Below are 230,686 nucleotides of genomic sequence, written 5' to 3'. Positions count from 1 at the left end.
ATTCGCAAGCGAAGACACAGATTATCGCAGATTTCCTATCGTTTGGCATTTATGCAAAAGCAGAAATGACACAAAATTTATAAATCTTTTATAATCCTTTAATCTGTGGCAAAAAACTTCTTTATCAGAAAACTAAAGTCAATTTTTTATTTTAAATTCGTAGTTCTACGTCAAAATTAGTGGCAAACGAGAATTTAACCTTTATAAAATGACAAAATCAGCATTCAATTTACAACCTGAAATTTTAGAAGACGACATTACAAAATTAGTTCCGCTACAGGAAAGTGATTTTGATGCGCTTTATCAAGTAGCCTCAGATCCATTAATTTGGGAACAACATCCAATCAAAGACCGATATAAAATAGAAGTTTTCAGACCCTTTTTTGATGCGGCAATCAATTCAAAAAGCTCTTTTTTGATTTTGGATAAACAAACAAATGAAATTGTAGGCAATACGCGTTACTACGATTACAATCAGGAGAAATCCAGTATTGCAATTGGTTTTACTTTTATTGGTCGAAAATTCTGGGGCGGACTATATAATAAATCAAATAAAAAACTATTGATTGATTATGCTTTTCAACATGTAGATTCGGTACTATTTCATATTGGTACAGATAATATACGTTCGCAAAAAGCAGTCTCGAAATTAGGCGCTATAAATATTGGCGAAGTAAATAGTATAGGAAATATTCCAGTCAATTTACCTCATTTTGAATATGAATTAAAGGTTGAAAATTATAAATTGTGAGTTGTGAGTTGTGAGTTGTGAGTTGTGAGTTATGAGTCATGAGTTATGAGTTGGAAAATTTCTACTCTTCATTTTGACAAATTAACTTTCAACTGTGCCTTTGGGCACTAAATATTGGTAGTTTTTTTAGGTTATAAAGTTGGTTGCGTGCCGTAGGTTCGCAATAGGATTTTTTGTTGCGTACCTACGGCACGCAAAATCTATTCTAATTCATATTTTTTTCTACCGATCTTTAATGCCTAACGGCACAAAATGCTGTTTTTAATCTTTGCTTTTCATTATCACTTTCAACATTTAACGAATAACAAATAATCCTTTTACTTCTAACATTTTACCTTATAACGAATAACTTCTAACACTTAACGAATAACATATAACTTCTAACAATGAAAAGAATTACAGTTTTCTGCGGATCTAGTTTTGGAACCGAAGAAATTTACAAAGAACAGGCAACATTGCTGGGGCAAACTCTAGCAAAACAAAATATAGAACTGGTTTACGGTGGCGCAAATGTAGGTTTAATGGGAGCTGTAGCCGATGGAATTTTAAACGAAGGCGGAAAAGCAATTGGCGTTTTACCTAACTTTTTAAGATCGAAAGAAATTGCACATTTAGGCCTGACCGAATTGATTTTGGTCGAAAGTATGCACGAAAGAAAAACCAAAATGAACGATTTATGCGATGGCGTAATTGCGCTTCCGGGTGGTTTTGGAACTCTCGAAGAACTTTTCGAAATGCTGACCTGGGCTCAATTAGGGCTTCACAAAAAACCAATCGCCATTTTAAACATCGACGGCTTTTATGATTCTCTAATCGAATTAACAAAAGTAATGGTAGAAAAAGGTTTACTGAAAGAGGCTAATCAGCAAATGCTTTTGGTGAGCGATAATATTGACGATTTATTAGAGCAGATGAAAAATTACGTGGCACCAACCACCGGAAAATGGATTGATAAAGATCAAGTTTAAACAAACTCTAAATCATAGATTATAGAATCCATACAGGTTAAGACTTGTGTGGATTTTTTTTTGAAGTTATTTGGGATTTCTTTCTTAAATTAGGGGTTGTAAAAATTTGTTTCAAGTTTCAAGTTTACACGCCAGTTTTTTGTTTCAAGTTTTACAAATAACATTTTACAGACAACATCTCACCAATAAAAAATGAAAGCAGAAAACAACCACTTCGCAAAAGCCGAAATGCTGATTAGAAAGCCTGTTTCAGAAGTTTTTCAGGCTTTTACAGATCCGGAAATTACAAGTAAATTTTGGTTTACAAAAGGTTCCGGAAAACTAGAACAAGACACTACAACCGAATGGACCTGGGAAATGTATGGTTTTTCATTGACCGTGACAACTCATGTTTTGCAGGAAAATCATAAGATTGTGATCGAATGGGGAAATCCCGACGAATCGACTTTGGTAGAATGGATTTTTAGTCCATTAAACGAAAATGAAACTTTTGTAAGCATTACCAATTCAGGTTTAAAAGGAGATTCGGATAAAATAATCGACCAGGTTCGCAATTCTACCGAAGGTTTTACGCTGGTTTTGGCTGGAGCCAAAGCATATCTGGAGCATAATATTCGGTTGAATTTGGTTTTGGATCGATTTCCTAAAGGACTGGCGTAAAACTTATTTAACCGCAAAGTTCGCAAGGATTTTTTTATTGGACTGAAAATAATCTCGGAAAGTCGCAAGGTCGCGAAGTTTTTTTATTTCACGCAGATTTAAAAAGATTTAGGCTGATATAAACAGATAATATTTTAAAAAAATCTGCGGAAATCTGCGGAATCTGCGTGAAAAAATACTTTCAATCCTTTTAATCCTTTATGCTGATAGCTATCGGGATTGCGAGATTAAAAAAAGAACAAACTTTTAAATAAATTGCATTAAAAAATGGACACAAAGAAACCAGCAAATATCGACGAATATATTGGGGCGTTCCCAAATGACGTTCAGGAAATTCTGGAGAAAGTCAGGGCAACGATTCAGAAGGCGGCGCCGGATGCCAAAGAGAAAATCAGTTATTCGATGCCGGCTTTTGATCAAAACGGAATCGTGGTGTACTTTGCTGCTTTTAAAAATCATATTGGTTTATATGCTTTACCTAGCGGTCATGAGGCTTTTAAGGAAGAACTTTCAAAATATAAATCAGGAAAAGGTTCTGTACAATTTCCTCTCGATCAACCAATGCCTTATGATCTGATTACCAAAATTGTAAAATTCAGGGTAAAAGAAAACCTGGAAAAAGCAAAAAAGAAATAATTTTAAATGGATTTAACCCAACATTACAATCAACTTTACAAAAAATCTTCCGAAGCTATTTTGGCAGGTAATTACAAATTAGATTCACAACTTAATAACGAATCTGATTCGCGGTTCGGAATCACGTTTCTCGTTCGCCCAAGCGAAATCATTAAAGCTAATATTCAGTTGTTTTTAGATGAATTAAAGGCCGTTGAACCTCATCAATATTATTATCCTGATGCTGATATTCATATTACTGTGATGTCTATTATTTCCTGTTACGACGGTTTTACTTTAGATAAAATAAATGTTCACGAATATATCGACCTCATTCAGCAAAGTCTTGTGCATTTAGATACCATAAAAATCGGGTTTCGTGGCGTTACAGCTTCTCCGTCTGCTATAATGATTCAGGGGTTTCCAACGGATGAATCTTTGAATAATTTCAGGGATAAACTTCGGGAGAACTTTAAAAAATCTACTTTAGAACAAAGTATCGATAGTCGTTATACCATTTCAACAGCACATTCGACTGTAATGCGATTTCAGGAAAAACTCGAAAACCCGGAACAATTAATACAAACTGTAGAAAAATTTCGTGATTATAATTTTGGAGAATTCGATGTCGAAAACATAGAATTAGTTTATAACGATTGGTATCAGCGAGAAAAAAACACCATTCGCTTAGCCAATTTTATTATTTGATTTACTCGCCACTATTTTTTTTAGGAATTCAAAAAAAACTTTGTGCCTTCGTGTCTTCGTGGCAAAAAACTTATTTATTAAACTTTCCAAAATGCCATAAAACACCGGAAGGATCGTGCAAAAAACATTCACTTCCCCAATCTAAATGTCGGGTTGGCGTTAGTTTTACACCATATTTTTTGGTTAAGTTTAAGGCCAATAACTGATTGTAATAATCATCGACATCTTCGACTTCAAGGAAAATCATGGTATTTTCGATCCAGTTTTTATCATAATAATCCTGAAGATAAAAGGCTAAATCTCCAGTTTTAAAAACAGAAAACTTTGGATCTAAAATCCCTTCTTCAAAACCTAAATCACGATAAAAACTTCTGGAAACTTCAAAATCTTTGGCTCCAATAAATGGTCGGATAGACAGGGCTTTGTGGTTCATGGTATTTAGTTTTTAAAATTGATCTTTATATGCTATCAAATTTAAGCAAACCATTCAATTTTATTATTTTTTATACCCATCAAAATACTAAAATTCTGCTTTCATTCTTTTGTATTTCGATTGATTGAGTAATTGTCGGTCATTATTCAGAACATTTACAGTAATAAATTCTTTGTCCAATTGAGATTCAAAAAGCAATTCTTTCTCTTTTATGGCTTTTTCGCTCAATAAATTGATATGAATAAAACTCTCTTTTATTTCAATTTTAAACTGAACCGGAAATGGCAAATTATTTTTGATTCTTAAATCTTTATAACCATATACAATCGTTGCATCACAACCTAAGGGTGCAAATCTTGTTTCATTGGTATAAATATCAACAGAATGATTGTGTCTTTCTAAAATTTCTAAACCGGCAATTAAACTAATCTGGTATATAATTCCCGATACCTGACACATGCCGCCTCCATTCTCTTCTACTAATTGACCGTTTACCAAAGTTCTGCTTTTCTTAAAATCCTGATTTGGATTTCCTACCACTTTAAAAAAAGAAAAAATTTGGTTTGGTTCAAGAACATATTTGTTAATCCTTTTTGAAGCCAGCAGAATATTATGCAACTTATTATCAAAAGTCTGACTGGGTTTTATTTCCTGTGTTAATGTTATTGCATAACGAAAGGCAAAATCGTTTTGGCATTTTTTAGAAAACCGGAACAAATCTTTGGTCCATAAATCCTTTTTAAATCTAAGCAATAACTTAAGGCTAATCTTGAGTGGTTTCAACATATTCATTTCTTCTGTAACTCTATAATTAAATAAGAACTGTATTCTTTCAGGAATGAATTGGCCAAAAACGAATCTAACGGCAATAGAAATTTACGGCAAAAATCAGGAAATCTATGAATTGGAAAAAACAATAATCCGGAAGTTCTTTTAATGATAAAATCTGGATTTGCTTTTACATCAGCAATGCTTAAACTACTTGCTCCGTGCCAGCTTGTTTTTTTATACCCCAATAAATTTCGTCTTTTTCGCGACGGAATATCAAAGATAATTCGACCGTTCTTTTTTAAAACCCGATTGGATTCTTTCAAAACCCGATCAATTTTATTTAGATCCAGATGCATCAAAAAATGAAAACTGATAATGGTATCAATAGAATTATCAGCTAAAAGAATCGCATCACCTTCATTTTGCAGAAACGTTTTTTCAGGAAACTTTCGTTTAGCAACTGCAATCATTTCAGCACTTGCATCGACACCAATCGAAGCATAATTTAATAATCTTCCCGTCCCGCAAGCCAGGTCCAGAATTTGTCCCTTTTTATCAGTCAATAACTTATCGAGAATTTTTCGTTCTTGTGAGTCGATAAAATTTCCATACGAATTATCAAATCTATCCTGATCGTAAGTACTGGCCAGATCATTATAATAATGTACTATTTCGTTCATTTTTAATTTTTAAGACAAAATCAAAAATAATAAAAATCTTACTCGAAAAACATTTTTTATCCTTTATTAAAAATACTTCCCAAACCACGGCCAATTTGTTCAATCGCTTCAAGTCCTTTTGTTAATGGCGTAGCAGTAAAATCTTCGTAGGCATCCATAGAAGTTCCTTTGCGATCGTCTTGCGAATACACTAAAATAAGATTGTTGTCATCGAATGATTTTTCGAATTTCTGAGGTAGTTTATCAAAAATTGACTGGTACGAAACAGAACCTTTTCGAGAAAGATTAAAAACGATCAAATCGTTTGGTTTTATTTCATCAGAAATCGATTCAAAATCATCCCAATCCATAATACTCTTAAAGCCCAGCTTAGCATTCAGTTTTAAATTAGCTGCAATTTGCTGAATCGTTTGATGTGTTTTATATTCGGCATAAATTATAATCGGAATACTTAATTCCTGCGATAATCGGCAGATTTTCTGTAATAATAAATGAAACCCAACTCCTCTTTCTGAGAAAGGCGGACAAATAAACACCAGTCTTTTTTCTTCTATAAAAGTCTTTTGAAATCTGCAGATGAATAAACTTTTATCTACATTATTAATAATCGAATCTACGTTTTCTCCAAAAATTTTATCCAGAAAACCTGTTTTTCTGGGCCATCCCACGATCACAATATCCGACATGATTTCTTTTGAAGTTCTGGCAATTCCGCTTGCAGGATTATGGTCAATTCTGGCAATGGTATTTATTTTTACTTCTGAAGCCGATGCCTGAATGACGAATTTATCAACTGCTTTTCGATACTTTAATATATTTTTTTCGGCCTGATCATTATTAGGAACAATCGTTAATAAGGTTACCGGATTAGCCGATTTTTTATCTTTTATTAAAAGCGCAAAATCTAATAAAGTGGCTGTCGCCGAAGTTTTGGCCAGCGGAATCATAATATGTTCGTCCAGAATCTGATCGCTATGCGCATCTTCATGAGAAACTTCTTCCTCGCAAATCGCGATTTTCTTGGCGGCTTTTTCAGTCGCAAACGAAGCTACAATACAGGTAATTAATATTAAAATAATAGTTCCGTTTAAGATATTTTCATCCAGAATCTTCGCTTTAAAACCCACTAAAATAACCGCCAACGTTGCAGCGGCATGTGCACTGCTTAACCCGAAAATAAGTTGTCTTTCGGTTCTGGTATATTTAAAAACTATCTGGGTAAAAAATGCTGCCGTCCATTTCCCGAAAATTGCCACAACACTCAACGTTCCGGCAACAATTAATGCCGTTGGTCCGCTAAGGATTACGCTGATATCGACTAACATTCCCACCGAAATCAGGAAAAACGGAATAAACAATGAATTCCCAATAAATTCAATTCGGTTCATCAGTGCAGACGAATGCGGAATTAAGGGATTCAAAGCCAAACCGGCAACGAACGCACCAATAATAGGCTCTACTCCTGCTACTTCGGCCAAAAATGCTGCAAAGAAAACTACAGAAAGTACAAAAATATAATGCGCGTGTTTTTCGCTTTCTAATTTTTTAAAGAACCACTTGGCAATTTTTGGTATAACCAAAAACATAATCGCGGAGAAAATCGCCAGTGAAACCGTCAGTTTTATCCAGAAAGCCTGATTCAGATTGCCCTGGCTGCTCCCCATAATAACGGCCAGAATAATCAAAACGGCAGTATCTGTTAATATCGTTCCACCTACCGTTATGGCAACCGCCTGATTTTTTGCAATACCAAGTTTACTCACAATTGGGTAAGCTACCAGCGTGTGCGTGGCAAACATACTTGCGGTAAGGAAACTGGCATTAAAATCGTATTGCAGTAAATAATAACAAACCGGAAAACCTATGGTTAAAGGGAAGATAAACGTAAAAAAACCGAACAATAAACTCTTATTTCTGTTGGCTTTAAACTCATTCATATCGAGTTCAAGACCGGCAATAAACATGATGTACAAAAGTCCTATTGTCGAAAATAAATCTACGGCTGAGTTTTTAGCTAAAATATTAAGTCCGTGTGGTCCTATGATTACTCCTGAAATAATAAGTCCTATGATTCCGGGGATATTTATTTTTTTTAATAAAATGGGTGACAAGAGAATAATGAAGAGTATTAACGAGAAAATCAATACTGGGTTGCTAAGTGGTAATTCGAATTCTTGTAAAAAATGCTTGAAAAATTCTATCATAATGTAATTTTATCTTCTTTGTGGTATTTTAATTTTTCGCGAAAGGTGTATCCAAATTAAAATGAAATCGCCAGAAGTTATGGTTTACCGATTTATTTTTAGAATTATAAAACCGGATTCTTTAGTGATTGTTTCATTACAAAAATACCTAAAAAAAATACGAACTTTTCACGAAAACCGCATATTAAGTAATAATTTTTGTTTCGTTGCCAAATTATTAATATTTAATATTTTTTTTAACAAAACTGCAACATTAACAAACGAAAATAAATGTTCATTGCATTATTCAATTATCTTTGTCTTAATAAATATTGCACAATGGAAGAATGTATCTCTGTTTTTGATATGCTTAAAATTGGCGTTGGCCCCTCAAGTTCACATACTTTAGGGCCTTGGAGAGCCGCTGAACGTTTTTTAGAAGAGTTAAAAGACGAATCAATTTTAGACCAGATTAAACGTGTAAAAGTCGATTTATACGGATCGCTTTCTTTAACAGGAAAAGGTCACGCTACAGATTTATCTGTAATGTTGGGTTTAAGCGGGCAAGATCCCGAATATATCCCCGTTGATAATATTGCCGGAATCATTAAAACGATCGAAGACAACAACGAGATTATTCTGGCTAATGAATATAAAATTCCGTTTCATTTTCTTCAGGATATTGTGTTCAATAAAGAATTTCTTCCTTTTCATGCTAACGGACTAAAATTTACGGCTTATAAAGCGGATGATTCTGAATACGAATCTACTTTTTATTCTATAGGTGGAGGTTTTGTCGTAAAAGAAGAACGCACAAATGCCAAAATCAAAGAGGTCATAAAATGTGCTTTCCCTTTCCCGATTCAAAATGCGGTTGAACTTTTAAATTATACGGTTTCAGAGAACAAATCCATTTCGGAAATTGTTTATGAAAACGAAAAATCGATGCGTCCGGAAGCAGAAATTCACTCAGAATTGATGCGTATCTGGAACACGATGTTAGAATGTATGTACATTGGCTGTCATACCGGAGGAATTCTCCCGGGCGGATTAAACGTTCGCAGAAGAGCTTTTGATATGCACCAAAACTTAATAGGTTTATCAAATTATTCCAATCCGCAAACGTGGCTGGAAGAAATCAGAAAAACCGAAGTAAAATTTCGTCAAATCCTAAAATGGGTAAGTTGTTTTGCACTTGCCGTGAATGAAGTAAACGCTTCTTTAGGCCGCGTGGTTACAGCTCCCACAAACGGAAGCGCTGGTGTAATTCCGGCGGTTTTAATGTATTATCTGGTTATTGAAAATCATGATGCAGGCGAAAAAGAAATCAAACAATTTTTGATGGTTGCCGGAGAAATTGGAAGTATCTTCAAGAAAGGTTCTACAATCTCGGCTGCAATGGGCGGTTGCCAGGCCGAAATTGGTGTTTCGTCATCGATGGCTGCAGCAGCTCTTTGCGAATTAATGGGCGGAACTCCTGCTCAGGTTTTAATGGCTGCCGAAATCGCTATGGAACATCACCTTGGTTTAACCTGCGACCCAATTGGCGGTTTGGTTCAGATTCCGTGTATCGAAAGAAATACAATGGGTGCCATAAAAGCAATAAATGCTGCCGAATTAGCCCTTGAAACCGACTCTAAAAATGCAAAAGTACCACTTGATAAAGTAATCAATACCATGTGGCAAACGGCAAAAGACATGAATTCTAAATACAAAGAAACCTCTGAAGGCGGATTGGCAATTGCTGTAAATATGGCGGATTGCTAAAATAATTATTTGCCACAGATTAAAGGATTTACACAGATTAAATAAGTATGAATTAAGTATATTAAAAAAATCTTTTTAAATCCTTTAATCTGTGGCAAAAAAACTCTTCCAAATTTATTCCATGAAAAAATATTACTTTCTTATAGCAATCTTATCCTCTGTTTTATTGCATGCTCAGGAACGTTATTTCCTTAATTCGGATACGCGTTTGTATACTGCTGCAAATACTGCTGCTGAGTTTTTGGGTTATTTTAAATATGGTGCCGAAGTACAATTATTATCCGAAAGCAAAAACGGCTGGTATAAAGTAAAAGCCGATAATTTATCTGAAGGTTATATTCCGGAGCAATATGTCGCAACACGATTAAATGCCAAAGATGTCAAAGTAAGAGACAACGAAAATCCTATTTTAGAAGGCGGAGACAATTATTATGGCGGCAATCACCTTTTTGTTTTGGTTGCAGGTTTAAAGGCGCGTGCACAACCCGATAAAAACTCAAAAATTAGAGAAATTTTATTTGTTGGTGATCCTGTAGCCATTAATTATCTTCCAAAAAATGAAGACGAATGGGTAAATATTAGTGGTCAGTTTAGCGACGAATATGCCAGGTTTACGCTAAGAAAGTTTGTTGGCAAAAGACCTGATTTTAATACCTTATTAAAAGATTTCGACAAACTCGATGTAAATAATGTTACAGAACGTAAAACTGTAGGCGAACGACTAGTGCAACTCGCCTGGAATAGCGACAATGCTAAACTAATTCCCGCTTATCAAAGATATTATGAGGTCGTAAAGCAATTAAATGATCCTAAACTTATTGATGATACCGAGTTGAATATGGCTATAGCCAAAGGATTAGTAAAGCATAAAAAACAGGAAGAAATTACGGCCTTTACCAAAAAATCAGAATTTGTGGTAAAAGGCTTAAAAACCAAATCATTATTTTTTACTCAAAAAGAGTTAATAAATGCATTGGGCAATCCGGTAAGAAAAGCCACAATAAGCGATGAATGTGGTCTCTATATTAGCGAACTTTTTTATTATTATCCGGATTTAGAAGCTTCTGTAGATGAAAAAGAAAACAAAGCAGAGGTTATAAAGATTTTCATCAATCAAACCAACAAACTTGTTTTCAATGTCAATACCGCATTAGACAGCTCATTAACCGAAAAAAACTTTATCGAAAAATACGGTACTTATATTGGGGCATCAATAAAAAACCCACATTCATACTCTATACCATTAGAAGACAGCCATTTTGAAATAGAATTTAAAGATGGAAAATTATTTGCCATCGAAATAATCTACTATTGCTGATTTCAATCTATAATTATTCAATACTTTTACATCTTCAAAAAAAAATAAAATGTCAGTAGCAAAAAAAGATTATAAAAGAATCACAACAAAGTCATTGATCGAAATGAAAAGCAACGGAGAAAAAATCTCTATGCTTACGGCTTACGATTTTACAATGGCTAAAATTGTTGACACCGCAGGAGTCGATGTGATTTTAGTGGGCGATTCAGCATCAAATGTTATGGCGGGTCACGAAACGACATTGCCAATTACTTTAGATCAAATGATATATCACGCTTCATCTGTAGTTCGCGCTGTAGAGAGAGCTTTGGTTGTGGTAGATTTACCTTTTGGAAGTTACCAGTCTGATCCAAAAGAAGCTTTGCGTTCTGCTATTCGAATCATGAAAGAAAGTGGCGGTCACGCTGTGAAACTTGAAGGAGGAAAAGAAATTAAAGAATCTATCAAAAAAATATTAAACGCAGGAATTCCTGTTATGGGACATTTGGGTTTAACACCTCAATCGATCTACAAATTCGGAACTTACAGCGTTCGCGCCAAAGAAGATCAGGAAGCCGAAAAACTAATCGAAGATGCCAAATTGCTTGAAAAAGTAGGTTGTTTTGCTGTTGTTTTAGAAAAAATCCCAGCGGATTTAGCTAAAAAAGTAGCCGAAAGTATTTCGATTCCGGTTATTGGTATCGGTGCCGGAGGTGGCGTTGACGGACAAGTTTTGGTGATTCACGATATGTTAGGAATGAACAATGAATTCAGCCCTCGTTTCTTACGTCGCTATTTAAATTTATACGAAGAAATGACAAAAGCAATTGGTCAATATGCCGCTGATGTTAAGTCGAGTGATTTTCCTAATTCTGGGGAACAATATTAATTTTTTTTTTAAGGTTCTGAGATGCTAAGGAAATAAGGTTCTAAGTTTTTCTTTAAATTAAGAATTTTAAACACAATCTTGTCAGGCTGAGCGGAGTCGAAGCCCACGAAAGTAACTCGGCAAAGAAAATTTTACCGCAAAGTCCGCAAAGGATTACGCAAAGTTCGCAAAGTTTTATGAACTACGCTTTGCTTTAAGATCGCAAAGGGATTGTGTTTAAAAAAGCTTAACTTAATAACATTGTAGTTCGGGACTAAGTTTTTTTTAAATTAAATAGCCTCCAGCTTTAGCTGGAGGAAAATTTTAAATTTACCAAAAGGCTTTAGCCAAATTCTTTTAATCTAAAATCTAATATCCGAAATCTAATATCTAAAATTACCCAAAGTCTAAAATGAAAATTCTTTCTAACAAAAACAATCTCCAAATTCTACACGAAGACAACCATATTATTGTGGTTAATAAACGCGTGGGCGATATTGTGCAAGGCGATAAAACAGGTGATAAACCTTTATCTGATGTTGTAAAAGAATACATTAAAGACAAATACAATAAACCTGGTGATGTATTTTTGGGCGTAATTCATCGTTTAGATCGTCCTACGACCGGAATTGTGGTTTTTGCCAGAACAAGTAAAGCATTAACACGAATGAACGAAATGTTCAGCAATCGTGAAACTCAAAAAACGTATTGGGCAGTTGTGAAGAATAAACCTCAGGAAACAAGTGCCAAATTGGTTCATTATCTTAAAAGAAACGAAAAAAACAATACTTCAAAAGCACATTTAAAAGAAGTTCCGGATAGCAAACTGGCCAGTTTAGATTATACTGTTTTTAAAGAACTTCAGAATTACGTGGCACTTGAAATCAATTTACATACAGGTCGCCATCACCAAATTAGGGCACAATTAGCTGCTATTGGATCACCCATTAAAGGCGATTTAAAATATGGTTTTGACCGAAGTAATCCTGATGGCGGAATTCATCTTCATGCCAGAAAATTGGTTTTCGTTCATCCTGTTTCTAAAGAAAATATAACAATCACAGCGCCAACTCCGGATGAAACTATTTGGAACGCCCTTTGATTTTATGATACAATTGTTAATTTTTTAATTTTTATCGATTAACTTGCATAGTCAAAAATCAAGTGAAATCATAAAAATGGACTATAAAAACGACATCGGATACAGAAAAGAAACGCTAAAAAAACTGTTGTATAACATTCAGAAAAGCGAAGACTTAATTGCAAAAGCTTTATACGATGATTTTAAAAAGCCAGAATTTGAAGCTGTTTTAACCGAAACCAACTATGTTATTTCGGACTTAAAAGACACTATCAAAAACATTCATAAATGGGCAAAACGAAAACGTGTTTTTCCTTCTCTTCTTAACTTTCCTTCTACAGATTATATTTATAAAGAACCTTACGGAGATGTTTTAGTCATTGCACCGTGGAATTATCCATTTCAATTGGCTTTATGCCCTTTGATTGCCGCAGTTGCAGCCGGAAACAGAGTAGTTTTAAAACCATCTGAACTTACACCCAACACCTCAGCAATAATCGCTAAAATCATCGAAAAAACATTCCACGTCAATCATGTTGAAGTTTTTGAAGGCGGTGTAGAAGTTTCCAATCAACTACTGGCAAAACGCTGGGATTATATTTTCTTTACAGGAAGCGTTGCTGTTGGGAAAGTTGTAGCAAAAGCCGCAGCCGAAAATCTAACGCCAATTACGCTTGAACTTGGCGGGAAAAACCCTTGTATTATTGATGAAACGGCGAATTTGAAACTGGCCGCGAAACGTATTGTCTGGGGTAAATTTATTAATGCAGGCCAGACTTGCATTGCTCCGGATTATATTTTGATTCAAAAAAACATGAAGGTTAATTTCATTTCTTTTTTGATTGAGGAAATCATAAAAGCATATGGAAAAAAAATGGACAAATCTCCGGATTTCGCCCGTATTATCAATACCAAAAACTGGCTGCGATTAGCCAGTATGATCGAACCTGAGAAAGTGATTTTTGGAGGAGAAACAAATGCTAACGAACTTTACATTTCACCAACTTTAATCGAAGAACCGGCATTGGATAGTCCTGTTATGAAAGAAGAAATTTTTGGTCCTATTTTACCTATTCTTATTTATGAAACAGAAGCTGACATCGAAAACGTGATTAGCCGCTATGAGAAACCTCTTTCATTTTATGTTTTTAGTGAAAATAAATCATTTGCCAAAAAATTAATTAAAACCTATTCGTTTGGAGGTGGCTGTATCAATGATACTGTGGCTCATTTTTCTAACAAAAGACTGCCTTTTGGCGGAGTTGGCCATAGTGGTATGGGCGCTTATCATGGTCAATTGAGCTTCGATATTTTTTCTCACCATAAAGCTGTCGTAAAAAAAGCAAACTGGCTCGATTTACCCATGAGATATGCACCTTACAAAGATAAATTAGCTTCAATAAAAAGAATATTAGACTGGATTTAATAGCAAAAACAATTTCGTAATGTTTTTGAGATTTTCATATGAATTTGATTAAAAATATTATATTTACGTCACATTATTTATCTTAAATACCGGAATATAAAACAATTCTACTTTTACACAAAATGAAATCCACACTTGATCAAATCAAAGACATTAAGAATCATGGTTATACCTTAGATTTTTCAACTGTCTTTAACAATGCTTTTGAAAACTATAAAAAAATAGCACTTTACGCAGGGTTAATATTATTAGTTTTTTCTATACTTTTTGGTATTATTGGTTCTATTCTTTTAGCCGTAATATTTGGTGTAGAAAAATTAAATAATCCCGCTTTCTTTTCGATTAAACCTACACAATTATCAAGCCTTCAACTGTTTTATTATATTGCGGGAACAGTCTTGTTTTCGGCGATTTTAAGTCCTTTTGGTGCAGGATTCCTAAAAATGGCGTATTGTGCAGACCGAGATCAGGAATTTAATGTCTCGACGATTTTTACTTATTATAAATCAAAAAAGTTTTTACAAATATTTTTAGCCACTGCCATTATTTCATTGTTCAGTGTGTCTGTATCTACATTTTTCGAAATGCAAAATCTAAATCTGGCTGGACTTGTGGTTTCGTTGATGACTTCGTATTTTACATTTTTAATGATTCCGCTTATTGTATTTGGAGACTTAAAAGCTATTGATGCCATCACATCGAGTTTTATTCTGATTGCAAAACAGCCCATCGTACTTTTAGGATTAATGATCACCATTGTTGTTGCTCTGATTATTGGCTTTATGGCTCTTTTTATCGGAATTCTATTTACTGTACCGCTTAGTTATTCAATGACATACGCTATATATTATGCAATTTTCAAAAATGATAAAGAAGATCCAATTGATTCAATTGGGCAATCGGATTTAGAATAAAATAGAAAATTCTACGTAAAAAAAGAGCCTAACCTACTCTCTTTAGAATTTTCAAAAAACTATTTACTAAACCAAACATACCTCAAATTCTATGGTAGAGAACTATAGTTTTTTCAATTCGTTGATTTCAGGAATTGCCTCACTTGGTAATGCCCTAAAATCAATCATTGCAAACTGGTATGTTTTTACTTCCGACATTATTTTTTACAACAATCCTAAAATTATTCTTTTAGGACTGGCACTGTTTGGCCTTCTCGGAGTTCTTATTTATCAATTCTTTAAGATAAAGACAAGCATTGGCTATTTCATAGAAAAAAAATTAGAAGCTGAAACAACCAACAGAGAATATCAACTCTATATTTTATTTTTTGGAATTGCGATTATCGTTATCGAAATCATCAACGAACTTTTTAAAATAAGACCTAAAAGTTTATTGATCGTCAATGTTTCCATCGGATTTTCGGTGCTGATTATTTACTTCGTAACCAACAAAATTAAATTTCTAAGAGATAGGGTTCAGTCTCTGTTCATCTTCTTTTTCTTTATTTACATCGCTTACATTGGGCACAACATTATTTTCCTCTCAAAAGATGTTATTCCAATTATTGTCTTTTTAATCTCATTTTTCTTTTCTTATACGATCTTAAAACCCATAAAAGTATACTGGTTTTTTGTTGGTTTAGTTTTTACTTTTCTAATCGTAACTGTTATTTTTCATTTGATTTCTTTAAAATCATCAATTATATTAATCAATTTTTCGATCTTAATTTTTATTATCAATCAGGTTAAATATGCCGTTTTATTGAATAATACAGATAATTTCAGGTTTACAAACGAAATTGTACATAAGGGAAACTCATTGACAATTGCCACCAATAAAAAAAACGAGGTATTATTTTGCAGCGAAACCATAATGTCAATTTTAGGATATCAGCCAGATGAAGTTATGGGTTTGAAATTTTGGAAACTCACCAAAGAAACGGACTTTATCGAAGAGATAAAAAATTTAAACAACGAGGAAAACAAACTTTATATTCGAAAATTAAAAAGTAAAAATGGGGAATACAAGTATATCCAGTGGAAAGACAAAAAATTCTCTGAGGACTTAATTATCAGTATCGGACAGGATGTTACCGAGCAAATAAATGTTCAGGATCAATATAAAAACCTGATTCAGACCGCGACAGATATTATATTTGAAATCGATAGTGAAGGTTATTTTACTTTTGTTAATGATTTTGGGTTTTCGATTTTGGGTTATTCTGAAAATGAGATTATAGCACAGCATTATTCGAATTTTATTCATGAAAACTACCAACGAAATGCGGTTGATTTTTATGAAAACCTGGATATCAATGAAAACAATTTTCCTTCTATAGAAATTCCGATTTTAAAGAAAAACGGAAAAACTTTATGGATCTCCCAAAAGATTATAGTTCGAAAAAATGATTTAGGCCAAACCATTGGTTATGCCGGAATAGCGAGAGATATTACCGATATTAAAAACATAGAAAACGAAAAAAAGAAGCGTCTTAAAAAAATTGAAGCTTACAATTATTCTACAAAAAAATTATCGACCTCGGATTTTAGTAAATATGAGACTCTTGATAGCGTTGTTGATTATATCATTAAAGAAGCGGCCACGGTTACCAAAACAAACAGGGTAAGTTTTTGGAAATATGACAAAGATTTAATTAGTTGTAAAAATCTATTTAGCGTTGACAATCAAAACTTAAGCGACAAAAATATATTAGATAAGGAATCGTATCCTATTTATTTTGAAACTTTAAAAAACAAAGCCATTATCAATGCCCCAGATGTTTTTAATAAATTAGAAACATCTGAATTTCAGAAACTTTATTTTACTAAAAATCATATCAAATCAATGCTTGATGTTCCTATTTTTCTGAGCGGACAATTGGGCGGCGTGGTTTGTTTTGAAAGTACTCAGGAAAAAAGAGACTGGGATAATGAAGATATCAATTATGCCAGAACAATTTCGGATGTTATTTCGCTGGCGATTTCGTCGCAAAAGCGTCTGGAAGCTGAGCGAAGATTAGAGTTTAAAAGTCAGCTGTTATCGGCACTTTCTTTATGCACAGAGAAATTTTTGCTGAGTAAAACCACGCACGAAATGTTTCAGGAAACATATGAAATAATTGGTAAAGCGGCCAAAGTTGATCATATGTATTACTACGAAAGAGATTTTAATACAAATTGCGTCTCGCAAAAATACAAATGGTCAAGAAAAGGAATTGAACATCAAATTACCGAATTACAACAACTTACAGAAGATAATTTACAGGAAGTTTACGAAGCGGCAAATAACAGAAAGATCTTAAACAAGCTTACTCGTAAACTTGGTGATACTTTTTTTAAACAATTATTAATTGATAACGAAATCAAATCTATCTTGATTTTGCCTTTGTTTATTAATGATCTTTTTACCGGTTTTATTGGCTTTGATGATTGTACCAATGAAAAAAAATGGTCTGAAGAAGAAATCTATATCTTTCAGGTTCTTGCCAACAATATTTCATCGGCATTAGAAAGAAATCGAAATGAAACCAAAATCCTCGAAAGTGAAGAAAAATTTAAACTAATCGCCAACAATATTCCCGGTACCGTTTATTTATCAAAATTTGATGCCTTTTCGACCAAAATTTTCCTGAATGATGAAATTGCGAATTTAACCGGTTATTCGAAATCAGAATTTATTGAAAATAATTTATCTTTTCTTTCACTGATACACCCTGATGACAAGGACGAAGTAATCAATAATCAGGTTGATAACTTACAAAACGGCATGCCTTTGCACAATACATACAGAATTCGTCGAAAGACTGGCGAATATATCTGGGTAGAAGAATTTGGTGATGTTATTAAAAAAGGAGATGAAATTGAATTTGTTGGTGGAATTTATTTTGACATCACCAACAAAAAAGAAACTGAAGATGCGATAAAAGCCAAGCAACTGGCCGAAGCGGCAAACAAATCCAAATCAGACTTTTTGGCCAATATGTCACATGAAATCAGAACGCCTTTGAACGGTATTATTGGTTTTACGCATTTACTAATGAAAACTGAATTAGAAGAAATTCAGGAAAAATACATGACCACCATCAATCAGTCGGCGCATTCATTGTTGGAGATTATAAATGATATTCTTGATTTCTCAAAAATTGAAGCCGGAAAGCTCGAACTTTTTATTGATTTGTATGATATTAAAAAAGTACTGGGGCAGGTTTTTGATTTAATTGTTTACGAATCGAACCAAAAAAATCTTAATCTGGAATTGAATGTAGATCCTGATGTTCCCAAATACATTTGGACCGATATTGTGAGAATCAAACAAATTTTGATCAATTTACTGTCGAATGCCGTGAAATTTACCAATGAAGGATCGATTAAACTCAATGTGTCTGTTCTGGAAAAAAACAAAAGCGGCAATTGCGTTATTCGATTCTCTGTTATCGATACCGGAATTGGGATTCTGGAGAAAAATCAGAAGAAAATTTTTAAAGCTTTTTCACAAGAAGACAGTTCTACAACGCGCAAATTTGGAGGAACCGGTTTGGGCTTAACAATATCCAATCAGCTTCTGGCTTTAATGGATAGCCGATTGCAATTGGAAAGCAAGATTGATATTGGAAGTAATTTTTATTTTGATTTAAATTTAAAAACCAGCAACCAAAGCATCAATGAAAAATACAACGCCGAACTTAAAAAAATTAATCTTGAATTAAGCGCTAATGCTGGCCAAAACCATAAAAACATTACTTTTTTGATTGTAGAAGACAACAAAGTAAATATGTTGCTACTAAAAACTATTATTAAAAATCTGTATGGTACCGCTTATATTTATGAATGCGAAAATGGCCACGAAGCTGTAAATCAATTTGAGAGCATTAATCCTGATCTTATTTTTATGGACATTCAGATGCCGGTTATGAACGGCTATGAAACCACAAAAGCAATCAGAAATACAATTACCGGAAAAGATATTCCTATAATTGCCGTAACGGCGGGCGCGGAAAAAGACGAAAGAAATAAATGCTTATCGGCAGGAATGGACGATTATATTTCGAAACCCATTATTAAAGGTACTGTAGAAGAAGCCTTATCAAAATGGTTAAAATAGTTCAAACTAATTTGTTTCATTTTAACAATAATTCCTAAAAAATATATAAATTCGTACAACATAAAACTCAATAAACTAAAATACAATATAATATGAAGTGGTTAGGCGGAAGACAAAGTGATAATGTAGAAGACAGAAGAGGCCTTTCTGGCGGAAAAGTAGCCGTTGGAGGTGGTGTTATTGGTATTATTATTTTGTTACTGAATGTTTTTGGCGGCGAAAATGGCCAGACTATAGGAAATGTATTAGAGCAAATGCAAGGCGGTCAGCAAACGCAAACTGAAGCAGCAGCGCCATTAAGCAAAGAAGATGAGGAAATGGGGAATTTTGTCAGAGTTATGCTGGGCTATAATGAAGACACCTGGACGAAAATTTTTGCACAACATGGCATGACCTACGAAAAACCTAAATTAGTCCTTTTTAGAGGCTCTGTAAATACAGCTTGCGGTGGTGCATCATCTGCATCAGGACCTTTTTATTGCCCTGGCGATCGCAAAGTCTATATGGATTTGGCTTTTTTCGAAGAATTAAAAACCAAATTTGGAGCCAAAGGTGGTGATTTTGCCATTGCTTATGTTATTGCTCATGAAATAGGACATCATATTCAGACTTTATTAGGAACGTCTGCAAAAATGCGTCAGGAACAAGAAGGAAAAAGTGAAGCCGAAGCTAATAAACTTTCTGTAGCTCTGGAATTACAAGCTGATTTTTATGCCGGAGTTTGGGCTCACGACAACGAACAATATCTTGAAGCGGGAGACATCGAAGAGGCATTAAGTGCTGCTAATGCAGTTGGTGACGATGCTATTCAGAGTAAAATGCAGGGACATGTTGTTCCGGATTCATTTACCCATGGTTCATCAGAACAAAGAATGTACTGGTTCAAAAAAGGTTTTAAAACCGGCGATATCAAACAAGGCAATACGTTCGACGAAATACGATAATTCAATAAACCAAACTATAATAACCAAATGAGCATGACTTAAACGTCATGCTTTTTTGGTTATTAGAAACAATACTTTTTTTATAAACTAATTGATTTATTTAAAACGATTACAGAAAATGAGATTTAATAACTTGTCACGTTTTTTAAAGCCTCGGTCTTATTCTGTTCGACAATAATTTTAGCAACTGTGAGCATATTAGTAAATTCTATCAATTGAGTTGTTATTTTTTGTTTTTTGAATAACAATCCTACCGTTGCCATTTTCATCGATTCTATTCGATTTAATATTGGCGCAAAATCAGAATCTTTGTTGGCAAAGAAAAAAGTCATCATGGTTTGAAGTTCTTTTTTTAATTCTACAAAATAATTGGAATCTCTATCCATCAAAGGCTCATCGAACTTCAACAGGCTTTTTTTTGATGAGAAAGATAAATCGTCAATAGTCCTGCCGATATGATCTGAAGCCTGGTGAGCAAAAACTAAAGCTTCTAATAATGAGTTAGACGCCAGTCTGTTTTTTCCATGCAAACCCGTTCTGGAACATTCTCCTATAGCATATAAATTCTTTATATTGGTTTGCGATTTTTTATTGACACTAATACCGCCACATTGGTAGTGAGCAACGGGAACAATAGGAATTAAATCTCTTTCAGGATGCAATCCTATAGTTTTGCAATAATCTGTAATAGAAGGAAAATGACGATAGAATTCAGCAAAATCAAGATGTCTGCAATCTAAATATACATACTGCTTTCCGGACGTTTCTATTTCTTTACTGATGGCTTGTGAGACAATATCTCTTGTTGCCAATTCCCCACGGATATCATCTTTAAAAATAAAACGCTTTTGATCTTCATTAACAATATGAGCCCCGAAACCTCTTACGGCTTCTGAGATTAAAAAAAATGGATTTTTATCCTCTTCATACAATGCCGTTGGATGAAACTGTATGTATTGCATATCTTTTATTACTGCTCCGGCACGCGAAGCAATTGCAATTCCGTCACCGGTTGCAATCTCCGGATTGGTCGTATTCTTAAAAATCTGACCACATCCTCCTGTACTCAAAACAACCGTTTTAGTGCGTATGTATTTAACTTTCTTATTGATTTTGTCACAATAAAAAGCACCTTTACAACGCATTTTTCCATCACTTTTTTTAGTATCAACATCAATAACCAAATGATCTTCGAGTACTGTAATGTTAGACAATTGTTTTATAGTTTCAATGAGATTTTTCTCTATTTCAGCTCCGGATATGTCTTTATGATGCAAAATGCGATGCTGCGAATGTCCTCCTTCGAGGCCCAAATTCCATATTCCGGATTTATTTTTATCAAAAGTAACCCCAATATCAATCAGTTCTTTTAGTCGTTCAGGGGCCTGATGTATTACCATTTTTACAATTTCTTCATCACATAAACCTCCACCCGATTGTAATGTATCGGCAATATGCTGCTCAAAACTATCCTCTATACAATCCGTAACCACAGCAATACCACCTTGAGCCAGTTGGGTATTAGAGTTTTTGACCTTGTCTTTGGTCATAATTGCAATAGATAAATCCGGTCTCTTTTTTGCGATTTTTATCGCAAAAAACAAACCTGCTATTCCGGAACCAATTATAAGTATATCTGTTTTTTTCATGTTGGATTGATTTAGATATTTATGACAAATTGAGCATTCTGTTGATAGGTTTTATGGCCTCTAATCGTAATTCTTCATTAATAGTAATTTCAGGGCTCTCATTTTTTAAGCATAAATAGAGCTTTTCTAAAGTGTTTATTTTCATATAAGCACATTCGCTGCAGGCACAGGTATTATCTTCGTGTGAGGGCGCCGGAATAATCGTTTTTAGCGGAGCGTCTTTTGATAGCTGATGCAGGATTCCCGCTTCGGTTGCTACGATAAAAACAGAAGCCGTATCGTTCTTGATAAAGTTGAGCATTCCGGATGTTGATCCAATATAATGTGCCGTCTCGAGAATATGCCTCTCTGATTCAGGATGTGCTACAATTTTAGCCGTTGGATTGGCATTGTAAATTTCGATTAGCTTTTCTAATGAAAAAGCTTCGTGAACAATACACGATCCATCCCAAAGTAATAATTCACGGTTGATTTCCTTTTTTAGGTACATTCCCAGATTTCTATCAGGAGCAAAAATGATTTCATGCTCTTTAGGAATGGCTTCTATAATTTTTTTTGCATTTGATGAAGTACAAACCCAGTCACTTAAAGCTTTTATCTCGGCCGAAGAATTAATATAAGTGACTACGACATGATTAGGGTGAAGTTCTTTTAATTTTCTGAAATTATGAGGATCACATCCATCAGCAAGCGAACATCCTGCATTGCTATCAGGCAAAAGCACTTTTTTATCGGGATTTATAATTTTTGCTGTTTCAGCCATAAAATATACTCCTGCAAAAACAATAATATCTGCATTGGCAGAAGCTGCTTTTTTTGATAACTCAAGACTATCACCTACAAAATCGGCGATATCTTGTATGTCTTTATCCTGATAATAATGAGCGAGGATAATCGCATTTTTTTCTTGTTTGAGTCGGTTTATTTCAGCAATTAGGAATAACTTATCCATACGGTTCTTTTTATCAGTATCCTTAAATCTTATACTTTAGAATACGTGAATTATTTTGTTTTTTGAAGCCTGATTTATGTCGTAAAGATATTATGGCACTTAATTTTATTTTATGATTAAAATCATGAAACAGTAGTTTTTAATTTTACATATTAGAGTATTAAATTACTCAGGTCCTGATCATTTGATCAATTTCTTATTTAATGAATGGATAACGGTTATTCATACTAAATACGTAATCTTAAATATGCTGAAGAAGCATACACACTGATTATTTTTTACCGCAGAGAAGACAATCCCGATAGCTATCGGGATTCGCAGAGTTCACTAAGATTTAACTTGTGTTTCAACAATCTAAGTTCGCAAAGCTTTGCGTCCTCTGCGTTAGTTTTTTTTACTCTCCACATGTTTTGGGATTGACATCAAGGATAGTTTCAAGAAAAATAATTTTAAAAATTAGATTTTTAAATTATGCGCACAAAAAAAGCCTTGAATTTCTTCAAGGCTTTAAATTTCCGGGTGGCTGACCGGGTTCGAACCGGCGACCCGCGGCACCACAAACCGCTACTCTAACCAACTGAGCTACAACCACCATTTTTGTTTGCGGGTGCAAATATACAACAAAGGTTTACTTCTACAAAGAAAAAAAGGTTCAAAACCGAAGATATCAAGCAAGAAAATGGTTTTGATGAAATAAAATGATTTACAAACTAAACCATAATAACCAATGAATCAAGATCTAAACATTGCACTTTTTGTTTATAAGATAAATTCAAATAGATAAAAAAAATCCAAGATGTAAATTCTAAATTCCAAAATAGTAGTTACCGTACTATTTACCATCTTGGTATTTGGTCCTGAAACTTGTATTAACACTGAATGTTGTGGAGAAACATTCACTGTTGATACGTCAATCCTAAAACCTCTGAAGCAAAAAAATTACCGCAAAGATCGCTAAGTTTTTATACTCTTAGCTTTTTATAAAAGGCAAAGTTCGCAAAGCTGTATATTGATTTAGCTTTGCGAACTCTGTATTTTATATGACATTCTTAGATAAAATCTTTGTTTCTCTGCGGTAAAAAAACAGTGCGCATTTGTAAGCTGCTCCACAACATTTAGCGCTGATCCCTTCAAATTGGAATTTGGACCCGAACAATAGCGAAAAGGCGAAGCAATTTTAAAAATTGGAATTTAATTTATAGGCACAAAAAAAGCCTTGAATTTCTTCAAGGCTTTAAATTTCTGGGTGGCTGACCGGGTTCGAACCGGCGACCCTCGGCACCACAAACCAATACTCTAACCAGCTGAGCTACAACCACCATTTTTCTTTGCGGTTGCAAATATACAACAAAGGTTTACTTCACCAAAGAAAAAAATGAAAAATTTACATCAAAATTATATCAAATCTTCTAAGCTATTGACTGCCAAACACCTTTCAACAGTAAAACCTTCGGCAAAATCTTTACCAACTAGCCTTCCCAGGTCCTGCGCACGGTAATTTAAGCTTTCCATAAAGTTTTTGCTTGTAATTGGCGTAGCAGGTTCTTTTGAATTTGGATCATAAAATTGGGTTTTATATGCCATCACAGCTTCAATTTTCTTTTCTTCAAATCCTGTAATATCTACTACAAAGTCTGGTTCAATATTTTTCCACTGAATATAATGGTACACTACTTTTGGTCTCCAGGCTTCCTGATTTTCTCCATCTATAGCTGTTTCAATTTTCATCAATCCTGATAAAAAGCAAGCATCAGAAACTAACTTACTTCCTTTTCCGTGATCAATATGGCGATCATCGATAGCATTACACAATACAATCTCCGGTTTATATTTTCGAATCATCTTAATCACTTCGAGCTGATGTTTTTCGTCGTTCACAAAAAAACCATCGCGCAAACCTAAATTCTCACGAACCAAAACCCCTAAAATCTTTGCTGCATCTTTTGCTTCCTGATCTCTGGTTTCAGCCGTACCTCGTGTTCCCAGTTCGCCACGCGTTAAATCAACGATTCCAACGGTCTTTCCAAGAGATACTTCTTTTAAAATGGTTCCCGCACAACCTAATTCTACATCATCCGGATGTGCCCCAAAGGCTAATATATCTAATTTCATTGTTTTTATTTTTAGTCGCAGTATTCAGTCGCAGTATTCAGTCACAGCAAACCTGGAAACTGTGACTGCGACTGTAAACTTATTTTTTTTAAGCTATTCTCAATACTCTCTTCATCGTCATTGATTTATTGACGCTTTCCTCCCATTCTTTTTCAGGAATACTTTCTTTTGTAATGCCGCAGCCCATGTATAAAATGGCTTTATTTTCCTGAATTTGCATGCTACGTAAATTTACAAATAAATCAGAACTAATCTTATTATTCGCAAAACTGCTGTTTAATTCGCCCAGGAAACCGGTATAAAAAGTTCTGTCGTAGTTTTCGTTTTCTATGATAAAAGCCTTTGCTTTTTTCTTTGGCAAACCACAAACCGCAGGAGTTGGATGCAAAGTATCTATCACTTCTTCAAGCGTAGAATTATCATTCAAAACTCCCGAAATATCCGTTTTAATATGCCAGATCGATCCTGCTCTCAGACTGTAAGGTTCTGTAACATGAACCGAAGCGGCAACCTCACGCAATCTTTTTACAATAAAATCGGTTACATACTGTTGCTCGTCTTTTTCTTTTTGCTGCCAAAGAATTTCCGTTTCAGCAGTTGCTTTTTGAGTTCCTGCCAAAGCTGTGGTTTCAAAAACATTTCCGTTTGCTTTTAATAATTGCTCTGGCGTTGCTCCCATCCAAAATCCAATTTTAGGATGAAAAAAGCAATACGAAAAAGTAGTGGGATACAATTCGATCAAATGCTGAAAAGTGGCTACAAAATCAAAGTCAGCCAAATCAACCTTTTCGCTTCTGGACAAAACCACTTTCTTGAATTCTTCGTTTTTAATCGCTTCAATACCTTTAGCAACTAAATCTTCATACTGAATTTTAGCAGCTGCATCAAAACCTGAATCCTCAACTTCAATAACTTCAAAAGAAAGTTCTTCTTGTTCCGTCGTTACAATTTCAGATTCATTTTCCGGAATCAAAATCAGTTGTTTTTCATCAAAAGAAGCAAAAACAAAACCTTTTTCTTTATAATTAGAAATCTTATGCAGAGTCTCATTTTGTTGTAAAAGTCCAAAAATACTTCTTGAATTGGGCTTAGAATACATCACAAAAGGCAAATGTTTTTCGTAATGTTTTTTTATTTTAGAAAAAAAGTCATTCATGTTCTATTCTGTTTTCTTTTTTTCTAAAACCATATTCGTCAGTTTGCAAAGCGAAATCAGATTTCCCGCTTCATCGGTAATTTTAATTTCCCAAAGATGAATACTCCTTCCTTTATGGATGATTCTCGCCGTCCCGAAAACCCAGCCTTCACGAATACTTTTTAAGTGATTCGCCGAAATTTCAATTCCGCGTACTTCCTGCTCTTTTGGATCAATGAAAAAAAACGATGCTGCACTTCCTACACTTTCTGCCAAAGCTACAGAAGCTCCTCCGTGCAAAAGTCCCATTGGTTGGTGAACGGAAGGATTTACTGGCATTTTCGCCGTCAAAAAATCCTCGCCAGCATCTATATATTCTATTTTTAGCGTTTCCATTAGCGTGTTTTTAGAAAATTCGTTGCAACGCGCTAAAATCTGCTCTTTTGTATAATTCATTAAAATGGAATTTAAAATCGTAAAATTAAAGAAAAGAAGAGATACAAATTCGAAAATGCAATTCTAAATTAAAAATCAACTCCAAACATGTAAGTTTTTTGTTATTTTTACAAAAAACAATCGACATCGATCTAAGGCCGAAAATTCATTTTTTCCTGCCACAGATTCACAGATTTTCAGAGATTAAAATAGTCATAAAATCCTTTTTAATCTTTTATATCAGTGGCAAAAAAAAGAAACAAATGCGTCAATACTTTATACTTTTTATTTTCGGATTCCTTATAACTTTCAGCTCTTGTCGAACTGATTTTGACACTGTTGCCAGTTCCGGAAATTTAAAGTTTTCAAGAGACACTGTTTATTTAGATACTGTTTTTAAGAATATTGGTTCGGGCACTTACCAACTTAAGGTTTACAATACGAGTAAAGACGATATTTCGATTCCAACCATTCAACTTAAAAATGGTTTAAATTCAAAATACCGAATGACAGTTGACGGAATGAGCGGAGACAATGGCAAAATATTTAAAGATGTCACGCTTTTAGCCAAAGACAGTTTGTATATTTTTATAGAAACCACCGCAGATATTACAGATGCTGATCCTGCCAATTTTTTATACACAGATCAAATTCAGTTTGACAGTGGCGCCAATCTTCAGGAAGTGGCTTTGGTTACTTTAATTCAGGACGCTATTTTTCTCTATCCAAAACAAAATGCTGACGGAACCAAAGAAAAAATCATAATCGATGGAAAGCCGGTTGATGGTTTTTATTTGGATGAAAATGACGCTGTAAGCGGAAACGAATTGCTTTTTACCAATCAGAAACCATATGTTATTTATGGTTTTGCAGGCGTTCCGCAGAATAAAACCGTAACTTTTCAAGCCGGTGCAAGAGTCTTTTTCCATGCCAATTCAGGACTTTACGTTGATAATAACGCCTCCCTGCAAATTAACGGCGCGGTATCTAGCACCAATACATTAGAAAATGAAGTTATTTTTGAAGGCGACAGACTTGAATCTCTTTACGATGATATTCCCGGACAATGGAATTCGGTTATTCTGGCGAGCGGAAGTAAAAATCATTCGATCAATCATCTTACTTTAAAAAATGCGATCACAGGATTAAATATAAAAAATCCAAATAATAGCACTAAAATCGACATCAAAAACACACAAATATACAATTGCGCTGAGTACGGAATCTTGGCTCAAAACGCGCACATTAACGGAGAAAACATTGTAATAAATTATGCTGGTTTAGCGAGTTTATCATGCGTTTATGGCGGAGATTACATTTTTACGCATTGCACTTTCAATAACAATTGGCAAAATTCACCCCATTTTGCAGTTAACCTCAGCAACAGTTTAGCCGGTGCCACTCCGGCAACAAATCCGTTAACACAAGCTACGTTCAATAATTGTATTATTTACGGATCAAGCACAAACGAATTTAATTTGAACAAAAACACAAATGCTGCTTTTGTTTACCAGTTGAACAATTGTCTGTTGAAATTCAGCAGTTCAAGTACCAATCCGGATTATCAGTTTAAAACCGATACGGAACATTACAATCAGATTATCTTAAATGAAAATCCGAAGTTTTATAATGTTTCGCAGAACAAGTTTAATATCAACAATAGTTCTCCCGCTTTCGCGAAAGGGAATCAGGCGTATATTATTCCGTTAGATATCGTAGGCAAAACCAGAACTTCTCCTCCTGATTTAGGCGCTTATCAAAGTGCTGCATTTCCTAAATAAGATTTTGACACGAAGGCGCTAAGTTTTTTTTGCCACGAAGACGCTAAGGCGCAAAGTTTTTTTTTAAAGCAACTATTTAAACTTACTGTTTGTCATTTCGACGGAGGAGAAATCTTCGCAAGTAACTCCGGAACTATAATAAAATCTTTGTCGAGCTTCTCACGAAGATTTCTCGTTCGAAATGACAAAACAAGACGAAAAACATTCTTATGAAAACGAGTGCCTAGCCCCGATAGAAGTGGAAATCCTTTTGCTTTTTTCTTTAAAAAGCAAAAGATTGTAACGGATAGCGGGATTAGCTCCTGAAATAAGATTTGGTTTTATCATAGAAATCGAAATGAAATATCGTAAAAAACTTTGTGTGATCAAAAACTTTGCGCCTTAGCGTCTTCGTGGCAAGAAAAAAACCAACCGTAAGAAAATATATCTAAAATTAAAGATCACTTAACGTAGCGTATTCCTAAAAGTAGTAAATTTGATACAATTAATAAATTAAAAACCTAACTTACAATTTATTAACAACCCAAATCTTAACCTATTTTTTATGAAAAAAAACTACTTTTTACTCTTATTGATGTTTACTGCCGTTGGTTTTTCCCAAATTCCTTCAGGTTATTACAACACGGCAACCGGAACAGGTTACACCTTAAAAACACAATTGTACAACATCATTAAAGGGCATACCGATAATGGATATGCAGGTTTATACACCACCTATCAAACATCTGATGTTGATAATTTCTACGAAAACGACGGAACTGTTTTAGACATGTATTCTGAAAATCCGTCAGGAACAGATCCTTATAATTACAGTACCGGAAGCACGCAACGATGTGGGAATTATTCTTCAGAAGGCGATTGCTACAACAGAGAACACATTATTCCGCAATCTGTTTTTAACGAACAATCTCCAATGGTAGCTGATGCGCATTTTATTACGCCAACTGACGGAAAAGTAAACGGAATGCGTTCTAATTATCCGCATGGCACCGTAAATACAGCAACATATACCTCTCAAAACGGAAGTAAATTAGGATCAAGTGCTGTATCCGGATATTCAGGAACTGTTTTTGAACCAGTAAATGCTTTTAAAGGTGATATTGCCAGAATGTATTTTTATTTTGCCACGCGTTACGAAAATACCGTTGCCGGATATTCTTACCCTATGTTTGATGGTTCCAGCAACAAAGTTTTTACTGCTGCATTTTTAGCTACTCTTTTAGCATGGAACGCGCAAGATCCGGTAAGCGTAAGAGAAATTGCCAGAAACAATGCTATTTATGCACGTCAGAATAACCGAAATCCATATATCGATCATCCTGAATATGTGAATCAAATTTGGGGCGGAACTTCTTCTGGAGATACACAAGCTCCAACTACTCCAACAAGTTTGGCTTCTACTTCTAAAACTTCAACATCAATTTCACTTTCGTGGAATGCTTCTACAGATAATGTGGCCGTTACAGGATACGATGTTTATGCCAACAGCGTTTTAAAAACAACTGTTTCAGGATTGACAGCAACTATTACAGGATTAACTGCTTCTACAAGTTATTCTATTTATGTAAAAGCCAAAGATGCGGCCGGAAACAGCTCTGCGTCAAGCAGTACAATTGCCGTAACGACTAACGCAAGCGGAACTGGCGGAACAGCTTCGGACATTTTATTCTCTGAATATATTGAAGGTTCAGGAAACAATAAAGCATTGGAAATCGCTAATAATACTGGTGCCTCTGTGAGTTTATCAACTTATACCATAAAAAAACAAACCAATGGTGCCGGAGCCTGGAGCACAGGTTTAGCTTTAAGCGGAACATTGGCAACCGGAAGTAAATTTACGATCGTAAACAGTTCAATGTCTTCTAGTTGTTTTGCGACAAACTCTGCCAATATTTCAACTACTGCAACAGAACTGACTTTTAACGGAAATGATGCTGTAGGTTTATTCAAAAATGGCGTTTTGATTGACATCATAGGAACTTTTAATGGCGGAACGGCAAACTTTGCAGCGGATGTTACTTTAAGAAGAAAATCTACCGTAACGGCTCCAAGTACAACATTCAATCTAAGTTCGCAATGGGATTCTTACACAACAGATACTTGCTCTAACTTAGGTGCTAAACGTGCACAAATTGCAGCTATTGAAACTGAAGAAGAAATTGTTCCTCAATTACAAGAAGTTATTTTATATCCAAATCCAAACAACGGAAACTTTAACATTTACTTTAATACTATTAATTCACCTTATTCTATCGAGATAATCTCCATATTTGGTCAGAGGGTATTTGAGAAATCGAATATTACTGATTCATTATCGACGATAAATAACTTGCCAAAAGGCATCTACATTGTTCGTATTAATCAGGATTCTGAAACTTTCAGCAAAAAGATCATTATCAACTAATTAAAAACGAGTGCTTACTAAATCAAAGAGCGGCAGTATTGCCGCTCTTTTTTGTTATAAATGTTATTTTTTCCACCATATAAATGATATAAGTTCATTTTTAGATTTTTTTTAATCTCGCAAAGTCGCAAAGACGCAAAGCCTGAGTTTTTTAAGCTTTGTAAATAAACCTTTGCGTCTTTGCGACTTTGCGAGCAAAATTCACACAGTAATTAAATGAACTTAAATCACTTATATGTTTTAAAGAATCATCTATATATTTTTTCAAAAGAGTTTGTTTTCAAATTTGCGCTTGCTATTTATTTACACTAAATTTGCACCTCAATACAACAAACTACACAAAACAATGATCCATTTCTTTGAAAACCAAAGCAAAACTGTTTTTGCCGTACAAACGCAAAACGAAATTTCGGCTCAAGACATTTCAAAACTAAACTGGCTTTTTGCCAACTCTAATAAGATCGAAAAATCCGCGCTGTCGGATTTTTTTGTTGGTCCCCGCGCCACTATGATCACACCCTGGAGTACAAATGCTGTAGAAATTACTCAAAATATGGGTATTCCGGGCATCATCAGAATTGAAGAATTTCATCCGGCAACGGAAGATTTCACTGATTTTGATCCAATGCTTTCTCAAAAATTCAATCAATTAGATCAGGAGATTTTCACTATCAACGTTCAACCGGAACCGATATTGGAAATCGATGATATTGCAACATACAATAAAGTAGAAGGTTTGGCTTTAAGCCAGGAAGAAGTTGATTATTTAGATAATCTTGCCGTAAAACTAGGAAGAAAACTTACTGATTCTGAGATTTTTGCTTTCTCACAAGCGAATTCAGAACACTGTCGTCACAAGATTTTCAACGGAACATTTGTTATTGACGGTGAAGAAAAAGAAACTTCTCTTTTTAAATTAATCAAAAAAACATCACAGGAAAATCCTAACGATATCGTGTCTGCTTACAAAGACAACGTTGCTTTTGTAAAAGGACCAAAAGTGCAGCAGTTTGCACCAAAAACAGCTGACAAACCTGATTATTACGAGATAAAAGAATTTGATTCGGTTTTATCTTTAAAAGCAGAAACACACAATTTTCCAACTACAGTTGAGCCTTTCAACGGAGCTGCAACAGGTTCAGGAGGAGAAATTCGTGACCGTTTAGCAGGTGGTCAAGGTTCTTTGCCATTAGCAGGAACTGCAGTTTACATGACATCCTATTCTCGCTTAAACGACGATAGAAAATGGGAAAATGCTGTTGAAGAAAGAAAATGGCTGTACCAAACTCCAATGGATATTTTGATCAAAGCTTCAAACGGAGCTTCTGATTTCGGAAATAAATTCGGGCAACCGTTAATTACAGGTTCGGTTTTAACTTTCGAACATTCAGAAAATGACCGCAAAATTGGTTACGATAAAGTAATCATGCAAGCGGGCGGAATTGGTTACGGAAAATTAGATCAGGCTATTAAAAAGAAACCACAAGAAGGCGATAAAATTGTAATTCTTGGTGGAGAAAATTATAGAATAGGAATGGGTGGAGCTGCGGTATCCTCTGCAGATACAGGTGCTTTTGGTTCAGGAATTGAATTAAATGCGATCCAACGTTCGAATCCCGAAATGCAAAAACGTGCTGCAAACGCGATTCGTGGTTTGGTAGAAAGCGATCACAACCCAATTGTTTCTATTCACGATCACGGAGCTGGAGGACACTTAAACTGTCTTTCTGAACTAGTAGAAGAAACGGGAGGTTTAATCGATTTGGATAAATTGCCTGTTGGAGACCCTACACTTTCTGCAAAAGAAATTATTGGTAACGAATCTCAGGAAAGAATGGGATTGGTTATTGGTCAAAAAGATATTGATATTTTGCAAAGAATCGCCGACAGAGAGCGTTCGCCAATGTATCAGGTTGGAGATGTAACGGGAGATCACCGTTTCACTTTCGAATCAAAATCAAATGGTTCAAAACCGATGGATTATGCTTTAGAAGATTTCTTTGGAAGTTCTCCTAAAACGGTTATGAATGACAAAACTATTGATAGAAAATATGCTGATGTTTCTTATGACAAGGGAAATTTCGAAAAATATTTACAAGATGTTTTACGTCTTGAAGCTGTAGCCTCAAAAGACTGGTTGACGAATAAAGTGGACCGTTGTGTGGGTGGAAAAGTAGCAAAACAACAAAATGCAGGACCTTTGCAATTGCCTTTGAATAATGTTGGCGTTATGGCTCTGGATTATTTAGGTAAAGAAGGAATTGCGACTTCTATTGGGCACGCTCCTATCGCGGCTTTGATTGATCCGGTTGCGGGAAGCAGAAATGCTATCGCAGAATCGTTATCAAACATTGTTTGGGCGCCAATTAAAGATGGTTTAAAAGGAATTTCATTATCTGCAAACTGGATGTGGGCTTGTAAAAACGAAGGTGAAGACGCTCGTTTATACGCTGCTGTTGAAGGTTGTTCAGACTTTGCCATTGAATTGGGAATCAATATTCCAACTGGAAAAGATTCACTTTCGATGAAACAAAAATATCCAAATGACGAAGTAATCGCGCCGGGAACGGTTATTATTTCGGCTGGTGGAAACTGTACCGATATTAGAAAAGTAGTTGAACCTGTTTTACAGAAAAACGGAGATTCTATTTATTATATCAATCTGTCTCAGGATGATTTCAAATTAGGAGGTTCTTCTTTTGCACAAATCAGAAATACGATTGGAAACGAGACTTCTACTATAAAAAACGCTTCTTTCTTCAAAAATGCTTTTAATACCATTCAGGAATTAATTGGCGAAAGCCAAATTTTAGCAGGTCACGATATCGGAAGCGGTGGTTTAATCACTACTTTATTAGAATTGTGTTTTGCTGATGTAAATCTTGGAGCAAAAATTGATTTTAGCGCTTTCGCGGAAAAAGACTTATTGAAAATCCTTTTCGCAGAAAACATCGGAATCGTTTTCCAGGCAAAATCTGATGCCGCTGTGGAAGCTAAATTGAAATCAAATAATATCGAATTCTTCAAATTAGGTACAGTTCAAAGCAAACCAAGTTTGGAATTTGGAATTTATAATTTGGATATTGCGAAGTACAGAGACATTTGGTTTGAAACTTCTTATTTATTAGATCAAAAACAATCTAAAAACGGAAGAGCTGAGGCACGTTTTAAAAACTATAAAAATCAGGTTTTACAATATACTTTCCCGGCACATTTCACTGGTAAAAAGCCTGTCATCTCGAGCGGAGTCGAGAGACCAAAAGCGGCTATCATTCGTGAAAAAGGAAGTAATTCTGAACGCGAAATGGCAAATGCTATGTACTTAGCCGGTTTTGATGTAAAAGACGTTCACATGACCGATTTAATTTCTGGTCGTGAAACACTTGAAGATATTCAGTTTATTGGTGCTGTTGGAGGATTCTCTAATTCTGACGTTTTAGGTTCTGCTAAAGGTTGGGCGGGAGCTTTCTTATACAACGAAAAAGCAAAAACGGCTTTGGATAAATTCTTTAAAAGAGAAGATACTTTATCAGTTGGAATCTGTAACGGATGTCAGTTGTTTATGGAATTGGAAGTGATTAATCCGGAGCATGAAGTTCACGGAAAAATGCTTCATAACGAAAGCCAGAAACACGAAAGTATCTTTACTTCTGTAAAAGTTCAGGAGAATAATTCGGTTATGTTATCGAGTTTAGCCGGAAGCACTTTGGGAGTTTGGGTTTCTCACGGAGAAGGAAAATTCAATTTACCTCTTGCCGAAGAAAACTACAACATTGTTTCTAAATATGCTTACGAAGGTTATCCTGCAAACCCTAACGGATCTGATTATAACACGGCAATGATGTGTGACAAAACCGGTAGACATTTGGTAATGATGCCTCATATTGAGCGTTCAACTTTCCAATGGAACTGGGCGAATTATCCAAAAGACAGAAACGATGAAGTTTCGCCTTGGCATGAAGCTTTTGTTAATGCAAGAAAATGGATTGAGAAAATCTAAAAAAATATATTTTATTACTAAAAGCGCTCGAATTTATCGGGCGTTTTTTTTTGTTTTCTTTTACCACAAATTACACAAATTTCCACAAATTATTTTTTTTTTTTTTCGAATTACAAAAAGATAGACTTATAAAATCATTTTAATACTTTATTCAGATAGCTATCTGGAGTGCATCTTTTTTAAGATTGCAAACTAATAATTTGTGAAAATTTGTGTAATTTGTGGTAAAAAATCTTTAAAGAAAAAAATCAACAAATTCTCGGCAACTGTTCTCCTACTAAAGGATTTACTACTCTTTTACCTCCAAAAGTGCTTTCGATAATTATTTTTGATGGATGTTCATCTGTAACAAAACCAATCGCTGAAGCATTTGAGTTTACTTTTTGTAAAATTGCTAAAACCTCATCTTTAATTTCAGGAGCTGCAATGCAAACAAAAATTCCTTCGTTGGCCACATACAACGGATCTAAACCCAATAATTCGCAAGCACTTTTTACCTGATTTTCTACTTTTATATCTTCTTCAAAAAGTGAAATTCCCAAATTGATTTCGGTTCCTATTTCATGCAAAACCGAAGCTAGTCCGCCACGGGTTGCGTCTCTCAAAAAATGAATTTTATCTCCAAATTTTTCTATTAAATCTAAAACTATGTAATTGAGATTGGTGGTATCACTCAAAATATCGCTTTCAAACTCTAATCCTTCACGTTCTGACATGATAGCCATTCCGTGGGAAGCTATTGGTCCGTTGATGATAATAACATCGTTTTCCTGAATATTCTGAGTCTTGATATTGGCCTTTTGATGAACAATTCCAATTCCGGAAGTATTGATATAAATTTGGTCGCCTTTTCCTCTTTCGACGACTTTGGTATCACCGGTAACAATTTGAACATTGGCTTTATCAGCCGCTTCTTTAATCGATTTGATAATCTGAATAAATTCATCCAGACTAAAACCTTCTTCTATAATCAAAGCCAGTGAAAGATATTTTGGAATCGCTCCACACATCGAAAGATCGTTTACAGTACCATTTACAGCAAGTTCACCAATATTTCCTCCTTTAAAAAATACAGGAGAAACCACATAACTGTCTGTGGAGAAAGCCAAATTTCCTTGCATATTTAAAAATGCACCATCATGTCGAACTTCTAAAATATCATTTTTTAAGATCTTAAAAATTACTTCATTAAGCAATTTAGTCATATGTTCACCACCACTACCGTGATGTAAATGAATCACTTCAGATTTTTTGTTCATCTCTTAAAATTAAATTTCCTCTCCCATTTGTTTTAAAACCTCCATAGTCTTTTTAGCTTCATCTTCGTCAATGATCCCAATGGCTGCACCTACGTGAACCAAAAGATAATCGCCAACTTTAGCCTCAGGAACCAGCGCCAAATTAACTTCCTTTATAATACCTTCAAAAGAAACATTTCCAATTCTGAAAGTTTCATCCAATTCTATTGTTACTTTTTCAAGTCTTCCGGGAATTGCTAAACACATAATTATTGTTTTATAGATTGTGCCAAATAATCGTACCAGGCCTGTAAACCTTCTCCCGAAGTTGCAGAAACTTCAAAAAAGGTCAAATGCGGATTTACTTTTTTCGCGTATTCTTTTAATTTTTGCAAATCAAATTTCAAATACGGCAGCAAGTCAATTTTGTTGATAATACAAATTTGAGATCCCGAGAACATATCCGGATATTTAAGCGGTTTATCTTCACCTTCGGTAACTGAGATGATCACAATTCGTTTTAATTCGCCTAAATCAAACATGGCTGGGCAAACCAAATTTCCCACGTTTTCGATCATTAAAACAGAATCAGGAACAGGTTTTAGTTCTTTTACTGCTCTTGCAATCATTTCGCTGTCCAGGTGACATCCTTTTCCGGTATTAATCTGGATTACAGGAACATTTAATTTATGAATTCTGTCAGCGTCATTGGTTGTTTGCTGATCGCCTTCGATTACCGAAAAAGCGATTTTATCTTTCAAATCTGCAATAGTTCGTTCTAATAAAGAGGTTTTTCCGGAACCCGGAGAACTTACTAAATTGACAGAGAAAATATTCAAAGCTTCAAAAAAACCTCTGTTTCTCTCCGCCGTTAACTGATTTTTATACAATATATCTTTCTCGAGCTGTACAATATTTATTTCGTGAGAATGACTGTGAGAGTGATTATGGTTATGTTGATGATCGTGATTATCATGGTCGTGATCATGATCATGGTGGTGGTCATGATGATGATCTTCATGAGTATGGTGATGATGATCGTGATGATGGCAATGCCCTGAATGAGAGTGGGAATGTTTATCGCCTATTTTGGTAAATCTTATTTCGTTTTCATCAGAACTGCAGCCGCAAGTGGTACACATAACTATCTTATTTAATGATTATTTTTTTGATTTTTAATTCTTTCCCTGCAATAATTTCTTTAAACGGACTATCGCAATTGGGGCAGCTGTCAAAACTTTTATCAATATGAAATTCCGTTTCACATTCTGCACATCTGGCTTTTCCTGCAGGTTCTTCAATAAATAATTTGGCATCACTTAAAACACTTCCATCAATACATTGGGGCCAGATAAAATAAAAGGAATCCATTTCTACGCCGGATAATTTCCCTATTTCTAAATAAAGTTCGAGGGCTTTTTTGCCGTTTATTTTATGTACTTCTTGTTGAACGATCTTCACAATTGAAGTAACTACAGAAAGCTCGTGCATATCTATTTATCTCAAAACAATTAATCATGCAAATTACTTTCAATAAACAAAGTAAAAACTGACAATTATCACATTTATATACCTAATATTTAAATAGTTTTGAAACCTGTTTATAAAAAAATGCAATGCTCTTTTCTACATTATTTTTCTAAAAAAAATTAAAGCACTCTTTAAAATACAACGAGTATGGAGGATAAAAACAAAGTCTATGAAACCTATTATAACAGTATCGAAAGACAGGGTTATAGCAGGAGAGATTTTTTAAAATTTGTTGCTTACATAGGAGCCTACATGGGCGTTCAAAGTTCGGCAATTGGTCAAATTACCAAAGCTTTAGAGAATACTCCCCGACTGCCCGTTATTTGGGAACACTTTCAGGAATGTACTTGCTGTAGTGAATCCTTTATACGTTCAGACCATCCTATTGTTGCCGATATTATTTTAGATAAAATATCATTAGATTATACTTTGACTCTTATGGCAGCTTCCGGTCATCAGGCAGAAGCCGCTAAAAAAGCTACAATGGACAAATACAAAGGAGAATATATTCTTTGTGTTGAAGGCTCGATACCAATGGGTGCTGATGGAAATTATTGCTGTATTGGTGGAAGAAGTGCTATAGAAATTCTTAAAGAATCGGCAGCAGGAGCCAAAGCTATTATCGCCTGGGGAAGCTGCGCAACATCTGGTTGTATACAGGCTGCAAAACCAAACCCTACAGGTGCAGTGCCAATTCATAAAATTATTACTGATAAACCTATTATAAATGTTCCGGGCTGTCCGCCAATTGGTGAAGTTATGGCTGGAATTATTGTGCATATCGTCGCTTTCGGAAAATTCCCTGAATTAGACAGTGCTGGTCGTCCTAAAGCTTTTTATTCTAAAAGAGTTCATGACAGCTGTTACCGCAGACCTTATTTTGATGCGGGATTATTCGCAGAAAACTTCGATGATGAAAATGCTAAAAAAGGATATTGTTTGTATAAAGTAGGCTGTAAAGGGCCAAGTACTTATAACGCCTGCGGTAACATGAAATGGAATGGTGGTGTAAGTTATCCTATTCAGTCCGGACATGGCTGTATTGGCTGCAGCGCCAATGATTTTTGGGATGCAGGAAGTTTCTATTCCAGAGATTCTTCGATAAGTCCGGGTAATATCGAAGCCAATGCAGATACTTTGGGCAAAATTGCTCTTGGCGGAGTTGCTGCGGGTATTGGAGTGCATGCTGTTCTTTCGAATATATCTAAAAAAGACGAACTCAATCACAGAATAAGTCAGGGAACTGAAAACGAAAAACATTTAGAAGATTTATAATCTATAAAAAAACAAGATGGCAGAGAGAATAGTTGTTGACCCAATTACCAGAATAGAAGGACATTTAAGAGCCGAAGTAGAAATCTCAGATGGTACGATACAAGAAGCTTTTTTATCCTCGACGATGGTGAGAGGTTTAGAAAATATTGTAAAAGACAGAAATCCTAAAGATGTTTGGGCTTTTGTGCAAAGAACTTGTGGCGTTTGTACTTCGACTCACGCTACAGCATCTATCAGAGCTGTAGAAGATGCATTGGGAATTGTTGTTCCGCCAAATGCTGAAATTGTTAGAAATATTATGTTGGGTGCTTTGTACCTGCACGACCACGTAGTTCATTTTTATCACCTGCATGCTTTTGACTGGGTTGATGTTATAAGCGGTTTAAATGCTGATCCTGTAAAAACTTCACAATTGGCACAATCGATCTCGAATTGGCCTAAAAGTTCACCTGGTTACTTTTCAGACTTACAGAAAAGATTGAAAAAATTTGTAGCCAGTGGTCAATTAGGAATTTTTGCCAATGGTTATTGGGGACATCCACAAATGAAATTGCCACCCGAAGCGAACTTAATGGCTACGGCTCATTATCTTGAAGCGCTGGAATGGCAGAAAGAAATCGTAAAAGTTCATGCAATTTTTGGAGGTAAAAATCCGCATCCTAACTTTTTGGTGGGTGGAATGGCGTGCTCTATCAACCTTGATGATGCAAGCGGATTAAATGCTGAACGTTTGGCCCATGTAAGACAACTTCTGGAAGAAGGAAAACGTTTTGTAGAACAGGTTTATATTCCGGATGTTCTTACTATTGCAAGTTATTATAAAGATTGGGGCGCCATTGGAGGTTTTCATAATTTTATGACTTTTGGTGATTTCCCAACACAGGGTTATAATAATACCAACATGAATACTTTCAAATTTCCGTCGGGGGTAATTTTGAATAAAGATTTAACAAAAGTTCACGATTTAGATCTAAGGGATTTAAAAACCGTAGAAGAATATGTGAACAATTCATGGTATGATTATGAAGGAGATGGAAATGCCGGAAAACATCCGTGGAGTGGAGAAACTAAAATAAATTATACAGGACCAAAACCGCCTTATACGCATCTAAATGTGGATGAAAAATACAGTTTCATCAAAACACCAAGATGGAAAGGTCATGCTATGGAAGTTGGCCCGCTGGCAAGAATGCTGGTAGGATATGCATCAGGAAGAGAAGAATTCAAAGAAATTGTTGATTCAGCTTTATCTAAGTTACAAGTTCCTGCAGGAGCTTTATTTTCCACCTTAGGAAGAACAGCTGCAAGAGCTCTGGAATCGCAATTGGTTGCGAATTGGAACCTTGAATTTTTCGATAATCTAATTGAAAACATTAAAAAAGGAGATACCAAAATGGCCAATACAGAAAAATGGGAAACCTCAACATGGCCAAAAGAATCTCAGGGAGTTGGACTTGTAGAAGCACCAAGAGGCGCTCTAAGCCATTGGATTGTGATAAAAGATGCCAAAGTAGCCAACTATCAACAAGTAGTTCCTTCGACATGGAATGCTTCTCCAAGAGATCCTAAAGGACAAAGATCTCCTTATGAAAGCAGTTTACTGAATACACCAGTCGCAAATCCTGAATTACCATTAGAAATTATCAGAACCATACATTCATTTGATCCATGTATTGCCTGTGCTGTGCATTTATACGATGAAAAAGGCGATATCATTAAAGAAGTAAACGACATTTCTATTTGCACTATTTAAATTCTCTAGCATGTCTACAAAAACTAATGACTATAAAAGAGCTTATATCTGGCAATTACCCATTCGAATTTTTCATTGGGTAAATGCCTGGGCGATCACAGGATTGGTAATAACCGGATTTATTATTGGTAATCCGCCAGGAATTATTTCTACCAAAGAAGCAACAGGTCAGTTTTGGTTTGGGTATATCCGTGAAATTCATTTTATGTGCGCTTATCTTTTGGTAGCCGTGATGATTTTGAGAGTTTATTTTGCTTTTAAAGGAAATAAATATGCCAATTGGCGCGTCTTTTTCCCCTTCAAAAAAGAAGGTTTCAAAAGGATGTGGCACGTTATTAAATTTGATATTTTTTTACAAAACGAACATACCAACGGTTCTCCTTCAGGAGCTGTAGGTCATAATAGTGTAGCAGCAGCTTCTTATTTGGTCATGTTCGTTATGGGACTTATCATGATCGGGACGGGATTTGCCATGTACGCTCCTACTTCGACCTGGTTTTTTCCTAAAATGTTTGGTTGGGTGACCAATTTGGTTGGAGGCGATTTTAATGTGAGAACCATTCATCATTTCACCACATGGACTTTTATTTTGTTTGCCATTGTTCATATCTATTTGGTCTTCTTCCATGACTGGCTCGAAGGTCTGGGCGAAACATCTGCTATGGTAAGCGGTTATAAATTTGTTCGAACCGAAAGAATTAAAAAAGATAAAGATGATGAAACAAAAGAATCTGTTACAACAGCAATAGCAAATAAGGATTCAGTTTAAAATAAAAATAAAAAAAAGATGCAAGAAGAAATTATTACAAGAAAACTAGATGCTTTTCATTCTGATGGAAATGAAATTTTAGTACTGGGAATTGGTAATTATTTGATGGGTGATGAAGGTGTTGGCGTACATTTTATAAACAGAATTGATAAAACCTTATTTCCTGAAGACACCTCTTTTATTGATGGCGGAACAGGTGGTTTTACCCTAATACCCTATATAGAAAATCATAAAAAAGTAATTATTGTTGATGCCACGATGGATGGTAAGGAAGAAGGAACAATTACACTCTTGAAACCTCGTTTTTCTGATGATTTTCCTATTTCGCTAAGCGGACATAATTTTGGCCTAAAAGATATGGTCGAAATCTTATCGATGCTGGATACTATGCCTGAAATTTATTTATACACGATCACCATTCTAAAAATGGAACCGATGTCTATGAAGCTTTCTCCAAAGGTAGATGCCGCAATAGAAAAAGTGACAGCACAGATTATCCAACAAATAGAAAATTTTAAAATTAATACTTAGTTCCTTGAAACCTTCATTTCAAATAATAATTTCCGGTAGTGTACAAGGCGTTGGTTTTCGGCCTTTTGTATACAATTTGGCAATTAAACAAAATTTAAAAGGTTATGTTTCTAATAATGAATTTGGAGTACTTATAATACTGCAGGAAAATGAAAAAACTGTAACTGATTTTTTAAACGAAATAAAAAGAAAACATCCTAAAAATGCAAAAATAAACGGTACTCAAATTTCTGAAGTTGTAAGTCAGGAAAAATTTGATTCCTTTTTTATAAAACCAACAGAGAAAAATATTTCTATTAATTCGCCTTTGACTCCTGATTTTGCCATCTGTAAAAACTGCAAAGATGAAATTTTAGATCCGGAAAATAATCGGTTTTACTATCCTTTTATAAGTTGTACATGCTGCGGACCACGATACGCCATTGCTGAAAAATTTCCTTTCGAAAGAGAAAATACCAGTATGAATGAGTTTAAAATGTGTGATTCCTGTCTTGAAGAATACAACAATCCTGCAGACAGACGTTTTCACTCGCAAACCAACTCCTGCCCTGATTGTGGCATTCAGGTTTCATTTACAGATAATACAGGAGCTATTATCTCAGGTTCGAATAAAGAAATTTTCGAAAACATCTCCGAAAAATTAAGCGAAGGAAAAATAATTGCTGTAAAGAATACTTCGGGTTATTTACTTCTTTGTGATGCAACTAATCCCGAAGCTGTTCAGGAATTAAGAAACAGAAAAAAACGTTTGACAAAACCTTTTGCTGTTTTATTTCCAGACGCAAAACAGATTGAAAATTATTTGTTTTGTCATAAAACAGAGAAGAATTTACTTAAATCTACTCAGGCACCCATTGTTATTTTAACCTTAAAAAAACAGATTGATTTAGCGATAGATCAAATAGCTCCTGGCATGAAAACTATCGGAGCCATGTTGCCCAATTCAGGAATATTACATCTAATTTCTAATTTGTTTCAGAAACCTTTAATAGCCACTAGCGGAAATTTTAACGGATCTTCCATTTTTTCAGATGAAAACGAGGCTGTCAAAACATTAAATCCTATCGCCGATTATTATTTGCATCATGATCTTGAAATTCAAAATTCTCAGGATGATTCTGTAATTAAGTTTTCACGAAAAAATAAACAAAAAATTATTCTTCGTCATGCAAGGGGCTTTGCTCCCAATATTGATTTTTCTTTTTTAGAAAAAAACAATTCAGAAAAATTACTTTGTTTGGGCGCAACTTTAAAAAACACAATCACAATTAGTGCCAATAATCAGGTTTATATGAGTGAGTATATTGGTGATTTACTGAATTTTGATACTTACAATAGATTTGAAAAGAAAATAAAAAATTACGAGCATTTCTTTGATTTTTCACCCAAAAAAGTGGTTTGTGATCAGCATCCTAATTATGAAAACAACAAAGTAATATCCGCATTCGTAAACAAAGATAGAAGTGTCGCAACCGTAAAAGTTCAACATCATGAAGCGCATTTTGCTGCCATTTTAAGCGAAAAGAAACTTTGGAAAAAATCCAAAATATTAGGTGTCGTTTGGGATGGTTCAGGATTTGGAAGTGATACAGAAATATTTGGAGGCGAATTCTTTGAATACGACCATAATACTATAACCAGAATTGGTCATCTAGAATATTTTCCCTGGATTTTAGGAGATCAAATGGCTAAAAACCCTAAAATGGCTGCACTTTCTATTAGTAAAAACAATAGTTACTTTCAATCCTTTTTTAATAATAATGAATTGAAAATTTATTCTAAACACATCAAAAACAGTTCTATAAAAACATCTTCAATGGGGCGATTAATTGATGCTGTTGCTTTTACATTAGGATTTAAAAATTCTATTTTATTTGAAGCAGAAGCTGGAATGTATTTAGAAAATTTAGCCCAGCAGGCTTTTAATAAATCAGAATTAAAATTAAAAGATTATTTAAAAGATGAAAAAATAACTGATTTAATACCTGGAAAAAAACTCCTGCTACAAGTTGCTAAAGAGGTTCAGAATAATAAAGATTTAGAAATAATCGCTTTAAACTTTCATTTTACTTTAGTGAAATGTATCGAAAAAATAGCCTGTTTTTCAAAATCAAAAGAAATAGCTTTTAGTGGCGGTGTTTTTCAAAACTCAGTACTTATAGATTTAATAATTGACCATCTTAAACCAAAATACAAATTGCATTTTCACGAAACGCTTTCACCAAACGACGAAAATATCTCTTTTGGACAACTCAATCATTATTTAAATTTAAAAAAATAAGCTATGGATATTCTTGAATTATTAGGGCACATTGGTAAAACGGAAGAAAAAGATAAAATTTCGTATTCGGCGGGAGTTGTCATGGCTTTAAGTCTTAAAGATATTGGTTTTGATGAAATTAGGTATGAAGATTATATCGACGGAATGAAATCTGTTTTTGAGAAATCTGCTGAGAAAATTTCGCCTAAACGTTCTATTGAAATTTTTAATAATTACGTAGCACTTTTACAGGAAGAATTAAAAGTAAAAAATGCGCAGATTGGAAAAGCCTTTTTAGAAAAAAATGCAAAAAAAGAAGGTATTGTCACACTTCCGAGCGGTTTACAATATGAAGTTTTAGCAGAAGGAAGAGGAGAAATTCCTAAACTTACAGATACTATTGATGTCATTTATGAAGGCTATTTACTGAATAAAGATGTTTTTGATTCTACTAAAGAAACCGGTCCGCAAAAAATGCGCGTTTTGCAAACTTTAAAAGGATGGCAGGAAGCTTTGCAACTGATGCCTGAAGGTTCCCGCTGGAAAATTTATATTCCACATGATTTAGCTTACGGTCCTATTGGAGCACCACCAATGATTCAGCCCAATTCGACTTTAGTTTTCATCATTGAACTTTTAAATATAGTTTAAAATGAAGTACCTGTCTGAATATCGCAATCCCGAATTGGTCAAACATTATATAAATGAAATTCACAAAATAACGACAAAACCATGGAATATCATGGAAATTTGCGGTGGGCAAACCCATTCCTTAGTCAAAAACGGATTACTGGATTTACTGCCTGAAAATATCAGAATGATTCATGGCCCTGGCTGTCCGGTTTGTGTCACTCCTATTTCATTAATCAATAAAGCAATTGAATTGATGCATCAGGGTGTTATCATGTGTTCGTTTGGAGATATGATCAGAGTTCCGGGATCATCAAAAAGTTTATTGCAAGCCAAAGCCGAAGGCGGAGAATTACGTATTTTATACTCTCCTCTCGAAGCTGTAAATATTGCTGCGAAAAATCCGGATCGTGAAGTTGTTTTTTTTGCCGTTGGTTTTGAAACTACTGCCCCAAGTAATGCTTTGGCAGTAATGCATGCGCAAAAATTGGGTTTGACGAATTTTAGTTTATTAGTTTCTCATGTATTGGTTCCGCCAGCGATGGAAGCTATTTTATCTGACGAGTTTTGTACCATTAATGCTTTTTTAGGAGCAGGACATGTTTGTACCATTGTAGGGCTTGAGGAATATTACCCAATTGCCGAAAAATACAAGATCCCAATTGTAGTTTCCGGATTTGAACCTGCTGATATGGTTCAGGCCATTTATCATGCCGTTCTACAATTAGAACAAGGAAAATATGAGGTCGAAAATCAATATACGCGTTTGGTAAAAGAAGAAGGAAACATCAAAGCCAAAGAGGTTGTCGATACTATTTTTACCATAGGAAATCAGGAATGGCGAGGTATTGGAGCCATAGAAAACAGCGGACTCGTTTTAAGAGAAGCCTATAAAATGTATGACGCCAACGTAAAATTTACCATAAAAACAAGCAATAAAAAAACAGATGAACATTGCATTGCCGGTCAGATTTTAACGGGAAACAAAAAACCAAATCAATGTCCTGAATTCGGTAAAAAATGTAAACCTTCTAATCCTCTTGGCGCACCAATGGTTTCTTCTGAAGGAGCTTGTGCTGCTTACTTTAACTATCAATAAAACTCAAAATGATCGGATTTCTAATTACGGTTTATGCCGGACTCGAACATGCCTTTGAAGCAGATCATTTATTGGCTGTAAACAATCTGGTTACTAACAGAAGTAAGATTAAAGATGCACTAAAAGATGGCATATTTTGGGGAATTGGGCATACCTCAACTATTTTTATGGTCGGCATTATTATGATTGGTTTTAAGATTTCGATCAGCGAAAACATTTTTAGTTATCTTGAAGCGGTAGTAGGTTTGATGTTAATTGTTTTAGGAACTATTCGTTTGTTTAAATTATTATACAAAAAACGACATTCGCATACTTATTACCATAGTCACGAGCACACTCATAGCAATGGAGTTACACATACACATATGCATGCTCATACTTATTTTCATTCACATCCTATCGCCTCTTTTCAGCATCAGCATTACGATTTGTCCAAAAATTACAAAGCTGCTTTTGGTGTCGGTTTGGTTCATGGTCTGGCCGGAAGCGGATCTTTAGTTATCCTGGTTATTTCGCAAATGAAAACACCTCTGGAAGGTTTGATGTATATTTTAGTTTTTGGTGTGGGATCTATTCTGGGTATGTTTATTGCATCCGGATTATTTAGTATTCCGTTTACCAAGAGCATTCTTAAATCTCAGAAACTACAAAAAGTACTAATTATCATTTCTTCTGCGATTTGTATTATTTTTGGATTTAAAATCATCTACACCAATTTATTTTAAAGCTTAAACCTTATTCTTCTCTGAAATTTAAAAGGGTTCTAAGCCTAATTTAATGATATCTTAAGGTACTTTAAGAAGCTGTATTTAATGCGATAAATATCTTTGTCTCATGAAAAAATGCAGACAAAAACTATCCCTTTTAATTTTCTTATTTACATTAAGTCAATTTTGTTTTGGTCAAAACTCTTCTATAAAAGGAACTGTTTCTGACGGTAAACTAGTTGTAGAATTTGTCGATGTTATTTTAAAAAACACAATAGATTCTTCCAAAGTGGCAAATTATGCCGTTACAGATATCTCGGGAAATTTTGTTTTAGAAAATATTCCTTCTGGTGATTATCAATTACAATTCAAATTAGTAGGTTTTAAAACTTTCAAACAAAAAATAAAATTTTCCGGATCCCCAATTTCTATTGGAACCATAACTTTACAAAACGACACCAATTTATTGAATGCTGTTTTGGTGAATTCTCAGAAAAAACAAATTCAGAAAACTGACGAAGGTTTTGTTTTTAATGCTGTTTCGAACATCTCACAATCCGGAGGAACCGCTACAGATATGCTAAAAAGTATTCCGACAGTTGCTGTTGATGCTGACGGAGGAATAACACTGAGAGGGAAATCTCCGATGATTTTAATTAACGGAAAAAATTCGGCTATTACCAACATGGACCAGATTGCTGCCAGCAGTATAGAAAGTATTGAAGTAATTAGTAATCCCACGGCTAAATATGATGCAAATGCCGAAAGTGGGATTATCAATATTAAACTCAAAAAAAACAATCAGAGCGGTATTAACGGTGCTGTAGTTTTAGGCGGCGGATTTGGTGCAAAAGGAAGACTGAACAGTTCTGTGCTTTTGAATCAGAAATCAGAAAAATGGAATTTTGGTTTGGGATATGACAATCGTTTTGCAGGAAGAACCAAGAAAATAAAAGGCGAAAGAACCAATAATTTTATTGATGATGAACATTTTATTTATCAAAACAGAAACGACGAAAGAACGGAAGGATTACAGAATTTAAAATTGAATATTGATTTTTCGCCCAACAAACGAAACAGCTTTTCATTTGAAGCTTTAGGAAATATAGAAAATCAGGATAATGACGAGACTTTGCATAGTCAGGTAAATACAAGTGCAAATCAGTTTTTTTCTAATAATATTAGGCATTCATTAGAACTAGAACGTTCAAAAGTAGGTGAACTGGCATTTAGTTACGACAGAAAATTTGCTGATGATCGAAAAAGCCTGAATGCAAGTATTACTTCTTCTTTTAATAAACATAGAGAAAATACAGATATTGACACTAATAATTATAATCAGTATAATGCTATGATTGGTGATGCATCTTTACAAAGAACACACAATTATGAGCATGAAAACATATCGAACGCCATTGTAAATTATGCGATTCCTGTTGCTGAAAAATCAATTATTGAAACGGGTTACAAAGGAACATTCCGATTTTTTAATTCGGATTTTCAAAGTGCAGATATGACGAATGGTGAATATATTACAGATCCGCTGGCAAGTAATTCTTTTAAATATAACGAACAAATCAACGCTGTATACGGAATGCTAAATTCGTATATAGGCGATAAAGAAAATCCAAAATGGAAGTATAATTTAGGTTTACGCGCCGAAAATGTTTCAAACACCGGAGCAACACAAAATAATAGCGATCACTTTAGCAATGATTATTTAAAACTTTTTCCGTCGGCGTCATTGCAAATGAATTTAGCGTCAGACGAATTTGTGAAAATGGGTTACAGCAAACGTATCAATCGTCCGGATTTAGATGATTTAAACCCTTTCACAGATATTACAGATGCTTTGAATCCTCATGGCGGAAATCCTTATTTGAAACCTGAAATTATTCATATTGCCGAAATGAGCTACAATAAAGAGTGGTCGAAATACTCGTTTTCTACCAACGCTTTTTACAGAAACGCCACAGATGCCATAAGACAATATGCAGAACTAAAGGATAATGGTGTGATTTTACTGCAACCGAGAAATATTGGAAGTACTATAACTTATGGTTTGGAAACTATTTTTAGTTTAAAACCAGTGAGATTTTATGATGCCAATATCAGTATTACAGCTTTTCAGCAAAAGATTAATGCTTCAAATTTAACTCAGGATGTGGTAAATAGTGCTTTTAGCTGGTACGGAAAAATCATTAATAATTTTATTCCCTGGAAAGGCGGAAAACTTCAGATTATAGGCAATTATAATTCGGCATTGGCAACTCCGCAAGGAAAAAGAATTCCCATATATAATATCGACATGGGCTTTCAGCAAAAATTAGGCAAAGGAAACGCCCGCTTAGGATTGGTGGTCACAGATATGTTCAACACTTTAGAAAGCGGTTATAAAAACAACACTTATCTTTTTAGTAATAATCGAACCTCAAAATCTGACACACGCGCTTTAATGTTGACTTTTGCTTATAGTTTTAAATCTGATTTTAAAGAAAAACTCTTGGAAAATCAGTTTTCGACAGAGTAATATTTGGGCAGCAATAAAATGTTAAAAAATAAATTCATTCTTGTAATTGGGATTCATTTTTCTATAGAAATTTGAAGTATATTCGCCAAAAAAATTATGCCACTGATTTTTTTTGCCATCCAAAAACAATTAAACTTACATAGAATGAAATCTTTACATTTATTACTTATTACGTTATTTTTTGTTGCTGCACAATCTCATGCTCAGGTTCATGTAGATCAAATTACGTACAATGGTCGTGATCATTATATTACCACTACAATTGGTTATCCTGTTCCGGGAACTTATATCCCTACAGGACAAAAAGCACCCAGTACAGTTTTAAATCCTGACGGTACCGGGTTTATTCAGGCAGATGATTTAAGCAAAAGCAAAATCAACTGGGGAATAGAATGTACAGATGAAGGAATTCCGGTTTTTAAAGAAGGTTTCAATAGTGCATCGTATACCTTTTGGTACAGAACAAATGATAGTGATGCCTGGATATATTCTCAATTTTCGATTCATTTTGCCAAGAAAAAAATGTTTTTGATGGGAGAAAGAGTAAAAGAATATGTGGATTATAATGTTCAATAATAAGATCGAAAATCATAACGAAAATAAACATTTCTCGTTATTTCAAAAAATTACTACAAAAAAGAAAACGTTTTCGTAGATTTTCTATTATACCTATAATTTTTCCCATAAATTCTTATAAAATTAAAAATCATACCTAATTTTTATTTAATTTGCGGTAAAATTCAATATATTAAACATGGTTTCAATCACACGCCTTTTTGATTTTCCCTATTATCAACAAGAAACTTATAACCTTCCGGTTGCCTTAGCAACCAAAAAAAATGGAGTCTGGGAAAAAACATCTAGCCAGGAATATATTGCAAAAGCTAATGCTATTTCGAGAGCATTATTACGTTTGGGCATTCAGAAAGATGATAAAATTGCCCTGATAACTTCGAACAATCGTACCGAATGGAATATCATGGATATTGGTATTTTGCAAACCGGTGCGCAAAACGTTCCGATCTATCCCACAATTGCCGAAGAAGATTACGAATATATATTAAATCACAGCGGAAGTATTTACTGTTTTGTATCTGATGAAGAAGTACTTAACAAAGTAAATGCGATAAAAGCAAATGTACCCACATTAAAAGAGGTTTACTCGTTTAATGAAATTGCAGGTTGCAAACACTGGACTGAGTTATTGACTCTTGGTGAAGACGAAAGCAATCAGAGCGAAGTTGAAGCCCGAAAAGACAGTATTAAGACTGATGATCTGGCTACCATTATTTATACCTCTGGAACAACAGGAAGACCTAAAGGTGTAATGCTTTCGCACCAAAATATTGTATCGAATGTTTTAGACAGTGCGCCAAGAATTCCGTTTGATCCGGGAAAAAGTACTGCTTTGAGCTTCCTGCCTATTTGCCATATTTTTGAAAGAATGATTTTATATATCTATCAGTTTTATGGTGTATCGGTTTATTTTGGAGAATCGATTGATAAAATTAGTGATAACTTAAAAGAAGTTCGTCCTACGGTGATTACAGCTGTACCAAGACTTTTAGAAAAAGTATACGATAAAATTTATGCCAAAGGCGGTGAACTAACCGGTATCAAGAAAAAATTATTTTTCTGGGCTATCGATTTAGGTTTAAAATATGAGCCTTACGGAGCTAATGGTTTCTGGTATGAATTTCAGTTAAAAATCGCCCGCAAACTTATCTTTAGTAAATGGAAAGAAGGTTTGGGAGGAAATCTGGAATTAATGGTTTCTGGAAGTGCTGCATTGCAACCCCGTTTAACGAGAGTTTTTGCTGCTGCCGAAATTCCGGTTATGGAAGGTTACGGTTTATCTGAAACTTCTCCTGTAATTGCTGTAAACGATCAAAGAAACAAAGGTTTCAAGATTGGAACGGTAGGTAAAGTAATTCGCAACGTTGAAGTAAAAATTGCTCAGGACGGAGAAATTCTTTGTAAAGGACCCAATGTAATGTTAGGTTATTTTAAAGATCCTGAAAAAACTGCCGAAGCATTACAAGACGGATATTTTCATACAGGAGATATTGGTGAGATTGACAGCGAAGGTTTCCTTAAAATTACAGATCGTAAAAAAGAGATGTTCAAAACTTCAGGAGGAAAATATATTGCCCCTCAATTGATTGAAAATGCAATGAAACAATCTCGTTTTATTGAGCAAATCATGGTCATTGGTGACGGAGAGAAAATGCCTGCTGCTTTTATTCAGCCTAATTTTGAATTTGTAAAAGAATGGGCAAGACTGCATAAAGTAACTTTAGGAAGTACTGATGCAGAAATCAGCGCAAATGCTGATGTGATTAAACGTATTGATGAAGAAGTAGAGAAAATCAATGAGAAATTTGGTCACTGGGAAAAAATCAAACGTTTTGAGCTTACTCCTGATGTTTGGTCTATCGATGGCGGACAATTGACTCCAACATTAAAATTAAAGCGTAAAATTATTAAAGAGATTTACAAAGATCTTTACGCTAAAATATATGGTCAGAATTCATAATCAAAATAATATAACCAAACGAAAACGGCTGTCTTGTGAGACAGCCGTTTTTTATTTCATGAAGATTTCCTTCAATTGACAAATGAGTATCTAACCACTCGAGAAACGGATTGTTTTTTCCGGATAGCTCTTCTGATCTCCTCTTTTAGAGAACAGAGTGGCGAAATTTGAAAAAAGACGTTTTTTCCCAGAATATTCTCCTGACTTTTCATTTTCTGCAAAAGCGGCTCTTTTTCTGATCTTTTTCTCTGCTTCAGCAACTGCCTTAGCACTGTAGCTGTTTTCAACTTGTATTGCATCTTCCATTCTACACACTTTATTAAAGTTCTTAAAAGGACGTGGTTGAAAATCAACCATAATCGCAGCCAAATTTATTGCATCGATATTCGAAGGATCTGTTTCTCCTTTCAAGAAGGTTTCAATAGGTCTGAACTTGTCTTTTTGATCCTTAAATTTCTTCTTTTTCGTGTAATCAAAATCTATAGAAAATAAATTTCTAAAAACATTCAAGTCATCCTGAGTTACTCCATTCTCGAAAATAAGCCAACAGAAATCACGTAGTTTTCCACGAGACGGACTGTACAAATAATCAAAGTACTCGCCTTCTTTTTCTATCTCGTATTTTTTTCTAATCGCTTTTTTGTATCTATCTAATGTATTGTTGTTCATAATATTTTGTTTTATTTAATTCATTTTTAATTTGCCACTAAGGCGCTAAGCTTTATTTTTTTTACTTGCCGCAAAGGCTCTAAGACACTAAGTTTTTTTACTCTTCACTATTTTGTCTGCTTCTCGCAAAAACGCCAGATTTTTAATCCAATTCTTTATAAAAAAATCTTTGTGCCTTTGCGCCTTCGTGGCAAAACTTTACTTTTTAAGCATAAAAAAAGCACCCGATTAAAGGTGCTTCATGAGATTGAGTAAGACATATTTATCCTACTGCCATTCATGCACCTGTATTGTAAAACATCCAGAAACGAATCCTGGGGCTTGTAATGCTACGCTATATGAGTTATATTTAAAATCCATCTTATTTGTTGTATTGTATTTTTAAATCATCGTTGTTTGAAATTCTATCTTCAAATTTCTTCGACAAATATAAAGTGTAAAAGATCAATTATCCAAATCATTTTTAATATTTATTTTACTGACTTTCAATTAGTTAAACCAATAAAAAAAGCATAGAAATGGCTGTCCGCATACTTGTGCAGATTCTTATTTTTATCAATTGACTGTCTATCATCAAATTACTTTTCAAGAGTATAATTCCTTAATTAGTCGTATCATGTAACATTTCATCTATTATTATTTTATTTTTTTTTTTAGTTAAAAGTTATTTTTATCATTTTCTATCCTACTAAGCAATATAAATTATCATCCTGAACGATCCCGACCCTGTCGGAAAAGTGTCGTATTTCGACTTATGTCAGTGTGCAAAAACAAAAAAAGCGCCCCGAAAAGGACGCTTTTATATATTTATGTTGAGTTTGTAACTACAATTTACACTTCAATTCATTAAAATACATATTACATCCTGAACCTTCAGCCGAGATAAATCCGGCTAAACGATCACTATATTGTCTTACTGACAGATTGATATATATGTGTTTTGTTTCCATTTCAGGACCAAATGTACAATATATTTTAACATTTGCATAGTATTCACACTGAAATATTTATAGGACAGCGATCAATTTTAACCTAAATTTTCCCTTAAAAAAGCCTATAAACCTTAATAATTTTATATTTTTGAGAATATACGCACACATTATTTTTTATCAAATTCAGTCTTAAAAATACCATGAAAAAATATTTAAAATACATAGACGGAAATTCTGATAAGTTTTGGCAAATTGAAGTTACAGGATTAGAATATACTGTGACTTACGGCAAAAACGGAACATCGGGAACTTCTCAAACCAAATCATTTTCTACAGACGAAGAATGTCTCAAATCAGCAGAAAAAATACTGGCCGAAAAAGTAAAAAAAGGATATTCAGAAACTGGTGATGTTGCTGTAGCTTCAAAACCTAAAACCGCTAAAAGCGCAAAATCTGATGAAGTTCTGGAAGAATACGACGCAATTGTAAAATCTAAAAATATAGATTTACTATTGCCTTTCCTGAAAGAAAAATCAAAGGGGAATATTGAGGCTCTAAAAAAACTGATCAAGAAAAGTAAACGTTATTTTATGACCTATACTGATCTTACCAAAGATCCGGGTTATATAAAAAAAGACAAACACGATTATGGTTGGGGAACCCGCGGCGATAAAAAACAAAGTGATATTATTACCCTAAGTGCGATCGCCTTATTTGATAAAGCAGATATCAATTCCTGGGATGAAGCTTTGAGCTTACTGAACGAAATTAATGAAAAGCCTCAGGTGATGGAGGTTTTATTATGGGCAAAACCAAACTGGCTTGATACTTTTATTTTAGACAAAGTAAAAAGGCAAGATTGGGTAGGTTTTAATTATCATACGCTGCGCCAACTTGAAGAGCAGCATTTATTAGCATTTAATCCCGAATTATACGCTTTGACACTTGCCGCAACAAATGAGTGGCGTGCCAAAATGAAGACCAGAAGGTTCATTAATACGTCATTGAATGACAAACTAACATACCAAAGGGATATTCCGGAATTGTTTAATTATGAAACCATTTTGCACAACAGTTTCTTTAGGGAAAATGACAAACAGAAACATGATGAATTCCAGACGTGGGCCGTTATTTACAAATCATTATTAGACGAAAAAAAGATGGAACGTGCGTTTTTTATCGAAAATGCCATCCAGATTCAAACCAAAGAATGGAACAATAACCTGAAATCGTTCTTTAGAAAAAGAATCGAAGAGTTTAATGTTACTGCCGATGAACTTATTGTTTACCAGGAAAACATATTCTCTTTTCTACACAATCCGTATCCGCCTATAACGAGTTACGGAATTGAACTGATTAAGAAAATTTACGATCATCCAAAATTCAAAACAAAATCATTTCTCGAATGGCTTGAACCGCTTATGATGCGCAGCGATTGTAAAGCAGCTATTAAAAACGTTTTGCCAATTCTCGAGAAAATAAATAAATCGAACCCAAAACTAAGCGCCACTATATCATCCATTATAGCCGATGTTTATGTGATTGCCGATCTGGCTTTGCAGGAACGTGCTACCAAAATTATTACCAAAATTGCCAACGTAAAAGATAAAGTGCTAAAAGAGAAATTATCCTCATACGTAACGCTGATGCAGGGAAATATCAAATCAGGATTAACCCAGTTTTTAGACGAAGATGCTTTAACGATTGATGATACTGCACTTGAAGAATATACATTCGAACCTCAACAAGAATTACTCCTTACAGAAGAAGTTCAGTTACCAAAGGATTGGAATGATATTGTTTTTCAGTTTGGAAATTTTATTGGATCAGAAGAAATTCTGGATACCGAAATTTTGATGAATGTCTATATTCAACAGCGCGAATTGTTTCCCGCAGATTATACAGCACAATTAGAGCCGTATAATAAACAATTGCAAAAACATTATTTTGAAGCTGTTCATAAAAATTACCTGAAGTCATTTTTACAGCAGAAAATTCCAAATATTAATGGCAAATTCGACAGTACCTACAAGCATTATGCAAAAATAAATACGCTTACTTTAATGAAACCTTTACTGGAAAAAGTACAGCAAAAAATCGTTTCAGATTCGGTTTTACCGTTACTCTCCTTCCCTAGTCATAAACCGTATTGGGTCGCTCCAAAAGTTTTGTTAGAAAGGGTTATTGCGTACCAAAATACAAAAGAAGAAATTGACGCTGTCGATCTGGCTATTGCAATTGCCCGTATGCCGAGAGAAAATGTTGCAGAAGCCATTCCGTTATTGGATAAGATCGAAGGTGAACTCAAACCCTTATTATCGTTTTGTCTGGGCGTAAATGAGAAAGTCGAATTAGACGATACTTCTCTGTTCTCGAAACTATTGGCTACAATGGGAAAAACGACCAAAGAAACCGGAAACCTATCGCTTTGGGCTGTTGCAGCACGAACATTTTATCCTAACGATACTTTCCCTGAATTTGAGAATACATATCTAAAAGAGATTCCGTTTGTGGTATCTCCTTTTAGACCTAAGGTCGAGTTTAAGGAAAAATGGAACGAATGGACGAATTATCAAACCAAAGAAAAAGAAAGAACACCATCCTGGTACGAACCAGGATTTGATTTGCCTAATTATTCTAAAATCCCTAATTATTTGCTTTATAGCCAGGATGTTTACAAGAGATCAAACACTTGGGATTACAATATCAATTATGCCGGAAACACCTATTTCTGGCACAGTATTACACCACAAAACTCAGATGCTCTCGCGTTGACTTTATTGCACAATTGTAATATTGCCGATGGAGCAAAACCGGAATTAAAAGGATTTCTGGACGTTATCAATAGACCGGAGTTTAGATTCTCAGATATTAGTTTGCTTTTATATGCCTGCTGTTTCTTTCAGGAAAAGAAAGATTTACGATTAATGGCATCAGAAGTTTTAATTCATCTTATCGAAAAACAAACTATTGATATCGAACTTTTTGCTCAGAAAATAGCGTATCTAGCCACCGAAAAATATGGTGTGTTTTTAAGATTAGTCGACGGATTAATTGCCATAAAAGATGTTTCGCCTTTGCATAATAATGCTTTATTGAAGTTGCTGAATTCTTTCTTTACCAATCTTGATTTAAAAGAAAAATTGCCAACCAACTTCAAGAAAATAATAGAAAATTATCTTGATATTTTAACGAAAACCAATCAGAAACCATCTGCGGAAGCTATTGTTTTCTTCGAAAAATGGAAAGATAATGCATCGCTTAAATCATTGATTAAGCAAATTTTAAAATAAAAGAAAAATGACAGATCTCGAATATAATTATAAAGGAATTTCGACTTACAGTAAAACCAAAGGCATCAACAATCTGGTTCTGGCGCATCAAACCGAAATTGAGGAAGTCAATAACATTCCGTGTTTTTTCTGGGGAAGCCTGACAGATCCGTATGTTACCGCAAAATGCTGGACTACGATCGCCAAAGTGGTTCGTTCCAGTTTTGGTCCTATTCCGCCGAGTTTGCGTGATCCTATCGTTTCGGCGGGATCTGAGCGATTGCGTTTCGAAGGCTTTTCGTCCTGTAATGGAGTTTATGTACGACTGGATATGAAACCCGAAGCGATCGACGGAGAATTTATTGCCAACGGAACTACGAATGTCGATTTTAATGATCCGATGCTGAATGCTTTGAATGCGATTCAGAAAAATGAAAAAGTAACACTTGCCGTTGGTCAGCAGGATGTTCAGGTTATCACCAGCAAGGCAAAAGTGACGGAGAAAAAAGTGACTTTGCCCATGCGCTGGATCAAAGGTTTAACGAGCGTTCAGTTGTATCTGGCAGATATGGATATTAAGTTTGAACTGAACAAAATTCAGACGATTCAGTTGTTTCAGAGTTTACCAAAAGGAACTGTAAAAGGTGATTTTTTCATAACCAAAAGAGCCGGAAAATTTATGTTTTCGACTTTGGCTACAGCCGATAGTGTTAGAATTGGCGGTGTGCAAAGATTGCGTTTGTTAGAAGGAATTCTGGCAATTGTAGACAAAATCTTCATTTACGAATCGGCTGATAAACAAACTTGTGCGATAGTCGCCGAATTTGGAAAGATGCAGCTTCTCATGGCTTTTTCTCCTGATTCGTACCGAGGATTTTCGGGCGAAGGAAATGTACTCGAAACCATGACCGAAAACTTACCTATAGAATGGGTCTATGGATTAAACAGTTTATTGAAATCGAATGAAACCTTTGACCCAACCATGCTTTCTATCGAAAATGATATTGATTTTGGCACGATGGACAATCTGACTTCGAATTTATCCTCGATGGGATTATTAGGTTATGATTTAAGCGAAAAAGCGCATTTCTACCGTCGTCTCCCTTTTAAAACCGAACGCATTTTATCGCTGAACCCAAGACTTAAAAATGCCAAGAAACTATTAGCCAACGAAGACATCGAAATCGTCGAACGAAGAGCCGATTATATCGAAGCCAAAGTAAAAGGTTCCGGCGTTGTACACAAAGTCATTATCGACAATAATTCGCAAAGATGTACTTGCGACTGGTTTACGGCTTATCAGGGCAAAAGAGGGATTTGCAAGCATATTTTGGGAGTGAAGATGATGATTTCTTAGAAATTATACTTTTATATATAAAGGAAAATCGCCCTGATGTTAGGGCGATTTTAGACGCTGATTATACGGATTCGCTTTCGCGAAAACGCTGATTTATACGGATTTTTTTAGATTGTTGCTTGACTGATTTTTAAACTATCAAAACTCTGTTTTAATTAGCGTTGTTTCTTTTCTTTTGAAGTACTCGCCTCTTTAAGCCATTTTGCTTGCGCTCTTGCTTGTTCTAAAGTTACAGGACCTTGCTTTGCAAGTATTTTCATGCCTAACTCACCTCTTTCTTTAAATGTTAATTTACAATTCATACACTTTTATATTTAGGTTACTAAGTTATAAAATATTAATTGTAGTATTTACCTGTAAATTACTACTCTGATTAAAGTAAGAAAAGCATATATTTACATACACAAAAAACAACGAAAATTGTATTTTATCAAAACGATCTTGTTTTTTACCAATGAGTATTTTTTTAAAGAATTTTAAATACCTTTGAATTATGAGCACAGAAACTAAACCAAAACACATTGGCCGAAATATAAGCCGAATAAGAGAACTTCGCGGTATGAAACAAGGAGCACTTGCTGATGCTATTGGCACTAGCCAACAAACTATTTCTGGCATTGAAACCAGTGAAACTGTTGATTTCGAAAAATTGGTACAAATTGCAAAAGCACTTGGCGTGACGGTAGAAGCTATTGAAAATTTTACAGAAGAATCTGTTTTTAATTTCTTTAATAACTTTTACGATAATAGTTCAAGTCAGGGAAATAGTTTTAATCAAGGCATGAATGCTACTTTTAATCCATTAGATAAAGTTGTCGAACTTTACGAACGTTTGGTTCAGGCTGAAAAAGATAAGGTTGAGTATTTAGAAAAATTGATGAAATTGAAATAATATTTTCTTTCTTTATATAAAAAATGCGCAATGAGAATTGCGCATTTTTTGGTTTACTTCCTAATCGTTATAAAATTTTATTTATTTTCTCTCGTACTAAATTATTTTTAAAGTCATTTATTTTTTAAGAGCTTGACTGAGAATTATAGCAAAATCAGATTGCTTATCAGTTTTTTTTGAATAATGTGTTTGTTTTTTCACCACCAGTTTTTGATTTTTTACATTGGTAAGCTTTAAATAAAAAACACCTCTCTCATATTTTACAATTCGAACCTGTAAATAATTTTTAGTTAAGTTTAATGAAGAATTTATTCCTTCAACAATTCCATAATAACGATTTGAAATAGTAACATGAACAATATTTTGCATTTTCAAAACCACTTTTACATTAGTTATTGTTCCTATTTGTGGCAAACTACAGAATTTATAATAATCTTCTATAGGAGTTTCATGTTGAGTTACATAAATTTTACTTTTATTATAATCTAAAAATGCAATTTTTACATTTATATTTTGACCTTTTGTAATTATTTCATCTATTCTTTCAGTACTTGGTAGAATCGCAGGCAAACGAAGTTTTGGAGATTTCACAATTATATCCTTTTGACTCACATCAAAGGCTTTAACTTTAAGAAAGTCTTCTCTACTGCTTTCCAATTCATCGAATTTTACAAAAACTTGCTCGAGGGTGTAGATTGACAAAATTTTAGCATGGAAATCTTTTTCATCTCGAATTGATCTAATTTTGCTGGTACGAATACCATCTTGATATATCTTAAGATTAATTAATAAATCATAAAATGTATTTTCTTGATCACTTTTAATCGTTAAGAAAATTCCAGTGCATTGACAACTTATGTTCGAAGATTCTAAACATTTTTCTATAATGATATTTCGAAGCTCCGGTACATTATCATATATTTTTTTTAGAAATAAGTGATTCGCACCTTGATTTACAGTTAATGTATCAAGTATTTTATTAATATACTCATTGTCTTCATATAACCTAAAATGCTTTATTATGCTCCAAATGCTTCCTCCATTTTCATTATAGATAGTATTACCAGTTTTACATCTTGTTAAACAATATTTTTTTAATTTCCTAATATCTACTTTTTCAGGATTAGTGACGTTAATCATTATCATAAAACGAAGTAAGAAACTACTATCTAATTCTTTATAAATATAAGGTTTAAGTATTTCTAATAGATCACTATTTATTTCAATTATTTCATCAGGATTTCTCTGTTGCAGATTTCGAATAATTGTAGGCAAAAAAGTTTTATTTAATTGCATTACAATCTTTATTAAATCTATTAAGTAATTACAATCTATAGTTCTTATTAAAACAGAAATAATCTGTCCCAAAGAACGGAAAACAATAGTACCATATTGATTTACGCTTGACTCTAAAGAATTATTAATAAGATCAGGCTTGTCAAGTTTAGCTAAAGCCAAAAATCCATCAGACGCAGACTTAATATCCTGAATATCTGTTGAAAGTAAATATGCATTCTGTATTATCAATTCCTTAAGTTCAAAATTATCTGAAACAGTACTTTCATAGCACTTAATTGCTAATAAAGGATTTTTTATAGACAATTGTTTTATAAATTCTTCTGGTTTCTCAACAAGTCCAGAATAAAGAATTAGCGGCTGTTCCCAATCTGATATAAATTCTAACTCACTAATATGGCTGCTATCTGAATTATCCAATAAAAGTCCTTCAGCTGCAAAATACTCTTGATAAATCTCATGGGTAAAGCTAAGTTGATTTCCATTTTGAACTAATAGCCCCGAATCAATAAGTAAATCAATTACCTGAATTCTATTTTCAATAGGGTTTAATTTAGCTGCAATTATATCAATGATATTTACTAAGATAGATCTATCAAAACTTAATCTTTTGTTTTTTCTAGTATTAAGGCCGATCGCAATTAAATAATTAAAGAAAGTGTATTTATGGAATAAGGGATTCTTTTTATTTTCACGATCTAAAATACTCTCAATGAATGTTCTAATTAATAATCCCTTGTTGGGAGGAATAAGAAGTGGTGATCGTTCCGATAGCACACATAAAAAATACAATATTAAAGGATTTCTACAGATTTCCTTGAGTTTTGTATGTTTGTTTAACTCCACAATTAGATCAGTACAAGTTGATGAAAAGTTTTTTTCAATAAAATCTATAATCTCAGTATTTGACATCGGTTGAAGTTCAAACACCGGTATATTAAAATCGTTTTTATATGCAGATGGTCTTGAGGTGATTATAAAGGGGCACTCTGAATAGTCTCTAAGAAGTGCCTTGATTTGATTCTTTAAAGAAATAGAGTCTTGTAAAATAAGAATTTCGTTAATACCGTCAATTAGAAATAAGATATTATTTTTAGTTTGAAAATTTTCTATAATTTGAAGTTCCAATCCTGCAAAATCGGCTATTTGTTGTAATAACGATTGTCCTCCAATATAATCCTTAACTGGAAAATATAATGGTAAGTGATCATTATGTAATGACATTTGATAACCAAGGAATTGCAAAGTTGTAGTTTTTCCTAATCCAGGTTCTCCAAGAATGACGAGACTTTTAGTATCATTTAAAATATCTAATATTTTACCCTGTTTTGGAACGAATGATTCCGTGCTTTCTTGATTCCAATCCGTTTCGATAATCTGTGGTGATAAACCTGCCAAATCGTTCCTATCTTGCTCAACGAATAGTGTTTGAACGTATCTACTTTGCCACTTTTCAAAATGGATTTGTAACTTCTTATTAGACCGTGCTTCAGGAAGAAAAATATTACTTAAGAAATCCTCATTATCGTTTATTACAATAAGATAGCCTAAAAGAACATATTCTGACCATTCAACAAGATTACGCCTTTGATGTTGAATCGAACGATGGACAGCATTACGCAAATCATTTCTAATAAATTCAGTAATTTCATTAGTTGGACTTACATTATTAAAAAGCATTATCGGTAAAAAATTTGCAGAGGTTCCTCTAGGAGCCCTCCTCCTTTTAACTTCTAATTTACCATCATAAAGATTTTTTAGTGTAGAATTTAATATCCCTTCATGTGTCAGATCACCAGTCCACTCAATAGTATTTTTATATCTTAAATATCCTATTTTCTTTAAAAAACTTTCAAACTTTTGTGCAAGACCTTCAAGCGCTTGCGGCAACCCTGATAATTCATTATTTAAAACAATATCTAAATGCAAATAAAAATCTTCCGAAAGCCTTAATAAAGAATTATCATTTTCATCGCTATCAATAAGTAAGAACAATAAACGTGTACTAAGTCTGAGATCGGTAACCAAATCAGAAACTAAAATTGTATTTCTTGAAGTGGGTAATATTATGTCACCAATTGTCTTAAAATGATCATAAAATTTCTGTTCTGTCTGCATTATAGAAAGGTTAGTTAATTTTATTCAATATTACAAATTAGGATTAATAATACAAAAGAGGTGGCTTAAATTTATTGACTTTGTAGTGAAAATATTTAAAAAAAAAAAAACTCCTTAGCCGTTTTCGTAGTTTCCTCCGCAACCACAATCCCCGAAACTCCTTTAAACTGCGCTACAGTTGCTGCAACAAAAGGCAGAAAAGCAGGTTCGCAACGGCGTTCGTGGTATTTTTTCAGGAGATTGTTTGGTACGTTTTTAGGCAGCATGAATGGCGCATCGGTTTCGATCATCATTCGGTCTAGCGGAACGTACTGAATCACTTCTTTTAAATGATCAAAACGTTTACTGTCGGATATTGCTCCGGTAAAACCCAGATAAAATCCGTTATCGAGATAAGTTTTGGCTTCCTGTAAAGTTCCGGTAAAACAATGCACAACGGCTTTTGGCAATTGTGGCAAATACTCTTTTGTAATGTCCATAAACTTTGTAAAAGCAGCTCTTTCGTGCAAAAACAAAGGTTTCTGAACTTCAATCGCCAATTCTAACTGGGCTTTGTAACACATTTCCTGAATATTTCTGGGCGAAAAATCACGATCAAAATCGAGTCCGCACTCCCCTACCGAAACGACGTGTTTCTGTTTTAATAAATTCCGCAGTTTCAAAATGCTCTGCGCATCAAAACTCTTCGCATCATGCGGATGAATTCCGGCTGTAGCGTATAATATTCCGGGATATTCTTTTGCTATTCGTGAAGATTCTTCGCTGTTTCTTACGCTTGTTCCGGTGAGTATCATTTGCGATACGTCGGCATCTAAAGCGTTTTGTACAACATCGTCTATGTCGTTTTGGAATTGTTTATTGGTTAAATTAATTCCTATATCTATGTATGTCATTTTTTTTAAGGTTCTAAGGTTCTGAGAGGCTGAGATGCTAAGTCTTTTTTCCTCTTTGGAACCTTTTATTATTATTTTTATTTTGCCACTAGGGCGCTAAGGCACAAAGTTTTTAACACAAAGTTTGTCATTTCGACGGAGGAGACCCGAGCGATAGCGAACAGGCGAAGCAAATCCTCGCAAGTAGCTCCGCAATCAAAAGCCATTCTATGTCGATCTTGCAACGAAGATTTCTCCTGCGTCGAAATGACATAAAATGAGAACAAACCTTTGAACCTTCTCTATCAATTTTCATAAAGCCATTTTTGGGCCATTACTACAACTTCTTGTTCGATAGTATCCAGACTAACATCTTTATAATACCAATTGACCTGGCCTGCTATCAAATCATCCCAAGCGTCATCAAGAACAGACAAATCTATTATGTCTTTGTCTACATCAAAGTCGCAATACAAATGCAGCATTCTTTTCAGGTTACCTCTCACATCTTCATGTTTCACTAATTTATTTAGAAAATATCTTATATGACTTTTTTGAGATTCTTCCCTGTTTTTTGTTATTAGATTCAATTCTGAGAGAACGGCTTCGAGATAAGGCTGAACTTCATCAGAATCAATTGGTTTATAGAAACAAGCCAAGTTATAAATAGCTTCACTCTCATAACCGGAATTGATCAATTCGATTGCCCAGTCTTCGATTAGATCGATATTGAGGTATTTATAAAAATGAAAGGTCAGAATGTAATCTGTGAGTATTTCGAAGTCTTTGTTTACTAGTTCCATGTCTGTTTTTTTTTGCCACTAAGACACTAAGACGCTAAGTTTTTTTGTACTCTTTGTCTGGTTTTTTTGCCACTAAGACACTAAGACGCTAAGTTTTTTGTTCTCTTTGTCTGGATTTAATCTCGCAATCCCGATAGCTATCAAGAGCAGATCCTCAAAGTTTTTTCCCTTAGTATCGTAGCAACTTAGAACCTCAGCATCTTCAAGTTAAAAATCCCCGTAATATACCTGAAAACAAGGTAATTTCAGATCATTTCTCCAGGTGTCGACAACTTGATTTCTGTCGTCCAGAACGAATTCTACAAAGTATTTGTCTTTGATAAACTCGTTGTAGATTTCGGTTTTTATGATCGAATCTTTTCGGCTGTCTTTGGTTTTACGCATGATCAGGTCGTCGTATTCGATTTCGTGTTTTTTCAGGAATCGCAATGTTGGTTCTTTGTATTGATCTTCTCTTCCTGAAACCAGCAATATATTATATCCCAATTTCTTGTAATTTCGCAACACGTTCGCCACCGGATTATTGATTTCGTCTTCATCACATTTACTGGCATCAAAAGGATTTCTTCCGTTCATTAAAGCCAGCGTTCCGTCAAGATCGCAGATTATTGCTTTTGGCAGATCCGGGTTTTGGATTGCGTATTCCGGTGAATCTTTAAAGAATTGTCGATGCATTTTTCTGATCACTTTTTCTCCAACCGGTTTTTCTCTCAAAGCATCTCTTTCGATACAAACCGCAACATCTGTATTAACTTCCATAACCTCAACTTCAACCTTTTCATTGAATTTTGCGTTGTATTCCTGAACCAATTGAGAAACACGTCTAAGATTTGTTTCAGATAAATTGGTATCATCGATAACAATGCTTTTTCCCTCTTCAAGAGCTTTTACGATTAATAAATCACGAACTTTTTTAACGAATTTTTCGTTTTTATCACTAGTATTGCCGTTATCAAACATCGCGCGCAAATCGTCTCTGTTGATTCGTTTGTAGGTTTCAGGATTTTCTGTAATTATCTTTTTTGCCAAAGTCGATTTTCCGCTTCCCGGCAATCCTTTCATTAAAATTACTTTTCTCATTTTATTCTTCTTCTCTATTAAACGGTTTTTCAAATGTAGGGCGAATCATTTTCCAGATAATCTCCGAATAATTTTTGTTATTCAGCATCGCAAATAATACGCCCGGATATTTACAAGTCATGAAATACAAAGCAGTTTCTTTACGTGATTCCAAAACTTTAAAATCTGCCTTACACTGAACTTCTATTACCGAATATTTATTTTCTAAATCCCTTTTGGTTTGCTTTACCCAATCGAAAAATTCATCCGGAACACGTTCCAAAATTTCTTCCATTGATTGGTTGGTTTTCAAATATTCCCAGATATTCAAATTCGAAACCTGAGTGATGATTCGGTGCAAACGAAGGTATTCTTCAAATTTTATTTTTACCCGAAAGTTGTTCGCATATTTAATGATAAAACCTTCTTTATTGGCGATATCCATTTGTTTTAAAGTCAGAATATCTTTGATTCCGTCGTATTTTTCAACTACAGGAAAACCAATATCCTCCAACGGAAATTCTTCTCCGGATTGTGTATCGATAATGGCTAGTAAAACCAGTTCTTCTAATGCGCCATAATCTAAAACAATTCGGTTTTCAGGATAAATGATTTCAAAAAGATAAGTTTTATTTTTATCCAAAAGCGACCATGAATTTCTGTATTTTCCGTGCAGCATTTCATTCGCCTTATCCGACTGAATACTTGAAAAAGAACCACGACTTGCCATAAAAGGAACGTCATCAATCCAATACAAAATTCCCATTGAACCGTCCATTTTATCGTAAACCTCAAAAGTCGATTCAGGAAGAATTTGATTTTCCATTTCCCCTAAATTAAAAAACTTAGGAAAAGGTCGTGCAACCACGTTTTCGTTTTTATCTAAAATCAAACCTCTGCACGCTAAAGTTACCTCATTCCAAATTCTCTCAAATTGAGCATTTTGGGTATAATTATAAATATATAAATCATGTTGGGGATGTTTATTTACCCGTACATAATTTTTTGAAATCATTTCTTTTAAAAGCGTTTTATTCATTAGTTCTTATCTTTAAACAAAGATTCAAAAAGTAGTGCGCAGTTATTTTGCGTAGTATTTTTTTTTAAAGGGACAAAGTTGCAAAGGTTTAGAGGGACAAAGGTTTTTACGCAGATTTCGCATTTTATGTCATTTCGACGCAAGGAGAAATCCTCGCACGTAACTCCGCAACTATAATCCAATCTTTGTCGAGCTTCTCGCGAGGATTTCTCCTTGCGTCGAAATGACAAACTGTACGTCTATTACTTTTACAAAAACTTGGCGAAGCCCCACAGCAGTGCGTCTCTACAAAAACCTTTGTCCCTTTGCAACCCTGAGCCTTTGCCCCTTTCCTCCTTAATCAATTAATAATTGCGTAACTGCCGCAGCATTTATCGCCCATTGTGCATCGTAAACCTCATCGGCATTTTGATCTTCGGTGATGGTTAAACCTTGTGCTTCCGCTTTAAGTTGTAACAAGCTACCTATATTCAATTTGCTGCTTAGTTTCGCCAATAATGCCTGAACTCCTTTAAAATCCAAACCCTGAACAACTTGTCCTCCGAAGGTCATCTCTAACCAAATGATTTCTCTTTTGGCTACATCCAATACTCCGAAAACCAAACCTTTGGCAACATTTTGTGTTACACGAACCTGATGATCTACACAAGACGGATCGTATGCAACTCCGGTTTTCTCAGAGATTTTCATCGGGTGTTTACTGTTCATCCAACCCACAACAAGATTTGGCGTGATACTTCCGTTGCTGAACGCATTACAAGTAAAAGTTACAAATTTTGCTTTGGCTTTTGCCAAATTATCAATGTTGATGTTGATATATTCAGCGGTTCCAATTTTAGCCGGAATACTTCTGATATCACCGCTATGTTTACAACCAATAGTTTCCAATCGGTGGTAAGAACAGATATCGGCTTTATCTTCATACGCAATATGACAGCTTAAATCCATATCCAGGTGTTGCGCTGGCAAACCTGCACCCCATTGCATGAACAATCGCACTTCGTTTCCTTCAATAGGGAAACGTGTTCCCATTAAAGCAACCGGTAAATCCTGAACATTTTCGCTTCTATCACCAATCGAAACTGGCATATTAAACAATTGCGGATCGATATAGATCGTTTTGTTTGGGTTTGCGATTGCGGCAAATCTTTTCTTCATAGCCAAAAGACACAATGCTTCGATTTGATTTTTCATCGCCTCTAATTGCTCTTCGTTGTACAAATTCAATAAACCATTTGCTGGAATTCGTTTGTTCGTTCCGCCTAAAGGTTTTACGCTTCTTTGCATGTTTTTATCAAAATAATTTTGAGCATACATGTTCAAAGTAAATACCAATCTGGCAGGAACTTTATCTATAATTTCTTCGAAATGAGCAACTGTTTCGTCTGCACCAAACCAAAGCATATTCGAAAATAACGAACGCGCAAACAATCCCGGACGTTGTTTTAATAATGCAAATGTTTTATCGGCATCAAATTTTAATCTTGAAGAGTTTACTTTACTTTGCCAAACATCATATACCTGATTGTAAAATACATCCATTACAAAAGCTAATTTTTCAAAACCTTTTCTTTTGCTGTACTCCGCCAAACGCAACGCTCTGATAAAACGAACCCACATTCCTCTTTTTGGGTGCATGATTTCGCACATTGTTTCAACATCCATATCAAGATTATTCAACCAATTGGCCACCATTAAACATTCTTTTCTTGAATATTTAAGTTTCAAATCTTTTTGAGACGCAACTTTCGCCTGCGCACTTGTATCTAAAGGATTATAAAAATGAGTTGCGTTTTTAGATATTCGTTTGATGATGGTTTTTGGCTCAATAATTTGCAACAATCCTGTATTCTTGAACCATAAATATCTTAAGATATCTGTTGGCGATTTAAAATACTGAGACGCATTTTCGGCTTGACCTTCTTCAATTAAAACATCGATTACCAACATCAAAGTTTCCTTCATTGCGATATCAACTTTTGGTAATGGCAAATATTTCAAAGCCATTTTTAAACTATCTGCCTGCGTAGCATCTAAAGCAGTTTTAGATTGCAATAACGATTTATAGAAATCTTCCAATTCCTTTTCTGACCATAAATCCAAAACTTTTAATTTACTTCCTTGTCCGTAATTTTCGATTTTTCCAAATTCAAACGGAGTTCCGCAAAACGGACAACCATTGTATCTTTCTAAAGGAAAAGTATTGTTTGGGATAATATGTCCGCATTGCAAAGTCGTTCCGTTTTTTGTTTGAAAAAAATTAGCAAAAAAAGTCGCAACGTGATCTATGGCAGATTCTCCGGTTGCAATATTCCATTCTTTAACCAAAGGCGCCCAGTTTTTATCTGTTCCTAAAACTTCTTTTAGAATTTCTAAAACTTCTAATTTATAATTCGGGTTTACATTATTTAAAGCGTGTAATAAAGCTTCGGAAAACGTAAATCCGAGTTTTGAAACATTGGCCACAAAAACCGATGTTGATCCTGATAATTTTTTGATATCATTCGAAATCATTTCTGATGGAATGAAAATAGCGTTTTGACGCAAACTGATTTTTAATAATTCTTGTGTTTTCATTTTTTTAATTTTTAAAATTTAGATAATGGTGTTTCTGATTTCTACCTAAAAGAGTTTTGAAGTAAGAAACACTTGACCTGAAATTGGAGTGTAATTGATGAACTGTTTTATCTGATGGGTTTCCCCGAGAAGTAAGTTAATCTTGACCCTCCTTTTTTATCAATGATGATTTTAAAACTTGTTCGGACTCGAACCGAAAGTTACCAATTGTCTGAAGTAAGTTTTAATTGACCATTAATTGTGAAACAGGTGGGATTCGAACCCACGACCCGGACATTAGAAGTGTACGAAGTAAGTTTTGATTGACCTGTTAGGATAATTTCAAAACTACCTGCTCTAACCGCTGAGCTACTGTTTCATTTTAATTGAATAAAAAGGTAATGGTGTAAGTAGTACGTTGGAAAGTGTTTCGAAGTAACTCAAACTTGACCTGCTTTATTATTTTTTAATTTCTATGAACGTTTGTTTTTTATTTCTGAACAAAGATTTCTAAACTAGTGCGCAATTATTTTGCGTAGTAAAATTTTGTTTCATTTTTTAGAAATACTGTTTTTGTTATTTCCTGAGCAAAGATTTCAGAAGTACTGCGCAATTATTTTGCGCAGTAAAAAAAGAATTTTATATTTGAGTAAATATTATTTAGCAAAAATCGCGTAAGCCCTATTAGAAACGGCACATTTATAATTTTTTTTAGATTTAATAAAACCAATAAAGTCCCAGAGGGACGAAATATTTATAATAATTTTTCCAAAATAATTTTCAAGAACCCCAGCGGGGTGACATATTTTATTGATTAAATATAAAAGCCGAAGTGTCGCTCCGCCGGAGCTTTTGATGCTCTTGTCATAAATTGCTATAAATATATCGCTCCGATGGAGCTAATTACAATTCGAAATAGAATTACCTATAAATATTACACCCCATAAGCCTTGAAATAAGATTTAAACAAAAAAAAATATGGATTTAAAAAAAACGTATTCTGATTTACTTTCGAATATTGGCTTTTCAGCAAATGACATTCAGAAAAACTGGCTGGATTTACAAAAGGCCTATTCGAATAAATCAAGACATTATCATAATCTGACACATATTAAGGATATGATTGAATGTTATGAAACTTATTTTGATAAACTTCAAAACCCAACCGAAATATTATTTTCTATTTTTTATCATGATGTTATTTATTCGGCTTCCAAAAAAGATAATGAACTCAAAAGTGCCGAATATGCTTTGGCTATTTTACCTGAAAATACAACACTAAATAAACAATTGGTTTTTGATGCCATTTGTGCTACGCAACAACATCAGCATAATGAAGTTGAAGATATTAATTGGTTAATAGATTTTGATTTGAAGATTCTCGCCCGAGATTGGGACGATTATAAAATCTATTTTGAACAAATTAGAAAAGAATATCGCATTTATCCTGATTTTCTATACAAACCCGGACGTGCAAAAGCTTTGAAACATTTTCTGGAGCATGAATTTATTTTTCAGACTGAGGAATTTAGAAAATTGTATGAAGAGAAAGCAAGGAATAATATTGAAAAAGAGATAAGCATTTTAGAAAGCAAAAAATAATCTCGCAAAGACGCGAAGTCACAAAGTTTTTATTTAAAGTATTAATTAACCGCACTGTTTGTCATCCTGAGGAACGAAGGATCACACAAGAAACTCTACAAAGATTGGAAATCCTCTTTGAGGAATATTGGATGTGATCCTTCGTTCCTCAGGATGACAAAAATGGGTAAAAATCTTTTTAATCCTTATAATCTGTGGCAAAAAAAATAAAAACTTAGTGCCTTAGCGCCTTCGTGGCAAAAACCCTAAAACTATGTCTCAAAACAAGAACGCCTTAATACGGTACAAAACCATTGACAAATGTCTGCAGAATAAATACAGGCAATGGACTCTGGAGGATTTAATAGAATGCTGTTCTGAAGCTTTGTTTGAATATGAAGGTCGGGAGAACCCAATTAGTAAACGAACGATTCAAATGGATATTCAGCTGATGCGGAGTGAAAAACTGGGTTATAATGCGCCAATTGTCGTGTATGATAAAAAGTATTATAAATATGAAGACGATGAATTTTCTATAACCGATATTCCGCTTACGGAAACGGATATGAATGTTTTGACGGAAACTGTTTCGATGTTGAAGCAATTTAAGGATTTTTCTTTGTTTAATGATGTATCGGATATTCTGCAGCGACTGGAGGATAAAATCTACTCGGAGAAATCGCATACAAAACCGGTTATTTATCTGGATAAAAACGAAGGATTGAAAGGTTTGCATTATCTGGATGAAATCTATCAGGCGATTATTAAGAAGATTGTTCTGGTGATTACGTATAAATCGTTTAAATCGAGAGAGGAAAATAAATTTCATTTTCATCCTTTTATCCTGAAGGAATTTAATAACAGATGGTTTTTAATAGGAAAGAAAAAAGGTTCTCAGCCAATTACCAATTTGGCGCTCGACAGAATTATAGCGATAGATTATGATTTTAATCTTCCCTACTTAGAAGAAGATTTTGATGCGGAACTTTTTTATAAAAATGTAATTGGCGTTACGGTAAATACAGGTTTGCCGCCACGAAAAATCGAACTTTGGATTGATGCTGTAAATGCACCTTATGTTCTAACGAAACCTTTGCATAACACGCAAAGACTGATTAAAGAAAATGAGGACAAAAGTATTATCGTTCATTTGTTAATTTCTCCTAATTACGAAATGGAACGCATTCTGTTAGGTTTTGGTGATGGCATTGAAGTAATTAAACCTGAGAATCTACGAAATCGTATGAAAAAGATCCTTGAAAAGGCAATTTCGCGTTATAGTCGTGAAGATAAGACTGAATTAAACGCATGATTTTTTACAAAATGTAGAATTAAATCTTAATTTAAAACCATAAAACGATTTTTACAGCATTAAATTTGTTAAAATCTCAAAAAAGAATAGTATATTTCAATTAAAATTAAACCATAAACCACTCTAAATCAGAGTTATTTTTTTACTAACCAAAAATTTATCATAAATTAATATGCATGCATAGTATTTTTTGATTATATTTGAAATCGATATAGTTACATATGAAAGAGAAAACAATAGATTATATTTTGAGAGCTACATGGCAAGCTGTATCAAGAATGTACAACGAAGAAGCTGCAAAATACGATGCCACAATGGCGACCGGATTTGCACTTTTGAGTATTGACAAAGAAGAAGGAACTCCGTCTACCGCTTTGGGCCCAAGAATGGGAATGGAAGCTACGAGCCTGACCAGAACATTAAAATCGATGGAAGACAAAGGTTTGATTGTTCGCAAAAAAAACCCAACCGATGGCCGTGGCGTTTTGATCTACCTGACGGAATTTGGAAAAGAAAAAAGAGATTTATCTAAAAATACAGTTCTGAAATTTAATGAAACGATTAGAAAACATGTTTCTGATGAAAAGCTGAAACATTTTATCGAAGTTTCTGAAATCATCAACGAATTGATTCAGGACAAAAATATATTTAATCAAACAGAAAACACAGGAAATGAATAATCTCTCTTGAAGAGAAAATTCAAATTCTACCCAAAAAACAAATTTTACAAATATGAAACGCACAATTAAAAAAGTTGCTGTAATTGGATCCGGAATTATGGGTTCAGGGATAGCTTGTCATTTTGCTAATATTGGTGTTGAAGTTTTACTTCTTGACATCATTCCACGTGAATTGACAGAAGCTGAAGCTAAAAAAGGATTAACACTTGAAAGTAAAGCCGTTCGCAACCGTGTGGTAAACGAACATTTGGCGAATTCATTAAAATCGAAACCGTCTCCTATTTACAGTCAGAAATTTGCCAGTAGAATCACGACTGGAAATACGACTGATGATATGGCGAAAATTGCCAATGTTGACTGGATTATTGAGGTTGTTGTGGAACGTTTGGATATCAAAAAACTGGTTTTTGAACAAATCGAGAAATTCCGTAAACCGGGAACTTTGGTTACTTCAAACACTTCTGGTATTCCGATTCATTTTATGAGCGAAGGTAGAAGCGAAGATTTTCAACAACACTTCTGCGGAACTCACTTTTTTAACCCTGCGCGTTACTTAAAATTATTTGAAATTATTCCTGGTCCAAAAACCTCAACTGAAGTATTGGATTTCTTAAACGAATACGGTTCTAAATTTTTAGGAAAAACATCTGTTGTTGCTAAAGATACTCCGGCGTTTATTGGAAACAGAATTGGTATTTACGGCATTCAGAGTTTGTTCCACTTGGTAAAAGAAATGGGATTAACGATTGAAGAAGTGGATAAATTGACTGGTCCGGTAATTGGTCGTCCAAAATCGGCTACATTCCGTACGGTTGACGTTGTTGGTTTAGATACTTTGGTGCACGTTGCCAATGGTATTTATGAAAACTGCCCGACAGATGAACAACACGAATTGTTTAAACTTCCGGATTTCGTCAACAAAATGATGGAAAATAAATGGTTGGGAAGTAAAACAGGACAAGGTTTTTACAAAAAAGTAGATAAAGATATTCTTTCTTTAGACTTAGATACATTAGAATACCGCGCTGCTAAAAAAGCAAGTTTTTCTACACTTGAACTAACAAAAACTATTGATAAACCTATTGATCGTTTTAAAGTTTTAGTAAAAGGAAAAGACAAAGCGGGAGAATTCTACCGTAAGAGTTTCTCTGGAATGTTTGCTTATGTGTCTAACAGAATTCCTGAAATCTCAGACGAATTATACAAAATTGATGATGCGATGAAAGCTGGTTTTGGATGGGAAAATGGTCCATTCGAAATTTGGGACGCGATTGGTGTTGCAAACGGAATCGAAATCATGAAAGCAGAAGGTTTAGAGCCAGCTGCGTGGGTTACTGAAATGTTAGCTTCCGGAAGCGAAAGTTTCTATTCTGTAAAAGAAGGAGCAACTTATTTCTATAACATTCCAACAAAATCACAAGTAAAAGTTCCTGGACAAGATGCATTCATTATTCTGAACAACATTCGCGAAAGCAAAAAAGTTTGGAGTAATAGTGGTGCAATCATTCAGGATTTAGGAGATGGAATTTTGAACTTAGAATTCCAATCTAAAATGAATACGATTGGTGGCGACGTTCTTGCCGCGATCAATAAAGCAATCGACTTATCTGAAAAAGAATATCAAGGTTTGGTTATTGGTAATCAGGCAGCGAATTTCTCTGTGGGAGCTAATATCGGAATGATTTTCATGATGGCTGTTGAGCAGGAATATGACGAGTTGAACATGGCAATCAAAATGTTCCAGGACACGATGATGCGCGTTCGTTATTCTTCTATTCCAGTTGTGGTTGCGCCTCACGGAATGACTTTTGGCGGTGGATGCGAAATGAGCTTACATGCTGATAAAGTAGTTGCTGCAGCAGAAACTTATATGGGATTAGTTGAATTTGGAGTTGGTGTACTTCCTGGTGGTGGTGGATCTAAAGAAATGGCTTTGAGAGCTTCAGATTTATTCCGCAAAAACGATGTCGAATTGAACGTTCTTCAAGAGTATTTCTTAACGATTGCTATGGCAAAAGTTTCGACTTCTGGTTACGAAGCTTTTGATACCGGACTTCTTCAACATGGTAAAGATGTTATTGTAGTAAACAAAGATCGTCAGATTGCTGAAGCTAAAAAACATGCTTTGTTAATGGCAGAAGCGGGTTACACACAACCTATCAGAAGAACTGATGTTAAGGTTCTTGGTAAACAAGCTCTTGGAATGTTCTTAGTAGGAACGGACCAAATGGAAGCCGGAAAATACATTTCTGAGCACGATAAAAAAATTGCTAACAAACTGGCTTACGTAATGGCAGGTGGTGATTTATCTGAATCAACTTTAGTATCTGAACAATATTTATTAGATATCGAACGTGAAGCTTTCTTGAGTTTATGTACTGAGAGAAAGACTTTAGAGAGAATTCAGTATATGTTAACTAAAGGAAAACCATTAAGAAACTAGAGACAAGAAACAAGAAGCAAGATAAAGTCTTTTCTCTTGACTCTTTCTTCTTTCATCTAAACAAGAAAAAAACATGAAAACAGCATATATAGTAAAAGCTTACCGTACTGCGGTAGGAAAAGCACCAAAAGGGGTTTTTAGATTTAAAAGACCTGATGAATTAGCAGCAGAAACTATTCAGTTTATGATGGATGAACTGCCTGATTTCGACAAAAAACGTATCGATGACGTAATGGTAGGAAATGCCATGCCGGAAGCAGAACAAGGACTTAACGTTGGACGTTTGATCTCATTAATGGGATTAAAAGTGGAAGATGTTCCCGGAGTTACTGTAAACCGTTATTGCGCTTCCGGATTAGAAACTATCGGAATGGCAACTGCTAAAATCCAATCAGGAATGGCAGATTGTATTATCGCTGGTGGAGCCGAAAGTATGAGTTTTATTCCGATGGGAGGTTACAAACCAACTCCGGATTATAAAGTCGCTGCTGCAGGTCACGAAGATTACTATTGGGGAATGGGTTTAACTGCTGAAGCGGTGGCAAACCAATACAAAATCTCGAGAGAAGATCAGGATGAGTTTGCTTACAACTCTCACATGAAAGCTTTGAAAGCTCAGGCTGAAGGAAAATTCGACAAACAAATCGTTCCGATTACTGTTGAACAAACTTTCATCAATGAAAATGAAAAAAAAGAAACTAAATCATACGTTGTAAAACAAGATGAAGGCCCACGTGCCGGAACTTCTGTAGCTGCTTTAGCAGGTTTAAGACCGGTTTTTGCTGCTGACGGAAGTGTAACTGCGGGTAACTCTTCACAAATGAGTGATGGTGCTGCTTTTGTTTTGATTATGAGCGAGGATATGGTAAAAGAATTAAACCTTGAGCCAATTGCAAGACTGGTAAACTTTGCTTCTTCTGGTGTTGAGCCAAGAATCATGGGGATTGGTCCTGTAAAAGCAATTCCGAAAGCGTTGAAACAAGCTGGTTTAGAATTGAAAGATATTGACTTGGTGGAATTAAACGAAGCTTTTGCTTCTCAGTCTTTGGCTGTAATTCGCGAGTTAGGTTTAAATCCTGATATCGTAAACGTAAACGGTGGAGCAATCGCTTTAGGTCACCCTCTGGGATGTACAGGAGCTAAACTTTCTGTTCAGTTATTTGACGAGATGAAACGCAGAGGAAACAAATACGGAATTGTTTCTATGTGTGTGGGGACCGGGCAAGGTTCTGCGGGGATTTACGAGGTATTGTAGAAAAGTATACACAATGTTTGTCATTCTGAGGAACGAAGAATCACACTAGCATTTCCGCAAAGTAACCGCTCAGTTTGTCATTTCGACGAAGGAGAAATCTCCACGACGATTTTCCACACAGCTGATAATCTTTGTAGAGCTACTTGCGAGGATTTCTCCTTCGTCGAAATGACAAGATTGAGGATAAAAGCATAAATAAAAAGATACTAAAAACAAAAAAAAATAAAAGTCATGAGCGACAAGACAAGAGGAGGTCAATTCCTAGTTAAAGAAACAAAGTGCGAAGATATCTTTACACCAGAAGATTTCTCTGAAGAGCAGTTAATGATGCGTGACTCTGTAAAAGAGTTCGTTGACAAAGAATTATGGGCGCATAAAGATCGTTTTGAGAAAAAAGATTATGCTTATACTGAATCATCTATGCGTAAAGCGGGTGAACTTGGACTACTTGGAGTTGCGGTTCCTGAGGAATACGGCGGATTAGGAATGGGATTCGTATCTACAATGTTAGTTTGCGATTATATTTCTGGTGCTACAGGATCTTTCTCAACTGCTTTTGGTGCACATACAGGTATTGGAACTATGCCAATTACTCTTTATGGTACTGAAGAACAAAAGAAAAAATACGTTCCTAAATTGGCTTCCGGAGAATGGTTTGGAGCTTATTGCTTGACTGAGCCAGGTGCAGGATCTGATGCTAACTCAGGAAAAACGAAAGCTGTTCTATCTGAAGATGGAACACACTACTCTATCACAGGACAAAAAATGTGGATTTCGAATGCAGGTTTCTGTAGCGTTTTCATCGTTTTTGCCCGTATTGGAGATGATAAAAACATTACAGGTTTCATCGTAGAAAACGATCCGTCAAACGGAATTTCTATGAATGAAGAAGAGCATAAATTAGGAATCCGTGCTTCTTCTACTCGTCAGGTTTTCTTCAACGATACAAAAGTTCCTGTTGAAAACATGTTGTCTGAAAGAGGAAACGGTTTCAAAATCGCTATGAATGCTTTGAACGTTGGTCGTATTAAACTGGCTGCTGCCTGTCTTGATGCACAACGTAGAGTGACTACAAATGCAGTAAAATATTCAAACGAAAGAATTCAGTTTAACACTGCAATTTCATCTTTTGGAGCTATTCGTTCTAAATTAGCTGAAATGGCAACTAATGCATACGCTGGAGAAAGTGCTTCTTACCGTGCTGCAAAAGATATCGAAGACAGAATCGCTGCTCGTGAAGCAGAAGGAACTTCTCATCAGGAAGCTGAATTAAAAGGTGTTGAAGAATATGCTATCGAATGTTCTATCCTTAAAGTGGCTGTTTCTGAAGATGTTCAGGCTTGTGCTGACGAAGGAATTCAGATTTTTGGTGGAATGGGATTCTCTGAAGATACTCCAATGGAAAGTGCATGGAGAGATGCTCGTATCGCTAGAATCTACGAAGGAACAAACGAAATCAACAGAATGCTTTCTGTAGGTATGTTGATCAAAAAAGCAATGAAAGGTCACGTTGATTTATTAGGACCTGCAATGAAAGTTTCTGAAGAATTAATGGGAATTCCATCTTTTGATACTCCTGATTTCTCTGAATTATTTGCTGAAGAAAAAGGAATCATCGCTAACCTTAAGAAAGTTTTCCTGATGGTTGCCGGAAGTGCTGTTCAAAAATACGGACCGGATTTAGATGCTCACCAACAGTTATTAATGGCTGCTTCTGATATCTTAATCGAAATCTACATGGCTGAAAGTACAATTCTTAGAACTGAAAAATTAGCCAAAAATCAAGGCGAAGATAAAGTACAAGAGCAAATTGCTATGGCAAAATTATACTTATACAAAGCTGTAGATATCGTTAACTCAAGAGGAAAAGAAGGAATTATTTCTTTTGCTGAAGGTGACGAACAACGTATGATGTTGATGGGACTTAAACGTTTCACAAAATATACAAACAATCCAAATGTTGTAGCCTTAAGAGAGGTTATTACAACTAAATTAGTTGCAGAAAACGAATACTGCTTCTAATATAAAAATAGTTTTTAGCTTTTAATTTGTTTAAACCCGCACTTATCCGAAACAGTGCGGGTTTATTTTTTTTATTTTTTCACCACGTGATTTTTTACCACGTGATTTTTTTACCATATAAGTTATATAAGTTCATTTAAACAATGCTGTTTATCTTTTATTACGTCATTATATAACCCACATATATTATATTTAAAGAACACTACTTATATTTTCTTAACATTTACGCAACTTCATAAAACACAGCACTTACATTATCTTATATAACTTATATGGTTTACAATACACGCAGCATTTACAATTAACTATTAGGTTTCATAATCAAATCATGATCTCCTTCAGAACTTAGATTCAGAAAACGCTCATATTCTCTTAGAACGTCAGAGATAATTCCGTCTTTAGTTAAATATTGAATATCATAACCCATACGATGATCACCAAAATAAGTAATTGGCAAAAAGACTGTTTCAACATCAACATTGGGCGTGTTTTCTTCTTTAATGAATGTTTCTGAAACAGTTTGCACCTGAGCCATTACACCATATTTGAAATTTCGTAACTGATCGTATTTTATTTCTATTTCAACAGCTTGCTGTGGAGAAGAGAAAGAATTTATAGTGGCTTCAATATTATTCTTAGCCAGTTCTGCCAATAATTCTTCGAAAGCTTTTTTTACAGTTCCATTCAAAAACTTATGAATATCTTTCTTTTTAGAAACGGTTACAATCTTTTCTAAATGTTCTTTCCAATTGTTGTTATTCCAATTTAAACTTCCGTGCGAATATTTCTTGTCACTGTATTCACTATCAACAACCAATGCCTTCCATAAATTATAACATAACAGAGCCATAATAATTCCGAAAGGCAAAGCTGTAATCAAAGTCATTGTTTGAAGAGAAGCCAAGCCACCCGAATGCAACAAACTCAATGCTAAAAGGGACAATAGAACGCCCCAAAATATACTTTGCCATTTTGGAGAAGTTACAGCTCCTTTTGATGCTATACCATTCATTATAAAAATTCCTGAATCTGCAGATGTGATAAAAAATACGCAAATAATAAGAATGGACAGAACATTTAAAAACGTAGTAAAAGGAAAATACGTAAAGAAATTAAACAATAGCGTATCCGGATTTTTAGCAAATTCGCTCAAAGCTCCATGCGCAACATGTTCATCAATCCACACAGCGCTGCTTCCGAAAACGGTCATCCACAGAAAATTAAAAAATGCCGGAATAAATAAAACTGCTATAATAAATTCGCGAATAGTTCTTCCTTTAGAAATTTTAGCAATAAACAAACCTACATAAGGCGCCCAGGATATCCACCACGCCCAATATAAAATAGTCCATTTTGAAAACCATTCCTGACTTCCTTTCTCGTAAGCATACGTATTAAAGGTTAACGATATAAAATGACTGATATAATGCCCTAAACCTTCTGTAAAAGTACTTAGAATATAAATTGTTGGCCCTGCTATCAATATAAACAACATTAATAAAACTGCCATAATGATGTTTAACTCACTTAGTTTTTTAACTCCTTTTCCTAAACCTGAAATGGCAGAAAGAACAGCAATTATCATCACTACCAAAACAATCACAATTTGATAGTTAAAACTAGATTCTGCAATTACGCCAAGACTTACTAATCCGGCACTTAACTGAACGACTCCAAAACCAAGTGTAGTCGCAATTCCGAAGAAAGTACTGCACAAACCAAAAACATCCACAATATTACCGAATCTTCCATGAATTTTACTTTTCAGTATTGGATAAAATCCACTTCGAATTGCAAGAGGTAAATTATGACGATATGCAAAATAGGCCAATGACAATCCTACTACACCATATATAGACCATGCATGAAAGCCCCAGTGAAAAAAGGTGTACAATTGAGCTTCTTTAGCTCTTAAATTATCCGCTAAATTAGCATTGGCCGGGGTTGCATAATGCGACATGGTCTCTCCTACTCCAAAATACATTAACCCAATTCCCATTCCTGCAGCAAACAACATTGCTATCCACGAAAAAAAAGAATATTCAGGTTCAGAATCATCAGCTCCTAATTTGATTTTTCCAAATTTACTAATTGCCAATGTGATCAAAAACAAGACAAAAACAGTCACTAATAATACATAAAGCCAACTTAAATTTTTAAATATTATTTCTTTTACAATGTTAAGTGCCTGTTCTGTATCCTTTGAGAAGAAAACACAAAACAATGAAATTGCAATGATTATAATTAAACTTGGCAATGCAACTGATGTTGTAAAATTGGTTTTAAAGCCAATTGAACGCTTAGATTTATTCATATAAAATGGTTTGTCACTATTATCAAAAGTAGATTCCGAATCTTAGATTCAGATTCAGAAGTTTATTTATAACAAGTACAACTTTGATAGTTTATGTAGAGATGTATTGTAAATTTAATCAAAAAGGAAAAAAAATCCTATTTAAACGCAATAAAATTGATTTTTTAAATAAAAATCGTAACAAATGAGGTCGATACTGTTGGTCTATTTAACTAGTATTTTACTCTAAAAACTCTATATTTAACATTCTAAAAACTTTAAAAAACATAAAATGAAACAAATTAATCTGATTGCTTTGCTTTTATTTTGCATCTGTACCACAAATACTTTTGCACAAAAAAACAAAAAGATGGACATCATTGCGTATTATACCGGCGATGACAAACTAATTAATGAGTATGAGGTCAACAAACTCAACCAGATCATCTTTAGCTTTTGCCATTTAAAAGATGGAAAACTAAGTGTTGATTCCGCTAAAGATTCCACCACAATTAAACATTTGGTTTCTTTAAAAGCATCAAATCCGCAGCTTAAAATTATTCTTTCACTTGGTGGCTGGGGAGGTTGTGAGCCTTGTTCTGCTGCATTTTCTACTGCTGAAGGAAGATTGACTTTTGCTAAATCAGTAAAAGAAGTGAGCGACTATTTTAAAGTAGACGGCTTAGATTTAGATTGGGAATATCCGGCAATTGAGGGACTGCCTGGACATTTTTTCCAACCTGCTGACAAACCAAACTTTACAGAATTAATCAAAATTTTACGATCTACTTTAGGTAAAAAGTACGAATTGAGTTTTGCTGCCGGAGGATTTCAGAAATTCTTAGATGAATCTATCGACTGGAAAACCGTAGGGCCATTAGTAAACCGTATCAACATTATGAGTTACGATTTAGTAAATGGTTACTCTACCGTTACAGGACATCATACACCTTTATACAGCACTAATCCAAAAGAGGAATCTACAGACAGAGCTGTTGAATTTTTATTAAAACAAGGAATTCCTTCAGAAAAATTAGTTATTGGTGGTGCTTTCTACACCAGAACCTGGAAAAATGTAGAGAATATAAACAACGGATTATATCAGTCAGGAGAACATATTCAAGGGGTTCCTTTTAAAAGTTTCGCTGATACTTATACAGAAGCAAATGGATGGAAATATTTTTGGGATGACAAAGCAAAAGCTGCTTACTGGTACAATGAGAAAGAAAAAACATTTGCAACCGGAGATAACCTAACTTCTATTAAAGCTAAAGCAGAATATGCAAAATCTAAAAAATTAGGCGGAATCATGTTCTGGGAACTTCCTCTGGATACTCCTCGCAACGGAATGGTAGACGCAATTTATCAAGTTAAAACAGCTAAATAAATTCTAGTTTAAACAATAAAAAAAACGGCAGTTATATGAGGTAACTGCCGTTTTTCTATTTATAAAGAATACTATTGTAATTTTGATTTATCCAATTCACCGATAAAAGGAATTGACTCTAAAATCTCAGCTCTTATTATAGTTTGCAAATACACTTCTAACTGAAGAAATTTCGCAGCATTTATAGCTCCAACAGCTTTTTTGGCCTGATTATATGTTTTAGAGTATAATTTTTCATAAGCTAAATGATTTTTTAGAGTTCCTTTTGCCAACTCATCGGCTTTTGCATCTGTCAGGGTTGCATAATTAGCAGCATAATCGTTGATTAACTGAAATTTTGTTTGCCCCAGCGCCTTACGTTCTGTTTCATAATTATCATAAACTTTAGTAAAAGCAACAGATTGTGTATCAGATAAGTTCATGTATTGTTTTACAAGATCACTTTTCGACTTGCCATAAACACTTTGCAACACATCTACATCTTCCTTAAACGAAGACTGAGCATAAGATGAAAACGAGGCAATTGCCATAATAAGAATAAGACTTAGTTTTTTCATAGTATTAAATTTAATGGGTTCTTAAAAATTCATGCATTATCAAATATACTGATTTTTAATAAGTTAATACACTATTTTTTATCACTTTCAGTAGTTTTTGGAGCTTTAATTTCTCCATCATACGAAATTGACGCCTTATTATTACTATTCACAAAAAGTGTTGCACCTCCATTCAAAAAGATAGAAAAGGTGAGATTATATACATCATCTTTGCCTTTTACAGTAGCCTTCAAAATATAACTTTTCTTCTTTTTTTCAATTTTAATATTTTCGGGAACACCTTCAAATTTTATTCCGCCATCTCCTCCGTAAGCAACATTAAAAGCGCGTCCGAAAAAAGGTAAGTCTGAAGTTGTTTTTTCTGTATTGAATTTTAAGAAATATGTATTATAATCCAAAATAATCACTCTTCCTCCCTGAGGATTAACTTTTTGTGCTTCAAAAACAAAACTTTTGGAATTTATAAGGGTTTCAATTTCTTTTTGTTGCTGTTGCTCTTTCTCTGCTTTTAATTCTTTTTTAGTTTTTTCCTGTGCAAAAACCGGAGAAAGTAAAAAGCATAATAAGACTAATAAAATCGACAATTTAGTTTTCATAACAGTATTTCTAATGCGTTAAAAAAGGTAACCTTTATTTTTTGGTAAATCTCATCATCGCAATATCACCAGCAATAAAATTTAAAGTTTTGCCATCATCCGTAACATCGTAGGAAGTGATTTTTTGCAAAGTACTTATAAAAGTCTGTTCGCCTTGCTGACCGTCTACACACATCATTTTGGTCATAGCCATTGGCTGCGTAAAATCAATTTTGTTACCGGTTACAACCAGTTTTCCTGTAAAGTTATTACAGCTGCTGTTTCCTGAAACATGATTTTCTTTGAGATCAAAAGTAATTGTTGGTTTTTTATTTGGATACAACCCGTCAAAAGCAATTCTTGGTCCGGTTATATAATTAAGTTCCCATGTTCCTTCGAGTTTAGAAATCGAATCATTTTTCTGTGCTTTAGAAGCATTACATGAAATTAATACCATTCCTAAAAAAACTAAAATCAAAACATTCTTTATCATAATTTTACAGATTAAATTAAAAATAACAAAACTGATTTTTTAAAATTTTAAATTCGGGGGTATACGAAATTACGCAATATTAATTTGCGGTTCTTTTAAAGTACTATTAAATTTCACGCAATAGTTTTAGATTTTTTTAACTATCACCTTCAATCAATGTCGGAATTTTATGTTAAATTTACTTAATCTTTAATTTTAAAAGCCTTTCGTATGAAAAAAATAATCGCTTCTTTCGCTATAATTACAGCTTTAATCATTGGCTGTAAGACCAATACAAAATCAAATGATGCCAAAACCCTGACTGTTGCCTTAGAGCCAAAAAGCAGTAGTGCCGTTGCAGGAACTGCTACTTTTACAGAGAAAAACGGCAAAGTAACTTTTGTTGCAAAAATGACTGGTTTAACTCCGGGAGTTCACGCAATACACATTCACGAAAAAGCAGATTGTAGTTCTGCCGACGGAAGTTCAGCCGGAGGACACTGGAATCCAACTTTTAAAAAACACGGAAAATGGGGTGTTGCTGAATACCACAAAGGAGATATCGGAAACTTTACTGCTGATGCAAAAGGTAACGGAACTATAACATTAACCACTGACGAATGGTGTATTGGTTGTGGAGACACGAACAAAGATATCCTTGGAAAAGGTTTGATTGTACATCAGGGAACAGATGATTTTACAACACAGCCTACCGGAAATGCAGGCGGAAGAGTCGCTTGTGCCGGAATCATCAAATAAAAAAACAATAACCACTACATTTTCACAAAATCTAGTGGTTATTTCATTTAAAATTTATCCTAACACAAGAAAAAGATATAGCTTTGCAGCTATAAATTAAAGTTAATGATTAACCCATCAGCACCAGGTTGGATAGACAAGTTTTTTAGTGAACAAAAGTTTTCAGAAGCTATTCCTTTTGAGACTACAGATTCGTTTTACTATAAAGTCAGAGAAACTGGTTTTATTTATGGCCATATCATAACTATTGACTCCCGAATTCCGGTTCCTATAAAAGGCTGGTTTAAGACCGAAATTTCTAAAGTCGCTTTACTAAATACTTTGTACGGCGTATTTTGTTTAGAAAAAAGAAGCTTTGAACCCAATAATTTTATTAGCGAAGTTTTAAAGTTTTATAATGAAATGAATCCTGAAGGATTTAATTTATTTAAAATTTTGCTTCCAAAAGATACTCCTTCCCTTTCTTTAGAAAATATAATAGATCAGCGCGTTCAGACGAATGACAGCATTATCAGTAAAAACTTTTCGCATTTAGTAACTAATGCGCTTTTATTTATTGATGTTTTGGCGTTTAGACAATATCTGGAAAAAGGCGCGATTCCTGAAAAATATTTAAAACGAATCGAAGAAACTGTTTTGGGCATTGTGGCTCTGGCCTTAAAAACTAAAACTGTCAAATCACAGCACGACGATTTATTAATTAAACTTTTTGAAGCTTCGATTCGATATTCGAAATTCTCAAAAGTTACGGTTGATACTCTTGAAACCTTACAGCTGGATTATTTCAGCAATACACTGGAGCATTATTATTTAATCGATATGGCCGGAATGGCTTTATGGAGTGACGGTGTTGTAGAAAACGAAGAAGCTTACTTTTTATACTCACTAGGTTCTATGATGGGAGTTTCTGATGATTTTGTAACCAAAAGCATCGATACCACCAATGATTTTATAACCACCCATAAAAAGAAAATTCCGTACTTTAATTATTCTAATCCTGTAAAGCATTTCTACGATCAAATGACGCACAGCGTTGTAAAACTGATTGTAAGAAACAAAAACAGACTGGTGAAGGAAATTATTCAGAGTAAGGAATTAATGGTTCTTTTGGCTTATTCTACAACAAGAGATCTGGACGCCAAAGAAAAGAAAAAAGTAAAAAAACAACTTTTAGATATTTGCAAAACCATTCCGTCATTAACGATATTTTTACTTCCTGGCGGAAGTTTACTATTGCCGATTTTAATCAAGTTTATTCCCACCTTATTACCATCTGCTTTTAACGAAAATCTGGATGAAAACGAATAAAAAAAATCGCCCTTTTGAGGCGATTTTTTAATTTTTATAGATTACTTAGCTGATATACCTCATCTAGTTCATCATTCGAAGCGATATTTACATTCAAATCGGTTACAAAACCTGAATTTAATCCGTAAACCCATCCGTGAAGCATTAAATCCTGACCATTTTTCCAGGCGCCTTGCACTATTGATGTCTTGGCTAAGTTGTATACTTGTTCTTTAGCATTGATTTCAACAAAAGCATTAAAACGTTCTGTCTCATCTTCAATCGAATTTAGGTATTTGTCATGCAAACGGTATTCATCTTTAATGTGACGAATCCAGTTATCGATAATTCCAACAGACATATTTCCCATCGCTGCTTTTACACCACCACAACCGTAATGTCCGCACACAATAACGTGTTTTACTTTAAGAACATTTACTGCGTAATCAAGAACACTCAACATATTCATATCAGAGTGCACTACCATATTAGCAATATTACGATGTACAAAAACTTCTCCCGGTTTTGCCCCAATAATCTCATTTGCAGGAACACGGCTGTCAGAACATCCAATCCATAATAATGGCGGAGTTTGTCCTTTTGCCAGGTCTGCAAAAAAATTAGGGTCTAATGCTAATGATTTTTCAACCCATTCTTTATTATTTTCTAATAACTGCTCATAGAACTTTCTCATTGTTTTTTTGTTTTTTTGAATGGTATTTCTACATGTTTAAACATATTAAAATAACTAATGTAAAGTTATCTAATTTTTCATATTTCTCACAATGAAGAAATACCTTAATTAATTTAATTTGTTTAAAAATCTTCTTTTATCGTTTCTTTTTTAACCAATGCTCTCTTTGCAACATCATAATAATGCTCTATCGAAACGTGATTATTAAGATCCGGAGAATTTTCGAGCTCGTAAGCTTCTTTAAATCCTTTTAGTTTTACTTTGATATTTTCATCAATTGCTCTTGTTTCCTTAAACTCACGAATCAGGTCTAAAACATCATGGGCAATATACTCTGTATCGTGCGCATTGATGATTACTTTAGAATTTTCCGGAATTTCATTCAACGTCAATTTAATAGCTGCTTTATTCAGGAATGAAACTTCCTGAGCCAAGTCGATATGAATAACATCTCCATCTTCGTATTCTTCTTTTTTGAAACTGTAAGCTCTTTTTAAGTTTCCTCTTAATACAAAAATCACACTGATGATAATTCCTAAAGCAACACCTTTAAGTAAATCTGTTGCTACAACAAATACTAAAGTGGCAACAAAAGGTATAAATTGGTATTTTCCTTTTTCCCAGAAATGTTTGAATGTTGCCGGTTTGGCCAATTTGTATCCCACTAAAATTAATACAGTTGCCAAAGTTGCCAACGGAATTTTATTTAAAATTGCCGGAATAGACAAAACACTTATCAGTAAAAGCACACCATGAATTATAGATGACATTTTAGATTTTGCACCTGCATTATTATTAGCAGACGATCTTACTACAACTGATGTCATTGGTAAACCTCCTAAAAGTGAACTCATAATATTACCTATACCTTGCGCTCTAAGCTCAACATTAGTATTGGTATAACGCTTTTGAACATCCATTCTGTCCGCTGCTTCAATACATAATAATGTTTCTATAGAAGCTACAATGGCAATTGTAATAGCAACTACCCAAACTTGAGGATTTGTAACCGCAGCAAAATTTGGTGTAATTAGAATAGATTTAAATTCATCAAAAGACTTTGGAACTGGCAATGAAACCAAATGTTCTTTTGCAATCGCCAATGAGCTTCCTGTAGCTATAAAAAATTCATTTAAAGCTATACCTATAAGAACAGCAACAAGCGCTCCCGGAATTAATTTTAATTTCTTTAAAAAAGATACTTTATCCCATGAGATCAATATAACCAGTGAAACCAGCGAAACCACTACTGCTCCTAAATGTATATGATTTAAAACATCGAATAAAAATGAAAATGAGTTGCTTCCGTCATTTTGAATAAAAGCCTGATCACCTTCAAAATCGGCATCATAACCAAAAGCATGAGGCAATTGTTTTAATATAATAATGATCCCGATACCCGCTAACATTCCCTCAATAACATTGGTTGGAAAATAATTGGAGATACTTCCGGCTTTTAAAAACCCTAATGCTAACTGAATTAGTCCCGCAATAAAAACAGACATTAAAAACACATCGAAAGCACCAAAATCAGTAATAGCGGTTAAAACAATAGCTGTTAATCCAGCGGCTGGACCCGAAACACTAATGTGTGACTGGCTTAAATAACCAACTATGATACCACCAATAACACCCGAGATAATACCCGAAAACAAAGGCGCTCCCGAAGCCATTGCTATACCTAAACACAATGGAAGAGCCACCAAAAAAACCACTAAACCTGAAGCAAAATCAGATTTAAGGTTGGCAAAAAGATTGATTTTTTTTGTCATAATAATACAATACTAAAAAAATTATTCATTAAAGATTTACCACATTTAACCAAAAATGCGGTGTAGTTCAAAATAATCGGAAGTATTATACCAAGTTGGGAGGTGGAGCAAATATGCTCGGAGAGATATTATCTAATTTTACGATGTTTTCAGAAACAATCGTTTTCTTTTGAATATAAACAGGCAATAATACCTCATGTTCTAATATTGTAGGATGCACAACAGATTTAAGTTCTTTATGAACTTCCTCTTCTGCACAATTGAAAGATATAGCCGTATTAGTCCCTTTCTTTATCGCCTGAACAATTGTTGGGGTCGATAAGAAGGCGATAAATATGAATAATAATATGCGGGCTAATATTTTCATCGAAGCAAAAATAGTGTTAAACAAATAAAATCAAAGCCTGAGAGCAAAATTTTTATACAAATTTAACAATAACAAAAAAGCAGAATTATCAAATGAGACAATTCTGCTTTTAATTATTTTATAAACAAGGATTTACAATTCTTCTTCTAACCATGCTCTCATCATCCAGATTGTTTTTTCCTGCTCTGCAATGAAGTCACTCATCAGAGAATTTGTCCCCTCGTCATTAATTTCATCCGACTGATTCAAAATTTCTCTTTCGATTTTTAATAAATCAGATAAAGAATTTATAATTAAATGAACTGCTTTTTCATCATTTGAGATATTTTTTCCAACTGCAAGTTTGTTATTTTTAATATAATCCTCGAATGTATGTAATGGAGTTCCTCCGATTGTTAGCACTCTTTCTGCAATCATATCAATTTTTAATTGAGCATCTGTATACAATTCTTCAAACTTAACATGTAAATCAAAGAAACGTTTACCACGAATATTCCAGTGTATTCCTCTTAAGTTTTGATAATATACCTGAAAATTTGACAACAGAATATTTAATTCCTTTACTAACAATTCTGACTCTTTTACAGGTAATCCTAAAATATTTGTTTTCATAGTTTTTCGTTTTATAATAAGTTTACTACAAATTTAATATAAGTTCTTTAAAAATAGTATAAAAAAAAATTATATTTTCTTATTTTTGCATCACAAAATACTATCAAAATGACGATTACTCAATTACAATATGTGTTAGCTGTTGCCGAACACAAAAATTTTACACTTGCTGCCGAAAAATGTTTTGTTACACAACCTACATTAAGCATGCAGATTCAGAAGATTGAAGAAGAGCTTAATATTTTAATTTTTGACAGAAGTAAAAAGCCTATTCAACTTACAGATATTGGCCAAAAAATTGTAAATCAGGCTAAAAACATTGTAAATGAAGCAGATAGAATCAAAGATATCGTAGAACAGCAAAAAGGTTTTATTGGAGGGGAATTTCGTTTAGGAATTATACCTACGATCATGCCAACGCTTTTACCTATGTTTTTAAACAACTTCATCAAAAAATACCCAAAAGTAAAACTCTTAATCGAAGAGCTAAATACTGATGAAATCATTGTAAAATTAAAAAACGGCCATCTCGATGCTGCCATTGCAGCCACTCCGCTTGAGGATGAAAAAATAAAAGAGATTGTTTTGTACTTCGAACCTTTTGTAGCTTATATTCCGGAACATCACGCCAGTTTTCAGAAAGAGGAAATTGAAATTGCAGATTTAAACATCAATGAAATTTTGCTTTTGCAGGACGGACATTGTTTTAGAGACGGAATTTTAAATCTATGCAAAAATGGTACTGATATCGACCAGAATAATTTTCAGATACAAAGCGGAAGCTTTGAAACCCTTATAAAATTAGCCGACGAAGGTTTGGGCACAACGTTACTTCCGTACTTGCACACCTTAGACTTAAAAGATTCCGATAAGCTGAAACTACGAAATTTTAAGGAACCAAAACCTGCTCGTGAGGTAAGTTTAATTTACCCAAAGAGCGAATTAAAAATGCAAATCATCGACGCGCTAAGATCTACAATTGCCGGAGTTGTAAAAGGAGCAATTGTTTTCCAGAACGTTCAAATTGTGAGTCCGCTACAAAAGAAATAGACATAAAAAAAGGAGCCAATTTGGCTCCTTTTTTTTATACTTTGATTAGTAGTAAACTTTGTTTTAGTTCTGGTTTTTCGATAATAAAATTCATCAACCATTCCTGCAATTGCTCCATTTCGTATGGTAACAGCGTTTTGATAGCTTTTTCTAGTTCTTTACAGAAAAGTATCGGATCGAAACTTACTCTCTCAAGTATTGATTTCGTGTAATCAAACATCATTTTTGACATAATAAAATAAGATTTTCGGGGGTTATCTATATTTCTAAACTCGCACAAATTTAATCAAATATCATTCATATGCATTCATTTTAACTTATTATTTTAAAAACTTTAGCAACGAATACGTTTTCTTAATATGTATAAATCAATATAGAATGGTTCTAAACAATTCATTTAAACCTTTTTAAAGGCTCGAAACATCTCTCGTTTTCCTGGAGGTCCTGCTAATTTCTCGACAGTAAATCCAACTTCGATCATACTTCTTTTAACAACTCCGCGGGCAGCGTAGGTTACCAAAACTCCATTTGGTTTTAAACTGTTGTACATTTTCCTGAAAATTTCAGTACTCCACAACTCCGGCTGCACCCTGTATCCAAAGGCGTCAAAGTAAATCAAATCAAAAGTTTCAAAATCGTCTATTTCATGAAAAAATTGTTTCCTTTTGGTTAACGAGAAAGAGCTGCAAATTTCATTTTTTTTATCCCAATCACATTTATGCATTTTCTCAAAAATGTTCTCAAATTCCAATGCATCCAGTTCAGTAACATAATTCATCCCTAGAACCTCATCTGCCTCAACAGGATATGCCTCTACTCCAACATAATCAATGATTTGATTTTTTTGAATTGATTCTAAAAAAGTGATAAAAGCATTCAAACCCGTTCCAAAACCAATTTCCAGAATACTTACCGGATTATTTTCAAATAATGAAAGTCCGTTTTTTATAAATACATGTTTTGCTTCCTGAATTGCACCGTGTTTAGAATGGTAACACTCATCCCAATCCTTCAAATGAATTGTCGTTGAGCCATCTAGCGTTTTAATTATTTCTCTTTTCACTTTTTAGAACTTTATAATGGGTATTTACTGGGTTTTGGTCTTTTTTAACAGCCAAATTTAGTCAAAACAAATGCGTAAAGCCTTAAAAAACGGCTGTTTTTTCATAAATTCTTTATAAAACTCTCTTAATTTTTTCACTTTATTATAAGATAAATAAATCTCAGTTAAACGCCATAATTAATGCAGTTTTACCAAGGAATTTATATATTTTTACTTAATTTTGCATTCAGTTAATTCTATTTCACACCAAATCATTGTTTTAGATTCTTTCTTTTACAATGAAAATTACATAAAAACTTTACATAATTATGAGTACAACTCAAACAAGCAAAATTGAAATCAGAAAAGCAACTTCGTCAAAAATAAGCGGAGTAGACTTTCAAAACCTAAGCTTTGGTGCTGTTTTTACAGACCATTTATTCGAATGTGATTTTAAAAATGGAGAGTGGCAAAATCCTGTCATTAAGCCTTATGCTCCAATTTTAATGGATCCTTCTTCAAAAGTCTTTCATTATGGACAAGCTATTTTTGAAGGAATGAAAGCTTACAAAGATGACAATAACGATGTTTGGTTGTTTAGACCTGATGAAAACTTCAAGCGTTTTAATAATTCTGCAGTTCGTATGGCGATGCCGGAAGTTCCGGAATCTATTTTTATGGATGGTTTGAATGAATTATTAAAAATCGATCAGGAATGGGTTCAAAAAGGAAACGGAAGCAGTATGTATATCCGTCCTTTTATGATTGCTACCGGAGCTGGCGTTGTAGCTAATCCTTCTGATGAATATAAATTCATGATTTTACTTTCTCCTGCACAATCGTATTATGCCGGCGAAGTAAAAGTAATTATTGCTGAACATTATAGTAGAGCTGCAAATGGTGGAATTGGAGCTGCAAAAGCTGCAGGAAACTACGCTGCGCAGTTTTACCCAACCAACCTGGCAAATAAAGACGGTTTCCAACAAGTAATCTGGACAGATGATGCAACACATACAAAACTAGAGGAAGCAGGAACAATGAACGTTTTCTTTAGAATTAATGATACTTTACTAACTGCTCCAACAAGCGAAAGAATTTTGGATGGTATTACCAGAAAAAGTTTGATTGCTATGGCAGAAAAAGAAGGTCTTAATGTAGAAGTTCGTCCTGTTATTGTTTCAGAATTAGTGGAAGCTGCCAAAAACGGATCTTTGAAAGAAATCTTTGGAGCAGGAACTGCTGCAGTAATCAGTGTTATCAAAGGTTTCTCTTATCAGGATGTTTATTATGAAATGACTCCTGTTGAAAATTCATATGCTTCTCTTTTAAAAGAAAAACTAACAAGTCTTCAAAACAAACTTTCTGAAGATACTTTTGGATGGACGGTTAAAGTTCAATAATCAAAAGATTGATATAAAAACAAACCCGATAGCTTCACAGTTATCGGGTTTTCTATTTATATCATAAAATTCAAAGCTAATTTTACCGCAAAGTGCGCAAGATTAAACGCAAAGTTCGCAAAGCTTTGTGTTGATCTAGCTTTGCGAACTTTGTATTTTCTATGCGTAAAGAAAAAATAAATCTTAGCGCGCTTTGCGGTTAATTTTCTCTATAAAAGTTTCGAAAAATCAGGTTTAAAATAATTAGGCCCTTTCATTACTTTTCCGTCTTCTCTATAAATTGGCTGTCCGTCTTCGCCAAGTTTACTCATATTACTACGCTGGATTTCATCAAAAACAGCTTCAATTTTATCCTGTAAACCATGTTCGATAATGGTGCCGCATAAAATATACATCATATCTCCAAGAGCATCAGCAATTTCAACCAAATCATTATTCTGAACTGCTTCAAGATATTCTTCATTTTCTTCCTTCATCAAATTGTAACGAAGGATTTTTTTTGTTTCACCCAAATCAGCAATTGGCGTTTGACTGTGACCTATTTTAAAAGCAGTATGAAATTCGGTAACTGCGTCAAGTTGTTTCTTCATGATTTTATTTACTTAAATGAAATGCCAAATTAGCAACTATTCATATACAATTCTCTAAATTTGTCAAAAATAATTTTCAACTATGTTTAGTCAAGGACAATTAATATTCGCACTCTGTTTTTTTATTGCATTTGTAATCGTAATGATATTTGCTTATCGAAAAGATCTCGCATTACACCGAATTTTCTATAAAGGAAATTACAAAGTATTAATCGTGTTCCTGATTTTTATTGCCCTTCTGTTTGTGATCAAATTTTTCTTTAAAAGATAATTCCGAAAAATTTATTGCTATATTTAGGATAAAATATTTTTTGAAGTTTTACAATTAAACTTATTCAAAAACGTTTTATTTAAAGCTTTTATTGACTAATATAATTTTATAAAGTGTACTTTTATTGCGGCACAATTAGCGTGACTAGTAATAAAATTTATAACTTTACGACACAAAATAAACGACTCCAATGAAGATTCTAAAATATTTATTCCTACTATTATTATTAAGCTTAGTTGCCCTAACTGTTTTTGTCGCTACCCAAAAAGGGATTTTTTCTGTAGAAAGAAGCAAGGTGATTAATTCACCAAAAGCAACCGTTTATAATTATGTAAATGATTTTAGAAATTACGAAGATTTTGAATCGTGGTCAGTAGCAGATCCTTCGATGAAAATGACATTTCCTAATAAAACAGCCGGAAACGGTGCTTCTTACTATTGGGCTGGAGCCGAAGGAAACGGAAATGCCATTACCTTAAAAACTAAAGAAGGGGAAAGCATTCAGCAAAAAATGAAATACGACGGAACAGAAGCGGATGTAAACTGGACTTTTAAAGATACTTTGGGAGGAAAAACTAAAGTAACCTGGAAAGCAACAGGAACAATGAGTTTTTTGTTTAAAGTATATACCGCTCTAAACGGAGGTTCTGATAAAGTTATTGGAACTATTTACGAAAAAAGTCTTGCCAACATTGATAAAAACCTGGATTTCGAAACTAAAACATATGCTATTAAAGTAAATGGTGTGGTAAGAAAAACCGAAACTGCTTATATCAGACAAACTTTTACAAGTGAAATTCCTAAAATAACCAAAAACGCCAGAATTGTTATTCCTAAATTGATTGAGTTTAGCGAAAGCAATGGCTTGTCTACCAACGGAAAACCTTTTATTATTTACCATACGTACGACACCACAACCGGATTGGCAAAAATTTCGATTTGTTTACCTACAAACAAAGAAATCCTGACAACTGCAGGAAGTGATATTTCAGGAGGAAAACTCGATGGTTTTGAAGCAGTAAAAACAACTTTAACGGGTGATTACACGCATCTAAACGAAGCAATGGCAAAAACCACAGCTTTTATAAATAAAGAAAAAATAACGCCGGAATTAAGCTGGTCTCACCTTGAAATTTTAACCATTAGCAAACTAGATGTAAAAAGTCCGTCTAAGTTAATGACCGAAGTTTATTTTCCGATTAAACCAAAAGTTGTTCCTGTTGTAAAAGCTCCTGTTTACAGAGCAAATACAGAACCAACATCTGTAGAGCCTACAGAAACAGACCCTGCACAAACACCAAAAGCAGCACCGAAACCAAAAGCGGTTCCTAAAACAACAACTCCTAAAACTACTGAAGAAGAATCAGAATTCTAATTTATTTAGAACTGATTAAACCTTTTGTTTAAAATTCATTCTAATAAGATAAATCAAGGAATTTGACAGACGAGAAGGAATTTATACAAGAATTATTAAATCCTAAAACGCAAAATACCGCGTTTCAAAAACTCGTGTCTGATTATCAGAAACCTTTATATTCTCATATTCGAAACATTGTTTTGAATCATGACGATGCAGATGATGTATTGCAGAACACTTTCGTGAAAGTTTTTCAGTATTTAAAAAATTTTAAAGGAGAGAGTAAACTTTTCTCCTGGATGTACCGAATCGCCACCAATGAAGCTTTGACTTTTTTAAACCAAAAAGCAAAACTAAACGGAATAACATCTGAAGCTTTACAAAATAAAACCATCGACAATTTGAAAGCTGATGTTTATTTTGATGGAGATGAAATTCAGATCAAACTTCAAAAAGCTATTGTAACCTTGCCGGAAAAGCAACAATTGGTTTTTAAAATGAAGTATTTTCAGGAATTAAAATACGAAGAAATTGCTGAAATCCTCGGAACTTCTGTTGGCGCTTTGAAAGCATCTTATCATCATGCTGTAAAAAAAATTGAAATATATGTTACATCAAATTAAACCTTTTGTGACAAAACCTATCTTATAGACATTATGAAAGCATTTAAATTAGAAAACGAACCGAAGATAAGATCTGGATTTAAAACTCCGGAGCATTATTTTGATGATTTTTCGGCAAAAATTTTACAACAGGTAAACGAAGAAAAACAAATAAAAGTAATTCCGATTTACAAGCGTAAAAAAGTTATTTCACTACTGGCTGCAGCTGTAGTTGTTACTGCATTAATGATTCCTATAATAAACAATTACAACAACACTTCTAAAGAACTTGACGAAGATACTTTAGAAACTTATTTATCATACCAGTCTAACCTAAATCAGTATGATTTGATTAAGGAACTGGATACTAAAGATATTGACAAACTTAACAAAGGTGTTGCCCTTGAACAGGAAACACTCGAAGATATTTTGGCTTCAAATCCAAATATTGAAAATTTAATTTCAGAATAAATAAAAATATCAAAAGATGAAAATTAAAAATATCTTACCAATAATTCTATTCTTTGCTACTTTCTCATTTTATGCCCAAAATGATAAAACAGATGAAAAGCGAGAAAAAATTAAGGCTTATAAAGTTTCTTTTTTAACTACCGAGCTTGAACTAACCTCTACAGAAGCAGAGAAATTCTGGCCTGTTTATAATGCGTATGATGACAAGCAATTTGAATTGCGTCACGAAAAAATGAAAACGTATTTACGCAAATTAGATGATGATAACATTAGTTCGATGTCAGAGAAAGAAGCTGCTGCTCTTTTATCACAAATAGAAAGCACAGATAAGGAATTGTACCTTTTACGCGATAAATACAATACCAATTTAAAAAAGATACTTTCGGCAAAGAAAATATTAAAGCTTAAAAAATCTGAAGATGATTTTAATAGAAAATTATTAAAACAATACCGGGATAAAGCTGGCAACAAATAAAAGCCAACATTAAAGAACAACAGCGACAGGAACCCTATATAATAATACTTACTTTATTATTTAGGGTTCTTGTTATTTTAAGACTATTTAAAACGAAGTCTTACTACTTTATTATGCCCCGCAGCAATTGCAGTATTTCTATTTATAAAACGAATGGTGAAAAATTTCGTATCCGTTGATAATTGCGTCCAGTTTTCGCCACCATTCTGAGAGTATTGAATCCCTTCAGAACCCACACAAATAATTTCCTTACCATTTCCGCCCGGAACGTATTGCACGCACGACGCGTATCCAAAACCCATTTCCTGACCTATTAATTTCCAGGTATTTCCGCCATCTGTAGTAAACGCTTTGTTATCTGTTTTTTTGTTTGGAAGTTCATAATCACCACCGGCAATAAATCCGTGTTTGGCATCATAAAAATCTGCCGTAAAAATACCGGTCATTGTTTTTCCCTGAACAATTGGTGTTTCAATAACTTTCCATGTTTTAGCTTTATCCGCAGAGTAGAATACACGAGCTTTTTTTCCTCCTGAAACCAGCCATGTGTCATTTCCTTTTATTACAATATTCGAATTACTAGCAGCAAAAGCGGCTTCGCCCTCGGCATTCGTAGGCAATTTATCAGACAATATTTTTGTCCAGGTTTCTCCCCCGTCACGCGTTACTATAATCGAAAAAGTATCTTCTGTGGGATCGCCAATTGCTATTCCTTCCTTATCATTCCAAAATTGCATACTGTCGTAAAACACCTTGGGGTTCACTTCCTTATAAACTAACTTAACTTTCTGAGTTTTTTTAGAAACCTGATAAAGCAATGCAGGATTTCCTACACTTAGTAAAAATATGCTTTGAGAATTTTGAGCAATACTTCTAAATTCCAGATTTAAAGTATCACGATAAATACGATCTTCAAACTTCTCTTTTTTATCTAAATCATAATAGCCAAATCGGGAATTATCAGCTCCGTACCAAATTTTATTCTTGTCGATTGAGATCGCTCTAATACTAATTTTATCCTGAAATAAAGTATCTATTTGTATTGAAGTAAAACCATTATAAAATGATCTTTCATCATTATGATTCAGCGCTTTAAAGGACATTAATAAAATTAAAGCACCGAAAAAAAATATTACTTTTCTCATATAAATCAGTTTTTTTTATTGCTAAAATACAATTATTTATAACATATAAAATAAGTTACTTGTTTTTTTCTGGCACAGTAATTGGATATCTCTGAATATTAATCTTTAATATGATTTTATCATGAAAACTAATTTACTTTTAATAGCGTTTGCAGCTTTAGTTTTTGGTTCTTGTTCAGCACAAAGCCAAACTACTGTATATGCAAAAAATTCAGATATAAGCGATAACTTAGACTTAAGAGCAGTAGCTTCTATCTTTGGTGAATCAGCCAATCTTCAGGATTTCGAAAGACGTTTGAATGATCCAAAATACCAAATCTCGAATCTAGATTTAAATGGCGATGATCAGGTTGATTATTTACGCGTGATAGAATCTGTAGAAGACAGAACTCACGTTGTAATTATTCAGGCAGTTCTTGATCGTGATGTTTACCAGGATATTGCAACAATCGATGTAGAAAGAGATAATTACAATAAAGTAAGCGTACAGGTGGTAGGTAATACTTATTTATACGGAGACAATTATATTTATGAGCCGGTTTACAGTGTTGCGCCAGTAATATATACCTCATTTTGGGTAAATAATTACAGACCATATTACTCTACCTGGGGATGGAATTATTATCCAACATACTATGCTGCATGGAGTCCTTACCCAATTTACAGATACAGAAACAACATTGGGGTTTATATCAATGTAAACAATCATTACAATTACGTAACAACAAGAAGAAGTTACAGAGCTCCGGTTTTATACGAATCAAGACGTACTTACGGTTACGAAACAAGACGTCCTAACTATAGCTTTGCTCAAAGACATTCTAATGTAACAAACAGATACGATTTAGATCAAAGACGTATTGCAAGCAGAGAAACTAGCAGAAACCAAAACACTTACAATACAAACAGATCTAATACAAATAGAACATCTGCAACAGACAATAGAACTACAAACAGAAACTATGCTGAAAACAGAACGAATACTGACAGAAGTTACAACACAAACCGTTCAACACCTGTAAACAGAGGTAATTCGGCTACGGTAAACAATAACAATCCGGCAAGAGTTGAAAACACAACTAACAGAACCGAAAACAGAAGAGATTACAGTCAGAACAATTCTAATGTTTCAAGAGAAAGTACACCACGAAATACAAATAATAGAGGAACTTATACTCAAAGAACAGAAACTCCCTCTCCGCAGAGAGCAGAACCAACAAGAAACTACTCAGAAAACAGAGGAAGTTCAGAAAGCAGATCAAGCTCACCAAGAGCTCAAAACACACAACGTTCTGAAGCTCCAAGAGCACCACAGGAAGCAAGAAGCAGCCAGCCACAAAGAGAAAGTAACGCTGGTTCAAGAAGTTCAGGCGGAAGAAGAGGCTAATATTAAATTCGCATTTCTAAATAAAAAACTAAAGCACAATTTGACGATTGTGCTTTTTTTTATCTTTTTTCTTATAATTGACGCTAATTTGTTTTAAAACAGTAAATTTGCAACCGTCTTTTATAAAAACATACATGAGCGCATCGCATAAAAACTTACATAGTAAGTTGTCTATAGGGGGTTTATTGATCACATTAGGGATTATTTATGGGGATATCGGTACTTCTCCTTTATATGTAATGAAAGCCATACTTGGCGAACATATCATAAACGCGGATATTGTATTAGGAGGTATCTCATGTGTTTTTTGGACTTTGACTTTACAAACTACAATAAAGTACGTACTTATTACCTTAAGCGCTGATAATCATGGCGAGGGTGGTATTTTTGCACTTTATGCTTTAGTCAAAAAAACAAAAATTCAGTGGCTCATTGTGCCCGCCATAATTGGAGGAAGCGCCTTGCTTGCCGATGGAATCATAACCCCGCCCATTTCGATATCATCAGCCGTAGAAGGAATCAGAGCGTTTTATCCTAAGATGGAAACCGAGACAATAGTTTATATTGTAATTGGAATTCTATTCATCTTATTTACCATACAACAATTTGGAACCAAGCTGGTTGGGAAGTTTTTCGCACCCATGATGTTAATTTGGTTTGCCATGCTTGGAACATTAGGATTCATTCAAATTTTGGAGCATCCTGAAGTTATAAAAGCTATTAATCCTTATTACGCTTATCATTTACTACAAATTCACCCTGAAGGATTTTTTGTTCTTGGATTAGTATTTTTATGTACAACAGGAGCCGAAGCTTTGTATTCAGATATGGGACACTGCGGTAGAAAAAATATCAGAATTAGCTGGATTTTTGTAAAACTGACTTTAGTATTGAATTATTTTGGTCAGGCTGCTTATTTAACGCATCATGAAGGAAGTACATTACAACAATTAGGAGGAGAAAATGGGAATCCGTTCTATCTTATTATGCCGCATTGGTTTTTACCATTTGGTATTGTTGTAGCGACTTTAGCAGCGGTTATTGCTTCTCAGGCCCTTATTAGTGGTTCATTTACACTGATCAACGAAGCAATGCGTCTGAATTTCTGGCCAAAAGTAAAAATCAAATATCCTACCGAAGTAAAAGGACAATTATACATTCCGTCAATTAACTGGCTACTGTTTTTTGGTTGTGTTGGAATCGTTTTACATTTCGAAAAATCAAGTAATATGGAGCATGCGTATGGTCTAGCCATCGTACTATGTATGATCATGACTACTATCCTGCTGAACTATTACTTAATCATGAAACGTGTAAAATTATATTTCATGGTGCCGCTTATTACCATTTATTTATTAATTGAATTCAGTTTCCTAATTGCCAATATTACAAAATTTGCCGATGGTGGTTACGTAACACTAATCATTGCATCTGTTCTTATCTCTATCATGACGATCTGGTATCTGGCTAAGAAAATTAATAAAAGCTATACTAAAATCATCAAAATTGACGATTATAAGAAAGTATTAATGGAGTTGAGTGAAGACTTATCTATTCCTAAATACGCAACACATTTGGTTTATATGACCAATGCGAATCGTGTAGATGAACTAGAGGAAAAGGTAATTTATTCGATATTACAAAAACGCCCGAAAAGAGCTGATATCTACTGGTTTGTTCACGTAAATATCTTAACTGAGCCATATAAAACACAATATAAAGTTACAGAGATTGCGAAAGACGATATTTACAGAATCGATTTTAATTTAGGATTTAGAGAACCTACCAAAATCAATTTAATGTTTAGAGAAGTAATTCGTGATATGGTAAAACGTGGCGAAGTGGATATTACCAGCCGTTACGAATCATTAAACAAAAACAATATTATTGGAGACTTTAAATTTGTATTGTCTGAGAAGTTTTTATCTAATGACAATGATTTAAGATGGCACGAAAATATCATCATGAACTCTTATTTCTTTATCAAGAAACTGAGTTTATCCGAAGAAAGAGCATTTGGTTTAGATAGTAGTTCGGTTAAAATAGAGAAATTCCCAATGGTGCTTCACGCTCCGGAAAACATCGGACTGACCCGAATTATCAAATAAATCAATTCAAAAAATACATTCAAAAAAACACTCTTTTAAACTTATTAGAGTGTTTTTTTTCTTTTTAAAGGAAGTTAAAACAACAATCAAAATTAAAAATTTAACTTTCAATCAATTAATAGTACCTTTGCAACTCAAATAAGTAAAATGAGATTACACAGAAATTTAGTTTATACTACCATCGATTCTTTAAATGCAATTTTCAATGAAGGAGAATATGCAGACAAAGTGGTAGCAAGAGCATTAAAAAAAGACAAACGTTGGGGAAGTTCTGACAGGAAGTTTGTTGCTGAAACGATATACGAAATTGTTCGTTGGAAACGATTATACGCAGAAATTGCCGAAGTAAAAGAACCTTTCGACAGAGAGAATTTATGGAGAATGTTCGCAGTTTGGGCCGTTTTAAGAGGATACCCAATTCCGGATTGGAAACAACTGGAAGGAACTCCTGAAAGAAAAATAAAAGGACGTTTTGACGAACTTTCTAAAATTAGAGCCTTAAAAGAATCTATTCCGGACTGGATGGATGAATTGGGTGTAAAAGAACTTGGTGAAAAAGTTTGGGCTACAGAAATTGCAGCTCAAAACCAGCCTGCCAAAGTTATTTTAAGAACCAATACGCTTAAAGGGACTAAAGAAAGCCTGAGAAACACGTTGATGGATTTGAATATCGAAACAGAATATTTAAAAGATCAGCCTGAAGCTTTGGTTTTAAAAGAAAGAGCAAACGTATTTTTGACAGACGCTTTTAAACAAGGGCTTTTTGAAGTTCAGGATGCCAACTCACAACTAGTTGCCGGTTTTATGGATGTAAAACCAGGAATGCGTGTGGTAGATACTTGCGCCGGTGCCGGAGGAAAAACATTGCACATTGCTTCTTTGATGGAAAACAAAGGACAATTGATTGCAATGGATTTGTACGAAAGCAAATTGAAACAATTGAAATTAAGAGCCAAAAGAAATGGCGCTTTCAATATCGAATACAGAATCATCGACACTACAAAAGTGATCAAAAAATTACACGAAAAAGCAGATCGTGTTTTAATTGATGCACCTTGTAGCGGTTTAGGAGTTCTTAAAAGAAATCCTGATGCCAAATGGAAACTACAACCTGAGTTTATTGATAACATTCGTAAAGTACAGGCAGAAGTTTTAGAAAGCTATTCTAAAATTGTAAAACCAGGCGGAAAGTTAGTATATGCAACTTGTTCTGTTTTACCATCTGAAAATCAGGAACAGGTAGAAAAATTCTTAAAAACCGAAATCGGAAAACAATTTACCTTCATAAAAGATCGTAAAATATTGGCATCGGAATCTGGTTTTGATGGGTTTTATATGGCATTGTTAGAACGTAAAGATGCAGTAATTAAAGAATAATTGAGATTAAATTCCAATATTTTTAAATTCCAAATTCCAATTTTTATACTTGGAATTTGGAATTTTTCATTTTGTTCCTATTTAATTAATAGATGTATAATCCCTACGGGATATATTTTTTTATCTGCTCTTTTTCTACCAATATTTAACTCCTAACGGAGTATTATCTTCCAGAAATAATAATTATTAAAATAAAAAGAAAGCCTTTAGAGAATTAAATCTAAAGGCATTTTTTATACTAGGACAAATCTACAGGACACATATCTGGCGAAATCAAACAATATGTTGGTATATTTTGGCAGGTAGGAGTTTGCGTTAATGGTTTTGAGCAACGCATTTGATAACCATTTAAATAATAAATATAATCACCACCTTTAATTTGTTTTAGTTCATTCTTGCTTAGCACCTGAACACTTGGGAGATTTAGAATAAGTTTCATAATTATTAGGTTTTAAAGTTAATACCTTATAAATACAACTAAATTTTCTTACTTAATAATATAACTACATAAAACTAGACTTACTTAAAACAATCATTAAAATCTAGAAAAAATAAAAAATTCCAAATTCCAATTGTAAAATTAGAATTTGGAATTTAAAATATTGGGGATTTTTTTAAACCAAACTTGGCTTACGCAATAACTTCCCGTTTTCGTTTTCTTTAAACTTTGGAACAAAAACAATCTCTTTTGGTTTTTCATATTTATCTAAAACATCAAAAAACTCCGGCGCAAATTCCTGTTTCTCACCTTCAATAACCAAAATTAATTTTTCGCCCAAAGAAGTATCCGGAACTCCGGTTACAAAGAATCTTGTATTTATCTTACCAATCAGTTTTGCTTCTATCTGCTCGGGAATAAGCTTCACTCCTCCACTATTTACAACATTATCAATTCTTCCCAAAAAAATAAATTGATTCTCTCTTATCAATTCAACTAAATCATTGGTAACAATTGGCTCATCAGAAATAGCAGCAACAGTAATCACCAAACATCCGCGATCATCCTGACTAATTTTTGCATTTGGCAAAACGGTAAAAACATTCTCTCCCACTTTTCTCGCAGCGATATGAGTAATCGTTTCCGTCATACCATAAGTCTCATAAACTTCGGTTTTTATCAATGGTAACACTTTCTCTTCGAGAGCAGAATCCATTTTAGCTCCGCCTACAATTAGTTTTTTGACATTTTTTAAAGCATCAATCGAATTCTGAACCTGCAAAGGTACCATAGCTACAAAATCATATACTTTTGTATTAAGGGCCAATGGCTGTGTACTTGGCTCTACAATATCCAATTCGAGACCCAAAATAATAGCGCGCACCAGCATCATTTTGCCCGCAATAAATTGTACAGGCAAACAAAGCAAAGCACTATTGCCCGGCTCTAATTCGAAAAAATCTCCAGTCCCTAAAGCAGACTGAATCATTGCTTGTTTCTCTAATCGCACTAATTTTGGAAGCCCCGTGGTTCCTGAAGTTTTCATCTCGATATATTCCTTATCATCGAACCAATCGAGCAAAAATTCTCCTATCGCGGCTTCATTGCTACCACCTTCCTTTATATAATCATAAGCAACACGGCGCAACTCGTCAGCGTTTAAATGAAAACTATTTATCTTGAAATAGTTGTGAACATTTTTGTGTGTTAATTTTGACATAATATTTATTGATTTGAAATTTCTACAACATTTATTTTACCGGTTAATTTTTCTTTCCAATTATTCCAATTGTATTTTTTGCTAAAAATAAAAAGTAAAATAGGATATATTATGACAACCGGCAATATAACATCCAGACCCGCAGATGGTTCTGATAAATCTTTAAAAAGAGAATGGGTTTGAAAAACAGACCAATCTGAAGTGACCAATAAAGCACCAATTAAATTATTAGCTGCATGAAAACCAAGAGCGAGTTCGATTCCGTCATCCATAAGCGTAATAATACCTAAGAACAAACCAGTTCCTATATAATACACCATAATAACGTAACCCATTTTGGCAACTTCCGGATTAAAAATATGCATCAAGCCAAATATAAGAGAGGTCATCATTAATGGAAACCATCTATTAAGCGCCAGATTCGCAAACCCCTGCATCAAATATCCTCTAAAAACATATTCCTCGGTACTGGTTTGAATTGGGATTAAAATCGCTCCTACGACAACTAAAATCAAAAAAGGAACCAATTTAAAATTCCATATAAAACTTTCCGGAGCGTTTAAATACACTACTACAAAACTTAGTATTGTAAAAAAAGCCCAGAGAAAGAAGGAGAAAAAAATACGTTTCCAATCGACCCGTTTTCTTGAGGTGGTAACCGATAAAAGTGTTTGATGGTGCAAATACTTTACCACATAATAAATGCCCACAAATGCAAAAGCAAACGAAATCATGACCAAAAACAAAGTTAGATTTGGTTCGAAGATTTTCATAACGGCAGCATTATCAGTTGGAATTACTTGTTTACCCGTCATAGTTTTAACTAACACCGCAACCGAAAAAGGAATCTGACCTATAAACGAAGCGATAATAATTAAAACTGAACCAATAAGATACAACCAAAACTTATTCTGAGATTTAATTCCTTGTTCTAAAAACATATTTATAATAATTTAAAAATGAGAATTCGATTTAATAAGTAAATCTTATTTTTGGTCTTGCTAAAATACCTAATTTTTAATTTAATTATCTTATAACAGTTTAAATATAACAAAATGATACAAATTTACCATAACCCACGTTGCGGAAAATCAAGAAACTGTCTGGCTTTTATTGAGCAAACCAATCAGCAATATGAAATTATCCCGTACCTGACCGAAACTCCGTCTTTTGATGAACTAAAAGCATTACTTGAAAAATTAAATTTACAACCAATTGAATTAGTTCGAACTAAAGAAAAAATCTGGATTGAAAATTATAAAGGAAAAGAATTAACCAATGACCAAATTGTTCAGGCCATGATCGATAATCCTATTTTAATAGAACGCCCGATTGTTATAAAAGACGGAAAAGCTATTATAGGCAGAGATTTAGACAAAGTGGCTTCTTTTTTAGATTGATTATAAAGAGCACTATTAACATTTTTTTGTGATTTCTCTCTTTAAACCAAAAGGTACATTTGCGGTCTAAAAGAAAAAGAAACCAGAAATTAAAATGAAAAAAATCAAATTTGCTGTATTGCTTGTAATGCTATTTACAAGTTTTTACAATCATGCCCAACAAGGACCACCAGCCAATAACAAAGTAAAAATTACAGGAAAAGTTTTCGAAAAAATAAGTAAACAACCTCTTGAATACGCCACTATTTCGATCACAGCGCCAAATGACACTAAGGTTATTGCTGGCGGAATAACAAATCCTAAAGGGGAATTTGATGTAGCAGTTGCTCCCGGAACTTATGATATAAAAGTTGAATTTATTTCGTTTAAAGCAACCGAAATTAAAGGCAGAACAATTCAGGGCGACACCAATTTAGGCGTTGTAAATTTATCTGAAGATGCAGCACAACTAAATGAAGTGGTAGTGCGCGCCGAAAAATCGACAGTAGAAATAAAACTGGACAAAAAAGTATACAATGTTGGTCAGGATATGATGGTAAAAGGCGGAACCGTAAGTGACGTTTTGGACAACGTACCATCAGTTTCTGTTGATACCGAAGGAAATGTAAGCTTAAGAGGAAGTGATAATATCAGGATTTTAATAGACGGAAGACCTTCAAACGCCATCAATGTTGCCGAAGCTTTACGCCAGCTTCCTGCCGATGCTATTGATAAAGTAGAAGTTATCACCAACCCATCCGCACGTTATGATGCCGAAGGAGGATCAGGATTGATTAACATCATTCTTAAAAAAGGAAAAAACCAAGGAGTTAACGGAACTTTTATTGCCTCTACAGGTATTCCTGAAACTTATGGCGCAAGTGCCAACCTGAACTATAAAACAGAAAAAGTAAACTACTTTACTACTGCAGGATATAACTACAGAACCAATGAAGGTGGCGGATTAACCAATACTGAGTATTTTAATGCCGACAAAACGCCTAAAGGTTATTTAGATGAAGATCGTGATACTAAAAGAACCAACGAAGGATTCAACGGAAGAGCGGGTATAGAATGGACTGTAGCGCCAAATACATACTGGACAAATGCTATTAATTACCAAAAAAGCAACGGAAATACCAGAGACTTGATTAACTATAATAATTTTGACGCTAATCATGCTTTTACAGGAACTTCTTTCCGTTTAAACAATGGTGATACCGATAGTGAAAACGTAGAATACACTTCAAATTTAATCAAAAACTTCAACGACAAAGGCCACAAACTTACTGCAGATTTATCGGTTTCAAGAAATACAGATGACAGTAACAGTCTTATTACAGCATCACCAAATTTTAATAATACTTTAAACGATCAGGTTCAGAAACAAATACAACTTCAGGCTGATTATGTTTTACCATTAGGCGAAGGAAGTCAGTTTGAAGCCGGATATAAAGGTAGTTTTGGCGACCTGAATAACCAATATATAATAACAGACAATTTGGGTAATCCAGATCCAAAATTATCAAACACCTTAGAATACAAAGAAAACATTAACGCGATTTACACTCAGTATGGTTTCAAAGTAAACAAATTCTCGTACTTATTTGGTTTACGTTGGGAAGACACCAACATTCAGGTGAACTTATTAGATAATAGCGATTTCAACACAAAGAAATATAATAACTTATTTCCTAGTGCTTTTATTGGTTACGAAATTTCAGATCAAAGCAGCTTCTCTGCCAGCTACAGTAAACGTTTATCACGACCTAGAGGACGTTTCATGAACCCTGCAACAAATTACTCCAGTAACGTAAATATCTTTCAGGGGAATCCTGATTTAGATCCTTCTTTAACAGACAAATACGATATTGGATACATCAAACGTTGGGACAAACTAACTTTTAATACTTCAGCATATTTCGAAAACACAAAAGATGTTTTCAGTTTCGTAAGAACGCCTACAGGTGAAGTTGTAAATTCTGATGGTGAGGTCGTAACTCCTACACCAGAAAATCCAGTTAATGACGGAATTCCGGTTATTTTAAGCCGTCCAATTAACTTAGGAAGAGAGCAAAAATTTGGTTTCGAATTTACACTGAATTATACACCATTCAAAAAATGGAGAGTAAACAGTAATTTCAACATTTACAACGTAAAAACCACCGGAGAAAACACGTACAATGATTCTAAAGGAAACCTTGTTGTACAAAATCTGGACAATCAAGCCACAACCTGGTTTGCAAGAATCAACTCTAAGCTAACTTTACCATACAAAATAGACTGGCAATTAAGCGGAGTTTACAATGGAGAACAAAAAACAGCTCAGGGTAAAAACCTTGGACAATTTGCAATGAACACCGCCTTTAGTAAAGATGTCTTAAAAGACAAAGCTACAATCGCATTCAATATTAGTGATATTTTCAACTCAAGAATCATGAAGTCTTATACTTACCTTCAAAACGACACCACTCTTGAGAGCCAGACATCATACGGTGAAATGCAATTCCGTAAACGTCAATTCAATTTGTCTTTTACGTATCGTTTCAACAAGCCTAAAAACGAAAGAGAAAAGAACGGAGCCCCTAAAAATGATGGTGGCGGAGACGGCGGAGGAGAATTTCCTGGATAACACTTCGTGAAATTCCAAAAATAAAAAATTCCAAATTCCAATCTCATTGGATAAATTCCAAAATTTAAAATCCAAATTCCAATTTAAAAGTTGGAATTTGGATTTTTTTTTTTAGAAACTCTAAATGTTGTTAAAAACATAATAGATCTACATTTTTTTTACCGCAGAGAACACAATGTTCGCAAAGCTAAATCAACATAAAGCTTTGCGAACTTTACCTTTTACAAAAAGCTAACAGTAAGAAAACCTTAGCGTTCTTTGCGGTAAATTTTTCCTTTCTGTATAGGTTTTGGGATCGGCCTTTTTTGGAATTTCATTTATTTTGCATAAAAAAAAGGACTCGTAAAAACGGGTCCTTTTTTTATGAAGTCAACTTAAAATTAAATTGCTTGTTCTGCTTTTTTCTTTGCTCTTTTCTCTTTGATAAGTTCCCAGCTTGCTCCCGTAACCCAATAAGATACGAAACCAACTAAGAAAAACATTAACCAAAACCCTATAGTTAGTATGGTCAAGAAAAGTAAAAAGCCTAAGTACTGTGAAAATTCAAACATGTTTTCCGGAATTTTTGAATGTAAGGACAAATGTATGTTTTATATTTTTCCTTAGCAATAAAAACTAAATCAATTTTCATAAAATCACAATAATCCGTATATTTAAACTCATTTTAAATAAGGGATTTTTTCGATTATTATTTAACTAGCTAAATTATAAGAACATGAGTGTTTTCAGGAGCTGATTCCTGCTGTCCACTATATCTTTTGTGTCCGCCGCCGCGGACACAAAAGGATGCCGCTCCCATCAGGGCTAGGGCAATAGTTTTCAAAAAGAAGTTTCTATTAACTAAAGAAATAGTAAGCATACCAGTAAAAAATCCGTGTAAATCTGCGTTTACGAAGTAAATCTGTTTCATCCGCGTTCCATTTACCATACAAACATTAAACAACAAACATTAAACAACAAACAATAATCACACATATATAACATCATGAAATACAGAATAGAAAAAGACACTATGGGCGAAGTACAAGTCCCAGCCGATAAATATTGGGGAGCACAAACAGAACGTTCCCGTAACAATTTCAAAATTGGCGCTTCGGCCTCAATGCCACAAGAAATCATCGAAGGATTTGCTTACCTAAAAAAAGCAGCAGCATACGCCAACGCCGATTTAGGCGTTTTATCTGCCGAAAAACGTGACGCTATTGCAGCCGTTTGCGACGAAATTCTTGCCGGACAACTTAAAGATGAATTTCCATTGGTAATTTGGCAAACCGGTTCAGGAACACAAAGCAACATGAATGTCAACGAAGTAGTTGCCAATCGCGCACAAGTTTTAAAAGGTTTCAATATTGGCGAAGGTGAACCATTTATCAAAGCCAATGATGATGTAAACAAATCGCAATCATCAAACGACACCTTCCCTACTGCTATGCATATTGCAGCGTATAAAATGGTAATCGAAACTACTATTCCCGGAGTCGAAAAACTGCACGCTACTTTAGCTGCAAAAGCAACCGAGTTCAAAGATGTTGTAAAAATTGGGCGTACGCACCTTATGGATGCTACTCCTCTAACTTTAGGACAAGAAATTTCAGGTTACGCCGCTCAATTATCTTTTGGATTAAAAGCGCTAAAAAATACGCTATCTCATCTTTCAGAAATTGCTCTTGGAGGAACCGCAGTAGGAACCGGACTAAATACACCAAAAGGTTATGACGTAAAAGTGGCTGAGTATATTGCAAAATTCACGAACCTTCCTTTTGTAACTGCCGAGAATAAGTTCGAAGCTCTGGCCGCACACGATGCGATCGTAGAAACACACGGAGCCTTAAAACAATTGGCTGTTTCATTAAACAAAATAGCAAACGATGTTAGAATGTTAGCTTCAGGGCCACGTTCCGGAATTGGAGAAATTCATATTCCTGAAAACGAACCAGGATCCTCTATCATGCCCGGAAAAGTAAATCCAACGCAATGCGAAGCCTTAACAATGGTTTGCGCACAAGTAATAGGAAATGATATGGCAATTGCCGTAGGCGGAATGCAGGGACATTATGAACTGAATGTTTTTAAACCTGTTATGGCAGCAAACTTCCTGCAATCAGCACGATTATTGGGAGATGCCTGCGTTTCATTCGACGAACATTGCGCTCAGGGCATCGAGCCCAACTACAAACGCATCAAAGAGTTGGTAGACAATTCATTAATGTTGGTTACGGCTTTAAACACCAAAATAGGATACTATAAAGCAGCCGAAATTGCCCAAACCGCACACAAAAACGGAACAACGCTTAAAGATGAAGCGGTTCGTTTGGGTTATGTAACTCCAGAGGATTTTGACGCCTGGGTAAAACCGGAGGAAATGGTTTAAAAAAGTATTCAGTCTCAGTATTCAGTCTCAGTGCGGAACTGAAAACTGAGCACTGAGACTGAGACTTTATAACTTATTTCCCGTCTACGTAATCTTGTAAATAGCTAAACCTCTCGGTTAACTTTCCGTTTTCTGTTATTTTGGCGCGTTGTAGAATTCCGTCTTTATCACCATTAAAGAAAGCAGGAATTACATGTTCCATAAATTGCTCTCCAAAGCCTTCGCTGGCATCTTTTGGTATTTCGCATGGCAAATTATCTACTGCCATTACCACGACTGCTGCCGGGTGAAAAACCTCAACCTCTTTGTCTTCTAAAGGAAAATAGCCATAGATAGGTTCTTCAATAGTCGAAGAACGCAAAGTACACGCGATTGGACCTTTAACATCACAAGAAATATCAGCCACAACTTTTAGTTTACAATCACTGGCATTCAGCATTTCTCTCGATAAAATCATTGGAGCGCCGGTTGCATAAAAATGTCCTGCGAAATAAATATCCGTGACTTTAGTAAACTTTTCAAAATCAGAAACATATTCATCAGGATGTGCTACAAAATCATTAAAATCCTTTTCGACACCATCTATTCTTTTATTGTATTCTAAAACATCCAACTGTACATATACAGGTTGTGCGTAATTTTTAGTTAAATAATTTTCGACCGTAATTTCTTTTACTTTTATAGCATCAAGAATTTCTTTGGCACCACTCCCCACTTTTCCGGTTCCGGTAATTACAAATTTTAATGCTGGTAAATTAAGACGTTTCAAATGCGCGATTAAGGCATCTTTTCCGGCAAGAGTTTCAGCTTTTGGTAATTTAAACAATTCGAATTTTATCCCAAAAGCACGAATTCCGTTATAAACACCAACCATTCCGGCGTATTTTCCAAAACCAATTAAACGACGGTTTTGATCATCAACAATAGTTTCGTGATCATATAAATCGATATTTTTTTCTAAAATTGCTTTCAACAATTTCTGGTTATAAGGCTGCTTTTTAATCGTATGAGAAAAAAAGAAATAGGCTTTATTTGGAATCAAGCTTTCTACAGGAACTTCTTTTACTCCAAATAAAACATCAGAGCCGGAAACATCGTCTGTTACAGTGATTCCCATACTTTTATATTGAACATCAGAAAAAATCCTAATATCAGAACTTTCTACCTCGACAACAGCATCATGATACGTTTGTTTCAGTTTTGCAAGTTCATTTGGTGAAAATACAACACGTCGATCCGGTGGATTTTTTCTTTCTTTTATAATTCCAAATTTCATTTATAGCTGATTAAAATAATTATTAATATAACTTTTTCACTTCAATTTGTTTCAAATATAACAAATTTAGTTAAAGTTTTGTTGTAAAAATACAATTTAGAATGTTTTAAAACCGTTAAAAGCTGAATAACAATCAACTAATTAAACTACGTCTTAATATTTTGTTAAAATACTCTTTTTAAACAGTAAAAAAAGACAAAACATAAATATTGAATTCTATATATTTGTTTTTAAAGAATGATGAAAATGAGCCTCCTTAAAAAAACAAATATACCACAAATACTTTTCTCAATACTAGTTTTAACCTCTTGTGGTAAAGACAAAAAAACACAAACAGATACAACAGCAGAAGTCGAAGATACTTTACCTAAAATGAAACCATTAGCGAATGAAACTAAAATTTCACAAGCTTATATAAATTCAGTAACAGGAAGAATAAATCATTTTTACAATAAAAACTGGCCAAACAATACGATGAACGGAAGTTTTTTAGTAGCAAAAAATGGTCAGATTATTTTTGAAAGGTATAATGGTTTCGCCAATAAAAACGAAGGAACTAAGATTACAGCAGAAACTCCGGTTCAAATTGCTTCTGTAAGTAAAGTTTTGACTGCAACCGCAGTTTTAAAATTGGTGAATGCCGGTAAAATCGATTTGGACCAAAAAGTAAATACAATTTTAAAAACATTTCCTTACCCGGAATGTACCATTCGAATGTTATTATCGCACAGAAGCGGAATGCGTAACTACGCTTATTTTACAGACAGAGACAAGTCGGTTTGGGACAGACACAATCAACTGACCAATAAAGATATTCTTGATATTTTAGCTACAAAAGATATTGGATTAGAAGCTAAAACCGGAACACGTTTTAGTTATTGCAATACCAATTATGCAATGCTTGCGCTTATTATCGAAAAAATTACCGGCCTATCATACAAAGAAGCGATGTCTGAAATGATTTTTAAACCTTTAGACATGACGCATACCTATGTTTTTGATGATGATAAGGACAGAAAAAAGATTGTTCCTTCCTATAAAGGTAATGGTGTCGAAATTGGTTTTGATTACCTGGACAATGTTTACGGAGATAAAAACGTATTTTCGACTGCAAGAGATCTTTTAAAATTTGACCGCGCCAGAAATGCTCCCGGATTTTTAAAACCTGAACTTTTAAAACAAGTTTATACCGGTTATAGTAATGAAAGAAAAGGAACAAAAAACTACGGTTTAGGAATTAGAATGATCAATTGGGAAACCGGACAAAACTATTATTTCCATAACGGTTGGTGGCATGGTAATACGTCATCATATATTCCGTTAATGAAAGAGCATGTAACCATAATTGCTTTATCCAATAAAATGACAACGAAAACCTATGCGGTGCGTAAACTGGCTCCTATTTTTGGCGATTATCCGTTTAATTTCAAGGATGAAGAATAATATTATTTTTCTGAAAAATTTATTACAAAACTAACTTCAAATAGTATAAATTTGCAAACTCATTTTTGGGGTCGACTGGTTTTGACAGCAAGTCGAATTGAAAAGTAAGCACGTCGAGCATTGAGACCTTGCTCGTAAATATAAGATCTTACAATTTTACACGGCGAAAATAACTACGCTTTAGCTGCATAATCCGAATTATAGTAAGATTAAGCCACGTCCCTATCAGATAGGGAAGCTGGATTCTCCTTGAAAGCCTTGGTTTGTGGCGGTCAGTACAGGGGAACCGTAAAAATAGACCTAGATTTCCATGAGCTTCGGGTGGAGATTGAAATTAAGAAGATAAGTGTTGAGTGGTTGTTCCTGACCTAGCTTAACAACGAAAATCCAATCAGGAAATAAACGTGTAGAAAGCTCTTTAGTTGCTTGTTTGGACCCGGGTTCGATTCCCGGCGACTCCACAAAAAGGAAGGTGTCGAACACCTTCCTTTTTTATTTTATTATCAAAAACATTCATTTTTAAATCCTTAAATCACTACAATTCTTATTCTTTCAACAAATATTCTTTTTTAGATTATCGAAAGTATTAAAACCAAAAAAGGAGTTGTTGGGAATCGAACACTTTAACCGGCTATAAAACAATAAGTTAAAAAAGAGTTCGACTGAGCAGTAATTTCATTATAAATCATTTAAGTCATTAAAATATTACACCTCATCTTCTGACAAACCAACCGATTATAGCGGCATGCTGCTTCTCTTTCTTTATTTTATCATCAGTCTTTTTTGAAGATTTTCCAGATTTTAATTTCATGATAGTTGGATCAAATCATTATTTAATCAAAGTTTAAAACTGAATTTAAATTGATAGTTAAAGAAAAATCAAAATAAGATTAATACTAAATGAGCTCCACCCAGCTTTTTAAAATATGAAATATCTAAAGTTAATTTCACTTCCCGAAATTAGTTTTATACTATTAAGCACTCTAAAACTCTCATGAAATACATATAAGATACAAATTTATCATTATTAACAGACAGAAAGAACGATATAAACTTTAGAGAAAACATTCAAAAAGGTATAAAGAGGATTTATATCGAAAAAATATAAATCTTGAGTTGTATGTTTTCTTTTACTACAAACTTCTCTTTCATACTAAAGAAAAATCACTTTCTCAAGTAGATTTTCGCAAAGAAGAAATCGATCTTCTCGAATACCATATAAGATCACTAGCTACACCTTTTGGAGTAATCGAGTTAGAAAAGCAATTGGCAAAGCTTTTAAAGTAATTAAGTTAAAAAAGCATATTTTTATTTGTTTGATTTTTGTACTTTTATATTTGTATGAAAGCAACAAGAGAATTTGCCAACCCTGCATTAAAATCGGTTCTGAAGCAAAGAGGATTCAAAGTGACCTGGAATAAAGTTACAAAAACCGGTACTTCAGCTTTCGGGCGTCGTCATTTCTATCTAATACTTCTTAGCATAGGAAACAGCAAAATACATTACGACGATCAGACTATTCATCTTAACGGAGTGTATCTTTTTTTTGCTAATTCTCGTATACCTTATGCCACTGAGATAATTTCTGAAAAGCAGACAGGATATTCCTGTGTATTTACAGAAGAATTTATTAAACCTTTGGAAAGGCTGGAAAACCTCCAGCATTCGCCTCTATTTCAACTCAACTCAAACCCAGCTTTTAAACTTAACAAAGAACAACAGAATAAGATCACAGATATTTTTAATACTATGATTACAAGCGACAAAACAAATTATCTCTACAAGGATGATTTAATGCGTACTTACATTGAACTGATCATTCACGACGCATTACAAATGCGTCCTGCAGAAAATTTTATACAATCCAGCAGTGCTTCATTACGAATCGTTAATCATTTTATGGATCAGTTGGAGCGTCAGTTTCCAATAGAAAACCTCAGCGAACCTTTAAAATTCAAAAGCGCACAAGATTTTGCGGGCTTACTTTCTATTCATGTAAATTATCTTAACCGTGCTGTTAAAGAAGTTACAGGAAAATCAACAACAACAATAATTGCAGAGCGTATTACTGCCGAAGCAACAACATTATTGCGCTACACCGATTGGAGTATCTCTGAGATTGCGCACATTTTAGGATTCGAATATCCCAACTATTTCAGTAGTTTTTTTAAAAAAATTACTGGCAATATTCCTAAATTTTATCGGGACCATTAGGTTTGAATTTTATACTTCTTGGTTTGAATCGTTTATATTTTCAGGATTATTCTTTCATAGCTTTGTAATATTAAATTAGCTAATAACATAATAATTATATAAATATGAATACTATAGCTGAAAAAATGATTTTCAAACCAGCATTTGAATACATTGACAACGGAATTGAACACGGAGTATTAAGTCCATTTGAAACCAAAGAAATCATTTTGAAAAAAGGAGAACAAATAGCTCCTGGCTTTAAAGCTCTTGGTTGCGATATTCGTTTCCTGAAAGATGTTCCTGTAAAAATGCGTGATGGTATCACAATATACACAGATGTTTATCTGCCTGTAACGGAAGAAAAAGTTCCTACACTAATTGCATGGAGTCCTTATGGAAAAAGTGCCGGAACAGCTCCTCGTTATGTTAACTTGTTTAATATGCTTGGAATGGGAAATGCCTGGGGTTCCGGTTTAACCAAGTTTGAAGCGCCAGATCCGGCATATTGGGTTCAGCACGGTTATGCGGTTTGTAACCCGGACGCACGCGGAATTGCACATAGCGAAGGTGATATTACAATGATTGGTTCGCAAGAAGCAGAGGATTGCTACGATCTTATCGAATGGATCGCCGCACAGGATTGGTCCAATCAGAAAACCGCATTATCAGGAACTTCATATTTAGCATTTTCGCAATGGTTTATCGCTGCAGGACAACCGCCACATCTTACTTGTATAAACCCAACTGAAGGTTTACAGGATGCGTATCGTGATTTAGCATACATTGGAGGAATTCCCGATCCGAATTTCCTTCACCGTTTGCAGGTAAATCACGTAAGTGCTACAGGCGCAAAACGCGAAGATATGGTTGCCGAACTAGAAGCTTATCCATTGGCAAATTGCGATTTATGGGAAGATAAAATTGCCGATGTTTCTAAAATTACGGTTCCTGCCTATATTGTGGCAAGTTACTCTAATACATTACATACAATGGGAACTTTCCGTTCCTGGCGTTCTATAGGTTCTAAAGAAAAATGGTTGCGTATTCATGATACTCAGGAATGGCCTGATTATTATAATGCCGAATCTACAGAGGAACTTCGCAAATTCTTTGATTATTATTTGCTTGACAAACAAAATGGATGGGAAAAAACTCCAACTGTACAATATTCAATTTTAGATTTTCATGGCGGCAATCGCACCGGACTTACTTCGGAAACTTTCCCTCCAAAAGAATCAGAATTACAACGTTACTACTTGAATGGAAAAACGCGAACGCTACAATTAAATGCTGATGAAAACGACTTTCCATTACGTTATTTTCCAGAAGCTATGCTAGTTCGCGTATCGTTCCAAACTGTTTTTGATAAAGACACTACTTTTATTGGGTATCCAAAAGTGAAACTCTTTATGGAGGCAGAAAATGCAGACGATATGGATATATTTGTTTGGGTACAAAAAATTGACAAATTAGGAAATGTATTGAGCGAATTTGTAGTACCAAACCGCAACGCTGCTTTACAGGATTTTACACAAGACGGAGCTTCTGCATTGCGTTACAAAGGTGCGAGTGGGCGTTTACGCGCATCACACAGACATTTAGATCCAAAACTTTCTACAGACGAAATACCGGCATATAGTTTTGATCGTGTAGAAAAACTTTCGCCAAAAGAAATCGTAGAATTAGATATTGTCCTTAGTCCTATTGGTTTGACTTATTCTGCTGGTGAAACTTTGCGTGTTATGATCAGCAGTAAAGACGAAATGGGTTCTGTAATGCCGGGAACTCCGGGTTGTATTCCTAATAATAAAGGCACGCATATTCTGTATACTGGTGGTAAATATGCCAGTTATTTGCAAATGCCATTAATGAAATAGAATACCAAAAAAACAACTCCTTTTCAAAGAAAGGAGTTGTTTTTTAATTTTCCAAATACCCAATTATGACCATTACATTACATTCTACATTACCTTCATACTGATATGAAAGCCCTGCGGGACCAGCCAATTCCTCACATTATGTATTTTAAAGATCAGACAAAGGCTGGGCAAATTTTACTTTCAGTAATTAGTGCCAGTACTCGCAACTTACAGGAAGATCGTAAAAAAATATCCTTTTAAACTAACCATCCATTTTTAGAATTCTGAGGTCTTATTTTATAAGGAACGCAGAGTATTAACTGTTTTATATCCCGTGTCGATATAAATTTACATTTGTTAGTAAAATTGAATTGTTTATAATATCTGCTCTCTGATTTGACTATTGTCATTACAGCACATATAAAAATAAACTACTGAAAAAAATCAGGGTATTATACTTCAGCCTTGTATTATAATCATAACCCAGACGATTAAGTGAATCCTCATTAAATGCGTCTTTGTTATCTACTATTTATAACCACCCAAAAATAACCACAATGAAAAAACACAATTTCTTATTACTACTCCAGTTTTTGCTGGTCTCCTTTTTTAACCAAACTACAATAGCACAATCTATAATAATAAAAGGAAAGATTCCAATATATATAAGCCCTGATGAACCAGCGCCAGTTCGTCGTGCTGCAGAAGATTTACAACGAGACCTTAATACGGTTCTGGGTCAACCATCGGCTTTTATTACCAAACTACCACAAAAAGGCCCTGTTATCGTAATTGCAACAGGAGATCATTATAAAGAAAACAAGTTATTATTAAAAGACTGGGAAGCTCACCAAATATATGCAGATAAGGAGCATATCATTCTAAATGGTGCCGATATGAGAGGGACTATTTATGCCATTTATAGTTTTAGTGAGCTGATACTGGGCGTTAAACCACTTTGGTTCTGGGCATCTCAACCACCTGTTCATAAGAACCAAATAACAATGGCTGCAAATTATAAAAAGGTCTTTAATTCACCAGATATTAAATATAGAGCGTGGCTGCCCAATGATACTGATTTCCTGACTCCCTGGCAAAAATTATCAGACAGCAACTATCAAGCTTTGTTTGAAGCTATGCTGCGACTTAAACTTAATACGCTTGAAGGCATAATTACAGGAAAAGAAAGTTTTACGCCTCCCTATAGTCCAGGGAAAGATGCTGCTACTGGCCAACAACGTGGTTTAATAACAACAGGTCATCATCTTAATATTTTTGGATCAACCTATGCTTTTTGGGAAGATTATTGGAAAGAAGTTAGACATCTTCCTGCACCTGAATTGACAATTGCGAACCGTCAGGCTTTAAAGGAGTTTTGGGGTTATCATATTGATTTGGCAAAACGAAATAACTTAGAAGTTGTTTGGCTGGTTGGTTTTAGAGGAAATCACGATATTCCATTTTGGGAATTTTTTCCAGATGCGCCAAAAGATGACAAAAGCCGTGCAAAAATTATCGAGGAAATGGTGCAGATGCAAATCGAACTTCTTAAAGAAAAAACTGGAGATCCGCATCCGCCAATGCGATTAACGCTTTATAATGAGATGTCGAATCTTACAGCTGCCGGACTTTTTCATATTCCTGATGAGCCATCATTAATCATAAATTTCGTAGCGGCACGTCGAGATCACTTCCCAGCATTAGATATACGCAATTACACTTTTTCAGGAAAACCTGTCGGTTATTATCTTAATTTTCAGTTTACATCAACAGGTTCGCATTTAGCACAGGCAGAAGGTCCGAGAAAAATGGAACAAAACTATCGTATAGTTGATAGCCTGAGTGGTCATAAATTACTATTTTCTGTAGTAAATGCCGGAAATATTCGAGAACATCTTGTAGAGTTATCGGCCAATGCAGATATGATGTGGAATTTTAAACCTTTTAATTCTACTTCATTTCTTTCTACATTCAGCAATAATTACTATGGTTCTCAATATGGAGCCGAAATTTCTCAATTGTATCAGGATTTTTTCAATTCTTATTGGCAGCAAAAAAAAGGTGACCTGCCAGGATTCGAACGACAATATCTATTTCAGGATTTGCGATACGCTCGTGCAATCGAAATGTTACTCAATGATCTTGAAAAAGATAAATACTCAACAAACCCGCTTGACAATCATCCGCTGGATGATCCAAGTAAAGGAAGTGTCGGTTATTTTCGAGTAATTCCTGCCGATAATGATGCAGAAAATCAGCTGGAAGCTATGGCTAAAGGAACTGCCTCAAGTATAGCAAAGTTGGAAAAGATTACAACTAAATCAGATCAGATTTATAACAAACTTGAAAACGGAAAAGTCTTTTTTGATGATAACTTAAGAGGACAAGCTTATCTAATGCTGCATTTAAATCGTTCGCTAAATTATTTGGTACAGGCTTATCAAAGTAAGGAAGACAAGGAGAAAAAGAGAGATTTCGTCAAGCAAACCTTAAACGAAATTCATCTGGCACAAGAACGTTTAAATACATCTAATCATGCGCCATTTACCGACTGGTATACTAACGACGCTAAATTTGGAATGAATTTGCTCGAAAAGCGTCTTTCGAATCTATATAACGAACTTTTGAAATAAGTTCAGGTGGTAAAACATTACTATTTCTTTTTACATTTTAAAACAAAAAATCCACTCTGATTGAGTGGATTTTTTTTAAAGTTTATATTTTAGTATCTCAAGTCTTAGAATATTCTTTTTGTGGAGAATGAAAGAGCAAAAACAACATCATATTATAATTATCTTTCAATTTTTCTTTCAAAATTTTAAAAGCTTTACTAATCTGTGCTTCAACAGTTTTAATGGATATTTCTAAATGTTCTGCAATCTCAATATTGGTTAGTCCCTCCTTTTTACTTAGGATAAAAACTTTCTGGCACTTTGGAGGTAAATTTTGTATTTCTTTATTGATGATAGCCAACATACGTTCTATAGAACTTTCGTCTGTGGTTTCAACAACTTGTTGCAAAGAGTCTACATATTTCTGCTGTAATAGCATCATCGCCTTATTTTGCTGGTAAGTATTGATGAATTCATTATAAACGGATTTATATAAAAAACTTTGAATAGAAAATTCAGGATTAAGTTTGATTCTGTTTTTCCATGTTTTTAAAAATACATTCTGAACAATATCCTGGGCCATCGAATGATCGTTAACCAATGTTAGTGCATATGCGTTCAATTTTCTATGAAATTTATTCAATAGAAACTTATAAGCTTTCTCATCCCCATTTTTGAGGCTTTCCATTAAAATTATATTATCCTCGAAATCCATAAAAAGTATTTATTCGGCAAAATAAAGAAAAAAAATATACGAATATGAAAAATATTTTAATAAAAAATTAGGGTATTGTAATTCTGTCTTGTAATACATAAAAAAGCACCCCAGAAAATGGCTCCTAAAGAAATAGAAATTATAATCGTTAAATATTTTTCACAGTCCGCAAACATGGACGATTTGGATATATTAAACAAATGGATAGAAGATCCGGAAAATCAATTGATATTTCAGGAATATGTTAAAACGCACTTTGCTATAACTTTAGCCATGAATGAGCCCGATATTAAAACTGTGAGAAAAGCGCTTCTTAAGGAAATCAGAAGAGAAAAGAAAAAATCGAAAAAATACAATCTTCGCTCTTTCATGAAGTATGCCGCAATCGCAATCTTGTTTTTAGGAATAGGTGCTGTATTGCAAAAAAACATCTTTGATAACAATACAAAAGAAATAATTGTCCCTAAAAAAGATGAAATTACGCTGAAACTGGGAAATGGAAATATTAAAGTTATTGCTGCTGACGGAACTTCGAAAGTTTATGACGCAAATGGAAAAGTAGTTGGCGAGCAAAAAGGTAAAGAACTAGTTTACGCAAATGATCCAAATGCGACCAAATTAGTATACAACACATTAAGTATCCCAAATGGAAAACGTTTTAATATTACCCTTTCAGATGGAACACTGGTATATTTAAATGCAGGAAGTTCTATGACTTATCCGGTGCAGTTTATTAAAAACCAAAATCGTAAAATCTTCCTTACCGGAGAAGCTTATTTTGACGTTACGCATGATAAAAAACATCCGTTTATCGTTAATGCAAACAAATTAGATGTACAGGTTTATGGAACTAAATTTAATGTAAGCAACTATAATGAAGATAACGCCACTGATGTTGTACTTGTTGAAGGTTCGGTTAGTATGAGACAATCCGGATTACTTAAGAATAAAAACGAGTTTTTTCTTACTCCCGGTTATAAAGGAACTTTTAGCAAAGAAAAGAAAACGATATCTAATGAAAAGGTGAATACATCATTATACACGTCATGGATGAATGGAAATTTGGTCTTTAGACAGGAATCTTTTGCAAATATCATTAAAAAATTAGAACGCCATTACAATGTTACTATCATCAATAATAACAGAAGTTTGGCTAATGAAACTTTTAATGCTACTATAGAAACCGATAATGAAAGTATTATACAAGTATTCAATTACTTCAAAAAAGTTTATCAAATCGATTACAGTATTGTAGAAAATAAAATAATAATCAACTAAACTAAAACTAAAAACAATGCCTATGAATTAGAGTTCCACGTAAAAAACTTAGTACTAACTATCACTTATTACCTCTCCAAATCATCTGGATAAAAAAAAATCGGAAAATGCGCTAACATTTCCCGACTTAGGTAAAGTGATCAAACCGCAAAAGATTAATCACTAATTAACATTCCAAAATTATGAAAAAACCACCAAAGTCCAATGGATTATTTCCTGCGTGCTTAAAATTTGATTTAAAAATGAAGTTATCACTATTATTTTTTGTCACCGCAAGTTTTGTTATGCAAGCCAGCGTATCATATTCTCAAAAAACCAAAATCTCCTTAAATAAAGAAAGTGTTACTGTAAAAGAAGTTATCGATGAAATCGAGACTACTACAGAATTCAAATTCCTATTTAACACAAAGGCCGTAGATTTAAACAGAAGGGTTTCCCTGAACGTTAAAAAAGTACCTGTTAATGTTATTCTGGACATGCTTTTTAAAGGAACAGACACTTCATATGAAATTGACGACCGAAAAATACTACTGACCAAAACCAAAGCAAGTAAAGTAATTATGACCGAGGCACCAAGTCTTCTCGATCTGGCGCCTAAGCCAATAAAAGGTGTAATTACAGATTCTAAAGGACAGCCATTACCAAGTGCCAATGTTGTTGAAAAAGGAACTAAAAATGGAGTTACAACCGATTTTGATGGAAAATTTGCCCTTACAGTTTCAGATGAAAACGCTATACTAGTAATTTCATTCATTGGTTTTGACTCTAAGGAAGTTGCTCTTAAAGGACAAAGTCTTATCAATGTAACCCTGACAGAAAGTGCAGCAGGCCTAAATGAAGTTGTAGTTGTGGGATACGGGACTCAAAAGAAACGTGATATAACAGGGTCTGTATCTTCTATTAATAAAAATGCTATAAAAGATTTAGTACTTACCTCTACAGAACAGGCTTTAAAAGGACAAGCTGCGGGAGTACAAATGACACAGTCTTCATCCGCTCCCGGTGGAGGTGCATCGGTAAGAATTCGTGGAGGAAACTCCATTAGTGCAGGAAACGAACCCTTGTATGTAATTGATGGTTTTCCTATATACAATGACAGCAGTAACTCTACAGGAGTTTTAGGGAACGGGCAGCCTACGAACGTATTAGCTTCGATTAACCCTAGTGATATTGAATCAATGGAAATTTTAAAGGATGCGTCTGCTACTGCTATTTACGGTGCCAGAGGTGCCAATGGTGTAATTATTATTACTACTAAACGTGGTAAATCAGGACAAGCAAACGTTTCTTTTGAAACTTATTATGGATTTCAGCAGCTTAGTAAAAAAATAGACTTAGTAAATGCATATGATTTCGCCAAAAATGCTAATGTTGATAATATTCAAAGAGTACGTCCTATTATTTACCCAGATCCGGAAATTTATAACCCGGCAGTTTATGGTCAGGGAACGGACTGGCAGGACGAAGCTTTTAGGATAGCTCCAACACAAAACTATCAGTTAGGTTTTACAGGTGGAAATGATCAGACAAAATATGCTATTTCAGGTAATTATTTTACACAGGATGGTATACTTCGCGGATCAGATTTTACACGTGGATCTATCAGAGTAAACCTGGATCAAAACTTAAGTTCTAAATTTAAACTTGGACTAAGTTTTACGGCATCAAGAACAGCAAACAATCAGGCAAAAACCGATACGGATTTGGATGCCAACAATATAGGCGCTGTAACCTCTATTCTTTACGCTCCGCCAACTGCCCCAGTTTATGCTGCTGATGGAAGCTACAATAGATTTATTGGACCAGATGGAAGCTTTTATGGAAATCCTGTTGCATCATTGTTAGAAATTAAAAATTTATCAAGAACTGACCGTGTAATGGGTAATTTATTTCTTGATTATAAAATAACAAAAGATTTATTGTTTAAAGTAAGTTTTGGAGGTGACCAGATTAATGTTAAAGATGATTATTATCTTCCTGCATTTATTCAAAATACCGGACAAAATGCAAGAGCAAGAATTGGAGTTAACCAAAGTTTCAGCTGGTTAAATGAAAATACATTAACCTATACTAAAACATTTGCCGAAAAACATAATTTCACTGCATTAGGAGGTTTTACCCGCCAGAAATTTACTTCCGAAAATGTAACTACAGGTGCAGATCGATTTGTTAATGATATTTTAGAAGATGGCAGCTTAGGTAGCGGGGCAATAGTTGTTCCGCCAACATCTAATATTAACGAATGGGCACTTGAATCTTATATTGCAAGAATTAATTACGGTTATAATGACAAATACTTATTAACACTTACAGGGCGTGCGGATGGATCATCACGTTTTGGTGAAAGTAATAAATTCTCTTTCTTCCCTTCAGGATCACTTGCATGGAGAGTATCTCAGGAAGAATTTATGAAGTCAACAGAGAAGGTTATTTCAAATCTTAAACTTAGGGTAAGTTACGGACAAACCGGTAATACAGAAATCCCTACGTACAGAAGTCTTGCAGCCTTAGGAGGTATTTCTAATTATCCTATTGGAGGTGTTATAACAAGCGGAGTAGCTTCTACACGTGTGGCTAATCCTAACTTGAAATGGGAGACTACATCACAATTTGATGCTGGTATGGATTTGAGTTTATTTTCAAACCGAATTAACATTGTTGCAGATTACTATGACAAACGTACAGAAGACTTACTTCTTGATGTCCAGATTCCCGGAACTTCAGGATATCAGACTTCCCTTCAAAATGTTGGAAGTGTGAGAAACCACGGTATCGAATTGGCTTTAAATACAGTAAATTTCGATAGTGACTTTAAATGGAAAACATCATTTAATATCACTTTCAATAAAAATGAAGTTACAGATTTGGGCGGTGATTATGAAAGACCAGCGGGAGGTGGAAGTGCCAGTAAAGCAATTGCAAATACAGGAATTTTAAGAGTTGGAGAACCGGTTGGTTTATTCTACGGTTATGTAACGGATGGTTTATTTCAAACTCCGGCCGAAGTAACTGCAGGAATAGCTTCAGGACAGGCAGGCGTACAACTGGGAGACAGACGTTACAAAGATGTGAATGGCGATGGAAAATTAGACGCTAATGACCGTACCATTTTAGGTTACGCGCAGCCAGATTTCTTTTATGGTATGACCAATACATTCAGCTACAAAAATTTCGATTTAAATGTTTTAATTAACGGTGTTCAGGGCAACGACGTATTAAATTTAAACGTTAATGCAGAAACCGATATTAATGCTCCAGGTTCGAATAACAGATGGACGCCAACAAATACTAATACTGACGTTCCAAGAACTACCAAGGAAACACGTTTGACCAACAAACAAGTAGAAGACGGTTCTTACCTGCGCATACAAAATATATCGTTTGGGTATGAAATGCCAAAGATTGTTTTCAAAAATACTTTTGTACAGTCTGTCAGATTATACGTGAGTTTACAAAACTATTTTACGTTTACCAATTACAAAGGATACAATCCGGATGTAAATTCATTTGGACAGGACAATCTTAGTATTGGTGTTGATCGTGGGGGTTACCCGGCAGCCAAAACATTCCTAATGGGACTTAATGTAAAACTTTAATCAAAAAAACATGAAATCTAATAATTTTCTTATTGTTGCAGCTTTATCTATTTTGATTACTGGATTTAGCAGTTGTCAAAATGATTTTCTGGATGAAGATCCACAATCTTTTTTATCACCAACAAACTTTTATAAAACCGACGCTGATGCATATGCTGCGTTAGTATCTGTTTACAATGGCTTAAGACCTATATACAGCCAGGATATGACCTTTGTAGGAGATTTAGCAGGCGAACAAACTAATCCCGGAACAGGTTCAAATACTGACCGAAGTGATATTGATAATTTTACTGTTCAATCTTCTAATCTTGTTTTAACAAACAACTGGAATAACAACTATGTTGTAATCAATAGAGCCAATACAGTTATAGAACGTGTTCCTGCTATTGAAATGCCTGCTGCTAATAAAGAACTTTATATAGCTGAGGCACATTTTTTACGTGCATTAGCTTATTTTAATCTTGTTAGAGAGTTTGGCGGAGTTCCAATAAGTTTAACGGAAACCAAAGAACTGGCAGGCCTTGATATAGCACGTTCATCTGTAGACGAAGTTTATACTGTGATTATAGATGATTTAAAACTAGCTGAAGCAAAATTGCTGCCAGTACAGCCTACAACTGGAGTTGGAAGAGCTACTAAAGGTGCGGCTTCTTCCCTGCTTGCTTATGTTTATTTAACAAAGAAAGACTGGACTAATGCTGCTGCAAAAGCACAAGAAGTAATTAACAATAAAGCTGCTTACGGCTACGGTTTATATCCTACACCGGCAGATGTCTGGAAAATAGCCAACGAAAATAAATTGGAACATATATTCTCAATTCAATTTCAGTCTGGTCCGGAAGGTTACGGAAGTGCCTATTCGCAATTCTATCTTTCAAGAACAGCAAATGTTATTCAGAATAATGGTATATCAGGATTTGCTATTAATCTAGTTGAAGATAAATTCTGGAGATCTTTTGTTGCCGCAGATACGCGCCGTGATGCTTCAATCTTATCCAGTTTTACTGATCCTAAAACGAGCAAATATTACGAGTATCCAACAAAAGGTTTAGCGGAATTAAGTATTTTTAAATACTTTGATGCACAGGCATATGCACGAAGCAACAACAATAACAACTACCCTATCTTACGCTATGCAGATGTATTGTTGATAAAAGCAGAAGCTTTGAATGAACTAAACGGACCAACTACGGATGCATACGAAGCTATTAATGCGATTCGTAAAAGAGCCGGAGCTGGTATGACGGAACTTTCGGGTTTGACAAAAGAACAATTCAGAGCAGCAATACTTCAGGAAAGAAGTTGGGAATTTTGTTTTGAAAGCAAAAGATATTTTGACTTGATTCGTACGGAGCAATTGATCCCTATTATGACCGCTGCAGGTAAAAATCCTCAGCCAAGAAATTTATTATTTCCAATTCCACAAAGAGAAATCGACTTAAATAGTAAAATCGATCCGTCAGATCAAAATCCTGGATATTAACTAAATAATCTTTCTCCCATGCTCAAACGTGGGAGAAAAATTCAAGTTATTTATTAAGAATGTCATGCTTCAATAGAGGCGGACGAATTCCCTATGAATTTAAAAGTTTTATTACAGGCTCCAATTGGCGCAGGCTAAAGGACAGTCTAAATTCAATATAATATTTTAGAGTTGGTTTAATTTTAGTTTTTTGAAAGAAGCGGGATGGGAATCCTCCTTCCCGTTCCGTTTTTCTTTTTTAACAGCCTATTCCATTTTTTATATTGAATTCAATCAAAAAGTAATACTATAAAAATAAACAGATGAATCATTTTCTTTCTTCAGTTATACTTCTAATGCTTACTGCGAATATTTTTTCGCAAAGCAAAAGTTCACTGGTTCCAAATGAACCATCAAAAGCACCTGATTACTTCTGTACCTGGAACATACAGGGATATTCATGCAGCTACAATACCAATGCAGAAATTAGACAAGCAATGACTGAAAAAAATATGCTTGGCGAAGGGACTTATCTAAACTGGGTTAATTTTTTTCCAAAAATTCGTGAAGATCTCATTTTTGTTATGGATGATTCTTGGGATATTCCGCTTTCAGAAACCAGCAAAGACGGTCCTTCTTTTGGTCTTACGGAATTAAATCAGGAGCGTTTTCCTTCTTACACCGGAAATCCGGCAGAAAGATTAACCAAACTGGTAAATGCCGTAAAAGCAAAAGGATGGAAAGGTCTTGGCGGATGGATTTGTGCTCAGGAAGCACCTATTGCAGGAAACGTAAATTCAGAAGAATATTGGACAGAACGCATAAAAGCTGCAAATGAAGCTGGTTTTGCCTATTGGAAAGTAGATTGGGGAAAACAATCCCGAAACTTAGAATGGAGAAAAACCATGACTAAATTAGGTCGTACTTATGCGCCAAATTTAGTAATTGAACATGCTTTTAATGGATATACAATTGAAGTAAGCGACACCTACAGAACTTACGATGTCGAGAATGTTACTGCGCAGCCAGTTACCATTCAAAGAATTGCCAATTTATTACACTATCAACCACAAGGCGACGCAAAAAGTATTATCAATTGCGAAGATGAGCCTTATATCGCGGCAGGTTTGGGTTGTGCTATTGGCGTAATGCGTTATCCTTTTCCGGACAAACTTCCTAATAATACCAATGACTACGCATTTCCTCCTATTGGAAGAAATATGAAATACAGAATGGATGAAATAACAAGAGGCGTAAGATGGCACCGCATTGCCGAACCTTTTGGAGTGGGATCAGAAAATTATAGTATCGATAAAAATGTTCTAAAGGATTATTGGGTTTTAGCAGAAAGAGAAACCTGGAATAAAAAACACAAACCAGGCGATACTTTAAGAGAAAATGCGCCGGCAAGAGTAAGCCGTGGATTGCCATTGGCAAAAGTTTTAAATCCAAGTCCAGATCAGCCTTTTGTATTATCATCAATGTATCCAAATGGAGCTGTTGCTGTTGTTACTATTGGCCGAGGTATTAATCGGGAATACATTACGAAGCGCATTAAAGTGGAGCAGGAAATTCAAAATATTGATAATCCTATCGGAATATTTGGAGATTATGAGTCACTTACATTGATTCTTCCAACCAAAATAAAAGCCTCAGATTACGAAGTTTTAGGTCAGGATTTGGCTGGAGATACTTCTTCAGATATTACAAAAGATATTGTTTTTAAGGATAATAAAATAATTATCTCAGGAGACTTAATTCGAAAAGTTGGTCTTTCAGCAGCATCAAAAAATGATATTTCTGATCCAGGATTGGTTTTAAAATTTAATAAAAAAATAAAGTAAACATTCTAACACATAGAAACATAGAATTTATAGGTAAAGATAGCATACAAAAAGAAACACATTTCTTTCACATAGCAAAACTCTGTGTATTTAAATAAGTGAAACGCCTTTTTTAAAATACAAATCTATCCCGAAGCTTCGGGACTATGTGTTAAAACAAATCCATTAAAAGGGTTGAATAAACATAATAATCATGAAAAAAATATTTTCCTTTTTACTATTCCTTTGCTTTCTAAGTCAAATAACAGCGCAAAAACCTGTTATTGAACTTGGAACAGCCGACTGGGGAAAAGGAATTAAGAAATTATATATTCCTGAAAAATTGGTTGCCGAAAATAATTTTATAAAAAATACTCCACAAAATTTTGATACTCCGCCAACTTTCGATCAAATAAAAGAAAAGCTTCCGCAACCATTTTGGAAAACAAAAAACGATGCGATTCTTTGTTACTGGAAAGCTTGGGAAATTGCCTTTTCTAATCTTCATAAAGTTAGTCCTGAAAACGGATTTGTTTCTCCGTATATCGATGCTGCTTTCAATGGAAATATCTTCATGTGGGACACCGCTTTTATGACATTATTTGGACGTTATGGCTCCAATGCTTTCAATTTTCAGGGTTCTTTGGATAATTTTTACAGCAAGCAAAAACCAGACGGATTCATTTGTCGACAAATTTATGGTACTAACGGTGAAGATTGTTTCGAACGTTACGATCCTTCAAGTACAGGACCTAATATTTTGCCTTGGTCAGAATGGGAATATTACACCAATTTTAACGACAAGGCCAGATTAGCAAAAGTATTTCCTGCCCTTCTAGCCTATTACAATTGGTTTAACCTCAACCGTTCGTGGAAAGACGGCACTTATTATTCGACTGGCTGGGGCTGCGGAATGGACAATCAACCACGTTTACAAAATGGATATAGCGTAAGATGGAGCAACGGTCAAATGTCCTGGATCGACACCACATTACAGGAAATTTTTGCCGCTCGATTTTTGATAAAAATGGCTGTTGAACTTGATAGAGAAAATGACGTAAAAAAATTGAAAGAAGAAGTTGAATATCTGACCAAATTCGTAAACGAAAAAATGTGGAATGAAAAATTGAATTTCTATACCGATGCTTTCAAAGATGGATCGTTATCTAATTTACAATCAATCGGCTCTTATTGGGCATTGCTTGCAGATGTAGTTCCCGAAAATCGAATAAATCAATTTATTAGCCCACTTTCTGATACCAAAAAATTCAATCGTCCGCATCGTGTTCCTACTTTATCTGCTGATAGTCCAGATTATAATGCCGAAGGCGGTTACTGGCGAGGATCTGTCTGGGCACCGACTTCTTATATGGTTTTAAGAGGACTTACCCAAATACATCAGGATAGTCTTGCACATGAAATCGCAACGAATCATTTTGACAATGTACTAAAAGTTTACACCCAAACTGGCACTTTATTCGAAAACTATTCCCCCGAAAAAATACAGGGAAATGATCGCAAAAATTTTGTTGGATGGACAGGATTGACTCCTATTGCGGTTTTGTTCGAATATATTTTTGGAATCAGAGCTGATGTTCCTAATAATAAGATTGTTTGGGATGTGACTTTAAACGATGAGTTTGGAGTAAAACAATATCCTTTTGGAATTGATGGTACAATTGATTTTTATTGTAAATCCAGAAAAGATGCTAAAGCAATGCCTCAAATAACGGTGAGATCTAGTAAGGATTTTACACTCACATTACTTTGGGCGGGAGGGAAAAAAGATATTCTTATAAAAGGAAAAAAAATATAAAACTGTAGTACATAGAACAGTTCAAAACATAAAAATACTAATGAAAAAAAATCTAATTATATTATTCTCTATCCTGTTTTATAGCATTGGAACAAATGCAAAAACACCCGTTGCTGCAGACCGTTGGCTGGAAATTGATCTTTACTGGTTTGAACACAAAGACATGGAGAAATCTGCCAATGAATTTTGGCAACGCTACGAACCTCTTATGCAGGGAATCGACGGCTGGAAAGGTGTTATCATCAATGTTGGTTGGATTACGGATTACTTATATGAATGGCAGGGAGATATTAATCAGGAAATAAAACTGCCTAAAAACATGAAAACCTGGGGTTCTATCAAAGACCAGGGACAATTGGCAGGAACAACTCCGGAGCGTATGGATTTATGGAAAGATCGCTTTGAAAAGGCAGATAAACCTCAATCTATCAATTACGAAAAATGGACGTATGCCGATTTGAAAAAATTAGTAACCATACTTAAAAAAACAGCCCAAAATAAATACAATTTAAAAGATATTAAAGTGGGTACGTTTATTACCGGAGGTCAAAGCTCTTATGACGGCGATAAATCATCATTTTCATTAAGACATGCCAATTCTTATAGAAATGGGAAACCAAATATGGTTGCTAAATTAGCTGCTGAATCCCACAAATATGGTGCTTTTCCAGAAGGAATTCCAGAAGGAACACCTTTGACAGAATTCTTCGGAAAACAATGGGGAAGCTTGTCAAAAGCACTTAACCTTGATGTTATTATTTTAAGAGACGGCTTTTTAGGTACAGGATTGTATTCGAGAAGAAAAGGTCCGTATGGCGAAACCGCTCCAAAAGATCCGAAACTGGTCGCAGAATGGAGCAAAGCCACAGCAGATTTAGTGAAGCAAACCAAAATTTCGAATCCAAAAGCATTAGTTATTGGATATTCAAATGCCGCAAGTGCTGTTGGCGGATGGCGCGCGAATTGTTTTGATTTAGAAACCATTGCAAAAGAAGGATATCTCGACGGTTGGATTGACCAGTCCTGGGCGGGATCGTGGAATGAAGTTGGGCAGCGTCCTGTTATGAATTATGTTCCTGAAGTTCGCTTTTGGAGTTCGCCTTTATTGGGCTACAGCTATATGTTGGGTTATATGTTGTCGCATTCTGCCATGCTTGCCGATACAAAAGTGCACCATTATTTCTTAACCGAAACCTTTGACGCTTGGGAAACCTGGGATATTATTCATAATGCCAGAGAAAGATTGCGATGGGGGGTCTGGGCGTATTCGCATGCTGCATTGAAAACTCCAAACGGACTCAAAATGCCTAACGGAAGCTACATTTCATGGGGCAATAGAGGAAAAATGTTATTGCCTGAAGAGGATGTAAAATTCCTTGCTCAAACTACCAATGAGGCTTTCGCCGATGCCGTAGCAACCAAAGAAGTTTTTGGACCAACATTGGTTTACAACCGAAGTGCGATGGAATGGCAATCGAATAACAAACCAGATGAAAACATCAAAGAATGGATTGACGAACAAGCAGGAACATTAATGAAATGGTCTGCTCCTATTATGTCGGTAACCCGTTTAGAATATCTGCCAAATGTTCAAAGCGATCTATTTATTTTTCAGACTCCGTCTCATTTAAACTCCTCTGAAAAAGAAAATTTAATTAAAGTCCTAAAATCGGGCAAACCATCAATGGTTATTGGTAGTCCAGTTGGTGGATTGGATAAAGATATTGCTGCAATTTTAGGAGTATCTTCAACAGATACGATCATTAACAGCACCAAATACATTGGAACAATTAATTATAAAACGGAAGGCATTTATGCTTCTATTCCTAATACATTTCCAATTTTTCAACCTTTTACACAGAATAAATTTAGCGACGGACTTGAATCTATTTATTCCGTAAGCTTCTCTCCTGCGCTGGGATTGAATCAAAAAGACGGAAAAAATTTGATTTATTGGGATGCTCCTGAATTTTTCAATAATCTTCCTGGCGGAACAGATAATTACAAAGGTTCTCTGGATCAAATTATGGGAAGTCCGGTGTCTTATGTTTTGACCGCCCGACTTATGAATGAAACGATGAAAAAATCAGGATTTGCTTATGTGGATGAAATCAAACAAGAGCAACCTGTTCAATTATCAATGTGGAAGCTTAATGATGGAAGTTTTAGGATTATGGCCGGAAATCTCGAAGAAGGAATCAATCATACAGCAAATCATACGGTACAAACTACTCTTAATTTGCCATTTATTACCAATAAAGCTGTCGAAGTTTCTGAGCTTTGGAACAGAGCCAATACTATTATCGGAAATAAAAAACTGGAGATCAATTTAACTCAGGCACAAACTAAACTTTTTAAAATAGAAAAGCCATGAGAAAACAAGCTACACTAAATTTCACAATAACGGAGAAGTCTTTTTTTCTAGCATTTGTTGTTTTTCTTTTATCTGGATTCTGTGTTATCCTTAATGCACAATCAAAAGAGACAAATAATGTGTTTAATGTTCGTTCGTATGGAGCAATTGGAGACGGAAAAAACCTTGATAGTCCAGCAATTAATAAAGCAATTGATGCTGCTGTAAAAGTGGGTGGCGGAACAGTATGGCTTCCGGCAGGAACGTATTTGAGTGGTTCTATCCATTTGCAAAGCAATATAAATCTGCATATTGATGCCGGCGCAACTATTTTGGGAGCGCCTCAGGAAATGAATGCTTATGATGAAACCGAACCATCAAATGTAGGTCCTTATCAGGACGGTGCGCATACCTATTTTCACAATAGTTTAATTTGGGGAGAGAATCTTACTAACGTTTTCATTACCGGTCACGGATTCATAAATGGCGGCGGTATTATACGCGATGATGAAATTTTGAATAAAATGAATGGTCACGATAATTGGCAAAATCCAAATCCGACTTTTAAACCAATGCGATTAGGCAATAAAGCAATTGCACTTAAAAGCTGCAAAAACATTACAATCAGCGACATTACTATCGTTCATGGCGGTCATTTTGCAATATTGGCAACGGGTTGTGATATGATGACTGTTGACAATGTAACGATGGATACAAATCGCGATGGTATCGATATTGACTGTTGCCGAAACGTAGTAGTTTCAAACTGTCGTGTTAATTCTCCGGGTGATGACGGAATCTGCCTTAAAAGTACTTATGCTCTTGGCGAATTTAGAATTACCGAAAATGTCTCCATTACCAATTGTCAGGTTTCCGGATTTCAGGAAGGCACTTTGCTTGACGGAACTATGAAACCTAGACCAAATGCTTCCGGACGTATTAAATTAGGCACAGAATCTAGCGGAGGATTTCGAAACATTACGATTTCTAATTGTACGATACGCAGCTGCCGAGGACTCGCACTTGAATCAGTAGACGGTGCACTTCTTGAAAACATTACTATCACCAATTTAGTAATGACGGATTTATACCACTATGCAATTTATGTAGCAACAGGCAACCGCAACCGATCGCCGGAAGTTAAAACCAATAGTCGTATGAAAAATGTTTTGATATCTAATGTTATTGCAACTGTATCAGATAAAATGAGCGGTATACAAATTATGGGCTTGCCTGAGGAACCTATTGATGGATTACGACTGGAAAATATTCGTCTAATAACTAAAGGCGGAGGAACTTTAGAAGATACGGCCATAAAACCTAGAGAACTTGGAAACGGTTATCCGGAACCTTATAAGATTGGGACTTTGCCTGCATACGGGATTTTTGTGCGACACGTAAAAAATTTAGAACTGGCAAACATTATAACCAAGTTTGAAACAATCGATAAGCGCCCTGCTGCCATGTTTTCAGATATTCAGGGACTTGATATTGATAATTTGAAGTTGCAGACAGCTGATGGTGTAAAAAACATACTATTGACTGATGATGTTAAAGGCGTAAATATTCGAAATACAACTTTAACTAAATAAAATAGCTTAAGACAAATTCTATCTTTTTAGCTTCTAAAATAATTTGTTGATAAAGAATATAATTATGAATAAAAAAATATTGTTACTAGGCTTATTTCTATCTGTTTTCTGCCAGGTCACTGCGCAAAAAACAGTTATAAGTGCTAAGGATATTGAAAAGACAATACGATCAACAGATCTGGAGAGAAAATCTTTACCTGATACTGCCACCATTAATTTGTATCAGGGAAATGGTGTTTTTGGAAGTTCTTATGGTCCGCTTGGATTACATATTGACCCTTCAAAAAATGCTTCATTTACCAAATATGGAAAAACAGAATACTTTAATATGCATCATTTTGTAAGAGCAAAATATAATGCCGATTATCTCATTCCACTTGCTCATTTTTATTGGGAAAAAGAGCCGGTAAAAGCAACAAACTACAGTCAGAAGCAAAGTTATTATGACGGTACGATTTCAACCCATTTTGAAGAAGGTCAAAATAAAGTTACTGTTCTAACCTGGTTTGATGCGGTCAATACAAATTTGGCCGGAATAAAAATTAATGTAGAAGGAAAAGCGTCAGATATCATCTTTAAACCTTCTGATATTTTAGACGTTCATTACGATCAAAAGCTCACTCAAATCTCAAAAATAACACAGCAGAAGGATCAATGGAAAATTGAACTTTCTTGTTTGAATGCCAAAACAAATGTGTACTTAAAAACAAACGCTTTGGTAGAACTTCAAGGCTCGAATTTGGTTTTAAAACTAAAATCGGGAGAAAATAACATCTTGCTTTCTGTTAAAGAACCAATTGCTATTGCTGCCAAAAAATCGTTAAAACAAAATACAGCATGGTGGCATTCTAAATGGCAAACCATGGGAATTATTATTGTTCCCGATTTAAATGCGCAGAAATTATGGGTTCGATCTATGGCTCAGTTTTTAAGTTCGTTTAATGATCAAAAATTAGGTTTACCACCGCCAATGGGCTTTACAGGAAATCACTGGTCTTTTGGTTATCCGCAGGATGTTTCATTTGTACATTCCATTTTACTTTCAACAGGAAATATTGAAATGGCAAAATCATGGGTTGAAAATTTTGCTGATAGAATTCCGGGAATGAAAGCCTACACCAAACGCCTTTTGAATGTGGATGGAATCATGGCACCGTGGACATTTCCTTACGGTGATTTTGAAGGTTATCACGATCCTGCTGTTCCAAATAAGTTTTATTACGAAATTCATAATTCGGGTTATATGGCACGAATGGCTTATGAAACTTCGGTTTTTGTAAACGATAAAAACTGGACAGAAAAAAACGCAAAACCCTTAATTGCCGAAACAGCCAAATTCTACAGAAGCATTTCTCAAAAAGGAGCTGATAATCTTTGGCACATCATCATTCAGCCTTCAACAGGACAAGATGAAAAAGGCGGAGTCAATCAGGACGATTATTTGTGTGCTCTTTTTAGTGCCGAATATTGTTTGCAGAAAGCAATTGAACTGAATTTAGACGAAGATGGAACTTACGCTAAAATTCTAAAAGAAGGATTGTCTTTTCCTGTATTAAAATCACAAAGAGGTATTTATTTTACCAACAGAGGACGCGGAGAATCAGATTTTGGAAGTCAAAAACATCCTGTACAGTTAAATCCCCTGGCATTTCTTCCAATCGAAAAAACAGTCTCGGAGACTTCAAAGACCGCGTACGAACTGCGATATGATATTACAATGGGAGCTAAAAAACCTTATTTCTACGGATGGACTTTGGGTGAATTTCTATTGGCGGGTTCAAGAATGGGCGACGTTCCAGGATGGCAGAAAGATTGGGATAATCTTAGAAAAGCTGATTATGTTGATGCAGAATGGATTCAGGTTTATGAAACCAGTGGTGTTTACAAGGACGCTTATTACAATATTACGAACGGCCTTATTACGCAATCACTTCTAAATAATATTGTGACAGACTGGTACGGCAAACTCGAAATAGCAAAATGCAATCCGTGGAAAGAAAAAGTTTATCTGCAAAATATCTATTCAAAGTTGGGTGTAACGGTCAGCGGTGAAGTTGATCAAAAATCGGCTTCAATAGAATTGAAAGCATGGAAAGACTGTGAATTTGACCTCAACGGAGAAAAAATAATATTGAAGAAAAACGAAACAATCAAAAAGAAAATAGCGCTTAAATAAAATACAAAAATATCATGAAAAAGAAGTTCTCTAAATTAATTCTTACTCTTGCAGCTTTTGTTTTTGCAAATGCTGCAATTGCACAAACCAACAGTTTTGATCATTTGAAATTAGCTTCAGATTTGGAAGTAATGGCAAAAAAACTCGAAAAATCCCTTGCTGCAGATCACAGTAATTTACCTGTTTTTAATGTAGTAAAAGATTTTGGAGCCATAAACGAAGGAAAACAATTGACTACAAAACAACTACAAACTGCGATTGATGAATGTTCTAAAAAAGGACCGGCGCGCCTATTTTTTCCGGAAGGAATGTATTTAACAGGAACACTTATTTTAAAATCAGGTGTACATATCGAATTAGATAAAAATGCAAAAATACTGGGAAGCACAGACCCGAAAGATTATATCGTAATACAACCTGAATATAAAAACAACACCGATCTTCAGGTAGATAAATCGCTGTTTTATGCCGAAAAAGTAGATGGAATTTCGATTACCGGAAAAGGTATAATTGATTTTCAAGGAACTAGCGCCACTTATTTAGGCACAGGAAATAACGACAAACGCAGACCTTACGGAATAAGAATTATCAGTTCTAAAAACATTTATATGAGTGGTATAATGTTACTGAATTCGCCACAATGGTTACAGCATTATCTGGATTGCGAGAATTTAATGGTCGAAAATATGAATGTATTCAACCACGCGCATCAAAATAATGACGGAATCGATATTGACGGCTGCCGCAATGTGTATGTGCGTAATTCACGTTTCGATAGTGATGACGATGCCATTTGTTTAAAAAGCAACGGCCCGTCAGCCTGTGAAAATGTTTTGATCGAAAATTGTACTGCCGCGAGTCACTGTAACTCTTTAAAATTGGGAACAGAAACTACAGGAGGATTTAAAAATATTATCTACCGCAACTGCAAAGTCGTGCAATCTGTAACAGGTTTTCACAAAGTAAATGGAACAGAAACAACCCGCACAGCAATCACCCTTATCATTACGGACGGTGGAAAAATGGAAAATGTCTGGTTTGATAATATAGAAGCTACTGATTGTGTTACTCCAATATTTGTTACTCTTGGAAACAGAAGCCGTAAGCATACTGCCTCTGCTCCGGTACCTGCAATTGGAAGCATAAAAAACATCAGAATATCGAATATGAAAGCTTTTGGTGCAGGACCAATGGCATCTTCTGTTACAGGTTTAGATAATGCCAATAAAATAAATAATGTTGTTCTTGAAAACATTGCTATTGAATTGACTCATCCGGGAGAAAGTGCTGATAGAAACATTGATATGACGGCACTTCTTGCTGCCAAAAAACGCGGCTATCCTTCACCTGATACCTTCGGGAATCTTTCAAGCTATGGTTTCAATTTTAAATATGTGAACGGGCTAAAAATCCAAAACTTAAAATTCGATTTAAAATGTAAAGATCCCCGTGAAGCGATTGTAATTGAAAATTGTGAGAATGTAGACAAATCGAAGTTATAGTAAAATACAATGATAAAAAAGAATGATACCATTCCACTACTTATTCTAACTCTTGCTATTCTGGCAAGCGTGGTGGCTATGATCAAATCAAAAGACAGGGTTTACATACTTAATACTGAGTTATCATTACCTCAAGGTTTTGCTGCTGTAAAACTGATAGACAGTCTTGGAAAGGTAAGACATATAACCGTTACAGATAATGACAAAATTTATGCAAGACTTGCCAAACCTATCAACGGAAAAGGGACATTATTATTAGAACAGAAAAATGGAAAAGCGACGTTAAAATTTGGTTTTGGAAATTACGGAGGAACGGGAGTTCGACTTTACAGAGGATATCTCTACACCTCTTGCAACTCAGAAATTTTCAGATATAAATTGGATAAAAATGGAAAGGTAATCGATACAACAGCACGCGAAACAATCGTTACCGGATTATTGGATAATGGTACGCATGAAACAAAATCGATTATGATGGACAATAAAGGAAACATGTATATTCCGATTGGCTGTCCTTTAAATTCATGCCAGCAGGAAGACCGAAAAAAAGGATCAATGGGTATCCCCGATTGTCCACTTTTGAAAATCAGCGGAGGAGTCTGGCAGTTTAAACCAAATGTCCTGAATCAAACTATTCAAGATGGGGTACGATATGCGACAGGATTACGAAATGTTGTCGCTGTTGACTGGAATACGCAAACCAATCAGCTTTTTGTAATGCAGCACGGACGTGATCAATTGGATTACCTTTTTCCCGAATTATATTCGACCAAACAAAATGCTGAAATTCCTGCTGAATGCATGTACGCCTTAAAAAAAGGAGACAACGCTGGCTGGCCTTTTATCTATTATGATTATTTAAAAAAGAAGAAAATCCAGATGCCTGAATATGGTGGTGATGGCAAAAAAGAAGGCAGTTCTAAATATTTGGATCCAATTGCTGCTTATCCAGCTCACTTAGCTCCAAACGACATTTTGTTTTACACTGGAAACCAATTTCCTAAACGATATAAAAACGGTGCTTTTATAGCTTTTCACGGCTCATGGAATCGCAGACCGGAGCCTCAAATGGGTTATTTTGTTGTTTTTCAACCTTTCAAAAACGGAAAACCTTATGGAAACTGGGAGGTTTTTGCAGACGGATTTTCAGGATCTCCGGAAAATACCGCATCTGGACATTCAGAGCGCCGTCCGTGTGGTCTTGCACAGGGACCAGATGGTTCCCTTTATATTTCTGATGATAAAAAAGGAGCTATCTACAAAATTACCTATGATGAAAACAGAACAACTCAGAATCTCGAATCTTCTAAACCTAAAACTGTAATAAAAGATGATGATAAAATACTTGATAAAACCAACAAAATAAATGCCGCTGGGGCGCAAATTTATACCAGAAATTGTGCTGTATGCCACATGGATGATGGAACAGGCGTAACCAATCTTAATGCACCGCTTAAAAAATCCAGTAATGTAACGGGTGAAAAAAGCAGACTAATTAAGACGCTTCTTAATGGACTTAAAGGTGGTAAACTTGATGGAGAAATATATAGCAATGCAATGCCTTCCCATAGTTTTTTAACAGATAAAGAAATCGCAGATGTGTTAACTTATGTACGAAATAGCTTTGGTAATAAGGCCAGTGCTGTTTCTCCTGAAGAGGTTGCTGCTATTCGTAAAATTAAATAAAATCAATATTACAGACTTTTTTGGGTCTGTAATATTTACCGTTTTTACAGAAGAGAATTAATAAATAATAATAACATTTTAAACCACAAATTATGATAAAAACACCGTAAAAAACCGTGTGCGCACACGAAACATAATTAACTGTAAAATAACCAATTACAAACACAATTCGTACTAATTATAAATGCGCAACTATTACACAATCACTTTATTTTCTAACCTTAAAAACAATTTACAATGAAAACAATTTTGAATTTGCATCGGATCTCGATGAAGAAGATTTTATTTTTAACAAGCGTTGCATTTTTATTTAACGCATCAGTGCTTTGGAGCGCAACAAGAAATGTCGTCACAGGTTACGGAGCGGATAATACAGGAGCCACTTATGCCACTGTACAGATCCAAAATGCGATTAACGCCTGCCAGCCGGGTGATATTTTATTCTTTCCTGACGGAACGTATTTAATGGATAGTGGTTTGACACTAAAATCGAACGATTTAACTGTTATCATTTCTCCGGGTGCGCTTATTAAAGCCAATACAATCTATGTATGGCGTGAGAATGGTAGTGATTTATTCTTTGGTGAAAACCTTAAAAATATTGAAATCACAGGAGGCGGAATAATTGATGGCGGTGGTCTGGTTTACGAACGCAGTACCAGGCCTTATCAAAAACCAGGTCGAGGTATTGAATTAATTGGCTGTACAAATGTGAATATTCACCACTTAACCGTGAGAAACATTCCTAATTTTGCGATTAATCTAGAAAGATGTAACCTCGTAATTGCAGATAATCTATTGATTCGTGGTAGGCCTTTTGACAATTTTCATGGTTCTGCAGATGGTTTAGACATTCAAAGTTGTTTTGATGTCACCATTACAAATTGCGATATTGAAGTTGGTGACGATGCACTCTGCTTAAAAGTAAAACCCGAAGCTCCTTTGCATAAAGTAAGAATCAAAAACTGTATTCTGGCCTCTTCATGTAATGCTCTTAAATTAGGTACCGACACAAAAAACGATGCTTATGACATTATTGCGGAGAATATTATTATAAACAAACATTCTAATCCTGCCGCAAGCGGAGAGGATCCTATTTCTACAGGTGACTGTATATCTGCAATTACTATACAAAGTAATGATAACACGAATGTTCATGATATTACAGTAAGAAATGTAACTATCAATAGTTGTTACAATCCTATCTATCTTGAATTACAAAACAGAGGAAATAATAACCCTTTTTTAGGTAAACTAAGTAACATTTTAATTGAAAATGTCAATTGTAAAAAATCAACTATTCAACCTGTTGTTTTTAATTATGATTGTGATTATCCAACTAAAATGGAAGACGTCACTCTTAACAATATCACAGTTTATAATTATAGTTCAAATGCGGGAGTCAATCAGACTTGTATGTCAGGAAACTATCCGGAAGTTAAAAATAACGGAATTGCTGCTGCATACGGTATTTGGGCAAGAGGTATTGATGGTCTGGATATCAACAGCTGTGATTTCATCAATACAGGAAACAGTACGCGTCCGAGAACTTACTTCGAAAATACAACGGCTGATGTTCATGAAACTAACGGATGTACCAGAATTCCAATCGATCCATTCTCTAAAGTAAATAACGGAGCTTATAGAAATGTGCCAATTACTGTTGCTGCAACTGGTGCGTCTGTAACTTTTGGACCTCAGCCAACAAACGGAAGCTGGAGCTGGACGGGACCAAACGGATTTAACTTAAATTCACGCGAAGTTACCATTTCAAATATTCAGGATGCAAAATACGGAATCTATACAGCAACTTATACGAATCCTTGCGGAGCTGTAAGCACTATGGATTTTGAGATTACCAATAAGAATATTTATGAAGCAGAAAACGCTTTAATCAACGAAGGAACTATAAACGAAGGTGCTACAGGAAGGTATGTTGATCTAAATGCGGGAGGATTCGTGAAATGGGGTAACGTTAATATGACGAATGCCGGAACTTATACTTTAGCTTTTAACGTTGCGGTTTATTCTGCAGGTACAAGAAAAATGGGACTTTATGTAAACGGTGTTAAAAAAGGTGTTATCACATCTTCTTCTTTGACTTTTGGCGAAGTTTCTTTGAACAGTGCTCTTAACTCAGGAAATAACGTGATAGAATTGCGCGATTCTGAAGGAACTACAGAATTAAACATCGATTATTTAGTAGTAAAAACTACTTCTGGAGGTATCGCTGCAAAAGGTGCTAAAACTGCTGCAGTAACAACTCAACCTTTAAAAGAAGAAGGTTTTTATATATATCCAAATCCTAACAACGGAATTTTAAATATTGATTTTTATGGAGAAAAATATACTTCAATACAGATTTATGACAGCGCAGGAAACCTGGTTTATTCTAAAAAAGTAGATGCCGAAAACGCATTGCAAATCGATTTAACTTCTGTTTTAAAAACTGGAGTGTACGTCATTTCATTAAAATCAGATGGCAAGGTTACAAACAAAAAGCTGATGGTTAATTAAGCATTAAATAGTAAATACTGGTTCTCATTTCCATACAAAAGTAAATTACAAATAATAAGTTATGTCAAATAAAATCGTGTGTTTTGGAGAAATACTGCTTCGTCTTTCGCCTCCAAATCATTTAAAAATTTTTAAATCAAAAACATTTGAAGCACACTATGGCGGTGCCGAAGCAAATGTTGGAGCATCGTTGGCTTTAATGGGCTGTGATGTGAATATTGTTACTGCACTTCCTCAAAATGAACTTGGGGCGTCTGCAGAAAGTGAAATGCTTTCGTATGGAATGAGAGCCAATACTATCAGACAGGGAGAACGAATCGGAATTTATTATTTCGAACAAGGTGCCTCCGAAAGACCTGGACGGGTAGTCTATGACCGAAACAGTTCTTCCTTTTCTGAATTAAAAAAGGGAATGATCGATTGGAAAACCATTTTTAAAGATGCAAAATGGTTTCATTGGTCGGGCATCACTCCTGCCCTTTCTCAGGACTTGGCAGACGTTTGTGAAGAAGCTTTAATTATTGCTTCAGAAATGGGATTAACCATTTCTGCCGATTTAAATTTCAGGCCGACTTTATGGAATTATGGTAAAAAAGCCAATGAAGTAATGCCAAACCTCATCCAATATTGCGATGTACTTTTAGGCGGCATTGATGATTCTGAGAATTGTTTGGAAATAAAAACAACCGAAGATGAATCTTTTGAAATTGTCTATAAAAAATGGCAAAAACAGCATCCCAAATTAAAAACAATTGTCTCTACACTACGCTATGATGCCAATGCATCTGCAAATACTATTGGAGCAGTTTTATGGAGCGATTCAAAACTTTATCAATCCGGAGAATATAAAATTTCACACATTATCGATCGTATTGGCGCTGGTGATGCCTTTATGGCCGGACTCATATACGGACTTATCAATTGGCCCAAAGATCCGAAAAAAACGGTAGAATATGCTTTGGCCGGTTCTTGCCTCAAACATTCAATAGCTGGCGATATTAATTTGGCTTCGGTCAATGACATTACAGCTTTAATGAACGGTTCAACAGGCGGGCGGGTTATTCGATAATTAGAAATAAATAAAACTAATAAAGTGAGTAAAATAGACCAGATTATAACGACGATTACCAATCAGGGCACTTTGCCTTTGTACTTCAATAAAGATGAAACGGTAAGTATTGAAATATTGCGTGCGCTTTACAGAGCCGGCATAAAAGCAATTGAATACACACACAGAGGCGCTGAAGCAACAGAAAACTTCAAAAAAATGATAGCAGTTCGTGACGCTGAAATGTTCGATTTGCTTATCGGAATTGGAACTATTAAAAATGAAATACAAACGGAAGCCTATTTAGAATTGGGCGCCGACTTTTTTATAAGTCCGGGCTTTGTTCCGGAGGTAGCTGCTTTATTAAAAAGCAAAGAAATTTTATACATACCTGGCTGTATGACACCAACTGAAATAATTGCTGCTGAAAACAAAGGAATTCAGTTCATAAAATTATTTCCGGGAAACAAAATAGAACCCGACTTTCTTTCCAGCATAAAAGACATCTTTCCAGATCTGATTTTTATGCCAACAGGAGGAGTTGATACAACCAAAGAAAATATCCAGGCCTGGTTCGACGCGGGAGTTTCTGCAGTTGGAATGGGAAGTAAATTAATTAGCAAAAAATTGATGGACGAAAAGGATTATCAAACTATTGAAAATCAAACTAAAAATGTCCTAAACATCATAAAAACTATAAACAAGTAACAAATCAATAAATTATAAAAATGAATTCAATGTTAAATCTAGAAGGAAAAATTGCCCTTATTACCGGAGGTGCTGGAGTTTTAGGAAGCAATATGGCCGAAGTATTGGCAAAACAAGGTGTTACTACAGGAATTGTCGGACTGACACTTGAAGAAGCTCAGACAGCTGTAGACAGAATTGAAAGCAACGGCGGAAAAGCTTTTGCAGTAAAAGGAAATGTTTTAAATCAGGAAGATCTTGAAGCCATTCGCGATTTTATAAAAGAGAAATATGGCCGTTTAGATATTTTAATTAATGCTGCCGGTGGAAATATGCCAGGTGCAACTATCGGGCCTGATCAGGCAATTTATGACTTAAAACTAGGCGATTTACAAAAAGTGATGGACTTAAATGTCATCGGAACAATGCTTCCTTCAAAAGTATTTTCTGAACTTTTTGCTTCACAAAAAAGCGGAATTATCATCAATATTTCTTCAGCATCGGCAGAGCGTCCTTTAACGAGAGTCGTTGGTTATTCTGCTTCAAAAGCGGCGATCGATAATTTCACTAAATGGATGTCTGTAGAACTGGCTTCAAAATATGGAGAAGGAATTCGTGTCAATGCAATTGCTCCCGGATTCTTTATCGGAGAGCAAAACCGCGCTTTGCTATTGACTCCAGAAGGAGATCTTACACCAAGAGGAATCAAAATTATTGAACATACTCCAATGGGACGTTTTGGTGTACCGGAAGATTTAGACGGTGTATTGTTATTCCTATGTAGCGACCTTTCAAAATTCGTAACCGGAACAGTGATCAAAGTTGACGGTGGTTTTGGAGCAACAAGTATTTAATTATTAAAATAAAAAAGATGAAACAGACATTAAGATGGTTCGGGCCAAACGATCCCGTTTCTTTATCAGACATAGCACAAGCAGGTGCAACAGGCGTTGTAACAGCATTACACCATATTCCAAACGGTCAGGTTTGGGAAGTTGAAGAAATTCAAAAACGAATTGATATTGTAAAATACAAAGATGGAAATTCGGCTAACGGATTGACAGGTTTAAACTGGACCGTAGTGGAAAGTATTCCGGTACACGAAGACATCAAAAAACAAAGCGGAAATTATCTTCAATACATCGAAAATTACAAACAGAGCATTAAAAATCTTGCTGAATGTGGTATTCACTGTGTTTGTTACAATTTCATGCCAGTTTTAGACTGGTCACGTACAGATTTGTCTTATGAAATGCCAGACGGTTCAAAAGCACTTCGTTTTGATATGACTGAATTTGCAGCCTTTGAATTGTTTATTTTAAAACGTCCGGATGCTGAAAAATCATATTCAGCACAGCAAATTAAAGCAGCTACAGCTTACTTTGAAAAAGCATCACCAGAAGACAAAAAGAAACTTCAGCAAAATATTCTGGCAGGATTGCCCGGTGCTGAAGAAGCTTATTCTGTTGAAGATTTCTTGGTTACGTTGGCAGCTTATGACGGAATTGACAGCAATAAATTAAAAGAACATTTATTCTTTTTCTTAAGAGAAATTATTCCGGTTGCAGAAAGCAATCATGTATTGATGGCTATTCATCCTGACGATCCTCCTTACCCAATTTTAGGATTACCGAGAGTGGTGAGTACTGAAAATGATCTTATAGAATTAATGAGAGCTTACGATTCTAAATCAAACGGATTTACGATGTGTACAGGATCTTACGGCGTTAGAGCAGATAATGATTTAGCCGGAATTGTAAGACGTCATGGCGATAAAATGAATTTTATCCATTTAAGAAGTACACAACGTGATGAGCAAGGCAACTTTTACGAAGCAAATCACTTAGAAGGCGATGTCGACATGTATGAAGTTGTAAAAGAAATTCTTATTGTAGAAAAAAGAAATGGTACCAAATTGCCAATGCGTCCGGATCACGGGCATCAAATGCTGGATGATTTAAAGAAAAAAACAAACCCCGGATATTCTGGAATTGGCCGTTTAAGAGGTTTAGCCGAATTACGAGGATTGGAACTGGGAATCAAAAGAAGTTTGTAAATAATAGTTTTCTGCTCCAGATTTAAAAATTTGGAGCAGAATTCTTTAGTTATTTTCACACTTATGGCTGGCGTAAGCAGCTATGAAGTTTTACAAAAGATTTCATCGTAAAATAAGCCATTCAAAGAAAATTTTAAAATAAGATCATGCAAAAAAGCTTTATAACAGACGACTTTTTACTACATAACGATTTTGCAAAAAAACTCTATCACGATTTTGCAAAAACACAACCCATTTACGATTATCACTCGCATCTTTCTCCAAAAGATATTGCTGAAGATCGTCAGTTTGAAAACATAACCCAACTTTGGATAGAAGGCGATCACTACAAATGGAGAGCCATGCGTGCCAATGGAATTAATGAAAAGTACATAACAGGAAATGCTTCTGACTTTGAGAAGTTTCAAAAATATGCCGAAACGCTTCCGAACACACTAAGAAATCCATTGTATCACTGGACACATTTGGAATTGCAACGTTATTTTGGAATCAATGAATTATTGAATGCAGAATCTGCTCAAAGAATTTATGATACCTGCAATGAATTGTTGAAAAAACCAGAATACAGCGTTCGTAATTTATTACATAAAATGAATGTAAAAATGGTGGGGACTACTGATGATCCTACAGATGATTTACTATATCATAAAGAACTGAAAGACGAAGAATTTGAAATTGCCGTGCTTCCTTCTTTTCGTCCTGATAAAGCAACCGAAATTGAAAAAGGAGACGCCTTTGTACTTTGGATTAAAAAACTGGAAAGAGTAGTTTCTTTTAGAATTCAAAATTTTAATGATTTGGTAAAAGCGTTGCAAAAACGTCATGACTTTTTCCACGAAATGGGATGCCGAATTTCAGATCATGGTCATTCTTCTTTTTACAATGCTGCTTCAACTCAGGAAGAAATCAATTTGATATTTGAAAAAGGGATGCAATCTGAGCCTTTAACTTCAGTAGAAATTGAAAAATACAAATCGGCATTGCTTTATGAAATCGCCATTATGAATCATAAAAAATCATGGGTTCAGCAATTCCATGTTGGCGCTATTCGCAATAACAATAGCAAAATGATGAACCTCATTGGCCCTGATCAGGGATTTGATTCGATTGGCGATTTGACTATGGCACAAAGCATGAGTGGCTTTTTTGATAAATTAAATTCAAATGATGCTTTAACCAAAACCATTGTTTATAATCTGAATCCAAGAGACAATGAAATGATGGCTTCTATGGCAGCAAATTTTAACGATGGATCTGTTCCCGGAAAAATGCAATATGGAGCTGCGTGGTGGTTTTTGGATCAAAAAGACGGCATGCAGAAACAATTGGATGTTCTTTCGAATTTTGGATTACTGAGCCGTTTTGTCGGAATGCTAACCGATTCAAGAAGTTTCCTGTCGTTTCCTCGTCATGAATACTTCCGTCGTATTCTCTGTAATGTTCTAGGAGAAGAAATGGAAAAAGCTGAATTGCCAAATGACATGAATCTAATTGGCGATTTAGTTCAAAAAATTTGTAGCGAAAATGCAGTCCAATATTTTGATTTCCATCAAAAATAAACTTTCACAATAATTATTAAACTATAATAATCCAAAAACCATAATGCATACTAAAAACGAAGTTATTGGAAAATACCGCTGGACGATCTGCGGTTTACTTTTTTTTGCTACTACTGTAAACTATTTAGATAGACAAGTATTGAGTTTATTAGCACCAATCCTTTCAGAAGAATTCAACTGGAACAATACCGATTATGCAAATATTACTGCTGTATTTCAATTTATTTATGCCATTTCAATGCTTTTTGCAGGAAGGATTATAGATAAAATAGGTACAAAAACCGGTTATATATTGGCCATTACCATTTGGTCGCTTGGCGCAATTATGCACGCTTATGCCATCCCGATTGGAACAACAGTAAATAGCATTTTAGTTTGGGTTGGAATTGCTGCCGTTCCGGTTTCTATTTTAGGATTTATGATTTCACGATCCTTTTTAGCTATTGGTGAAGCAGGAAATTTTCCAGCTGCAATTAAAGCAGTTGCCGAATATTTTCCAAAAAAAGAGCGTTCACTGGCAACTGGAATATTCAATTCAGGTTCTAACGTAGGCGCAATTCTAGCTCCACTAACAGTTCCATGGATTGCGGTAAATTGGGGTTGGGAAACTGCCTTTATCATCATTGGAGCAATTGGATTTATCTGGATGTTTTTTTGGTACATCTTATATGAGAAACCAGAAAAGCAGAAAAGATTATCAGCATCAGAATTGAACTATATTCTTGATGGAGAAATTGCAGAAAAAGAAATTGAAACAACTGTTCCAAAAGAAAAAATCTCCTGGATTAAACTTTTAAAATATAAGCAGACATGGGCTTTTGTTTCAGGTAAATTTTTAACTGATGGTATCTGGTGGTTCTTTTTATTTTGGTTGCCAAAATATTTAGAAGCACAATTTGGTCTCGTAAAAACAGATATTGCATTTCCACTTTCCGTCTTATATACGATGACAATGGTTGGAAGTATTTATGGTGGTTATTTTCCAATGTATTTCATCAATAAAGGTTACAATGCTTATGAAGGCCGAATGAAAGCGATGTTGATTATTGCTTTGTTTCCTCTTGTAGTTTTATTGGCCCAACCTTTAGGTCACATCAGTTACTGGATTCCGGTTTTATTAATTGGTATTGGGGCATCGGCACATCAGGCCTGGTCAGCTAATATATTTACTACGGTATCAGACATGTTTCCTAAAAAAGCAATAGGATCTATTATTGGTATTGGAGGAATGGCCGGAGGAATTGGTGGTGTTTTAGTATCAAAACTAGGTGGTACTCTTTTTGATTATTATGAAGCCCACGGCCATATTCAGACTGGTTATACTATTATGTTTGTGCTTTGCGCTGTTGCGTATTTGGTTGCATGGACAGTTATGAAAATACTGGTTCCTAAATACTCAGAAATTAAAGATTTGTAATATTAGACAACTTTTAAAAACAAATAAAATATTTGATTTATCATAAAATGATTTAATTTTGAATTTCATTATCGAATTTTACCATTCATTTTAAAACAGTTAAGAGATTTAAAGTCTACAATTTGAATTTTGATGGAAGATTCGTGGCGCAATACAGAAAAAAATATTAGAAATGCAGTATAAAAGCGGAATGTGATAGTTTTGTTCGAATCCCTCTTTCTCCGTTGGAATTCTCAAGAATATTGTATCAAAACGAAATATCTATCGAAAACAAAGGTGTTCGACTGTCGAACACTTTTACAATAACTTTAAAAGTTATATTTTCTTTTTTAGAATAAAAAATTTGACCTAAAATCTAAAAAATAAAAATAGCCTTTTCGATTTAAACAAAATAAATAGTAAATCCGTATACACTTCGAGCTCATATAAATAAGGGGATTTAGTGATTTTTACCAAGCTTATCTATAAACATTAATATGGGAATTAAGTGTTCAATTGAGATCCCTTCAATTCCACAAAAAAGCCTGTAAACTTATTGTTTACAGGCTTTTTTATTAATTATAATTTAACTAAAAAAGACAAATACGGCTTCTTTTCAGAAAACCGTATGTGTCAGACTAATTCAAATTCACTTTTATAAACTTGCCTTTACTGCACCGCAAGTCAGCATATTTTTAGGATAGTACGGATTTTTGATTTCCTTGCTATCACTTACCCATACCGCATTGGTCATTGGGCAAACCTGAAGGTATAATGTATTATCAGCCACCTTGAATTTGGGTGCCAGATCCCAAAATTTAACCGATAGTACTTCAAAAATTTTACGTTGCTTATTGATGTTTTTAGTAGCTTCAACTTCAGCTACAAGGTTTATGATTTCCTTTCTTTTTGTCGTAGCGTCATTCATTTGTTCGAGATTTAGTTTTTTAAACCTGAAATTCTTTAACGATTGTTGCAATAAAGCAGCACTTTTTACAACGGCCAGACTATCTGAAACCAAAAGATTATTTTTTAAAGTCAGGTAGTTGTTTGTGATTTCCTTTTTTTGCGCCTCACGTTTTTCGACCAATTCAGGAGCGACTTCTTCTTTTGATGTTAACTGAGCCTGCGCCAAAGTGCTTAAGAAAATAAATGCTATAACTACTATCTTTTTCATATATCGGTTTTGTTTAGTTTTGAAATAATTTTATCTATTTCGATCAAAATACCTTCGTAATGATCTTTGTTTAATCCTGTTGTTCCGTTCATTAATTTTGTAACATCAGTTCTTAATTTTACAATATGCTGTTTGGCATATAATCTTACATCACTGCGTTGTGCTGCGTTTAAGGCTTTACCTGGTTCTGTTTCCTTAGGCAATAAAAGCATACCAAGTTTTTCGATATAACCGCGCTGTAAACCTCTTCTGTAATAATCTAATTTTTCGTTTCCGCTAAAACTTACCCAAACTGTTTGCTGCATATCGTTTAAAAACTCAGGAACGGTATAAGCTCCCTCAAACTGCATTGCTTTAAGACTGATATTGTAAAGAATACCGGAGCTTAACAGCATATTCAGGATTTGATTTTGCTGGTCTGCTATCTGATCTTCTGTTTTTAAAGGAATTAGCTGATCGATTTCTTTTGGATACATCCAAAGCGGCGCAACAAACAATTGTCTTCCTACATAATCAACAGCGGCTTTTACTTTTGCTTTTGGAACTGGCTGATATACCACACCTTTTTCGTCAACGGTTCTTTTGGTTACGTAGTTATTGCCAATATATTTTAGCACATGATACAGATACAAACCATATTGTTTTACAACAGCTTTATGCATATCTGATAAATTATCATACGCATCGTTTGGCTGATAGGTCCACTGAATCAAATTAGGAACTACACGCTTTAGGTTTTTAATTCCGTAATCGCTGGCAAGAACTGCATCATCACCAAGATCTTCTGTCTGACTGCGTGGATCTTCGTCTTTTCCTTCTCCTCCAAACCATAATTTAGGATTAGCAGTCAAACTATCTGTAGTCATTTTGCTCAATATTTTTTCTTCTTCGAACTCATCCTGAGTTTTTGGAAAATAGCTATATCCCCACTTCACGGCCCATTTGTCGTAGATTCCAATACGTGGATAAATCCCTATCGGACTTATATTATCTTCTGGCTGCGCCACATAATTAAGACGCGCATAATCCATTATAGAAACGGTATGTCCGTTTGCTTCTACCCATTTTTTATCTCTGAGTTTTTCTACCGGAGTTGCACTGCTGGCTCCCATATTGTGGCGTAAACCAATCGTATGTCCAATTTCATGCGAAGAAACAAAGCGAATTAACTGCCCCATAACCTCATCATCTAAATGCATTTTTCTGGCTTTTGGATCTAAAGGTCCTACCTGAATCATATACCATCTTTGCACTAATTTCATCACATTATGATACCAGCCTACATGGCTTTCGATGATTTCTCCACTTCTGGGATCGCTCACTCTGGGTCCGTAAGCATTAGGTGTTTCTGATGCATAATAACGTACTACAGAATATCTTGCATCTTCCAGACTCATGCTTTTATCATCTTCCGGCCATTCTTTTCCAACAATAGCGTTTTTAAAACCTGCGGCTTCAAAAGCTTTTTGCCAGTCGTTGATTCCGGCAATTAAATACGGTCTCCATTTTTTTGGCGTTGCAGGATCAATGTAGTAAACGATTTGTTTTTTTGGTTCAACCAACTGACCGCTCAGGTATTTTTTAATGTCTTTGTCTTTAGGTTCCAGACGATAACGCTGAATAATAAATTTTGTCTGAGCACGCTGTTCATCATCATCAAACAAAACATATTTGTTAGCAAAATACCCCACTCTTTCATCGGCAAAACGTTTGCGCATTGGCGTTTTTGGAAGCAGTACAATCGAGGTATTTAATCTCAAAGTTACTGTTCCGCTACTCGCTGTTGAATTCGTATACGTTTTTGTTGTTTTTATTTCAATGTTAATTGGATAAGCATCTATCATCTCGATGAAAGATTTATCATCGGCAAGAGAGGTTAGCTTTTTTTCTGTTTTCTCTTTATTTTCTATAGAAAACATTGGATTGTCTTTTTTGAAAACATCTGTTACATCAATAACAACATTTCCCGTAACAGGATTGGTTGTTTTTATTGGAAAAGCGGCAACAATTGGGCTTTCATTACTGCCTGCTAATGCTTTTGCCAACATCGAATCAGGATTACGGACATCTTGCTTGTATTGCAATGACCTTAAAAAAACAGTATTGTTCGCTCCTTTCTCAAAGTAAATTGTCTGCTCATTGGCTTTCTCTCCGCCAAAAACCCCCATACCTTCGGGAGTAGAAAGATATCTCGTTACCACCAGCATATATCTGTTAAATAAACTGTCAGGAATTTGAAAGTAATATTTAGCATCAACCTGATTGACCGTAAAAAGGCCTAATTTTTCTTTCGATCCTTCCTTTATTATTTTTTCATAAGGCTGTAAACCTTTCGGTTGTGTGCTGGTACTGTCGGCTTTTTTTTCGGCCGGAGTTTGCGAAAAACCATGCTGCTGTCCGGCCAGCAGCATGATTATTAGTATAAATATTTTTTTCATCAGAATTTAAAATGGAACTGTTTCGTTGGTATTTAGGGTAAGTTTTGGATTTTTTTGCAGCACCGATAAAGGAAACGGTATAATGTATAATCTTGAATTGGGCTGCAACGTATACGTTTTTTGAGGAACGGTTTTGTTTACGATTGGAAATACTCTTGTAACCGTTTTTGCATATTCGGTTTCGGTGTTTAGCCTCTTTAAATCAAAAAAACGATTAAAGCCCAAAAGCAATTCTTTTCTTCGTTCGTTTATTACAAGATCCATCGTTTCTTTTCTGGTGGTTGGAACAGCTAAATTTACAGTTCCCGATAAAATACGTTTTGCTCTTAATGTATTCAAAACATCGACTGCTTCAGTAAATTTATCTTCTCTTGCGTAACATTCTGCCAGCATCAAATAAACCTCGGTTGTTTTCATACCCACTGTAGGATAAAAGAATTTTGTATATACCGTTGCCCAATAAGCTGTATTTGATCCCTGATCCAGATTTGTTGTGCTTGTAGTATTAAAAAATAAATTAAAACGTGCATCGTTTCTGCCAAATAAAGTTCTCAGCTCCGGACTTATAATATATTGATAGGCAAAGTTCATCTCAGTATACCCTGTCATATACATATAACTCAATACTTCTATATTATTTGCTGCCGGCACAGCAACTACATTTGGTCCTCCTTGTGTGTTATAAGCTACCATATCAAATATTTTATTGTTGTAGCTTAATGATTTTTCTGCGGCGGCTTTAGCACTGGCAATTTCACGTTTAAACAAATGAACTTTGGCTTTAAATGCATAAGCAAATGCCAGTGAAGGATGGTAAACATCCATTGGTTTTTCCTGAAGATACGGTAAAGCCTCGTCTATATCTTTCTGAATAAATGCGTAAACTTGTGCTACAGTAGACTTTGACGGCTGCGCCTCCAAATCAAATTTATCCATAATACAAATACCTCCATCTGTAGCGGCAGTTTGAGGGTCGTAGCCTTTTGCATAAGTGTTTACCAGCAAAAAGTGATCGTAGGCTCTGAAAATTTTAGCTTCTGCTTTTGCTAATTGTTTTGTACTTGCCTCTCCTTTACTATCATCGACAAGTGAAATAATGGTATTCCATCTGTTGATATACGTGTAAGCCTGGTTGTAAAAGCTCGACGTGTTTAGTAAAGAAACCCGATCTGTAGTTTCATCAAAAGTAAAATTGATTGTATTGATGTTGGGCGTTTTCCCTATTACATCCGCTTCTTTCATCCATTGATCGTCTGATAAATACTGAAAGTTATTGATAGGATATCCTCTGTTGGGCAGCGATACTGTTTCAAGAAACTGATCAGCTGTTTCAATTACTAAAGATCCTTTTGGTGTTAAGTCTGTATAATCTTCGCAGGCTGCTGTACTTAGTAGCAGCAGAGACGCCATTATTTTATATATCTGTTTCATTTTTTAAAGAGTAAGGTTAAAGCCAAATAAATATGTTTTTGGCATTGGCAAATTACGTGTACCAGAATTAGCCGAATAAACTTCAGGGTCAATACGATTTCCGGCGGCACTCCAATACCAGATATTGTTCATTTGAAAAGTAAATTTGGCCGATGTAATATTCAATTTATTAGCAACCAATTTTGGTAAATTATAACCTAATGAAATGTTTCTTAGTTTGATGTAATCACCATCGATAACATTTACATCTGAGTTTCTCCATTGACTGTTCATTGTTATGGCATAATTTCTGGCAACCTCATCAATATCTACAAACAAACGAGTATTCCCGTTTTGGTTTGCATCTGTGTAACGATCAGCAATCCCAGCGTTGTTTACTGCATCAGAACTCAAATCAGGAACATCTTTACGCATTACATTTCCTCCTGAGAAAACAAACAACAAATTCAAATCGAACTGTTTATATGAAAAACGTTGTGATAAGGAACCAGTATATGTTGGTGTTAAACTTCCTTTATTTACCAAAGCATCTGTGCTGTTAACTGATTTTAAGCTGTTTGCTATCGGAATACCATTGGCATCAAAAGCCATCGATGGATTTCCGTTTTCATCTAAAATATAAGGATAACCATTTACTGTTCCTCCATATTTATAAGCATATAAACTATTGTAAACTTCGTTCTCTAAAAAGTAATCCAGAGGGGAACTGGCGTAAACCGAAGCAATCGACTGTGCTCTTGTAACTTTTTCGACAGTGGTTCTGTTAAAACCTAAAATTAGATTAGAACCAATACGTAAATTACCATTATTGTACCAGTCTGAACCAATACTAAACTCTACTCCTTTGTTCATTAAGGCACCTGCATTTATTCTTCTTGACAATGCCCCAACAGTAGGATCTAAATCGGTTGTTGCTAATAAATCACTGCTGTATTTGCGATACATATCTATGCTTCCGTTTAGTTTACCTCTAAACAAACTGTAATCGATACCAAAGTTTGTGCTTTGTGTTTTTTCCCATCTCAACATTGGATTCGGCTGTCCTGTAATATTAGTGTATTGCAACGATTGATATAAGTTATCATTTCTTCTTGTTGCGGTTACATATGGAGTTGTAGACTGATCTATATTTCCGTTAACACCATACGTTAGTCTAAGTTTAAGCGCTGTAACCCATTTTATTTCTTTCATGAATTCTTCGTTGCTGGCATTCCATCCTAAACCTGCAGACCATAATGGGCGGTTTTTATACTTAGGATCAACTCCAAACAAATCTGCCCTGTCGACTCTATAACTTCCTGTTACGTTATATTTTGATAAAAAAGTATAACCTACAGAACTAAATACAGAAAAATAACGGTGTAAAATTTCTTTTTGCGTTCTTGATACAGTTGCCAGAGTTCTGTTATTTCCGAATATATAACTTGGAGTTCCTGTCTGACTAAGTGCAAGACTGTTCATTACAGCAGAACTCAATGTTACGGGATCATAACCGTATCTTAACTGTTCGATTGATCTTGGAACAAAAGTTTCACGCATTTCAAAACCAGCCAAAGCGTTTATAGAATGTTTGCCATCGCTAAAATCCTCAGTATAATCTAATTGATTTCTAAAAGAATAATTGCTCGCCCTACTGCTCGATTGCTCATATCGGCCTCCTGTAGATAAACCTTCTACATAAGTGTAAGCATTCGTTGCTGGATTATATGCCGTTAAAGCATTAATGGCATAACGCATTTTATAGGAGTTAACGTCGTAATACTGCTCGTTATCGTTTCTTGTCGTTTCGTACTGAAATTGTGTACTTGCACTTAAACCTCTCCATAATTTGGCACGCAAATTTGCAAAAGCTCTTAAGTTTAATGAATTTTGTTTTTCAATACCTTCCTGAAGCGCATTTAAAACATTAAAAGTCATTGGTTTAAAACCACTTAAACCTGCCATTTTTTCTGCCATAACGGGATTAATGACGCCGCTGGAAGTAAAGCCATCTTTAAGTGACGAAAAAGATGATAGTACAGGATTTCCGTTATCATCTGTAATGCGTTCGTATCTTTTTTGAATATCATAACTATTGTAATCAGGATCTGTAACATCATCATTACTGTAGGTTGCATTTATTCCGAATGTTGCATTTAACCAGTTATTCACCTGAAAACTGCTTTTGGCATACAGGTTAAAGGATCGGCTCTCGTTATTTATTACACGGCCTTTTGCCTGATCATAATTAAACGATACATACGTATTTTGTCTGCTTGTACTTCCTGAAAAGGCAATATTGTAACGCTGTCTGAACTCATTTTGCCATACATTATCGCGATAATCTCTGTAGTAATCGTTTTTTCTCCATTGATCCAGCGTGCTGTTGTAATCTGCATTATTGATTTTTCCTTCTTCTAAATTTCTGTTCAGCTGATAAAGAGGACTGTAATACTTTGGGTTACTACTTCCTATATCTCCATAAGTATTGAACATCGTTTGTGTATCTGCTACTCTGGCTCTTTCTCTCTTATAAACCGCTTGTTCATAATCGATCAAATCGCTTGTCGAAGCATAATTCATACTCTTGAAACTTGGCTTTGTCGAAATAAAGAAATCCGAATTTATACTTACTTTCAATTTACCATTTCCTTTTTTGGTAGTCAAAACGATAATTCCGTTTGCTGCTCTCGAACCATAAATAGAAGCCGCTGCAGCATCTTTAAGAACGTTGACACTTTCGATATCATAAGGGTTAATATCTTCTAAAGTCAGTTCTGTTGGCAAACCATCAATTACCAAAAGCGGACTATATCCAACATCAACTGAAGAAAAAGTTCCCATACCACGCAAAATTGGTGTATCTGCAGAAGCTCCTGTAGGATTTTTTCGCAGCATCAAACCTGCCACACGACCTTCCAGCGCAGTAGATAAGTCGGCATTGATATTTTCATTTAATGTTTTTTCGTCAATTGTTGCAATTGCACCTGTTGAGTGACTTCTGGTAAGCGTTTGATAACCTGTAATTACAACTTCTTTCATTGCAGCTACTTTGTCTTCAACAATCAGCGTTAGTTCTTTTCTCCCGGTGATCCCAAAAGATTTCTTTTCAATCGTTAATCCTGAACATTCAAGAATGCCGTTTTCCGGAACATTATCAAAAGCAAAACTTCCGTCAAAATCAGTTATGCTGGTTCTGTTTGTTCCCGAAAGAGCAACCGTTACTCCGGGAAAAGGCTCATTTTTATTGTTTAATACTTTTCCTCGGATATCGATTAATACGTTTCCCAAGTTCTCCGCCTTTTCTTTTACAGCCGTTACCACAATCGTTTGATTGGTAATCGTGTACTTTAAATTTTGAGAATTAAAAATCTGATTCAGCGTTTCTTTTACATTCGAATTCTTAACATTAATGGTTACAGGTTTCGAATCTTTTAGCAATTTTTGGGTATAAAAAACTTCGTAATTGGCCTGTTTCGCCACTTCCTTCAACACTGTTTCAAGTGGTGCACCTTTAAAATTAATGCTGATGTTTTGTGCTTGTCCTTTATAACTGCACAACAACAAAAGTATCGCACTAAGGCCGCATAAATAGGTAGAAAAACTGCTACCCTTTTTTCTGAATTTTTTGTAAGGTTTTTTTGGTTGTAAATTAAATTTCATACATTTACATTTGGTTATAGTTAAACAATAGGTGGACAACTTATATTGGCTATTAACTTTTAAAACAAACCGGAAGCATCGCAACTGCTTCTGGTTTTTTAGTTTATAGTCTCAATATATTCAGGTAAATTTAAACTCAGGGATATACAATAATTGTTTTTCCTTCAACCTTAAATTTTATATTACTAAGCTCAAGTACTTTTAATACCTCAGACAAATTTTTATTCATAAACGTTCCGCCGTTAAATCGTACATCCGAGACATCGCCGCGGTATTCTACTTTAATTCCGTACCAGCGTTCTAATTGTCGCATAACGGTTTTTAAGTCGGCATTATCAAATTTAAAACGGCCATTTTTCCATGCAATCGCAGCTTCGGTATCGACTTGTTTTATTGTAATCTTATTAAACTTATCAGATACATTAGATTGTTGACCGGGTTTTAAAATGGCTTTTTGGTTTTTATAACTCACCGCAACGCTTCCTTCTAATAAAGTCGTTTTTACAACAGATTCATTATCATAAGCATGTACGTTAAAATGCGTTCCAAGGACTTCTATATCCTGATCGCCGGATTTTACAATAAAAGGTTTGTTTTTATTTTTGGCCACTTCAAAATAAGCCTCTCCGTCAAGTTCCACGATTCTTTGATCTCCGTTAAACTGGGTTGGATATTTAATCGATGAAACCGCGTTTAGATACACTTTTGTTCCATCTGCCAGAACAATATTGTATTGTCCTCCGGTAGGTGTCGAAAGTGTGTTGAATAAATTAGCATCAGCTTTTGAAGCATCAGCTTTTGGATTTATAATATAGGTGATCACACCATTAGCGCCCATTTTTATGGTAACCTCATCTTCTTCACCTTCTTTGGCAATTGTATCTTTTGCCGAAATATCAGCCAGAACAATTTGCTTTCCGTTCGAAAGTGTCAGGATTCCTCTATTTCCTCCCGGAGCGATTTCTTGTGGTTTTTCAGCAACTTGCGGAATTTGTTCTTTTGGTTTTGTAAAATAAAATATTCCCGTGCCTAATAATACAGCGATCGAAGCAGCTACAGCAACACGCGGCCAAATACGAATTACTTTTGTTTCCTGTTTTAAGGGTAACTTCGCTTTTAGATATTCGTAACTATCTTCCAGCTCGTACTCGTTAAGCTGTAAATTGCTATTAGAAGCTTTATGCAAATACCACGCATCTACTTTATCCTTATCTTCATTCGATAAAGTCCCTTCCTGATATTTTTTTAGCAATGCTAAGATTTCATTTTCATTCATAAGTACAATACGAAATTTTGTCCCGTTTTTAAGTAAGACAGTTATAAACTACTTTTGTCATAGGTAAATGACGAAAAAAATTAAAAAAATATTACTATATCGTTATCAAAGCAAGAAGAGTATTACTTTTTCTTTATCAATTAAGATGATATGCCTAGATTTTGACATAGAAATTAACATAAAGGCAATACTATAGTTATATCACAAAAACCCCCATGAAATTTTTGAGTTTTTCACGTAATATTTTTAGCGAGTTATAGACTTGCTGCTTGGCTGTTTTATCGGTAATATTAAGTTGAAGTGCAATTTCATCATACGAAAGCTCTTCTACTTTTCTCAGTAAAAAAACTTCCCGCATTTTTTCCGGAAGTAAAGCAATTTCTTTAGCAATTATGGCTTCTAATTCTTCTTCCCGAAGATTTGAATCTGCTAAAACATAATCATTTTCAATAAAGTTTGAAATGGAATCAGCGTAATTTGAAACCACTTTTTCGTGGGCGATGTGATTCAGGATTCTGTTTTTTGTTGCTTTGTATAAGTAAGAGGAAAGTGATCCTGTAACAATCAATTCTTGGCGTTTGTTCCAGATCGATAAAAATACTTCCTGAACAACATCGTTCGCTTCATCGCGGTTACCCAACATTTTATAGGCATGATTGACCAGAATTTTACAATACCGCTCAAAAATTTCTGTATACGCTAGCTGATCATCTTCCTTAAGAAGATCTAATAAATTATGATCAGCATATTCGCTATAAGCAGGCATTAATGGAAAGAGTTGAGTATCAAAAAAGCAATATTAAACATTTTTTGTGTTAAAAACTAAAAGATGATTCAGTTAGAAAAGATCTATAACTTTATAACCATTATTTTCTTATAAAGTATATTTCAGACCAAAAGAAAGGCTTCATGATCTGGAAAGATTTGAATGAGGTCAAGACGTTATCAATATCATTTAGCATTCACTTTTTTATTAGAGCCCGTAATCAATTATATTTGCCCATTCTTTCTTTATAAAGTAAAGCAAGATCCAATTAAATAAAGCGTAAAGCAAAAAAGTGGAAAATCAAGAAACCAGCTGGACTATTTGTCCGGAATGCCAGGGACGCGGCAAAAAAAGCCGAAGAATCAGCAAAAAAGCGCGACTGCTCTACCAGATAGCTCTCGATCAGTTTGAAAAAACGAAAGAAGGAACAGCTCCGGTTTATCCTAAAGGTAATTTATACGTATGCCTGAACTGTAATGGCTCAGGTTTGATTGCATCAGCTACTTCTCCTCCTGCTGATACAGAAAATTATCCACATGTTGCTATTATTGGCGGTGGTATTGGCGGTGTGGCTTTGGCCGTTGCCTGCTTACATCGCGGAATTCCTTTTACTCTTTATGAACGTGACAATAACTTCGAGGCACGATCTCAGGGTTACGGACTTACTTTGCAGCAAGCCAGTAAAGCCATAGAAGGATTGGGTATTTTCTCTCTAAAAGATGGTGTGGTTTCAACAAGGCATTTGGTACATAACACAGAAGGAAAAGTCATTGGTGAATGGGGAATTAGAAAATGGTTACAGACCGATACTAAAACGGCGAATAAAAGAACCAATGTACATATCGCAAGACAATCATTACGACTAGCATTATTAGAACAACTCGGAGGTCATGATTTTGTACAATGGGGACATCAATTGGTTGATTTTAAAGCAAACGAAGATGAAGGTATTGATTTAAAATTTCAGGTAAACGGTGAAATAAAAAACATAAAAGCCGATCTTTTAGTCGGGGCCGATGGTATTCGCAGTTCGGTACGAAGATTATTAATTGGTGAACATATTACTCCTTTACGTTATCTGGACTGTATTGTGATATTGGGTATTTGCCCATTAAAAGCCCTTGAAGGAATTGATAGTGATTTATTAGATTCTGCAACAGTATTCCAGACCGCTAACGGCAATGAGCGCATTTACATAATGCCTTATACGGCAGATTCTGTAATGTGGCAGCTAAGTTTTCCAATGCCGGAAGACGAAGCCAAAACGCTTAGTACTCTGGGAACTCAGGCGCTTAAGGAAGAAGCAAGCCGAAGAACGCAATGGCACGATCCTATTCCGCAGATTATAGCAGCGACTCAGGAAGCTCAAATTTCCGGTTATCCTGTTTATGATCGGGAATTACTCGATTCAACATTATTATCGAAAGCCAAACAAGTAACTTTGATTGGAGATGCAGCTCACCCAATGAGCCCGTTTAAAGGGCAAGGTGCCAATCAGGCGCTGCTGGACGCCCTTGCTCTCGCTCGAGGCATTTCAAAAGGATGCAGACCAATGTCACAATGGAGAAAAGCAGGGATAAGAGAAAGTGTTTTAAAGGATTTTGAATCTGAAATGTTAGAAAGAAGTGCCATCAAAGTAAAAGATTCTGCCGAAGCTGCACAGTTCCTGCATTCAGAAATCGTACTTCATGAAGGTGATGAACCAAGAGGAAGGTGTATAAAGAAAAAAGAAGATGATTTAAAACAATAAAATCTTAATATAATTCACAAAAAAAGTGCGGTCGTCTTTTCAGGCAACCGCACTTTTTTAATTATTTTAACTTTCTGTTATTTATACTCTTCTTCTTTTTGAGCGTACCAATTTTTCATGACATAAAAAGCTTTCTTTTTTATTCCCTGATCAGAAATTAATCCTTTACGGTTAAAGAAATCCTGAATATTAGGCAACTGTCTGCGTGGTGATCTAAAATCGACTAAAATCCAAGGAGAAACTCCCGCCAAACCTTCTATACGATTGAACATTTGAGTATTTTGAACATACAATTCTTCCTGATATTCTTCGTTCCAGCGCTCTTTTTTATCACCGTGCAAACCTTGTAAAGCTTCTCCACCAAACTCACTGATAATAACAGGTTTGTTGTACGGAATTATCCATTGCATGTCTTTACACGATTCGTTTGTTCCTCTGTACCATCCCAAATATTGATTAAAACTCACAATATCTACATATTCGTTCATATTATCGTGAAGTGTATTTACATTGTTCGGACTTTTGGTTACTTCCATCGCCATGCTTATTAAACGAGAATTGTCCTGCGTACGGGCGTATTTTGCCAGTTTGCTCAGGAAAACATCTCTGTCATCTCCATGCGGTGTTTCATTTGCAATAGACCAAATTACAATTCCGCAACGGTTTTTATCCCTGTAAATCATATCGTGCAGCTGACGTTCGGCATTGGCGTAAGTATCTGGATTTGTCCAGGAAATAGTCCAATACACCGGAACTTCAGACCAGATCATTAAGCCCATTTTTTCGGCTTGTTTTACCATATTTTCATTATGCGGATAATGCGCCAGACGTACATAATTACAACCTAATTCTTTTGCCCAGGTCAATAACGTAACCGCATCTTCTGTAGACCACGCTCTTCCCGATCGAAATGGAGCTTCTTCATGAATACTGATGCCGCGTAAAAAGACTTTCTTTCCGTTTAACAAAATTTCTTTTCCTTTTGTTTCAATGGTTCTAAATCCTATTTGATCCGCAATACTTTCATCTGCTTTTTCAATAGTTACATCGTATAATTTTGGTTTTTCCGGAGTCCATAAAACAGGATTGGTTTTAATCTCAAAATACGCCATTCCTTTGGCATCTGTTGTGATATTTTTCTTGATTTTTAATTCCGGAATTTTAATCGAAACCGACTGATTTGCCGTTTCGCTGTTCAATTTCACCCAGCCTGAAATTTTTGTTTTGTCTTTTTTATCCAGCTGCACCAGATAATCTTCAATATACGTATTGGGAACCTGGGCCAAAGTAACGTCTCTGGTAATTCCGCCATAATTCCACCAATCCATGTTTACCGTTGGCACATTATCTTTATGGCGTTTGTTATCTACTTTTACAACCACAAAATTATTGCCGTCGACCAATAAATCGGTTACATCAAAATTAAATGGTGTATAACCGCCAACATGACTTCCTGCCAATTTTCCGTTTACATACACTTTCGCATCATAATTGACTGCTCCAAAATGAAGAATACCTTTGCTTTGAGAATTCTTTTTATAACTAAAATCTTTCTCAAACCAAACCGTTCCTTCGTAAAAAAACAATCTTTCGTCTTTACTGTTCCAGTCAGACGGAATATCCATTGTGGCTGAAGTTGCAAAATTATATTCGCTTAAATCTGTGGTGTTGAATTTTTTGTTTTGGAAAAATCCATTGTCTTTAAAAGGCATAAGACGATAATCATAATATCCGTTTTCAAGCGGATCTACAATATAACTCCATTTTCCGTTTAGGTTGATGTTGTTTCGTGATGCAATATTCGCAAGTAACGGAATTTCCTGCGCCATCGTTTTCCCTAAAATCAGAAAAGTAAAACACAGCATTATTATTTTTCTCATAGCTTAAATTATTTTTTATTTTTAATTATAATTTTTAATATTTAGATGCACTTTTTTAGGAGCTAATCCCGCTATTCGTTTCAATCTTTTGTGGCGAACCCCGCCACAAAAGGATTTCCACTTCTATCGGGGCTAGGGCAGTCATTTTCATAAGAATGTTTTCGATTCCGAGGAACGAGGAATCTCCGTTAGTAGCTCGACAAACTATATCCTTTGTGTTAGTTTCTTGTGGAGATTCCTCTTTCCTCGGAATGACAAGATTGTGAGTAATATTGCACGATTGCATCGATCGCATTTACTTCCGTTAAAAAAATTAATCTCTATTTCTTATCAAAATACTGCGTCAATTCATACGCATTATCATTGATGATTTTCATCTCTTTTAATAAAGGTTCATAAGGCTCAAACGCACTGTTTACAATACCTTTATTCGAATCTCTGTTTGAATAATCAGTCGTTAAATCTTCGGGATCATTATCCATATATTTAAACCAATGCCATCCCACCGAATTTTTATTTTTAAGTAATTCCAAAGTGAAATTCTGATAGAAAAGCCCTCTCTCTTTCTGCGTTCGAACGAGCCATCCGGCGCCGGTATTGTTAGGCAATCCTGAATCTTCTCCTTTGGTATACCATTCTGTAATTAAAAACGGTTTTCCTGACCATTCACCCCAATTGTTCATTAAATCCTGACTCGGTTCCCATTTCCTGTAATGGTTGATCGAAACAATATCCATGTACTTTCCAGCCACTTTAAAAATCTCCGGATTTGTTAATTCCTGTTCTTTATCCTGATTAAAACGACATCCTAAATAAAGATGATTGGGATCTGCTTTTTTAAGCGCCGCTGTTACCTTTTTCATATAGGTTTCAAAATAAAAAGCAGTAAATGCCATTCTATCTTCCTGATTTACATCTGATATCGAAGCATTAAAACCTTTTCTTTGATCCAGCCATTCTTTTGCAGCGAGATAACCTTGTTCATCTTTGGCCAATAAAGTTAAATGTTTATCTAATGCGTCGTTATACCATGGCAGTTCATTATCAGTAAAATAACCCATCAAATACTTATCATTTTTGTACTGAGAAACATCTTTGAATGCTTTTTCGATATACGCATCAAATTCTTTATCAAAAACCATAACCAAATCAAAACGGTAATTTTGCCAGTTGGCTTCTTTGTATTTTCCGCCGTATTTTTTAATATGATCAGAATGATACATTCCCATTGGAGAAACAATAACCGTATAAACCAACGGATTTTCTCCTTTTCGAACTAAGTCTGTATTCGACCACGCGCCTACTCCGTTAAACCCATTATCGCGAAGTAATTTTGATTCTTGTTTCAGCCAATTTTCAGGACTTCCAAACTTTTTATCAAATGCTTTTTGCTGATTTACAGAACGGCCCGCATTAAAAACAGCAACTCCTTTATAGATAAACGGATAACCTTCGGGGTCGATAATCCACCATCTGTTGTCTATTTTTTGAGTTCTAAAAAATCCCGTTGCTTCTTTTTGCCAGACTTTTGATCCTCCGTAAATCGAAATTGGTTCTTGTTTTTTAGTTTTAAATCCTGGTAGTTTATCAACCGTTTTGGCTTCATACGATATCCATTTCGGATCTAAAGCGTTTTGTCGGGCTTCGACTTTTTGATATTTAATACTATTCTGCGCCTGCAAAGAAATCAGGTTTACTAAACAGAATATGAGATAAAGGAAATGCTTCATTAAATTGGTTTTTAATTATTTTTTTGAGAGATATCGTAGTTTTCAGTCGAAGTACTCAGTTATCAGTCGCAGGCCCAGTTATCAGTCATGTTAAACTGTAAACTGAGACTGTAAACTGTGACTGTAAACTGAGACTGAAACCGAGTTCACTCTAATTATTTCGATAAATAAATATGATCAATATCGAAAATGTAATTGTTCATCGCTCTAACATCTTCCGGATCAACGCTTCGTAAAACCAGAATATCTTTAATTTTAGTAAGATCTAATGCCGAATTCTGTTTTTTGTATTCTGCAATTGGAATCTTAACCATATTCCAGCTTCCGTCTCTTTTTAATCCGTATAAATTGCTTGTGGCATCAAATTCTACATATCCTGTATTCGAGGCGTCTTTCATTCTAAATCTGATTTTTCCCGTGCTAGTTGTTCTTACCGCCATATTGATATAAGTGTAAGAAGTGATATCCGTGAAATTTACAAATGACAAAATTGCCATTGCCCATTTGGCTTCAGCTGCAGGCGGTGTTGCAGGAAGAGAAAAATTTCTGTAAGCGCCTTCATAACCATCAGTAGCCACTTCTTTAAGTACAAACTGATTGCTTGAAACCCAATTTAAAACAGGTGCCGTTTTGGTAAAATCAGTATTATCAGAGTAAATTTTAAGCGCATCAGCCGGAATAACAATTGGCGGAGTTGCAGGAGCTTCGACTTCTACAGTAAAGGTTTTCTTTTGTATCGTATTATCCACAAAAGTAATTTCGAGAGTTGTTGTAAAAGTTCCACCCTTAGTATATTTTACCTCAACATTTGGTTCGATTGAAGATCCCGGAGCCCCGCCCTGAAAAGTCCATTTTACAGCACGTACTTTTGTTGACGCATCGGTATAAGTAACTGTTTCTCCAGCTTTAACAGATGTGTTAGTTGAAGTGGCTTCTAATTTTCCCTGATTATAAAGATATACTTCACGCACATCATCATCGCAGGAAAGTAAACCTATCGAAAGCACGAGAAACAAGTATTTTAATTTGGCTATATTATTTAGTTTTATGTTCATGATTTCTTTTTTTATTATTTTTTTTTTAAGAAAATAGACGAAAGAGTAGACAGAAGAAAGAACAAAGAACAAAGAAGAAAGAGAATAGACCTCAGCAAATTTTGATTCTTGTTTTTTTTTAAGAGAATAGAATAAAGAAGATAGAGAAAGTATAATCTAATCTTGCTTCTTGTCTCTTGCTTCTATTCTCTATTCTCTATATTCTATTCTCTATATTCTATTCTCTATATTCTATATTCTAAAACTCTATTTCAACCCGTCTAAAAATCCCTGATAGGCCTGTTTCTTATTATAATCGGCATCTAAAAGCAATGGATATTCTTTTGGATGCCAAAAACTTGTCAGCCAGGTATATTTATCGGTTACGCCCCAGGTTGAAATGGCAAATTTTTGATTTTGAGGCAGCTCTTCATACATAGTGGTAATGTATTTGTAGGTTTCAGATTGTTTTTGCTGTTCGACATCATTAAACACATACGAATCTGATTTTCCTGTATTTACTTTTATATCCAATTCTGAAATATGAATTAGTAATCCTGTTGAAGCCAGATCTGTAAAACCGGTTTTCATAGTTTGTCGGTTGGTATCTGTGGCATAATGAAACTGATCTCCCAAACCATCAATTGGCACTCCGTTGGCTTTGAATCTGGTTACCATTTTTTTGATAGCAGCTCTTTTTCCTCCATCAATAACAACGCTGTAATCATTATAAAATAATTTAGCATCCGGATCTGCTGCTTTTGCGTATCTGAAACATCTTCCGTAAAATCCAATTGGGTCTTTAAAAAGCGAATTGATCACCGTTTCGTTTCTTAAAGCTCCTCCATCTGCAAAAACCTCGTTTACAACATCCCAGCTTTTTACTTTTCCTTTATAATGTCCTACAACATCTGTAATATAAATTTTGACTTTGGCTTCGAATGCAATTGAATCGTATTTGGCATTTTTAAACCATTCCGGAAACGAATCGTACCAAACCAATGTATGTCCGTGAACTTCCAGACTATTGTCTTTGGCAAAATTTACCAGATAATCTCCCGCTGTATAATTGTATGCTGTTGAAGAAGTCCATATACTTGCCATTTTCATTTCGTATTCGGCTGTAATTTGACTGTAATGTTTTAAGACTGCATTTTTAAAATTGGCTTCGTTTTGCAGATCTTTCATTTTTACTGCAGCGCCAATTTTAAACTTTGCTTTTTCTTTTAAAGTCAATGTTGGAGTCGGATTTACCGGAGCTCCATTATCATCAACATTAATAAAAACTGTTTTTTCGTCGTTGCTGCAAGAAGCAAACAACAAAGCGGTTAACAGACCTAAAATATATTGTTTCTTTATCATCGTGTTATTTTTTATTTGATCTGGAAGTCAAACTCAATTTCAATTTCCAGCTCGATTGTTACTAACAAAAACTTGATTCTTAACTCGTTGGGGTAATTCATAAAAAAAACAATTAAACACATAGAAACATAGATTTTATGCTTTTAAAAAAGTAAATCAAAAAGAAACTTGTTTCTCGCACATAGCTATGTTTGTTATGCAAGTGAAACGCCTTTATTGACTTCAGTAATTCTATGTTTCTATGTGTTAAAAATAATTACACCCAACGGTTTGATTCTAATTAATTATATCCCACATTAAATCCTGCCGGTTTTCCCATTAAATCGATCTGAGTTTGCGGTATAGGCATATTGACCATTACTGGTGTCATCTTCAAAGGCACTTCTCCGGCACTCGTTCCTGATGGACTTGAACGGAAATATAGATTTTGTCTTTCTACCAAAAGTCCTAATCGTTTTAGCAAAAACCATCTGTTGTTTTCAAAAGCCAATTCTCTGGCTGATTCATCCAAATAATTATTTAATGTCCAGGTGGTCAAATCAAAAGTTGTGACAGTACTTTCAGGGTTTCCGGTATAACCTCTTCTTCTCACTTTATTCAAATAAGCCAGTGCTTTTGTGTCATTACCCAGATTATGATATGCTTCAGAAGCTAATAAATAAGTTTCGGCCAATCTGTAATACATATAATCTTTGTAACTGTTGGATGTCATAGGCAGTTTTTCTGTATCGTGGTATTTTTTCAAACTCCAGTGCCAGGCTCTGTAATTTCCGTTTGGAGCCGCAATTGCCGGATTGGTAATCGGCTGTCCAAATTTCGGGTTCCCCGGAACATTGATTTTATAATCCTGATAATTATCCGAATAATAATAGGTTTTAAACCTCAAATCGTTAGTCTGATCATAAAGTGATTTCAAATAATTGTTTGGATAAAACCATCCTAGAGACTGACCTCCATAAGCCACATCCTGAATCATTTCACTTGCATTTAATTCATAAGGTCTATGAGTAAAAACGCTTCCTAACCAGAAACCGCCACCCCCTGCCAAATCATCACTAGGACCTAATAGAAAATCTCTTTGATAAGTAAAAAGTGATTCTTTATGGTTGGCATTTTGTCCCCAAACCTCAGCCAGTGGTACTAAACCGTGAGTTCCGTCATTGATAATCGCATCAAATTGTGCGGCTGCTTCTGTCCAGTCTTGCTGCCACAAAGCGCTTTTACCGCGTATGTGTCTTGCAACACCTTGTCCGTAACGTCCTGCATCTACCTTAAAAGGAAGATTTGCTATTGCATAATCAAGATCACCGTCGATTAATTTGTAAACATCGGCATCGCTGGCAACTTTATATTCTGCTACATCATTAATATTTTCCGGCGTTGTTGGAATGGTATCAATTAAGATTCCGCCGTACATTTGTTTTAAATCCAAATACAATTCGCCTCTTATAACACGTGCTTGTGCCACCAGTCTTTTCTTCGCATTTTGATCCATATTAATAGATCTTGCCGAAGTTATAATAGCAGAACATCTGTCGATAATTTTATAGCCCTGAATCCATTTTGATCCTGTAAAAGATTGCGGATTATGTCCTGTACCATAAGGTGTATTCCAGGTTCTGTGCAATCCTAAATCTGTTGCAACCATAAAGAATACATTGGCCCATAAATCGCTATTATCTCCGGATGGCGAATTATAATACCTCATCTGGTTGTAAAGTGCATTTACTCCAACTTCTAAACCTGCCGGAGAAGTGTAGATATAATCTACAGAAATTTGATCTTTTACGTTTTCTTCCAGAAATTCTTCGCACGAAGTCAGTCCTAAAGAAAGTCCGAATATCAAAACAAATAGAAAATTTATATTTTTCATAATCTTGTTATTTTTATTTTGTTGATGTCTTAAATGTGCTGTTAGAAACCTACTTGTAAGCCTATAACACAAGTAACAGGTTCTGGATAATCGTTTATATCTTTTTCAGGACTGTACGACTGATAATCTGTAATAGTAATTAAATTACTTCCCGTTACATACAATCTCATATTGCTCAATCCTAATGATTTAAGTGTATTTTCCGGGAACTTAAAACCAAGTGATACATTTTGTAAACGAATATAAGAGGCATCCTGTAATCCTAAAGTATTGATATACGGCGGATCGTTTCCGTCTCTTGGTCTCGGCCAGTTTCCACCCGGATTTTCAGGTGTCCAGTAATCCTGTTTAATACCGTTTTTAACTCCTCTTAAAGAACCTCCTTTTACATAATCGTATAAAAATAAATTGTCTCTGGTAACGCCCTGAACAGTATAAATATCTGCCGAGAAATCGAAACGTTTGTATTCTAAACTCACTGAAAAAGTTCCGAACCAATCCGGCAGTTTTGAAGTAATCACTCTATCCTGATCCGGATTTGGATTTGCACCATTTGACGGGTCTGCATCATATAATTTTATATCTCCAGGATACAAAGTTGTTCCTGTAACAATTGGAATATTTTCTCCCTGCTGATAAATTCCAACGGCTTTATAGCGGTAATACACATCAATTGGTTTCCCGATGAACCACAGGTTTCCAACAGAATCATCTTCTTTTCCGTCTCCGTTGGCATCTTTACCATAAATGCTTACGATGCTGTTTTTGTTTTTGGTGAAAGTTGCGCCAACATTCAGTCTGAAATCTTGTTTTTTGATCAAATCTCCGTTCAAAGTAATCTCTAAACCTTTGTTATTTACTTTACCCAGATTGGACAATTTGGTTGTATATCCTGTATTGGCATTTAGCGTTTCATAGATTAATAAGTCTGACGTATCAGTATTATACACCTCAACCGTTCCTGTTAATCTGTTTTTGAATAAACCAAAATCGGCAGCAAGGTTTAACTGTGTTGACGTTTCCCAACGCAAATCCGGATTAGACAATTGTGAACCCGGAACATAACCGGATACTTTTATTCCGTTGATGATATAATCTCTCTGATCTGCCACTGCCATACTTTGGTACGGATCTTTTGGCTGATTCCCTACTTTACCATAACTGGCTCTTAATTTTAAATTGCTCAAAACAGGAACGTGTTCTTTCATGAAACTTTCGTTCGAAACATTCCAGGCAGCATTTACAGCCGGAAAAAATCCCCATTTATTGTTTTTACCAAATACTGATGATCCATCGGCTCTGCCTGAAACTGTAAAATAATAACGGTTATCGAAATCATATTCTAATTTTCCGGCAAATGAAATTAGCGATCTTTCATTTCCGCCAATTTCAGGTGTATTCAAAAAAGCACTTTCTAAACCATAAATCCCTAAAATATCACTCGGAATCCTGTTTGATGAATTTTTAAATTCATTGTATTCTGATGATGTTATTTCGTAAACTCCAGTTGCGCTAAAATGGTTTTTCTCAGCCAGTTTAAAATTGTAATTTAAAATATTACTAAACTGATATTCTACATTATCCTTAAAAAGAATACTGCCGCTTCCCTGCCCTGAATTTGCGATTCCTGAAAGTGATCTCGAAGAATTAAAATTCATTGCTTTGTAATTCCACGATCTTCTGCTAGCATTTAATTTATAGGTAAAACCTTTTAGAATGTTGATGTCCAAAAACACATTCATAATGTCGTTTCTGTTTAACTCATTTGTATTGGTTTCGTAAATATCAATTAGTGGATTTGGTGTTTCCTGAATTCCGCCCGGAAGGTGGCGGAACGAACCATCATCATTGTAAATTTTACCTAGTGGTGATGTATTTATGGCATTATTTAGAATATTACCCACATTTGGACGATTTGACTCTGAAAACTGAAGCGAAAGATTCATTCCCACTTTAAGCCAGTCGCTAATTCTTTGGTCCACATTAATTCTCATGGCTACTTTTTCGAAGTCGGTATTAGGCACAACTCCCGAAGTATTGATGTAGTTTAAACTCGTAAAAATGCTTGTTTTATCTGTTCCTGACGAAACGCTCAAACTATGGTTGTTGGTAACGCCGGTTCTTAAAGCATATTTTTCCCAATCGATATATTTTCCTGATTGAACCGATTCTAGCTCAAGCGGAGAAAAAACCTGATTATCTGGTCTGTAAACACCATTATTACTTGTTCTATACGCTTCTCTTTTTAATTGAGCAAACTCTTCGCCGCTATAGATATCGAAATTTCGGTTGATTGTCTGCACTCCCGAGAAGCCATTGTACGCAATTTTTGCCTTTCCTGTTTTTCCTCTTTTAGTCGTAATCAAAATAACCCCATTTGATGCTCTTGCACCATAAATAGACTGCGCGGCGGCATCTTTTAAAATTTCTAAAGAAGCAATATCATTAGCATTAATATCATTAATGTTTCCTATTACGATTCCATCAGCAATTACAATAGGTTCGTTACTTCCGTTGATGGATTTTTTCCCTCTAATCTGTATTGTTGAAGAACTACCCGGTCCGCCATCAGCCAATGATACCTGAACCCCTGCTGCTTTACCTCTTAACATTTCGGCCACATCAGAAGTGGCAACTTTAGTCATGTCACCCGGCTTTACTGATGCCACAGAACTGATTACGTCACTTTTCTTTTTTGTACCGTAACCTACTACTATAATTTCGTCAAGCGCCTGAGAGCTTGCTTTCATCACTACTTTTAAATTCTTTTTATTTTCGGTTGGAACCGAAACCTCATCCATCCCTATAAAAGAGAATACCAATATGCTCTTTGCCGGAACATTGATACTAAAGTTACCATCAAAATCGGTCTGGACTCCTTTTGATGTTCCTTTTGCAAGCACATTTACGCCTGGCAAGGGTAAGCCCTGACTATCGACTACTTTTCCTGTGATTGAGGCTTCCTGCGCATTCGTTGTGGTCGAAAGGATGCACATAAACAGCAGTAAAATTAGTTTTAGATAATTTCCTCCAAGAAAAAACATCTTTTCATGTTTGTTTTTTTTCATAGTTATTGTTTTGGTTAGTTAGTATAAAAATCAGTCATGATTTCATTGCAAATGTGACTAATAAATGACGTTTTTAGGGGAGGAAGATATTCGTTTTTAGGGGGATTAATGTGCTTATTTGCAGTTTTAGGCTTTAAAAAAACGGTATCCGTAATAAAAAACTTAAATTTTTGAAATTCGATTAATTTCAAAACATTAACCGAAAAGCACACAAAAGATAAAAAATGCAAAGTCCGCAAAGCTTAATTAAACTTTGCGGACTTTGCGTAAATCGTAGCGAACCTTGCGGTTAAACCTTAGCGGTTAATTTTTCGACCCTTTATATTCAGTAGGCGATAAATTATAAAACCTTTTAAATTCTTTACTGAAATGTTTTCGATCATTAAAACCTACCATATTGGTTACTTCTGATACTGAATAACTGGTGTTCATTAATAAACTGGCAGCTTTCTTTAGTCGCATATTTTTTATAAAACCGGCTACGGATTGATTGGTAAGAGTTTGTACTTTTTTATAAAGCACGGTTCTGCTCATTCCAATTTCGCGAACCAGATCGTTGACATCAAAATCAGTATTATCGATGTTGGCTTCGATGATCAGTGTTAGTTTATTTACGAATAAACCTTCGGGTGTGTTTGCATTTTCATCCTCAGCATCTGTAATAAACCCGTCTCCGTATTTCTGACGCATTATTTCTTTGGCCGATAATAAATTAGCTATTGTCAGTTTCAATTCTTCAATACTAAAAGGTTTCGAAATATAAGCATCTGCTCCTGTTGAAAGTCCTTCGATTCTGTTTAAAGTAGATGATTTCGCCGTTAGCAAAATAACCGGAATATGATTGGTATTGATACTTGTTTTTAGAATTTTACACAATTCAAAACCGTCCATTTCCGGCATCATTACATCGGTTACGATAAGGTCCGGAATTTCTTTTTCCATGTATTCCAGTGCTTTTATTCCGTTTGTAAATTTCAGGACTTTATAATCGCTGTATAAAATATCATATACAAAAGAGAGCACTTCTTCGTTGTCTTCAATAACCAAAATAGTCTTTTTGTTGCTGCTTTCCGGTTCTTCAATATATTCCGCCTCATACGTTTCAATCTCAGTTTTGACATCCGAAATTGGGTTTGCATTTTCTTCTATCTTAATGGCATTTTCAACAATCTGCGACTTCTTAAAATGGTCTTTTCCTTTCTTTAAAGTAATCGTAAATATGGTGTTGAAATTGGCATCGGCTTCTGTTTGTACTTTAATTTCTCCGTGATGCAGTTCGACAATACTTTTGCTTAAAGCCAGACCTATCCCGCTTCCTAAATTGGCGCTTCCGCGATCGTCTAATTGGAAAAAGTTTTTGAATATTTTCTTTTTTCTGTTTTCAGGAATACCAATTCCGTTGTCTTTTACTTTTATTTCTATGGAATCTGAATCTTCTTTTTGCTCTACAGCCAAAGTGATTCGGCCATTTTTACTGGTAAATTTAAAGGCATTCGAAAGCAGATTATAAATCACTTTTTCCATCTGATTTTTATCAAAATAAATCAAAGCGGTATTGATGTTGAGAACGAATTTGTAATCGATTTTTTTCTCGACTGCAAATCCGCGGAAAGATTCGTAGATATCAAAACAGAAGGAAACAATATCCTGCTGTTCGCAATAAATTTTCATGCTTCCTTTTTCAGCTTTCCTGAAATCCATTAATTCATTGACTAATTTTAATAATCGGTCAGAATTGTTTTTGATGACTTTTAGTTTGTGTTCGAGATTCGAATTTTTCTCGGCACTATTTAAAAGTTCCTCAACCGGCCCGCTTATCAGCGTTAACGGCGTTCTGATTTCGTGCGAAACATTGGTAAAGAAATCCAGTTTCATTTTGTACAATTCCTCTTGTCTTTCTTTTTCTACCTGCTCCAGATAAAAGGCTTGTTTTAATAATTCTCTATTTCTGAAAAAACGAAACAATAAAACACCTCCCGCCACTAGCAATCCCAAATAAAAGATATACGCCCACCATGTTTTCCACCAGGGCGGTAACATGATTATTTTTAAGGTTTTAATGGCTGGATTCCATTTTCCGCCACCATCTGCTGTTTTAATTTTTAACAGATAAGTTCCCGAATTTAAATTGGTCAGATTGATATAATGTTGTGAACCAATGGTATGCCAATCGTCTTTATTAAAGGAACTTTCTAATTTATAAGCATATTCGTTTTTTTCGGGAGAAACAAAGTTCATTGCGCTGAATTCCAAACCAATATATCCCTGGTCATGATGCAGAATAATTTCCTGAGTTTCGCTTATATCTTCTTTTAGTTCCACTTCTTTACTTCCGGGTCTGATTTCTTCATTGTTCACGATCAGCTTCGTTAAAACGATCTCAGCATTATCAGGAGTTTTGATGAGTTTGGAGGGATTAAAAACGATCAATCCGTTTGAAGATCCGAAGATCAATTCATTATCATTTAATTTTAAACTGCTGTTGTTCGAAAACTGTTTTACTTTTAAACCGTCTTTTGCGGAATAAGAAGTAATCTCAAAGTCAGAAATAATTGGAGTTGTTCTAAATTTCTTTGTTCTGATTTTATACAGCAAATTATTATCGCTGATCCAGATATTTCCTTGCGAATCTTCTGAAATACTTTTTATGGTTTCATCTGTAAAACCCAGCGCGCGGTTGATTTCGAAAAAATGTCCGGCTTTTTCATTCAACAAATTGATTCCGCCACTTTCAGAACCTATCCAAAATCTTTTCCTGGAATCGGTAAACATAACGGTAAGACTGTTATTGGGCAATCCGCTCGCTTTACCTGATTTATAGATTTTGGTAACTTTTTTTAGTTTTTTGTCGAAAAAGTTCAAACCGTATTGTGTGGCAATCCATAAACCATTTTCGCGGTTTGCAATATCTGTAATAAAATTATCGCTGATTGCGTTTGAAGTCCCGTCGGCCATATAGCTTTCGATGGTTCCGTCGGGAAGTATTTTTTTTAATCCGTTTCCGTTTGTTCCTACCCATAAATCGTTATTGTCTAGTAACAAAGAAGTTATCGGTCGGTTGCGCTCTTTCGGGTTTGGAGAAAGTGATATTTTACTGAAGGTTTTGCTGTTTTTATTAAACTTAAATAATCCGTTGAAAGTCCCGCAAAACAAACTCTCCTGATCCTGATTTACTAAAGCAGTAATCATATTGACGCTTTTATCAAAATCGTTGGTATCGATTAAATACGAGGAATTTTTGTTATTTCTGAAATCCAGAAAATTCAAACCTCCCCCATTCGTTCCTACCCAAACAGCATTGTTGCTTTCTTTTGAAACGGCATTTACCAAAGCACTGTTTAATCCGAAATTGGGCTTTATAACCTCTCTTACATTTGCAAAATTGGTATTGGTTTTCTGGAAAAAGTTCACACCACCGCCATTTGTCCCAATCCAGATATCGTCGTGACGGTCTTTTAGAAAACATTTTACATCATCGTCAGACAAACTGTAACCCGTAAGTGGATTGTGCTGATATTTTGTAAATTCATTTTTGTCTTTTTTATAAATGCATAATCCGTTTTTTGTGGCAAACCAAATGGTATTGGCGTCTACCGCCACAATATCATTGACCCAATTTGATGATAAACTTTTCTTATTGCTGGAATTCTGCAAATAATTTTTTACTGAATTTGTGGTTACATTATAATGAAAAACTCCGTTTGCTTCGGTCGCAAACCATAAATCGCCATTTTTTTCTTTGATTGTTTTCCAAATCTTCGAATGGACTAAAGCTTCATTTTCCTTTAAAACTTTAGGAAGTTCTTTTTTTGAACCATTTTTAGGATCAAAGCATTCTAGTCCTTTTGCCGTGCCCACTAAAACGCCATAATTGCGATCGTAAAAGAGTGATAAAACCCTGCTTTTTCTAAAAGGGGAATTATGATCGTTGGAGATTTCTTCTAATAAATACTGTTTTTTATTTAAGCGTTTGACACCACCAAAAGTCCCAATCCAGATTCGGTTTTGATCGTCCTGAATGATCGATGAAATGTAGTTTCTGCCTCCTTTCACTTTTTGAACATCGACTCTTAAAAAATCACGTTCTCTTTTGTTAAAAAGATTCAGACCGTTATTGGTTCCTACCCAAAGCTGTTTTTCGTTATCTTCTAAAACAACATTAATATGGTTGTTGCTTATCGTATTTAAGATGTCTTTATTGTAGGCATATCTTAAAAAACTGTAGCCATCGTAACTAATTAATCCGTTTGCAGTTCCTATCCAGATAAACCCTTTTTTAGTTTGATGAATACTCGAAATCATGCTCTGCGAAAAACTCACATCATAATCGATATGATCAAAATACAAATCTGATCCCTGAGCACTGCTGTAAAAAGGAATTAAAATAAAAAATACAAGACTTAAAATGCAGCTTTTAATGTTCTTCATAAATTGATTTACTTACAGATCAATGATTAATTAATGCGATTGGTTTATTTGCTCTAAACTTAGAAAAAAAATAAACCAAACGCACTGCAAGATAAATCTAATACAAAAAAAGAGATGTCGCTATTTTTCTTTTTAAGGGGTGTATTTGTACTTAATGTAATGTAATTGAGGTTGAAATGGGTATATTTTCCTATTGTGTATATTTTCTTTTTATTTAGGCAGCTTAAAAGTAAAATAAATTCTTTGTACAATAGTTGACAAACTTCGCTCTTTGCTTTCATCGTCTTTTCGTTGTATATCCCCAACATTTAAATGAAGTATTAAGGATTCTCTTGACGTTTCATTATAAATATAACCTTCCAATTTCCCTTTTCTTATGCGCACCAAAGCAAAAGCTCCTCCAATAAATATTTGTGCAAGATTAGAATTTAAATGTTTGTCAAGACTTTCGATAGCATAAGTTACCGTTGGACTAAACTCCAGATCAATTTTTAATTCTTTACTGTCCGGTTTATTTACAAAATCATAATTAGTTTGTCTTAATAGTTTTAAGGTTTCTTCCATGATTTCGTTAATCATTCGGTCTTCCAGAATTGCCTGCGCAAATTTATGTTCATAAAAATCAAATTTACGACTCTGTGGCCCAGTACCTGATGCAAATTCATAGAGTAAGATAGCAACCGTAGCTTCGTAGCTTTTTCTAAATAATGATTCTTTTCTATTTTCATGTTTAAGTTGCCTAACTCCTGGATAAATTCGGTTTGCCACTTTCTCAATTACATTTCCAGCTATTTCATTAGGCAGCTGATCAATTTCTTCTTTTATTTTATTTTGTATTTTCTTTCCTTTTTCCTCTACTTTTTCTGCAATTTTTTCCTGCAGCATTTTTCTTATTTCATTAATTTCTGTTATATTTTCATATAAGTTTTTAATAACATCAATGTATGTTTCACTATAATGATTACTTAGTTTTGTTCTTTCAAATTCTTCCTTAATTTCATCATAGAGTTCTCCTAAGTCTGTGGTAACTTCTTCTCCAATATCTATTAATGAATATAGAAACTCTTCGATTGCTGAAATTCCTGTATTTAAAAAGACTCTGACAACCTCATCCAAATTCGACAATATATAGATCGATTTTTCATTAAGTTTACTTTTTATTCTAAATAATCGTGCAAATAATTTGTACTCCTTTAAGTGTTTTGACTCCTCTTTTACTGCATCTTTTTGATCAATTCTAAAGTATCTGGTTTTTCTACTATTTTGTACAGGGTTTTCTATTATTTTATCGAAATTATCAATTTTAAAAGTATCACTCAGTTTTAAGTAGTACAATTCTTTTACCATTACTTGTCCAAGCTTTACCCTGTCCTCATATTTCGCAAAATTGAAAATTACTTTTCCATCTTTGCTAAAATATTTCCCCATAATATCCTCCATAAGATCAGGAGCCATCCAATGAGAAAAATTCTCATTAATTTCTTTAATAATGGTATCAAATTCTTTGTTTCCGCTAGTTGCTGATACTTCATTTAGCGATTTTTTCATTAAACTAATATCTAAATCCTTAAACGAAGAATTGATATAATCCTGAACCATGGACTGCTCAAACTCTACTAATTTATAGTCTAACTCTTGTTTTGATAAATTTTTAAAACTTTGTTTATTTCCCTTTGCATCAATAAATTCTCCACTCAACTTTCCTTTTCCTTCCAAAAGTAGTTTGACGTTATTCATATTATCAGCAAACAGATACTTATTACCTCCAATTAAAAATTCATCCGTTTTGTCAGACAAATACCAAAGATTAATCATCTCTGCTGATCCTAATGCAGTTTCGCCTTGCATTGAGTCCGTAATAGATCCCATTGTTACTCTTGCGGCAGCATCAAACCATTCCGATATTATGCCCTTGGTTTTTAAATAGGCATCTACGAATTTGTAATAAGCATGGCGTTGTTCAATGGTATGATAAACATAATGTCGGGCATTAATAGTATTATATAATGAGGCTTTCCAGAAAGTAGATTCTTCTTCATCTGGTAAAAAAAGTCTATCCTCGTTATACCACTGACCCAGTTTTAGTTTAGGATATTTACCTCTGCTATCTCTTGTCACTTCGCCTATACCATATTTAATCTCTACTTCAGTTAATAAAGTTCCAGACCAAATAAAATACATGCTGTCTACTCCAAGATCTGGGTACATTTTTTGAGGAGTCAAATCCGGATATATTGTTTTCTTAGTTTGAATTGTTATTTTATCAGGTAAATTAGGGAATACTGATTTTAACAAAACAAACAATTCATCGTGTTCTGAAAATAGTTGTTGAATATTTGCATCAGGATTTTTAATTTCTCTAATCAGTCTTTTATAATAGGCAAATAATTTTTTATCATAGCTTTCTTTTAGTAATTGATACAGCTTTGCAAGCATTGATTCACTAACTTCTACCCAATTTAGATTGTAAATGGTAACTTCATCAATTGCAGGAAGACGCCATTTTTTTAATCCGAAATACATTTTTGTAAAAAGTTCGTGATCTGGTTTGTCATCAAAATCCTGCGCAGTAGCTCCTTGCTCAAAAGCTTTCGAAATATCTGTCCAATATGCTTTTTCGACAATGTTTTTCGCTTCAATTGCAATTTCTAATTTCTTTTTTATCTCTGCTTTAATAGTTTTTGGAGAAGGCTCACTATTTCCAGGCACTTTGAGAGTTTGTTGTGTTGCAACATTCGCATAGGTTTGGGTTGTTATGCCATTAGTCAGGTTTATAGTATTATTTTCTGCTCCTGCTGTCGGAGGAGTAGTGTTGTCTGATGTAGTAGAATTAATTATTGTTTTACTAATGTTATCAGCAACGCCTCCTCCGATTAGAGCGCTTGAAGTTGATGTGGTTAAACCTGCCGAAAGATTAAAGTTTGCCATTGTATCCCCAGAAACCGAAGCAGTATTGCTAATCGATTGCATCGGATTTTGCATTGTTCCGGCACTAGTATCGATCGCGCCTCCCTCGGATGAGGCAGTAGAATTGTTTAAAATAGCAGTTGCAGTTTGATTGTTTTGCTCCTGCCATAGTTGTACGATATCTTTTTGCTGACTCATTTCTTTTGAAACTTTAGCCAACTCTTTTATTATGGTTTCGGTTAAATGTTCTGAGCTTTTTATATCAGCACTATTTTTTATGGAAAGATTGAAATTATGAATTACATTTTTACTCATCGCTTGGTGTTTTTCTGGGTGTAAAAGTAGTATCAAAGTTTGCGATTTCTAAATTTCAAGAAGCTTGTATTCAGTAGTTTCAGCAAGTTATCTTTCTACTGAAACTACTGAATTCATCAGGCTTTTTTTGGTTCTTTTTCTATTCTTCTGTTCTACTTTTACCCCCTCAAAAATTAAATACTGATGTTGGTTTTCTACAACATTAATTAAAAAAGAACTCTCCTATTTTTCAATAAAAAGAATTACAAGTCTATATATTAATCAAATTAAAACAGCAGCCATTATGGATTATTTATTATTAATGGGCATCAGCAAAATGCCTAAAATACCCGACAAGAATAATTCTCAATTTTTCCTCGTCAAACCTTTAGAAAAAAGATTACTAATAAGCAATTCAATACTAATCTAAATTGACAATTATGAAAAATCAAAATAACATTACTATTTGTCTTATTAGATAAGAAGATTCAATTTATAAAAATCAATAACTACATAATTAAAAGAAAAAAATATGGCAATACAAACATTAAACACCATAAAACAATGGTTTAAAACGGGTTTAAAACCAACACAAACTCAATTTTGGGACACCTGGGATTCCTTCCGACACAAATTTGAAAAAGTTCCTGTAAAAGATATTGAAGGAATTGACGAATTGCTTTTAACCAAAGCAGATAAAACCGTTTTAGATAATCACCTGGCCGATAAAAATGCACATGCTCCACAAGTAAATACGGATTGGAATAGTGAATCTGGTTTTAGTCAATTGATTAATAAACCTGAATTTAAAACTATTAATGGGGAGCCATTGACAGGTGATGGAGATATAATTATTGAAGCAGGCGGATCCCAGAATTTGCAAACAACTTTATCCAATGGTAATGAAACCACAAAAGGTATAATTTTTAACGATGACTATTATAATTGGTTAAAAACAAGCATAGATTCGAGATCTATACGTTTAACCGATAGTAACTCAAATCTGTTAGCAGGTATTGATTCTGCTGGTGTTTTCACACATGATGATAGTCAACATGTTTCGATAAACCCTCAAGGTATATTTTTTAATCGGGATACTGCTGAATCCTATTTACGAATTAATACATCTTCTACAGGCGTTAGCACGATAAATTTACCTGTAACTGAAGGTACAGAAATTACATTAGCTTCTACAGAAGATTTTAAAACAATCAATGGGGAATCTATTGTTGGAGATGGAGATATTACTATTAGTTCAGCAATTCCTACATTAGATCAGGTATTAAATTCAGACAATAAATCCCTGACTCAGCCAATTGTATTTTTAGATGAAGAACATAGCTCTTCAATAGATTCTAAAAACTTATCTATTAATGGTCCGCTTGAAGAAGTTATTCAGTACAATGGTGATAACATATCCTGGAGCAAAGAAGATAAAAATTTAAAATTGCTTTTTGATAGAGAATCTACAGGACAAAATACTTTTAGCTTTCCTGAAATGCCAGATAGCAGTACTCCCTATAAATTAGCTACAGATCAGGTAGTTTCAGCAACTCAATCAGGTATAGTTGATACTAGTTCTTTACAAGAATTGGGAGGGGTTGATAAAACTATAAATGGAGTAAGAATTGGAATGGGTAATTTTACTGGATCATTGAGTAACACGGTTGTGGGAAATAACTCTTTGGGAAGCACTATAACCGGAGGAACTAACAATACAGCTATTGGTAGAAGTGTTATGCCTTTAGCCACATCTGCACCTGCTAATACAGGAATTGGGTCATTCGCTCTAAATGCATTAACAACAGGATCTTCAAATATTGGAATAGGTGCATCATCACTAAGAACAATTACTACTGGATCATTCAATATGGGTGTTGGTAATGCTACATTACAAAAGATAGTAACAGCATCACATAATACAGCAATTGGAGCACATGCTGGTTCGCGTATTACTGGGAGTAAAAATACTGCAATAGGATTCTTATCTCAAGGAATGTCCGGACCAGATTCAACAGGTGAATCTAATATAACAATTGGACTTCAAGCAGGAGGACAACTTACATCAGGATCAAACAATGTTTTAATTGAAAATCAAGAAACGTCAGGATCTACAATTACATCAGGATCAAATAACGTAATTTTAAAACAAGGCAGTACTTCAACAGGAGTTATCACAGGAAATAATAATACAATAATAGGTAATGCAACAGGACTAAATTCTGACGCTTCAAACTTAGCTATATTATCAGATGGTAGTGGAAATATCGCAATAAGGAAAGAAGCTGACAACAGATTATTAGCACCTAAATTAACGAATACTTTAATTGATTCAGGAGGAGCCAAATCTTTAGTAACTAAAGAGTATTTAGATAAACACTCAGCAGGAGGTACACCTACTATTGAACAAGTACTAGCCGCAGGAGATACTGAAACCACAGGTAAAGTAATACAATTCACTTATCCTACAGGATCAAGTTATTTATCATTTAGTAATCTAAACATAGAAGACTCTAGTAATAGAGTGAAGATTTTTAAGGATCATGTTGCTTTCTATAACCTAGATACCTTTACAACTAATTTAATACGAAATAAGGCAGGAGGAACTGGTGTTGTCAATATATATGAATTTCCTGAGCACCCTGAAGGAGGGACTCATACGTTTACGACTACAGAAGACTTGAATAAACAAAATCTACAACAAACTTTAGATAATGGAGGAGCAGCTACATTAGGAGATTTGTCGTCAGAAAATACAATATCCGATATAGTAATTACTAATGAGATTATTGTATTAAATAACAATATAGTAGATTTAGATATTTCTTCTGGAATAACAATGGGTAATGGGACTGGTTTAAAACTTGGATATTCTAAACCTTCATTAGGTTTTACTACTGTAGTAGAATTTGAAGAACCGACAAAAGGTAACAGTCTGTTATTTCCTGATAAGTCTGGCACATTAACAACTACATCTGATTTTAAAACCATCAACGGGCAATCAATATTAGGTACTGGAGATATCAACAGCTCCCCCACTTTACAGCAAGTGATGGATTCGGGAAGTGCTGCTATGATAAGTGGAGAAGCTGGAATACTTGCTACCTCAGATAATGGTTACTCCAGATTTTATATGAGTGGAGAGGTGGTAGAATTTAATAATGTTGACACAGATTTAAAAAGAGGGCTTTCGATGTACCTTAAAGATGGACAACTAAAAATAAATAGTCAAAATACTGCTACCGGATATTTAACAATGATTAATGTATCAGCAGATCCAATAGCTACTACTGAAATAACTTTCCCAAATAAAGAATTAGCAGGTAATTATGTTTTAGCAACTACATCTGATTTCAAAACCATAAACGGACAGTCAATAGTAGGTTCTGGAGACATATCTGTTTCTGACGACAATGTATTACATAAAACTGGCAACGAATTTAAAGAGGGTGACCTTAATATAACTGGTAATCTGGGTATAACTGGCAATATAGAACTAACAGACATGGATACATTTCCTCGTCCGCCAGAGACAAATATAATTCTTAATAAAAATGGAGATCTTACAGCTACAAATTTTATAGGAAGATCCATAACTTCTTTCACTGGGCAATTTTACAGTAATGTAATAATAGGAACACCAGAAGATAATGGAAGCAAACTAGAGGTAAATGGAACTATCTCGACCAATGGAATCAAAATAGCTGCGGCATTGACAGAATCATCAGATGCTATATTCAACAGCACGCCAGTTGGTTCGCAAAGGACAATAGCAGGTAATACCATCCAAATAGCAGGAGCTAACGGTGATTATTTTTTAGAAACATTCAGGTACAATACTTCTGATTACGGAATGCAGAGAATTACATTCACATCTACTGCATCAGCAGGCAGGTTCTTTATACGAACATTAACAGCCGGAGTTTGGTCTGCATGGATTGAAAAACAATAATGAATTCGTAAATTAAATAACCCTATAAAAGTTTTTACACTACAATTTAGCTTCTACTTCAGTCATTATATTATGATTGAGGTAGATAGCATTAACTAGTTAGGTCACTTTACACAATATTTAATAAAAAAAGAAACAACCTCAAATCAATTATAATGAATAAATCAAAAATTACAATAATCTTAAGTCTTTTAATTGTTTTAACGGGCTTAGTTGACACAAAATTCGATCTTTTACAAGATGCAGGATTATCATTGATAACCATCAACAGAATCAAATTAATTGGTTTGGTTTTGTCAGCAGTATTGTCAAGCATTACTTCGTTATTTCCAGTAGAAGAAAAGTAAAAAAATCTAGAAAGCAGGAATAAAAAAGTCCTCCAATAATCAGGAACAAATCTTTACCAACAATTAAAAAAAAATTGATTTTTTTAAATCTATAACTAAATAAAAAAACATGGCTTTACAAACATTAAACACCATAAAACAGTGGTTTAAAACCGGGTTAAAACCAACACAAACTCAATTCTGGGACACTTGGGATTCCTTTCGACACAAATTTGAAAAAGTTCCCGTAAAAGATATTGAAGGAATTGACGAACTGCTTTTAACCAAAGTAGATAAAACCGTTTTAGATAATCATATTGCTGATAAAAATGCACATGCACCACAAGTAAATACAGATTGGAATAGTGAATCTGGTTTTAGTCAATTGATTAATAAACCTGAATTTAAAACGATTAATGGTGAACCAATAGTAGGAAGTGGGGATATATCATTAGATGTTGAGAGTTTAACTTTTGATCAAGTTTTGTCAAATGGAAATGAAACAACTCAAACTGCTTTATTTAAAAGTTATGGTGATAATGATGTTTATACAAACATTATTAGTGGACGGAATATTGAAATGACGCAATCAAGCACCGTCACTAGAGGTGAAAATAAAACAGCATCCTTAACCTTAAGTAGCGAACTAATTGATTTTGTTAACTCAAAGACGGGAGAAACTACAGCCTTGTTTGCTCAAGGTGTTGGATTTGGTAACTTAAATTCAAATCATTTTTCTACTTTAGAAATGAATCCAGCTACCACAGCAAACTACTCAACTGTTTTAATGCCTGCAATTACAGAAGAAGGGGAAACAAAAACTTTAGCTACGTTAGATGACATACCGAAAGTAAATCCTCAAAGTTTAGAAGAAACATTACGTGCAGGTAATAATTCAGGCGGAGAAATAAGATTACATGACACGGGAGCTACTTTTAGATTAAGTCAAATTAGACCAGATTACGGTGAAAATTATGATCTTGGCAGATTTGGAACCTTACCTTCTCAGGGAGTTTCAAACACGGGATATTTAATGTTAGGTAAAGAGTTTGGCCCTAATGTATATCAAACTTCATTACTACCTAATTCTGAATCTACTGCAAATACTGAATTATTTTTACCTAAAGCTGATGGAACAGCTAAAACATTGGCCACTACAGATGAAATAAACAATCCTGTTTCAGCAACTCAATCAGGCATAGTTGATAATATTCCTTTACAAGAATTAGGAGGTACAGACAAATTAATTAATGGTATTAGAATCGGCCAAGGTTCAAGAACAGGAAACTCAAATACTGCTATTGGTGTCAATGTAATGTCCTCGACTACAACTGGTTCAAAAAATACAGGCGTTGGATTTGGGACCTTAGAAAATAATACGGAAGGAGAATCCAATACAGGACTAGGAGAGAAAGCTTTACATGCAAATACAACTGGTTCTTATAATGATGCATTTGGATGTAGTGCATTAAGTAAAAATACAACGGCTATTGCTAATACAGCAGTAGGTAGCTATGCATTAGCAGAAAACTTAACTTCACCATACAATGTTGCTATTGGCTGCAGTGCTTTGTCAAAAATGACATCAGGATTAGGGCAATCTACAGCTATTGGTGCATTTTGTATGTCTGATGCTACAAGTACAGATAAAAATGCCGCCATTGGTACTTACGCTTTGCGATATAATACATCTGGATTTTCTAATACAGCTATAGGTCATACTGCATTAGGTCTTAACACATCAGGAAATTCAAATAATGCAGTAGGAAACTATTCATTAGGCGCAATCACAACAGGAGCTGCTAATATTGGAATTGGAAAATTTGCAGGAAGATATGTTACCACAGGTATTGGTAACATTTATATAGGTTCAGAAGGAGTGATAAGTGACGCTGAGGCTAATGGTATCATTAATATAGGAAATAGATTAATTGTAAAGGGACCAAAGCTATCTTTAATTGGAACATTAAATATAGGAACTACACCTGTATATGAGGATAATTTAACAGCCTTAGCAGGAGGTCTGACTGCGGGAGATCTTTATCGTACAGCAACAGGAATTCTAATGATCACTTTTTAATTGCCTGAGACAGTTCCAATAAAGCTGCAATCAGGTTATTGTAAAAATAAATTAAATTTTCTTTAGAATGAGAAACAAAAAATAAATCACTCAAAGCAAAAAAACTCTTATACTGTTATTTAAATTGATACGTCAAAGTCTATCGGAAAGTTAAATTTCTCTATAGCCTTTGACGTATTTTATTATTAATAATAGCCAAAGCTATTCAACTTGCAAATTAGTATAAATACAGAATTATCCTTTATAAACAACAGCATCTAATAACAAAACAACATACTAAATAACAATCACTTAAGCACGAACTACTTTCCACTGAAACTACCGAAAACCACCCTCAAATTATTCGTTTTTCAAACCCTTCTACCCTACATTTACATACTCTAATAGCCACTATTAGGATCCCCGAACAGACATAACAATCCCATTTATTTTCAGATTTTTTTTGAGAATAGATACCTCATCTGTACATCATACTTTCAATAATCATATTAACAATTAAACATTCAACCAATCATGGATTATACACCAAAAGATCTAGGCGAAATACCTAAAACACCCGATATGAGTAACTTCAAAAATCCTTTGGGACAAACTACAGACGGAAACATTTTTATAGAAAGTTTTACTATCACACCTTTCACTACTTCCGAAAAAAAAGAAAATCTGTCAGAAATTATAAAAAAAGAAAGTCGGGACAGTAGTATTTAAAAAGGATAAAACTTTCTAAAGTTTATTTCAACATTCCAACAAAAGACAACATCTCTAAAACCATAAAAATGCCAGACGAAACAACGATACAAAAACTAAAAGAAAAATACGGTACAGTGCTAAAACTTACCTCAGACGACCAATTAACAACCGTTTACTGCAAAAAACCATCATTTACTACATTCCTGAATTATCAAAATAAATACAAAGATAATCCGCATGAAGCAATCCTTTTTTTATTTCAGGAATGCGTTCTGGATCAGGAAAATTATGATGATGAATTCATGCTTTCGGCAGGAAATTCTCTTGTTGCGATGATCAAAAATGATAGCGAATTTACGATAGATGCAACTCCACAAAAAGATGAATTCAAAAAATCGGCAGCTCTTATTCGATATGCTTTTCAGGTCGATCCATATCAATTAGCAATGGATGAGTTTTATAAATTACTCGAAGAGGCCCTTTGGTTACAAAAACACAACGACAAAAGACTCGAAAATACATTCATGACCGCTTTTGCGCAAACATTTTCAAATTAAAAATAAAAAAATAAATCATTATGAAATTCAATTTTAATGTAAACGAAATTTTAGATACCAAAGATCCTGAATACACTGGCATTAACTATAACGAATCTGAATCAAAAGATTTTATTATAGATAAAACCGGTGGAGAATTTAATCTAAGAGTCTTCGCTCCTTTGGTTTTTGAACCTTTAACAAAAAAAGATCTCAATTTACCCAGTTTACGAGTAGATGCTGTTACGGTAAATCTTAATCGCTCAAAAACTATCAAAAAAGAGAGCATCGAAGGAAGAGATTCCACTATCAAGGAACATATTACAAATGGAGATTTTAGTATTTCTATCGAAGGATTAATTGCCAACGAAACCGGAGACGAATATCCAAAAGAAAAACTCTTTTTGCTGAAACAATTCTTAAATGCGCCTTATGCTTTAAGAGTAACGCATGCCATTTTAAACCGATTTGGTATTTACGAATTAGTGATCGACTCCTACTCTATTCCCTCATTTTCAGGAACAAAAAACATTCAAAAATTTACGGCCAGCGCCACATCAGACGAAACTGTAGAACTAATAATCAGAGACAATGCTTAAACTAAATGCTAAAATTAGGGTTTACGAAACAGTAAAGCTTATCCCTACGCCTAAATTTTATGAATTTACCTATGTAAAAAATGTAGACATCAGCAGTTCGTACAAATCCCTCACAGATACGGCAACAATTGTGATGCCTCAAAAAGTGTTTACTGACACTAAGGGATTTGATCAAAACTTGTTTAAAAATGCAAATGGCGAAGAAAAAACAGTTCACGATTTTTTTAAACTAGAAAATTTCATAGAGATCTTTTTAGGCTATGACGATGATTACAAACCCGCTTTTAGAGGTTATATTACAGGAGTACAATCAGATACCAATGCTACCATAACCTGCGAAGATGCGATGTATGCTTTTAAAAAAGTAAAAACTGTAAAAGATGATGATGTTCAGGATAAAAGTGATGTTCTGAATGTTGTATCAACCAACCCGACCACAAATGTTGAAAGTTTTAATCCTAAAACCTTCTTCGAAAAAAGAATCAAAGAACTAAAATTACCTTTTAAAGTAAATGCTCTCGATGAGGAATTGGGCAATGTAATAATTAGTAGAAATCAAAGTTTGGCCCAGGTTTTTGAGATGCTAAAAGACAAAGGAATTTATACCTATTTCAAAACCGAAGATTTAGCTCCGGTTCTTACTATTACGAATAATCCGCAGCAACATACAACAGCCGAATTAGCCGGTTTTATTGATCGAAATTTCATTAAAAGTCCATTAGCCGGAGCATTGGTCAAAAAATTAATCAATCAGGGACTTAGTCTTTTAAGTTCGAAGTTGAATAAAGTTTTGCAATCTGTTTCGGGAGGATTTCTGGGAAAAGTACGTTTTAGATTTCGTTATAATATTATTGAAGATCGATTAAAAGTCGTTACTGAATCTACCAAAAATACGCGCACACGAGTCGAAAAATATTTTAAAAATTCGAACACTCCAATTTATATCGAGTTAGGCGATCCAAATGGACAATTAGTAAAAACACATGTGTTACATGACGATAAAAATGATTTACCTAAAGATCCAGAAGCTTTTAAAAATGCAGCAACAAAAGTTGCTGCAGAATTGTATCAATATGCTGCTGTGAGAGCCATGGAATCTAAACCAAGCGGACTCGAAGGCTATTTCCTGACTTTTGGCGAACCATTTGTACGACCTACAGACAAGGTTATTCTGGAGAACGCAAAGGATAAAGAGAAAAATGGCACTTTTCAGGTCGAAAAAGTAGAACGAAGCTATGGCGAAAACGGCTATAGACAAAAAATTTACGTAGGACGAAGAGTAGAAACAGTTTAAAATTACAAAATGGGAAATATAACAGATCTAATAAAAGATGTCGCCAGTAAAAATCAAATTATTGAAACTTTTGCAGCAAAAGTCATCGAAATAAATAACGAGATAGAATCGCTCCATAATCCTGATGATGCTTATACTGTAAACATCATGCGTGCCGATGGCGCGATTATCAAAAACGTACGATTGAAAGCTTCAATCCACGATGTCGAACAAGGAATTATCACGATTCCTAAAAAAGACAGTTGGGTTTTGGCTACCATTATTGACGGAGTCGAAACGAGAGCTTTTGTTTCGCAGTTTTCTGAGGTCGAACGTACTTTTGTTCGTTTCAAAAATGATGAGAATCATTATCTGGAAATAAATACTGACGCAGATAAATTTCAAATGTTATTCAAAGAAAAAAAAGCCAATGAAAACGGTGCTACATCAACTGCAAAACCTACTTATAAAAACATCGCGCAAATAGAATTTAGCGGCAAAAAAGATTCCAGGATTAGTACTTCTTTTTATGATGAGAATGGTAAAGAAATTTCTAAAAATAGCTTGAGCGGAAATCAACAACAGACTATTTTAAATACCATTAATGGCGAAGATGTTAAAGAACGTGTAAAATTTACGCTTTCTTCAGGAGAAAATCCCAGTGCCGAAATGCAATTTTTAGATAAAGATGGTGGTGAGAAACAAAAATTAACTTTTGATGAATTACATACCGAAATTAATCTTAATAAAGGAAATACAATTTTCAATTTAAAAGATAAAGAAGCAAAACTCACCATTAAAGATGGTTTTGATGCTACAATCTCAGATGCCAAAACTTCATTTGTAAAAGGCAATTTAACATTGGAAATGGATGATAGATTTAAAATAGATGTCGGCGGAAAAAGTTTAAAATCTAAACTTGAAGAACTAATAGATGAAATAGGTAAAATTACAGTTACTACACCCATGGGGCCATCAGGAACACCAATTAATTTACCTCAACTTACAATACTAAAAGGAAAATTAACAGAATTATTAAAATAAAACAATTATGGCTTTAAATAAATCAGGTTTAGAAGGATCAATAAAAGCGCTTTTGAGTGAAGAAAAAGGAAAAATAGACAACGCTACGTCTATTGATAACATTGCAGCAAAATTAGCATCTGCTATAGAAATTTTTGTAAAATCCGGAACTGTAAACACCACAGTAACTACAACTGGTAGTGCTGCAGCACAAACCGGAACCGGGGTAGGAAGTATCTCTTAATAACTTTAAACTAATATAAAATACCTCTTACAGTAAAACCGTAAGAGGTATTTTTATATTTAAGACCTCTACTTTAAATATCTAGTTCAGCTTCTTTCTCAAAGTCTCTTCCATTTCATAAAATTTACTTTCGAGATCATGAATCTTTTCATAAATATTGATAGGATCGGGCATTTGTTTAGAAGCATACATACTCGCGTACCAAACTTCCAGAATATCCTCGGCATAAATAGAATACATTGGGTAATTTCCGTCTCTGTTATCAGATTTCAGGATTAATTTTCCGCTTTCCCTGATTCTGTTTAAAACCCTTTTTACCACTACTCCATCATTTTTACTGATAATAACATAGATTCTTCCGTCGAGAATATCATCAAAATTATCAACGTATTTTCCAAAAAGGTAATCGCCGTCGTGTATTGTAGTCGACATCGAATTTCCTTTAATTTCAAAACATCTGTAAGTCCCGTTTTTTAGCATTGGCATACTGAATGACGGAAGACTCTCCATATATTCCGGATCAGAGTAACCGTCTAAATAACCCGCGCGTGCTTTTACTCCAACAAAATTAATATTCTCCTCCCCGTCTTCATTTACTGTGATAATCTTTGGCAGGTTCAAACCAACTTCGCTATTTGTTTTATTGCCAAAAATTTCGTCGCTATTTCCAAAAAAGTAATCTGGATTTACATTACAATGCGTGATGATACTTTGAAGCAAATCAAAGCCAGGTTTTGTCCTTTTTCTTTCTCCGTCAGATTGCAATCTTCCAACAGTGATACTATCTATTGTAGTACTGGTTACCCCTATTAACTTAGCAAATGAGTTATTGTTTAACTTCATTTCATCTATAATACGTTTTATCTTAGTATGTATTTCCATGTTATATTGCATTTGTTTTTTATTATGTAATATGTTTTAAAAAGCATTACACATTCCACTATATGTTGCAAAACTAAAAAATATATAATAAATAATAGCATTCTTTTCTATTTTTTTTACGTAACATCTGAATTTAAAGCATTTTAAAGGCTTTTTCTTACTGTATTACTCTAATAGTCAATATAAAAAACCAAATCATATTACTGAAATTACTGCATTTTTCATCGTAATATGTTGCAATAATTAAAACATATGTTGTATATTTGTCAAAAATAATCCACCATATGATTCTAAAAGACTTTTATACCGAAAAAAAGAACGCAATCGAAACGGAGTTTAATTCTAATGCGCCAACAGTGCAACTTTATAGTGATGCCATTTTTAAAGATTCTATCGAAACACCGGTAGTAATGTTTAAATACGATACTGTAGACTGGGAAACATCTTCTGAAAAAAACTACAAAGCCGATGTATCATTTTGCCTGTATATCGTATTACCTGTAGAAACGATTTCTTCAACAAGTTATGCAAATGCATTTGATATTGCGCAACGAATAGACAAAGCCGTATTATCTAAAGGCAACAGTAATGCTGCAATAGACACTAATTCAACATTTAAAATAAGAGAAAAACAATGTACCAACGAACACACGTACTGGAATAAAAATGATTATTTTATTTGGGAGATCACTTATAAAACCACCTTAATAGAAAATATCTTAAAAAAGAAATACATTCTTTTTAATAATGGTTTAAGTAATGAAGAACTGGAAGATTTAGGATATGACTTAAATTCCGGAATCATCGGAATAAATCCCAATCAGGTTCAGGGAAATGTCGATTTAAATACTGCTCCTTAATCTGATTATAAATCAGTCAAAAATATTCTCATTAAATAAAAAACAATCAAAAAATATTCAATGGCATAAAACTATAAACACCATCGACGCCAATCTAAATAAAATAAAACATTACCCTATTTAAACCTTAAAACATGAAAAGAAGCAGAACACTATTAGACAAAAGGAGAGAGTATGTGATTAACTACCTTAATAGAAATCAAGCTAAACAAATGAAAGTTGTTGTATCTGAACTTTCGGATACTTTGTTCCTTACAGAGCGCACTATTTATACTATTATAAATGAAGGACTCGCTACAGAGGCCAGAGCTTAAACCGCTGAAACTACAGGTTTTGAATAACTAAATAATTGGAAAAAGCAAACTTGAGCCTTAAATTTGTACTCGATATCAAAAGCAAATTTATCCCTTGACCAAGAGCAAAATTCAATTGAAAAACCGGTTTTTATAACCCGTCCAAAAATACCAACTCTGCTTTTTGGATTCCTGATTACGAATACATATTAAAATAAGAAATATCCTGACCATAGCAAGTTTGCCAACTTGTTACAGCCCTTCTTTTGCCCTTTTTTCAAGCAAAAAAGACAAACAAAATTTTTAAACAATTAAAACTATTTATATTATGAGTACATTAAACGATGTAGTAATTACCAAACTATCAGGCGGATTAGGAAGAAGAAATCCGGAACAGGACATGGTTTCAGGGTTACTTTTTGATGGAGTTGCCACTACAAAATTAGCATTAAACAAAATTGAGCGCCTGGCTTCGTTAGAAGATGCTGAAGCCTTAGGAATTACAGCAGATTATGATGTAAACGGACAATCTGTTTTCTATCAAATTCAACAATTTTTCAGAATGAATCCTTCCGGAGATTTGTACATTATGGCAACTACAGCCACTTCTTACGAAGAAATTGCAGGAAAAGCCATGGACATGCAGGAAAAAGCAAACGGAAATATTCGCCAAATGGCCGTTATCTATTCTGGAGCAACAACATTTGCACAAACACAGGCCGCAGTTTTAAAAGCACAAACCGAGGCTGATCTTGCTTATAAAGATTACATGCCTTTTGAAATTATTTTAGAAGGAAAAGGTTTTACTGTTGATGCCCCTTCTTTAGAAGGATCAGATGCAGAAAATGTATCTGTAGTTATCGCAATGGATGTTGAAAAAGCTCGCACATACAAAAACACTGCAGCAGTTGGATTAGCATTAGGCGCGATTTCTAAAGCAAAAGTATCTGAAAACATTGCCTGGATCGAAAAATTTAACCTAACCGGTGAAGGTTTTGCCAAAGCAGGTTTTGTTGGCGGAGAAGAAATTAAAACTCTTGGAACTCTAGCCGACTTAAACGAAAAAAGATTCATTTTCGCAAGAACGCATACTGGTTTACCTGGTGTTTATTTTAATGACAGTGCTACTTGTACAACCGGCACATCAGACTTTGCTTATGTAGAAAACAACCGTACGATTAATAAAGCAACTCGCTTGTTACGTACCGCTTTGTTACCAAAATTGGCTTCTCCGGTTTTAGTAGATATCGATGGTAAATTACCTCAATCGGTTTCTAAAAGTTTCGAAGGTTTATGCAGATCTGCTTTAGAAGGAATGGTTGCTAATCAGGAAGTTTCGGCTTTTGATGTTTATGTAGATCCAAAACAAAACATTTTGGCAACTTCAGAATTAAAAGTAAAAGCAGAAATTACTCCAATTGGAACTGCCCGTAAAATTATGGTCGATTTAGGGTTCAAAAATCCTTTCGGAATCGACAAAGCATAATTTATTGAATTTAATACAATTCAAAAACCATAAAAATTAACCAATTATGTCTTCCTGATTCATTTGCTGCAAATGCAAATGAATCAGGTGATAGTTACAGATCGTTAAAAGATCATTAAAAACAAAATAAAGCAACATATGAATAAATTACCATTAATAAACGGACAACAACACAGCTGGTCATCTATCGAAGTAAGCATTGCAGGTAATATCGTTACCGGAATTACAGCTGTAAACTACAGCGATTCAGTTTCTAAAGAAAACCATTACGGTGCCGGAGATATGCCAGTACACAGAGGTAGAGGAAAATACGAGGCAAAAGCTTCTATCACTTTATACAATTACGAAGTAGAAGCTATTTTGGCCGCTTTACCAAAAGGACAAAGATTGCAGGATATTAATCCTTTCAGCATCATTGTTAGTTACTTAGACGATAGCAATGAAGTAATTACACACACGGTAAGAAACTGCGAATTCAACTCGAACAGCAGAGGAATTAGCCAGGGAGACACTAAAATCGCGGTTTCTTTTGACTTGATTTGTTCTCACATTGAGTGGAACTAATCTCCATAAATTACTACTAAAACCATAATACCCCATTCCCAGTTTCTAAAACCGACTAAAAAGAGAAAACCATTATCAATTGCGTTATGCAAAAAAGGAGTTCAAGGAACATGATTTTTGTCTGCAAACTTATTCTACAAGCTCTTTATTAGTCCGTTTTTAGACAGGGAATCTTCTTCAAGAGGCTGCTTCGAGAATATTCAACTCCAAAACAATACCTCAGGCAGCCTCTTTTTTTATCATTCGGTCAACGAAATAATTCTCATTTCAATGACTTTATAAAACATCATTACATCAGAATTCAACTCTTCAATCATAAAAAATAAAACCGTTTTAAAATGGAAAAAACAATTTCAAAAACCGCAGATGTTCTTGACGGAAATATTACTCAGGCTCAGTTAAACCAATGGAAATACAAACACAAAAAAGTAGTCAAACTCACTATTGCAGATGATGACGAAACTACTCTATTTGCTTATTTCAAAAAACCAGATATGAGTATTCGTTCTGCCGTATTACAAGCTTCAAAAATGGACGAATTTAAAGCCCTTGAAGTACTATTCAAAAACTGCTATTTGGGCGGCGATGCCAAAATCGAACAAGAAGACGATTTACGTCTCAATATCACCACAGCATTCTCAGATCATATTCAGCCAAAACCTGTTAAAGTAGAAATACTATAATAAACACCTTTTTTGCCCTTCATAAAAACTATCCTAATGATTATTCGAAAACATAATATAGAATTAAAAGACCTTAGTACTTCTGAAATGGCAAGGTTTAGACAAATTATGCTTGGCATTTGGCGTCAGCAGATTGAGGATGACAAGAATTCTGATGAGATGTTTAAATATGCTAAAAAACAAAATATAACAACTAAGGAATCTCATAAGAATCATGATGACAATACTAAAAAACCTGAAAAAGCCAAGTTAAAGGATAAGGCTTCTACTTTAAAAAACAAGAAACAGAAAGTAAAAAAAGAAAGAGGCAGAATTTACAGCAGCTCCGGAAGATTTATTGAAGAAATTGAAAATGGAAATAAAATCTTGGTAAACACAAAGCTGGGTTTAAAGTATTTATCACAACTCGATTACAGTAAAAAAGGAACTACATATGCAGTAACAAGAATAATAACATCCGAAGCAAAAGAAATGGGTTATACAGGATGGTTTGGAGTAAAAAAAATGGACAATGAAAGCACAATCGCCCATACATCTCCCAATAAAACCAGAACTATTTTTTTTAATAGTACACAGCTTAAAAAGGGATCTTCAGATAATTTTTACGACATGAGAAACACCATACATCATGAAGGCGACAAAGTTGATGGTCACAGGAGTGAAAAACCAACAGGAAATTATAAGTTTTCACATCATGCAGCAGTATATTTAGGACAAACTAAAGCAAAAGATTTTTACAAATCATCTCAAAAAAATCAAGATCAAGCCATCACAGGGTTTATGTTAAGAGCAATTAAAGCAAAAGCAGAAGGTGAAAATGAAATTGAATTAAAAGATATGGTTAACGATTTTAACATTTTTCACAATGGATATTACAATATAGATTATTTCTTTTATGGCCAAAATTATAGTAATTTTACAATATATAATCTTAAAACTAATACAAGTATCCATTTTGAAAAAGACAAAATTTATGACGAGATTAAAGACAAAAAGCCTGAGGATTAATTGGATATTTTTTTTTCTACTTTTACTAACATCATGTCAGGAAAATAAAAAAAATATTTTAATTTTTCAAAAAAATAATAGTTTTTTATGCTATAATGTTTTTACAAAAAATGCAAATCTTGCAACAACAGGACATACATACATCTTCAGAAATAATGGAGATTTTTATCAATTTGAATATCAAAAAAACACAAAAGAAGAAATCAGAATTAATGAAAACACAGGCTTTTTCAAACCACTAATATGGAAAATGAAAGGTGACTCTATTCTTATAGATAATGTTTATTATAAAGCAATTTCGAAAGTAAAAGGCGAAATTATTTTATCAAAAAAAAATTATGACACTTTAGTTTTAAAAGAAATAAAAAATAAAATTAACATAGAATTCTTTGAAAGAAAAGACACTTATATTTATACAACAGATAAAAAAGGTGATACTATTAAAAAAAATCGTTTGTTAAATCTTTAAATTTCATCACATCAATTAAACCAATTACTTAAAAAAGTTAATTAAAATTTAATCCTCAAACACCTGTTTTTCTAAAGTAGAAAAACAGGTGTTTTTTTGTATTTTATTTTTCTTTTTTCCTCAAAAACAAAGTCAGAAGAAATACAAAAAAACACTACTGAAACTACTGATTTACAACTTCATAATACTTTTAAAACACTTTGTTTTGGTGTATTTTTACAGTGTAATTAAAAGCACTTATTTTATCAAGATTGCGATCACAAAAACTGAACATCTTCAGGATTTATTTAAGGTATTCTTTTAGTCTTAAATAAATTTCACAACACAATAAATCTTATCGAATATTAAAAATTCTGACTGTTTTCAAACAATCAGAAAGGCTTTTTATTCTCTAAACCTGAAATCTTAATAAATACAAATATGGATCAAACAACAAAAAAACACATTGATTTGCTTCATCCTTCGGTTAGGGAAGAAGTTACTAAAATCATCGAGGAATGCGATCTTGCCTTAACCGGACGGGCTAAGGTTCGCATTACGCAAAGTCTCAGAACTTTTCAGGAACAAGAAGATCTTTATGCTTTTGGCAGAACCAAACCAGGAAAAAAAGTGACGAATGCCAAAGGAGGACAATCTATTCACAATTATGGTTTTGCGGTAGACATTTGTCTGATTATAGATGGCAAAACAGCTTCCTGGGATACCGCAAAAGACTGGGATGGTGACCAAATTTCGGACTGGCAGGAATGTGTCGAAATTTTCAAGAAACACAACTGGAATTGGGGCGGAGACTGGAAAACTTTTAAAGATCTTCCGCACTTTGACAAAAAAGGATACAGCGACTGGAAAGTACTCAGTAAACTAAAACGTGACAGAAAAAACTATGTAATCTTATACAAATAAACAGATGAAACATTTAAAATTAAAACACCTACTATTTTTTATTGCAATCAGTTTTGTTTTTTCTTCTTGCAACTCTACAAGAACTGCCCTATTCGATCAATATTCATACGAAAAAACGATTGAGCTAAAGGTAGAAGCCGATAAATTAATCAGTAAGGCCACTACTCCCTACTCTGCTAACCAGGAAGAAATTGAAAAATTATTTCTAAACGTTGAAAAATTGGTCGAATATGAAAAAAACAAACCCAATAACGAAATCACTTTTGAAATGTTGAAGATGCTGAATGATAAAGACAAAAATCTTTTAGCCGGTTTCTTTAAACATTGGCAGACAAAAGGAGTTGTCTCAAAATCATTTTTGGAAGAATCAAAAAAACAAATCTTAACAGCTTTTGATTTACTTATACAATATGAAATTAAAAAAGACAAACAATCAAAAGAAGAACTTCTGGATTTAATAAACCTTAATACTTAAAATTATGGACAAAGATAAAGTGATAGAAAACTTAAAAAGGGAACTAAAAGCAATTATCGCAAACAGCTATAAGGATATCAAACCTCAGCTAGAAAAAGACTTAGCTGCTTTTTTTCAAACTTCTACAGAAAAACTGGAACGCTGGATTCTTCTTTTTTCATCTGGCGATTTAACTGAAGAAGAATTCGAATGGCTTTTAAAAAGTCAACTAGACTTAACCGTACTGCAAGCATTGCAAACTGCCGGAATATCAAAAATAAAACTGAATACCATTAAAAATAATATTATAAAAGTGATTATTCAAATTATTACCAGCCTGATTATTCCTGCAGTTTAAAATACTTTTTCAACCAAAAAAAGCATCAAAAAACAAACTGTAAAATGAGTTTTACAACTTACTGAAACTACTGATTACTAAGCTTTAAAATCTTGATTAAGGCGTAAGCAAAGCTTATTTTTACAGTATCAAATAAAACATCGTCTTTTGGATATGGCGCGCAGATTCAAGAGGGATTTTAATTAATAAAACAATAAATAATAACGACATATGAAAGATTTTATCATAGATGACGACTTGTTAATTACAAATGGAGATTTCGCTATTAAAGAGGCAGATCAGCAAAATATAGAACATCTATTGTTAAGCCAGAAAGGAAGTTATAAAGAGTTTCCTATTCTTGGAGTAGGAATAAAAAAATACATCAACAGCCCGGATACAACCTCCAGGCTAAGACTAGAAAACGAAATAGATAAACAATTATCGTATGACAATTTTTATGTAAAAACATTAGATGTCAACGATTTAAAAAACATTAGAATCGATGGAAACTATTAAACCACAAGAAAACCAAAACATTTTTGACATCTCTTTACAGGAATATGGAAGTATCGAAAAAGTATTCGATATTCTGGAAGACAATGATCAATTTAACCTTACAGATGACATTTCTGTTTACGAAGATTTAAAAATTGGCCGCGAAGCCTTTAAAAAGGATATTGTAGAATATTACAATGCCCGAAATTTAAAACCTGCAACTGCGATTACAGACGAAGAACAATATTTATTGGATAACTTTTCCGGAATTGATTACATGATTATCGAAGATGATTTTATCATTTATTAGTCCTTCACTACAATTACCAAAAATACGGGTTATAACTGACACCTATTTTTTTAGAAATCTCTAAAAAGAAAACTACGCTCCTGTAGTATTTACAAAAAACATAAACAATTATCTATAAGCATTTTATACATGTCTTACAGGTTAATCTATAGTAAAAATTTAAAATATGGCACGTACAATTGCTGAAATACAGAACGAAATTCTGATTGAAAAGGGGAAACAAACCTCTCTAAACGGCTTAACAGAATCAAAAGCTGCGATTTGGAAACTTTGGATCAATATAGTCGCTACTGCGATTTGGATTCACGAAAAAATAGTCGAAAAAAATGCCTTGATATCAAGACCGCATACGCTAAACTGGTATCGCGAACAGGCTTTGAATTTTCATTACGGAATGCCGATAGATACGGATTCAAGCAACGGAATATCGTTAGATCCGGATTCAAGCAATCGAATGTCGCTGATCTGGAAAGAAGGTTCGTATCAGTTTGATACCTCAAAACTTTCAGAAACACAAATTGAAGAAGCTAAAATAATCAAACATTGTGCGGTAAGCGAAATAGATTTAGAAACAGTGCTTGATCCCAACAAAAAACCAGAAGAAATATTCTCAGATTATTTTCATAATAAAGTTGGAGTTGTTTTTATAAAAGTAGCTACTGTAAAAGGTGATAAAATTTCGAGAATCGATGTACCAAATGAACTCTTTGCTTTTAAGGAATATATTGCCAAAATAAAAGACGCAGGAAATCATGTATTTATCACATCAGATCAGGGTGATGTTCTAAAATTACATTTGAATGTATACATCGATCCTTTGACTATTTATATCGACCCAAAGGACATTGAATACTATCAGCTAAAAAGTTTAAATAGGCTTTTATCAGACAAGGAAAAAATAAAACTGGCAGAGTACGAATTGGCATTATTAACAGATCCTTTAAATGAAAAAAATGGCTCATTAATAGTCGATGAAGAAGAATTTCCGGTAATAAATACTGTTAGAGAACATTTGAAAAACATTGAATTCAATGGTGCTTTTGTCAAAACATATCTCGTTGATGCCATTCAAAAAGCAGAAGGAGTTAAAATTCCTATCCTGACCAAGGTTCAGACTTCTGTGGCAAAAAATCCAAATGATGCTCAGAATCCTACACTTACTGATGCAACCAATATCGAATATTTTATTCCAAAAGCCGGTTATTTTGATATGGATACCCTAGAGTTTGAGGTAAACTATATTCCTTACACATTTTACAGAGATAAACAATAGCCTAATATATATACAATGAACAAATACACTGTTTTAAAATGGGAAAAGCTCTTGTTATGGCTCGTCCCTCCTATCCTTAGAAAAAAAACTCATATTGACTGGCTCGATGTTTTACTGACTCCGCTTCATACAATTTACGAAGAGATTCTTTATAAAATGCAGCATACAGGTCAGGTCATTTATCTGGAAAAAGTATTGAACGAAACTTTTAATCCGGACAAAAATTACAATCCGAATGCAAGCACAAGACAAAAAAGATCAGACGGGTTAATTTATATAGACGAATCGGTTAAACCTACCATACAATATGTGTACCTGCACAAAGAGTATTACGAACCAAAGATTTTAAAAAATGGCACTTTCGTGGATGGACCTTTAATGATTCCGCAATTAGAAGTATATACGCATGAGGAATATAAAAAAAACAAAAACAATAAACCTGTTTACCTGGCCCATCGTAAAGATTATACTCAAATAAATTATGCCAATTTCAGAGTATTTATACCTGAAAATCTAATTGCAAATAGAACTATACTTAGTCAGCCAAAGAAAGAAGGAATTGTATCAAATACAGAAGCTATTAATGTAACAGACAAGAAATACAACGATCTTCTTAACTTTTATAAACTCGCAGGAAAGAGTTATGAAACCTATTCTTATTCAGAAAAAGATTAAAATAAAACCTGAAATAAAAAATAGGATTATTCTAAACCCAAGAAAAAAAATAAAAACAACAGACATTTAAATACATCAAAATGAAACAAGTAAATTTTACTCATCCAGGAGGTTTTCCTCTCGAACAAGAAACTCTGGAAAGACTTCAAACCGCTTACAGATCTGAATTATTTGGAGCTTTAAAAAGTCATTTAGGCATCGAGCCCGGCAAAAACTATATCATAGCTCATGCAACAAAAACAGCAACCGGTTGGGCGATCATCCATCAGGACGGAGAAATAGAAGGAATATTATATTCTATTAAAAAAGAGGATAATACCGGCTACCTAAAAACTACCAGAACAGGCACAAATCTAACATACGGAAACGGAGAATCTCAAACTGCTTATTTTGATTATGAAGCACAGTACATCAGTGACACAGATTACGCAAATCGTCCTGCATCTCCTCCCATCACTGATGCATTGGCTGTACATTATTATGATTTGAGTAATCCTGTTTTTATAGTCATCAAAGATATTCAAGAGATTGAAAGAATTATTCAGATAATTGAAGCAAACATCAATTCAATTAAAACAGATATTAGTAGTAACTATCTTCCTCTTAAAGGATCAAAGGCAATGGAGGGGGATCTGAATTTGGGCTCTTATCAATTATCAAAATTAGATATAAGCGAAAGTGGTTTCGCAACTGTAAGAGCAGCTGATTTCAGATTAGGATCAATAGACAGAAAAGGAAAACTAAACCCTGCAGATCCTACAGGAAGAGCTTTAGTAGATAGTAGTGACGAAACAACTACAAGCCTTTCTTTAAATTATAAATCTGATTGGACTAATACCAATATTGGAGGAAAAGTATATTTAAACAATATCAGTTCATCCAATTCTACGGGTTCTCTATTAGTTGTAGACAGTTCAAATCAGGTTATTAAAAGTAATACGTTAATCGAGTCTCTTATTAAACGCATCACAGATCTAGAAGAAAAACCTGCAACAGCAGTACCAAAAGGAATGATTGCTCTTTGGGGCAAACCTGCTCCTTTTCCTGAAGGTTGGGAAGAATATGTACCATTAAGAGGTAGAATGCCTGTTGGATTGAATATATTTGACTCTGAATTTTCGACATTAGGTGACCAAGGAGGAAATAAAAATAAAAAATTAACAATTGACGAAATTCCTACAATAAGTCCAATAAATGGTACGGTATTAAAAAAAGGAGGCACTTGGGGAGGTAATTCAGGTTTAACAATTGGAGATTATGGGAATAGCGATTATGCCGAAGGAGAATTAATAAAACCTTTTGGAGGTGATATGCCTTTCTCAATATTAAACCCCTATAGAGTTGTTCATTTTATAGAATATACAGGCCGTTCTCTTGCCACAACTGCATTAACAACACCTCCAAATTTAAGAGCAGAAAAAGTAGGTGCTACATTTGTTGATTTATCTTGGACACCAACATATAATGATGTAGGTATTACTAATTATTTGGTCTATAAAAACGATATTTTATTTGCAACGACAAACAATGCACGATTATTTACTGTTAATGGATTATCCAGAGTTAGCTCTTATAATTTCCATGTTATAGCCCGAGATGCTGCAGGAAACTTATCAGCCCCAAGTAATGTTGTAAGAGAAAGAACTAACTTATTTTAAAATACCTATTTATAATAACAATCTTTTGGGGCATAAAAGCCCCAAAAGATTATTCATAAAAAGACCTCAAACCTACAAAAACCACAATCATGTACAAATTTTCAGAATATTCGAATGAATTAAAACTACTGCTTTACGCCATTTTTATTTATTTAGAAATGGACACAGGAATTGTCAAAGTACTGTTTTACTTAATGGTAATGGATACCTTTCTTGGCATCATAAAAACCATTGTACTAAACAACAAATTCAGTTTTAAAAAATTAGCTTTAGGATTCGTTTCCAAGTTAGCCGTATTGCTAATACCAACAGCTTTGGCTTTGATGAGTAAGGGACTTGATTATGACTTCAATTGGTTTGTTACCATAGTAATGGATTTACTTATAGTAAGCGATGGTATTTCGATCATCAGCAATATTATTGCTATAAAAACAAAAAAAGAAGTGGAAAATTTCGATGCCATGACTCTGATTCTTAAGTCAATCCGAAATCGTTTAATACAACTTTTCAAAAGGCTACTTATTACAATTGACCCAAAATATCATATAGAAAAATAAATACTTCATTCTATCATTATATATTCCAAAAAAAGGGAAGAGCCTGATGCAAATCCCTTTAGTTTTAGTTTTTATTAAACCCTATTTCTCCTTATAAATCAAATACTGCTTTCTCATTTTTTTAAATTCCTGCAAACCTTCTTTCCAGCTGTTTCTTATTTCCTGTTCTGAAATTCCTGCTTCGATTTGCTGTTGCAGTTTTTCATTTCCTGCGCGAATAGAGAATTTTCTTTTATCGAAAAATTTAGATTTATCTTCCGTAGTTTGGTAAGCTTTAATCAGCCATTTAATTTCGAGTTTATTAATTCTCGGTATTGCCGATAAATCTTCTCCATTACATTCTACACCATTATACAAAGGATCTTTGTCTCCAAAATTGGGTTTTGGCGTAAATGCAAAATCACTTTTTGGTAAATAAGGCGAACCATAAATCTGAAATTGTTTTTCGGTTCCGCGTCCCATACTTACATTCGTTCCTTCAAAAAGGCACAAACTCACATATAAATTAATCGACTGATCGTTTGGTAAATTTGGCGAAGGACGAACCGGCAAACTATACGTCATGTTTCTGTTATAATTCAAACACGGAATAACAGTCAGTTTGCATTGAATGCCGTCTTTCAGCCACTTTTGTCCATTGATCATTTTGGCTTCTTCCCCCAAAGTCATTCCGTGAAGCAAAGGCGTTGGATGCATTCCTATTCCACTTTTAAAAGCAATATCCAAAACCGGACCGTCTACAATCGCAATATTCGGATTTGGACGATCTAATACAATTAGCGGAATATTATTTTCGGCGCAAGCCTCCATAATTCTATGCATCGTAGAAACGTAGGTATACAAACGTGTTCCTACATCCTGCAAATCAAAAACCATGATATCAATATCTTTCAGTTGCTCTGGAGTTGGTTTATTGTTTTTACCGTAAAGAGAAGTTATAGATAAACCTGTTTTTGAATCAATTTCATCAGATACATGTTCGCCAGCATCAGCAGTACCTCTAAAACCGTGCTCCGGTGCAAAAATCGTTTTGATTTTTATATTTTTCTGAACCAAAAAATCAACCAAATGAGTTTTCGAATCGATAATTCCGGTTTGGTTGGTGACAATACCAATTATTTTTCCTTTTAATAAAGGCAAATAAGCATTATAATTTTCTGCTCCTGTTTTTATTTTTTGCGCAAAAGATACTGTTGTAATTAGTACACATAGTATAGTTAGTCTTTTCATAAGGTTTATTATTTTTTTTTTTGGCATTAATTTTTCACGCAGATTCTACAGATTAAGGCAGATTTAATTTTTAATCTGTGTATATTTGTTTAAATCTGCGTAAAACAAAAATCATATTAATCCTTTATCCCGATAGCTATCGGGAGTGGATAAATATTCTCTCGCAGATTTAACAGATTCAGCAGATTTTTTTAATCTGTGTTTATCTGTTTAAATCTGCCAAATCTGCGTGAAACAAAAATCATTTTAATCCTCTAATCTGTGGCTAATTTTTTAGCTCGCAGATTAAGCAAATCAACACAGAATATAATTCAAATTAAATCTGCCAGAATCTGCCAGAATCTGCAAAATCTGCGTGAAACAAAAATCATGTTAATCCTTTATCCCGATAGCTATCGGGAGTGGATAAATTTCGCCTGACGATTTATCAAATTTAATTCGTGGAAATTAGTGTAATTAGTGGCAAACCTTTTTTAATTATTAATTTGCCTCCAAATTTTGGCACTAAAATCATCTTTATACATTAATCTGTTTGTTCTCGTTGGATTTACGCGATTCGTCAGAATGATTAAAAACCTGTTAGTATTAGGATTCATAAAGAAAAAAGTTCCTGTAAAACCAGTATGTCCAAAATCATTTTTTTTGTAAAATTCATCCGGTTTACGTTTATCAAAACCAAGTCCGCGGTAAATTCCTTTTTTTACCAAAGGCGATTTTGTAAATTCTTTTACCACTTTTGACTTTAGAATTTGTTTTCCGTGATATTTGCCATTGTTCAAAAGCATTTGGCAAATTACTGATATCGATTGTGCGTTCGCAAATAAACCTGCATTTCCTGAAACTCCTCCCAAAATAGCCGCTGCTTCATCGTGAACATAACCTTTGATCGTATCTTTTCTGAAAAAATGATCAATTTCGGTTGGCATCACATTTTCCTCCGAAGTCCATTTTAGCGGATTGTATCCAATTTTCGAAATCCCCAATTCGCTGTAAATTTCTTTAGCCAATTGATCGAGTTTCTGCCCTGTTTTTGTCTCTATGATTTGTTGTACCAAAAGCAAATTGAGATCGCTATACAAATATTTACCACGTTCATGTGTATTGGCAACAGCAATTTTCCTGTAAACTGTTTTGTAAAATTCAGGATTGATCCACATATTTTTATAGACCTGAACGTAATGATCTTTAGGTTCGAAAGAAAGGTAGTTTGAATCGTAAACAATATTTTTATTTACATACATCGTATCAAACAAATCCGGATAATTCTCAGATTGCTGATTGCTTAACAAAGGCGATCCGTCAGGCGTAGAAAGCAAACTTTGATAAAAAGTAATACTTGGCGTTAATCCTGATGTGTGCGTTAATAATTCAAAAACAGTTAAATCAGCAATAGCCGTGTTTTTATAGAAAGGAACAATTTCGCCCAATTTATCATCTACATTTATTTTATCCTCACCCACCAAACGCATGGTTACCAGTGTTGCGCCCAAAACCTTAGACATAGAAGCCAAATCGTACACGTCATCTGTTTTTACTAATTCCTTTTTTGAGTAATCATGATAACCATAATTTTTCAAGATAAAAACAGAATCTTTACTGCCCACAATAATTTGTGCTCCCGGAAAAAATCCTTTTCCTAAGGCATTATTCATCATCGAATCGATGAAAACTTCATTTTGCTTTGTATCAAAAGACTTATTCGATTTTTTAAGCGACTGGCAACTTATCCCTAAAAAGATCAAAAAGACCAGTACGATTCTAACTCCTATTTTTTTCATTGGTTTATGGATTAATTCTTAAATCCTGAGCTGCCATCAAAGGTTCGTTGTTGGTGGCCGTTATCATAATCTTAACTGCTTTTACAGGCTGTTTTGGATAAATGGATGCATTTCCGTAATCAAAACTATCTCCTTTTTCAAAGTCGACACCGTTGTATGAATATTCGACATGACCATCATTGACAATAAATCTCGGGTGATGCGGAATCCCAGTCAATACATCAATTTTTGAGGAAACAACAGGATTGGTAAAAGTGTATAAAATCCAGTCGCCATTTGCGCAGGCAACATCGGTACGTAAATACGTTTCTATGTTATAATCTTCTAATTTTGAAATTGGAAATTTAGGATTCTCCGCCATCGATGAGGTTACTTTTACTTCTGGCTCTAAATAAGGAGAACAATTAAAATTTACCTTCGCCGAAGATGCTGTAGCTTCTTTATTATCCACCACAAAATCCAAACGATAGGTATTTTTTTCGTTGTAATTTTCAATCACAAATCGCAAACGGGGTTTTGATTTCAGTGTTTTTTCTTCTGCATAAGTTTGTATCAATTGATCATTTTCAAAAAGTGAAACAGATCTGATACTTCCATTCGCACTTGCATCAGTTGTTGGATCAAAAGTGAGGTACCAAATTCCTTTTTTATCTACATTTTCTGAAATATTTTCTGAAATGTTTACAACCTCAATTTTAGAAGTATTCCAGTTGGCAACCGGTAATTTCTCTACTTTTACAGCAGGACTAGCCACATCTTCATTAAAGAAAGTACGGAACATATATTGCTCGTATTCTTTGGTCTGAATTGGATTGGTATACAAAGGCGATTGTCTTGTAGGTTCATTTCCTTGGGCATCATAACGCACAACAGCTCCTTCATAAGGCGGAGTCACGGTAATAGTTCCGCTTTTGTAAATTGCCGTTGGCGGAAAATCCCTAAAAGCAATTCCCATATTGGCCAAACGCTTTAAATGACTGTGTGTTAATCTTCCGTAAAAATCATCCCAGTTTTTATCTTCTTTCTTCGTCCATCCAATTTCTGATAATGCAGCAATTCTAGGGTAACTTTGGTACTCCATAATTCTTGCTGGACGATCCAGATATTCGCTCCATAAAGCGCCCTGAACGCCTTTTATCAGTTTTTGCTGTTCAGGTGTTAACTCATTCTCCGGAATTGGCTCAAACGAATACGCTCTTTTGGTATCTGTAATGGCTGCCCAGCGATGCCCGCGTTCATTTTCAGATTGTGCCATATCAAAATACGTATATTGTCCCGGCATCATAATGGTTTCATGTCCTTTTTTAGCCGATTCAATTCCGTAGCTTATTCCCTGCCAAGCACTAATTAAAGTGTTTGGATTTATTTCTCCGCCTTTTAAAATTTCATTCCAGCCATTTGTTTTTTTATGATATTTATCCACAATGGTTTGAACTCTTCTAAAGAAATAATTCTGAAGCTGAAAACTATCTGTAAATCCTTCTTTCGCCATCAAAGCCTGGCATTTTGGACAATGTTCCCAGTTGGCACGATTGACTTCGTCTCCTGCAATATGAATATATTCAAAAGGAAAAATTCCCGAAACTTCTCTAATAATCGAATCTAAAATTTGGTAGTTTTCTTCACGTCCTACACACCAAACATTTTTTACTTCACCCTGAACACTTTTAAGTTCCTGCGTTATAGCACAACCAATCTCCGGATATGCTGCTGTTACCGCACGCGAATGTCCCGGAATTTCAATTTCGGGCATTACAGCAATCCCTCTGGCAGATGCATACGCAACCACTTCCTTCATATCTTCCTGAGTGTAAAAACCTCCATAACGTTTGTTTCCAGAACCGTACGATGGCAATAACACTTCGCCCGGTCCTCTCCAGGCTCCTTTTGCGGTCAAATCCGGCATCGATTTTATTTCTGCTCTCCAGCCGTTATCATCGGTAAGGTGCCAGTGAAAAACATTCATTTTATGCGCTGCCAGCCAATCGATATAATTTTCAACCGTTTGTTTGTCAAAAAATTGTCTCGAACAATCGAGCATCATTCCGCGCCAGTCAAAACGAGGATAATCTTCGATTTTTACAAACGGAATTGCACCTTTTTTTACGTCTTTTGCAGAGCTGATTTGTAGTAAAGTCTGAAAACCGTTCAGTACACCATTTGGCGTTTTTCCTTTTACTAAAACTCCTTTTTTATTGACAGTCAACTGATACCCATCATTTGGAAGACTCATTTTTTCATCTACCAAAAGTGCTATTGTATTTTTTTCCTGTTTATTTCCGTTAACAACCGATGCCGTAATTCCTGTAATTTTAAAAAAATCACTTGCAATATAAAGGGTACTTTTTTCTATTTTTTTGTCAATAATAATCTTCGGCGATGAAGGAATTATAAACACTTTATCTTTTTGTTCTATTTTTACAGGCCTCGGGATTATATCCAGTTGCTGAGCCTGTATCGTATTCAGCGAACTCAGGAAAATGGCGATTAGTAAAATACTTTTTTTCATCTTTTTAAACTTTTGTTTTATTAAAATTGTATCGGACTGCTCTCCGTTTGTGTATTACTCAAGGCGGTAATGGCGTAGGTATATTGCTGCAAATTAGCGTTCGGAACCTCTAATTTTGTTGCTGTTGTTACATAATAAATGTTCTCCGGATTAGAGAAATCGGTTATTTTTGATTTAGGAAATCTGTAAATCACATATTTTTGATTGTTTACACCAGCTTTCCATGTCAGAACTGCGGTGCCGCCTTTTTGAGCAATCGAAGCATTTACAGGTGGTTGAGGTTTTACTCTTGTAACCCTGTTGGCTTCGGGCGTTAGGGCGATGTATTTATATTGTTTTTCCATAAGAGGTTTTCTCAGCGTATCTCCTTTTTTTAGAAAATTGGTTGCTGTAAAATGCATCGAACCATCAAGCAAAGGCATTGTACGAATCATTTCTATTTGTTTCACAATCTGATCCGGACTTCTCCACTCTACTTCTTTTGCCGTTTTCGAAAGCTTATAAACTCCATGACCTATATAAACATTGGCTCCATATTTGTGCGCTGCCCACCATTTTGCCAAAACTTCAAAATTAGCCCTGTCAAAACCAATGTGCCAGTACAATTGTGGCGTAACATAATCGATCCAGTTTTCTTTTTGCCATTTCAAAATATTGGCATACAAATCGTCATAATTGGTTGCTCCGGCCACAGTATTTGAACCTTGCGAATCTTTGGCAATATTTCGCCATACTCCAAAAGGCGAAATTCCAAATTCTACATCTGGTTTATTCGCAATGATGGTATCGCGTATTTGCTTGATGATCAAATCGACATTATCTCTTCTCCAATCGTCTTTGTCTTTAAACTGGCGAGGCTCTTTGGCGAAAGCCGCCTGATCAGGAAATTCCTGTCCTGCAATTTTATAAGGATAAAAATAATCATCCATATGAATGGCCTGAATATTATAATTACGGACTATTTCGCCTACTACAGAAGCTACAAAATCTCTTGTTTTTCTATATCCCGGATTAAAATATCTTGTTTTTCCGTAAGTAAGAAACAGTTCCGGTTTCTTAAAAAACAAATGATTTTTTGAAAGCACTTCGTTCGTCGTATCTTTTTGCACACGATACGGATTAAGCCAAACGTGAACACTCATTCCGCGTTTTCCGGCTTCATCAATCATTAATTGCAACGGATCAAAACCCGGGGCAACTCCCTGTTTTCCTGTAATCCAGTGCGATGCAGGTTCTTTCGTCGATTTGTAATAAGCATCTGCAGTAGGACGAATTTGAAAAACGACGGTATTCAGATTATAAGATCGTAAATTATCCAAAATCGTAATCATTTCGTTCTTCATTTCTTTGTCTGACAAACCAGGTTTCGACGGCCAGTCGATATTGTCTACTGTCGATATCCAGGCAGCACGCATTTCTCTTTTTGCTGGTTGCTGACTGAAGATATTGGTTTGAAACAGCAGTATCAGAATTAAAAATTTTAAACTTTTCATAAGTACTATTTTTGGTTAGTTAATATAGTTTTGTGGTTTTTGGAAGAGAAATTAACTTAGAAATCCCCTTCAATATGTCATTTCGATTGCTAATAATAAATCTTTTTTTTAGGAGCTAATCCCGCTATTCGTTCCAATCTTTTGTGCCGAACACCGGCACAAAAGGATTTCCTCTTCTATCGGGGCTAGGACAATCATTTTCATAATAATATTTTAGTTTAGTTTGTTATTTAATTAATTTCCTAAGCCTCTTTTCTCACGCAGATCTAGCAGATTCAATTCGTGCAATTCGCAGCGAAAAAATCATTATAATCCTCTTATACCGATAGCTATCGGGAGTGGCCAACTTTTTTCTCTCGCAGATTTAGCAGATTCAATTCGTGGAAATTCGTGCAATTCGTGGCGAAAAATCATTTTAATCCTCCCAATCTGTGGCTAAGAAAAATACCTAACAGGTTTAAAAAACCTGTTAGGATAACTAACTACATAACTACTCTAATAAATAAATACCGCCTTCTATAAGCGATGTCCAAACTTTTCCCTGATCGTCAACCGAAAAGCCATTTACACTGGAACTTCCTAAATTGATTTGTTTTATAATTTCAAATTTATCGGCATCCACAACAACAACTTCACCTTTTCGGCTGCCTGTATATATTTTCTTTTTATTTTCTAATATTCCTGCAGGATTGTGTTCGTACCCTAGCTTTAGATCTAAAACTTTGCTTTGGTTCACCAAATTTTCTTCCGTCAGTTCCAGTTCATCATTAAGTGGTAATCTTAAAAGTTCACCTTCCATTGTTTTGGCATAAAACCATTTTCCGTCCTGACTTTTCCCCATCGATTCCCTTACTTTCCATTTCGAAGTTCTTAAAAGTATTTTGCCGCTTTCTATTTCTAAAATCGTCAGAAAACGTTCAGGAGTAACCAAATAAAGTCGGTTTTTTGATGCCGCCATATTCACGTTTCCGGCTGAATATAAAACTTGTTTATTATTACCATTATTCCATTTCCAAATAAGTGTTCCCGTATTTTTATTCAAACAATACACATTGGTATCCCATGCACCAAAAATAATTTTATCACCATGTATCAAAGGAGTTCCTTGTGAATAAGACTCAGGTAATTTATTTTGCCAAAGCATTTTTCCGCTAACAGCATCGATACAAACAAAAGTGGTAGAACTTGCTGTGTAAAGTTTATTATTTTCGACAATTGGCGAACCTACCAAAACACCTCCAACAGGAATATTCCATTTTTGATTGCCGGATTGTGTATCAAATCCCAGTATATTCCCTTCGATTGTACCAATAATAAGGTTGTTTTTTACCACTGTTGGAGAAAAATAAATGGCATTTCCGGTTTCTTTTTTCCAGTTAAGTACTTTATTTTTCAAATTAACCGATTGTATCTCACCAATAGAATTAGCGAAAAAAAGGCTTTCTTTATCAAAAGAAGGAACACTATAAATAGAGGCAATATCTTTTACAAAAGGAGAAATGTCTGTCCCTGAATCTTTTGGAATTTCAATTTTTGAAGGTGTTGACGGAACCGAAAATTTAAAAACGCCTGGTTGATCAATTTGTTTCTGATAAATACGAATACTGTCTTTACTGATAATTACTTCGTTGTAACTTTTGGTTTTACCATCACGAGAGGTAATCGATGCGCCCATAATTCCGCTTAAACCGGAGAAATCATATTTTTTTAAAGTATGTCCGTGACCACAAAAACTGGCGACAGTAGGATATTTTTCTAAAACCTGAAGTACTTCTTTATAATTACTTACGCTATTATCTAAAGGGTAATGTGCAAAATTCAGGACTTTTTTATTGTTGCCTTTAAGACTGTCTTTTAAGGTTTTATCTAGCCAAAGCACATCTTCGTGTTTTACAAAACCATCTCCCATTTTCATATAAGGACCACACGGAAACCCGATGAAAAGATATTCTCCTTTCGAAAATACAAAGCGATCGCTGCCCCATATTTTTTTATAGGTTAAACCGGCACTTTCGCTCCAGTTGGTTTCGTGATTTCCTGAAATAACGTAATAAGGGATTTTTAAATTCGAAAGAATCGAATGAACATTTTTGAGTTCGTCATCGGCACCGCGATTGGTTAAATCTCCGGTTACCACCACAAATTCATTATCAGATGTATTGATTTCTTTTATAATATTCTGCAACAAAAAGTCATTTTCATTTCCCGGAGAAACATGTAAATCTGTAAGTTGTACGAATTTTATAATTCCTGATTTTTCTATTTTTTGACTAAAGCCAGACGCAATTATAAAGATTAATAATATTTTGGAAAATAGATATTTCATTGCGCTGTTTTTAAATTATTAAACTATTGTTTAAGTTATTTTGTGGTTACGTTATGTTAGACGCACTGCTGTGCGCCTCTACGATATATCTTGTGTTCTTTTTTTTACGCAGATTCAATTTGTGAAATTTGTGGTAAAAAAATCATTTTAATCTTTTATCCCGATAGCTATCAGGAATGTTAGACGCACTGCTGTGCGTCTCTACAATATATATTGTGTTCTTTTTTTTACGCAGATTCAGCAGATTTATTTGTAAAAATTTGTGAAATTCGTGGCAAAAAAATCATTTTAATCCTTCTAATTTGTGGCTAACCTTTTCTCTCGCAGATTTGGCAGATTTAGCAGATTTAATTCGTGAAAATTTGTGCAATTTGCGGCGAAAAAAAACTTTTTAATCTGTGGCGAAAAAAATACCTAACAGGTTTAAAAAACCTGTTAGGATAGGTAACCAAACCAATTTTTATGTATTGCTAATGTGTGAATTGCAAAACATAATTTCTTATTTCAATTTGTTTTCTTTGAAAAAATTATCAAAAAATAACAATTGAAATTTTAAGGAATTCTCCCAATATTCAATATTGTGTTTTCCCGGACGTTCTATATAATCGTGATTTATTTTTAGAGCCAGCATTTTATTATGAAGTTCTCGGTTTACATCCATAAAAAAATCATCTACACCGCAATCGATAATCAGTTTTAGTTTGTTGTCTTTTACCAGTTCAAGCATATTGGTAACGGTATTTTTCTCCCAATTTTCAGGAAACTCCGTCATCGTTCCAAGACGTTTTTTGATATCCCAGTTTTCAGGAAACGGACGAATATCGACTCCACCGCTCATACTTCCTGCTGCTCCAAATACATCCTGATGTCTAAAGGATAAATACAAAGCGCCGTGTCCGCCCATACTAAGACCTGATATTGCTCTGCCTTCGCGGCTTGCAATTGTTTTGTAATTTTTATCTACAAAAGGAACTAATTCCTTTATTACATAAGTTTCGTACTTAAAAGTTGGATCTATCGGACTATCAAAATACCAGCTTGAAAAATTACCATCGACACCAATTACTATAAAACCATATTGATCGACCTGTTTCCCAACATCTTTAAAGTCTTTTGCCCAGCTGGCATAATTGCCGCTGTAACCATGAAGCAAATAAACAACCGGAAATTTTTTATTGCTTTTTTTATAATCATCAGGCGTTATGACGCAGGTTTTTATGTTCTTATTCATCGAAGGACTAAAAACCTGAATCGTATCTATTTTAGCTGCTTTCGCAGAAAAAAATACGAACATCAGAAGTAATGTACAGATTGCTTTTTTCATAAAATCTTGTTTTAATTATTATGTCAAAATAAGTATCTTTTTTTTACCATTAAGATATTAAGTTCATAAAGCCTTAAATTACTTAATCTCTTAATGGTAAAAAGAAAATTAAGCTTCATTTAAAATTCGTAAAATTATCTTAAACAATCTCTTAAAATAGTGACCGGATGCATGGCTTTTCTATTCGTTCCGTCAAAAATCTGATGGCGGCAGCTTGTTCCCGCAGCGGCAATTGCTGTTGTGGCTTCGGTGGTACGAATTTTTGGAAACAGCGTATCCTCGCCCATTTGCATACTAATTTCGTAATGCTCTTTTTCGTAACCAAATGAACCTGCCATACCGCAACAACCAGAATTGTAAATGGTAACCGAACTGTTTTTGGGCAAATTCAGCATCGCAAACGAAGCCTCAATAGTACTTAATGACTTTTGATGGCAATGTCCGTGAATTTTTATTGTTTTCTCTGTATCCGAAAATTGTCCCGAATGAATTTTCCCGTTTGTTATTTCTCTTTTAAAGAATTCTTCGATCGTAAAGGTATTTTTTGATAATTTTTCGGCACCTTCTTTATCATAGGCCAATCGAATGTATTCATCTCTAAAAGTTAATATTGCCGAAGGTTCTATTCCGATTAATGGCATATTTTCAGCAATTAAATCTTTGAAAATAGCCACATTTTTATTGGCAATATCCTGCGCTTCTTCCAGAAAACCTTTCGATATAAAAGCTCTTCCGCTTTCTTCGTGATCTACTATAAGTACTTCGTAACCTATTTTGGTCAGTAATTCATAAGCATCAATCCCTACCGAAACATCATAATAATTGGTAAATTCATCACAAAAAAGATAAACTTTTCCGTTTTCGAAAGTATTATTTGCAACTGATTTTTTATTTTTTTCGTACCATTTTCTAAAAGTTGTCGGCGCTAATAAAGGTACTTGTCTTTTGGGTGCGATTCCCATACTTTTTTTAACCAAAGGCAAATTGGCAACAAAATTGGTCATAGATGGCGCGATGCTTCCTAACTTATTGAGTTTTGAATTGAAAGCAAAGATTTTATTTCGAACAGAAAACCCATTTGCTTTTTGATATTGGTACAAAAACTCCGATTTTAAAGTCGCTACATCAACATTACTTGGACATTCGCTGGCACAAGCTTTACAGCTTACGCACAACTCGAATACTTTATACAATTCTTCATGGTCGAATTTATTGTCTTTTTCAGAATGCGTTAGATATTCTCTCAACGCATTGGCTCTGGCGCGAGTGGTATCTTTCTCGTTTCGTGTGGCGCGGTAACTCGGACACAAAGTTCCCCCTGCCGATGGCAATTTCCTGCAATCGCCTGAACCATTGCATTTTTCGGCAGCGCGTAAAATTCCCATACTGTCTGAGAAATCCTGAATTGTTTTTATATCCGGTTCTATTCTTCCTGCTTCAAAACGAAGATTTTCATCCATTTTAGAAGCATTTACAATTTTTCCAACGTTTAAAATAGTATCAGGATCAAATGCTTTTTTTATTCGTTTTAGCAGTTCATAATTTTTATCACCAATCATAAAAGGCAGAAACTCGCCTCGCAAAATTCCGTCACCATGTTCACCGCTTAACGAACCTTTGTATTTTTTTACCAAATGAGCGACTTCCGTGGAAATATTTCTAAACTGGTGTAATCCCTCTTTAGTTTTTAAATTGATCTTCGGACGTAAATGCAGCTCTCCGGCTCCGGCATGTGCATAATAAATGGCGCTTTGTCCGTGTCTTTCCATCATGGCAGCAAAATCGGCAATATAATTGGGTAAATCGCTTAGTTCAACCGCTGTATCTTCAATAGAATCGGCTGCTTTATCATCGCCAACAATACTTCCTAAAAGTCCCAAACCTGCTTTTCGAACTTCATTTACTTTATCAATATCGGCACCGTAAATTTTAGGCAAAGCATATCCAAAATTATTAGCTTCAAGATCTTTAATCAAAGCATCGGCTTGCAATTCGGCATCTTCCATGCTAATATGCGATCCTACTTCAAGCATAATAACCGCTTTTGGTTCTCCCACAATAAAAAATCGGTTTTTAGATTGTTCCCTATTGGTTTTTGTACAATCTAAAATAGTATCATCCATCATTTCGCAGGTGTACAAATGATGTTTCATTGCTACAACGACAGCTTCTAAACTTTCCTGAATGGTATGAAAATGCGCCACAACCATAATGTTGTTTGTTGGCGGTAAATCGTCTACTTTTAAGGTAATTTCTGTAGTAAATGCCAGAGTTCCTTCGCTTCCGCAAAGTAATTTCCCTAAATTGATGGTATTTTCTGTTCCCGAAAATAATTCTGATTTTAATAAGGCATCAATGGCATAACCTGTATTTCGTCTGTGAATTTCAGGTTTTGGAAACTCCCTGTTAATTTCTTCCTGATTTTCTTTGTTCGAAAGTTCCTCGTAAATCGTTTTGTAAATTTTACTTTCTAAAGAATCTCCTTTTGTCTTTTCGATAAACTCTTCCGAAGTCAAATCTTTAAATACCGCAAGACTTCCGTCACTTAAAACCGCTTTTATCTCCACAATTTTATCTCGGGTAACACCATAACGTATTGATGTTGTTCCAGATGAATTATTCCCAACCATTCCCCCAATCATACATCGATTTGTTGTTGAGGTAGTTGGACTAAAAAATAAACCGTGTGGTTTTAAATACAAATTCAGCTCATCGCGAATTACGCCGGGCTGCACTGTTATGGTTTTCTTTTCGGCATCAAAAGCAACAATTTTTGTAAAATGTTTAGAGACATCTACGATTATTCCGTTTCCCACCGTTTGTCCGGCCAAAGATGTTCCGGCTGTTCTGGGTGTTATCGAAATATTGTTTTTTGCCGCAAAGCGAATAATCTTAGCAATATCTTCTACTGATTTTGGAATTGCAACTGCTTCAGGCATAATTCTATACGCAGAAGCATCTGTAGCATATAATTTCTTATAAAGCTCATCGTAAAAAAGAGTTCCCTCTAATGAATCTGAAAGTTGCTGTAATGGGAGAAGACTGGACATTTTATTGGTTGGTTTGCTTTTGGTTGGTAATTTGAAATAGGTAACCTTAATTTTATTATGCAAATATTTTTAAACACATAGGAACATAGCCCATGAAACTTATTAAAAGGCGTTTCACTAATTTAAATACACATAGTTTGTATGTGAAAAAATTATAATTTTCTTAAATACTCTTTTGTTTTTTGTTTAAATCTATGTTTCTATGTGTTTAAAAAAAAATAGATATTAATAATCAAAACGTTTGAATGCTTCGATTGCTTCGTATTCTGCCAATCCTAAATCATCGTATAAAATTGCAGTGTTTTTGTTACGGTCTTCGGCTCTCACCCAGAATTCCCTGGAGTCGTTTCCTTGAAACATTACTCGGTCTTTTTGGGATTGATGGTATAAAATGGCGCTGCGTTTTAGCAATACTTCAGATGGAGAAAGCGGAACGGCCATATCAATTTCATGAATGTCCCATTCGTGCCAAGCTCCTCTGTACAACCATAACCAGCAATCATCCATGTATTTTTCTGATTTTAGCTCTTTCATAGCAGCAAAAATCGCGTTTAGACAAACTTCGTGCGTTCCGTGTGGGTCTGCCAAATCTCCTGCGGCAAATACCTGATGAGGTTTTATTTTTGCGATAATATCTTTTACAATGGCAATATCTTCAGGACCTAACGGATTTTTCTTTACCTGTCCTGTTTCGTAAAACGGAAGATCTAAAAAGTGTGTATTTTCATCTTTTAAACCTATATATCTTGTAGCGGCATAAGATTCTCTTCTTCGGATTAATCCTTTTAATTTTCGAACTTCAAGAGAATCAATTTGATTTTCGGATTTACTATTCAGAAAATCAATCACCGATTTAAAGTTGATTCCGCTTGCATCATCACCAATAAAATCTTTGGCAACCTCGGCAAATTTTAATGCTTCGTCATCTGTAACCGCTATATTTCCTGAAGTTTGATATACAACATGTACATCGTGACCTTGTTTTATTAGTTTTGAAAAAGTTCCTCCCATAGAAATCACATCATCATCAGGATGCGGACTAAAAAGAATTACTCGTTTTTTTGCAGGATTGGCTCTTTCCGGACGATGAGAATCATCAGTATTTGGTTTTCCACCCGGCCATCCTGTAATGGTATGTTGCAAAACATTGAACATATTAATATTCAAATCATAGGCAGAACCTTCCTGAGCTAAAAGATCCGACATTCCGTTGTTGTTGTAATCTCTGTCGGTCAGTTTTAATATTGATTGTTTTGTTTCTCTGCAAAGCCAAACAATTGCTTTGCTTTTTAATTCCTGCGTCCACGTACATCCGCCCACTAACCATGGTGTTTCAAATCGGGTTAATTCAGATGCAGAAAATTGGTCTAATACAAAAGTAGCATTAGTATGATTTTGCAAAAAAGTAGCAGGAACATCCGACGTTATTTCGCCCTGAATTGTTCTTTTTATAATAGACGCTTTATTTTGTCCCCACGCCATTAGTACAATTCTTTTAGATCTAAGAATTGTCGAAACTCCCATTGTGATGGCTCTTTTAGGTACATTGTCGATTCCGTTAAAATCAGATGAAGCATCGACTCTTGTAATATGATCCAGTGTAATAATTCTGGTTCCTGAATTGATGTGAGATCCCGGTTCATTGAAACCTACGTGACCGGTACGCCCAATTCCTAAAAGCTGAAAATCAAGTCCTCCTGCTTCTTTTATTTTCAATTCGTAATCAACGCAATATTGGTTCAGTTCTTCGATCGCAACAGTTCCGTCAGGGATGTTTACATTTTCCGGCTTAATATCGATGTGATTAAAAAGATATTGATGCATGAAGTAATGGTAGCTCTGACGGTTCTCTTTGGTCATTGGATAATATTCATCCAGATTAAAAGAGATGACATTGTAAAAACTAAGACCATCTTCTTTGTGCATGCGCACCAATTCTTCGTATACTTTTATAGGTGATGATCCTGTGGCAAGTCCTAAAACACAAGATTCATTGTTGGCTTGTTTTGAACGGATTAATTCGGCTATTTCCTGAGCAACCATTTTTGAACCCTGAACAGAATTTTCAAAAATCACGTTATGATTTTTTTCAAATCGGGTTTCTTCAAATTTCCCGGGAATGTCGTAAGCCAAAGAAGTATTCGTTTTCATAATATATCTAAGTTAAAAAATTAGTTTTAACAAATATAGATACAAAAAACAGAACAAATACATTATTTTGCGTTATTTAACAAAATAAAATTCAAATAACGCAAAATAACGCAAAAAATACTGATTGAATTTTAAACTATAGGATAAAAACGCCCGATTTCTTATATTCTTCCAGCTTTAAATCATTAGGATCTAATTCGGTTACTATCGTATCCAAAAGATTCAAATCGCAAACAACATGAGGCATCTTCGTATTTAGTTTATCTGAAGAAAACATAGACACAACCCTATCAGAAGCCTCTATCATGGCTTTTTTGACAATTGAGATCTCATATCCAATCTCGGTTAAGCCTTGTTTTATATTAATACTGCTGGCACCTATAAAACAAATATCCGCTTTAATTTTAGAAACAACCTGAATCACATCCATACCAATTGTTACCATTGCATTTTTCTGCATTTTGCCACCAATAAATATTAAGTCGATATTGGGATGCTGAGATAATTGCATGGCGATTGGCAAACTATACGTATATATTGTAGCTTTTAAGTCTGAAGGAATCAACTTTGCGAAAACTAAATTAGTGCTTCCACCACTCATTATAATAACCTGTCCGTCATGTAATAAAGACAGTGCTTTTGTCACGATCTTTTTCTTTTCATCTTCGGCAGCTATATCAATATTAAAAATATCAACGGATTTTTCCGAAACCTGCACAGCACCGCCATATACCTTTTCCAGTAGCTTTTTGCTGTCTAATTCGTTTAAATCACGTCTAATTGTATCTTCTGATAAATCTAGAGCCAAAGCCAAATCTGTTGTGACAACTTTCTGTTCTTCAATCAGCTTAGTCATTATATATTTATGTCTTTCGGCTTTCAGCATTTTCTTAAAAAGTTAAAATTCAGGACAAATATATCAAATATTTCAATTGAATAGCAGGACTTTTGTAGGAAACTGCAATAGTTTGCAGAATTCTATACAATATTATAAAGCAGAAAGATTTTACATATTAAATATGCGTTATTTTGCGTTATTTGAATTAATTTTCGAAAAAAAGTTCAAAATAATGCATTTATATGCAATAAATAAATATATTTGCTCAACAACCATTAAAAAAACCAAATAATCATGAAAAAATTATTCCTTATTTCATTGTTGGTTTTGTTCATTCAAGTAACATTTGGGCAAACAAAAACAATTACCGGAACTGTAAAAAACAAGGCGGACGGGTTTCCTATACCTGGAGTTAGTATCCTTATTCAGGGAACTAAAACAGGTACGACTACCGACTTTGACGGAAACTACAGTATCCCTGCCTCACCAGGGCAAAGCTTAGTTTTCAGCTACATGGGATCTGAGACGCAAGTGGTAAAAATTGACGGGCAAGCAAAAATCAACGTTTCTCTTGCTGAGGCTACTTCAAAGCTGGACGAAGTTGTTATTGTGGGATTCTCTTCTCAGAAGAAAACAAACTTAACCGGAGCTGTTGCCTCAATCGATGTAGCTAAAACAATTGGAAGCCGACCTGTTACAGATGTAAGCAAAGCTTTACAAGGTACTACACCGGGTGTAAATGTTAGTTTTAACTCAGGGAATATCAATCGTACGGCAAATATCAATATACGTGGAGCCGGAACTATTAATGGTTCAGACGCTCCTTTAATATTGGTTGATGGGGTCCCTACAGATTTATCACTTATCAATCCAAATGATATTGCAACCATGACGGTACTTAAAGATGCAGCTTCGGCTTCTATCTACGGTGCACGTGCTGCTTTTGGAGTAGTTTTAATTACAACTAAAGGAGGAAAAACAGGAGAAGGAAAAGTGAGATTTTCTTATTCTGCCAATACGGCTTTCGTAAATCCTATTTCTACCTTAAAATTCTTAGATCCAACAGAAGAAATTCCGGGACTAATTGCTGCAGGAACACGTACCGATGGTGCTGTACCGGAAATTTTTGGTGCAAACTACGCTACTTTACTAGAGGGAATTAAAGGCTGGAAAGAAAAATATGCACACAATCGTACCAGTAATGAAATGGTTTATGGTGAAGACTGGGAGATTAAAAATGGTACGCCTTATTTCTACAGAGTTTGGGATGCTAATAAAGAATTGTATGCGAGCAATGCGCTTCAGACTACTCACAATCTTTCGGCACAAGGTAACTTAGGAGATAAAAGTTCTTTCTTTGCTTCATTTGCACTTGCTAACCAAGATGGTATGTTAAGAGTAAACCAGGAACAAAGACAAAGAACCAACATCAATTTAGGATTCACTACAAAATTGGCCGATTGGCTTACGGGTGATTTCAAAGTAATGACTATTAACAGTACATATGACCAGCCATTTAACTACTACGGCGGTTCTGGTACTGATGATACAGGGTATGGAGGTTATTTTGGATATGCGCTTCGTTGGGGACAATATTTTCCTAATTTCGGAACCTACAGAGGCTATAATTTCCGTACTGCGGGAGGATATATATCTAATGCTTCAAGAAATGAAAACATACAACGTAACAACAGGTTAAGTGCAAAATTTACAGCAGATATCACTAAAGATTTTAATGTTATTGCTGAAATAAGTAACGTAACTAATTCTTACAACAGAAAACAAAATGGTGGTAAATTCTTAGCCTGGGACAGCTGGTCTGCAATGCCATATGATGCGACCACGATTCAAACTGCTGTACCTGCAACTCTTGAAGCAGGAAATGACTATGTAGCACAATCTAAATCAGAGTCAGTTACCAATGTTGTAAATATATATGCGAACTATAAAAAACAAATAGACAAACATAGTTTTAAAGTTTTAGGAGGTTTTAACTCTGAGTGGCAGGATTTCTCTCGTAACTATGCCAGAAGAAATACACTTTTAGACAAATCAAAACCAGAATTTAATCTTGCAGTAGGAGAACAATTTGTTTCAGGAGCTGCAAATACTTCTTTGAATCCCGCAGAAACAACATATTCTATTGCAGGTTTCTTTGCTCGTATCAATTACGACTATAACGGAATTTACTTATTAGAATTAAATGCTCGTTACGATGGTTCTTCAAAATTCCCTACCAACGAACAATGGGGATTCTTCCCTTCTGCTTCTGTAGGATATAAAATTGTGAATGAAAAATTTATGGAAAGCACACGTGGTTGGTTAAACGACCTTAAAATACGTGGTTCTATTGGTGCAATCGGAAATCAAAACGTAGGGAACAATGCTTTCTTATCTATCCTGAATTCTACAAATCCATCATGGGTAAACAGCGGATCTACAATTCCTCCTTCGACAACTTTACCAACTAACGTTGACCCATCATTAACCTGGGAAAAAGTATACACAAAAGATGTGGGTATTGATGTTAAAATATTTGATATGCTTGGTGCTTCTTTCGACTGGTACCAACGTGATACTAAAGGAATGTTGGCTCCTGGTATAACACTTCCGGGTTCTTTTGGCCAAAGTGCTGCACAAACTAACTCAGGAAACATGAGAACAAGAGGTTGGGAATTGTCTTTGAACTTTAATAAAAACTTAAGCGAAAATGCTTCGGTATTTGTTGATTTGGCGTTATCAGATTACAAGTCGGTAGTTACAAAATGGAATAATAGTTCAAAATTATTAAGTACTTATTATGATGGATATGAAATTGGACAAATCTGGGGTTTAACCAGTGACAGACTTCTTCAGGCTGATGACGTAATCACTAACAATGGTAAAACAGTAAACGGAATTGATTACTCTAAAACAATGTTAGGTAATTTTAAATACGGAGCTGGTGATGTACATTATGTAGATACAAATGGTGATGGAACAATCTCACGTGGTGCAGGTACTGCAGACGATCATGGAGATTTAAGTAAAATTGGTAATACAACGCCACGTTACAAATATGGTATTACATTAGGTGGAAAATATAGAGGATTTGATGTTTCAGGTTTCTTCCAAGGGGTTGGAAAACGTGATTACTGGGCTGCTTCAGATGCTGTGTTACCTTTCTATCGTGCACCTCAGCAAATGTATGCTAATCAAGCTGATTACTGGACACCTGAAAATACCGATGCTTACTGGCCTAATCCTTATTATGGTAATGAATCAACTGCTTTTGGAGGTAGTACCAATGGTATGAACAACTTCGTTACACAAACAAGATATTTATTAAACATGTCTTATTTACGTTTAAAAAATGTAACTCTTGGATATTCTTTACCAGCAGATGTCGTAAAAAAGGCTGGTTTAGAAAAAGTAAGATTGTATGCTTCAGGTGAAAATTTATTGACATGGGCAGATAACCGTCTTCCTGTAGATCCTGAAATTGACGAAACTGAAGTTTTCTGGGGAAGAGCTTATCCTTATACCAAAACAATATCTTTTGGTGTTGAGCTATCTTTCTAATACTAACTATTCAAAACTTTTAAAATGAAAAAATCAATTATAAAATCAAGATTTCTGCTGATGATTGCTGCCACTACAGTAGCAATGAGCGCAGGTAGTTGTTCAGACTATCTAACAGATGATCCTGCAGATAAATTTACAAACGATAACTTTTGGCAAACAGAAGATAATGTTAGAACTTTTTCCTGGAGCAACTACGATACCTTTTATGGTTACGGAAATGGTACAACAATAGGACTTTCTTCTTTCTATTATCATGGTAGTGATTTTAAAGTAGATGATAATTTATCAGCTTTTACTTTTTATCAAATGCCAATTACAGCAAGTACTACCAATCAATATTCCTGGAATGATTACTACACGCTTATTCGTCGTTGTAATTTGATGTTAGAAAAAGTACCAACCGTGAGTATGCCTACAGAAAAAAAGAACCACTTTATTGGGGTCGCTAAATTCTTTAGAGCTTACACCTACTTTCGTTTAGTGCAAAAAATGGGAGATGTTCCGTATACTGACAGATATTTAACTCAGGGAGATCCTGCAGTTTATTCTCCTGCAATGCCAAGAGCAGAAGTTATGGACAAGGCAATTGCAGAATTAGAAGAAGCTGCAAACCTAATGCTTGTTTCAGACGATAAAAATGCTACCGTAAACAAATACACGGCTTATGCAGCTTTAAGTAATGCATGCCTTTACGAAGGAACATACAGAAAATACCAATTGGGTCAGGACGGAAGTGCGTATCTTAATAAAGCTAAAGTGGCTTCATTAGCAATAATGAACAATCCGTCTTATAAATTAAATACGGATTGGAAATCACTTTACAATTCAGTTGAATTACTTGGAAATACAGAAGTGATATTGGCAAAACGTTATTTAACAAACGTATTGATGCACTCTCTTCAAAACTACACCAATACATCAACAATTCAATACGGTTTAACAAAATGGGCTGCTGACAGTTATGTAACGACAAACGGATTACCAATTCAACAAGCCGGAAACGCACAATATACGGGTGATGATAACGTAACTAAAACTTTTGCAAACAGAGATCCGCGTTTTGGTAAAACCGTAAATCCTGCGAACTACGGTTATAAAGGAAAACCTTTTGGTACAACTGCTTTAGTTTCGATGTCAGGATATGTATTCGAATTGTACAATAATCCTGCTACAACAGGTCCTGATGTTACTACAGGAGGACGTAATTATACTGATGCTCCAGTATTTACACTAAGCGAAGTATATTTAAATTATGCCGAAGCTTGTGCTGAATTGGGTACAGCTACCAATAACGATCTTGATATTTCGATCAATAAAGTACGTGCACGTGCAGGAATTGCCGCTTTGACAACTGACGGAAATAATGCATCTGCAGGAAATGTAGTTATCAATGACCCACGAAGAACCTCAACTTTAGAGCAAATCTCTGGTGTTGTTAGTCCGCTAATCTGGGAAGTACGTCGTGAACGTCAAATAGAATTTATGAGCTGGACTACTTTAAGACAAGCTGATATTTACCGTTGGAAAAAAGGAGATTATCTTGATACTTCAAAAAATCCTGACGTAAATCTTGGAGCCAGAATTGGTACTCCTGTTGGATCACAAACTGTAGTTGACGGTAACGGATATGTGAAAATTTATCCTGCAAGTACAAGAACCTTTGAACCAAAACATTATTTAATGAATATCCCAACTAATGATATTGATTTATATAAAGCTCAAGGTGTTACATTAAAACAAAACCCGGGCTGGTAATCCTCAGTTACCAAACCCATCAATAATACACTACCTCTGGGCACTAAAACCAGAGGTAGTATTTTAAAATTATTTCTTTGTAAAAAGACATAGCAGCATCTGACAAAAATAAAATACAGGTCTAAAAATCATAGACTTCTCTTTCCAGAATACCACACTACATCATCAAATCAAAAAAAGATACACTACCAATCAAATAATAATATAATTTTATTGAGTCAATTTTTGTCTTCTCACTACTAAACTGTAATTTAAAATGATAAAATTCATAGCAAAAAGTGTCTTTATAGTAACTTCTGTAATGTACACACCGTCTTATTCCAATTCATTTCAAAAAGCTGCAAAAAATAATCCTCACGAAATTACAGCCCCTTCCATTAAAACCGGAGCTGATAATTACGAAAAGTACCTGCCTTTACTGAAAGACAAAAAAGTTGGAATCGTTACGAATCAAACCGGAATTTTATCGGATAAAACACATGTGGTAGATTTTTTATTAGAAAAGAAAATTGCCGTACAAACCATTTTTGCACCCGAACACGGATTTAGAGGAACTGCAGATGCAGGCGAACATGTAGTAGACGGAAAAGATCCTAAAACAGGATTACCTATCATCTCTCTTTACGGAGACAATAAAAAACCAAAAGCGGCACAATTGGCAGGAATCGATGTTATGATATTCGATTTGCAGGATGTTGGTGCGCGTTTTTACACCTATATTTCTTCTTTGCATTATGTAATGGAAGCTTGCGCAGAAAACGGAATTCCACTTATTGTTCTGGACAGACCAAACCCAAATGGCGGTATCGTAGACGGACCGCTTCTTGAAAAAGAATTTACGAGTTTTGTGGGCATGCACCCTATTCCGCTACTTCATGGTCTGACAATTGGAGAATATTCAAAAATGATTAATGGCGAAAAATGGTTAAAAAATGCCGTTCAATGCAAACTAACTGTTATTCCTTGTGTCGATTATAAACGAACTATGCCATACAGTTTACTGGCAAAACCATCACCCAATTTACCTAATGACCAATCGATAAACCTATACGCCAGTTTATGTCTATTTGAAGGAACAAACGTAAGTATGGGACGCGGAACCGAGAAACAATTCCAAATTTATGGTTCTCCTTTTTTAAAGAAAACGAATTTCAGCTTTACCCCAAAACCAAATTTTGGAGCCAAAGATCCACTTTATAACGGAAAAGAATGTTTTGGAGAAGATTTAACTTCTTACCCAAAACTCACACAATTAGAACTTAAATGGCTGATAAAAGCCTTTCAAAATACCAGCGATAAAACGAAATTCTTCAATCAGTTTTTTACCAAACTTGCCGGGACAAAAAAATTACAACAACAAATAGAAAGCGGAGTTTCAGAAAATGAAATAAGAAAGAGCTGGCAGAAGGATTTAGAAGCCTTCAAAAAAATGAGAAAAGCTTACCTAATCTATTAAACAGCTGTTTTTCCACATAGTTCTTATGTTTATTTTAAAATAAGTGAAACGCCTTTTTTTAAAGTAATAAACTATGTTTTTATGTGTTAAAAAATTACGGTCAACGAGTAAAAATACAACCAACTAAATTGCAAAATATCGAAACCGGTTATTCGAACAACTTTGGTTTCAAAAATCAAAAAAAAGAAAAATGAAAAATAAAAATCCTGAAACTGAACAAGAATCTTTGTACAAAGACTTGGATCAAATGAGCGTGAAAGAACTTCTTACGAATATCAATACAGAAGACAAAAAAGTGCCGCAGATTATCGACGAGCAGATTCCTAAAATCGAAAAACTGGTTAAGGCAATTGTGAAAAAAATGCAGCTGGGCGGCAGATTATTTTATATTGGAGCAGGAACTTCGGGACGAATTGGTATTTTAGATGCATCAGAATGTCCGCCAACTTTTGGTGTTCCGCATGATATGATTATCGGAATTATTGCCGGTGGAGACACTGCCATTAGAAAAGCTGTTGAAAACGCCGAAGATGACACTGAACAAGCATGGAAAGACTTAGCTAAATTTGAAATTTCAAGCTTAGACTTTATTATCGGGATTGCAGCTTCAGGAAACACACCTTATGTTTTAGGCGCTTTGAAAAAAGCAAAAGAACACAACATCAAAACAGGAAGTATTTCGTGCATTAGCAACGGACTTATTGCTCAGGAAGCCGATTATCCTATTGAATTGATTGTAGGACCGGAATTCTTAACCGGAAGTACCAGAATGAAAGCCGGAACAGCTCAAAAACTTACCTTAAACATGATCTCTACATCTGTAATGATCAAACTGGGAAAAGTAAAAGGCAACAAAATGGTAGACATGCAGTTGTCTAACGAAAAACTGGTCAAACGCGGTATCAAAATGATCATGGAAGAACTTGGAATTGAATATGATTTAGCCGAAGAATTACTGCAAAAACACAAAAGCGTAAGAGCTGTTTTATTGGCTCAAAGCAAAAATCAGGAAAACTAGAACGAAACCTAACAGGTTTTTAAAACCTGTTAGGTTTAATCAACCGTTTTATTCATCTTTGATTAACGTTGATTCACCAAAATTTATCAAAAAACAAACCAAAAAACTAAAATGACACCAAGTACCATCCTCCTTCTCATCATCATTTATTTCGGAACATTATTCTACATCTCGCATCGGGTGAGTAGAAAAGACGGCGGAAATGATGCTTTTTTTACCGCCAATAAAAACTCAAAATGGTATCTGGTTGCTTTTGGGATGATAGGAACGGCACTTTCAGGAGTAACGTTTATATCTGTTCCCGGAGAAGTTGGGGCACCAAGTGGTGAACAATTCAAATATTTTCAGTTTGTTTTGGGTAATGCAATAGGTTTTATAGTAATTACAAAATTATTATTACCGTTGTATTATCGAATGAATTTAACTTCTATTTACGGATATATCGAGCAAAGAATGGGCTTTTACAGCTATAAAACCGCAGCTTCTATTTTCCTGATCAGCAGAACGGTAAGCTCGGCGTTCAGGCTTTATTTGGTTGTAATTGTATTACAGCGTTTTGTTTTCGATTTTTATCATATTCCGTTTGCCTTTACAGTACTGATTTCATTGTTGCTAATTTTTTCTTATACCTACAGAGGCGGCTTAAAAACGATTATTATAACCGATACTTTACAAACGTTTTTCCTGGTAACTTCTGTTTTTCTTACCATTTATTTCATCTGCGATCGTATGGATTTAAGTGCGATTGGCGCTTTCGAAGAAGTAAAAAACAGCAATTATTCTAAAATATTTTTCTTTGATGATTTTCTGGGAAGTAAATTCCATTTTGTCAAACAAATATTAGGAGGAATGTTTGTAACCATTGCCATGACAGGATTGGATCAGGATTTAATGCAAAAAAACCTGAGCTGTAAAAACATTGGCGAAGCACAAAAAAACATGTTCACTTTTACGGGAATCTTTGTTGTCATCAACATTTTCTTTTTGAGTGTTGGCGCTTTACTTTATATCTATGCCAACAAAAATGGCATCGCAATACCAACAGATTTACTGACCGGCAAACCAAGAACCGATTTACTTTTTCCGGAAATTGCCCTGAATCATTTGGCTACAATTCCGGCCATCGTATTTTTATTAGGAATCATAGCAGCGACATTTGCTACAACAGATTCAGCCTTAACAGCCTTAACAACTTCTTTTTGCGTTGATTTTCTAGGAATGGACAAAGCCGAAAACAGCAAGAAAAATACCGTTAGAACAAGACATTTGGTTCATATTAGTTTCTCGGCATTGATTTTCTTTGTGATCCTTATTTTCAACTCCATCAACGATAGTTCAGTAGTGGGTATGATATTCAAAGTGGCGTCTTATACGTATGGCCCATTATTAGGATTATATGCTTTTGGATTGTTCCAGAAATCAAGACATGTAAAAGATAAATTTGTTCCTGTAATTTGCTTATTATCGCCTTTCTTTACCTATTTAATAAATGAAAATTCAGCAGCATTATTTGCAGGATATGTTTTTGATAATGAATTAATTGTACTAAACGGATTGATAACGTATTTAGGATTATACCTGACAAGTTCCCGCAGCACAGAAAAAATAAGTTTTTAAAAACACCTTAAAAACACAACCCTATTGATTAATCAATTGAAACTTTTTAAATAAGTTTCAATTGCCCAAAAAATAATAAACATGAAAGATTACATCATAAAAATCAGCCTTTGTGCTTCATTTTTATTTTTAATCACCAATTGTGGCGTTTCTAAAAAAGACACTACAATTAAAGATTTAAAAACAGATCCTGTTACCAAAGATACAGTCGTTTATACGGCTCCAAAAACATCTGAGAAAAAGACTTTTTTCAAAGATTCAGATAAAGAAACTGCCTGGGTCGACAGTATTTACAGCAAAATGTCGCTTCGCGAAAAAGTAGGTCAATTGTTTATGATTTCGGCTTATTCAAATAAAGATTCTGTTCACGTAAATGAAGTAAATAAACTGGTTCAGGATTATAAAGTAGGCGGAGTAATCTTTTTTCAGGGCGGGCCGGTTCGTCAGGCGAAATTGACCAATCTGTACCAATCGAAAGCAAAAGTGCCTTTGTTCGTAGGAATTGATGCCGAATGGGGATTGGCAATGCGATTGGATTCTACTTACAGATATCCGTGGAATATGACTTTGGGCGCGATTCAGGATTTGAATTTAATTGAGAAAGTGGGTCGAAATATGGCCAACGAAAACAAGAGAATCGGAATCCATTTTAATTTTGCTCCGGTTTTAGATATTAATACCAATCCTAAAAATCCAATTATTGGGAATCGTTCTTTTGGTGAAGACAAAGTCAATGTAGCCAACAAAGCCATTGCTTTAATGAAAGGAGTTCAGAGTCAGGGCGTTTTTAGTACCGGAAAACATTTTCCCGGACACGGAGACACCGCAACCGATTCTCACCATGCTTTGCCATTAGTTAATTTTTCGAAAGAAAGACTGGAGCAAATAGAATTGTATCCGTACAAAAGAATATTCGATGAAGGTTTAGTATCGGTTATGGTTGGGCACCTTAATATCCCGAGTTTAGAGCCAATTCCAAATTTACCTTCTTCGGCTTCTTATAATGTGGTGACCAACCTGCTTCAAAAAGAATTAGGTTTCGAAGGTTTAATTTTTACCGATGGTTTAGCCATGAAAGGCGCCAGTAATTTTAAAGGTCCCGGAGATTTAGAAATTGCTGTAATTCTTGCCGGAAATGATGTTTTACTTTGTCCTGAAAATGTTCCTGTAGCGGTGCAAAAACTGGAAGCAGCTTATAATGAAAATGTGATTACCGAGGAACGCCTCGCACATTCGGTAAAAAAAATATTGCATTACAAATTCAAAGCAGGATTAAATCATTACAAGCCTATTGACATGGCTAATATTTATACTGATCTTAATCCGTCACAAAATGATGCGCTGCATTATCAATTGTATGAAAACGCGGTTACTGTTTTAAAAAATGAAAAGGAAATATTACCTATAAAAGAACTCGATCAGAAAATTGCCTACGTAAAATTAGGCGATGATACGAACA

At 34.6% G+C, this 230,686-nt stretch carries 168 protein-coding genes, 3 tRNA genes and 1 other RNA gene (1 of these 172 running past the window's edge); 105 read left to right on the top strand and 67 right to left on the bottom strand.

The window, feature by feature from the left end; all coding sequences use genetic code 11:
• Nucleotides 1–208 precede the first annotated feature (208 nt).
• The 5 genes from ACIDC4_RS08275 to ACIDC4_RS08255 all read left to right on the top strand — a co-directional run bounded on the left by ACIDC4_RS08275 (nt 209) and on the right by ACIDC4_RS08255 (nt 3,702).
• Entirely contained in the window at nt 209–751 is a 543-nt protein-coding gene (locus tag ACIDC4_RS08275) for a GNAT family N-acetyltransferase (protein ID WP_412042465.1), read from the top strand.
• 386 nt (nt 752–1,137) lie between these two features.
• Nucleotides 1,138–1,719, top strand: a complete 582-nt coding sequence (locus ACIDC4_RS08270; RefSeq protein WP_412042466.1) for an LOG family protein — start codon at nt 1,138–1,140, stop codon at nt 1,717–1,719.
• Nucleotides 1,720–1,911: 192 nt separating this feature from the next.
• The gene (locus ACIDC4_RS08265) at nt 1,912–2,379 is read left to right on the top strand and encodes an SRPBCC family protein (protein ID WP_412042467.1); all 468 of its coding nucleotides are present in this window, start codon (nt 1,912–1,914) and stop codon (nt 2,377–2,379) included.
• A gap of 267 nt (nt 2,380–2,646) precedes the next feature.
• Nucleotides 2,647–3,015, top strand: coding sequence for an iron chaperone (locus ACIDC4_RS08260; RefSeq protein WP_412042468.1), 369 nt, complete (start codon nt 2,647–2,649; stop codon nt 3,013–3,015).
• A gap of 6 nt (nt 3,016–3,021) precedes the next feature.
• Entirely contained in the window at nt 3,022–3,702 is a 681-nt protein-coding gene (locus ACIDC4_RS08255; RefSeq protein WP_412042469.1) for a 2'-5' RNA ligase family protein, read from the top strand.
• A 70-nt stretch (nt 3,703–3,772) separates the two neighbouring features.
• Here ACIDC4_RS08255 and ACIDC4_RS08250 read toward each other — a convergent pair whose 3' ends face one another.
• The 4 genes from ACIDC4_RS08250 to ACIDC4_RS08235 all read right to left on the bottom strand — a co-directional run bounded on the left by ACIDC4_RS08250 (nt 3,773) and on the right by ACIDC4_RS08235 (nt 7,790).
• Entirely contained in the window at nt 3,773–4,135 is a 363-nt protein-coding gene (locus ACIDC4_RS08250; protein ID WP_412042470.1) for a VOC family protein, read from the bottom strand.
• 87 nt (nt 4,136–4,222) lie between these two features.
• Nucleotides 4,223–4,921, bottom strand: a complete 699-nt coding sequence (locus tag ACIDC4_RS08245) for a VanW family protein (protein WP_412042471.1) — start codon at nt 4,919–4,921, stop codon at nt 4,223–4,225.
• Between the two features lie 2 nt (nt 4,922–4,923).
• The gene (locus tag ACIDC4_RS08240) at nt 4,924–5,586 is read right to left on the bottom strand and encodes a class I SAM-dependent methyltransferase (RefSeq protein ID WP_412042472.1); all 663 of its coding nucleotides are present in this window, start codon (nt 5,584–5,586) and stop codon (nt 4,924–4,926) included.
• 56 nt (nt 5,587–5,642) lie between these two features.
• Nucleotides 5,643–7,790, bottom strand: coding sequence for a cation:proton antiporter (locus ACIDC4_RS08235; RefSeq protein ID WP_412042473.1), 2,148 nt, complete (start codon nt 7,788–7,790; stop codon nt 5,643–5,645).
• A gap of 318 nt (nt 7,791–8,108) precedes the next feature.
• On the opposite strand from ACIDC4_RS08235, the gene ACIDC4_RS08230 reads away from it, so the two are divergent.
• The 8 genes from ACIDC4_RS08230 to ypfJ all read left to right on the top strand — a co-directional run bounded on the left by ACIDC4_RS08230 (nt 8,109) and on the right by ypfJ (nt 20,207).
• Entirely contained in the window at nt 8,109–9,536 is a 1,428-nt protein-coding gene (locus ACIDC4_RS08230) for an L-serine ammonia-lyase (RefSeq protein ID WP_412042474.1), read from the top strand.
• A gap of 121 nt (nt 9,537–9,657) precedes the next feature.
• Nucleotides 9,658–10,854, top strand: coding sequence for an SH3 domain-containing protein (locus tag ACIDC4_RS08225; protein ID WP_412042475.1), 1,197 nt, complete (start codon nt 9,658–9,660; stop codon nt 10,852–10,854).
• 49 nt (nt 10,855–10,903) lie between these two features.
• Complete coding sequence (gene panB / locus ACIDC4_RS08220; RefSeq protein WP_065450501.1) at nt 10,904–11,722, top strand: 3-methyl-2-oxobutanoate hydroxymethyltransferase; 819 nt, start codon at nt 10,904–10,906, stop codon at nt 11,720–11,722.
• A gap of 391 nt (nt 11,723–12,113) precedes the next feature.
• On the top strand, nt 12,114–12,803 hold the full coding sequence (locus tag ACIDC4_RS08215) for an RluA family pseudouridine synthase (RefSeq protein ID WP_412042476.1): 690 nt from the start codon (nt 12,114–12,116) through the stop codon (nt 12,801–12,803).
• 76 nt (nt 12,804–12,879) lie between these two features.
• A complete protein-coding gene (locus ACIDC4_RS08210; RefSeq protein ID WP_412042477.1) occupies nt 12,880–14,208 on the top strand; it encodes an aldehyde dehydrogenase in 1,329 nt (442 codons plus the stop codon).
• Between the two features lie 122 nt (nt 14,209–14,330).
• On the top strand, nt 14,331–15,122 hold the full coding sequence (locus ACIDC4_RS08205) for a DUF2189 domain-containing protein (RefSeq protein WP_412042478.1): 792 nt from the start codon (nt 14,331–14,333) through the stop codon (nt 15,120–15,122).
• A 91-nt stretch (nt 15,123–15,213) separates the two neighbouring features.
• Complete coding sequence (locus tag ACIDC4_RS08200; RefSeq protein WP_412042479.1) at nt 15,214–19,263, top strand: PAS domain S-box protein; 4,050 nt, start codon at nt 15,214–15,216, stop codon at nt 19,261–19,263.
• Between the two features lie 92 nt (nt 19,264–19,355).
• A complete protein-coding gene (gene ypfJ, locus ACIDC4_RS08195; RefSeq protein ID WP_412042480.1) occupies nt 19,356–20,207 on the top strand; it encodes a KPN_02809 family neutral zinc metallopeptidase in 852 nt (283 codons plus the stop codon).
• 125 nt (nt 20,208–20,332) lie between these two features.
• On the opposite strand, the gene nadB is transcribed toward ypfJ, so the two are convergent.
• The 7 genes from nadB to ACIDC4_RS08160 form a co-directional block, all read right to left on the bottom strand.
• Complete coding sequence (nadB, locus tag ACIDC4_RS08190) at nt 20,333–21,856, bottom strand: L-aspartate oxidase (protein ID WP_412042481.1); 1,524 nt, start codon at nt 21,854–21,856, stop codon at nt 20,333–20,335.
• Nucleotides 21,857–21,875: 19 nt separating this feature from the next.
• Complete coding sequence (gene nadA, locus ACIDC4_RS08185) at nt 21,876–22,808, bottom strand: quinolinate synthase NadA (protein WP_412042482.1); 933 nt, start codon at nt 22,806–22,808, stop codon at nt 21,876–21,878.
• 518 nt (nt 22,809–23,326) lie between these two features.
• Nucleotides 23,327–23,400, bottom strand: a tRNA-His gene (locus ACIDC4_RS08180).
• 653 nt (nt 23,401–24,053) lie between these two features.
• Nucleotides 24,054–24,127: transfer RNA gene (locus ACIDC4_RS08175), tRNA-His, on the bottom strand.
• A gap of 76 nt (nt 24,128–24,203) precedes the next feature.
• The gene (bshB1, locus tag ACIDC4_RS08170; protein WP_412042483.1) at nt 24,204–24,920 is read right to left on the bottom strand and encodes a bacillithiol biosynthesis deacetylase BshB1; all 717 of its coding nucleotides are present in this window, start codon (nt 24,918–24,920) and stop codon (nt 24,204–24,206) included.
• Between the two features lie 88 nt (nt 24,921–25,008).
• A complete protein-coding gene (locus tag ACIDC4_RS08165) occupies nt 25,009–26,076 on the bottom strand; it encodes a chorismate-binding protein (RefSeq protein ID WP_412042484.1) in 1,068 nt (355 codons plus the stop codon).
• Between the two features lie 3 nt (nt 26,077–26,079).
• Complete coding sequence (locus ACIDC4_RS08160; RefSeq protein ID WP_083692961.1) at nt 26,080–26,511, bottom strand: PaaI family thioesterase; 432 nt, start codon at nt 26,509–26,511, stop codon at nt 26,080–26,082.
• A 242-nt stretch (nt 26,512–26,753) separates the two neighbouring features.
• Between ACIDC4_RS08160 and ACIDC4_RS08155 the strand changes: the two genes are divergently transcribed.
• The 3 genes from ACIDC4_RS08155 (at nt 26,754) to purL (ending at nt 34,675) form a co-directional block, all read left to right on the top strand.
• Nucleotides 26,754–28,271: a hypothetical protein gene (locus ACIDC4_RS08155; protein WP_412042485.1), complete on the top strand. Its 1,518-nt coding sequence runs from the start codon at nt 26,754–26,756 to the stop codon at nt 28,269–28,271.
• A gap of 544 nt (nt 28,272–28,815) precedes the next feature.
• On the top strand, nt 28,816–30,675 hold the full coding sequence (locus ACIDC4_RS08150) for an endonuclease (RefSeq protein ID WP_412042486.1): 1,860 nt from the start codon (nt 28,816–28,818) through the stop codon (nt 30,673–30,675).
• 346 nt (nt 30,676–31,021) lie between these two features.
• Entirely contained in the window at nt 31,022–34,675 is a 3,654-nt protein-coding gene (purL, locus tag ACIDC4_RS08145; RefSeq protein WP_412042487.1) for a phosphoribosylformylglycinamidine synthase, read from the top strand.
• A 248-nt stretch (nt 34,676–34,923) separates the two neighbouring features.
• Here purL and hypE read toward each other — a convergent pair whose 3' ends face one another.
• From hypE to ACIDC4_RS08125, 4 genes are read right to left on the bottom strand one after another with little or no spacing between them, the layout of a single operon-like run.
• Entirely contained in the window at nt 34,924–35,934 is a 1,011-nt protein-coding gene (gene hypE / locus ACIDC4_RS08140; protein ID WP_412042488.1) for a hydrogenase expression/formation protein HypE, read from the bottom strand.
• 9 nt (nt 35,935–35,943) lie between these two features.
• Nucleotides 35,944–36,180, bottom strand: a complete 237-nt coding sequence (locus ACIDC4_RS08135; RefSeq protein WP_230039979.1) for a HypC/HybG/HupF family hydrogenase formation chaperone — start codon at nt 36,178–36,180, stop codon at nt 35,944–35,946.
• 2 nt (nt 36,181–36,182) lie between these two features.
• The gene (gene hypB / locus ACIDC4_RS08130; protein ID WP_412042489.1) at nt 36,183–37,055 is read right to left on the bottom strand and encodes a hydrogenase nickel incorporation protein HypB; all 873 of its coding nucleotides are present in this window, start codon (nt 37,053–37,055) and stop codon (nt 36,183–36,185) included.
• Nucleotides 37,056–37,062: 7 nt separating this feature from the next.
• Nucleotides 37,063–37,404, bottom strand: coding sequence for a hydrogenase maturation nickel metallochaperone HypA/HybF (locus ACIDC4_RS08125; protein ID WP_412042490.1), 342 nt, complete (start codon nt 37,402–37,404; stop codon nt 37,063–37,065).
• Nucleotides 37,405–37,590: 186 nt separating this feature from the next.
• Between ACIDC4_RS08125 and ACIDC4_RS08120 the strand changes: the two genes are divergently transcribed.
• The 11 genes from ACIDC4_RS08120 (at nt 37,591) to ACIDC4_RS08070 (ending at nt 51,533) form a co-directional block, all read left to right on the top strand.
• On the top strand, nt 37,591–38,718 hold the full coding sequence (locus ACIDC4_RS08120; RefSeq protein ID WP_412042491.1) for a hydrogenase small subunit: 1,128 nt from the start codon (nt 37,591–37,593) through the stop codon (nt 38,716–38,718).
• A 16-nt stretch (nt 38,719–38,734) separates the two neighbouring features.
• A complete protein-coding gene (locus tag ACIDC4_RS08115; protein ID WP_412042492.1) occupies nt 38,735–40,471 on the top strand; it encodes a nickel-dependent hydrogenase large subunit in 1,737 nt (578 codons plus the stop codon).
• Nucleotides 40,472–40,481: 10 nt separating this feature from the next.
• On the top strand, nt 40,482–41,240 hold the full coding sequence (cybH, locus tag ACIDC4_RS08110) for a Ni/Fe-hydrogenase, b-type cytochrome subunit (RefSeq protein WP_230039987.1): 759 nt from the start codon (nt 40,482–40,484) through the stop codon (nt 41,238–41,240).
• Nucleotides 41,241–41,258: 18 nt separating this feature from the next.
• Complete coding sequence (locus tag ACIDC4_RS08105) at nt 41,259–41,771, top strand: HyaD/HybD family hydrogenase maturation endopeptidase (protein ID WP_412042493.1); 513 nt, start codon at nt 41,259–41,261, stop codon at nt 41,769–41,771.
• A 4-nt stretch (nt 41,772–41,775) separates the two neighbouring features.
• The gene (hypF, locus tag ACIDC4_RS08100; RefSeq protein WP_412042494.1) at nt 41,776–44,052 is read left to right on the top strand and encodes a carbamoyltransferase HypF; all 2,277 of its coding nucleotides are present in this window, start codon (nt 41,776–41,778) and stop codon (nt 44,050–44,052) included.
• Between the two features lie 3 nt (nt 44,053–44,055).
• Nucleotides 44,056–44,682, top strand: coding sequence for an FKBP-type peptidyl-prolyl cis-trans isomerase (locus ACIDC4_RS08095; RefSeq protein WP_412042495.1), 627 nt, complete (start codon nt 44,056–44,058; stop codon nt 44,680–44,682).
• A gap of 1 nt (nt 44,683) precedes the next feature.
• Nucleotides 44,684–45,760: a hydrogenase formation protein HypD gene (gene hypD, locus ACIDC4_RS08090; RefSeq protein WP_412042496.1), complete on the top strand. Its 1,077-nt coding sequence runs from the start codon at nt 44,684–44,686 to the stop codon at nt 45,758–45,760.
• Nucleotides 45,761–45,768: 8 nt separating this feature from the next.
• Nucleotides 45,769–46,485: an urease accessory protein UreH domain-containing protein gene (locus tag ACIDC4_RS08085; RefSeq protein ID WP_412042497.1), complete on the top strand. Its 717-nt coding sequence runs from the start codon at nt 45,769–45,771 to the stop codon at nt 46,483–46,485.
• Nucleotides 46,486–46,594: 109 nt separating this feature from the next.
• A complete protein-coding gene (locus tag ACIDC4_RS08080) occupies nt 46,595–48,997 on the top strand; it encodes a TonB-dependent receptor domain-containing protein (protein ID WP_412042498.1) in 2,403 nt (800 codons plus the stop codon).
• A gap of 144 nt (nt 48,998–49,141) precedes the next feature.
• The gene (locus ACIDC4_RS08075; RefSeq protein ID WP_230040002.1) at nt 49,142–49,573 is read left to right on the top strand and encodes a hypothetical protein; all 432 of its coding nucleotides are present in this window, start codon (nt 49,142–49,144) and stop codon (nt 49,571–49,573) included.
• 178 nt (nt 49,574–49,751) lie between these two features.
• Nucleotides 49,752–51,533, top strand: a complete 1,782-nt coding sequence (locus ACIDC4_RS08070) for an AMP-dependent synthetase/ligase (protein ID WP_412042499.1) — start codon at nt 49,752–49,754, stop codon at nt 51,531–51,533.
• Nucleotides 51,534–51,623: 90 nt separating this feature from the next.
• Here the strand turns inward: ACIDC4_RS08070 and ACIDC4_RS08065 are convergent, their stop codons facing one another.
• Complete coding sequence (locus ACIDC4_RS08065) at nt 51,624–52,202, bottom strand: hypothetical protein (RefSeq protein WP_412042500.1); 579 nt, start codon at nt 52,200–52,202, stop codon at nt 51,624–51,626.
• A gap of 1,132 nt (nt 52,203–53,334) precedes the next feature.
• Here ACIDC4_RS08065 and ACIDC4_RS08060 point away from each other — a divergent pair.
• Both ACIDC4_RS08060 and ACIDC4_RS08055 read left to right on the top strand, forming a co-directional pair.
• On the top strand, nt 53,335–56,427 hold the full coding sequence (locus ACIDC4_RS08060) for a DUF6493 family protein (RefSeq protein ID WP_412042501.1): 3,093 nt from the start codon (nt 53,335–53,337) through the stop codon (nt 56,425–56,427).
• Between the two features lie 7 nt (nt 56,428–56,434).
• A complete protein-coding gene (locus ACIDC4_RS08055; protein ID WP_412042502.1) occupies nt 56,435–57,763 on the top strand; it encodes an SWIM zinc finger family protein in 1,329 nt (442 codons plus the stop codon).
• Nucleotides 57,764–57,918: 155 nt separating this feature from the next.
• On the opposite strand, the gene ACIDC4_RS08050 is transcribed toward ACIDC4_RS08055, so the two are convergent.
• Nucleotides 57,919–58,065 (bottom strand): hypothetical protein, encoded by a 147-nt coding sequence (locus ACIDC4_RS08050; RefSeq protein WP_412042503.1) that lies wholly within the window; start codon nt 58,063–58,065, stop codon nt 57,919–57,921.
• 191 nt (nt 58,066–58,256) lie between these two features.
• Here ACIDC4_RS08050 and ACIDC4_RS08045 point away from each other — a divergent pair, with 191 nt between their 5' ends.
• Nucleotides 58,257–58,655, top strand: coding sequence for a helix-turn-helix domain-containing protein (locus tag ACIDC4_RS08045; RefSeq protein WP_230040011.1), 399 nt, complete (start codon nt 58,257–58,259; stop codon nt 58,653–58,655).
• Nucleotides 58,656–58,772: 117 nt separating this feature from the next.
• Here the strand turns inward: ACIDC4_RS08045 and ACIDC4_RS08040 are convergent, their stop codons facing one another.
• The 7 genes from ACIDC4_RS08040 to ACIDC4_RS08010 all read right to left on the bottom strand — a co-directional run bounded on the left by ACIDC4_RS08040 (nt 58,773) and on the right by ACIDC4_RS08010 (nt 68,777).
• Nucleotides 58,773–62,069: an NACHT domain-containing protein gene (locus ACIDC4_RS08040; protein WP_412042504.1), complete on the bottom strand. Its 3,297-nt coding sequence runs from the start codon at nt 62,067–62,069 to the stop codon at nt 58,773–58,775.
• 95 nt (nt 62,070–62,164) lie between these two features.
• Nucleotides 62,165–62,962: a TatD family hydrolase gene (locus ACIDC4_RS08035; protein ID WP_412042505.1), complete on the bottom strand. Its 798-nt coding sequence runs from the start codon at nt 62,960–62,962 to the stop codon at nt 62,165–62,167.
• Nucleotides 62,963–63,246: 284 nt separating this feature from the next.
• Nucleotides 63,247–63,744, bottom strand: coding sequence for a DUF2247 family protein (locus tag ACIDC4_RS08030; protein ID WP_412042506.1), 498 nt, complete (start codon nt 63,742–63,744; stop codon nt 63,247–63,249).
• Nucleotides 63,745–63,951: 207 nt separating this feature from the next.
• Nucleotides 63,952–64,824: a phosphatase domain-containing protein gene (locus tag ACIDC4_RS08025; RefSeq protein ID WP_412042507.1), complete on the bottom strand. Its 873-nt coding sequence runs from the start codon at nt 64,822–64,824 to the stop codon at nt 63,952–63,954.
• A 1-nt stretch (nt 64,825) separates the two neighbouring features.
• A complete protein-coding gene (locus tag ACIDC4_RS08020; RefSeq protein ID WP_412042508.1) occupies nt 64,826–65,842 on the bottom strand; it encodes an RNA ligase in 1,017 nt (338 codons plus the stop codon).
• 336 nt (nt 65,843–66,178) lie between these two features.
• Nucleotides 66,179–68,419, bottom strand: a complete 2,241-nt coding sequence (locus tag ACIDC4_RS08015) for a hypothetical protein (RefSeq protein ID WP_412042509.1) — start codon at nt 68,417–68,419, stop codon at nt 66,179–66,181.
• Nucleotides 68,420–68,660: 241 nt separating this feature from the next.
• A tRNA-OTHER gene (locus tag ACIDC4_RS08010) sits at nt 68,661–68,777 on the bottom strand.
• Between the two features lie 599 nt (nt 68,778–69,376).
• Here ACIDC4_RS08010 and ACIDC4_RS08005 point away from each other — a divergent pair.
• The 6 genes from ACIDC4_RS08005 to ACIDC4_RS07980 all read left to right on the top strand — a co-directional run bounded on the left by ACIDC4_RS08005 (nt 69,377) and on the right by ACIDC4_RS07980 (nt 77,691).
• Nucleotides 69,377–70,000 (top strand): HD domain-containing protein, encoded by a 624-nt coding sequence (locus ACIDC4_RS08005; RefSeq protein ID WP_412042510.1) that lies wholly within the window; start codon nt 69,377–69,379, stop codon nt 69,998–70,000.
• 253 nt (nt 70,001–70,253) lie between these two features.
• Entirely contained in the window at nt 70,254–71,291 is a 1,038-nt protein-coding gene (locus ACIDC4_RS08000; RefSeq protein ID WP_412042511.1) for a helix-turn-helix transcriptional regulator, read from the top strand.
• Nucleotides 71,292–71,512: 221 nt separating this feature from the next.
• Nucleotides 71,513–71,971: a MarR family winged helix-turn-helix transcriptional regulator gene (locus tag ACIDC4_RS07995; protein WP_230040039.1), complete on the top strand. Its 459-nt coding sequence runs from the start codon at nt 71,513–71,515 to the stop codon at nt 71,969–71,971.
• Between the two features lie 52 nt (nt 71,972–72,023).
• Nucleotides 72,024–74,414, top strand: a complete 2,391-nt coding sequence (locus ACIDC4_RS07990; protein WP_412042512.1) for a 3-hydroxyacyl-CoA dehydrogenase/enoyl-CoA hydratase family protein — start codon at nt 72,024–72,026, stop codon at nt 74,412–74,414.
• Between the two features lie 73 nt (nt 74,415–74,487).
• Nucleotides 74,488–75,669 (top strand): thiolase family protein, encoded by a 1,182-nt coding sequence (locus ACIDC4_RS07985; protein ID WP_412042513.1) that lies wholly within the window; start codon nt 74,488–74,490, stop codon nt 75,667–75,669.
• A gap of 231 nt (nt 75,670–75,900) precedes the next feature.
• A complete protein-coding gene (locus ACIDC4_RS07980) occupies nt 75,901–77,691 on the top strand; it encodes an acyl-CoA dehydrogenase family protein (RefSeq protein ID WP_412042514.1) in 1,791 nt (596 codons plus the stop codon).
• Between the two features lie 301 nt (nt 77,692–77,992).
• Here ACIDC4_RS07980 and ACIDC4_RS07975 read toward each other — a convergent pair whose 3' ends face one another.
• Nucleotides 77,993–80,005 (bottom strand): BCCT family transporter, encoded by a 2,013-nt coding sequence (locus tag ACIDC4_RS07975; RefSeq protein ID WP_412042515.1) that lies wholly within the window; start codon nt 80,003–80,005, stop codon nt 77,993–77,995.
• Between the two features lie 271 nt (nt 80,006–80,276).
• Between ACIDC4_RS07975 and ACIDC4_RS07970 the strand changes: the two genes are divergently transcribed.
• Entirely contained in the window at nt 80,277–81,371 is a 1,095-nt protein-coding gene (locus ACIDC4_RS07970) for a glycoside hydrolase family 18 protein (RefSeq protein ID WP_412042516.1), read from the top strand.
• Nucleotides 81,372–81,442: 71 nt separating this feature from the next.
• On the opposite strand, the gene ACIDC4_RS07965 is transcribed toward ACIDC4_RS07970, so the two are convergent.
• The 3 genes from ACIDC4_RS07965 to ACIDC4_RS07955 all read right to left on the bottom strand — a co-directional run bounded on the left by ACIDC4_RS07965 (nt 81,443) and on the right by ACIDC4_RS07955 (nt 82,996).
• A complete protein-coding gene (locus tag ACIDC4_RS07965) occupies nt 81,443–81,928 on the bottom strand; it encodes a hypothetical protein (protein WP_412042517.1) in 486 nt (161 codons plus the stop codon).
• A gap of 71 nt (nt 81,929–81,999) precedes the next feature.
• On the bottom strand, nt 82,000–82,524 hold the full coding sequence (locus ACIDC4_RS07960) for a DUF4251 domain-containing protein (RefSeq protein ID WP_412042518.1): 525 nt from the start codon (nt 82,522–82,524) through the stop codon (nt 82,000–82,002).
• Nucleotides 82,525–82,558: 34 nt separating this feature from the next.
• A complete protein-coding gene (locus ACIDC4_RS07955; RefSeq protein WP_412042519.1) occupies nt 82,559–82,996 on the bottom strand; it encodes an META domain-containing protein in 438 nt (145 codons plus the stop codon).
• Between the two features lie 210 nt (nt 82,997–83,206).
• Between ACIDC4_RS07955 and ACIDC4_RS07950 the strand changes: the two genes are divergently transcribed.
• A complete protein-coding gene (locus ACIDC4_RS07950; protein WP_412042520.1) occupies nt 83,207–83,734 on the top strand; it encodes a superoxide dismutase family protein in 528 nt (175 codons plus the stop codon).
• A 105-nt stretch (nt 83,735–83,839) separates the two neighbouring features.
• Nucleotides 83,840–85,042: an LETM1-related biofilm-associated protein gene (locus tag ACIDC4_RS07945; protein WP_412042521.1), complete on the top strand. Its 1,203-nt coding sequence runs from the start codon at nt 83,840–83,842 to the stop codon at nt 85,040–85,042.
• A gap of 34 nt (nt 85,043–85,076) precedes the next feature.
• Here ACIDC4_RS07945 and can read toward each other — a convergent pair whose 3' ends face one another.
• The 4 genes from can to ACIDC4_RS07925 form a co-directional block, all read right to left on the bottom strand.
• Nucleotides 85,077–85,715 carry a carbonate dehydratase gene (gene can / locus ACIDC4_RS07940; protein WP_230040057.1) on the bottom strand — a complete coding sequence of 213 codons (639 nt, stop codon included), beginning with the start codon at nt 85,713–85,715 and terminating at the stop codon, nt 85,077–85,079.
• A gap of 122 nt (nt 85,716–85,837) precedes the next feature.
• The gene (locus tag ACIDC4_RS07935; RefSeq protein ID WP_412042522.1) at nt 85,838–87,487 is read right to left on the bottom strand and encodes a SulP family inorganic anion transporter; all 1,650 of its coding nucleotides are present in this window, start codon (nt 87,485–87,487) and stop codon (nt 85,838–85,840) included.
• Between the two features lie 85 nt (nt 87,488–87,572).
• On the bottom strand, nt 87,573–87,854 hold the full coding sequence (locus ACIDC4_RS07930) for a hypothetical protein (protein WP_228520392.1): 282 nt from the start codon (nt 87,852–87,854) through the stop codon (nt 87,573–87,575).
• Between the two features lie 132 nt (nt 87,855–87,986).
• Entirely contained in the window at nt 87,987–88,466 is a 480-nt protein-coding gene (locus ACIDC4_RS07925) for a Dps family protein (RefSeq protein WP_194615758.1), read from the bottom strand.
• A gap of 108 nt (nt 88,467–88,574) precedes the next feature.
• Between ACIDC4_RS07925 and ACIDC4_RS07920 the strand changes: the two genes are divergently transcribed.
• The gene (locus tag ACIDC4_RS07920) at nt 88,575–89,516 is read left to right on the top strand and encodes a LysR substrate-binding domain-containing protein (RefSeq protein WP_173971253.1); all 942 of its coding nucleotides are present in this window, start codon (nt 88,575–88,577) and stop codon (nt 89,514–89,516) included.
• A gap of 34 nt (nt 89,517–89,550) precedes the next feature.
• Here the strand turns inward: ACIDC4_RS07920 and ACIDC4_RS07915 are convergent, their stop codons facing one another.
• Nucleotides 89,551–89,748: a hypothetical protein gene (locus tag ACIDC4_RS07915; protein ID WP_065450557.1), complete on the bottom strand. Its 198-nt coding sequence runs from the start codon at nt 89,746–89,748 to the stop codon at nt 89,551–89,553.
• Between the two features lie 165 nt (nt 89,749–89,913).
• Nucleotides 89,914–90,579 carry a tRNA (5-methylaminomethyl-2-thiouridine)(34)-methyltransferase MnmC2 gene (gene mnmC2 / locus ACIDC4_RS07910; protein WP_412042523.1) on the bottom strand — a complete coding sequence of 222 codons (666 nt, stop codon included), beginning with the start codon at nt 90,577–90,579 and terminating at the stop codon, nt 89,914–89,916.
• Nucleotides 90,580–90,887: 308 nt separating this feature from the next.
• On the opposite strand from mnmC2, the gene ACIDC4_RS07905 reads away from it, so the two are divergent.
• On the top strand, nt 90,888–91,958 hold the full coding sequence (locus ACIDC4_RS07905) for a branched-chain amino acid aminotransferase (RefSeq protein WP_412042524.1): 1,071 nt from the start codon (nt 90,888–90,890) through the stop codon (nt 91,956–91,958).
• Nucleotides 91,959–92,167: 209 nt separating this feature from the next.
• On the opposite strand, the gene ACIDC4_RS07900 is transcribed toward ACIDC4_RS07905, so the two are convergent.
• On the bottom strand, nt 92,168–92,548 hold the full coding sequence (locus ACIDC4_RS07900) for a pyrophosphohydrolase domain-containing protein (RefSeq protein ID WP_055096002.1): 381 nt from the start codon (nt 92,546–92,548) through the stop codon (nt 92,168–92,170).
• A gap of 82 nt (nt 92,549–92,630) precedes the next feature.
• Here ACIDC4_RS07900 and ACIDC4_RS07895 point away from each other — a divergent pair, with 82 nt between their 5' ends.
• The 5 genes from ACIDC4_RS07895 (at nt 92,631) to ACIDC4_RS07875 (ending at nt 95,724) form a co-directional block, all read left to right on the top strand.
• A complete protein-coding gene (locus tag ACIDC4_RS07895) occupies nt 92,631–92,819 on the top strand; it encodes a hypothetical protein (protein WP_065450561.1) in 189 nt (62 codons plus the stop codon).
• 190 nt (nt 92,820–93,009) lie between these two features.
• Nucleotides 93,010–94,194: an SRPBCC family protein gene (locus ACIDC4_RS07890; RefSeq protein WP_412042525.1), complete on the top strand. Its 1,185-nt coding sequence runs from the start codon at nt 93,010–93,012 to the stop codon at nt 94,192–94,194.
• A 62-nt stretch (nt 94,195–94,256) separates the two neighbouring features.
• Nucleotides 94,257–94,799 carry an RNA polymerase sigma factor gene (locus tag ACIDC4_RS07885; protein WP_412042526.1) on the top strand — a complete coding sequence of 181 codons (543 nt, stop codon included), beginning with the start codon at nt 94,257–94,259 and terminating at the stop codon, nt 94,797–94,799.
• Between the two features lie 33 nt (nt 94,800–94,832).
• On the top strand, nt 94,833–95,249 hold the full coding sequence (locus tag ACIDC4_RS07880) for a hypothetical protein (protein ID WP_412042527.1): 417 nt from the start codon (nt 94,833–94,835) through the stop codon (nt 95,247–95,249).
• A gap of 16 nt (nt 95,250–95,265) precedes the next feature.
• Entirely contained in the window at nt 95,266–95,724 is a 459-nt protein-coding gene (locus ACIDC4_RS07875) for a sensor of ECF-type sigma factor (protein ID WP_412042528.1), read from the top strand.
• A gap of 83 nt (nt 95,725–95,807) precedes the next feature.
• Here the strand turns inward: ACIDC4_RS07875 and ACIDC4_RS07870 are convergent, their stop codons facing one another.
• Entirely contained in the window at nt 95,808–96,869 is a 1,062-nt protein-coding gene (locus ACIDC4_RS07870) for a beta propeller repeat protein (protein WP_230040079.1), read from the bottom strand.
• 121 nt (nt 96,870–96,990) lie between these two features.
• Between ACIDC4_RS07870 and ACIDC4_RS07865 the strand changes: the two genes are divergently transcribed.
• The 3 genes from ACIDC4_RS07865 (at nt 96,991) to ACIDC4_RS07855 (ending at nt 101,741) form a co-directional block, all read left to right on the top strand.
• A complete protein-coding gene (locus ACIDC4_RS07865; RefSeq protein WP_412042529.1) occupies nt 96,991–98,256 on the top strand; it encodes a hypothetical protein in 1,266 nt (421 codons plus the stop codon).
• Nucleotides 98,257–98,390: 134 nt separating this feature from the next.
• Nucleotides 98,391–100,364 carry a KUP/HAK/KT family potassium transporter gene (locus ACIDC4_RS07860; protein ID WP_412042530.1) on the top strand — a complete coding sequence of 658 codons (1,974 nt, stop codon included), beginning with the start codon at nt 98,391–98,393 and terminating at the stop codon, nt 100,362–100,364.
• 147 nt (nt 100,365–100,511) lie between these two features.
• Entirely contained in the window at nt 100,512–101,741 is a 1,230-nt protein-coding gene (locus ACIDC4_RS07855) for an RsmB/NOP family class I SAM-dependent RNA methyltransferase (protein WP_412042531.1), read from the top strand.
• A 238-nt stretch (nt 101,742–101,979) separates the two neighbouring features.
• On the opposite strand, the gene ACIDC4_RS07850 is transcribed toward ACIDC4_RS07855, so the two are convergent.
• The 3 genes from ACIDC4_RS07850 to ACIDC4_RS07840 form a co-directional block, all read right to left on the bottom strand.
• The gene (locus tag ACIDC4_RS07850; RefSeq protein ID WP_230040085.1) at nt 101,980–102,180 is read right to left on the bottom strand and encodes a bacteriocin; all 201 of its coding nucleotides are present in this window, start codon (nt 102,178–102,180) and stop codon (nt 101,980–101,982) included.
• Between the two features lie 175 nt (nt 102,181–102,355).
• Nucleotides 102,356–103,399 (bottom strand): AMP-binding protein, encoded by a 1,044-nt coding sequence (locus tag ACIDC4_RS07845; protein ID WP_412042532.1) that lies wholly within the window; start codon nt 103,397–103,399, stop codon nt 102,356–102,358.
• 5 nt (nt 103,400–103,404) lie between these two features.
• On the bottom strand, nt 103,405–104,340 hold the full coding sequence (locus ACIDC4_RS07840) for a CPBP family intramembrane glutamic endopeptidase (protein WP_412042533.1): 936 nt from the start codon (nt 104,338–104,340) through the stop codon (nt 103,405–103,407).
• A 114-nt stretch (nt 104,341–104,454) separates the two neighbouring features.
• Here ACIDC4_RS07840 and arsC point away from each other — a divergent pair, with 114 nt between their 5' ends.
• Both arsC and ACIDC4_RS07830 read left to right on the top strand, forming a co-directional pair.
• Nucleotides 104,455–104,799: an arsenate reductase (glutaredoxin) gene (arsC, locus tag ACIDC4_RS07835; RefSeq protein WP_412042534.1), complete on the top strand. Its 345-nt coding sequence runs from the start codon at nt 104,455–104,457 to the stop codon at nt 104,797–104,799.
• A gap of 94 nt (nt 104,800–104,893) precedes the next feature.
• On the top strand, nt 104,894–107,410 hold the full coding sequence (locus tag ACIDC4_RS07830) for a TonB-dependent receptor (RefSeq protein WP_412042535.1): 2,517 nt from the start codon (nt 104,894–104,896) through the stop codon (nt 107,408–107,410).
• A 380-nt stretch (nt 107,411–107,790) separates the two neighbouring features.
• On the opposite strand, the gene ACIDC4_RS07825 is transcribed toward ACIDC4_RS07830, so the two are convergent.
• Complete coding sequence (locus ACIDC4_RS07825; protein WP_194615743.1) at nt 107,791–107,961, bottom strand: hypothetical protein; 171 nt, start codon at nt 107,959–107,961, stop codon at nt 107,791–107,793.
• A gap of 149 nt (nt 107,962–108,110) precedes the next feature.
• The gene (locus tag ACIDC4_RS07820) at nt 108,111–108,320 is read right to left on the bottom strand and encodes a hypothetical protein (protein ID WP_412042536.1); all 210 of its coding nucleotides are present in this window, start codon (nt 108,318–108,320) and stop codon (nt 108,111–108,113) included.
• A 75-nt stretch (nt 108,321–108,395) separates the two neighbouring features.
• Between ACIDC4_RS07820 and fumC the strand changes: the two genes are divergently transcribed.
• Nucleotides 108,396–109,781 carry a class II fumarate hydratase gene (gene fumC, locus ACIDC4_RS07815; protein WP_412042537.1) on the top strand — a complete coding sequence of 462 codons (1,386 nt, stop codon included), beginning with the start codon at nt 108,396–108,398 and terminating at the stop codon, nt 109,779–109,781.
• A 73-nt stretch (nt 109,782–109,854) separates the two neighbouring features.
• On the opposite strand, the gene ACIDC4_RS07810 is transcribed toward fumC, so the two are convergent.
• Nucleotides 109,855–111,057, bottom strand: coding sequence for an NAD(P)-dependent oxidoreductase (locus ACIDC4_RS07810; protein ID WP_412042538.1), 1,203 nt, complete (start codon nt 111,055–111,057; stop codon nt 109,855–109,857).
• A 240-nt stretch (nt 111,058–111,297) separates the two neighbouring features.
• Here ACIDC4_RS07810 and ACIDC4_RS07805 point away from each other — a divergent pair, with 240 nt between their 5' ends.
• The 5 genes from ACIDC4_RS07805 to ACIDC4_RS07785 all read left to right on the top strand — a co-directional run bounded on the left by ACIDC4_RS07805 (nt 111,298) and on the right by ACIDC4_RS07785 (nt 119,188).
• The gene (locus ACIDC4_RS07805; RefSeq protein ID WP_412042637.1) at nt 111,298–112,500 is read left to right on the top strand and encodes a serine hydrolase domain-containing protein; all 1,203 of its coding nucleotides are present in this window, start codon (nt 111,298–111,300) and stop codon (nt 112,498–112,500) included.
• 67 nt (nt 112,501–112,567) lie between these two features.
• Nucleotides 112,568–112,964: a transfer-messenger RNA gene (gene ssrA, locus ACIDC4_RS07800) on the top strand.
• 877 nt (nt 112,965–113,841) lie between these two features.
• Nucleotides 113,842–114,714 carry a helix-turn-helix domain-containing protein gene (locus tag ACIDC4_RS07795; protein WP_412042539.1) on the top strand — a complete coding sequence of 291 codons (873 nt, stop codon included), beginning with the start codon at nt 113,842–113,844 and terminating at the stop codon, nt 114,712–114,714.
• A 104-nt stretch (nt 114,715–114,818) separates the two neighbouring features.
• Nucleotides 114,819–116,573, top strand: a complete 1,755-nt coding sequence (locus ACIDC4_RS07790) for a CocE/NonD family hydrolase (protein WP_412042540.1) — start codon at nt 114,819–114,821, stop codon at nt 116,571–116,573.
• 539 nt (nt 116,574–117,112) lie between these two features.
• Complete coding sequence (locus ACIDC4_RS07785) at nt 117,113–119,188, top strand: glycosyl hydrolase 115 family protein (protein WP_412042541.1); 2,076 nt, start codon at nt 117,113–117,115, stop codon at nt 119,186–119,188.
• 97 nt (nt 119,189–119,285) lie between these two features.
• On the opposite strand, the gene ACIDC4_RS07780 is transcribed toward ACIDC4_RS07785, so the two are convergent.
• Nucleotides 119,286–119,882, bottom strand: coding sequence for an RNA polymerase sigma factor (locus ACIDC4_RS07780; RefSeq protein ID WP_412042542.1), 597 nt, complete (start codon nt 119,880–119,882; stop codon nt 119,286–119,288).
• A 117-nt stretch (nt 119,883–119,999) separates the two neighbouring features.
• On the opposite strand from ACIDC4_RS07780, the gene ACIDC4_RS07775 reads away from it, so the two are divergent.
• The 17 genes from ACIDC4_RS07775 (at nt 120,000) to ACIDC4_RS07695 (ending at nt 148,450) form a co-directional block, all read left to right on the top strand.
• Nucleotides 120,000–121,160, top strand: coding sequence for a FecR family protein (locus tag ACIDC4_RS07775; protein WP_412042543.1), 1,161 nt, complete (start codon nt 120,000–120,002; stop codon nt 121,158–121,160).
• A 242-nt stretch (nt 121,161–121,402) separates the two neighbouring features.
• Complete coding sequence (locus ACIDC4_RS07770; RefSeq protein WP_230040219.1) at nt 121,403–124,756, top strand: TonB-dependent receptor; 3,354 nt, start codon at nt 121,403–121,405, stop codon at nt 124,754–124,756.
• Between the two features lie 10 nt (nt 124,757–124,766).
• Nucleotides 124,767–126,239: a RagB/SusD family nutrient uptake outer membrane protein gene (locus ACIDC4_RS07765; protein ID WP_412042544.1), complete on the top strand. Its 1,473-nt coding sequence runs from the start codon at nt 124,767–124,769 to the stop codon at nt 126,237–126,239.
• Nucleotides 126,240–126,541: 302 nt separating this feature from the next.
• Complete coding sequence (locus ACIDC4_RS07760; RefSeq protein WP_412042545.1) at nt 126,542–128,062, top strand: hypothetical protein; 1,521 nt, start codon at nt 126,542–126,544, stop codon at nt 128,060–128,062.
• A gap of 193 nt (nt 128,063–128,255) precedes the next feature.
• Nucleotides 128,256–129,857, top strand: coding sequence for an MGH1-like glycoside hydrolase domain-containing protein (locus tag ACIDC4_RS07755; RefSeq protein ID WP_412042546.1), 1,602 nt, complete (start codon nt 128,256–128,258; stop codon nt 129,855–129,857).
• Between the two features lie 40 nt (nt 129,858–129,897).
• Entirely contained in the window at nt 129,898–132,231 is a 2,334-nt protein-coding gene (locus ACIDC4_RS07750; RefSeq protein ID WP_412042547.1) for a hypothetical protein, read from the top strand.
• Nucleotides 132,228–133,802 (top strand): rhamnogalacturonidase, encoded by a 1,575-nt coding sequence (locus ACIDC4_RS07745; RefSeq protein ID WP_412042548.1) that lies wholly within the window; start codon nt 132,228–132,230, stop codon nt 133,800–133,802. Before ACIDC4_RS07750 ends, ACIDC4_RS07745 begins: the two co-directional genes overlap by 4 nt.
• Before the next feature lie 64 nt (nt 133,803–133,866).
• Nucleotides 133,867–135,978 (top strand): hypothetical protein, encoded by a 2,112-nt coding sequence (locus ACIDC4_RS07740; RefSeq protein ID WP_412042549.1) that lies wholly within the window; start codon nt 133,867–133,869, stop codon nt 135,976–135,978.
• A 14-nt stretch (nt 135,979–135,992) separates the two neighbouring features.
• Complete coding sequence (locus ACIDC4_RS07735) at nt 135,993–137,480, top strand: glycoside hydrolase family 28 protein (RefSeq protein WP_412042550.1); 1,488 nt, start codon at nt 135,993–135,995, stop codon at nt 137,478–137,480.
• A 9-nt stretch (nt 137,481–137,489) separates the two neighbouring features.
• Entirely contained in the window at nt 137,490–139,166 is a 1,677-nt protein-coding gene (locus tag ACIDC4_RS07730; protein ID WP_412042551.1) for a PQQ-dependent sugar dehydrogenase, read from the top strand.
• 237 nt (nt 139,167–139,403) lie between these two features.
• Entirely contained in the window at nt 139,404–141,683 is a 2,280-nt protein-coding gene (locus ACIDC4_RS07725; protein WP_412042552.1) for a glycosyl hydrolase family 28 protein, read from the top strand.
• Nucleotides 141,684–141,744: 61 nt separating this feature from the next.
• Nucleotides 141,745–142,752 carry a PfkB family carbohydrate kinase gene (locus ACIDC4_RS07720; RefSeq protein ID WP_412042553.1) on the top strand — a complete coding sequence of 336 codons (1,008 nt, stop codon included), beginning with the start codon at nt 141,745–141,747 and terminating at the stop codon, nt 142,750–142,752.
• Nucleotides 142,753–142,776: 24 nt separating this feature from the next.
• Complete coding sequence (locus ACIDC4_RS07715) at nt 142,777–143,439, top strand: bifunctional 4-hydroxy-2-oxoglutarate aldolase/2-dehydro-3-deoxy-phosphogluconate aldolase (RefSeq protein WP_395432882.1); 663 nt, start codon at nt 142,777–142,779, stop codon at nt 143,437–143,439.
• Nucleotides 143,440–143,468: 29 nt separating this feature from the next.
• Entirely contained in the window at nt 143,469–144,272 is an 804-nt protein-coding gene (locus ACIDC4_RS07710; RefSeq protein WP_230040244.1) for an SDR family oxidoreductase, read from the top strand.
• Nucleotides 144,273–144,289: 17 nt separating this feature from the next.
• Nucleotides 144,290–145,474 carry a mannonate dehydratase gene (gene uxuA / locus ACIDC4_RS07705; RefSeq protein ID WP_412042554.1) on the top strand — a complete coding sequence of 395 codons (1,185 nt, stop codon included), beginning with the start codon at nt 144,290–144,292 and terminating at the stop codon, nt 145,472–145,474.
• Between the two features lie 146 nt (nt 145,475–145,620).
• Nucleotides 145,621–147,033: a glucuronate isomerase gene (uxaC, locus tag ACIDC4_RS07700; protein WP_412042555.1), complete on the top strand. Its 1,413-nt coding sequence runs from the start codon at nt 145,621–145,623 to the stop codon at nt 147,031–147,033.
• A gap of 43 nt (nt 147,034–147,076) precedes the next feature.
• On the top strand, nt 147,077–148,450 hold the full coding sequence (locus ACIDC4_RS07695; RefSeq protein WP_412042556.1) for an MFS transporter: 1,374 nt from the start codon (nt 147,077–147,079) through the stop codon (nt 148,448–148,450).
• 634 nt (nt 148,451–149,084) lie between these two features.
• On the opposite strand, the gene ACIDC4_RS07690 is transcribed toward ACIDC4_RS07695, so the two are convergent.
• From ACIDC4_RS07690 to ACIDC4_RS07665, 6 genes are all read right to left on the bottom strand, one after another.
• A complete protein-coding gene (locus tag ACIDC4_RS07690) occupies nt 149,085–149,606 on the bottom strand; it encodes a DUF3347 domain-containing protein (protein ID WP_412042557.1) in 522 nt (173 codons plus the stop codon).
• Nucleotides 149,603–152,044, bottom strand: coding sequence for a zinc-dependent metalloprotease (locus ACIDC4_RS07685; RefSeq protein ID WP_412042558.1), 2,442 nt, complete (start codon nt 152,042–152,044; stop codon nt 149,603–149,605). The genes ACIDC4_RS07690 and ACIDC4_RS07685 overlap by 4 nt, the downstream gene beginning before the upstream one ends.
• Nucleotides 152,045–152,050: 6 nt before the next feature.
• Nucleotides 152,051–153,475, bottom strand: coding sequence for a RagB/SusD family nutrient uptake outer membrane protein (locus ACIDC4_RS07680; RefSeq protein WP_412042559.1), 1,425 nt, complete (start codon nt 153,473–153,475; stop codon nt 152,051–152,053).
• A 3-nt stretch (nt 153,476–153,478) separates the two neighbouring features.
• Nucleotides 153,479–157,117, bottom strand: coding sequence for a SusC/RagA family TonB-linked outer membrane protein (locus ACIDC4_RS07675; protein ID WP_412042560.1), 3,639 nt, complete (start codon nt 157,115–157,117; stop codon nt 153,479–153,481).
• A 136-nt stretch (nt 157,118–157,253) separates the two neighbouring features.
• Nucleotides 157,254–158,393 (bottom strand): FecR family protein, encoded by a 1,140-nt coding sequence (locus ACIDC4_RS07670; RefSeq protein WP_412042561.1) that lies wholly within the window; start codon nt 158,391–158,393, stop codon nt 157,254–157,256.
• A gap of 196 nt (nt 158,394–158,589) precedes the next feature.
• Nucleotides 158,590–159,159 (bottom strand): RNA polymerase sigma factor, encoded by a 570-nt coding sequence (locus ACIDC4_RS07665; RefSeq protein ID WP_412042562.1) that lies wholly within the window; start codon nt 159,157–159,159, stop codon nt 158,590–158,592.
• 292 nt (nt 159,160–159,451) lie between these two features.
• On the opposite strand from ACIDC4_RS07665, the gene ACIDC4_RS07660 reads away from it, so the two are divergent.
• The gene (locus tag ACIDC4_RS07660) at nt 159,452–160,909 is read left to right on the top strand and encodes an FAD-dependent oxidoreductase (RefSeq protein ID WP_412042563.1); all 1,458 of its coding nucleotides are present in this window, start codon (nt 159,452–159,454) and stop codon (nt 160,907–160,909) included.
• A 77-nt stretch (nt 160,910–160,986) separates the two neighbouring features.
• On the opposite strand, the gene ACIDC4_RS07655 is transcribed toward ACIDC4_RS07660, so the two are convergent.
• The 8 genes from ACIDC4_RS07655 to ACIDC4_RS07620 form a co-directional block, all read right to left on the bottom strand.
• On the bottom strand, nt 160,987–162,789 hold the full coding sequence (locus tag ACIDC4_RS07655; protein ID WP_412042564.1) for a glycoside hydrolase family 2 protein: 1,803 nt from the start codon (nt 162,787–162,789) through the stop codon (nt 160,987–160,989).
• Between the two features lie 320 nt (nt 162,790–163,109).
• Nucleotides 163,110–164,519, bottom strand: coding sequence for a hypothetical protein (locus ACIDC4_RS07650; protein ID WP_412042565.1), 1,410 nt, complete (start codon nt 164,517–164,519; stop codon nt 163,110–163,112).
• 155 nt (nt 164,520–164,674) lie between these two features.
• Nucleotides 164,675–165,574, bottom strand: coding sequence for a PKD domain-containing protein (locus ACIDC4_RS07645; RefSeq protein WP_412042566.1), 900 nt, complete (start codon nt 165,572–165,574; stop codon nt 164,675–164,677).
• 246 nt (nt 165,575–165,820) lie between these two features.
• Nucleotides 165,821–166,915 carry an endo-1,4-beta-xylanase gene (locus ACIDC4_RS07640; RefSeq protein ID WP_412042567.1) on the bottom strand — a complete coding sequence of 365 codons (1,095 nt, stop codon included), beginning with the start codon at nt 166,913–166,915 and terminating at the stop codon, nt 165,821–165,823.
• A 280-nt stretch (nt 166,916–167,195) separates the two neighbouring features.
• Nucleotides 167,196–168,788 carry a RagB/SusD family nutrient uptake outer membrane protein gene (locus ACIDC4_RS07635; protein ID WP_412042568.1) on the bottom strand — a complete coding sequence of 531 codons (1,593 nt, stop codon included), beginning with the start codon at nt 168,786–168,788 and terminating at the stop codon, nt 167,196–167,198.
• 41 nt (nt 168,789–168,829) lie between these two features.
• On the bottom strand, nt 168,830–171,856 hold the full coding sequence (locus tag ACIDC4_RS07630) for a SusC/RagA family TonB-linked outer membrane protein (protein ID WP_412042569.1): 3,027 nt from the start codon (nt 171,854–171,856) through the stop codon (nt 168,830–168,832).
• 303 nt (nt 171,857–172,159) lie between these two features.
• Nucleotides 172,160–176,284 carry a hybrid sensor histidine kinase/response regulator transcription factor gene (locus ACIDC4_RS07625; protein ID WP_412042570.1) on the bottom strand — a complete coding sequence of 1,375 codons (4,125 nt, stop codon included), beginning with the start codon at nt 176,282–176,284 and terminating at the stop codon, nt 172,160–172,162.
• A 210-nt stretch (nt 176,285–176,494) separates the two neighbouring features.
• Nucleotides 176,495–179,506, bottom strand: coding sequence for a hypothetical protein (locus tag ACIDC4_RS07620; RefSeq protein ID WP_412042571.1), 3,012 nt, complete (start codon nt 179,504–179,506; stop codon nt 176,495–176,497).
• A 511-nt stretch (nt 179,507–180,017) separates the two neighbouring features.
• Here ACIDC4_RS07620 and ACIDC4_RS07615 point away from each other — a divergent pair.
• The 9 genes from ACIDC4_RS07615 (at nt 180,018) to ACIDC4_RS07575 (ending at nt 190,208) form a co-directional block, all read left to right on the top strand.
• Nucleotides 180,018–183,437, top strand: a complete 3,420-nt coding sequence (locus ACIDC4_RS07615; protein WP_412042572.1) for a hypothetical protein — start codon at nt 180,018–180,020, stop codon at nt 183,435–183,437.
• A 155-nt stretch (nt 183,438–183,592) separates the two neighbouring features.
• The gene (locus ACIDC4_RS07610; RefSeq protein WP_412042573.1) at nt 183,593–183,784 is read left to right on the top strand and encodes a hypothetical protein; all 192 of its coding nucleotides are present in this window, start codon (nt 183,593–183,595) and stop codon (nt 183,782–183,784) included.
• Nucleotides 183,785–183,893: 109 nt separating this feature from the next.
• Complete coding sequence (locus ACIDC4_RS07605; RefSeq protein ID WP_412042574.1) at nt 183,894–185,843, top strand: autotransporter outer membrane beta-barrel domain-containing protein; 1,950 nt, start codon at nt 183,894–183,896, stop codon at nt 185,841–185,843.
• Nucleotides 185,844–186,356: 513 nt separating this feature from the next.
• Complete coding sequence (locus tag ACIDC4_RS07600; RefSeq protein WP_412042575.1) at nt 186,357–186,551, top strand: hypothetical protein; 195 nt, start codon at nt 186,357–186,359, stop codon at nt 186,549–186,551.
• Between the two features lie 68 nt (nt 186,552–186,619).
• On the top strand, nt 186,620–187,090 hold the full coding sequence (locus ACIDC4_RS07595) for a hypothetical protein (protein WP_412042576.1): 471 nt from the start codon (nt 186,620–186,622) through the stop codon (nt 187,088–187,090).
• Nucleotides 187,091–187,110: 20 nt separating this feature from the next.
• Entirely contained in the window at nt 187,111–187,668 is a 558-nt protein-coding gene (locus ACIDC4_RS07590) for a DUF6046 domain-containing protein (RefSeq protein WP_412042577.1), read from the top strand.
• Nucleotides 187,661–188,962 (top strand): hypothetical protein, encoded by a 1,302-nt coding sequence (locus ACIDC4_RS07585; RefSeq protein WP_412042578.1) that lies wholly within the window; start codon nt 187,661–187,663, stop codon nt 188,960–188,962. Before ACIDC4_RS07590 ends, ACIDC4_RS07585 begins: the two co-directional genes overlap by 8 nt.
• 9 nt (nt 188,963–188,971) lie before the next feature.
• A complete protein-coding gene (locus ACIDC4_RS07580; protein ID WP_412042579.1) occupies nt 188,972–189,985 on the top strand; it encodes a hypothetical protein in 1,014 nt (337 codons plus the stop codon).
• Nucleotides 189,986–189,992: 7 nt separating this feature from the next.
• Nucleotides 189,993–190,208: a hypothetical protein gene (locus ACIDC4_RS07575; RefSeq protein ID WP_412042580.1), complete on the top strand. Its 216-nt coding sequence runs from the start codon at nt 189,993–189,995 to the stop codon at nt 190,206–190,208.
• Between the two features lie 81 nt (nt 190,209–190,289).
• Here the strand turns inward: ACIDC4_RS07575 and ACIDC4_RS07570 are convergent, their stop codons facing one another.
• Nucleotides 190,290–191,090, bottom strand: a complete 801-nt coding sequence (locus ACIDC4_RS07570) for an XRE family transcriptional regulator (protein ID WP_412042581.1) — start codon at nt 191,088–191,090, stop codon at nt 190,290–190,292.
• A gap of 284 nt (nt 191,091–191,374) precedes the next feature.
• Between ACIDC4_RS07570 and ACIDC4_RS07565 the strand changes: the two genes are divergently transcribed.
• The 15 genes from ACIDC4_RS07565 (at nt 191,375) to ACIDC4_RS07495 (ending at nt 203,118) form a co-directional block, all read left to right on the top strand.
• Nucleotides 191,375–191,950: a hypothetical protein gene (locus ACIDC4_RS07565; RefSeq protein ID WP_412042582.1), complete on the top strand. Its 576-nt coding sequence runs from the start codon at nt 191,375–191,377 to the stop codon at nt 191,948–191,950.
• Between the two features lie 621 nt (nt 191,951–192,571).
• Nucleotides 192,572–193,729 carry a DUF2586 domain-containing protein gene (locus ACIDC4_RS07560; protein ID WP_412042583.1) on the top strand — a complete coding sequence of 386 codons (1,158 nt, stop codon included), beginning with the start codon at nt 192,572–192,574 and terminating at the stop codon, nt 193,727–193,729.
• 138 nt (nt 193,730–193,867) lie between these two features.
• Nucleotides 193,868–194,293, top strand: coding sequence for a hypothetical protein (locus ACIDC4_RS07555; protein WP_008461938.1), 426 nt, complete (start codon nt 193,868–193,870; stop codon nt 194,291–194,293).
• A 338-nt stretch (nt 194,294–194,631) separates the two neighbouring features.
• A complete protein-coding gene (locus tag ACIDC4_RS07550) occupies nt 194,632–194,976 on the top strand; it encodes a hypothetical protein (RefSeq protein WP_065450603.1) in 345 nt (114 codons plus the stop codon).
• A gap of 36 nt (nt 194,977–195,012) precedes the next feature.
• Complete coding sequence (locus ACIDC4_RS07545) at nt 195,013–195,984, top strand: hypothetical protein (RefSeq protein WP_412042584.1); 972 nt, start codon at nt 195,013–195,015, stop codon at nt 195,982–195,984.
• On the top strand, nt 195,932–196,453 hold the full coding sequence (locus ACIDC4_RS07540; protein WP_412042585.1) for a hypothetical protein: 522 nt from the start codon (nt 195,932–195,934) through the stop codon (nt 196,451–196,453). The genes ACIDC4_RS07545 and ACIDC4_RS07540 overlap by 53 nt, the downstream gene beginning before the upstream one ends.
• A gap of 420 nt (nt 196,454–196,873) precedes the next feature.
• Entirely contained in the window at nt 196,874–197,356 is a 483-nt protein-coding gene (locus ACIDC4_RS07535) for a M15 family metallopeptidase (RefSeq protein WP_395432833.1), read from the top strand.
• A 4-nt stretch (nt 197,357–197,360) separates the two neighbouring features.
• Nucleotides 197,361–197,831: a hypothetical protein gene (locus tag ACIDC4_RS07530; protein ID WP_412042586.1), complete on the top strand. Its 471-nt coding sequence runs from the start codon at nt 197,361–197,363 to the stop codon at nt 197,829–197,831.
• A 4-nt stretch (nt 197,832–197,835) separates the two neighbouring features.
• Nucleotides 197,836–198,168, top strand: coding sequence for a hypothetical protein (locus tag ACIDC4_RS07525; protein WP_412042587.1), 333 nt, complete (start codon nt 197,836–197,838; stop codon nt 198,166–198,168).
• Between the two features lie 210 nt (nt 198,169–198,378).
• Nucleotides 198,379–198,666 carry a hypothetical protein gene (locus tag ACIDC4_RS07520; protein WP_412042588.1) on the top strand — a complete coding sequence of 96 codons (288 nt, stop codon included), beginning with the start codon at nt 198,379–198,381 and terminating at the stop codon, nt 198,664–198,666.
• Nucleotides 198,653–198,955, top strand: coding sequence for a hypothetical protein (locus ACIDC4_RS07515; RefSeq protein ID WP_412042589.1), 303 nt, complete (start codon nt 198,653–198,655; stop codon nt 198,953–198,955). Before ACIDC4_RS07520 ends, ACIDC4_RS07515 begins: the two co-directional genes overlap by 14 nt.
• Nucleotides 198,956–199,121: 166 nt before the next feature.
• Nucleotides 199,122–200,228 (top strand): hypothetical protein, encoded by a 1,107-nt coding sequence (locus tag ACIDC4_RS07510; RefSeq protein WP_412042590.1) that lies wholly within the window; start codon nt 199,122–199,124, stop codon nt 200,226–200,228.
• 15 nt (nt 200,229–200,243) lie between these two features.
• Nucleotides 200,244–200,903: a hypothetical protein gene (locus ACIDC4_RS07505; protein WP_412042591.1), complete on the top strand. Its 660-nt coding sequence runs from the start codon at nt 200,244–200,246 to the stop codon at nt 200,901–200,903.
• An 80-nt stretch (nt 200,904–200,983) separates the two neighbouring features.
• The gene (locus tag ACIDC4_RS07500; RefSeq protein ID WP_412042592.1) at nt 200,984–202,561 is read left to right on the top strand and encodes a fibronectin type III domain-containing protein; all 1,578 of its coding nucleotides are present in this window, start codon (nt 200,984–200,986) and stop codon (nt 202,559–202,561) included.
• An 89-nt stretch (nt 202,562–202,650) separates the two neighbouring features.
• Nucleotides 202,651–203,118, top strand: coding sequence for a phage holin family protein (locus ACIDC4_RS07495; RefSeq protein ID WP_412042593.1), 468 nt, complete (start codon nt 202,651–202,653; stop codon nt 203,116–203,118).
• A gap of 81 nt (nt 203,119–203,199) precedes the next feature.
• Here the strand turns inward: ACIDC4_RS07495 and ACIDC4_RS07490 are convergent, their stop codons facing one another.
• The 9 genes from ACIDC4_RS07490 to ACIDC4_RS07450 form a co-directional block, all read right to left on the bottom strand.
• Nucleotides 203,200–204,348, bottom strand: a complete 1,149-nt coding sequence (locus ACIDC4_RS07490) for an exo-beta-N-acetylmuramidase NamZ family protein (RefSeq protein ID WP_412042594.1) — start codon at nt 204,346–204,348, stop codon at nt 203,200–203,202.
• 473 nt (nt 204,349–204,821) lie between these two features.
• Nucleotides 204,822–206,126 carry a serine hydrolase domain-containing protein gene (locus ACIDC4_RS07485; RefSeq protein WP_412042595.1) on the bottom strand — a complete coding sequence of 435 codons (1,305 nt, stop codon included), beginning with the start codon at nt 206,124–206,126 and terminating at the stop codon, nt 204,822–204,824.
• 4 nt (nt 206,127–206,130) lie between these two features.
• A complete protein-coding gene (locus ACIDC4_RS07480; RefSeq protein ID WP_412042596.1) occupies nt 206,131–208,635 on the bottom strand; it encodes a beta-N-acetylhexosaminidase in 2,505 nt (834 codons plus the stop codon).
• A 20-nt stretch (nt 208,636–208,655) separates the two neighbouring features.
• The gene (locus tag ACIDC4_RS07475; protein ID WP_412042597.1) at nt 208,656–210,128 is read right to left on the bottom strand and encodes a glycoside hydrolase family 10-like protein; all 1,473 of its coding nucleotides are present in this window, start codon (nt 210,126–210,128) and stop codon (nt 208,656–208,658) included.
• A gap of 490 nt (nt 210,129–210,618) precedes the next feature.
• Complete coding sequence (locus tag ACIDC4_RS07470; RefSeq protein ID WP_412042598.1) at nt 210,619–212,454, bottom strand: outer membrane protein assembly factor BamB family protein; 1,836 nt, start codon at nt 212,452–212,454, stop codon at nt 210,619–210,621.
• A 499-nt stretch (nt 212,455–212,953) separates the two neighbouring features.
• Entirely contained in the window at nt 212,954–213,778 is an 825-nt protein-coding gene (locus ACIDC4_RS07465; protein WP_412042599.1) for an alpha/beta hydrolase, read from the bottom strand.
• Nucleotides 213,779–213,912: 134 nt separating this feature from the next.
• Complete coding sequence (locus ACIDC4_RS07460) at nt 213,913–216,828, bottom strand: FAD-binding and (Fe-S)-binding domain-containing protein (RefSeq protein WP_412042600.1); 2,916 nt, start codon at nt 216,826–216,828, stop codon at nt 213,913–213,915.
• A 225-nt stretch (nt 216,829–217,053) separates the two neighbouring features.
• Complete coding sequence (gene nagB, locus ACIDC4_RS07455) at nt 217,054–218,979, bottom strand: glucosamine-6-phosphate deaminase (RefSeq protein ID WP_412042601.1); 1,926 nt, start codon at nt 218,977–218,979, stop codon at nt 217,054–217,056.
• 136 nt (nt 218,980–219,115) lie between these two features.
• A complete protein-coding gene (locus tag ACIDC4_RS07450; RefSeq protein WP_412042602.1) occupies nt 219,116–219,865 on the bottom strand; it encodes a DeoR/GlpR family DNA-binding transcription regulator in 750 nt (249 codons plus the stop codon).
• A 246-nt stretch (nt 219,866–220,111) separates the two neighbouring features.
• Between ACIDC4_RS07450 and ACIDC4_RS07445 the strand changes: the two genes are divergently transcribed.
• From ACIDC4_RS07445 to ACIDC4_RS07420, 6 genes are all read left to right on the top strand, one after another.
• Complete coding sequence (locus tag ACIDC4_RS07445) at nt 220,112–223,378, top strand: SusC/RagA family TonB-linked outer membrane protein (protein ID WP_412042603.1); 3,267 nt, start codon at nt 220,112–220,114, stop codon at nt 223,376–223,378.
• A 24-nt stretch (nt 223,379–223,402) separates the two neighbouring features.
• On the top strand, nt 223,403–225,136 hold the full coding sequence (locus tag ACIDC4_RS07440; RefSeq protein ID WP_412042604.1) for a RagB/SusD family nutrient uptake outer membrane protein: 1,734 nt from the start codon (nt 223,403–223,405) through the stop codon (nt 225,134–225,136).
• Between the two features lie 256 nt (nt 225,137–225,392).
• Nucleotides 225,393–226,592, top strand: coding sequence for an exo-beta-N-acetylmuramidase NamZ family protein (locus tag ACIDC4_RS07435; RefSeq protein WP_412042605.1), 1,200 nt, complete (start codon nt 225,393–225,395; stop codon nt 226,590–226,592).
• Nucleotides 226,593–226,782: 190 nt separating this feature from the next.
• A complete protein-coding gene (gene murQ, locus ACIDC4_RS07430; RefSeq protein WP_230040346.1) occupies nt 226,783–227,610 on the top strand; it encodes an N-acetylmuramic acid 6-phosphate etherase in 828 nt (275 codons plus the stop codon).
• A gap of 111 nt (nt 227,611–227,721) precedes the next feature.
• On the top strand, nt 227,722–229,227 hold the full coding sequence (locus ACIDC4_RS07425; RefSeq protein WP_230040348.1) for a sodium:solute symporter: 1,506 nt from the start codon (nt 227,722–227,724) through the stop codon (nt 229,225–229,227).
• Between the two features lie 81 nt (nt 229,228–229,308).
• Nucleotides 229,309–230,686: the 5' end (the start) of a serine hydrolase domain-containing protein gene (locus ACIDC4_RS07420; RefSeq protein WP_412042606.1), read on the top strand. The gene runs 1,625 nt beyond the window's last position; only the first 1,378 of its 3,003 coding nucleotides appear in the window; it begins with the start codon at nt 229,309–229,311; its stop codon lies off the right edge, out of view.

Source organism: Flavobacterium sp. C3NV, assembly GCF_046825355.2.
In the GTDB taxonomy this organism is placed as follows: domain Bacteria; phylum Bacteroidota; class Bacteroidia; order Flavobacteriales; family Flavobacteriaceae; genus Flavobacterium.
The sequence above is the reverse complement of the archived record's forward strand: the minus strand, read 5'-3'. Positions and strand labels throughout refer to the sequence as shown.

What these genes read in the sequence shown, in the direction of transcription:
- ACIDC4_RS08275 (WP_412042465.1), top strand. Translation starts at nt 209, where the DNA reads ATGACAAAATCAGCATTCAATTTACAACCTGAAATTTTAGAAGACGAC.
- ACIDC4_RS08270 (WP_412042466.1), top strand. Translation starts at nt 1,138, where the DNA reads ATGAAAAGAATTACAGTTTTCTGCGGATCTAGTTTTGGAACCGAAGAA.
- ACIDC4_RS08265 (WP_412042467.1), top strand. Translation starts at nt 1,912, where the DNA reads ATGAAAGCAGAAAACAACCACTTCGCAAAAGCCGAAATGCTGATTAGA.
- ACIDC4_RS08260 (WP_412042468.1), top strand. Translation starts at nt 2,647, where the DNA reads ATGGACACAAAGAAACCAGCAAATATCGACGAATATATTGGGGCGTTC.
- ACIDC4_RS08255 (WP_412042469.1), top strand. Translation starts at nt 3,022, where the DNA reads ATGGATTTAACCCAACATTACAATCAACTTTACAAAAAATCTTCCGAA.
- ACIDC4_RS08250 (WP_412042470.1), bottom strand. Translation starts at nt 4,135, where the DNA reads ATGAACCACAAAGCCCTGTCTATCCGACCATTTATTGGAGCCAAAGAT.
- ACIDC4_RS08245 (WP_412042471.1), bottom strand. Translation starts at nt 4,921, where the DNA reads ATGTTGAAACCACTCAAGATTAGCCTTAAGTTATTGCTTAGATTTAAA.
- ACIDC4_RS08240 (WP_412042472.1), bottom strand. Translation starts at nt 5,586, where the DNA reads ATGAACGAAATAGTACATTATTATAATGATCTGGCCAGTACTTACGAT.
- ACIDC4_RS08235 (WP_412042473.1), bottom strand. Translation starts at nt 7,790, where the DNA reads ATGATAGAATTTTTCAAGCATTTTTTACAAGAATTCGAATTACCACTT.
- ACIDC4_RS08230 (WP_412042474.1), top strand. Translation starts at nt 8,109, where the DNA reads ATGGAAGAATGTATCTCTGTTTTTGATATGCTTAAAATTGGCGTTGGC.
- ACIDC4_RS08225 (WP_412042475.1), top strand. Translation starts at nt 9,658, where the DNA reads ATGAAAAAATATTACTTTCTTATAGCAATCTTATCCTCTGTTTTATTG.
- panB (WP_065450501.1), top strand. Translation starts at nt 10,904, where the DNA reads ATGTCAGTAGCAAAAAAAGATTATAAAAGAATCACAACAAAGTCATTG.
- ACIDC4_RS08215 (WP_412042476.1), top strand. Translation starts at nt 12,114, where the DNA reads ATGAAAATTCTTTCTAACAAAAACAATCTCCAAATTCTACACGAAGAC.
- ACIDC4_RS08210 (WP_412042477.1), top strand. Translation starts at nt 12,880, where the DNA reads ATGGACTATAAAAACGACATCGGATACAGAAAAGAAACGCTAAAAAAA.
- ACIDC4_RS08205 (WP_412042478.1), top strand. Translation starts at nt 14,331, where the DNA reads ATGAAATCCACACTTGATCAAATCAAAGACATTAAGAATCATGGTTAT.
- ACIDC4_RS08200 (WP_412042479.1), top strand. Translation starts at nt 15,214, where the DNA reads ATGGTAGAGAACTATAGTTTTTTCAATTCGTTGATTTCAGGAATTGCC.
- ypfJ (WP_412042480.1), top strand. Translation starts at nt 19,356, where the DNA reads ATGAAGTGGTTAGGCGGAAGACAAAGTGATAATGTAGAAGACAGAAGA.
- nadB (WP_412042481.1), bottom strand. Translation starts at nt 21,856, where the DNA reads ATGAAAAAAACAGATATACTTATAATTGGTTCCGGAATAGCAGGTTTG.
- nadA (WP_412042482.1), bottom strand. Translation starts at nt 22,808, where the DNA reads ATGGATAAGTTATTCCTAATTGCTGAAATAAACCGACTCAAACAAGAA.
- bshB1 (WP_412042483.1), bottom strand. Translation starts at nt 24,920, where the DNA reads ATGAAATTAGATATATTAGCCTTTGGGGCACATCCGGATGATGTAGAA.
- ACIDC4_RS08165 (WP_412042484.1), bottom strand. Translation starts at nt 26,076, where the DNA reads ATGAATGACTTTTTTTCTAAAATAAAAAAACATTACGAAAAACATTTG.
- ACIDC4_RS08160 (WP_083692961.1), bottom strand. Translation starts at nt 26,511, where the DNA reads ATGAATTATACAAAAGAGCAGATTTTAGCGCGTTGCAACGAATTTTCT.
- ACIDC4_RS08155 (WP_412042485.1), top strand. Translation starts at nt 26,754, where the DNA reads ATGCGTCAATACTTTATACTTTTTATTTTCGGATTCCTTATAACTTTC.
- ACIDC4_RS08150 (WP_412042486.1), top strand. Translation starts at nt 28,816, where the DNA reads ATGAAAAAAAACTACTTTTTACTCTTATTGATGTTTACTGCCGTTGGT.
- purL (WP_412042487.1), top strand. Translation starts at nt 31,022, where the DNA reads ATGATCCATTTCTTTGAAAACCAAAGCAAAACTGTTTTTGCCGTACAA.
- hypE (WP_412042488.1), bottom strand. Translation starts at nt 35,934, where the DNA reads ATGAACAAAAAATCTGAAGTGATTCATTTACATCACGGTAGTGGTGGT.
- ACIDC4_RS08135 (WP_230039979.1), bottom strand. Translation starts at nt 36,180, where the DNA reads ATGTGTTTAGCAATTCCCGGAAGACTTGAAAAAGTAACAATAGAATTG.
- hypB (WP_412042489.1), bottom strand. Translation starts at nt 37,055, where the DNA reads ATGTGTACCACTTGCGGCTGCAGTTCTGATGAAAACGAAATAAGATTT.
- ACIDC4_RS08125 (WP_412042490.1), bottom strand. Translation starts at nt 37,404, where the DNA reads ATGCACGAGCTTTCTGTAGTTACTTCAATTGTGAAGATCGTTCAACAA.
- ACIDC4_RS08120 (WP_412042491.1), top strand. Translation starts at nt 37,591, where the DNA reads ATGGAGGATAAAAACAAAGTCTATGAAACCTATTATAACAGTATCGAA.
- ACIDC4_RS08115 (WP_412042492.1), top strand. Translation starts at nt 38,735, where the DNA reads ATGGCAGAGAGAATAGTTGTTGACCCAATTACCAGAATAGAAGGACAT.
- cybH (WP_230039987.1), top strand. Translation starts at nt 40,482, where the DNA reads ATGTCTACAAAAACTAATGACTATAAAAGAGCTTATATCTGGCAATTA.
- ACIDC4_RS08105 (WP_412042493.1), top strand. Translation starts at nt 41,259, where the DNA reads ATGCAAGAAGAAATTATTACAAGAAAACTAGATGCTTTTCATTCTGAT.
- ACIDC4_RS08095 (WP_412042495.1), top strand. Translation starts at nt 44,056, where the DNA reads ATGGATATTCTTGAATTATTAGGGCACATTGGTAAAACGGAAGAAAAA.
- hypD (WP_412042496.1), top strand. Translation starts at nt 44,684, where the DNA reads ATGAAGTACCTGTCTGAATATCGCAATCCCGAATTGGTCAAACATTAT.
- ACIDC4_RS08085 (WP_412042497.1), top strand. Translation starts at nt 45,769, where the DNA reads ATGATCGGATTTCTAATTACGGTTTATGCCGGACTCGAACATGCCTTT.
- ACIDC4_RS08080 (WP_412042498.1), top strand. Translation starts at nt 46,595, where the DNA reads ATGAAAAAATGCAGACAAAAACTATCCCTTTTAATTTTCTTATTTACA.
- ACIDC4_RS08075 (WP_230040002.1), top strand. Translation starts at nt 49,142, where the DNA reads ATGAAATCTTTACATTTATTACTTATTACGTTATTTTTTGTTGCTGCA.
- ACIDC4_RS08070 (WP_412042499.1), top strand. Translation starts at nt 49,752, where the DNA reads ATGGTTTCAATCACACGCCTTTTTGATTTTCCCTATTATCAACAAGAA.
- ACIDC4_RS08065 (WP_412042500.1), bottom strand. Translation starts at nt 52,202, where the DNA reads ATGAACAACAATACATTAGATAGATACAAAAAAGCGATTAGAAAAAAA.
- ACIDC4_RS08060 (WP_412042501.1), top strand. Translation starts at nt 53,335, where the DNA reads ATGAAAAAATATTTAAAATACATAGACGGAAATTCTGATAAGTTTTGG.
- ACIDC4_RS08055 (WP_412042502.1), top strand. Translation starts at nt 56,435, where the DNA reads ATGACAGATCTCGAATATAATTATAAAGGAATTTCGACTTACAGTAAA.
- ACIDC4_RS08050 (WP_412042503.1), bottom strand. Translation starts at nt 58,065, where the DNA reads ATGAATTGTAAATTAACATTTAAAGAAAGAGGTGAGTTAGGCATGAAA.
- ACIDC4_RS08045 (WP_230040011.1), top strand. Translation starts at nt 58,257, where the DNA reads ATGAGCACAGAAACTAAACCAAAACACATTGGCCGAAATATAAGCCGA.
- ACIDC4_RS08040 (WP_412042504.1), bottom strand. Translation starts at nt 62,069, where the DNA reads ATGCAGACAGAACAGAAATTTTATGATCATTTTAAGACAATTGGTGAC.
- ACIDC4_RS08035 (WP_412042505.1), bottom strand. Translation starts at nt 62,962, where the DNA reads ATGACATACATAGATATAGGAATTAATTTAACCAATAAACAATTCCAA.
- ACIDC4_RS08030 (WP_412042506.1), bottom strand. Translation starts at nt 63,744, where the DNA reads ATGGAACTAGTAAACAAAGACTTCGAAATACTCACAGATTACATTCTG.
- ACIDC4_RS08025 (WP_412042507.1), bottom strand. Translation starts at nt 64,824, where the DNA reads ATGAGAAAAGTAATTTTAATGAAAGGATTGCCGGGAAGCGGAAAATCG.
- ACIDC4_RS08020 (WP_412042508.1), bottom strand. Translation starts at nt 65,842, where the DNA reads ATGAATAAAACGCTTTTAAAAGAAATGATTTCAAAAAATTATGTACGG.
- ACIDC4_RS08015 (WP_412042509.1), bottom strand. Translation starts at nt 68,419, where the DNA reads ATGAAAACACAAGAATTATTAAAAATCAGTTTGCGTCAAAACGCTATT.
- ACIDC4_RS08005 (WP_412042510.1), top strand. Translation starts at nt 69,377, where the DNA reads ATGGATTTAAAAAAAACGTATTCTGATTTACTTTCGAATATTGGCTTT.
- ACIDC4_RS08000 (WP_412042511.1), top strand. Translation starts at nt 70,254, where the DNA reads ATGTCTCAAAACAAGAACGCCTTAATACGGTACAAAACCATTGACAAA.
- ACIDC4_RS07995 (WP_230040039.1), top strand. Translation starts at nt 71,513, where the DNA reads ATGAAAGAGAAAACAATAGATTATATTTTGAGAGCTACATGGCAAGCT.
- ACIDC4_RS07990 (WP_412042512.1), top strand. Translation starts at nt 72,024, where the DNA reads ATGAAACGCACAATTAAAAAAGTTGCTGTAATTGGATCCGGAATTATG.
- ACIDC4_RS07985 (WP_412042513.1), top strand. Translation starts at nt 74,488, where the DNA reads ATGAAAACAGCATATATAGTAAAAGCTTACCGTACTGCGGTAGGAAAA.
- ACIDC4_RS07980 (WP_412042514.1), top strand. Translation starts at nt 75,901, where the DNA reads ATGAGCGACAAGACAAGAGGAGGTCAATTCCTAGTTAAAGAAACAAAG.
- ACIDC4_RS07975 (WP_412042515.1), bottom strand. Translation starts at nt 80,005, where the DNA reads ATGAATAAATCTAAGCGTTCAATTGGCTTTAAAACCAATTTTACAACA.
- ACIDC4_RS07970 (WP_412042516.1), top strand. Translation starts at nt 80,277, where the DNA reads ATGAAACAAATTAATCTGATTGCTTTGCTTTTATTTTGCATCTGTACC.
- ACIDC4_RS07965 (WP_412042517.1), bottom strand. Translation starts at nt 81,928, where the DNA reads ATGAAAAAACTAAGTCTTATTCTTATTATGGCAATTGCCTCGTTTTCA.
- ACIDC4_RS07960 (WP_412042518.1), bottom strand. Translation starts at nt 82,524, where the DNA reads ATGAAAACTAAATTGTCGATTTTATTAGTCTTATTATGCTTTTTACTT.
- ACIDC4_RS07955 (WP_412042519.1), bottom strand. Translation starts at nt 82,996, where the DNA reads ATGATAAAGAATGTTTTGATTTTAGTTTTTTTAGGAATGGTATTAATT.
- ACIDC4_RS07950 (WP_412042520.1), top strand. Translation starts at nt 83,207, where the DNA reads ATGAAAAAAATAATCGCTTCTTTCGCTATAATTACAGCTTTAATCATT.
- ACIDC4_RS07945 (WP_412042521.1), top strand. Translation starts at nt 83,840, where the DNA reads ATGATTAACCCATCAGCACCAGGTTGGATAGACAAGTTTTTTAGTGAA.
- can (WP_230040057.1), bottom strand. Translation starts at nt 85,715, where the DNA reads ATGAGAAAGTTCTATGAGCAGTTATTAGAAAATAATAAAGAATGGGTT.
- ACIDC4_RS07935 (WP_412042522.1), bottom strand. Translation starts at nt 87,487, where the DNA reads ATGACAAAAAAAATCAATCTTTTTGCCAACCTTAAATCTGATTTTGCT.
- ACIDC4_RS07930 (WP_228520392.1), bottom strand. Translation starts at nt 87,854, where the DNA reads ATGAAAATATTAGCCCGCATATTATTATTCATATTTATCGCCTTCTTA.
- ACIDC4_RS07925 (WP_194615758.1), bottom strand. Translation starts at nt 88,466, where the DNA reads ATGAAAACAAATATTTTAGGATTACCTGTAAAAGAGTCAGAATTGTTA.
- ACIDC4_RS07920 (WP_173971253.1), top strand. Translation starts at nt 88,575, where the DNA reads ATGACGATTACTCAATTACAATATGTGTTAGCTGTTGCCGAACACAAA.
- ACIDC4_RS07915 (WP_065450557.1), bottom strand. Translation starts at nt 89,748, where the DNA reads ATGTCAAAAATGATGTTTGATTACACGAAATCAATACTTGAGAGAGTA.
- ACIDC4_RS07905 (WP_412042524.1), top strand. Translation starts at nt 90,888, where the DNA reads ATGAGTACAACTCAAACAAGCAAAATTGAAATCAGAAAAGCAACTTCG.
- ACIDC4_RS07900 (WP_055096002.1), bottom strand. Translation starts at nt 92,548, where the DNA reads ATGAAGAAACAACTTGACGCAGTTACCGAATTTCATACTGCTTTTAAA.
- ACIDC4_RS07895 (WP_065450561.1), top strand. Translation starts at nt 92,631, where the DNA reads ATGTTTAGTCAAGGACAATTAATATTCGCACTCTGTTTTTTTATTGCA.
- ACIDC4_RS07890 (WP_412042525.1), top strand. Translation starts at nt 93,010, where the DNA reads ATGAAGATTCTAAAATATTTATTCCTACTATTATTATTAAGCTTAGTT.
- ACIDC4_RS07880 (WP_412042527.1), top strand. Translation starts at nt 94,833, where the DNA reads ATGAAAGCATTTAAATTAGAAAACGAACCGAAGATAAGATCTGGATTT.
- ACIDC4_RS07875 (WP_412042528.1), top strand. Translation starts at nt 95,266, where the DNA reads ATGAAAATTAAAAATATCTTACCAATAATTCTATTCTTTGCTACTTTC.
- ACIDC4_RS07870 (WP_230040079.1), bottom strand. Translation starts at nt 96,869, where the DNA reads ATGAGAAAAGTAATATTTTTTTTCGGTGCTTTAATTTTATTAATGTCC.
- ACIDC4_RS07865 (WP_412042529.1), top strand. Translation starts at nt 96,991, where the DNA reads ATGAAAACTAATTTACTTTTAATAGCGTTTGCAGCTTTAGTTTTTGGT.
- ACIDC4_RS07860 (WP_412042530.1), top strand. Translation starts at nt 98,391, where the DNA reads ATGAGCGCATCGCATAAAAACTTACATAGTAAGTTGTCTATAGGGGGT.
- ACIDC4_RS07855 (WP_412042531.1), top strand. Translation starts at nt 100,512, where the DNA reads ATGAGATTACACAGAAATTTAGTTTATACTACCATCGATTCTTTAAAT.
- ACIDC4_RS07850 (WP_230040085.1), bottom strand. Translation starts at nt 102,180, where the DNA reads ATGAAACTTATTCTAAATCTCCCAAGTGTTCAGGTGCTAAGCAAGAAT.
- ACIDC4_RS07845 (WP_412042532.1), bottom strand. Translation starts at nt 103,399, where the DNA reads ATGTCAAAATTAACACACAAAAATGTTCACAACTATTTCAAGATAAAT.
- ACIDC4_RS07840 (WP_412042533.1), bottom strand. Translation starts at nt 104,340, where the DNA reads ATGTTTTTAGAACAAGGAATTAAATCTCAGAATAAGTTTTGGTTGTAT.
- arsC (WP_412042534.1), top strand. Translation starts at nt 104,455, where the DNA reads ATGATACAAATTTACCATAACCCACGTTGCGGAAAATCAAGAAACTGT.
- ACIDC4_RS07830 (WP_412042535.1), top strand. Translation starts at nt 104,894, where the DNA reads ATGAAAAAAATCAAATTTGCTGTATTGCTTGTAATGCTATTTACAAGT.
- ACIDC4_RS07825 (WP_194615743.1), bottom strand. Translation starts at nt 107,961, where the DNA reads ATGTTTGAATTTTCACAGTACTTAGGCTTTTTACTTTTCTTGACCATA.
- ACIDC4_RS07820 (WP_412042536.1), bottom strand. Translation starts at nt 108,320, where the DNA reads ATGAAACAGATTTACTTCGTAAACGCAGATTTACACGGATTTTTTACT.
- fumC (WP_412042537.1), top strand. Translation starts at nt 108,396, where the DNA reads ATGAAATACAGAATAGAAAAAGACACTATGGGCGAAGTACAAGTCCCA.
- ACIDC4_RS07810 (WP_412042538.1), bottom strand. Translation starts at nt 111,057, where the DNA reads ATGAAATTTGGAATTATAAAAGAAAGAAAAAATCCACCGGATCGACGT.
- ACIDC4_RS07805 (WP_412042637.1), top strand. Translation starts at nt 111,298, where the DNA reads ATGAAAATGAGCCTCCTTAAAAAAACAAATATACCACAAATACTTTTC.
- ACIDC4_RS07795 (WP_412042539.1), top strand. Translation starts at nt 113,842, where the DNA reads ATGAAAGCAACAAGAGAATTTGCCAACCCTGCATTAAAATCGGTTCTG.
- ACIDC4_RS07790 (WP_412042540.1), top strand. Translation starts at nt 114,819, where the DNA reads ATGAATACTATAGCTGAAAAAATGATTTTCAAACCAGCATTTGAATAC.
- ACIDC4_RS07785 (WP_412042541.1), top strand. Translation starts at nt 117,113, where the DNA reads ATGAAAAAACACAATTTCTTATTACTACTCCAGTTTTTGCTGGTCTCC.
- ACIDC4_RS07780 (WP_412042542.1), bottom strand. Translation starts at nt 119,882, where the DNA reads ATGGATTTCGAGGATAATATAATTTTAATGGAAAGCCTCAAAAATGGG.
- ACIDC4_RS07775 (WP_412042543.1), top strand. Translation starts at nt 120,000, where the DNA reads ATGGCTCCTAAAGAAATAGAAATTATAATCGTTAAATATTTTTCACAG.
- ACIDC4_RS07770 (WP_230040219.1), top strand. Translation starts at nt 121,403, where the DNA reads ATGAAGTTATCACTATTATTTTTTGTCACCGCAAGTTTTGTTATGCAA.
- ACIDC4_RS07765 (WP_412042544.1), top strand. Translation starts at nt 124,767, where the DNA reads ATGAAATCTAATAATTTTCTTATTGTTGCAGCTTTATCTATTTTGATT.
- ACIDC4_RS07760 (WP_412042545.1), top strand. Translation starts at nt 126,542, where the DNA reads ATGAATCATTTTCTTTCTTCAGTTATACTTCTAATGCTTACTGCGAAT.
- ACIDC4_RS07755 (WP_412042546.1), top strand. Translation starts at nt 128,256, where the DNA reads ATGAAAAAAATATTTTCCTTTTTACTATTCCTTTGCTTTCTAAGTCAA.
- ACIDC4_RS07750 (WP_412042547.1), top strand. Translation starts at nt 129,898, where the DNA reads ATGAAAAAAAATCTAATTATATTATTCTCTATCCTGTTTTATAGCATT.
- ACIDC4_RS07745 (WP_412042548.1), top strand. Translation starts at nt 132,228, where the DNA reads ATGAGAAAACAAGCTACACTAAATTTCACAATAACGGAGAAGTCTTTT.
- ACIDC4_RS07740 (WP_412042549.1), top strand. Translation starts at nt 133,867, where the DNA reads ATGAATAAAAAAATATTGTTACTAGGCTTATTTCTATCTGTTTTCTGC.
- ACIDC4_RS07735 (WP_412042550.1), top strand. Translation starts at nt 135,993, where the DNA reads ATGAAAAAGAAGTTCTCTAAATTAATTCTTACTCTTGCAGCTTTTGTT.
- ACIDC4_RS07730 (WP_412042551.1), top strand. Translation starts at nt 137,490, where the DNA reads ATGATAAAAAAGAATGATACCATTCCACTACTTATTCTAACTCTTGCT.
- ACIDC4_RS07725 (WP_412042552.1), top strand. Translation starts at nt 139,404, where the DNA reads ATGAAAACAATTTTGAATTTGCATCGGATCTCGATGAAGAAGATTTTA.
- ACIDC4_RS07720 (WP_412042553.1), top strand. Translation starts at nt 141,745, where the DNA reads ATGTCAAATAAAATCGTGTGTTTTGGAGAAATACTGCTTCGTCTTTCG.
- ACIDC4_RS07710 (WP_230040244.1), top strand. Translation starts at nt 143,469, where the DNA reads ATGTTAAATCTAGAAGGAAAAATTGCCCTTATTACCGGAGGTGCTGGA.
- uxuA (WP_412042554.1), top strand. Translation starts at nt 144,290, where the DNA reads ATGAAACAGACATTAAGATGGTTCGGGCCAAACGATCCCGTTTCTTTA.
- uxaC (WP_412042555.1), top strand. Translation starts at nt 145,621, where the DNA reads ATGCAAAAAAGCTTTATAACAGACGACTTTTTACTACATAACGATTTT.
- ACIDC4_RS07695 (WP_412042556.1), top strand. Translation starts at nt 147,077, where the DNA reads ATGCATACTAAAAACGAAGTTATTGGAAAATACCGCTGGACGATCTGC.
- ACIDC4_RS07690 (WP_412042557.1), bottom strand. Translation starts at nt 149,606, where the DNA reads ATGAAAAAGATAGTAGTTATAGCATTTATTTTCTTAAGCACTTTGGCG.
- ACIDC4_RS07685 (WP_412042558.1), bottom strand. Translation starts at nt 152,044, where the DNA reads ATGAAAAAAATATTTATACTAATAATCATGCTGCTGGCCGGACAGCAG.
- ACIDC4_RS07680 (WP_412042559.1), bottom strand. Translation starts at nt 153,475, where the DNA reads ATGAAACAGATATATAAAATAATGGCGTCTCTGCTGCTACTAAGTACA.
- ACIDC4_RS07675 (WP_412042560.1), bottom strand. Translation starts at nt 157,117, where the DNA reads ATGAAATTTAATTTACAACCAAAAAAACCTTACAAAAAATTCAGAAAA.
- ACIDC4_RS07670 (WP_412042561.1), bottom strand. Translation starts at nt 158,393, where the DNA reads ATGAATGAAAATGAAATCTTAGCATTGCTAAAAAAATATCAGGAAGGG.
- ACIDC4_RS07665 (WP_412042562.1), bottom strand. Translation starts at nt 159,159, where the DNA reads ATGCCTGCTTATAGCGAATATGCTGATCATAATTTATTAGATCTTCTT.
- ACIDC4_RS07655 (WP_412042564.1), bottom strand. Translation starts at nt 162,789, where the DNA reads ATGAGAAAAATAATAATGCTGTGTTTTACTTTTCTGATTTTAGGGAAA.
- ACIDC4_RS07650 (WP_412042565.1), bottom strand. Translation starts at nt 164,519, where the DNA reads ATGAAGCATTTCCTTTATCTCATATTCTGTTTAGTAAACCTGATTTCT.
- ACIDC4_RS07645 (WP_412042566.1), bottom strand. Translation starts at nt 165,574, where the DNA reads ATGAACATAAAACTAAATAATATAGCCAAATTAAAATACTTGTTTCTC.
- ACIDC4_RS07640 (WP_412042567.1), bottom strand. Translation starts at nt 166,915, where the DNA reads ATGATAAAGAAACAATATATTTTAGGTCTGTTAACCGCTTTGTTGTTT.
- ACIDC4_RS07635 (WP_412042568.1), bottom strand. Translation starts at nt 168,788, where the DNA reads ATGAAAAATATAAATTTTCTATTTGTTTTGATATTCGGACTTTCTTTA.
- ACIDC4_RS07630 (WP_412042569.1), bottom strand. Translation starts at nt 171,856, where the DNA reads ATGAAAAAAAACAAACATGAAAAGATGTTTTTTCTTGGAGGAAATTAT.
- ACIDC4_RS07625 (WP_412042570.1), bottom strand. Translation starts at nt 176,284, where the DNA reads ATGAAGAACATTAAAAGCTGCATTTTAAGTCTTGTATTTTTTATTTTA.
- ACIDC4_RS07620 (WP_412042571.1), bottom strand. Translation starts at nt 179,506, where the DNA reads ATGAGTAAAAATGTAATTCATAATTTCAATCTTTCCATAAAAAATAGT.
- ACIDC4_RS07615 (WP_412042572.1), top strand. Translation starts at nt 180,018, where the DNA reads ATGGCAATACAAACATTAAACACCATAAAACAATGGTTTAAAACGGGT.
- ACIDC4_RS07610 (WP_412042573.1), top strand. Translation starts at nt 183,593, where the DNA reads ATGAATAAATCAAAAATTACAATAATCTTAAGTCTTTTAATTGTTTTA.
- ACIDC4_RS07605 (WP_412042574.1), top strand. Translation starts at nt 183,894, where the DNA reads ATGGCTTTACAAACATTAAACACCATAAAACAGTGGTTTAAAACCGGG.
- ACIDC4_RS07600 (WP_412042575.1), top strand. Translation starts at nt 186,357, where the DNA reads ATGGATTATACACCAAAAGATCTAGGCGAAATACCTAAAACACCCGAT.
- ACIDC4_RS07595 (WP_412042576.1), top strand. Translation starts at nt 186,620, where the DNA reads ATGCCAGACGAAACAACGATACAAAAACTAAAAGAAAAATACGGTACA.
- ACIDC4_RS07590 (WP_412042577.1), top strand. Translation starts at nt 187,111, where the DNA reads ATGAAATTCAATTTTAATGTAAACGAAATTTTAGATACCAAAGATCCT.
- ACIDC4_RS07585 (WP_412042578.1), top strand. Translation starts at nt 187,661, where the DNA reads ATGCTTAAACTAAATGCTAAAATTAGGGTTTACGAAACAGTAAAGCTT.
- ACIDC4_RS07580 (WP_412042579.1), top strand. Translation starts at nt 188,972, where the DNA reads ATGGGAAATATAACAGATCTAATAAAAGATGTCGCCAGTAAAAATCAA.
- ACIDC4_RS07575 (WP_412042580.1), top strand. Translation starts at nt 189,993, where the DNA reads ATGGCTTTAAATAAATCAGGTTTAGAAGGATCAATAAAAGCGCTTTTG.
- ACIDC4_RS07570 (WP_412042581.1), bottom strand. Translation starts at nt 191,090, where the DNA reads ATGGAAATACATACTAAGATAAAACGTATTATAGATGAAATGAAGTTA.
- ACIDC4_RS07565 (WP_412042582.1), top strand. Translation starts at nt 191,375, where the DNA reads ATGATTCTAAAAGACTTTTATACCGAAAAAAAGAACGCAATCGAAACG.
- ACIDC4_RS07560 (WP_412042583.1), top strand. Translation starts at nt 192,572, where the DNA reads ATGAGTACATTAAACGATGTAGTAATTACCAAACTATCAGGCGGATTA.
- ACIDC4_RS07555 (WP_008461938.1), top strand. Translation starts at nt 193,868, where the DNA reads ATGAATAAATTACCATTAATAAACGGACAACAACACAGCTGGTCATCT.
- ACIDC4_RS07550 (WP_065450603.1), top strand. Translation starts at nt 194,632, where the DNA reads ATGGAAAAAACAATTTCAAAAACCGCAGATGTTCTTGACGGAAATATT.
- ACIDC4_RS07545 (WP_412042584.1), top strand. Translation starts at nt 195,013, where the DNA reads ATGATTATTCGAAAACATAATATAGAATTAAAAGACCTTAGTACTTCT.
- ACIDC4_RS07535 (WP_395432833.1), top strand. Translation starts at nt 196,874, where the DNA reads ATGGATCAAACAACAAAAAAACACATTGATTTGCTTCATCCTTCGGTT.
- ACIDC4_RS07530 (WP_412042586.1), top strand. Translation starts at nt 197,361, where the DNA reads ATGAAACATTTAAAATTAAAACACCTACTATTTTTTATTGCAATCAGT.
- ACIDC4_RS07525 (WP_412042587.1), top strand. Translation starts at nt 197,836, where the DNA reads ATGGACAAAGATAAAGTGATAGAAAACTTAAAAAGGGAACTAAAAGCA.
- ACIDC4_RS07520 (WP_412042588.1), top strand. Translation starts at nt 198,379, where the DNA reads ATGAAAGATTTTATCATAGATGACGACTTGTTAATTACAAATGGAGAT.
- ACIDC4_RS07515 (WP_412042589.1), top strand. Translation starts at nt 198,653, where the DNA reads ATGGAAACTATTAAACCACAAGAAAACCAAAACATTTTTGACATCTCT.
- ACIDC4_RS07510 (WP_412042590.1), top strand. Translation starts at nt 199,122, where the DNA reads ATGGCACGTACAATTGCTGAAATACAGAACGAAATTCTGATTGAAAAG.
- ACIDC4_RS07505 (WP_412042591.1), top strand. Translation starts at nt 200,244, where the DNA reads ATGAACAAATACACTGTTTTAAAATGGGAAAAGCTCTTGTTATGGCTC.
- ACIDC4_RS07500 (WP_412042592.1), top strand. Translation starts at nt 200,984, where the DNA reads ATGAAACAAGTAAATTTTACTCATCCAGGAGGTTTTCCTCTCGAACAA.
- ACIDC4_RS07495 (WP_412042593.1), top strand. Translation starts at nt 202,651, where the DNA reads ATGTACAAATTTTCAGAATATTCGAATGAATTAAAACTACTGCTTTAC.
- ACIDC4_RS07490 (WP_412042594.1), bottom strand. Translation starts at nt 204,348, where the DNA reads ATGAAAAGACTAACTATACTATGTGTACTAATTACAACAGTATCTTTT.
- ACIDC4_RS07485 (WP_412042595.1), bottom strand. Translation starts at nt 206,126, where the DNA reads ATGAAAAAAATAGGAGTTAGAATCGTACTGGTCTTTTTGATCTTTTTA.
- ACIDC4_RS07480 (WP_412042596.1), bottom strand. Translation starts at nt 208,635, where the DNA reads ATGAAAAAAAGTATTTTACTAATCGCCATTTTCCTGAGTTCGCTGAAT.
- ACIDC4_RS07475 (WP_412042597.1), bottom strand. Translation starts at nt 210,128, where the DNA reads ATGAAAAGTTTAAAATTTTTAATTCTGATACTGCTGTTTCAAACCAAT.
- ACIDC4_RS07470 (WP_412042598.1), bottom strand. Translation starts at nt 212,454, where the DNA reads ATGAAATATCTATTTTCCAAAATATTATTAATCTTTATAATTGCGTCT.
- ACIDC4_RS07465 (WP_412042599.1), bottom strand. Translation starts at nt 213,778, where the DNA reads ATGAAAAAAGCAATCTGTACATTACTTCTGATGTTCGTATTTTTTTCT.
- ACIDC4_RS07460 (WP_412042600.1), bottom strand. Translation starts at nt 216,828, where the DNA reads ATGTCCAGTCTTCTCCCATTACAGCAACTTTCAGATTCATTAGAGGGA.
- nagB (WP_412042601.1), bottom strand. Translation starts at nt 218,979, where the DNA reads ATGAAAACGAATACTTCTTTGGCTTACGACATTCCCGGGAAATTTGAA.
- ACIDC4_RS07450 (WP_412042602.1), bottom strand. Translation starts at nt 219,865, where the DNA reads ATGCTGAAAGCCGAAAGACATAAATATATAATGACTAAGCTGATTGAA.
- ACIDC4_RS07445 (WP_412042603.1), top strand. Translation starts at nt 220,112, where the DNA reads ATGAAAAAATTATTCCTTATTTCATTGTTGGTTTTGTTCATTCAAGTA.
- ACIDC4_RS07440 (WP_412042604.1), top strand. Translation starts at nt 223,403, where the DNA reads ATGAAAAAATCAATTATAAAATCAAGATTTCTGCTGATGATTGCTGCC.
- ACIDC4_RS07435 (WP_412042605.1), top strand. Translation starts at nt 225,393, where the DNA reads ATGATAAAATTCATAGCAAAAAGTGTCTTTATAGTAACTTCTGTAATG.
- murQ (WP_230040346.1), top strand. Translation starts at nt 226,783, where the DNA reads ATGAAAAATAAAAATCCTGAAACTGAACAAGAATCTTTGTACAAAGAC.
- ACIDC4_RS07425 (WP_230040348.1), top strand. Translation starts at nt 227,722, where the DNA reads ATGACACCAAGTACCATCCTCCTTCTCATCATCATTTATTTCGGAACA.